Origin of the sequence: Polaribacter sp. Asnod6-C07 (assembly GCF_045063625.1) — a bacterium.
Classification (GTDB): domain Bacteria; phylum Bacteroidota; class Bacteroidia; order Flavobacteriales; family Flavobacteriaceae; genus Polaribacter; species Polaribacter vadi_A.
Genome location: NZ_JBEFOF010000005.1, coordinates 980,415 through 1,211,100 on the forward strand (window position 1 = coordinate 980,415; position 230,686 = coordinate 1,211,100).

A 230,686-nucleotide genomic window follows, 5' to 3' on the forward strand; every position below is an offset into this window, starting at 1 on the left:
AAATTTTTTCTCTATTCTTTGTTACACTTATAAACGAAGGTTGTTCTGCATTAACTATAAAACCTAAGTTTGTTATAGCCCCTGTTTTAGGGTTAAAATCCGCTTGATAAATTCCCTCACTAGTTCCTTTTGTATAAGTTCCTATGGTTAAAGGAATTGTTTTATCATCTATATTGATAAATGTTCCTTGTTTTTCTGTCTTTTTAGAAACAGAACAACTAGTACTTATAATTAATAAGCTAAAAATTATTAATGTGAGAAATTTATTAAACATCACTTTCTATTTTTTATTTTAACAAAGTCTAATCTTTAATAAATTTATACGCAACTTGTTTATCTTCATCAGTAATTACTTGTAAAATATACATGCCTGATGAAAGATTAGAAACATCTATTTTTTTAATTTTATCTGAACCTTTTTTTAGAACACTACCTGTTAAACTGATTATTTTATAATCTTTAATCGTTTTACTTAACATTAATTCGTTTTGAACAGGATTCTTTAAAATTGTTAAATCAATTAACTCTAAATCTGTTGTTGACAAAGCATCTTCAGATACATTAAAAGTAAAAACATTGATACTATTTTCTTTAAGCTCTGCATCAAATGAAGTAGAAGATGTTGGTGTAAAAGTAGCATCAGCTCCTTCTATATTTACAGTTCCTGCTGAAACAGAACCAGAATTCCAATACTTATGTTCAACATTACCATCTATAAAACTATTTAATAAATTAATTTTAAAAGACGGATAATCTACTGTAGCTAAACTTGGAGACGTAAAATTCATCACCCAAAGAATTACCTTATTACCTTTACGAAAAGCCATTTTTGTAACACCTCCATATTGAGTAGCTGAATATTCTCCACCAATTACGTTTTCTGAAGTAGAAGTTATATACTTACTATCTAAAACATTGTTTGTAAAATGTTTTGCAATATAATACCCCATAAGCCTTTGGGCAGTTCCACCCCATTTCCAATAAATAGAACGGATTTCACTATTTGTACCTCTTGACCAAATTTCGAACATTATTTCTCCACTTACACCAGATTGATAAAGTACTGCTCTTTGCGCATATCTAAAAATAGGTGGTTCTTCTCCATCTAAGGTTCCTGCTCCAGTAATGGTTTCATCTTGATATAATTTTTTTCCCATAGCATTGGCTATCGCTACGTTTTGTGGCCATTCTACTTCTGGAGTATCGTTAGAAGCGTATTCATGATTAGAAAAACCTCCATAAAGATCTTTAGTACCTAAATTATTAACACCATTCATAAACCCTCTACCTGCAGCCATACTCCAAGAAGCAGAATCATTAATCAATGGCATTGTAATATTTCTAGCAGCACATTCATCTTTTAATTTAAGAATAATATCTCTAGATTTCTCTGCATTAATATAACCATTCCATTCTTTTACTGTAGAAAGTGTGTGAATAGGTACATTGTTAGCTTCCATATATTCTAAATAATCTGCTAAAAAAACAGCCCATTTATCTGTATCTACTATTGCTTGACTAGGATTACTTGCGTTAAAGTTTTTAACAATCCAATCTGGCATATTACTATTACTTCCATAGCCATCATAATCAGATTTTAAGGTTGCCCAAAACTTAATGTTTGGATTTACCGCTTTTACTTCTTGCATTGTAGCTATTTGCCTGTCATAAAACGCCCAGTTTTTAGTACCCTCTGTAGATTCTTGATTTTTATCGAATTGTACCCTGCAATAATTATATTTTATATCTCCAAACCCCCATTGAATTACATCTTCTTTGTTTTTAACTGTAAATTGTACAACCTTGGAGCTTCGTTCCATATCACCACCAATTATATCAATTGTTTGTTTGTAGTCAGAAGTATTTATTATTATTGATTGAGCATCTGTAGATGTGCAACTAAAACACAAAACAAACAATAAGTAATATATTTTTTTAATACTTATTGATAATTTTGATGATACTGGTTTTTTATTAGAATAAAAGCTAAGCATTATATATAGTTTTAAATTAATTTAATTTTATTGTTATAAATATTTTCTCTATTGAACAATTAATTTAAAAGTTCGATACTCATCTGACACCAAAACCCTTACTAAATAAAGACCTTCTGTTATTAGTGAATTTAATTTTAAATCTATTTTATTGTTATAAATATTTATTTCATCATTAAGAATAGTTTTCCCTATTAAATTTAAAATTTGAATTTTAGCTATTTTTGCTGTGTTATTGCTACCAAAATTTATAGTTACTTGCCCTTCTGTAACAGGGTTAGGATATATATTAACTACCCATTTAATAATAGAATCTCTATTTGTAGCCACATTTTGTAAATTTCCTGCACTTCGTTCCCTATCTGCTCCCATCATAAATATATATTGTCTTGTATCGTTAGCATCTATAGATATAGACTGACTATAGGTAAAATTGACAAACATAACTGTGAGTAAAAAAAGTAATGTAATTTTACTCTTTTTCGAACAACTAAAAACTTCTATTCGAATACTTTTAAACATAATTAAAGTTTTATTGATTATTCAGTTTTTATCTTTATGTTAAACTGACATCAGCCAATTCATTTATTATTTCTTACTATTATTTACAAATCCATATTTTTAATTTCATATCTAAATAAATGTGCTTCTCCTTTACTTTGTCTCATGCAAATTCCCCAACTAGGTACTTCACTTGAAGTATTTCCATTTTCTAAATGTGGTCTGTATAAACCTGGAGCCATTGGAATTTTAGTTAAGTTTTCTGCTAGAGGAGAAAAATCTAAACCATCTTTTGCCCAATGAATTGACTTGCTCAAAGAAGTTAATGAAGCTATCCCTCCATTTTGATTCCAAATCATCACTTCATGCCCATTTTCTACCAATGGATGTGCATATTTTGTAAATGGTCCTATTGGATTTTCTGCCATAGCTACTCCCATTTGAGTACGTTTAGGTCCTTCTTTTCCATGCTCTATACATCTTCCTTTGTAATACAACCATATTTTTCCATCTTTAACCAGCATACTTGCATCATCTACTCTATAACTATCAAAATCAGACGACACCTCACTATGAGCTATTACAATATTATTTTTAGGTCTTTTAAAAGGTCCATCAGGGCTATCAGCAACCGCAATTCCAATAGCTGTATAATCTGTAGTATGGTTACCTTCAAACTTCTTATTAGGGTTTCCTGGAGTAGGTTGTACACCTGTATAATACATATAATATTTTCCTTTATACCCTAATATGTTTGGAGTAAAAACAGAATGACTATCAAAAGTTCCCTCTTCTCCTAAACCAAGTGCCATTCCTTGCTCTTGCCAAGTATGACCTTCGTCTTCGGAAGTAGCATACCAAATGGTTCCCCAATAACCAGATCTTACAGGCTTATCCATACGAGTATACCAGATATAATATTTGTTCCCTACTTTAATAACATCACTGGGGTCTCTTCTATTATATTTTGATGTTTTTCCTATTCCTTCTATTTCTGAATATGAAAAACTTACTTCTTTTGTACTCTGAACTTCTTGATAATCTTCTGTTTTTTTTGATTGGCTGCTTCCACATGCACTTACTAATATGGTAGCTACCATTATTGTTAAATAAGTAAATGCTATTTTTATATGATTTTTCATTATTTTATAGTTTAATTTTAATTGTATTTCCAGAATTTATAGTCTTATTTTTCAGGTTTTTAGTTCCGATTTTGTCTAAAGAAAATTGATTTAAAGTTAAATTCCCTGAAAGTACTGTTAGCTCAGCTTCTTTATCTTTTACCATACAAGTTCCATAACTATAACCATTACTCCAGAAATAAGTTCCGGGTTTAGAGGTAAAACTCATCGATTTCTCTACAGCAGAGTATTGAAATTTAGTCATTGCTAAAATACCTGCCCAAGCCATCATACTACGTGCGTAATGATGTCCTGCTTCTGCTTCATCAAAAGGACTTCTTTTTTTTCCATCATAACGATCTCTAATATTACGTATCGTTTTTAATCCATCTTCTGTTAAACCTTCTTGTAACATTCCAACAGCAGCTGTATATTCAAAACCTGTCATTACTTCTGTATAATATGGAAATGGTTTGTCTGGTCTTCCATTAGGGTAAGCAGCCATTAGCAACGCAGATTCATCACCCAATGCATAAGAACGATGGAAATTAGCATGAGAAGTCATATTCTCTACGTAATTGTATTTCATAACAGATTCCAAAGTTTTTTTGACATTTTCTTCTTTTCCTAAATATCCTAAACCTACCAAATGAGCAAACACTTGTCCCACCAATTGATCTACCAAAACTCCGTTTCCTAATTGAAAATCTGGTGAGGTCAAATCAATTCCTTTGTTAGAAGTAACATGCATTAAAGATTTAGCTACATTATCTTCAGACATTGGTGGCTCTATATGTTGTTCGTAATATTCGCCATTGAATAAATTTTCATCCATCCATTGTGATCCTTTCTTGTATAAATTTTTACAAGTTTTAGCAAATTTCTTTTCTCCTAAATAATTAGCCATTTCTTCTGAAGCTCTCAACGCTCCTAAATACCAAAAACCCATTTGCGGATTAGGACCAAAATATTCTACATCCATGGTATTGTGTTGAGAACCTTCCATTACTCCATCTTTATTAGCATCCCATCCTCCAGGAATCCAACAAAACTCTAAAGTTTTTTTAACCATAGGCCAATGTTTTTCTAAAAAAGCATCATCCCCAGACAACTGCCATTCTCTATAAAACTTCATAATAGCTCCCATTTGTCCATCAGCAGCAGCTTTTCCCCATTTTTGTCCTTGTTCTAAGGGTAAATACACTCTAAAACTCATCATTCCTTCATCATCTGTAGCGTATTGATATTCTACATCACGCATAGTTTTTGCCAATTCACCAAACAAAAATGCGGTCGTTTGTTCGTAATTCCAAACATGTGTACAAGAACCAAAACAAGAACCTCTATCATCAAAAAGTCCTTCCCAACCTAGTAAGTGTCCACTCTTAATTCTAAAAGCCAACTGCGTTCTTAAATGTGCTAAATTGAACAATGAAGATTCTTTTACCTCTTCAGGTAAGTCACTATTAATAAGAGAATTGACAAAGGTTTTGGTGTTATTTTCTAATTCGTTTAAACGAGGAATGGTTTTAGAAATCACATCCCAAGAATCTTTGTATTGTGTTGTATAATAATTTCCAACTGTAGCTTTTATATACTTTTGAAAACCTGGTTTATCCCAAGTTTGTCTGTTAGGAAAATGCCAACTGATTAAAAAACGAAATGTTTTTTCTTCTCCTGGTTTTAAGGTGTTTTTTACAGCCAAAGATCCCATAGGAGCATTTGCTTGGTCATTTACTCTTTTTTCTAATACACCATCTTCGCTGAAATCATCCCAAAAATCTAATCTTTTTTTATCCCATCTACTTGTCTTTTTTTGCCATGCTGTTCTGTATGTTGTTTGTCCTTTGTTTAAAGACACAAAACTCATGGTTCCCCATTGTTCACTTTTAGGATCTACACCATTACTTGTGTAATGGATTCCTTTTACGCCATCTTCTTCTCTAATAGTATTTAGGTTCTTTATGGCTTTTCCTCTGTTCCCGTCAAAACCAATAAAGTTTTGAATGGTTCCTGAAAGTGATACTGTAATATCCTTATTACTAGTATTTTTAACTTTATAGTTCAAAACCGCCATAGGAATACTACTGTCATCTATATTTCCTGGGACTAATGAATTGTATGCTCCTACCACAACATCTACAGGCAACGCATCATCGCTCAAAAAAACTTGACCAAAAGGATAGGCTGTTTTAAAAGATGCATTACTAAAACGTGGCAATCCATGATTGTTAGAGACTGCCCCTAATGCACCTTCGTATGAAGTTTCTGTTTGCATCCCTTCTAACAAACGTGTTTGTTTATTTCCATTTCCATCCTCAATATAAATAGCGAAAAATGGCCCTTTTTTCTTTACAGGCCCCCAATTTTCTAAAGTAGGATTAAAACCTTTAGCTGGACGATTCATAATCTCCCAATCTTCTAAAGAACCTCTACCTGTTAAAGAAATGGTTCCTGTACCTAATCCGCCCACAGGCATTTTTATTTTTTGAATATGCTCTTGATCGTAGGTTTTTAATACAGGCCAATCTTTACTTTCTTGAGCATTTAAAACGCTTACTGTAATTAAACAGATAACTTTGGTAAATAAATTTTTCATGCTATTTATTTTTATGATTTGTATTCCAAATTATTGAGTCTCCTTTTTTTAATGAAAACACTTGACTTAATTTTCCTTGATAATAAACTCTAAACTTCCCAGTTGTTTTGGCATGAATTGTTGCATTAACCAATTCATCATTCTTCCATTCTATATCAACTTCAAAACCTCCACGAGCTCTCAAACCTTTTATATTTCCATTTTTCCATGCCGATGGTAATGCAGGTAATAAGTGTAAAATATATGGTGCATTGGCAATAGTTTCTTTTGGAGTAACAGGAATAAATTGCTTGTTGTTTTCTGATTTTTTTTGATAAGCAACAAAAGCAGCTTCTTCTATATTTTCTGCTTTGTTATTTACACTTCTTAAGTGACTTTGCAACAACATTTCGCATACTCCAGCAGTTCCACCAAAATTTCCATCAATTTGGAAAGGCGGATGAAAATCAAACAAATTAGTATACGTTCTTTTGGCTGTTAAAAATTGATAAAACTGATACGCTTTATCTCCATTTTGTAACCTTGCCCAAAAATTAGTTTTCCATGCAGTACTCCAACCTGTAGAAATATCACCTCGATGTTTCATAGTAACCAAAGCAGCTTCTGATAATTCTGGAGTGGTTAAAGGTGAGAAATCTCTTCCTGGATGTAGAGCTATTAAATGTGAAATATGCCTGTGGTGATCATCTGGTCGATCCCAATCTTCTGGCCATTCTTGTACCTGTCCATATTGCCCTATTTTTTGAGGGCACAGTTTAGGTATTGTTTGTTGCAAATTTTTTCTAAACCTTGCATCTTTATTTAAAACTACAGAAGCTTCTATACAATCTGTAAATAAATTCAATATTAACTGTTGCTCGTAAGAAGCACCGTAAGCTTGTTTATTTAATTTACCGTGTTCTTTTAGCAAATAAGCATTTTCTGGAGACCAAGTTGGATATGCAATCAAAGTACCATCTTTCCATGGATCTAAAAAGGCTAAATAAAACTCAGCCGCTCCTTTTAAAACAGGATAAATTTCTTCTAAATATTTTTTGTCTTGATTAAAAGCATAATGTTCAAATAAATTCTGGCACAACCATGCTCCTGATTGTTGCATACGTCTTCCGTGAACGTTTGGAGCAGCAAATCCAAACACATTACTATTTAAGCCTGTACTCCAACCTTTATCTATACCAAAAGTTTGTTTTGCTACATGTTTTCCAGATTGTGCTAATACTTTTAACCACTCTGCATAAGGTGAAAAAGACTCAGGTAAATTAGCTGTTTCTACCATCCAATAATTCATAGCTACATTAATATCTGTATGATAATCAGCATTCCAAGCTGGTTTTAAATGCCCATTCCACAAACCTTGTAAATTCGATGGCACTGGTGCAGATCTAGAAGAACTTAACTGTAAATATCTTGCATAATTAAAATATAGATTTTCTAATTCAAGGCTAGAACCTTGTGCTATCAATTTATCTGTTGTTAACCCTGCAGATTTATAATCTAAATTAAACTGACAACGATTCATTAATGCTGACACATCTTTTTGATGATTTTTCTTTAATTCATCATATCCTAATTGAGTAGCCTCTTTCATTTTTATTTCAGCATCAGCTATAAAATCTCGACCTTTAAATGATGGATATTTTGGTAAGTAATCTGTATAAGCAGTAATGAAAATCTTAACATCATTTGCGTTTTTTATATGGATAGAACCATCTTTATTTGCTTTTAAAATAGCATCACCTGCATCTATCCAAACTCTTTGCTGAAATTGAATAGGATCTTTTTCCATAGCAGCTTCTGCGTTCAATACAATTTGATTTCCTTCCGCATTTAATCCCGTAATTTTATGCAAGGTATTCGTCTCAACCGTTAAATCTAAATCAGCTTGTTGAGCTGTATAACGAATTACCATTACGTCATTTGGGTAACTGCAAAAAAACTCTCTAGTAAAATGACTTTTTCCAATAGTATAACTAACAGTTCCTACACCAGATTTAATATCTAAAGAACGTTGGTAATTAGTCACATCCTTTTTTTGATGTCCTGTATTGATATATACATCTGTAAAAGGAGCGTAATTTCCTAAAGGTTGATGACTACTTAAATATTTGGTAGACATACCCTCCATACTGTTTTCTGAAGTTCCGTAACGTCCATTTCTATAAGCATCTCTAACTTTCTCAAAATTTTTATAAGCTCCTATTCTAGTTCCAGATTGTGCTACTGAATCTAATCCACGCTTACTATTCATCCACAAAGTAATGTCATTTAGCATGATATGTTCTTCGGCAATTCCTCCAGAAAACATTGCTCCAAGTCTTCCGTTTCCCAAAGGCAAAGCTTCTTGCATATAGCCATTTTTTTTGTAGTCTTTTCTTTGAGTTTCTGTAAATTCACTCGCAGGCTTATCATAACTCAATAAAAATTGGGCATGTGATGGTATACTTGCAAAAATCAACAATAATAAAGTGATGATAGTTTTCATAATTACAATTCTTTTTTATGAATAATATATATGCTATTTTCGGCTTGTTTTATCAAGTTACCTTTCCATAAACCATTTCCTACATCTGTGAATTCAAAATTTTCTGAAACAGGAGTTTTTCCATGAGACCACAACAATAAAGTTCCATCCTCTATCATTCTAATCTTTAAACTTTCTTGACTTATAGCTTCTAACTCATAAGTAGCTGCAGATAAATATTTGTCAGGTCTACCAATTACAGCCCACCCTTCTTTGATAGGATTTAACAAAAGAAGACGTTCCTTTCTTGATGCCAATGTAAATTGATAATCATCTTTTAACACTTGTGCTGTTTCTTTGTAATAATCATACAACAAAATTCCTTCTTTAGGAGTTTCCCATAATCCATTGTATGGTTGTATCATTCCGCCAGCAAAAGCATAATCTTTTAAAGAAATTTTAGCGTTTACATCTTTATCATCTTGACTTAAATTAACAGCCATAATTGCGGCTGTTTTATTTTTTAACGGAGCAATTACGTTGAATGATTTCCCATCAACATAAGGATCTTGCATTAAACTTTCTGGCAAGGGAACTGCAGGAGCTAAAGTTCCTAAAATACGTCCATCAGCATAAGTTAAAGGCTTTAAAACAGTATCTTCAATATTTTCTGGTTCATCAGACAAATAAACAGGACCTCCAGACAAAGCTCTAGCCACTGCCATTAATCTTGCGGTTTCTTTAAAATTGGCAAAAAACATATCCTGATCTAACCAGTGTGTATGTCCTAACCAAAAAGCATTGGCAAAGTTTTGCACCAAGGTAATATCTAAACGATCTTTAGTGGTTTTATAATCTACACTTCCTCTAATTAAAGCACTGTGCTTATGATTAAAGACATTAAAATTTTGTTGTGCAATACAATTTAACAACATTAAATCTTTGTCTACACAATTTTCTTCTAAAGCAATATTGTTATAGTGTACTCCTAAAATAGCATTACTAGCTCCTGTATTGTTTCTAAAATTATCCGATTGAAAATCAACCTTAATGATATCAAAACCACTTTCTTTGGTTGCCTGAGTCATTTCATGATAAAAAGCATTGGCTCCTTCTTCTGAAATTTTAGGCATGTACATTTCTTTTTTGCCTTTAGGATTTCTCTTTACCAAGTGATCTTGTAACTCAGGTATGTTATGGTTTAATGAAAGTCCTCCAAAATAACCATTAAAGTTTCTCCAAATTCCCATCCATTTTATTTTCTCATCTTTTTGAGCAATAATAGGCTCCCAACCATTAGGAAACTTCTTTTTATCAACTCCAAAAGACAGTAATTGTCCTCCTTTATGATCTAAGTACCCATCATCAATCAACATCCATCTAAAAGGAATGGAACTTTTTTTGATGTCTTTGGCTGCATTTAAAATAATTTCTTCGTTAATTTTATGCTTGTAATGTTCCCAAGAACACCATCCTAAATACCTATAGGCTTCTGGATATGTTTTATCAGACCTCCAACTGATATTTTCTTTAACACCATTCATTTCCATAGCTTGTTCCCAAACCTGTCTTGCAGCTTTATACGGGTTTTTAGATTGTGCATAACTCATAAAAGGAACTTGCACGTTTTCTGTATCTGTTCCATAAGTAGCCATGGTGATGTATATATTGTTATCATGTACACTAAACGTATTTCCCATACGATTGGAAACTAATGGTAACAATGCTAAATATTCTCCATCCTCTTTTTGCAACATCATAAATGCTCCCAAATTAACATGGCTATCCATTCTTGGTGCTTGATGTTGATAATTGTTTAAGTCTGAAATATTATCAAACCAAAGCGGTTCTACCCTATTTCCTGCTGCTAATTTTTCTGAAAATGGACGATAGTAAATTCCTTTTTTAAACTGTGGGAGTTCTAGTTTTATTTCTGCTATAATTCCTTTTGAATCAGGCGTAAGTACTTGTTTATTTAACTGCAAAACACCTTTTGTTTTCAACTGATTTATATCTATACTATTTGGAATATTTTTAAACTGAAAACTTTGGTTCTCATTGATGCTTTTAACTGAACATGACATCAAAAAAAACGCACAAAAAATAAAAGAATATATTTTATACATGATAATAATTCATTTTTAATTTTTTACTTAATGATTAAATTCTCTACACTTTTACTATAATTGAATATCTATATTCTGACCAACTAATGTGTTAACATTTATGATTTTACTTTTGTATTTTATATTTGCAACACCACCATTCTTAGAATAAATTTGTGCTTTGGTTAATTTTCCATCTTTCCATTGAAGATCAATTACAAACCCTCCTTTAGCACACAACCCTTTTACTGCTCCATTTTTCCAATCGCTTGGCAAAGCAGGTAGTAATCTAATTTCACCAGTATGACTTTGCAATAACATTTCCGAAATTCCAGCAGTAGCTCCAAAATTGGCATCTATTTGAAAAGGCGGATGCTGACCAAACAAATTGTAGCTAATTCTTTTAGATAAAAGAGTCTTTAAACTGTTCTCTGCATTGTCTCTATCACCCAAACGTGCATACTGATTAATCAACCATGCAGAACTCCAACCTGTTGCACCTCCACCATGCTGAATTCTATAATCTAAAGATTTTTTGGCTGCTGTAGCCCATTCTGGTGTTTCATTAACATCTATTTGGAAACCAGGGTGTAATGCATATAAATGAGAAATATGTCTGTGTCCTTTTTCAATCTCTTCAAACTCTTCATTCCATTCTAATAACCTACCATCGTTTCCAATTTTAGGCCCTTGTAATTGTTGTTGAGCTTGTTTTACATGTTCTAAAAATTCATCTGTTATGTTTAATGTAGTTGCAGCGTCTATATAATTCTGAAATAATTGCCAAATAACTTGTTGATCGTGAGCAGGTGCCATACATATTTTACTAACACTACCATCAGGAGCTCTAAATTTATTTTCTGGAGAAACTGTTGGTCCTGAAATTAACTTACCTGTTTTAGCATCTGGAATTAACCAATCCATATAAAATTCAGTAGCTCCCTTTAAAACCGGAAATTCTTTCTTTAGAAATTCTTTATCTAAAGTAAAATAGTAGTGCTCCATAATATGCGTTGTTAACCATGCTCCTGCTCCTACATGCATTCCCCAATCTGATTTTTCTCCAGGTGATGTAAACCCCCAAACATTGGTTACTGGGTGAACTACCCAACCTTTAGCATTGTAATGCACTTTAGCTGTTTTTGCTCCTGGCTCTTGAAGAGAAGCCATTAAATCGAACAAAGGCAAATGCATTTCTCCTAAATTGGCAACCTCTGCCAACCAATAATTCATTTGTACGTTTACATCTGTGTGATAATCACCATTCCAAGGTGTTTGCAATTGATTTGCCCAAATACCTTGTAAATTTGCAGGCATGGTTCCTGGTCTTGAAGATGAAATCAATAAATATCGACCATATTGATAGAGCAATTCAACCAAATGTAAATCTGATTTTTCTGTTGATTTTTTAAAGTTTTTTAACCTCACATCCGTAGGAATAGTATCTAAACTGGTTGTTAATTGCAAGCTTACTCTGTTAAAGTACTTTTGATAATCTTGAGTATGTTCTTTTAAAACTTCATCGTAAGATTTTTCTTTTCCTTTTTTTAGATTTTCTGTTGTAATGGTTTTATGATCTCTACCTTTATAATTAGGATAATCTAATACATAATTGGTAGATGCTGTTAAATAAAGGATTACCTCATCAGCATTCTTTACTTCTATATAATTATCTTTATAAATTACTGTTCCGTTTTTATTTTTAGCAGACAAACGAGTTATATATTCCAAACCTTTTCCTCCTTTTCCATCAGAAAGAGCTCCTTGCATTACTAGTTGATCTTGTGTTGCCTCTGTTTGATACAATTCAGGTCTAGTTAAAGTACTTTTAAAAGAAATACTTCCTGGTACATCAGCTGTTAGTTTTACCACCATTAATTGATCTGGGTGGCTTACAAAATATTCTCTTTTATAAGTAACTTTATCTTGACTATACTGAACTCTAACCACTGCATCCTCTAAATCTAACTCTCTTTGATAATTTTGATAATCGTTCTCTTTTTCAAAATCTAACCAAAGGTCTCCTAATGTTTGGAAACATCCAAAAGGTACATTCGCTCCTTTACCATGTCCAGTACCTGCACCTATACACACTTGGGTTTGTCTTGTTAGTTCTGTTGCTTCTTTGTATTTTCCTTCAAAAAGTAATTTTCTAATTTCGGCTTGTGCTTCTAATGCTGCTGGATTGTCATTATCATCTACGCTTCCAGACCACATGGTTTCTTCATTTAACTGAATACGTTCTTTGTTTACATCTCCAAAAACCATAGCTCCAAAAGATCCATTACCCAAAGGTAATGCTTTTAACCACTCTGGATCGTCCTTATTTGGCTTTCCTAAAGGTCTTATAGGAGTTGCTTTAGCTGGTTTTTGATACCATAATTTTAAATTTGCTGTATCCTTTTCTATTTTTTTGACACATGAAGCTAATAAAAAAACAATGCTTGCTAGTAAACTTAGGTTTCTTAAAAATGATGTACTTCTTTTTATCATACTATTATGGCTATTGACTTTTTTATTTATGCTTTTTTGATTTTTTTTCTACATCTATAGAATTTTTACCAAACGTAAAAACTCCGTTCTCTAAATTACCTGCACAAGCTTTTAACATTTCTTTTTTAAGTGCCCTTACTTTTTCAGGATATTTTTGAGACAAATCATTCTCCTCTTTATAATCCTCTAGTAAATAGAACAACTCAAAAGCATTTTTAGGTACATGCGTTCTTAGTTTCCATCCATCTTTGGTAATAATGGTTGGCCCAATAAACGAAGCATATACCACAAAATCATGTTCTTTATTATTTCCTTTTCCTATTAATTCTTTATAAAACGATAGCCCATCTGTTTTTACTTTTCCTTTGTACCCTGTAATATCTGCAATGGTGGCTACAAAATCATAATTAGCCACTAACAAATCACTTGTTTTGCCTTTGGCGATTTTTTTAGGCCATCTAGCAATTAATGGTGTTTGAATACCTCCTTGCAAATTGCTTCGTTTTAAACCTGCTCTTCCTCCATTACCATCAAAAACATCACCTCCAAAATTGCTGTAAAATTTGTCTTTTAAATCATCAAAACGCACTCCTGTTTTTACATTTTTATAAGGCTTGTACACACGTCCTTCTTGAGTATAATAAATCTCGTGTCCGTTGTCTGATGTAAAAATCACTAAAGTGTTTTCATCTATCTCTAAATTTTTTAAATGTGCCATTATTTGACCCACATTATCATCTAACATTTTTACCATAGAAGCATACTCCTTTTCTATGGGAGTTAATTGCTTGTTGTTGGCAAAATCTGGATGTACAGCTGGTACTGAAACTGGACCATGTGGTAATTGTGTAGGGAAATACAAAAAGAATGGTTTCTCTTTATTTTTACTAATAAAGTTTAAAACATTATTCATAAACAAGTGTTGAGAATACACGGTTTTACCGTTCATATTCCAACGTTCTTTGTATTTTTCTGGTGTTTCATTTTCTTTGGTCTTACCAGCATCAGCATGTGTATTTCCTTCAATATATTCTACCTCTCCATTTCTGAATAAAAAAGGAGGGTAAAAACCATGTGCTCTTACATGATCTAAATATCCATAATATTCATCCCAACCATGTCTTACCATTTGTTTGTGAGACGTTGCAAAACCCCATTCTAACTTTCCAAACTGACCAGTTATATATCCTTGTTTTTGAGCTACTTCTCCTAAAAAAATGGAGCTATTATCTGGAGGTGTTAGCGTATTATCTATTTTGCTCTGAATTTGTTGATTGGTATATTTACCATTACTAATTTTTTTATAAATACCTGCTTTGGTAATTTCAAAATTATTTGGATCAGAGTCTCTTAGTCCAGAAATTAACGAAGCCCTAGAAGGTGCACATACCATACCTGAATAAGCGTTTTCAAAAGTAACGCCCTCTTTTGCTAACTGATCTATATGTGGTGTACTAATTATTTTTTGCCCATAATGACTTAAGATTCCTTTTCCTAAATCATCTGCATAAATTAAAATAATATTGGGTTGCTTATTCTGTGCATTTGTTGCAAAACAAAACATCAGCAATATTAAAAAAAACATCTTTATTATACTCTTTCTCATCCTTTTAGGCTATCAAATTTTTTTATTTATACAGGTCTAATCCACATACAATGTCCACTACCTGCCACTATATTGGCTTTAATTACATCTCCCTTTTTAACTGTTGCTGTTCTTACTTGGTAAGCTTCTGGGTTTGTTTTACTATTGGTTTCTTTAGTATCTTCGTAATAAGTAACAGTATATGTTTTGTTTTCTTTAAGAAAGTCTAATGAAAAATCTAACGTACCACCTTTACTATGAACTGATCCTATAAACCATTCATCTCCATGTCTTCTTGCTGTAGAAATGTATGCGTCCATTTTAGCATGTAAAATTTTAGTTTCATCCCATTTACCTACAGGCATTTCTTTTATAAATTCAAATAAGTCAAGTTTTTCTGCATAGGCTTCTGGTGCATCTGGTATACAAACCAAACCACTAAAAATAATTAAGGTTCTTGCTGCTTCTGCTACAGATGTAGTTTGTAAAGAATTTCTTTTTTTGGGTCCTTTTTGTCTTTCTCCTGCATTTACACTTGTCACATCAAAAATTCCATTGTTCATATCTAAAGGACCTTGTAACGCATTAATTAATGCCATTCTTATAAAAGTTTTAGGTGTAAAAGCTTTTCTATAGTCTTGTTGTGCATGACAAAATTCTCTTGTAATAGCATTAGGATAGGTTCTAGATACACCTGTAAAAGGAACAGGTCCATCATGAAAATCTATCAATAAATTACTCTCCGCACTCAAGCGTATAGCATCTCTAGTAAAAGGTACTTTTGGCCCCATAAAACCGTACTTAATCCCTTTCATATTTAAAGACTTGTAGTATGGAAACAATTCTTTATCTCCATAATTCCCATGTCTTCTATCATAATAAAGCAACAGTTCTACTTCTTTTTCTTTAGCATACTCAATCACTTTTTCTAAATCTAATTTTTCTGACAAAGTCATTTTACCTGGCTCTACATGTGTATACCAAGCATCATCTATCATAAAATATTCTATGTCGTTTTCTGCAGCAAAATCTATAAATCTGTAATAGCTTTCATTATCAATTCCATAAGTAAATCCATCTTTTGCTGTATATCCATGCACTCTCCAATCCCATAAAGTTTTACCTGGTTTAATCCACGATGGGTCTTTTATTTTATTTTCAGCTGCAACGTTTAACGACACTGTATTAATTAATAAATCACCTATAGTATCTTCTACAAGAATGACTCTCCAAGGCGTTATAATATTGTCTTCTTTAGATGTAAAATCGTTTTTAGAAATTAACTGTTTACTTTGTTTATCAATCTGTAAGCTCATTACATCAAAACCAGAAGCACTTATTAAATCTGACTCTAAAATTGACACATATTTATCTTGAGAAACTTCTGCCACTAATGGTATTTTTAAATGGTGTTTTTTAGTATCTAATTGCGTCAAATTTTCTACAGAAACAGGCTCTAAAAGTTTTCCTGAACCTGCTGGAGAATATAATTGCGATTTATTAGACAATCCATATTCAATAAAAAACGAAGATGTACTGTTTTTTGGCAATTCTGATACTTTAAAACGAAAAGCCAATCCGTTGATATAGGATCTTATAAAAAGAGTTGCAGGAACTCCCTCATAATTTAAAGTAACTTCTAATTCATTATAATGATTGTTAATTTCACTAAACTGCCCCCAAACAGGATTCCAACTTTTATTTACTTGTTTTTGTTTAGTGTTTACGACTTCTACTTTTGAATTTTGTAAAATTGAAATCTTAGAGTTTAGAATAATTTCTGTATCATTTTTGTACAAATTATATGTTAACTTATTTTCTGAATTATCTAACTTTACTGTAAGTTTTCCGTCTGGTGATACTAACTCTAGGTGAGGTTGTTTAGCACAACTATATTGTAACAAGAATAAACTTAGAAAGTAAATTATTTTTTTCATTTTGATAATGTTTTTTTTTATTAAATTTCTCTACACTTTTGTTTTATTGATATTAATTAGTTATCAAAATTTACTTTTTTTCTAAAGTGTATATAATGGGCATAATTGTATTATCTTCTCTAAACGTCATTTTTTCGAAACAAGTAGATCTTTTATGAAACGAACCATTATTAATGTCTCCTCTATGGTAAAAGAAATACCAATTATTCTTAAATTCTATAACAGATGTATGATTTGGTGCATTTGGTGCATCAGGAGCTAATTCTCCCTTTAAAGTTGCATATTGTGGCAATGGAGTATCTGCCATCCAATATTTGGTAACTTTACCTACCCTAGCATGAAAATAATAAATATTGTTTCTTTTAAAAACGTGCACTGCTTCATTAACTTTTTCTTTACTTAACTGAACCCATGGCCCATCTAATTCGATCATATTATCTTTTAACTTTGCACCCATAATATGAGACCCTGGTTCGCCAATATTTACTTTATGGTCATTACCATAAATATAAGCCTGACCATCATCATCTACAAAAACTGTAGGATCGAAAATAGTTGTAATTTTATCTGAAACTGCTTCTTGCCAAGGACCTGTTGGTGTTTTACTTTTTGCGACACCTATATGTGTTTTATCGTAAGGAAAATAAAAATAATACCATCCATTTTTATAGGCTACATCAGGCGCATTCATTTGCCCTTGAGCCCAACTGTACTCTCTTGGTTTAAGCACAACTCCATGGTTTTTCCATTTTTTTAAATCTGTAGACTCTAAAACAGCATAATCTTGCATAGTACTATAACCTACTGCATTTTTTACATCTCTAGAAGTATACACATAAACGGTATCATTAAAAACCTCTGCTGCTGGATCTGCTGCATATATAAATCCGGCATCTGATTTCTTTAAAATTGGATTTTGTGCATTAGAGAAATTACTAACTATTACTATTAAAAAAAATACTAAACTTATTTTTCTCATAACTTATACTTTATTTAAAGACTCTAATGATGTTAAATAATTTGTATTAAAAAACCATTAAAGCACTAAAAAATCTATTTCTATAAAACCTAATTAATTATTGATTCTATTTGTTTCCAACCTTTCATCTCCTCATTCTGTTGAGTAGCTCCTTTTGTACTTCTACCATCTAAAATTATCTTTTTTAGTGCTACTTTTAAGTCCTCTGCTTTTTCAGGGTAACTTGCAATTAAATTCTTAGTCTCTGCTACATCTTCTTTAATATTGAATAATTGCATTTCTGGTAAGTCTAATTTTTGTTTTTTAATTTGACCTGGTTTAGGATAACTCCAACCACCAGAACCTTGTGTAAAACACAATTTCCAATCTCCTTGCTTTATCGCAAAAGCACCTTCTATAGAATGATAAACAATATACTCTCTAACTTCTTTTTTGCTATTACTCGTTAGTAATTGTAACATACTAAAACTATCTTCAGCTTCTGTTTCTTTAATATTATAACCCGTAATTTCTGCACAGGTTGCAAAAAAATCTGTTGTACTAATTGTTTGCTCGATATTTTTGTTTTTTTCTACATTATTTGGCCACTCAACAATAAATGGCACATGATGCCCTCCTTCATAAATATCTGCTTTCATACCTCTAAACACATAACTTGGGTTATGGTTAAATTTTGCTAATTCTTTAAAATTTGCTCTTGGAGATGTACCATTATCACTAGTAAACACCAATAATGTCTTTTCTGAAATACCTAGGTCTTTTAATTTATTTCTAATTTGACCAACAACATCATCTACTTGCATTACAAAATCTCCGTATTCATTTGTATTACTTTTTCCTAAAAACTCTTTTGATGGTAAAATAGGTGTATGTGGAGCTGGTAAAGGAAAATATAAAAAGAAAGGTGCATCTTCTTTTGCTTTTTCATCAATATAACTAATAGCTTTATCTGTTAAATCTTGTAGTAAGGTTTCATGAACAAAATCATTAGAAGTTGGTCCATTTCTCCAATAACCTTTTGCGTCTTTACCTACGGTATTTTTTGTTGGTACTTGTGTAGCGTAATCATTTTCTACAAATACATAAGGAGGCATATCTAAAGACCCAGATAATCCAAAAGAATAATCAAAACCATGAGTTGAAGGTCCGTTTTGAATTGGAGCTTTATAATTTACTTTTTGAATTGTTTTCTTATTTGTTAAGCTTTCTTCTGAAACCTCATTTTCAAATTCCCAATCCCAACCTAAATGCCATTTACCAATAAAACCAGTTGTATAACCTTTCGATTTTAATACATCTGCAACTGTTGTTCTATTAGGTTTAATTAATGATTTTGAATATCCACTTAAAACACCTCTTTTTAACTTCGTACGCCAATTATAACGCCCTGTTAGAATACCATATCTAGTAGGTGTACAAACTGCAGAAGAAGTATGTGCATCTGTAAACATGGCTCCATTAGAAACCATTTTATCTAAATTAGCTGTTGGTATTTTTCCTTCTGAATTAAAGGCTTGTATATCTCCATAACCTAAATCATCTGCTAAAATGTAGATGATATTTGGTTTTTTAATAACACTGTAACCAACCTCATTTTTTACTTTAGAGCTACTACAAGCAGTAAAAATTAATATTGATATTATTAAAAGTTGATATTTTTGAATGATCATTATTTTCTTTAATTATCCTCTTATTTTACAATTTCTTTTATCTGTTTCCAGCCTTCCATTCCTTCATTGGTTTGTATTGCTCCTTCTGTACTTCTACCTTCTAAAATAATTTTCTTAAGCGCTGCTTTTAGCTCTGCTGCTTTTTGAGGCATTTTTGTTATTAGATTTTTAGTTTCTCCAACATCGTTTTTAATATTGAATAATTGCATTGCTGGTAAATCTAATTTTTGTTTTCTAATTTCACTTAATTTTGGATAACTCCAACCTGCGGAACCTTTTGCAACGCACAATTTCCAATCTCCTTGTCTTATTGCAAACGACCCGTCTATAGAATGATGAACTGTATATTCTCTAATTTTTTGATTCTCGTTTTTTAACAATAATGGCAACATGCTAAAACTATCTTCTCCTTCTGTTTCTTTAATTTGATAGTTTGTAATATCTGCACAGGTTGCAAAAAAATCTGTTGTACAAATAGTTTGATTAGAACTTGCTTTTTTTAATGCTTTGTTGGGCCATTCTACAATAAAAGGCACCCTATGTCCTCCTTCATAAATATCAGATTTCATACCTCTAAATACATAACTTGGATCATGATTAAACTTTTCTAACTCTTCAAAATTTGCTCTTGGAGAGCATCCATTATCACTTGTAAAAACTAATAATGTATTTTCTGAAATGCCTAAATCTTTTAATTTTTCTCTAATTTGACCAACAACATCATCTACCTGCATTACAAAATCTCCATACTTATTGGTGTTACTTTTTCCTAAAAATTCTTTTGTAGGTAAAATAGGTGTATGCGGTGCAGGTAATGGAAAATATAAAAAGAAAGGCTTCTCTTCTTTTGCTTTGTCATCTATATAAGTAATTGCTCTATCTGTTAAATCTTGTAAAACGGTTTCATGTACAAAGTCATCAGAAGTTGGTCCATTTCTCCAATGCCCTTTTGCATCTTTATTAACCGTATTTTTTGTTGGCACCATTGTTGGCATGTCATTTTCTACAAAAACATAAGGTGGCATATCTAAAGAACCACAAAAGCCAAATGTATAATCAAATCCGTGGGTAGAAGGCCCATTTTTAATAGGTTCTTTGTAATTTACTTTCTGAATTATATTTAAACTATTAATTTTTTTAACTTCAGATTCGTTTTCAAAACTCCAATCCCAACCCATATGCCATTTACCTATAAAAGCAGTTGAATATCCTTGGTTTTTTAAAATGTCTGCAACTGTTATACGATTTGGTGTAATTAGTGATTTTGAATAACCACCTAACACACTACTTTTTAAGCGACTCCTCCAATTATAACGTCCTGTTAAAATACCATATCTAGTTGGTGTACAAACAGCAGAAGAGGTATGTGCATCTGTAAATTTTATACCATTTTCAGCCATTTTATCTAAATTAACTGTTGGTATTTTACTATTAGGATTAAAAGATGTTACATCTCCATACCCTAAATCATCTGCTAAAATGTAAATGATATTTGGTTTTTTAGCAACTACACTTTTGCCTTCTTTTTTTATTTTAGAAGTACTACATGCTGATAAAATAAGTATCACTATAATTAGTAATTGGAAACGAAATTTTGCCATTGTTTTTTTTTATTTATAAAAAATTGTTTTTTTTTCTAATGCTCTTTTTTCTAAATTCTGTATTTTATCTTCTCAGATTTCTTAAAATTGGAAGCATTTATTTTAGCTTTTTAGGTTGTTATTTTGTTAAATTAATTTGTAATTCTATTTCAGTTGAAAGATTGTATAGTTTTGGTTTATTTTTTTACATGAAATTACACTCATCAAAATAAATAGAAGCAATATTTTTCTCATAAATTGTAATTTCATTTTATAAATTTAGTATATAATTTTCTTCATAAATTATTCTAAAATAACCAACACTAGAAGCAAATTCAAATATAAAAATATCAAATCCTTTTTGGAGAAACTATTGTTGCAGCTATCGACTATAAATGTTGCAGATTTAAAGAATTGCAGCAATAGTAGTGGTTTAGAGAGTACATACATTAGCTATAGAGACAATTTTAAACCTACATCTGATTTATAATTTTTGTTTCTGCTTTTAAAAAACAATTACTTTTAAAAACATTTCTTTTTATTATGTAAAAACGTTTTTAAGATTAAAAGAACATTATTATTGTTTACACTTAAAAACAATTAAGCCAATTACATCTTTAAGTTATAGTCTATTTTATCTTTTCTTGTAAATTAAACTCTACATTAGGGTTTGACTCAAAAAACTAGATAATTAGCTAATCGATTATGTTGTTAGTTTAATATCATACTTATCTAATTAAGATTCTTTAATTGATCTTTTACTCTATAAACATTCTACAAAAAACAGCAGTATCTTACTTAATATTAACTTTTTTGTACTCTTTTGAAACAAAAATAGGTTATTGACTTCTCTATTTTGATCTAATTTGCAGGTAACTATAATTAATAATTTAAAACCTTTATGATGAAAAAATTACATTACATTTTTACTCTAACTTTTTTATGTTTATGTGTTACTTTACATGCTCAAGAATACAATTTTGAAAATGATACTGCTGGTGAAGCTGCTTCAAATATATCTTCGTATGTAGGAGGTGCAACCGTAGTTGCTTATGGTGGTAGTAATACTTTAGAAGTAACAGACTATGTGGACGGAAACATAGGTACCTTTACTTTAGACGAGTTTCCTGATAGTAAAGATTATTCTGTGACTTGGAAACAAACAATGTCTGGAAATGGAAGAAAAACTGGTATTCTATTAAAAGCACATGGTACATCTCAATACCCTGATGTAATAAAACAAGGATATTTATTTATTGTAGCTAACCATATAAGATCTGATTGGCAAAATATAGAAATTAAAAGATATGAACCAAGTGGAACTAGCCCTGCTGCTCCAACATTAAAAAAGGCAAATTTAGCTGCACAAACTTCTGGTGTACCTCGTTGGTATAGAGTTAGTGTTGATGGATCTACTTTAACGGCTGAATACTCAGATGATGGGGATGCAGCAACCCCAACTTGGATAACAGTTGTTACTGCTACAGATGATGTTTATGAAGATATTTCTGGAGGAACATTGTTACATCAAGGTTTTCAAAGCCCAGTTGGCGAATGTTTTTTTGATGATATTACATATACAAATTTAGGTGCAACTGCATCTAATGACAATGTTACTTTTAATGACTATTTATTATATCCTTCATATTCTAAAGATAAAATAAATGTTATATTAAAAACAGCCGTAAATAAAGTTGATATCAGTATTACCTCTATAGTTGGTAAAGTAGTACAACAATACAATAAAATTAACCCTACTGATAAATCAATAGTATTAAATGTTTCAAACTTAAATAGTGGTATCTACATTGTAAAAATAGTAGCAGATGGTAAAATAGCTACTCGAAAAATAGTGAAAGAATAACTATTCTATTAAAAACTATAATTACTAAAAAGGAGTGCTTTTATTTTATTAGCACTCTTTTTTTTATCTTTTTTAAACTAAAAAAAGAAGAGTATTTATTATAACTTTTATCAAAATTAATATTTACTGATTAACTAAGAAAGATAAAAATCACAAAAAACTAGGTTCTTCTATAAAAACTATGTGTCTTTCTACTTCTAGATTAAATGAAAAATAATTGATATAAAACTCTACAGGGTACTAGACCTAAATACCATCTTTATTATATCAAATTTTAACTTTCGATTTGCCTACAGCTGCTTTTTTTGTGATATTAATCATTTTACTATTATGGTAAAACCTGCTTAATAAAAACGTTGTTTAACGCTTCCATAAAGGTTTTTCTTTCAATACTGTCAGAAAAAAAAGAGTCTTTAGTTTCATCTAAACCTTATAAAGACTGATTATTTATTACTAAGTTTAAACTAAATGCATTACTAAAAAATTTTGCATAAAAAACAGCACCTGAATTACCAGATGCTGAATTAATCACAAAAAAATCAACAAATTTATTTTTTTAAAACATAACTTTATTTAACTCAAAATCACTTCTTTTATCACTAGAATAACTATACTTGATTTTACAAAAGGCAACCTTGTTATAATTATTATCAGATAATATTTTTTTGTCCCTCATAATATTTGAGGTCAATAAAAAAAAGTTCTCACAATGAGTATCTATTCTACTCTAAAAATTTCCTTACTTACTTTCTATACAATATTAAATATTCTTATAGAATCTATTTTCTAATATTAGGAGTAAAAATGTTACATATAGCTTTGTTTTAACTATAAATGATGAATAACACAAGTATTATTAGAAAACCATCACTTATTATAACTCTAAATGTAAATTGTTTTTTGAACTACTGAACTAAAACTTTCCCTCTTTTAATAATAGATTGATTCTCTAAATTGTAATACTTAACAACATATACAAAAATACCTCGGCTGTTTTTATTAGGCAACCAACCTTTTTCAATTGAACCTGAACTAAATATTTTTTGGCCTCTGATGTTATATACTTCTATCTGATATTTTTTTATCTGATTAATAGCATTATAAGGTTTTAGAACATCTTTTGAGGAGTTTAAATAACTTGGAAACAATAACTCTAATCTAGATAATAGGTTTTTATCTATAGACAATATATTATCACTTTCATCTCCTACAAAACCCTTTCTAATATCTGTAAAAGTAAACTTAACAGATTCGTTTGTTATATAATTTACAGTCATTGCAGGTTGTTTGTTATTATCAATTTGTAAACGTGGATAAGATGTGTTATCTAAAGCAGTATCTAAATAAAATGTACTATTTGTACTTGGGGTTAATAGCCATTTTGTTTGCCCTCCTGTAGAGCCACTTCCTGTCATTTGTGGTACAGTAGTTCTTTGAGTTCTTATTCTTGGGTTTGCTACACTACCAATACAGTTTATATAGTAATAACCTTCTGATGTGCTTTCTTTAATTGTCCACTCAACTTGAGAACCAGTAGTTGATGTTGAAGTAGTAAAAGCATCTTCTCCATTGGCACCTAATCTAACATTAAAACCAGGAGTATCTATATAATATCTTGCATTAGGGTCTGGAAAAGGTACATTTACACTCTCAACAGTTACATGAAAGGTAACAGACATTCCACATTGACTAGTACCATTAAGAAATGTTGCAGTATATTCCCCTGAATTATCTTCTGTAATATCTCCAAATGTTATTTCCCTTGAGTTTGATACAAAATTATTAGGGCCTGTCCAAGTCCAATTTCCAGAAGTAGGTTGTGGACCTATTTGTAATTTATCTCCTTCATTTAACGTAATGCTACTATTTACTAGCCAAGACACATCGTTTATTCTGTAATATGGTGTAATATTTGCACCATTGTTACAATCTAATCCTATAGTGATTACAATATGATTTACATCTCCTTGTGGGCTGATATACGAAGCAACGTAATCTCCAGCATTTAGATCTGTAATATTTGTTAAATCAATTTCTCTAGTATTTGCCTTAAAATTATTAGGGCCTGTCCAAGACCAAACCCCATCAGCAGGTAATGGAGCTAGTTTTACATTACTACCAGCTGAAGTAATTACAGATGTACCCTCTAATATTTCTCCAGAATCAACTTGATAACTCCCTGTTAAAGTTGGCATATTTTTTAAGTATAACGCCATTTGATTTCTACCACCACCATTAATGGAACCATTACTTTGGTTGATGGTTCTCCAAATATCATACATCACTAAACCATCTACATTAGAAGCAATAGCCGTTTCTAAACGACTACCTGTTTTATTTTTGTCATTGTGAGTAACTTCAGAATCCCAAATTGGTAAATTTTTCAACTTTGCCAAATCAATAAATTCTTTCCAACTTTCGTGATTAAATCCTAAATTATGTGTTGTTGCTACTGTAATGTTATCTGCAATAGTTGTTTGCTTCATTACATTTATACTTGCTGGTATTCCCCACGCACAAGATCCCACTAATTCTGCTCCGTTTAAATTTCCATTTAAACTGCTATAAATAGTACTTATTTGACTAGCACTCCAAGCTCCTCCAGGAGCTCCATCTTCGTTAAAAGGGTTGATCCATGCACATTTATATTCGTAAGAAAATTGAATGATTCTGTCTATCAAAGCGTTTGTTTTACTATCATCATCCTTCACTGTACAGATGTCTGCTATATCTAAAATACCACAAGCAACTCTTTGACCACCTGAATGTTGAGCAGGATTTGCAAAAATAGGATAACCTGCTGCTACTGCTTTGTTATAAAAATAGTCGAACATGGTTTTATTAGGAGTATGCCCTTCTGCAAAAATTGGTATACGAATACCATTTACGCCTAAGTTTTTAAAACCTATAAGTAAATAATCTGCTTGTGCTTCTGTAGTTATTTTATTTTGAATAAAAGCTTGTTTTACGTCACCAATAACATAATCCATGTTGTTGGTGTAAATAGTAGTTTGCGCAATAGCACTTATAAAAGTTAATAATGCGATAAAAGTTAAGTGGATTTTTTTCATTTTCATATTTTTTTTAAAACTATATTCCAAAAAAATAAGGCCAATATAAAATACCAGCCTTATTTACCTAATACAAAACAATAATTTTACATAAAGTCTTATTAATAAGTTTTCTATTACAACTTAATTATATACCTGTTTGATTTACACCGTCTACAACTCTATTTCTAAATGCTAATACATCATTTGCAGTATAATTAACTCCTAGAGATTCAAAAGAATAGTTTAGTGTTATTGTACGAGTGGCAGGGTCATAAAAAGACCCACCATCATCTGTTATTGCTATAGCTCCTGTTACACTTTCTATAGTAATTGTATTATCATCTGCAATTACAAGATTCATTTTATCATTATTTCCTCTTAAATTAGCAATACCATCACATTGAACTGTTGTAGGGTTTATCATAGTTATTGATACACCTTCTAAAACATCACCAGAATATTCAATTGTTTCTTCAGTAGTTCCGTCATTTTTTACATATTGTCCATTCTGAAAATAATTTCCATACAACTGATTTATATAAGAAAAGCTTATTACAGTAGTTTTAAGATTAGCTAAAATAGAATCTGCTTTTACAACATTGTCTAACTGAAATCCTAAAGCATAATTATTACCTAAAGAAGTAGCATCGTTTAGATAGTTTATAGAGTCTGCCTTTACATAAACAAAACCTTGTAATTTACCCGCAGAAATAGTAATTTTATTATCAACAACTGCATTTCCTTCACTATCAACCAATTCATAATAACTATCAGGTAATACTGTATACCCTGCGTCAGTTACTAAGTCATCATTTAAAGAAAAAGTTATTTCTACATTTTCTGTATTTTCCAGTCTTCCTCCTAAAACAGCACCTACACCAATTTTCATGCCTTCATCCATAATAAAAGTTCTGTCTATTTGTTCTTTTGGTAAATAAACTGAAGTAAATTCAAACTCATTCTCTAAAAAATCTTCATAAGCACAAGAACCAAAACTAAATGTTATTAATAATAACAGCGTTAAATATTGAATTATTGTTAATTTATTGTTTTTCATAATCTTTAATCTTTGTTTGTTTACCACCCTGTATTTTGCTCTAAATTAGTATTAATCAATAACTCGTTATAAGGTAATGGTAAATAATAATTTTTTTCTTCATATATTCTTCTTTCTACCTCAATACTTTGATAAGTAAAAGTATCATCTGCATTTTTTACAACTTTTACCCCTTCAATATCTTCTGTATTAACAATATCTTTCCATCTTCTTAAATCATGGAATCTATCACCTGTAAAACATAACTCAATACGTCTTTCATTTTTAACTAAAGCTCTAAAATCAGCTTGTGTGGTTGCAGCTGCATCTAAAAAAGGATCTACAATAATACCCCCTCTTTGTCTTACTCTTGCCAAAACTTCTTTAGCAGAATAGTTTAAACCAGCAGGAATTAAATTTGGATCTCCATAAGCTTCGTTTAATGCTTCTGCATATATTAAATAAATATCTGTTAAACCCAATTGTACATATACTTTAGGTAATGTTGTTGTAGCACTAACTGTTGCAGGATCGAAATCTAAATTGCTTAAAAATTTCTTTAAATAATACCCTGTTCTTGTTCCACCACTTTGGTTAAATCCTCCATAGTAATCTTGTCCTCCTTCATAAATTTCTAAAGGAGAGAACTGACTACACGATTCTGATGTGAAACACTGATCTTGATTATAAAAAACAAATTTATAAAACCTATCGTCTCTTGAAGCATAAGGCGTGCTAGCATCATAAGTACTTGATGTATTATCTATAGGATATCCACTGGCATCAGGAAAAGCATCAATTAAGTTTTGTGATGGATTTACTTGACCACTACCATATAATGATGGCGGATATAATCCTTGTTCTAAACTATTATTATTAAAACCATTACGCATTCTCCATATATGATCTGGATTATCTTGTCTACTAAAATTAAATGCTTGTAAAGATTTTAGACCTCCATTTTGTTCAATTAAATCATGTGCATATTGTGCTGCAGTTTCCCATTTTGTTGCATCATTTGTTGGATTAAATGCTGGACTAGCAGCATACAAAGCTACTTTTGCTTTTAAAGCATAAGCTGCTAAACCACTTGCTCTACCAGTTTGTGTAACATCAAAAGCAGGATTGTTAGCTGCTGTTCCTGTATATACAAGAGGTAAATTTTCTATTGCCACCTCTAAATCTGCTATAATTTGAGCCACACACTCATCATAAGTATTACGAGTTAATTCTGCGTACTCTTCATTTTCTAATGTACTATTTACAATAGGAAAACCTAACATTGTTCCACTACCTGAAGGACCACCAAAAACTTTTAACAACTCCCACTCTGCCCATGCTTTTAAAAAGTGAGCTTCTCCATAATACCTTGCAATTGTTCTTTCATTTAAATCAGCTTGAGCTGGATCTGGGTTAAAAATTTGCCCTTCATTATGCACCAACTCAATATACTGAAATATTTGTCTCATATTATGGTAAGATTGCTGCCACACATATCCATAAGGATTGTCTACTGAATTCCAATTACCTGTTACTAAATTTGTTTGTGAAGAATTTTTTACAGCATTATCTGTTAAATATTCAATAGAAAAATCATTAAAATAATTAAATGAATAATCTGAATAAAGATCATCTATAATTCCTCTAGATTTACCTATAGTTTCTGTAATCATCTCTTCTGTATTGTATTGTATTTGATCTTCTAAAAAATCACTACATCCAAACATACCAAGCGTTAAGGTAAAAACTATTACTATTTTGCTTTTAAATTTCATCTTATTATATTTTTTTACCATTGGTTGATTAAAAATTCATTGTAGCTCCAATTACAAAACTTCTCATCATTGGATACTCAGACAATCCTGCTGCTGGATCTTCTGGATCTAAGTCTTTAAGTTTACTAAATACCGCCAAATTGCTACCTCTTAAAAACAACTTAACATCTTTAATTGGTGTTTTAGACATTACTGATTTAGGTAAAGTATAACCTAACTCTAAATTAGAAATTCTAAAAAAACTTCCATCTACAATCCAATAATCTGAATTTCTGTAATTATTAACACTTTGCAGCGTACTTAATCTTGGATTTTGATTTCCATTAGGTAAATCGCTATTTACACTACCATGATAAGTAGCTAATCCGTAATGTTTATAATATGAATAACTATTTAGGTTAATATCATAATCTGCAACACCCATACCAACTACATCTAAGTTTAAGCCTTTATATTTAAAACCTACATTAATTCCGTAATTGAATCTTGGTGTATTGTTTCCAATAGCTCTTTGATCTCTAGCATCAATTACGTTATCATTATTTTGATCTACATACCTAATATCTCCAACTTGTACTTCTCCAAACTGTGGTAATGCATCTCCAATATTTTCTGCAGTAAATAAACCATCACTTACATATCCCATAATTCTATCTTCTGGCTGCCCTTCTGCTAGCCTATATTGATCTGGATAAGGCACTTCGTCAATTTTTTCACCAATAATTTTATTATATCCTGCATTAAAACCTACACGATATTTAAAAGGTTTTTCTGTTTCGCTAAAAGTTAAGTTTGCATTAAAACCTTTATTTCTTCTTTTTTTAAAGTTTAACATCGGTAAATAAGTATCATTACCTAAAGCATCTGCATATAAGGCACTTGCTTTTGTTAATTGACCATCAATTAAAATATTAAAATAATTAAACGAAATATCTAATTTTTTCAACATTTTTAATTCAATACCAGAATAAAACTGATTATAAACTACCCAATCTATATCTTCATTAGCAACATTTGCTAATCTAAAACCATACTTACCTTGTGGTGTATTACTTGTTCCTAAATAGATAGTTCCATTGTTACTACCACCTCCCCAAGTATCTAAATAATAAAAAGTAGAAGCTGTATATTCTGTTCCTATTTGACCATAAGAAGCTCTCAATTTTACGAAATCGAAAATATCATTATCCTTTAAAAAATTTTCATTAGAGGCAACCCATGCTAAACCAACAGTAGGATAAAAGCTAGTTCTGTTACTATTTATAAACTTAGAACTGCTACTCATATTAGCATTTGCAAACATGATGTATTTGTCTTTTAAAGAATAAGAACCATTTAAGTTAACTGTAATATTTCTATTATCTGGAGCTGAAGCTGTATTATTAGGCTGATAATAAAGTAAATGGCTTAAATTTAAATTTAAAACATCTGTTTCATTAATATTCTTAGCATAACTTAAATTTCCACCATAACTTATAGTAGTTAAAAAATTTGTGTTAGACCTGCTCACACCAATCTGTACACTATTACTTGTATGAGACCTTACTGATAAGGAATCTAACCCTTGTTGATCTTGTAAATACTCTAAAGTATATAACCCTGGAGTATTATTAGAGATTAACGATTGAGCATCGAATGTTCTCATCATTAAATAAGTGCTATATTTTAAACCTGGAACATAGTCTTCTAAGTCAAAATCTAACCCTAAATCAAAAACTAAATTCGCTGTATAATCAGTTCTTATACCTCCTGCTTCTAATTCAGCCAACAAATTGTTGCTATATTGATTATTTACTACATAAGCAGAGTCACCTACTTGTAATGGAAAAGCATTTGCAGGTACGTTTGAAATCCATGAAAAAACTGTGTTAGGGCCTAAAACTGCTCTTTCGTTTTCTGTAAATTTACCATAAACACTTGCGCGAACATTTAGTAAATCGTTTACTTTTGTATTAATTTTAGTTCTAAAGTTAATATCTTTACCTTTAGTGGTTCCAACAGATTCTAACCCTTCATAACCTGTAAACCCTAAAAAAGCACTATAAGAAGTTTTTTCATTTCCTCCATAAATTCCAATAGAACCATATTGAGAAACTGCAAGATCAGATACAAATTCATCTTGATAATCTACGTTAGGGTATTTAATAGGATCGCTTCCATTTTCATAAGCATTAATAGCTTCTTGGCTGTAAACAGTTCCAAAACCATCATTTGTTGATGCTTGATTTATAACTTTAGCATACTCTGCTGCAGAAAGTAAATCTGGCATTTTTGTAGGCATATTAACAGCTCCTTGGTAATTTACCTCAATATTAAACTTGGTAGGTTTACCTCCCTTTGTAATTACATAGATTAGTCCATTATCTCCTAAATTTCCCATCAGAGAATTAAATGTACCATCACTTAACACTAATACTTCTTCTACCTCTCTTAAATCTACTTGCAAACCTCTTGGTTGCCCATCTATTAAAATATAAGGTGTTCCGCCATTTAACACATAAGTATAGGCTTCTGAACCAGAAATACTACTAGATTTTATTATTCTTAAACCAGGTACTCTACCTCTTAAGGCTTCTGATAAATTATCTCCTGCAGTTTGCCTAAGTTCTTCACCAGAAATGCTAAAAACTGCACCTGTGGTTTTACTTAAATTAAAAACACCAAAAGGGGTTTTTAAAATTCTATCGTTTTCTATTTTTAATGAATCCTTTTGAACTAGGCTGCTAGGAGAATTGTTTTGCGCAACTCCTAACTGAATTGTTAGTACATAAAGAAAGCCAAAAATAAAAATTTTTAATTCTGATATGATTCGTTTCATCTATTACATTTGTTTTTTAAGTTCTTCATTAGTTCAGTTTATATTTTCTTAAGAAAAAGATAATTTTACCATCCAGGAGTTTGCCCAAATGATGGTACTGCTTCTAATTCTGAATTTGGTATTGGCCACCAATAATTTTTTTCGTTAAAAGTTTTCTTTAAGTTATCTTGCTCAACATTCTCATAACTAAATCCTGAAGGATAAGTAGCTGATACTCCTTGCCAACGCATTTCTAAATATTCTACTTTTAAGTTTTCTTCTAAATGCGCTACTTTCCATCTTCTTAAATCATCGTATCTATGTCCTTCAAAACAAAGTTCAATTGCGCGCTCATTTCTAATTCTTTCTCTTAGTAATTCTTTAGACCCACTATATCTTGAGTCTATATTTGGCATACCTACTCTATTTCTAATCTTATTTACAGCTTCAAGTGCAGTTAAACTTGCTCCAGGAGCTCTTCCATTTGGTCCATAAGCCTCATTAGCAGCCTCTGCATAATTCAAATAAACTTCTGCCATTCTAAACACAATATTATTAACATAAAAATCTAACGAAGCTGTAGAACGATACCAATAACCATTAGGAACCCATTTTCTAATACGATAACCTGTTAAATTTTTAACTTTCCAAAGAGCAAGAGATGAACTGCTTAAATCTAAACCTCTATTACCTTGTTCGTTTACCACTGCTAAATCAATAATTCCTGTTGCATTAATAGGACCACTTTGTACATGTGTCCATGGAACACCATCAAATAAAATAGCATTGTAAAACCTTGGATCTCTATTGATAAAAGGTTCTTGTGGATTGTAACTAGGATCTTCGTCTATTGGTAATCCATTTTTAGTTTCAAATTTATCTACAAAATTTGCCAAAGCACCAATACCTGCAGGTTGTCCATTTCCTTTTAAAATATCAAAACCAGTTGTTAATGCCAATCTAGGGATAGGAATCGTACGGCTTCCTGTAAGAACCGTATTTAGATTTGCTTCCATATGTATAACTTCACTTGGAATAGCTTTACTAGCTCCTGGACCTACAAACAAACTTCTATAAGGTTGTAGTTTTTCTGGTTCTGAAACAAATAGGTCTGCTCCATCATGATCTACTTCTAAATTAGCAGCTGCACTAGCATCTGCCAAAGTATACAGGCCATTACTATTGGCAAATTCTATTAAATCTGAAGCTGCTATTGCTGCATCGTTCCAAGATTCAGAACTACTACTTGTATTAACTAATGGGCTTGCTGCAAATAAAGTTAATCTAGATTTTAAGGCCATAGCAGTTCCTTTTGTTACTCTACCAAGATTTGCTCCTTCCCATTCTTTTGGTAATAATTCTATTGCAAAATTTAAATCTTCTAACATATCTGCATAATTACTTTCGTAACTTTCTCTTTCTGCTGTAATAGTTTCGTTTACTTCTATAGTGTTTTTTAAATAAAGTAAACCTCCATGTCTCTTTGTTAAAATATGATAGTAAAAAGCTCTTAAAAAATAGGCTTGACCTTTTAAGCCATCAATTTCCTCTTGATTACTATTTTGTATAAAATCTGCATTTTCTAGAAAAGTACTCGTTATTCTTATTCCTCTCCAACTAGTCTTATATCTTCTTGCAAAAACAGGAGTAGCTTGAGCATCTAAGCCTTTATTCATTAAACTTGAATAATCTCCTTGAGCATACAAGCCATAATTTTCTGGATGCTGCTGATTAATTCTTCCTGGATAACCTTCTCCTCCCATAGTCATAGCAGGCAACCTATCTGTAAAATTACCTATTTGATTACTCACTTCTGTAGTTAGGTACCCATAAGCACCATCTAAAAAATTTGTAGCCAAACGTACGTCTGTAAACACAGCTTCTTGGTCTAATCCATCAGCTCCTTCTACTTTATCTAAATAATCCTCACAACTAATAAAAAAAACTGCCGTTAATAGTATTATTATATATTTATTTTTTTTCATGATTATTAATTTTTTTATAAACTCACATTAAGTCCTAGATTAAACCTTGATAAAACTGGGTACGACCCTGGATTATTACCTTCTGGATCACCATAATCTATGTTAGATATCGTGAAAATATTATTACCACTCACATAAACATTTAACTTACTAATATTCTTAACGTTACTTACATCAAAATTATAACCTAATTGTAAACTTCTTAGTTTGATGTAATCTAAATTAACAATACGAGCTGTAGAGTTGGTTAAGTTGTTAGTATTTAGAACATGAACAGCTGGGTAAGCTGCATCTGTATTTGTTGGTGTCCAATAATCTAACTGACTATATCGTCCTGTAGGGTTACCTCCAGGCAATGCATATGCTATATTTGTATTAACTAGTCCTTTATGCCCAGAAATTCCATTTAACAATGCACTTAAATTCCAAGATTTATAATTAAAATTGAAATTTAAACTAAAACTATGTTCAGGAGAAGCTGGTAAATCGTATTTAACAAAATCATCGGTATCACTTGCTACTACACTTCCATCTGCATTATAATCTACATATCTATAGTCTCCTAAACCTGGACCACCTGCAAAATCTGGGTAATTTACTACTTCATCTATGTTTTGAAAATATCCATCATCTTGTAACAAAGCAGTAGTTCCTGCTGGTTTTCCTGATAATTGGCTATATTCTGGAGTTCCAGCTCCATCAGCAACACTTTTTAAGATTCTATTTTCATTAAATCCATAAAAACCTGTAACAGAATATTTAAAATCTCCTTTTATATTCCCTTTATATGTTAAGGCAACTTCATATCCTTGTCTTTTTGAAGCTCCATAGTTTTCAAAAGCTAGGGTTGCTGTAGAACCATAAAACAAAGGAACAATTGCACTACTAGGTACGCCTATTAACCCATCTCTTTTTTCATTAAAGAAGTCTACAGTACCTGATAATTTATTATTAAAGAGTCCAAAATCAACACCTAAATTTTGTTTAGATACTGTTGCCCAAGTTAATTCTGGGTTTCCTATTTGTGTTTCTCCAATAATTGTAAGTAATGGATTTATATCTTCTCCAAAGAAATAACGACTTCTTAATGTTGTACTAGTTATATTTTCATAATAACTTAAATACTCCCATCTACTACCTCCTAAGCCTGCTTTAGAACCAGTTTCTCCATAAGAATATCTGATTTTAAAGTTATTAAGTGCAGGAATATTCTTTTTAACAAAATCTTCTTTCGCTAAGTTAATCCCAGCTTCAATAGATTTAAAAAACTTAAAACGATACCCTTCTGCAAAAGTTTCATCTCCATTGTAAGTTCCACTAACCTGAAAAAAGTATTTTGAGGCATAGTTATAAGTAAACCTACTTACCCAATCTTCGTTATAATAAGGAAATGTAGTATTAATAATTCTTTCGTTTCTACTAAAGAGCCCCATACCTGTTACATTGTGCTTACCAAAAGATCTTTTGTAATTAAGTTGTGCTCTGTAATAGCTTATTTGTTGGCTGTAACTTATTGACTCATTACCTTCTGTATATGTTCTACGTTCATAGTTTCTACCTTCTGTGGAAATCCAAGTACCATCATTATTTAAATAATAACGATCTAATCTTGGCCCATCATATATATATTTTCTTACAGTATTATAATTACTTACATAATTGTATTTTCCTGTAAAAGAGAGTCCTTTAGTAATAAAATCTAAATCTTGTTCTAATTCAAAATCCATAGAAAAAACTGTCTTTGTATTTTGCTGAGAACCAGTATAATTAGCATTTAAATCTGCATACATATTATAATCATCACTACCAGCTCCTGTTCCTAGCCTCCATTCAGATATCCCTGGATACAAAGGGTCTGCAAATAACTCCATTACTTCTGCTGGATAAATAGGTGTAGTTAGTGGAGAAGCACGATATAAGTTTAAGAAACTAATACTACCACTACCTGGTTGATTTGTGTTTTCAAAACGAGTACTAACGCTTGTTTTTAAACGAGTAGTTTTACTTAATGTAAAATCTAAATTTCCTCTAAAAGAATATCTCTTAAAATCAAATGCTGGGTCAAAATTAAAAAGTTTTTCTGTTTTGGTAATATCACCTTCCTGCAAATATCCTACAGAAGCATAGTATTTTACCAAATCTGTTCCTCCTCGCATACTAAGGGTTTGATTTAAACTAGTAGCATAATCTTTAAGCACTACATCTTGCCAATTAGTATCTGGATAAAGATATGGAGAACCTCCATTTTGCCAATTTATCAAATCTTCTGGATCTGTATACCCAGACGTATAAGCTTGGTCATTTAAAACAGCATCATTCAATGCGCTTAATCCTGAATAAGCATTTAACATATTTGGCCTATTATTTAATGTTTTTACAGCAAATTGACTAGAAGAACTAAACTTAGGTGGTCCTATTTTACCACGTTTTGTTGTAAAAATTATAACCCCATTTGCTCCTCTAACTCCATATACCGCAGTTGCTGCCCCATCTTTTAGAACACTTACATTCTCAATATCTCTTGGATCTATATTGGCAATACCACCAACAATTTCAACACCATCAACAAGTATTAACGGATTTGCATTTCCACGAATATATATCTCACCTTCATCAAATCCTGGTTTTCCAGAAGATTGCACTATGTTAAGACCAGGTGTTATACCACTTAAAGAATTTACTACATTAGGAGAACCTGCTTTTACAAGATCTTCTCCTTTTATTTGGCTAATTGCACTTAAAACACTTTCTTTTTTTTGTTTTCCATAACCAACAATCACAATTTCATCAAGATTTTCTGCATCTTCTTCCATTGTAATATTGATACTCGTTTTTCCATTTATTTTTATCTCTTGAGTCTTAAACCCTAAATAAGAAAAAATTAAAGTAGAATTTGGAGCTACTTCTATTTGATAAACACCATCAAAATCTGTAATTGTTCCATTTTTTGTTCCTTTTTCAATAATACTTACACCAAGTAATGGGATTCCTCCAGAATCTTTTACAACACCTTTAATTATTTCTTGAGAAAAAGACCCCCAAGAAATGGATAATAATAGTAATAATAAGTTGAGTTTTTTCATAAATTTAAATTTTCTGAATTAATAGAATCTTGAAATTTTACAGTCATAATAATTAAAAGTTTAAATTAAGTTTTTTGATTAATTATTTCATTAGAAGACTTTTCTTCCTATCTAAATATCTATATTAAATTGATAGATATGTGTGCAATATTAACACTATATTAAGAATGAAATTTCTCAGAATAGGGTTAAAAATGTTGCTTTTAAACAATACACCCCACTATAAATAAGCCTTTTAGACAATACTTCTAATTATTTTATGAGAATATGACTAACTTTATCATATATTTTATATTGAAAGAATTTTAAGAGTTCAAAATACCTTCCCAACCTCTGTTTTTAATTTCTTTACCAACTTCTCTTAAAACTTTTACATCTTCTGGATGCATTTCTCCTGAAGGTAAAGGCCCTGTATTTAATAATAAATTTGCTGGGTAACTTGCTGCTTTTTTTAACATAGTTATTACCTCTTCTTTATTTTTGTGTTTTCCGTCTTGAGTTTTTGTGTATCCCCAACCTTTACGTTGTAAATGGTCACAAATTTCTAAAGGTGTTTCTGTACTACCTTTTTTAAATTTACGTTCTGGTGCTAAAAAATCTTCTGTACCAATCATTCCTTGTTTATAAGAAACCAATGTTTGTGGTTGTTTAGAGTGAATTAAATCGTACAATTCTTGAAGTTTAAATTTATTTCTGTCTCCAGAAGCTGGTGTAGAAAAACCATCTAACCAAATACCTGCTATTTGAGAATAATTAGTTAATAATTCATCTACTTGATTGGTCATAAACTCTAAATACTTTTCTAAATGATGTTCATCACCATACTTATAGAAAGGTTCTTTAGTTTTGTATTTAGGTCTTGCTGCCCCTCCCCATTTATCATTATTTGGGGCATGCGGATGTTGCCAATCTCTACCATGAGAATAATACAAGAAAAAAGCTAATCCTTTTTTATTACACTGCTCAGAAAGTTCGGCTACTAAATCTCTTTTTGCCGGAGAATTTGTGCTTTTAAAATCGCTATATTTTGTATCCCACAAACAAAAACTATCATGATGACGCGTAGTTAAGTTGATGTATTTCATACCTGCTTCTAATGCTAAATCTGTTATAAAATCTGCATCAAACTTTTCTGCAGTAAATTTGTCTTTTAGTTTAGCATATTCTGCTACATGAATTTTTTCGTTATACATTACCCACTCATGTCTTCCTAAAATAGAATACAATCCATAGTGAATAAACATTCCATATTTAGCATCTTTAAACCAATCTATAGATGCTTTACGAGGATCATTTGAAAAAGTACTCTTATAATCATTTAAATAATTAGGCACATTACTGGTACTCATTATGCTTTTGCAATTTGTCATTAAAAGAGCTCCTGCTGTTCCTAGTGCAGAAAGTTGTATAAATTTTCTTCTATCTATCATAAGAAAAGTGATTGTTTTATTAATTAGTTTAGTGTTTCGTTTTTTTTATTTTTGATAAATCTACCCCTTTAAAATATTTATCTAAAGTGTATTTAGGTTGTTTATCATCTGGTCTTTGCTTTAGTTTTTTATAATCGTACTCCATTGGAAGAATCTTTTTTGGAGACATGTTTGCAGTATCATCTGAACTTTGATACCAATTTGCCATTAAATTTGACAATTCTTCTACTTTTGTTTTATTCTCTATATTTTCTGCTAGATTATTTAACTCTAAAGGATCTTTTTCTAAATTAAATAGTTGTTGATAATTTTGATTTGGGTATGTAATTAATTTCCAATCTTCTGTTCTTACGGCTCTTACCGTATTTCTATATGCAGTATATAAAGACTTACGTGTTTCTATATTTTTCCCTTTTAGTAAAGGCTCTAAATTTTCTCCATCAATATTTATTGGTAGTGGTAATTGACATAAATCTGCTAATGTTGGAAAAAGATCGTATAAATAAACCAAAGCGTTCTTTTTTTGATTTTTGTCAATACCTGGACCACTAATTATTAAAGGCACTTTTACACTATGCTCGTATAAATTTTGTTTTCCTAATAGACCATGGCTTCCTATTGCCAAACCATTATCTGAAGCAAAAACAATAATGGTATTATCGTATAAATTTTGAGCTTTTAAAGTTTTAATTATATCTCCAATTCTATCATCCATATGACTAATTAATGCATAATAATCTGCTAAAGATTGACTTATTAGTTTTGGTGTTCTTGGCCAAGGGCCAAGTGTTTCGTCTCTAATATTCATATTATCAAACTTAAAAGGATGCCAACCTTTAAAATTACCTGGAATAGGAATTGCATCTTCTTTATACATGCCTATATAATCTTCTCTTGGCGATCTTGGGTCATGAGGTGCATTAAATGCAACATAACAAAAAAATGGTTTTTCTGTTTTTCCTTTTGCATAATTATTTAAATATTCTAGAGTTGCATCTGCAATTAAATCTGTAGAAAAACCTTTTTTAACTGGTTTTGTTAAGCTACCATCAGAAGTTAAATCTCTAACTGGAGCATTGTAATGATCTGCCATCCCCATTGTCATAATATTTTTGCCCTTATCAAAACTTCTAACAAAGCTAGAAGGTTCGTTATGCCATTTACCTGTACCAAAAGACTCGTAACCAAACTCGCCAAAATACTCTGGCATTGTTTTTACGCCTTTTAATTTATCATACACATGAAAAAGACTTTTTCCACTCATTAACATTGCTCTACTTGCTGCACAAACTGCCCCATGGTTTCCACCCATTACATAAGCGTTTTCAAAACGCGTTCCTCCTTCTCCAAGTTTATCTATATTTGGTGTACTTATATATGGATTTCCACTTGCCCCTAAAGCATCTGCTCTTTGGTCATCAGTAAAAATGAATAAAATATTAGGTTTTTTTTTATCCTCTTTCTTTTTATCTTGATTTGTAGCACAACTACTTAAACTAAGTATACTGATAAGAGTTAACGTTCTAATTATTATGTTTTTCATGTTTTTTTTTGATGATTTAATTTTGAAATGTATCTGTTCTAAAAGGTCTTGCTGGTAAACCTATTTTATTAACCAAGTTAACATCTGGTTTTGCAGAAAATGCATAACGCACATGTAATGGTTTTTCTACACCTTCTCCTTTTATGATTACTTTTTTACCTTTAATAACTGCTGTTGCTTTATGCCATTTTTTATTTTTATCAGAAATCCAAAAGCCTCTAGGAGCTTTTGTATCATTAGTTGTTAAGCCTTTTGCATCAAAAAACTTTATAATAATTTTATTCTTTCTTATTTTATAATTTTTGAAAATAGGTCCATTAAACAAACCATTTTTATTAAAAGTTACTTTTTCTGCTAAAAGAGCAACTCTTTTACCTACAGGCAACTTATCACTTGGATGAATATTAAAAGCTTTCCCTAAATCTATTGTTGTAACTACAGATACATTTTTTATTTTATCTAATTCAAATTGAGATGCTCTCATCCAAGCCCAAGATTTTTCTGTTGGGTTTTCTGCATCAAAACGTGGTTTTTTGTTTGTTTTACCAATATAACCAGGTAATGCTACTACAATAATTTCTAAAGGAGATTGTTGCCATTGATTTCTTAGATAATCTGCCCAAAAAGTAAATGTTTCTTTATATTGAAGCATTGTTTCTTTTGTTTTTGTGTTTGACTCTCCCTGATACCAAACAAGACCTCTAGAGGTGTATGGTATAATAGGGTTCATCATAGCATTGTAAAGAATATTTGGTTGCCTTCTTAAAAAAATATCATCTTCCCTTTTTCTTTTCCCTTTGGTGTTTAATATTGATTTTATTTGTTGATTTTTTTCTTGGTCTGCATCAAAAGTTTCCATTATTTCATTGAAGTGAGGTAATTGTTTTGTTGCCTCTCTTGGCAACCAACCTTCTATAGAAGAACTACCCCAAGCTGTTAGAATAACACCAACAGGAACGCCTATGTTTTTTTGTAAGAAATATGAAAAAGAAAAAGCAACAGCACTAGAAGGATTTTTTAAAGCCCAAACTCCGTTTTGAATATTATTTTGTTTTTGAAATGCTACAGTTTGAGGCATTTCAAAAGTTCTAATATTTTTTGATAGTGCATCTAATTTGTGAATTTCTTTAATTTTTTTATGAGGCCATACCATATTAGATTGCCCAGCGCAAATCCAAACTTCACCAATCATTACATCTTTAAAGATTATAGATTCGTCTTCTGAAGTTACACTAAATTTAAACGGACCTCCTGCTTTAAATTTTGGTAAAATAGCTTTCCAATTTCCTTTAGCATCAGAAACAACTGTAATCATTTTATTATTTAAAGCTACATTTACTTGTTTACTTGGTAAAGATTTACCCCAGATATTAATTGGCATATTCCTTTGCAAAACCATATGCTCTTGAAAAAGAGACCCTAATTTTAAATCATTAGAAAACAATGAAAGTGAAGAAAATAATACCGTAAATAAAAATAATCGATTTGTAAAATCTTTTACAGACTTCTTTTGTAACGTCATTTTTTGTTTGATTGAATGATTAATCTTTTGGTACCCATACAAAAGTATAAATAACAAGGAAATATAGAATCGATACAAATATCAACTATGGGTAACAAATGTTGCAAGCATAAAAAAATCGTCTAATAATAAATGATTTAGACGATTTTTGAAATTATTTTATCTAAAATGAACACATTTTAGACAAAGAAATCTTTTAACTTAATTAACAAGAATTTCATCAATTAAAACTACCCTATCTTCTAAAGATTCTATTTTAATAGTATTAGCTCCACGATCTATCATAATTGGAATTTTTACTTTTTTCCAATTATTTGCTACATTTTTAGTATTTGATAGAAGTTGCTTATTATTAATCACTTTTCCGTTTACTGTTACTTTAACAAAAGCACCAATCTTATTTTTGTTGTTTGTACTATAACGAATAATTAAATCTGCATTTCTTGCACCTCCGTCATTTTCTTGATACCAAGAAATTGACGCTTCTTTTTTATCAAAACGTACAAAACCTTTACCGTTAAAGTTTTTTCCTTTAGATGAAATAGAAGCATTTTTTAGTGTTGCTTCTTCTGCTTGTTCTCCAATATTAGCATTATTTACAATAGTCTCATTCCAAGTAAAGCCTTCATTTTTTCCGAATTTTTCTTCTAAAATTTGAATAGTTTTTCCATCAACAACTATTAAAGCTTTTACTGTAGTTTCTAAATCAACAGTAAAACTTCCTTTATATTTAGTTGATTTTATTGTTGGTATATCACCGTTTGTAGTATAATAAACTTCAATTTTTGGATTGATTATATTTCCTCTTAAATTGATAATCTTAGTATCTATACTAACTTTATTAGATGTGATTAATTTTTTTTCTCCTAAAATAGAACTAGCTAATAAATTAACAGCTCCTTTATTACTTGTTGCTGCAATATAAGCACGTGTTAATCCGTAAAAAGCGATTCTATTATTTGGTCCAACATGTTGTTCTACATCTACTGGACTTCCATTATCTAAAGCTTTTATTTTACCTGCTCCAAAAACATTAAAATAAGTTCTATTTTCTCCATAAGGATAAAATTCACCTTTATCATCTGTAGTGGTTACGCGTACTTGCACTATGTCATCTTCAATATCACCTAAAGCAGCTCCATCAACAGATAATTTAATTTTTGATGGTTGATTAGCTGTTCTTATAATTTCTTCAGAAACTACTTTTCCTTCTTTATAACCTACCGCTTTTAAAGTTCCTGGTTGCCATTTTACCAGCCATTGACATTGCATTTTATCCCATGCTTGCCCTGGTTTTTGCCTACCCAAAGAAACGTTATTAAAAAACAATTCTACCTCATCTGTGTTTGAATAAACCCAAACCGGAATTTCTGTATCTAAAGCCACTTTTGGATGCGTCCAATGTGGTAAAATATGTACCATTGGCTTTTCTGTCCATTGACTTTGATATAAATAAAATAGGTCTTTTTCAAAGTTTGCTAAATCAATTGCACCTCCCATAAATGCTTTAAAAGGCCAACCACCATGAACGTAACCAGCTTCTCCTATATAATCATAACCTGTCCATCTAAAAGAACCTGCATAAGCAGGAATATCTCTTAATTGTGCAATATTTAATCTTGATGAAACTCTTACAGTAGCATTATCGTAACTAGAATTAAAAACTTGTTTTCTATTTGTTTTATTTTCTAAAGCTGTCCAATCATGAGTAAAAACTTCTTTTTCTGTTAAATCTTCAATAGAATAAACATTTTTTTTCAATCCATCTCTATACCAAGTTTTAGTTCTGTAATAACCTCTAACTTGCCAAGTATGTGTGTTTTCTGTACCTATAAAAACCTTTCCTTTTTGGTGTTCTGATAGGTTTTCCATATATCCATTTCTTTCACTACCTCCATTTACTCCCAAAACATTCATATATTCCGAACTTGAGTGACCAGAAGTTACAGGACGTGTAGGATCTAAAAGATTACATGTTGCTACCAAATCTTTTGCAATTGCTCCTTTAGTTTCGTTACCAACACTATAAATTACAATTGATGGATGATTTCTATCTCGTTTAATCCAATCTGTTAAATCTTGTTTCCACCATTTATTAAAATGATGCGCTCCATAATCATTTTTTGCTTTTCTCTTCCAACCATCAAAAATTTCATCCATCACCAACATTCCTAATTCATCACAAATGTCATAAAACTCTGGTGTTTGTGGGTTGTGTGCAGTTCTTATTGCATTTACACCCATATCTTTTAATTGTTGAACTCTAAACTTTAAAATTTTGTACGGAACTGCTGCCCCTAGAGCACCAGCATCTTGATGATTACAAACTCCTTGTAGTTTTACATTTTTACCATTAATCCACATTCCAGATTCTGCAATCCATTCAATATCTCTAACACCAAATTTGGTCTTTACAACATCAACAACTTTACTACCTATAAAAACCTCGGATTTTAAAGTGTATAAATAAGGATTTTCTATAGACCATAATTCTGGGTTTTTAATCTCTAAATCTAAAGTTACTAATCCTTCTTTTTCTAATTTTATTTTGTCCTTATTACAAGCAACTACAACTCCATTTTCATCAATAATAGAAGTAATTAATTTTACTTTTTTACGATTTTCTTCTTTTGTAAACAACTCAGCTTCTACAAAGACTTTATTCCCTTTGGTTTTGATAAAAATTCCATCTCTTTTAACATGTGTATTATTTTTAATATCAATCCAAGTATGAGCATAAATTCCACTACCAGTATACCAACGTGCAGAAGGCTGTTTATCATTATCAACACGAACTGCAAAGGTGATTGTTTTTGATGTTTTAGCAATTTTACTAACATCATAAGCAAAAGAAATCCAACCATAAGGTCTTGTTCCTAATTTTTGCCCATTTGCCCAAACTGTGCTATTCATAAAAACACCATCAAAAGCTATTTCTATGTGTTTTCCTTTCCAGTTTTCTGGTACTGTAATCGTTTTTCTGTACCAACCAAAACCTGCTGGCAAATAACCGGCTCCAGCTCCCATTGGATTCTTTTTATTATACTTACCTTCTATACTCCAATCGTGTGGTAAATTTAAAGTTCTCCAAGAAGTATCATCAAAAAAAACTTTTTCTGCACCAATAATATCTTGTTGAATAAATTTCCAGTTTGCATCAAAACTAATTCGTTTTATATCATTTTTAGGATTTTCATTATTTGAAAAACCCGAAAAGATAATATTAAATACAAAAAGAAGTATTAAGTTTTTAACACGCATATGATTTTAACTTTTAATGTGAATAAGAACAATTCAATAATAAAAAAATAGCGCTTACTTTTAATAAAAATAAACGCTAAATATAAATTACTTTCCGCTATTTAAAGGTTCTATTGTATAACTATAATTTAGTTTTTTCGCTTTAATTTGATATTCTTTATGAGGCATTTTACCCCAACTATTATCTCCACCAACACCCATTTGTCCGTAATCGATATTAATATTTACCAAATCACGTTTTTTAATATCTGTTGTATGACGTTGTTGTTTTTTTGCACCAGCATCAAAATCATCATTATATTGATGATGTGCACTAAAAGAGATTAAATCTGAAGCTGTTATTTTTATTCCGTTTCCTGTATTATTTGTAAATGTTACCCAACGTGTATCTGTTTTATATCCATTTTCTTGCGGACGAATATACTCGAAATACAAATCTTCTACAGGAGCTTTATACAAACCAACTAATGCAGCACTTTTACGATCTTGGTAATTTTCAAAAGGTCCTCTACCAAACCATTCTACATTGTTGTAATCATTTTTAACTACAAAATTATTTCCGAATCTTGGTAAAACAGGTGTTTTATCTTTAATATCAGAAACACTTGTATTTACTAAAATCTTTCCTTTTGCATCAATTGTATAATCAATTACCAAAGTTCCTTCTACACCACTTAAATGATAAATTGTACTAACTAAAGCTGTGTTTGCATCAATATTTTTACTTTCTATTGATTTTAACTCTTGGTTGTTTGTTGCTTTTTTCCAAACATTTAATTTCTTAGACATTTTGTAACCAAAGTCATTATCTGTTGTTGGTCTCCAAAAATTAGCCGTAATTCCGTCTAATAAAATATTTCCATTTCCGTAATCTAACGAAGTTAATTCTCCGTTTTCTTTACTAAAAGATAAATTAAATCCATTTCCTGAAATATCTATAGTTGCATCTGTTACATCTGCTTTTAAAGAACCATCATTTTTAGAAAAAACAGTTTTAGTTTTAGGATTAGAAACTTCAAATTGTTCGTATGCAGCTATATGACCTGCAGCAACTAAATCTGTAGCTGTTTTAGTCTTTGCATACACATTTAAATGATATTCTGCCTTTGCGTCTGTTAATTTAGGCAGCTTAATATTTACTTTTTTAGATGTATAAGGCGCTACATTTAAAACTGGTAAAGTTCCGTTAGCAACTTCTTCTCCATTTTTAAGTAATGTCCAAGAAAAATCTAATGTATTTAAATTGATAAAATCATAAATATTTTTGATATCTATAGTTCCTGATTTAATATTTACTGCTTTAAATTTAACATACTGATATACTTTTTTAACCTCGTATAAAGCAGGATGTGCAGTTCTATCTGGGTTTACAATTCCGTTTAAACAAAAGTTATTATCATTTTGTAAATGACCAGCACCTAAATCTCCTCCATAAGCCCAAAAAGCTTCTCCTTCTTCGTTTTTAGTTAAGATTCCTTGATCTACCCAATCCCAAATAAAACCACCTTGCATGATATCGTACTTTTCGATAACGTCCCAATAATCTTGTAAATTGCCTACACTATTACCCATTGCATGCGCATATTCGCATTGAATTAAAGGACGATTAGGATTATTTTCTGCATATTTTATCATTCTTTCAATTGGCCAATACATTGGCGCTTGAATATCTGTATTTGCATATTGTGTTGCACCTTCATATTGTGTAGGTCTTGTTGCATCTTGCTCTTTTAACCATTTGTAAGTTGCAAAAAAGTTTTCCCCATTTCCTGCTTCATTACCTAAAGACCAAGTTACAATTGATGGATAATTTTTATCACGCTCAAACATTCTAATAGTTCTATCCATGTGCATTTCTTTCCATTGAGGTAAATATGCTGGATGCACTGCTTGGTCTTTTTTATTATTATTTAAACCTTGGTTTGTTGTTCCCATTCCGTGTGTTTCTATATTAACTTCATCAATTACATAAAAACCATATTTGTCTGCCAATCTATAAAAATGTGGATTTTTAGGGTAATGACTACAACGAATGGCATTTAAGTTGTTTTCTTTCATCACCTTTAAATCTAATAACGTTAATTCTTCTGAAATTACATGACCTTCGGTTTCACTATGATCGTGTAAATTTGCTCCTTTAATTAAAACTGGCATTCCATTTACTAAAAACTGATTGTTTTTAATAGCAATGTTTCTAAAACCAACTTTTATAGCAGTAGACTCTCCATTTACACTTAATAAAAGCGTATATAAATTTGGTGTTTCTGCATTCCACGTTTTTACATTATTAATAATCTTATCAAAACTAACTATGTTTCTACCAGCAGATAATTGTACTTTTTTTGAAGTAGCATAAACTTCTTTATCACCATCTAACAATTGTACTTTTACTTCTTTTTCTGTTGCTGTATTAGAATTATTATCAACCTTTACATCAACTTTAAAAACACCATCTTTATAATTGTTTTGTAAGTCTGATGTTACTCTAAAATCTCTTAAAGTTACTTTATCAGTAGCATATACATACACATCTCTCTCTATACCACTCAATCTCCAAAAATCTTGATCTTCCATATAACTAGCATCAGACCAACGTAATACTTGTACAGCTAAATTGTTTTTTCCTTTTTTAACAAAATCTGTTATTTTATATTCTGAAGCAGTTTTACTACCTTCATTATAACCCAACATTTTACCATTTAACCAAACGTACATTGCACCACTTACACCTTCAAAATGCAAATACATATCTTTTCCATCCCAATCTTCAGCAATTTCAAATTCTTTTTTATAACTCCCATTACTATTGATGTTATGAGGAATATAAGGCGGATTTGCAGGAAACATATACGTTCTGTTTGTATAAACAGGAATTCCATGTCCTTTTAATTCCCAATTAGATGGCACTTCTATGTTATCCCATTTAGAAATATCAAAATCTGCTTTATAAAAATCTGTAGGTCTTGCTTGTACACTATCTGCGTAATAAAATTTCCAAGTTCCGTTTAAAGACTGATACAAAGGAGAGTTTTTCCAACTATCATTGGCTAAAGCCGATTTTTCATCAGTATATTTATAAAAAGAAGCTGTTGGTTCTTCTCTATTGATTTGGAATATTTCTGGGTTTTCCCATTCTGGATTTTCCCATTTGTCTGCAACATAAACAGGTTTTATGTCTGCTTTATCACAAGAAGCAAAAGATGCCAATGAGATAATAATGATTAATAAAGCTTTTTTCATTTTAAAAAAATTTGTTGGTTTTATATATTTCTTTTTAATCTACAATTTGATTTACAACTGCGCTCTCTATCTGTCTTTTTCCTTTTAACACAAAGGCTTTTATAGAGTATTTAGACTTTTCTTTTAATTTTGACAAAGGGATTAATACTTTAAACTTTTTAGTTTTTCCGGTAATTTTTTTTCCAAATATTTTAACATGTTCTACATTTAAATAAGATACATTGTTAAGAATTACTCCGTAAGAATTTTTAGGATTTAAAGTGATTTTATGCAAATTCACTTCAACTAAATAACCGTCTTTTTGTTTTCTAACAATCTGAATATTAATTTCTGAGTTGCTTTCTAATGATATTGCAGTAGCTGTATTTGGATAAAAATTACTTTCACCAACTTCTGTTTCTGCTTTAACTGTATAATAATATTGTACTTTATCTTTTATTGAATTGTCAATAAAAAATGTGTCTTTTACCTTACTTGCTATTTTTGTAAACTCATGCAATTTTGTGCCTCTATAAACATTATAACTAGTATTGCTTAACACCATTTTTTGCGGAACCCATTTAACTGCTATGGAAGTCGCAGTTTTTTTAATTGCAGATACATTTCTAGGACTATATGGCACTCTATACGAAACTAAAACTGTTTCTTTTTTTGATGGTTTACTTTTACCCAAACCATTACAAGCTGTTACAGTAAAATTGTACTTTGTATTGTCTTTTAAATTTTCTATTCGATAGCCAAAAACATTATCCGCATCAACTTCAATATCTTTATTGTTTTCGTCTTTGTAGTTAATTATATAATTTTTTACATCTGAAACACTTTGCCAAAAAAGCGTAACTGTATGATCTCTTCTAGATACCTTAAAAATAGTTGGAGTTTCCGGCTTTTTATAAGTTGCAAAAACACTGTTAGATAATGCACTATTTTTATCACTATTTAAAGCTTCTATTTTAAAAAAGTACTTTTTATTTTGACTTAATTCTTTTACTAAAAAACTATTTTGACCAGAAACTTTAATTGTTTTTGATAAGTTTAAAGCATCTGTTCCGTAATAAATCTTATAAGAAGTTGCCTTTTCAATCTCTCCCCAGTTTAATAGAATTCCGTCTTTTTCAACAGAAGCATTATAAATAATTGGTTGCTCTAAAGTATAATTATTTGTTTTCCATTTAATCACTGATAAGCTAAAAGGTTTTACTGAAATCAATCCATTTTTAAACTCCGTTGTTGTAATATCTGGATTTCTAACTGCAATGGAGTTTGCTGAAATATAGGAAGCAAATAAATCACCTTTAAATATTTTATCATCAATTTTTAATTGAATTTCGTTAGACTCTTTACTCCTGTTACTAATCACCAAATAATTAAATCCGTTATTACCTTTATAAGATTGCGCAAACATTCCGTTTACTTTGGTTTTCTTTAAACCATCAACCAAAACCATATTTTCTATATCTGTTTTAAAAACAAATTCAGAATTATTTACAGCTCCGTTATAAATCTTATAAGCTTTACCTTCAATATCCCTTTTAATTCCTGTAGAAATGGTATCTGTATCGATTTCAATACTGTTTTTAAAAGCATCTTCTACTAACTTCCCTTGTCCTTTTGCTGGTAAATATTTATTGCTTACTTCATGTGCACCAACATATTGTGTGTTTTTATGTTCTAATTGACGCATTACATATTCTATATTATAAATACCAGAATAAATTCCGTTTAATGGTCTATTCCAAACACCAAACTCTGTAATTACCATTGGCACATCTTGCCAAGTGTAAGCTTCTATTTGAGTCATAGCTACTCTAGAAGTTGCTTCTAATAATTTAGTATTTGCTCGTTTATAAGCTTGTTCTCTTGTTTCTTTTTTGCCTGTATGTGGTGCGTAAGAATGTTTAGAAAACACATTCCAATAAGCACCTTTTTCTTCTTGATACTTATTAATTTCTTTCATAAAAGTCCAAACTCCATCCCAAGTATAGTTAAGAGTTAATTGTGCATCAGGAAAAATTTGTTGAATTGCTTCTGCATAAGGTTTCATTTTGGTTGCATAATCATAACCATCATTCCACCAATATCTATTTCTGTTTGGTACATAAAAATAAGGTTCATTACAAAATTGCCAAACCTCAACTTTTATATTATTGTTTTTACAAAATCTAGCCAACTCTAAAATCATTTCTGGTGATTCTGCAAAAGCATTTACTGTTACAATTAATTTACCATTTACTTCTCTAAGTAATTTGTATAAATCTATAATTCTGTGTGGTCCTTTTACTTTTAAGTATCTATGTCCTTTTAAAAATGGTTTTGGATGATCGAACTTAGAAATGTAATCTAAATCGTATTGACCAGTAGCACTGCTAAAAGCATCGCCCATTGTTCCTGAAAAATAACGTAACCAACCAGGTTTTAACTCTTTTACAGATTTTATAAAATCTGGATGCGTATAACTCCAAACCTTATCTGCAATACGAACGTTAAACCCACTTGTTCCTTTATTTATTTTATGCCCTTGTTTTGTATTTATATTGATAGTATTTAATTTCTGAGATGAAACCGTATCAATCTGAAGAAGACAGAGCAATAAAATAAAATATGTCTTTTTTAAAAATTTAAACAACATGGATTATTAACTTTTATATTTAAAAAGAATACTTATAATTAGTAAGTTTTAGGTTTCTAATTATAAGCATGCATTTCTATTCTTTTTTATTCTAAAATGATACTTGATTAAATTTAAATACATCAGAAGGTGTCCTTGCTTCATTAAATAATTGTTTCATTTCTTCAACTATTTGTGGATGCTCCTTAGCTATATTATTAGTTTCTCCAATATCTGTAGACAAATCAAATAACTGCATTGGTGCATTAGGCTTCCTTAACACATTATATTTTACAGCTTTCCAATTTCCTTTTCTTATGGCTTGTCTACCACCTCTTTCATGAAACTCCCAATACAAATAATCATGTTGTTTTTGTTCTTCTGGTTTGTCTAATAAAGTTGGTAAAAAAGAGATTCCATCTATATTATCAGGAGTTTCAACTCCTGCAACTTCAGAGAATGTTGGAAAAACATCCCAAAAGGCAGAAACTAAATCCGTTTTTGTGCCTGGTTTAATTTTACCTGGCCATTTTATTGTCATTGGCACCCTAATTCCACCTTCATATAAATCTCTTTTTACACCTCTTAATTTACCATTGCTATTAAAATATTTAGGATCTGCTCCACCTTCTGTATGAGGGCCATTATCAGAAGTAAAAACAATAATTGTATTATCTTCTAAACCAAGCTCTTTAACTTTATTCATAATTTCACCAACTTGATTATCCATCACCTCTATCATAGCAACAAAAGCTGCATGAGGCTCTTTTTGAGACTCATATTTACCTAATCTATATTGAGGCCCATCATCTGTTCCTTTAAATTCTTTTTCTGGCATATATTTACTCCTATACTTATCCATAATAGCTTCAGGAGCCACCAATTCTGCATGTGGAATTATAGTTGGTACATACAAAAAGAAAGTTGTGTCTTTATTTTTCTCTAAAAATTTAATAGCTTCTGACTGAATTAAATTTGGCGCATACTGATTTTTTTGATGATTTTTATTACCATTTAAAACAATAGAATCATTATTAGACCACAAATGGTCTGGGTAATAATTATGACCTAAACGTTGGCAATTGTAACCATAAAAAACATCAAAACCTTGTTTAGTAGGATCTCCTTCTGAACCAGGATAACCTAAACCCCATTTACCAAAAGCACCAGTTACATAACCACCTTTTTTTAATGCTTCTGCCATTGTATATGTATTTGCTGGAATTGGATGCTGACCCTCTGGATGGATTTCTTTATTTCCTCTAATTGGTGTGTGACCAGTATGCATACCTGTTAATAAAGCCGATCTTGAAGGTGCACAAACAGTATTACCTGAATAATGTTGTGTAAACATTAAACCTTGAGAAACTAGTTTATCTATGTTTGGTGTCTTAAAATTTTCTTGACCATAACTACTTAAATCTCCATAGCCAAGATCATCTGCCAAAATATAAATGATGTTTGGTTTCTTATTGGTTACTTGATCTTTTATTTTGTTATTACTACATGAAAATATGACAGAGACTATTATAGCTAAAGTGAAGATTCTAAAATTTCTTTTCATTTACTTACTATTTTTTACATTAATATACTAATTAGCAAAACGCTACAAGCTTGCTAAGCTCAAATGTATTATTAAAAGAAAAAATATAAATATAAAAAACACCCTACTAATGTTGCAGAATTAGCGAATTTGGATAAAAAAACACTCAAATTAACAATAAAACACTATAAAATAAACATAAAGACACCATTATTTAAATCTTAAAAATCAATAAACTTTAAATAACACCCATTTTTTTACAAGGGTAAAAACCAAACTTTTTAACTTTACATAAAACACTTTAAAAAACCATTGCTTTATTTACATTTTTTACATCAAAAAAAAATAATCAGAAACTCTTTGATTATAGAACTCATACCTTTAATTGAAAAAATAACACTTATGCAACATTACTCCCCTCACAACGCAACATAATGATTCCGTTATTATTACATATATTTGAGTTAAAATAGATAACATTATAAGACTTTTTAAATGATCCTTTTATATTTAACCTTATGAACATCGATTTAATAAAAAAAACTTCTTTTTTTCTTTTTAAAGAAATATCTATACTAAAAAAAGTATTTGGTTTATTTATCTTTTTCTATGCAACATTTAGCACTTCTCAAACTAATGAAACTTATTTTAATGATTTAATTATTCAAGGTGCTCCTTTTAATAAAAAAGTAAATGTTTTGTTTGAAGATAGTATTGGGTATTTATGGATTGGAAGTAATAATGGTTTGTATAGATATGATGGTTACAATTTAGTAACGTATCAACAAGATGTTTTTAACCAAAATTCAATACCAAATAATAGTATTAACTCAATTATAGAAGATGACAACCAAGACCTATGGATTGGTAGCGAAAGTTATTTAATCCATTTTAACAGAAAAGAAAATAAATTTAAAGGTTATAATAAAAACATAACAACAGAAATTTTACATAAGGATTCTAAAGGAAATGTTTTTGCTAATTTAAAAGGTATAGATTTAGTAAAAATAGAATCTAATAAAAATTTCAAGAAACTAAATAAACATGTTGGCAAAGCATTAAAACCCCAATACCAAATAAATTCCTTTATAGAAGATGATTTTGGCAGATATTGGATTGGAACATCAAAAGGGCTCTTTGCAATTAATAGTGAAGGTATTTTTGTAAAAACTTCTTTAGAAAAAGAAATAATAGCTATTAAAGATTTTGGTAATAATAGATTTGTTGTGGCTACTACTCATGGCCTCTTTATTTTAAACTATAATAAAACTGATTATAACCTAGAAATATTAGAATCTTATCCAAATATTTCTAACTCTTTAAAAATACAGAATACTCAGTTAACATCTTTAGCAATTAGTCCTAATGATGAAGATTTGTGGATTGGAACCCAAAACGGATTAGTAAAAGCAATTAGACTTAACAATAGCTATAATTTTGTGAAATTTTCTAAAGAATCTGAAAATGGGAACTTAAAAAATAATTTTATTACTTCAATTGTTTTTGATACATATGGCAACCTTTGGATTGGATCTTTAAAAGGAATTAACAAATACCGTGTAAGAACTTCTATTTTTGAATATAATAAAATTGAAACTCCTTCTAAAATTGGCAATGATTTATCTAATAGTATATTATTTTATTCTTCTACTAATATTTTAGTAGGAATGAATAGTGGTATATACAGATATAACCCAAAAACTAAAGAATCGTTTAAATTAAATACACAAATTAAAAATGTTAATCACATATCTAAAAATTATAAAAAAGACAAACTTTTAATAGTTTCTGACAACGAACTGTATCAGTCTGAAACTTATAATCCTAAAAAAACACACCTTCAATTAACAAAAATAAAATCTTTTAAAAATAACATAACTGACATTGCTGTTATCAATAAAAATGAAATCTGGATAGGTCTTTGGAACAATGGTGTAGAGGTAATTAATACAGAAAATGAAATCTCTAAATTTAAAGAAGAAGTTATTGCCAAACTCTCTAAAAACCATACATCTGTATTTCTTTTAACAAAAGATCAAGTTTTATGGATAGGTACTAGAGGAGAAGGACTTTTTAAAGTAGATTTAAATAATGAGACTATTGAAGAATTTATTCCATCTAAAGAAAACGGATTAACATCTAACGCTATTTTAAGTTTACATGAAGATAAAAGCAACAACATTTGGATTGGAACAAGGAGTGGAGGTATTAATCAATATATTAAAGAAACAAATAGTTTTAAAAGCTTTAGTAAATTAAACGGTCTTACATCAAACACTATTTCATCAATAGAAGAAGATCATGAAGGCAATATTTGGCTTAGTACACAAGACGGATTGGTTCGCTTCGATTTAAAAAACGAAAAATTTATACCATTTAAAGTAGAAGATGGTATCAAAGAAAGTCAGTTTCTTTTTAATTCAAGTTCAGCCAACAAACTAAACAATACCTTATACTTTGGCTGTCCAGATGGCTTTTACACTGTACAAGCAAATAAATTTTCTCAAAAAAGCCTGTTACCTGCAACCGTAATTACCAGTTTTACCACTTTGGGTCCTACAAAAAGTAATACTACTAATTTAGATCTAAATACATCAAACCTTACAAATGTTAATTTAGAAAACCCAATTATATTACCTTATGATACAAATAACATTGTTGTAAATTTTTCTTCATTAGACCTTACCACTCCAAATAAAAATGAATTTGCTTACATGTTAGAAGGCCTAAATAATTACTGGGTTTATACTAACGCATCTAACAGAAACGCCAACTACAATGATCTTTCTTATGGCTCTTATACGTTTAAGGTTAAAAGCTCTAATAGTGATGGTGTATGGAACGAAATACCTACAGAATTATCTTTTAAAATAATGCCTCCAATATGGAAATCTACATGGGCTATAATAACCTATATCCTTATTAGTCTTATTCTATTTTTAGTAAGTGTTCTTTTAATTAGAAGGTGGTTTAGATTAAAAAACAACCTTGTTAAAGAAACAATTAGTAGAGAAAAAGATAACGAATTAAATAAAATGAAAATGACGTTTTTCACGGATATTTCTCACGAGCTAAGAACTCCATTATCATTAATCCTAGGAACTATTGAAAAAGTAGTAAAAGAAAAACAATTTACATTAAGTCCACTTACATCCCAACGAATTTATAACAATAGCTTAAGAATGCATAGGCTTATAAACCAAATAATGGATATTAGAAAATTTGATCAGGGTAAATTTAAGCTAAACATCTCTAAAAATGACATTGTAAAAGATATTAGCATTATTAAAAATGCTTTTAATGATTTTGCTAGAATCTACAATATTGAGTACAATCTTACCTCTGAAGAAGAAACTATAAAAGCTTGGTATGATGTAGATATATTAGAAAAAATTTTATTTAACCTATTATCTAATGCTTTTAAATATACCCAAGAAGGAGGGAAAATAAATATTTACACAAAATTAGTAAAAGAAGAAGAACAAGAGCAAGAACAAGAAATTATAAGTTTAAATCTTCCTAAAAGTAATTACATAAAATGTATTGTTAGAGATAATGGTGTTGGTATACCTGCAAAAGATTTAAAACATATTTTTGATAGATATTACCAAGCAACAAAACCTTATAGCAATCAAATTCCTGGTACAGGCATTGGTATGGAATTGGTGCAAAAATTGTTAGAAAGACACCATGGAACTATTATTGCAAAAAGTGAAGAAAATAAATTTACAGAATTTACTTTTTACTTACCTATTAGTAAAAAAAGATACGATAAAAAAGAAGTTTTAAAAACAAGTACTCCATTATTAAAAAACTTTATTAAAAATTCAGAATTTCAAGTAATAGAAGAAGTATCATCAGAATTTGAAGAAAAATTAAACTCTAAAAACAACATAAAACCTAAAGTATTAATTGTTGATGACAATTCTGAATTAAGATTGATGTTAAAAGAAGAATTAGTCGAAGAATTTAACATTTTAGAAGCTTCTGATGGAAAAGAAGGATATGAAAAAATAGTAAATGAAAATCCAAAACTAATAATTAGTGACATTATGATGCCTGTAGAAGATGGAATATCTATGTTAAAAAGGTTAAAAAAGAACCCACAAATTAAAAACATTCCAATTTTTATGCTAACAGCAAAAAATTCTCCAGAAACAAAAATCGAATGCCTATCAATAGGGGCAGATGATTATATAGAAAAACCTTTTAGTATGGAATTTGTTAAATGGAAAGTAAAAAACACTTTAGTTTCTAGGAAACAACTTAAAACGGAATACAGTAAAGTAATTACAGCTGCTCCATCTGAGATTGAAATTGAATCTAATGATGAAAAATTTATAAAAAAACTGGTTAGTATTGTAGAAGAATCTATGGGAGATCATCTATTTAGCGTAGAATATCTTGCCTCTGAAGTGGGTATGAGTAGAGCAAATTTATATAGAAAACTAAAAGTTATTCTAAACGAAACACCTGTTAATTTTATTAAAAAAATAAGGTTAAAAAGAGCAGAACAACTTCTTAAAAAAAATAGCATGTATATTTCTGAAATAGCATATATGACTGGTTTTAATAATCAAAAATATTTTAGCAAATGCTTTAATAAAGAATATGGTATAAGCCCAACAGAATACATAAAACAACACAAAGAAACTATTAAAAATAACAATACAGACTAAAAGAATATAAAAAACACATTTTAAATGTATTTACAACAAGAGTTATATATTTAACTATCAACAAAAGAGAAAGCCTAACAATAAAGACAAAACCGTCTTTTCGAGACATTTTAGCTACTTTTTTGAAACAAAATGTAGCTATCCTTGCTACATTTTTTATATAGGTTTGTAAACAAAATTATCAAAAACAATAATTATGAAAGCAGGATTTGAAATGTGGGACTATTTAGTCTTCATTGCTTATGCCATTTTAATTTTAGGTGTAGGTTTATGGGTTTCTCGTGATAAAAAGGGACACCAAAAAAATGCAGAAGATTACTTTTTAGCAAGTAAATCTTTACCTTGGTGGGCTATTGGTACTTCCTTAATTGCAGCAAATATTTCTGCAGAACAGTTTATAGGGATGTCTGGTTCTGGGTTTGCATTGGGTATTGCAATTGCTTCTTACGAATGGATGGCTGCATTAACATTAATAATAGTAGGTAAATACTTTTTACCCATTTTTATAGAAAAGGGGTTATATACAATTCCTGAATTTGTAGAAAAACGTTTTTCTACTAACCTTAAAACAATTTTAGCCATATTTTGGTTATCACTTTATATTTTTGTAAACCTTACTTCTGTATTGTTTTTAGGTGGATTAGCTATCGAAACCATTATGGGTGTAGATATGGTATATGCAATTGTTGGTCTAGCACTTTTTGCAGCTGCGTACTCATTATATGGAGGTTTATCTGCAGTAGCTTGGACAGATGTTATACAAGTTGTATTCTTAGTATTAGGTGGTTTAATAACTACTTATTTGGCGCTAAATACAGTTTCTGGAGGAGAAGGAATGTTAGCTGGTTTTTCTAAAATTTGGGAAGCTGCACCAGAAAAATTTCATATGATTCTTGAAGAATCTAATGATAACTATATCAATTTACCTGGAATTTGGGTTTTAGTGGGTGGTTTATGGGTTGCAAATTTATATTATTGGGGTTTCAACCAATATATTATTCAAAGAACTTTAGCAGCTAAATCTTTAAAAGAATCTCAAAAAGGTATTTTATTAGCGGCATTTTTAAAATTAATTATTCCACTTATTGTTGTTGTTCCTGGTATTGCTGCTTATGTAATAGTAAATGACCCTTCAATTATGGCAAACTTAGGAGATGTAGGTCTATTAAACATTCCTTCTACAGAGCAAGCTGATAAAGCGTATCCTTGGTTATTACAATTTTTGCCTACTGGTCTAAAAGGTGTAGCTTTTGCTGCTTTAGCAGCTGCAATTGTTTCTTCTTTAGCTTCTATGTTAAATTCTACTTCTACCATTTTTACTATGGATATTTATAAACAATACATCAATAAAAATGCAGATGATAAAACAACTGTAAATATTGGTAGAATTTCTGGAGCTGTTGCTTTATTAATTGCTGTTATTATTGCACCATTATTAAATGGATTAGATCAAGTTTTTCAATACATACAAGAGTTTACAGGTATGTTAAGTCCTGGTATTTTAGCCATCTTTTTATTAGGTTTATTTTGGAAAAAAACAACAAACAACGCTGCTATTTGGGGTGCTATTTTATCTTTCCCAATCGCATTAGCTTTAAAGTTTATACCTATTGCAGGTTTAGAACCTTGGATGCATCAAATGGGAATAACCACTCTTTTAACCATGCTGATTATTATGTCATTAAGCCACATACAAAACAAAGGTAAAGATGACTCTAAAGGAATTGAAATTACTAAGAATTTATTTAAAACAACTCCATTATTCAATATTGGTTCTATAGTAATTTGTATTTTACTTTTAGTTCTTTATTGTTTATTCTGGTAAGAAAAAAAATAAAGAATTAAAACATATTTAAAAGTGAGAGAATTTATTTAAATTTTCTCACTTTTTACATTCTTATCACCTCATTACCAAACTAATAAACATAAAACCCTTATTATAGAAATTATTTTTTTTGGTGAAATGGAAACTTATCTTTATAAAATTGAAAAAAGTTTAGTAACTTCAAATATATCTGCTATTGTTATATTAGGTAACGTAATGAGAGTACCATTGATGGAATTCTTAGATATTAAGAATTGATAAGTTTTAAAAATTATCATTATTATAAGTGATAAAACAAAGTGGAAAGAGATATTGCATGCAACTGAAAGGGGATAAAAAATAAATTCCATCTAACATATTGATAGCTAGATGGAATTATTTTGAGGTGTCTAGCGGATTCGAACCGCTGTACATGGTTTTGCAAACCATTGCCTAGCCACTCGGCCAAGACACCTTTTGTATTTAGGATTGCAAATTTACGCAAAATTACTTTTACTGCAAGTATTTTTTACTTTTTGATTCTCCAAGGTGGATTTATTCTATTTTTCCCACCAAAAAATAGAATTATTTGGTTATTATCTAAATCTTTTAACCTTGCTTCTCTCCAAAACCAAGTTTTATCATTTGGTAGTTCATCAAAATGAATGCCCTTTTTGATGATTTCATTTACTTTATCATCTAAATCTTCGCACTCAAAATAAACATAAACCCCTACTCCTTCTGGGAGTTCATCAACTTGATGAATTGAAAAAGTAGCATTCCCATCAGGACAAACAAATCTTGCATAATTTGGCAATGATTTCACAATCAATTCTAACCCTAATTTTTGATAAAAACCAATGGCTTTATCAACATTTAAAGAAGGAATAGTAACTTGATTCAGATTCATAAAAGCATTATCTTTTTTTAGTTAAAATGATAACAACTTCTTCTACATTACCACCAATTGGCGGATTTATTTTTGCAACAGCTACTTTCGCTTTTTTTATCATTTGTATTTCTCTAAAAAAACGATCTAAAATTCGTTGCGCAACTTGTTCTAACAATTCAGAACGAATTGCCATTTGTTCTTTTACAATATGATTTAAATGCACATAATCTACAGTATCTGCTAAATTATCTGTTCTCGATGATTTTTTTAAATCTGCTTTTACCTCTACATCTACTCTGTACCAAGAACCAATTTTTGCTTCTTCTTCTAAACAACCATGAAAAGCATAGAGTTTTATGTTATTTACTTTTATTATTCCCAATTAATTTATTATTTTAAAATTTTTAAACTCTATTGATAAGATTATAATTCTTCTATCTTTTCCCACATTTTATCTGTATTTAATCTGAAGGATCCTAAATACTCAAAACTACATTGTTCTGGAGCTATGATCGATAAAAATGGTTCGTTGTTTTTGTTATTATATAAGTGATAATTTTCACCAAAAATAGGCTCGAAACTAAATTTTGCGTTATACACCAAATCATTGTATTGAAATTTTCGCATCAACTCTTCATATTGTGCTTTAACTTCATCAAACTTAGATTTGAATTGTTTATTCACTCTTTGAATTCCATCATTTTTCCAGCTTGCTGTATTTAAAGGTTTAATTACAGGCGAGCTAGCAGATGTGCCATAGGGTTTTAAAGCAGCATCATATTGCTGACTTTCTTCATTAAAAACTACTAAATCTGGTTTTTTATCCTTCTTACTCATAATCCGAAATCTATCACTTATTAAACGGCTTCGTTAACTTCAATCCAATATCCATCTGAGTCTTGAAAGTAAAATTGCTGTATACCATCTTTACGAACATAATCTTTATTTGGTGTACCTGTCCAATCAGAATAATCGATATTTAAATCATTTAAGTGATTTACAAACGATTCTATATTTGTTGTAGCCAAAGCAAAATGAACTGCTTTATTGGTTTTAACTTCTAAATTAGGACGTGGAATTAAGTGCAACTGTTTTCCATTATCTAATGCCAACCAACGTGTTTTAGAGTTAGAAGCAGTATTTTCTATTTCTTTAAGGTTAAATACTTTTTGATAAAATGCGATAGACTCATCAACATTTTTTACAGAAAGAGCGATATGATTGAATGTAAAAGTCTGCATATTTCATCCTAGTTTATAGAATAACAAAATTACGATAAAAAAACACAAAACTTAAATGTTCTAACTTGTGAAAAAATCAAAAACGTTGCTAATTGCACTTGTTTTGGTTTTATAAAATTCGGTGTAAGTACATCTTTCGCAAGTTACACTCGTAAATTTCTGATTCTGAATATCAAAAATTTTAGACAAAGTTCCTCCAGTTGCTCGCATTTGTCCTAATTTATAGGTTTTAGAATTGCATTTTGGGCAAGTATAATTTCTTATTTTATCGCTCATAGTGTTTGGTCTTTATTTATTAGTTGTTTAAACTCCATTTTTGTTACAAGATAGTTAATTGCAATACAATATTTTGCTTAATTTTGTTGCTTAATTTATTTAGAAAAATAGATGTCTGAAGAAAATAAATCGCTCAATTTTTTAGAGCATATTATAGAAGAAGATTTGGCTAATGGAATGCCAAAAGAAGATTTACGTTTTCGTTTTCCACCAGAACCTAATGGATATTTACACATTGGGCACACTAAAGCTATAGGAATTAGTTTTGGTTTGGGTGAAAAATACAATGCGCCTGTAAACTTACGTTTTGACGATACAAATCCTGCAAAAGAAGAGCAAGAATATGTAGATGCTATTAAAGAAGATATTTCTTGGTTAGGGTACAATTGGGCAAACGAATGTTATTCTTCAGATTATTTTCAGCAGTTATATGACTGGGCAATTTTGTTGATAAAAGATGGTAAAGCCTATGTAGATTCGCAAACATCAGAAGAAATGCGAATTCAAAAAGGTACACCAACTGAACCAGGAACTAATAGTCCTTATAGAAATAGATCTGTTGAAGAAAACTTGGAATTATTTCAAGGGATGAAAGATGGTAAATTTAAAGAAGGTGAACATACTTTGCGTGCCAAAATTGATATGGCTGATGATAATATGTTGATGCGTGATCCTTTAATGTATAGAATTATGTACAAATCTCATCACAGAACTGGTAACAATTGGTGCATTTATCCAATGTACGATTGGACACATGGTGAGAGTGATTATATTGAACAAATATCACATTCTTTATGTTCTTTAGAGTTTAAACCTCATAGAAAATTATACAATTGGTTCAGAGATAATGTATACGATTTTAGTAAGACTGATTATCCACATCCACCAAAACAACGTGAATTTTCTCGTTTAAACTTAAGTTATACCATAATGAGTAAACGTAAGTTACTTAAACTGGTAGAAGAAGATATTGTTTCTGGTTGGGATGATCCAAGAATGCCAACAATTTCTGGTCTAAGAAGACGTGGTTATACACCTGCTGCTATTAGAAGTTTTGTAGAAACTGTTGGAGTTTCTAAACGTGAAAACGTAATTGATGTGGCTCTTTTAGAATTTAAAATTCGTGAAGATTTAAACAAAACTGCCAAAAGAGTAATGGCTGTTTTAGACCCTGTTAAAGTTGTAATTACCAATTACCCTGAAGGTCAAGAAGAACTTTTAGATGCAAGTTACAATGATTATGAAGAAGGATTTGGAAGTAGAGCTGTACCTTTTTCTAGAGAAATCTATATAGAAAGAGAAGATTTTAGAGAAGAAGCAAACAAGAAATTTTTCCGTTTAAAATTAGGAAAGGAAGTTCGTTTAAAAAACGCTTATTTTATTACTGCAAATAGTTGCACTAAAGATGAAAATGGAAATATAACTGAAATACAATGTACTTATGATCCGTTAACAAAATCTGGTAGTGGCACACCAGAAAGCATGCGTAAAGTAAAAGGTACTTTGCATTGGGTTTCTGTAAAACACGCTGTAAAAGCAGAAGTAAGGGCTTATGACAGATTGTTTTTAGATGAAGCACCAGATGCTCATAAAGACAAAGATTATATGGATTTTATCAACCCTAACTCTTTAGAGATTATTGAAGCTTATTTAGAACCAAGTTTACAAACTGCAGAAATAGGAGAACGTTTTCAATTTCAACGTTTAGGATATTTTAATGTAGATAATGATTCTACCAAAGAAAACTTAATATTTAACAAAACTGTTGGGTTGCGAGATTCTTGGGCAAAAAAATAAAATAGTACATAAATAGTAAACAATAATAGGTCCTCATTTTTTATAATTTTGAGGGCTTTTTAATTTATATAAAATGAAAAAAATAATCGTTTTAAGTTTGTTGATATTCGCTTCTTGTGGAAATAAGAAAGAAATAAAACAGGTAGCCGAAATTTCTTGTGGTCAATGTCAATTTGAATTAGATTCTGAAAGTGGATGTAGTTTAGCTGTAAGGGTTAATGACAAAGCGTATTTTGTAGACGGTTTTGGTATTGATGATTTTGGTGATGCTCACAATATAAATACTGGCTTTTGCAATGTGATACGTACTGGAAAAGTTTCTGGTACAATTGAGGGTGATAGGTTTTTAGCTTCTTCTATAAAATTGGTTGAGTAATTTTTGAATTATTCCCTTAAAAACTTATGTACCAAAATTCCTTTTTCAGAATTGATTTTCATAAAATAAAATCCTGGTTTTAAGTTTTTTAAATTTATAAAATTAGTTTTTTCTTTTTTAGAAATTAGTTTTTTTCCATCAATTGAAAACACTTCAATTTTATGAATATTTAAACTATTCTTTATATCTAAAAATATTTTTTCTTTTACTGGATTTGGATAGATATTGATGTAATTTTTCAACTGAAAATTGTCTGTTGATAGTGACTCTTGACTCACTGTTACTGTTACATTTACTGAAGTTGAATTTCCATTGACATCTTCTACTGTAAAAACAATTGTGTTTTCTCCTAAATTATCTGTAGTAAAATTAGTTTTTGATAAATTGTAAGACTCAATTCCACAATTATCAAAAGAACCATCATCTATATCAGAAACCTTTAAAGTTCCATTTCCTGTAGCATTTAATTTCAACTCAAAATCTTTTGTTTTGACTTCTGGGTTTGTTTCATCTTTTACAAATACGTTTTGATTTGTAGTAAAAATATTTCCATTGCCATCATCAAAACTCCATGTAATGGCATATTCTCCTTGTTCAACAAAAGTTAAAGCATCTTGTGTAGTTCCTAAAACTTCTCCACTTACTGCATCAATTGCTTTTGGGATTGCTATAACTATAACCTCACATTCTCCTGTAGCATCTGAAATTGTATCTATAATTGGTCCTAAATTATCTAAATAAAAAGACTGCGTTTCTTGAAGAAGAATAGTGTTATTTGCATCATCTTTAATATCACTATCAGCTTTAATTTTGAGATAAACACTTCCTAAATCGTCATTTGTTTTTGTGATAGTTAAGCGATATTCTTTATCGTTAATCTTTATCAGTTCTTGTTTTGTATAATTTTTTGATTGTGTTCCTACAAACTCAAAATCTGTCGTATTTACATTTTCTACAGGTTCATTAAATATAATTGTAAAAAATTGTTGATTAAGTTCTTCTTGCAGCTCTAAATCAGTAATTATTGGAGCAGTTTCATCAAAAGAAAATTCTAAAATATTTGATGCTAAATTTTGACTTCTTATTGCATCTTGTACTTGATTTTCTTTCATCATTATTGAGAAAACACCTTCTTCTACAGCAATTAATGTAAGTTTATAATTTTGATCATCTAGTTTAATAAATTCAGAAATTACTGCGTTTGTGAGTTCAAATCCTGCTGTAGAAAAATCTATAATTTCTTTTGAAAAATTTACATCAATTTGAATGCTATTTGTATTTATTTTTTTATCAGCATTTGAAGATAAAATTGTAATAATATTTATTGTATTAGTTTCTTTAGTAACATTTATAATATATTCTTTTGATACTGCTTCATCTTGAGAAACTACTGTATATGTTTTTGAAACTGTATAATCTATAGCTGAATTACCTGAAATTTGTTGTTGTATATCAATAAAGATTTTTGCGCCTTCAGAAACATTAAATACTGGTATTAAATTACTAATATCTGTAGTTTGGGATAAGACAAAATTAATTGTATTGTCAACTGTTGTTTTGGTAATTTCAGTAATATTCTCAAAAGAAAAATCTAACAATTCTGCTTGATTGTTTAACACTGGATTTGCCAAACTATAAGATTGAAAAACACCTCCTAAATTGCCATCAATTACAAAAATTTCTTTTTTATCAACCTCAACTATCGTTTCATTTTGGCTGTCATAAATTTTAAATGAAATTTCCTTGTTATTAGAATTTGAAAAAACCGTTAAAAAAGCAACATATTTGTTTCTACTTTCTATATATGTAACATTAGCTACACCTCTAACCTCTCCTTCAATAAAAGCTGCAACTTTATCGTTCTCAGAAGTTAGTAGATTTCCATTCACGTTTAAAAAGGTTGTAAACGTCATGCTATGCTGAAAATCTATTGGGTTTACAGACCAGTTTGGTTCTTGTGCATGCAAAGTATTAACTACAAAACTTGTCAAAAAAAACAGAGTGACATTCAAGAAATTTCTTTTCATAATCAATAGTTTTTTAAGGATGATATTCGCAAAGAATTTCCTGCAATATCTGTAATTGAATTATTTATATTTAAACTCACTCCAACTTGACCATTAAAATTTTCTATATTAGAAACTGTTACAACATAACTACTGTCTGTTACTTTGTTAATAGTTATTTCTGCATCTGTAACACTAATAAAACTATCATTCAACACATTACTTACTGCTTCACTAAACACCACTTTAAACTCCAAATTATTGGCATTTGTAATAGTTTTTTGTGGTAAATTTCTTTGGATAGTAACTAAAAAAGGATTCTTTGTATCTAATACAAAGTCTAGTTTATTAGATGCTATATTTTCTTTAGCATCACTTTCTAAAAAAGTATTTTCTAAAACTTTTATAGAAAATTCTCCTTGACTTAAAGCTACTAAATTAAGTGAGTAAGTATTTTCATCAACTTTAATAATAGATTGTATTATAGCATTTGTTAACTCAAAATTATTTGAATTTATACTTGCTATACTTTCGCTTATGGTAAGCGTAATTTCTGTTAAATTTTTATTGATTAAAGTACTCGCTGTTGTAGATAAATTTACAATTACATTTGATATTGCATTTTCTAAAACAACATTTATTTGAAATTCTTTTAAAACACTTTCATCTTCAGAAAGTACACTTAAAACAAAAGTATCTGAATAATTTTGAATTGTAACTCCAGGTTCTTGAAGCACTCTATTTGCATATAATTTTGCACCAGTACTTAAGGTAAATTCTGCAATTAAATTGCTACTATCTGTGTTTGCTGGCAAAACAATATCAATCTTATCTTCTGAAATATTTATTGATTTTTCTACAACATCTTTAAAAGAAAAACTGATTATTTCTGCCTCATTATTCAAAGCAGGATTTGCGATAGAAAAAGATTGAAAAATACTTCCTAAATTACCATCAATAGAAAACACAACCTTTTTATCGATATTAATTATTGCTTCATTTTCACTATCATACATTTTAAAACTAATTTCTTTACCACTTAAATTACCAAAAACAGTTAAAAAAGCAACGAATTTATCTCTACTTTCTACATAAATAACATTAGCTACTCCTCTTACTTCACCATCAATAAAAGCAGCAACTTTATCATTTTTAGATGTTAATGTTTTACCATCAACATTTAAAAAATTGGTAAACGTCATAGTGTGTTGATAGTTGTTAGGATTTACACTCCAATTGGGTTCTTGTGCAAAACAACTATCAACAATGAACACTAAAAAAGTAATCAATGCAAAATTTTTCATTTTTTACTTTTTTATAATTTTCTTCATCACAAATTTCCCACTATTATCAGTAATTTTTATGAGATACACTCCAATTGACAAATCAGCTGTATTCACTTCAATCTTCTGATTGTTATTTACATTTTTGTTTAACAATTTAACACCAATAGTATTGTAAATTTCTACTTTAGAAATGGTAATACTTTCGTTAGAAAAATCGATAATTATAGATTTTGTAAACGGATTTGGATATAAAATTGTATTATCAAAAATCAACTCATTTAAAGAAAGTGCTTTTGCAGAAAGCTGAATAGGATTTTTTAAATCTCCTAATACCTCGTTATCAATAAATGTAAATTTTTTGTTGACATCTAACTCTCCTAAATCATTTGCTAATACAAATCTTAAATTTTCTGTTGATGAACTAAAAGCAGTTATAAAGCTTATTTTTTTATCATTTAATGTGATAATTTCAGAACTACCTCTCAATGTATTTTTATCATCATACACCAAAACTTTTGTAAAGTTTTCATCTGCAATTACCTCTGCAATTATACTCATTGTACTACTGTATTTTGTAAACTGACTTACATCAACTTTTGCAGCGTTTTTAGTTATTTTGGTTTGCGTTTTCGATAAAACATCTGCATCTGGGTAATTAAACACTTGAGATTGTGATGATTTTAACATATAACCTCTTCCAGATTGCAGATAATTTAAGGTTCCACTCCAACCTGAAGTTGCATCATAAATAGCAAAAGTAAATTGGTCTTTAATAACATCTCCATCAGTTGGCTCATAAAAAGCAAGTGCTTCTTGTAAACTTATATTTCTATGGATTGGATATGGCAACCAATTCCATTTTGGTGCTGGGTTAATTGAGGTTTCATCAATTCCAAAAATATTGATGTCAAAATTAGTAATATCCAATTCTGAGCCAAAAAGCTCCAAGTTATTCGCATTTTCTAAACGAATTTTATACATTTTTTCGGCAGTTAATTCATTAAAATCTCCAAACCAATCTCCATCTTCGTAAAATGCTTGCTGTCCTATATTTTTTATAATATCCTGATTTTCTAAAATTGAGCCTTCAAAAACATTTTTAAGATTATTAAAATTAGTGTCTTCGACAAAGAAAGAAGCCCAGGTCCAACCTTTATTTAAAGATAAATTTTGCTGAGTAATTACTGTTGATGAAAATATAGTAGGCGAAGATTTTGAGCCAATAATTTTATTCGTTTCAAAAGTTTCACTTTCTTTCCCATCAATAAAAGCATTTATAATTTTACCATTAATGGCATCCCAAATTTTAAAGGTTACTTCATTGTCATTTTGATTTTCATAGACTGTTAAGAATGCAAAATAACTATCGTAAGCAGCATCATAAGTTAAGTACGCTTCTCCTCTTGGTTCATCATTTATAAAAGCACCAACTTTTGTAAATGAATCTCTAGAAAAATTCTGATTGATTTGTATTCTACCAATCGCATTCATACTATTAGCATAATCTACTGGATTTACAGACCAATCTGGAGCTTCTGTTAATACACGTAAATTAAATTGTAAACGATCATTAAAACCAGAAGCTGTTTCTAAAAATAAATCTGCATCATAAGTACCCATTGCCAAATCTGCATCTACAGTAAACGTAATTTCTTTGCTTGAATCTGGATTTATAGAACCAGAAGTAACCTCTGCTTGCATCCAAATTGGTAATCTAGAAATAGTAAAAGGTTGATTGCTACCTCCAATATTTATAACATCCATCGTAAAACTAAAAGTTTCACCTACTGTTTTTTGGGCAACAATTTCTTTGGTTTGATCTTTGGTAAACCATTCCAATTCTTGTCTATTTACAAAAGCAGACCAAGTTACTGGTGATGCTTGTGTATTAAAGTGTATATCAGACAATCTTGCTACTGTAAAATTGATAATTTCACCTTCAAACAAACTCCATTCTTCATCAGTTAAATTTGGGGTAATGATCATCTCATCACCATTAATAACTGTTGAAAAAGGAATGTTTGTAAACTTTAATTGTGGTTTTAATGGAGGTGAATCTTGCGTGTACGATTGTGATGAACCATCACTCAAGACCGCAAAAGTAGTTCCTTTTACTAAATTTGCTGCTAAATGATTGTAAGCAGGACCTGCAGTTGTGTTATTATCATCTTCATTAAAATCTAACTTCAATAATAAGCCTTCTTCGTTATTATCGATTTCAAAATAACGATCTCTATTTATTTGTTCTAAACTTCTAGCTGTATTCCAAAATCGGACTTCATCTAACAAACCTGTAAAATGATTATCTATAGTTTTTTCATTTGAAGCATCTTCAAATAAACGTGCACCAATTAAAATTTTATTTCCTGTAAAACCACCCACTTTAGTTGCTGATATAGAAAGTTGTTCTTCACCATCAATATATGAATTTAAAGAACCACCCACTTTATGAACAAGAGCAATGTGTGTCCAATTGTTTGCAGATAAGCTTTTTGTGGTTAAGCTGTAACTTATATTTTCTGTAACCAACTCTAAATTACCATCAGTTTTTAGATTGATGGCCCATTTGTTTCTAAAACCGTTGGTTAAGAGAGGTTCACTCTCATCTCCTTTTCCATTAGAAAAAATGGTTCCAGCACTTGTTTCGTTTGGTTTTATCCAAAAGGAAATCGTTTTATCTTCAAAGTTAGATGGCTGGATAAATCCAACATTATCTAGGGTTAAATATTCATTGTCTTTAAATTCGTAGCCTGTGCCTTTTGGGAAAATTGCCCAATCTAAATTTACAATAGCATTTTTACGTTTTGCTTTGTCTAAACCAGTTTGTCCAAAACCTTCGTCTAACTTCCAATATCCTAGCAGGTTTACTTCTCTTCCTGTTAGTGTAATATCTTTTGCTAAGGTAGCTTGTGCAGGTGTAAATGGTTTGGACCATAAACGGATATCGTGAATATTTCCCTCTACATTTTCGCCTCCTATAAACATAGAACTACTTGTATTGATATCTAATTCTTGAGTAAGTGTTCGTTCTTCTAAAATTTCACCATTTTCAAATAGTAACAATTGAGGAAATGCTCCATTTTGATATACAAAAGAATAGAAATTATATTGTGAACTGTCTATTGGTTTATTAACATCAACTGTAGAAATCAATTCTCCACCCACACTAAATTCTAAATGATTCCCATCAACTTTAACATTGATTCCATTTTCTTGAGCTACTAAAAGCCCTGAACCTGTTGTTGCATTTTTATACCAAAACTGCAACGTAAATGATTCTTTAGCTAATCTTTGGTTTGGTAATTCTATTTGGTTTGTAGATCCATCTAAAAAAACGGATACATTATGATCTATTTCTTGTTGATTTTGTAAACCTGTAACTGTAATACTTGTGGTTGTTCTCTCAAAAATAGCTTCATTAAAGCGTAAAGAAACATCTTCACCAACATCTAAAATACCATCAGTAGGTTGTGGTGTACCAAATACTACAGGTGCATTTAAATTAATAGTTCCTGTAATTATTTCTGATAAGTTCGTAATATCATCAGCACAAAATGAAACTGCTCTTATTTCATATTCTCCATCTGCAATATTATTACCTACAATATCCCAATTATAAGTAAAATCGCTATCAGAAGTATTGATAACTATTCCTTCAGCATCTCCTGCTTCATTTTTTAAGGCTTCAGAACCATAGTAGCTTGCTAGTTTATTCCAATTTGATGAACTTGTACTTCTGTATTGCAATTCTATTTTTTCAAAACCGTTAAAATCTAGATTAAAATCAGTAAAAATTACGGGTAATGTATTTGATGTTGTATTACCATCAATATCTACTGAAAAGGCTTCATTAGTATTAAAAATCCAATTTTCTTCAGGAGAAGAAAGATTTACATTAGAACACGATTTTTTAAATTCTACTGAAACATCAATAAAGTTTTCCTTTTGCTCTGCAGATGTTGCACATGGGCTGTATAAATAAATTCTAATATTTTCATATTCATAATCACTAGAACCTGATATTTTTTTTAGTTCTAGAGGAAATTCTATTGTTTCGTTAAATGGTAAAAATATATTTTGACCATTAGCAGCGATATTGGTTGATAATCCATTTAAAGAGGTATTATCTACTTCAATAATAAATTGTAAATCAGATTGGGTTTGACTGTTGTTATTTAATAGCAATTTAAAAATAGCACTTTCATCTTCTGGAACATTTGAAATTAATTTATTTTCTACACTTATTTCAGAATCATAAACATTATTTGTACCATCAGAAAGTGGTAAACCTCCATTTCCAAGAGTAAAACCATCGCTCCCAAAAATATTTAAATTGTAAAAGTTAGAAATTTCAGCATCTTCGTGAGGACAGGATGTGGAACCTCCTCTTGTAATAAATACTGGTCCATTACCATCAAATAGATTTACAACATCTACACTTAATTCATTATCACTATCATTATCTTTTAAGGTGTAAGAAATTGTTGTTGTTGTTTCTCTAACATCTGTATCTGTATCGTCTGTTATATCATTAAATGTATTTGTCATATTTAATGATGCTCCTTGGTCATTTAAAAAGAAACCTGCTGCTGTTTGAAATTCGTCTTCTAAATCGATAACAGTTTGGTAATTATGTGTTACAATTGAAACAGAACTAACAGAATTGGTAAACTCTCCTAAACCTGCATCAAAAGAACGATTAGCATAGAACTCTTTGTCTAATAAATCATTTAGAGTTTCGGTATTGTTTTCGTCTCTAAATCTATCTGTAATTACTTTTAAAATACCTTCTTTTACTGTTTCTCTATTTACTCTTGCATCATACTTTGCTTTTTCATTTGTTTGTATAATGTGTTTCCAAGAATTTGCTTGTGCAGTATAAAATTCAGGACTTCTTCTCTCATCTGGGTCTGCTAAATTTGGATTATTAGCTAAACCATTTAAACGAGGTATAAGGGTTTCTAAAATAAATTTTTGGGAATATGTAAAAAATGTATTTGTTGGTTGTTCTGCAATTAAATAGTTTTTATAAGAAGACACGTATAAATTATGTTCATTATCTTCTAAATCTAATACAGTGATTACTATATTTGGAATTTCTGCACCATTTTTTCCTCTTGGTATATTTTCTGTAATATACATATCATCAAAAAGACCATAAAAAATATTTTTAGAATTCCCTACATATAAATCTCCTTCAGAACCCACAAATTCTGGACTATCGCTTGTTGAAAAAGTTTGGTTAAAAGTGTAGGTATTTCTTGTAACGCCTTCATCTAATTCCTCTACAGTTTTAGAAAAAGTGCCTGAAGTTTCTGCTACAACTTCTAATGTATTTGAAAAAATTCCAGCATCAAAACTAACATCTGGTCCAACAGAAATAAAATAACCTCCCCCAATTCCTTCAATATCACTATTTATTCTGCTTTCTTCATAACTTATAGTAGTACCTCTTTCTATTGACGCAAAACTATTTGAACCTGGTGGATCTCTTAAAATAAAATCTGGTGTTTCTGGTGCAGAAGTTACAAATGTTTTACCATCTGAAGACTTACCTCCTTTTATTATTCCTTGAGACTTAAAGTTTTCTATATTTTCAATAGTTACTGGATTATTACCCTCTATAATATATTGGATATTGATAGATTTTTGAAATCCGTCTGTTTTTGAAATATTAGGTATACCTGCTGCAAACGTGTAAATGTATTTACTATCTACATACCTAATATTTTCTGCATCTGATCTTGGAGCTGCAAGGTTATTTGTGATATTAAAAGCACCTTCTGTAAAATTTTCTTTTGTTTCAATTGGATTATTGACATCATCTAAATTGATATATTTTTGAATGACCTCAAAAACAATTTCATAGTTAAATTTTTGTTTATAAAAAGGTATGGCAAGATTACTAAAATTGTAAGTAGTGCCACCAATATTAAATTCGGTTTCATATTCTTGACTTACCAATAGTAAGGAAACATCAGAATTGTAGCGAAAACTTTTTTCGAAATGATATGGTTCTGATGTAAATACTCTATTATCTTCTGATGTAAACTCGGAAGTTTTTTGAATAGTAGACTCTCTTAAATCAATAGTTTCTGTACTGTTCAAGATATTTAAAGAAGGATTACTTGATATACTTATTCCATTTTGTACTATATGATATTGAAAAGGGATAAGCTCTACTTTATACTCACCTGTTTCCGCATTTGTAGCAATAATTTTATCTAAAGCATTAGAGTTTATATCTCCTTTAAACGTAATATTTGCTGTACCTATATTATTTTTTGATGATAGAATTTCAATACTTTCGTTAGTCTCTCCCTCATTATTTATTACCTCGAATAAACCATCTGTACCAAAACCAATAGGCTTTTCAAATTCATTTTTACCTCCTACTACTCTACCAACTAAAGTTACCCTTGTATCATCTATAAAGTATTGCGTTTCTACTTGATCTTCAAAGAAAGAAAACGTTTCTGTTTCAGGAAAACGACCATTTAATTCAAACGTATGGCCATCTTTTTGCACCTCTACTTTATGATTTCCAATAGGCACACTAATTGTAAAATTACCATCATCATCAGATAAAACAGGTTGATTGTCTGCATCAAAAACAGGGTTTCCATCAATAAAAACAGCAGCTCCTTCTAATGGAATTATTGGATATTGTTGTAAAACACCACCTTCGTAAAAACCAGATTGGTTGTTAACACTTCCTCCAACATAATAATATTCGCCTTTATTGATAACTACGTCTCCTAATAAGTATTTATTATAGCCAAAATCTCTAAGATTTGTTGGAGTTGTAGTTGCAATTGGATTAAAAACATCTTGTACATTGTATACTGCCCTTCCTCTAAACACAAATGAAGAAACATCTTTAAAATTTAGCTGATTTACTACAGATTCTTCTGTACCTAAAAATAAAGTTTGACTAGCAGGTTCAAATTTATGCACACCTAATGATGGCGTAATTACAAAAGATTCTCCTGTACCTTTATAACCAATTCCAGAAATAATATAACTTCCATTTCTATCTGTAACTCCAAAAACACCTAATTGACTTTGACTGGGTCTTAAGCTAGAAAACTCAAAATCTCCAACAATGATAGCATCGTTTTTATTTTGTGTAAACCCTACTTTAGATAAATCGTATAAAAACTCTCCAAGAGCCTCGTCCATTCTTAAATAAATAGCCAAACCATTCTCACCACCAGCTAAATAGCGTCTGTAATCTCTTCGTATCTCATCATTACTTAAAACTCGGTTCCAGGCTCTAAATTCATCAATTTTAAAATTATTTCCTATAAATTTTAGATTGGTAATCGCTTCGTTATTCTCAGATTGAAAAACATAACCATTTTGAGGAAAAACACCTAGAAATCCGTTTTTAAGTTCTGGCGCAAGAGATTGCATATAAGTTATATACGCTGCATTTATTTCTCTTCCGTTGATAAAAAACCTAACTTCTTTATTATTTTCTAAAATTACAGAAACATGAACAAAATTATTTTCAGGTAAATCACTAACTTTTAACAAAATATCATCTCCTTCTGCATTTAACTCTCCAGAAGGAATAGAAGGTAAGGTTAAAAGTGAACCAGGAATACCATCTTTTAAAAAATTAATATTAAAAGTAACGTTAGCTATTACTGATGCTTCTATGGAATAATTGGTATTTGTAAGGTCCTCTGTAGTTGAAGTAAATTTTAAAACAGAAGATTCTAAACTAAAAAAATCGGTATTTTTATTTACCCAAAACTGCAGTGTTGTTTTAACTGAATCTATATTGCTAATGTTTTCAATTTCTGCAATAGTTTCTTGATTTTTAAAGCTTAAACTTGTTGCACTACTATTTTCTGCACCTATTGTTTCTGCAAAAACAGTTACGTCTTTAACTGGGCTACCACCTTCAAATGTTACGCCACCAGAAACTGTAGCAGTTGGGTTACGAAAACCAATACCTTGCACATAATTTGTATATAACTCACCTATACCTCCATTTGTAGCTACTCCATTTGCTCTTATTTGATAATCAAACAAAACACCACCTTCTACTTGAGTATCGTTAAACTCAAAAGTATTGCTTCCTAAAACCGCAATAAGTTCGTAATCAGTTGCACTACCCAACACCCTTCTATAAACATCAAAACTTTTTATAGCATCTTGATTGTTGCCTACTTGCCATGTAATATTTACTTGATTTGTGTAGTATCCTTTAGAAACCTCAAATTTATCTTTAATAAAAGTTGGTGCTATAAATAAGACTCCATATGGAAAACCAAATGAAGCACTACCAATAACATCATTATTATTGGTTTGTATTGTTTTGTGAAGCATTGCTCCACCAATTTGCATTTGTATATTTATATTTTCTTCTGGTGAAGCACTAGTTGGCGCCTTATAATCTACAGCACTTGTACCTGTAAATAGTTTATGTTCACTTTCTTGTACTTGGGCTTTTGCATAATTAAAACACAACAGAAACCCTACTAAAATTAGTAGTCTTTTTTTCATAATAAATAATTCAATTAGACTATAATTTTATAATGTAGTTTACAGAGAAGTTGTTGGGCATTGTCTCTTCAGTACTAACATTGATAGTTGTACCTTGAGGCGTATCTCCTGTTCTTCCTGAAATTGCATGTGTGTGATTACCATTGCTAGAAGTATTTGAATAATAACTTGGGGAAGCATTATTAGGCTCTCTATTTAAACCAACTACATCTCTTTCTCCACCTCCACTATTATATTTCCAAACCCCTGCAGAATGAGTATGGTTACCATCTGTACTATTAGCTAAAGTTCCTTTATCATGATAATGTTTTTCGATAGCTTGACTTTGGTATTCTCCTATAGTAGTTTCATCAAAATTAAAACGGTCTAAAGCATTTTCTCTAGAGTTGTAGCCAGCACCTTTTAAAAATCGACCTTGCAAATTTGGTGTTTTTGTATCATCTAAAAGTGTCTTTAGAGCTTCAAATTCAGAACCAGTTGGTATATTATTTCCATCACAAAGCAACCAACCTTCTGGAGCTTCTTCCCCCATAAAAGGCATAATACTTCCTGTGGGCACTCCATTTTCGGCTTCAGTTGCTTTTTTTGCATAATGGGCGTAAGGTGTATATAAAAACCCTTCATTATATACAATAATAAGGTTACCATTAAAGTTAATAGAGACCTTAATTTTAAGGTTTGGTAGACTAAAATCTACATTTTGTAATCTATTACCTGGTCCTAAAATATGAGAGAATACTCCAAAACTATCGGTTTGAATATTTTCTGTTTCTGAGTAAATTGATAAATCTTCTTCATCTATAATTTCGAAAGTAAAATTTAATGTTTGATTTACAATAGCACCTTTGGCGTTATCTCTTGCAACACCTTGCACAGCTATTCCTTGTGCGAAGATAGTTGCTGAAAAAAGCAATGCCACTACTAGTATAGAAATCTGTTTCATAATTTAGTTTTTATAGAAAATTTGGTTAATTATTTTTTTACGTAAGCTCTTGCTAATCCATTTGATAACAAAGGATTATTATCATTTTTATACTCTTTAATACTTTGTCCTAAAAACTTTTTAAAGTCTTTCTCAAAATGAGATTGATCAAAGTAATTGTATTGTTCTATGAGTTCTAGTAAAGAATAGTGTTTGTTTGTTTTTAACTCTCTAATGGTATAATTAAAACGTACTAAACAAATAAATCGATAAGGTGTTGCACCTACTTCTTTATGAAACATTCTTTCTAAAGTTCTTGCTGAATATGGAAAAACTTCTGTTAACTCTTTTACTGGGAGCATTCCTTTTTTATTTAAAATGTATTGCACTATTTCTACAGAAGGTAATAATACACTCCAATCTCTATAATAATTTCTTAAATGCTGGTCTGCAATTGCTGTTATTTCTTTTATAGAATGAATTTCACGCAATGCATAGTAGAGACTCTCTATAATATCGTCTTCTACATAAAAAGATAAGTCAATAAACGTGTTTCTATTTTTTGTAGAATGAATTTTGGTAACATTATGCAGAATATGATTAGGCAATTCAAAAGACAGCCAAGAACTATCTTTAAAAGCTTCTACTTTAAAAAAATTTCCTGTACCTTTAATAAATACCTTAGGTATGTTTACCTCTTCATTTTTACAATTAGATGCTTTAATTTTTCCATATCTAATCATAATATAAGTATAGCCATAATCACTAATTAATTGAGGTTTTGCATCCTCTTCATAATTAATTCGAGTAACATCTTTGTAGAAAGAATGTCGAAATTTAGGATTATTTATAAATTGCATTTTGAAAGTTAAGTCTGTAAATATAATTCGAGTTTGTTAATTTATTTATGTAAAAAACCGACATTGTTAAGTATATCTGTTTTATTCCAAAAATAGTAAGAAAAAAATTATTTTAATTATATTGGCAAAATCAGACTAAAAATGCAATTTTATAAAGTAAAAAACATCAACTTAATGTATTTAAATTGGCAAAAACTTACATAAAAATTTATCAGCAAAAATTAAGTGTTTTTGAGATTCCATATAAAGAAAAAATTATTGAAACTTCTTTTGGAAAAACAAATGTTATAATTACAAATGGCATTAAAAAACCTCCTTTAGTTGTTTTACACGGATTAAATTCTGCTGCTCCATTTGTTTTGGATACAACTTTATTTTTATCAGAAAAGTATCAAATTTTCGCTATTGATATTATAGGACAACCTAACAAAAGTGATTTTGTAAGATTGAATAAAAAAAATGATTCTTATGGAAAATGGCTACTAGAAATTATTGATGATTTACAAATTGAAAATATTACTTTTTGTGGAATTTCTTTTGGAGCATTCCCAGTTTTAAAATCACTTATAATAGATGATAAAAAGATAAAAGAAGTTTTTTTAATTTCTCCAGCAGCAATTATTCATGGAAATCTATGGCAAACTGTATTCAAATTTTTAATTCCATTAAAAAAGTTTCAAAAAACACAAAATGATCTTTATTTAAAGAATTGTTTGTCTTCTATTTATGATGAATTAGATAAATTGACTTTAGATTATCAAAAAGAAGTTTTTACGAATTTTAAAATGGACTTTTCATTGACACCAAACTTTAAAAAATCAGCATTAAAAAAAATAAAAACTCCTGTTAACATTATTGCTTCTAAAAATGATTTTTTTGTTCCTGCTAAAAAGCTAAAAAACAAGTGTGGTAATTTATTGAATTTGAAAAAATTCATCTCTTTAGAAGATTCAAAACACATTGCATCAAAGACTGTTTTAAAGGATGTTTTTATAAAACTTATTTCATAAAACGATAGGTATAAACCATACTAAAAATATATCATTTACTAACGCATTAAAAACTTGTTTTGAAACAGCTTCTAGGAAATCTTCAGAAATTACAGCACTAGACACAGAAACTAAAACAATTCTTACCTTGGAATATACTCCCACCTTAACATTAAATTGGTCTGTAACTGAACATAATAAAATTTAGGGTATTCAAAAGATTAACCTCGACAATTCTTCTTGAAAATTCAACATCATTGATGTTCAAACTCTGGTCAAGCCTAGATTATACTTACAATTTACACAACCTTTTTGAGTAAAATCCGAAGACCATTCTACAATATTCAAAACATCATCATAAACTTAACCTTTTATTACTGTCACTTTTTTTAAAAGGTTTGGTAGTATAAATTCTTTTAGGAATTTTATTCGCAGAAGTTTCTTTTGAAACTACTTTTATGGGTAAAACAAAAAAAGCATACAAATATATTTAGATTTTTTTGCATTTAGCTGATTGGTCTATATAATCATCCATAAAAATGGAGATTAATTTAACAGCAAAAGTAACCTGCTGTTTATTTTAAATATCTCTTAATAATTTAGTTAGGTAATTATGAATTTTGAAAAAAACTTAAAACATAAATATCAATTATATTCTCTTATACATTTATCCATACAGAATGGATTAAAACACTTATTATTTAGTAATAAATTAAAGATTTTTCTAGAATATTCTTAATTTACCACAAAGCAACCAAATTATTCTAACTCACTATTTGTCAAACCAATAAAAAGAAGTACATTTGCACTCCTTTTTTAAGGAAAAAATTAAATTATTAATAAACAAAGACTAAAAGTGTAATTATGAACACATTAAGTTACAAAACAGTATCAGCAAACGCAGCTACCGTAAACAAGGAGTGGGTTTTAGTTGATGCAGACGGGCAAACGTTGGGTCGTCTAGCTTCTAAAATAGCAAAGCTAATTAGAGGTAAGTACAAACCAAATTATACTCCTCACGTAGATTGTGGAGATAACGTGGTTATTATCAACGCAGAAAAAATCAATTTAACTGGAAACAAGTGGAGAGACAAATCTTACATTCGTCACACAGGTTACCCAGGAGGACAAAGATCGTTAACTGCAACAGAAATGTTTGAGAAAGATCCTACAAGATTAATTGAAAAAGCAGTAAAAGGTATGTTACCTAAAAATACTTTAGGTAGCGCTTTATACAGAAACTTGTATGTATATGCAGGTGGTGAGCACAAACATGCAGGTCAAGAACCTAAAGCTATTAACCTTAACGATTACAAATAATGGATATAGTACACAAAATCGGTAGAAGAAAAACAGCTGTTGCTCGTATTTATCTTTCAGAAGGTAAAGGTAACATTACTGTAAACAAAAAAGATTACAAGAGTTACTTTACAACTGGTACTTTACAATATAAAGTACAACAACCTTTAATGTTAACAGAAAACTTAGAGTCTTACGACATTAAAGTTAATGTTTATGGTGGTGGAGTTACAGGACAAGCAGAAGCAATTCGTTTGGCAATTACTAGAGCTTTAGTTTCTATTAACGAAGAGCACAAAGCTGTCTTAAAACCAGAAGGTTTATTAACAAGAGATCCAAGAATGGTTGAACGTAAGAAATTCGGTCAGAAAAAAGCACGTAAAAAATTCCAATTCTCGAAACGTTAATATTTTTGCAGAATTTATTCTGCAATATATTTTCTCAGAGAACTGTTATTATTACTAAAATTTAATATTAAACAGTTTAGTATCTAAATAATTAAGACTCGAAAGACTACTTAATTATTGATTTAAGAAACAGAAAGTAAACACATTTTAAAAATGGCAAACGTAAACATTCAAGAATTATTAGAAAGTGGAGTACACTTTGGTCACTTAACAAGAAAGTGGAATCCAAACATGGCTCCTTATATTTATACAGAAAGAAATGGTGTTCACATCATTGATTTGTATAAAACTGCAGCTAAAATAGAAGAAACTTCAGAAGCTTTAAAAAAGATTGCAAACTCTGGACGTAAAATTTTATTTGTAGCTACAAAAAAACAAGCAAAAGATATCGTTGCTGAAAAAGCAAAAGCTGTAAATATGCCTTACATCACAGAAAGATGGCCAGGTGGTATGTTAACTAACTTTGTTACTATTAGAAAAGCTGTTAAGAAAATGGCTCAGATTGATAGAATGAAGACTGATGGTTCTTTTGATGCATTATCTAAGAGAGAAAAATTACAAATTAATCGTCAAAGAGAAAAATTAGAAAAGAATTTAGGTTCTATTTCTGATATGACTCGTTTACCAGGTGCATTATTTGTAATCGACATTAAAAAAGAGCACATTGCTGTTGCAGAAGCTCAAAAATTAAACATTCCTATTTTTGCAATGGTAGATACAAATTCTGACCCAAGAGAGGTAGATTTTGTTATACCAGCAAATGATGATGCTTCTAAATCTATAGATAAAGTTTTATCTTTTGTAACTGATGCAGTTGCTGAAGGTTTATCTGATAGAAAAGCAGATAAAGAAAAAGTAAAAGAAGCTAAAGCTGCACCTGTAAAAGAAGAAGCTAAAGCAGAAGTTGCTGAAACAAGTACAGAAGAAACAAAATAATTCTAACTTTAAAAATAAAAATAACATGGAAACAGTAAAAGTAAGTGCTGCTGATGTTAAAAAATTAAGAGAAGCTACTGGGGCTGGAATGATGGACTGTAAAAAGGCATTAGTTGAAGCTGGTGGTGATTTTGATAAAGCAATTGATGTTTTACGTAAAAAAGGTCAGAAAATTGCTGCAAAAAGAGCTGATAGAGAATCTACAGAAGGTGTTGCAGTAACAAGAATTAACGAAGCAAAAACTGAAGGTGTTGCTATTGTTTTAGCTTGTGAAACTGACTTTGTTGGTAAAAACGAAAAGTTTGTTGCCTTAGGTGGTCAATTTGCTGATATCGCTTTAAATTATGATAGCAAAGAAGATTTCTTAGCTGCAGATTTTGGTGGTATGACAGTTGCTGATAAATTAGTTGAACAAACTGGTGTAATTGGTGAAAAGTTAGACATTACTGCTTTTGAAAAAGTAGAAGCTGCTTATGTTGGGGCTTACACTCACATTGGTAAAATTGCTGCTTTAGTTGGTTTATCTGCTGTTGTAGATAATGCTGATGTTTTAGCAAAAGATGTTGCTATGCAAGTTGCTTCTATGGGAGCTACAACTTTATCTTACAAAGATTTTGATCCTGCTTATGTAGCTGCTGAAACTGAAGCTAGAATTGCAGTTATTGAAAAAGACAATATTGAATTAGGTAGATTAGGTAAAACATTAAAAAATGTACCTCAATTTATTTCTATGTCTCAATTATCTGAAGAGGTTTTAGCACAAGCTGAAGCTGATGCAAAAGCGCAATTAGCTGCTGAAGGTAAACCAGAAAAAATCTGGGATAGAATTTTACCAGGAAAAATGGAAAGATTCGTTGCAGATAACACTACTTTAGATATGGAACAATGTCTTTTAGATCAATCTTTTATTAAAGATGAAAAGAAAAATGTTGCTCAATACGTTGCTACTTATGGTAATGTTGAGGTATCTACTTTTAAAAGAGTTACTTTAGGATAATTACTTATTCTTCTTATAATTTTAAAAAGCCATCTATATTATATAGATGGCTTTTAATTTTATTAAAACTCATTTTTACCTATTTTTGTAAGGAACCCTAAATTTCATTTTAATGAAAAAGCCAGAATTATATGTTGTTGCTATTGGTGCATCTGCAGGAGGATTAGACGCAATTCAACAAGTTTTTGATAATATACCTGAAGACACAGGAATGGCTTTTGTTGTTATTCAACATCTATCACCAGATTTTATAAGTTTAATGCCAGAATTGTTGGCAAAGCATACAAAAATGAAAATTTTTACTGCTGAAGATAAATTAACCATACAACCTAACTGCATATACCTAAATCAACGAAATAAAAATTTACATATTAAAGGGAGAGAGTTATACTTGTTAGACAAAGGTCCTAAACATAATTTAAATTTGCCAATAGATATTTTTTTCCACACTTTAGGAGAAGAATATCATGAAAAATCTATAGGTGTTATTCTATCTGGAACAGGCTCTGATGGTTCAAGAGGTATAAAAACTATTAAAGAAAATGGTGGTGTTATTTTTGTACAAGACCCTATAACTGCTCAGTTTGATGGTATGCCAAATTCTTCTATTGCAACAGATTTGGTAGATTTTATTTTGAATCCAAAAGATATTGCTAAAAGATTCAATAGCCTATTAAACCCACCTTTAATTATAGATTCAGAGTTTCCAATACAAGAATCTAATGAGGTTTTAATTAATAAGATACTACAAGAAGTTCATAAATATTCTGATATTGATTTTAGAGAATATAAAAAAAATACACTTTTAAGAAGATTAGAAAAACGTATGAACATCAATAACATTGATGAATTATACAACTACCTTACATTTTTAAAGAATAATGAAAAAGAAAAAGAGTCTTTAAAACAAGATTTTTTAATTGGTGTAACGCGTTTTTTTAGAGATACAGAAGCCTTTCAAACTCTACAAGAAGAGGTTATTCCTTCAATTTGTGCTGGCAAAAAAAATTCTGAAACTATACGTGTTTGGGTGCCAGGTTGTTCTTCTGGAGAAGAAGTATATTCTATTGCAATGCTTCTAGATAGCCATATACGGTCTTATAAATTAAATATCAATTTTAAGATATTTGCATCAGATATAGACCCAAGAGCAATTACAGCTGCAAGTGCTGGTACATTTCATGTAAATGTAATAAACGAGTTAGATACTATTTACTTAGACAAGTATTTTACTAAGATTGGAGATAAATTACAAATTATAAAAAGAATAAGAGAAAAAATTGTTTTTTCTAGTCATAACTTAATAAAATCGCCGCCATTTATTAGAATGGATTTAATATCTTGTAGAAATCTACTTATTTATTTAGACAACAAAGTGCAGAGGAAAGTAATGTATAACTTTCAATTTGCATTAAATAAATTTGGCTATTTATTTTTAGGAAATAGTGAATCTTTGGGTGAAGTTTCTAAGTTTTTTAAAACAATAGATACAAAATGGAAAATTTATCAAAACATATCAGATACCAAACATATTCCTATACAAAATAGCCCATCAGGTAGGGTTCCTTCAATCTTATACAATAATCCGCCTCAACAAGCATCAAATCCACTTGTATATAGATTTAAGGAAAATCCAGAAAATGTTTTTCATAAATATTTGAGTAAAAAATACAGTCCTTCATCTATCTTTTTTGATAAAGATTACAATATTATTTACATTAAGGGAGATGCTGGAATAAGGTTAAATCACACAGAAGGTTTATTTGAAAACAACCTTTTAAAAGTAGTCGATGATGACCTATCAACAATCATTAGAAGTGCTGTAAATAGACTAGCAGAAGAAAAAAAAGACGTTATTGTTAAAGACGTTTTAAGTAAAACGAAAAACGGAAACTTCTCTTTTGATTTATACCTACACAAACCTACTGAAGATGACTTGAATGATATTTATCTTTTACAATTTGGAGAAGATAAAGAAACAGATGACCAAGTTATCATAGAAAACATACCTATTGATAAAATATCTAAGCAGCGAATTGACGAAATAGAAGACGAATTAAAATCTACCAAAACAGAACTACAAAATGTTGTTGAAGAATTAGAGACTAGTAACGAAGAGTTACAATCTTCTAATGAAGAATTAATGGCTTCTAACGAAGAACTACAAAGTACAAATGAAGAGTTACAGTCTGTTAACGAAGAATTATATACTGTTAATGCAGAGTTACAAGAAAAAAACAAACAGTTAACTAATTTAAATAACGATGTTACCAATCTTCTAGACAATACAGATATAGGAACTCTTTTCTTAGACAGAGAGCTATATATTAGAAAATATACACCAGCAATTCAAAAACACTTTAACTTAAAGGAAACAGATATTGGTAGGTTAATTAGTAGTTTTGCATCAAATTTTAATGAAAAAATTAGACTATCTATTTTAAACAATTCTAAAAAAGTTTTAGAAAAATTAACACCTATTGAAAAAGAAATTGTAGATAAAGATGGTAATTTTTATTTATCAAGAATTAGCCCCTTTATTACTATTGATAAAAAAATTGATGGTATAATTATTACGTTTGTAGAAATTACAAAACTAAAAGAAACAGAAATAGAACTTGCAAACACTGAGTTAAGATATCAAAATTTATTTCAAAACTTAAATGAAGGTTTTTCGCACGCAAAAATTATTACAGATAGAAATGATAAACCTATAGATTGGGAATATATTTCTATTAACACATCTTTTGAAAAACAAATTAATTTATCTGAAAAAGAAATAATTGGAGAACCTTTTAGCAAAATTAACCCCGATATTAAAAATGACTCTATAAATTGGTTAGAAGTCTATGGTTATACTGCACAAACAGGTATTGAGCAAAAATTAGAAAGCTACTCAACTAAACTAGATAAATATTATATTGTAAGAGTTTTTTCTCCTAAAAAGGGCGAATTTGCTGCAACTTTTGCAGATGTAACAGATCTAAAGAAAAAAGAAGAACAATTATCTAGCAACGAAAAAGAACTTAAAAGAATACAAAACTTAACACATGTTGGTAGTTGGTACCTAAACTTAAAAACTGGCAAAGTAACATGGACAGAAGAATTGTATAAGACATTTAGATTAAACCCTAATTTACCACCACCAAGTTTTTCTGAACAAGAACGTTTATTTAGTAAAAAAAGTTGGGTAGAATTAAACTTTGCTCTAAATGAAACACAAAAAACAGGCATTCCCTATGAAATAATATTAGAAGTAATACATGAAAACAAAATAAAAGGTTGGCTTTGGGCAAGAGGTGAAACAGTAAAAGATGCACATGGAGAAACTATTGGTCTTAGAGGTGCATCACAAGATATTACTGAGTATAAATCTATAGAAAAACAACTTTTAATAGCTAGGCAAAAAGCAGAATTTGCTAACATTCATAAAAACTATTTCTTAGCAAACATGAGCCATGAAATTAGAACGCCAATAAGTGGTGTTATTGGTTTTTCTGAATTATTGAGAGATGAAAATATTTCAGCTCAAGAAAAGATGCAATATTTAGATATTATAGACGGAAACTCTAAACAACTTTTAAGCTTAATTGATGATATTATTGATATAGCTAAAATAGAAGCTAATGAATTAAAAATTTCTCCAAAAAACTGTAATATAACTGAATTGGTTAAAAATATAGAAATTAACTTTAATCAAATAAAAACAGCAAAGAAAAAAACTCACATTACTACAAAATCTTATATACCAAAAGAAGCTAAAAACTTAATTGTTTTAACAGACCCTTTAAGACTAACACAAGTAATTACAAATCTTTTAAACAATTCTTTAAAGTTTTCTGAAAAAGGAGAAATATCATTTGGATTTGAAATTAAAAATGAAGTGTTAGAGTTTTTTGTAAAAGACGAAGGTATTGGAATACCAAAAGATAAGTTAGATGAAATTTTTGATCGTTTTAAACAAATAAATTATAGTGATAATGCAAAATATGGTGGTACTGGTCTTGGTTTATCTATTTGCAAGGGTATTATTAGTAATCTAGGAGGTAAAATTACTGTAGCTTCTACTTTAAATAAAGGCGCAACTTTTAAATTTACTATACCTATAAAAATTATAGAAAAAGACAGTCTACCTAAGCGTAAAGAAAACAAAATTCTTACTGAAGACAACTACTCTTTTTTAAAGGATAAAACTATTTTAGTTGCAGAAGATGATGTAATTGTAAAACTAATGTATACCAAGTTTTTAAAAGGGACTAAAGCTAAAACTATATTTGCACCTAATGGAAAATTGGCTGTTGAACAATATATAAAAAATAAAAATATAGATATTGTTTTAATGGATATTAGAATGCCAGAAATGAACGGTTTTGAAGCCACAAAAAAAATTCTAGAACTAAACCCAAATGCAATAGTAATAATGCAAAGTGCTTATGCTATGCACGATGAAAAAGAAAAATGTTTTGAAATTGGTTGTAAAGATTATCTTACAAAACCAGTAATAAAAAAAGAATTATTTAGAGTGCTACATAAATGGATAGATTAATAATATAAAAACAATAGATAGTTTATTCGGTATTTTTAATCTAAATGAACGAGAAACCAACACCAAAGGATAAACTATCTATTCTATTGTTTTTAAAACCAAATATTCCTTTTCTATGAAAATCTAATTTTAAAATTAGATTCCATCTATTTTCTCCAGAAAACTGAGAACCTATACCAAAGCCATAATAGTTGCCATCTGGATATCTGTTAGATGGTCTCCACATTTTACCATAACTCATTTCTACAAAAAAAGCATCATCTTCTCTTTCTGTAATATTGTATTTTAAACTACCATAAGTTGGTATTGCACTCACTGAATATCTACTATGATAATCGTAACCCGCATTTATACTCACAGCAAACTTTCTTTGAAATTCGTAACCAAAGCCAGTTCTAAAATAAAAACCAGTAAAATCTATTAAGTACTCATCATCATCAGGTTCAAATAAAACATAATTTTCATTTAAACCCAATGAAAAATTTAATGAGCCAGTAAAAAAAGGCCTGTTTAAACTATCTTGCGCAAAAGATTGTGCTACATATAAAAGTGCAATGAATAGTATTTTTTTAGTCATAAAGTTAGTTTCGATTTCAAGTTTTGAAACAAAAACTATTCCACTTTAATTATTTAGGCTCTAATAATAATACTATTTTATTAAAATCTGCAGCAGAATTTATTACAGTTCTGTATTCTTCATATAAAGCTACTTTTATGATGTTTTCTCTATAATGTTCATCTGCAGTAATTTTTAAAACATCACCATTTAATTCATAAAAAGATTTAAAAGAAAATAACACTTTACCATCTTCTGAATATGAATTATCAATATTAATATCCTCTAAATTAGTAATTTTATATCCTTCAGGAATTTTAATGTTTATCGTTCTATAATAGCTTCTATGAAACTCTTGCTCTAAAGGCAATACTCGCTCTTTCTCTTGATACATTTGCATTTGTGGGCCAATTATATCACCCAACTTAAATAAGTACTTTCTACCCGCTTTTTCTACAAATGCTTCTGATGTAAAATCAACAATAAATTGCAAAGGCTTAACACCAAATAATTCTGATTCTCCGTTTACAATTTCTCGTTTTTCTATCGTTAATTCTGATGTAATACTTTCTATAATATTATCTACCAATTCATCTCTATCATCACCAATAATAAAATGCATAAAAGGTTGAATATTACCTGCATAATAACCTCCTAAAGATCTATCAAAATGAATGATATTTTCTGTTAAATCATCTGGATTAAAAGCAATATCTACAATCATTGTATCTTCTGTATCACTTGCTTTTACGGGTTCTATATACTTTATTTTACCAACTGCAGATTTATAATCACCAATTTTAACTTCTTTAATAAACAAACCATAATTATCCATTAAAAATGGAGTTGGAAAACCGTATCTTTTTTCTTGTGCTGATGGTTCTAAATATTTCTTATATTTAGGAAAATAGATTAAAAAATCAGTTAAAAAATTATTGGCTTCAAAAGTTTTATCAAACTTAATTTGATCTCTGCTACTTGTTAAAACTAATTCGTGCTTAATATTAAAAGTTCTTAATAACGAAATGTATAATTTTAAGGTACCTGCTTCGTTAGCCACTTTTTTGGTTAAAACCATATCTAAATCTTGCAATTCTTCACTATAAGCTTCAGAAGAATATACGTTGCTTTTTATATAAGATTCTAATCTTCTAATAATAGTTTCTTCATCAGCATTTTCTGGTATTTCTAATTCTTTGATAAATTTACTGATTAAACCCGTTGTTTTATTCTCATATTCTGGATAATAAAATGAGTATAAATTCTGTGAAACTTTACTGTATGAAACAATATCTGAAGTGTTATTCGCAATATTTTTATCAATCTTATAAACGATATAACCTTTGGCTGCATTGTAGGCAGAAAGGTATTCGTTATCTAATTTTTTAAGATCTTTTAGGTATAATTTATAGTGAAATCTATCTTTTGTTAAAGTGTCTTGTTTTACTTCTGGTAAACCATTAAAACTCTTAAAAGCAAATGTTAAATTAGAGGGAGAAAGTAAATCGAACTCAATTTTATTTTTAGCATAATCGTCTTGAATATTTAGCTTTTTACCCATATAAGCTGGGTCTTTTTTAACTACATATAAATACTCTATAAAACTACCTTTTGTAATCCCCTCAAAAGCAAAATACTTGTATTGTCTGCCTGTTTCTTCATCTTGTGCAGTTAGTATTTTAGATTCATCTAAATTGATGATTTTACCTTCTGTATCTATAACTCTGGCTTTGTTTATTTGCAATTCTGAATCCGAAGAAAAAGGTAAATAGATTTTATTAAATTCCTCAATTGCATCATCAGAATTTAACCATAAAATTTTATGTTCTAAGAAATATTCTACCAAAGCTTGCTCTTCAAAATGAAACTCTGTTACAATTTTTTCTTTAAGTGCAATTAAATTCTCATTACTAGTTTTATCTACATTATGTGCCGGATTTTCTTCCCAATCATAACTTTTATAAAAAGGAATGGTTTGCGCAAAATTAACTAAGGTTGTAACGAATAAAATTAGGCTAAATATGTGTTTTTTCATAGTACTTTATTGTTTCTTTAAAACTATAATTTCTTTGTATTGTTTTTCTATTTTTTTAATCAATTTATTTAATTCTGTTTGTTGTTCTTTGGTTAAAACTAAAAAATTTAATTCGATATCTTGTTTGTAAAAAACCACACTTTCTTTTAACTCATAAGAAATTGTACAGGTAATTAAATCATCAGAAAAACTTACATTTTCTGGCATATAATCTACTTTATAACCTTCTGGAATATTGAATTTGGTAACATAACTTTGGTACCTTTTAAAATCATATTCTATGGCATATTCTCTTTTTTTATCGGCTTTTAAAGCAGAAATATCTTTGTTTAAATTTAGGTTGATGTAAATTTCGTCTCCTAATTTTTTAAAGTAATTTTTAATCTCAAAATCGTAATTGATGATAAAATCCTCATCATAATCATACTTATTAATTTCTTCTAATTTATTGATTAAAAACTTGTTATTTCCCTTGATAAATCTGGCATTATAAAAACCTTTTAATTTAGATTCTGAGTTAATATTCTCTAAAGAATTAAAATAATTTATTTTAGGATAACCAGTAATATGCGTAATTGAATTACCAACTAAAACATCTTCTTTTATATTGATAGTTGTGCTGTCTATAATTGCATTTTCTTTAGCATCAACCACAGGCACTGTTTTAACTTTAAACTCGTTACCAAATGAAACCAAAGCTTCTTTACCTTGTATAAATGATGATGGTAAACCAAATTTTATATACCTACCTGTAGCATCTAAATAATACGTTTTTCCATTTTCTTCGTAAGATAAAATCATATGATTATCTACAACAGGAGTTGGCACTTCTTGGTAAGTGTATGGTATACTTCTTGTACCAATCCAAGTTAAATTTCCTTTTACACCTGCAATTTCTAACATTTTAAAAAGGATGCTAGAATTGTCTTTACAATCGCCATATTTTTTTCTAAAAACCTCATTAGATTCTCTTGGAATAAAGCCTCCTAAAGCATACTCAAAAGCAATGTATTTTATGTTTTTTTGCGCCCAATAATAAATGGCTTTTACTTTTTCTAAGTCCGTATTTTTATCCTTAGTTATTGTATTTACAATATTTACTAAAGCAGGATCTGGGGCTTCTTTATTTACATTTTCTACCAAAGAATAATACCAATTGTATAAATCAGAAACTTCGCCCAATAATTTTTTAGTTTCTTTTTTTACTTTATAAGAATTAATTATGGGCACTATATGTGGTAAAATAGTAGTGTAACTTGGTGTACCAGATTCGTACTCAAATTCATTTTGATTTTCTAAAACCCAAGTATAAATAGTTTTCTTACGTTTTTCTTCTTTAGTGAATTTAATGTTTGCGTTTGTAGTATTAAACTCCTTAAAACTTAATTCAATGCCTTTATCTGCAATAATGGTTACTTTATTATTTATGATCGGAAAATAATCACCAAAGAAAAAAGGACTTAAAAAACGCGGATTTTTAATATTTTGAGAATATTCTAAAACTGATTTTGATCCTTTTTTTAACTTCGGATATATAAAACTTAAAGTCTTAGAATCGTCGTAAAAAGAATCATTCAATTCATCTTTTTCTGTGAATTTTTCTACTTTAGACTCTACATATTTTCCGTTTTCGAAAGTATAAGAGGATGCATTAATTTCGTTAAGTTCAAAAAAGAAAGATGAACTTACACTGCTTTTAGAATTGTAAGTTGCAGATTCATTTAAGTATAAATCTTCTTCTTTATTTTGTTCAAGAATTATTAATTTATCATCTTCTTGAGTTATTTTAATTACGGTTTCTTGTAACAACCTTACTCTAGAATTTTCTGGATATAATTTACTATATGTATTAAATTCTTCTGAAAATTGAGCAGAAATTGTACTTACAGTAAATAAGAAAAAAATGAATTGTAACTTATAAATTTTCGACATTTTGTACTGTACCATTAACGTATTTCTTTTTCATTATTAATTTCCCTGACTCATTATAATACAAACTAGTACCATGTAGAATGTTATTAACGTAACTGCTTTCTTCTTTTTTTGATCCATTTTTGTAATAAAGTGTGTATTTACCATTTCTCTCTCCATTTTTATAAACAATGGTTTCTTTTAACTTACCATTCATAAAATATTCTTTTCTGATGCCTTCCATATCATCATATTTATAGGTAAGTTCATCTTCAATTTTACCATTAAAAAAGTAAGATTTATAGCTATTTGTTAAATCTCCATTTTTATATTCCATTATTTTTGAAGGCTTACCATTGCTATAAAATGCACTGATTTTACCAGTTTCATTTTTTAATGGAATCATTGGTAATTCTGCACCAGTTTTATCTTTGTAACTGTATCCAATTAATGTGCCATAATTATAAAACCTAATTAATTGTAATTTACCTGTAGGATCGTAAAATTCTTTTCTACCATTTAATTCATTCAACTCATATTCTGTTGAAGTTTCTATAACACCATCTTCGTAATAATGAATTATTGTGCCTACTTGATTTCCGTTTTCGTAAGTATAATCAGATTCTAACTGACCATTTTTGTAGAAATTTTGAGATTTTCCGTTTATTTTTCCATTTAAATAAGTGGTTTTACTTTCTACTTCTCCAGTTTCGTAAAACCAGGTCCAAAGTCCATTTTGCTCTCCATTTACATAATTACCAGTTGTTTTTACCTTTCCGTTAAAATAATAACCTGCATAAATTCCGTGTTTTACCTCATTTACATAAGTAATGGTAGTTTGTGGTTTACCATTTGCATAGAAATTAGTTAAAACATTTTCTTTGTTTTCTGATGCAAATATTATTTTTTGGGTTGCTTTACCTTCTTCATCAAAATACTGTTCCTCTATTAATTTACCATATTCGTAATATAATATACTATTCAGTTTCCCTTTAGGATCATAGTATTTTTGCTGCCCATGTAATTGAGATCTGTTATAAAAATTTATAGACTGAGCTGTACCATCTTTGTAATAATATCTCCACTCACCATGTTGATTTCCTTTCTTATACCAACCTTGTACATTTAACTGTTTGTTTTTATAATATGCAGCATAATAACCATTTACAACATCGTAATTATAAGGCGTAATACTTTCTAAATTTCCGTTTTTGTAATACGTAAAATAATCGCCAACAGTTACGTCTTCATCATAAGTACCTTTAGCATTTAAAACGCCATTATTCGAATAAAATTTCCATTCGCCAAGCTTTCCTCCTTCAATATCATATAAACCTCTAGAAACTACATTACCAGTTGGTGAATAGCCTACAAAATTAAATTGATCATCTTTTTTAATTCCTTTACTTAAAACTGAACCGTCTTTTTTGTAATATGTATATGCAATAATCTCTCCTCTATTGTATAAATAGTCGTAGAATAATTTGCCATCAGTATCATAAAAAACATATACATTATTTAGTTTACCTTTTTTATAATCGAACTCACTTTGTAAAGTTCCATTTGCGTAATATGTTCTCCATGTTCCAGAATACGCCCCTTTTTCTCCTTGCCCATCTTCAAAAATTTGTCCATTAGAATGATAGGTTTTATAACTACCATTTAAAGCACCATTTACATAATCTGCCTCAGAAGAAACTTTTTGATTGTAATGATAAACTGTTCTTTTACCACTTAAAACACCATTAATATAATCTGATTTGGCATATAAAGTACCATCTGCATAATACTCTAAAGCTTCGCCTTCTATTAAGTCTTTTTCATAAGGTATTTTAAATTCTAATAAATCTTGACCAACGTTAAAATAAGATTGATAAATACCATCTAACAAACCTTCTTTAAAATATTTTTTCTGTGTTAAAGCACCTCTGCTATTGTAAAACTCATATTTATCAGTTAAATCATTATTTTTAAAAGAAGCATCTATTTGTACTTTTCCATTATCATAATACATTGTGTTTTGGCCTTCTAAAACTCCGTTTTTGTAGGTAGCTGTTTCTTTTAATTCCCCTGAACTATTATACCACAGCCATTTACTTGTTTTATTACCTTTGTTATCATAAAAACCAGTGGTAGATAATTGTCCATAACCATCATAAAACGTCCACTCTCCAACAGGTTTATTGTTGAGTCTTTTACCCAAAGCATTTACCTCTCCATCTCCATATTCGTAAAAAACCTCTTGTTTTTCGCCATTTATAGTTAGGGTATTTTTAGCTATAATTTCTATCCATTTATTTTTGAAAAGTTTAAAAAAGTCGATGATGTCTTGAGATTTTTTGTCAACAATTTCTTTAAATTCTTCATTTTCTATTGAAAAAGAAATTGTGTAAGTAAAATCGTTAAAATGATTATCATTTAAAATCCAATTATAAAATGGCACATATTTTTTCTCCCAAAAACCTCCATTACCTTCAAAATCTTTTAATTGTTGAATCATTGCATGATTCTGTTTTGTTAACGCAATGTTTATCGGGTTACCTGTTTCATAATCAGCATTAATAGCTACTTTACTATTTAAGATTAAATCTATATCTTCAAAAGCATCATCTGCATCTGTAAGTTGTAAATCTTCATTTTTTACATTTGCATTTTTTGCAACAACAGTATTGTTTAAATTTTGTAAAATAGAAAAATTGCCTTCTGCATCTGGTTCTAAAAGAATATAAAGGTTAAATGCCATTAAAGCTTGTGTTAACCTATTTTGCTTGTAAAAAATATTACCAATTTGTAAATGTGGTTTCTTAAATAATGGGTTTAAGATTATAGTTTCTTTATAAGCTTCTAAAGCTTCGTTAATTTTACCTTGAGTTTCTAAAACAACCCCTTTATTAAACCATAATAAATAGTTTTTAGGGTAAATTTTAATACCTTTATTATAGGTTTCTAAAGCTTCATCATACTTTTTTAAATTGGTAAGTGCCACACCTTTATTGGTGTAAAAAAACAGTTTAGAAGTTTTATGGTCTGCTTTTATTCCTTGATCTGCAACTTTAATTACTTCATCAAACTTATTTAGTTGTAATAAATAATAAGATTTAGAGGTTAAAAGTGGATAATAAACAGAGTCGTTCTTATTAATTTTGTTAATAAGGTCAATAGTTTTTTGATGATTGTTTTCTTTATTACTTTCTTCTATTTCAAGTCTAATTTCATCGTAATCTATAAATGGTATTTTTTCTTGGGCGTTTACAAAACTTACAATAAAAAGGGCTACTAATACTATTTTTTTCATAAAACTAAATTAATAAAAAAAGAGGATAAAAACTTTTGTTTATAACGTTTTTACCCTCTTTTTTATTTTTGATTTTTTCTAAGAATCTATTCTACCTACTGCACAACTTACATAAGATTTGGCTTTGTGTAAAACTGTATTTTTATCACCAACTTCTGGATAACCTAGTTTAGATAATTTTAATTTTATTTCTTCTAAGTTTTCTTTTTCTGATGTTACTAAAACAAGTGATTTTTCTACATCAATATTTATTTCATTTACACCTGTTATACTTAAAATTCCTTTTTTAATAGTTGCTGCACAACCACCACATTTTAAGTTTTCTATTTTAATTTCTGCTTTCATAATTTCTAATTTTCTTTTTTCCATTGATTATATCCGCCTAAAACATTGTAAACTTCATAACCTTTTTCTTGTAAAATTTTTGCTGACTTTCCACTTCTGTTTCCAGATCTGCAATACAAATAAACTGGTTGGGTTTTATCTAATTGTTTTGTTGCTATTTCATAAAAATTGTCATCAAAATAATTGGAAAATTTTGCAGTTTGTATAAAACCTTCTTTAATTTCTTTCGGACTTCTAACATCCATTAATTGGATGTTGTCTTGCTCTAATAAAGTTTTTAATTCTTTAGTAGTTATTGTTTTTATTACTACTTGTGCATTACAATTTACAAAAAACAGACTTACTATTATTAAACAAAAAATAGGCCTCATTTTATTATTTTAAAGTTGTTGGGCAAACAGCTTTATCTGTTCTTTTAATATTTGTATTTCTAATTGCTGCATAACCACCTGTAACATCAATTACATTATGAAAACCACGTGCTTTTAATATGGATGCTGCAATTACTGAACGATAACCACCTGCACAATGCACATAGAAATCTCCTTTTTTTGGAAACTCGGTTATATGATTATTTAAAAAATCTAATGGTGTACTTGGTACATTTTCTATATGCTCACTGTCATATTCACCTGGTTTTCTAACATCAAAAACAGTGGCATTATTATTTATTTTATCTTCTAAAACATCCGCAGAAACAGATGATAAAGTATCGATTTCATTAGCAGCATCTTGCCAAGAAGTAAAACTACCTTCTAAATACCCTAAAACATTATCAAACCCAACTCTAGACAAACGAGTTATTACTTCTTCTTCTCTACCTTGTGGAGATACTAATAAAATTGGTTGATTAATATCTTTTATTAATGCACCAACCCAAGGTGCAAAACCACCATCTACACCAATAAAAATAGATTGAGGAATAAATCCTTTTATAAATTCTGATTGATGGCGTACATCTAAAATAATAGCATCTGTTGTATTAGCTACTAATTCAAAATCTTTTACTGATAAAGGTTTTGCTGATGTTTTTATAACATCTTCTATATCTTTATAACCTTCTTTATTCAATTTTACATTTAAAGGAAAATAAGCTGGTGGAGGCAATAAACCATCTGTAACTTCTTTTATAAATTCCTCTTTGGTCATGTTTGCTCTTAATGCATAATTGGTTTCTTTTTGATTGCCAATTGTACCTACAGTTTCTTTACTTAAGTTTTTACCACAAGCAGAACCAGCTCCATGTGCTGGATAAACAATAACATCATCAGCTAACGTCATTACTTTAGTTCTTAGACTATCGTATAAAAAACCTGCTAAGTCCTTTTCTGTAATATCTCCTTTTTGTGCTAAATCTGGTCTACCAACATCACCTAAAAACAAAGTATCACCACTAAAAAGTGCATAATCTTTTCCATTTTTATCTTTTAGTAAATAGCAGGTACTTTCCATTGTATGCCCAGGAGTATGCAAAACTGTAATTGTAATATCACCTAATTTAAATACTTGATTATCTTCTGCTATTAAAGCATCGAAACTTGTTTTAGCAGTTGGGCCATAAACAATTTTAGCTCCTGTTTTTTCTGCTAGAGTTACATGACCACTCACAAAATCTGCATGGAAATGTGTTTCAAAAATATATTTAATTTTTGCGTTATTATTATCTGCTCTTTTAATATAACTTTGGACTTCTCTTAAAGGGTCTATTATAGCAACTTCTCCATTACTTTCTACATAATAAGCGCCTTGTGCTAAACAACCTGTATAAATTTGTTCTATTATCATAATCTTAAATTCAACTTTCATTAATCCTCAAAATTACTTTTGAGTTTCTATTTTTTAAATGATATTTATCAGTTACTTATATGCTTGATGAATATATTTTGCATATTTTTCTTGATGTTTCCTATCTCCAGTTTTATAAAATTTTACAGCTTGGTTAGACCTCATAAAAAAATGATTGATATCTATAATTTGTAAAATTCCGCTTCTAAATAAATCGTCTCTAACAGGACCTTTTACACCTGCAAAATAAAATTTAACTCCTTTTTTCTGATAAAATTTAATGCGTTCTTTTAGCATTTCTACTCCAGTACTATCTACTCTATTAATGCTTTCTGCATCTAGTACAATCAATTTTAATGCATCTCCTTTTTTAGCAGCTCTTATGTCTAAATTATCTCTAAAGTAACTTGAATTTGCATAAAATATTTGTGCATCAAATCTAAAAACTAAAATATCATCTTCTATAATTACTTCTTCAAAACGGTTTTTATTTCGATAAAAGTTTGAGTCAGGTACTTTGCCTAACTCTGTAGTATAAGGTCTAGATGTTCTATATATTAATACGATTAAAGACAAACCTACACCTACCATAATTCCGAATTCTATGCCCAGTAAAAGTGTTGCTAAAAAAGTAGAAATCATTAACCAGAAATCTAAATTATTTGCTCTCCATAAAAATGTAGCTTCTTTAAAATTTATCAAATTAAATACGGCAACTATAATAATTGCTGCTAATACAGTTTTTGGTAAATGATAAAATAATGGAGTTAAAAACAATAAAGTTAATATTACCATAAGTACAGAAATTAATGCTGCCATTCCTGTTTTTGCGCCACTTTCTTGGTTTATAGCAGAACGTGAAAAACTAGATGTTGTAGGGTAAGCTTTAAATAAAGAACCTACCATATTTGCTAAACCTAATGCAATTAATTCTTGGTTGGGTCTTATTCTATATTCATCTTGTTTGGCTTCTAAAGATTTACCAATTGAAATGGTTTCTAAATAACCTACCATTACCAAAGTTAAAGCTATTGGTAATAATTCTTTAATTTGATCTAAATCGTATTCTGGAAAACCAAAAACAGGCAAACCTGATGGAATGTCTTTTACAATAGATACATCATTAAAAGACTTACCAAAATATTTCATAATTAAAATTCCGATGATAACTACAATCAATGCATTTGGAATTTTTTTATTGATTTTTCTGAAGGTTATTATTACAATAACAGAAATTAATCCTATGATTGTTGTATGATAATTAAAATCAGAAATTTGCAACCAAATATCTTCTAAAACATACTGAATTTGGTCACTCTGTAAAAAATCTACACCTAATAAATTTCTAAATTGATTTAACCCAATTATTAAAGCTACTGCAGATGTAAACCCAGTTATTACTGGTTTTGATAAGAAGTTTACTATAAAACCTAAACTAAAAATTCCTAATATTAATTGTATGGCACCAACCATTAAAGCCAATAATATTGCTATGGCAATATAACTTTCTGAACCTGCTAATGCTAATGTAGAAACACCTGTTGCTACTATTAAAGAATCCATAGCTACAGGACCAATTGCTACTTGTCTAGAAGAGCCAAAAATAGCATACATAACTTGTGGCACTAAAGCACAGTATAAACCATAAATTGGTGGCAAACCTGCAATTAAAGCATATGCAATACCCTGTGGAATTAAAATAATACCCACAGTTATACCCGCTAATAAATCACCTTTAAAATGAGAAGCATTATAATTAGGTAACCATTCTAAAATAGGTATTACTTTTTTTATATTCATGTTTAACAATAACCTTCTATAGATGAATAAGCTATCTTTTTTCTAAAATCTAGAATAGTTCACCTTGATTTCTACCCTTTGTCCTTCCTAAATGTTTATAAGCTAATTCTGTTACTTCTCTTCCTCTAGGTGTGCGCATTATAAAACCTTGCTGAATTAAAAAAGGCTCGTAAACTTCTTCTATAGTTTCTGTATTTTCTGATACTGCTGTTGCAATTGTACTAATTCCTACAGGCCCTCCTTTAAATTTATCAATTATGGTTTCTAGAATTTTGTTATCCATTTCATCTAAACCATGAGCATCTACGTTTAATGCTTTTAAAGCATATTTTGCAATCTGTATGGTTATTGTACCATCACCTTTTATTTGTGCAAAATCTCGAACTCTTCTTAATAAAGCATTTGCAATTCTAGGTGTTCCTCTACTTCTACCAGCAATTTCTATTGCTGCTTCCATAGAAATGGGTACTCCTAAAATATGAGAACTTCTTTGTATAATAGTAGTTAATAGTTCTGTTGAATAATAATGTAAGCGACTACTAATTCCAAAACGTGCTCTCATTGGTGCTGTCAACAATCCTGAACGAGTTGTTGCACCAATTAAAGTAAAAGGTTCTAAATTGATTTGAACTGTTCTAGCATTTGGGCCAGATTCAATCATAATATCAATTTTGTAATCTTCCATAGCAGAATATAAATACTCTTCTACAATAGGACTTAATCTATGAATTTCATCAATAAATAAAACATCTCTTTCATCAAGATTAGTGAGTAAACCTGCTAAATCTCCTGGTTTGTCTAAAACTGGACCAGAAGTAACTTTAATACCTACTTGTAATTCATTTGCCAAAATATGAGCCAAGGTTGTTTTACCTAAACCTGGAGGTCCATGAAACAAAGTATGGTCTAAAGCTTCATCTCTTTGATTAGCAGCTTCTACAAATATTTTTAAATTTTCTAATGCTTGATCTTGTCCTGTAAAATCATCAAAAGTAAGTGGACGTAATTTTTTTTCTACATCTAGATCCTCATTTGATAAATTTGTGTTTTCAGGATTTAAGTTTTCATTCATATATACAAATATAAGAGAATTTGAATCAGATTAAATGTAGCTTTTGTTACAAAACAAAAAACCTTTCCAAAATTTGGAAAGGTTTTAATATATTATAATTATTTATTTTAAGAAGGCTCTTCACCATCTAATAAAGGCGTTGTTTGTAATACAAAGTCTTGTCCATGTAAATAATCACTATCATCATCATTAGGGTCTACTCTTTTACTATAATCGTAAGCCCATCTGTGTACCTCAGGAATTTTACCTGGCCAGTTTCCATGAACATGTTCAACAGGAGTTGTCCATTCTATAGTGTTAGAATTCCAAGGGTTTTGTGTTGCTTTTTTACCTCTGTATATAGAGATAAAGAAATTTGCTAAAAATATTAATTGTCCTGCTCCTCCAATTAAAGCAAAGATTGTAATTACAACATTTACATCTGCTAAATCATCAAACATTGGAAAAGCTGTATTAGAATAATACCTTCTTGGTAAACCTGCTAAACCTATAAAATGCATTGGCCAAAATACACCATAAGCACATATTATAGAAATCCAGAAGTGCCAATAACCCATTGTTTTATTCATCATTCTACCATACATTTTAGGGAACCAATGATAAATACCAGCATACATACCAAATATTGCAGATACACCCATTACTAAGTGAAAGTGAGCAACTACAAAATAAGTATCATGAATAGCAATATCTAAAGCAGAATCTCCTAAAACTAACCCTGTTAAACCACCTGTTACAAAAGTTGATACTAAACCAATAGAAAATAGCATTGCTGGGTTTAACTGCAAATTACCTTTCCATAATGTGGTTATATAGTTAAATGCCTTTACAGCAGAAGGAATTGCAATTAATAAGGTTGTAAATGTAAATACAGACCCTAAGAAAGGATTCATACCAGAAATAAACATGTGGTGCCCCCAAACAATTGTAGATAAAAATGCAATTGCCATAATTGACATTATCATTGCTCTATATCCAAAAATTGGTTTTCTAGAGTGTGTAGAAATAATTTCTGATGTAATACCTAATGCAGGTAATAATACAATATATACCTCTGGGTGACCTAAGAACCAAAATAAGTGTTCAAATAACACTGGTGAACCTCCTTGATAATGTAAAACTTCTCCTGATATAAAAATATCTGATAAGTAGAAAGATGTACCAAAGCTTCTATCAAAAATTAATAATAATGCTGCTGATAATAATACAGGGAAAGAAACAACACCAATAATTGCTGTAATAAAGAAAGCCCACATTGTTAAAGGCAATCTAGTCATTTTCATTCCTTTTGTTCTTAAATTGAATATTGTTACAATATAGTTTAATGAACCTATTAAAGAAGATGCAATAAATATTGCCATTGCAACTAACCATAATGTCATACCTGCACCAGAACCTGGAATTGCTTGTGGCAATGCACTTAAAGGTGGATAAATTGTCCATCCTGCAGATGCTGGACCAGCTTCAACAAATAAAGAAATTACCATAATTACACTTGAAATAAAGAATAACCAGTAAGATACCATGTTTAAGAAACCAGATGCCATATCTCTAGCACCAATTTGCAATGGGATTAATAAGTTAGAAAAAGTACCACTTAAACCAGCAGTTAGTACAAAGAATACCATAATTGTACCATGTATTGTAACTAATGCTAAATACATATCTGGGTTCATTACTCCATCTGTTTGATGAGGCCCTAAAAAGGCTTCAATCAATGAAAACGATTCTTCTGGCCATGCAATTTGCATACGGAATAACATAGACATAAATACACCAATAATTCCCATAAACATACCAGTTACTAAGAACTGTTTAGAAATCATTTTATGATCTTGACTAAAAATATATTTTGTTACAAATGTTTCTTTATGATGATGTTCTGACATAATCTATTTATTTGTAGTGTCTTAATTTTTTATTTATTTAATAACTGAAGCTAATGTAGGTTGTTCTGCAATCCATTTATCATATTCTTCTTGCTCAACAACTGTAATTTTCATTTGCATACTATAATGAGATGCACCACAAATTTTATTACATAATAATAAGTAATCAAATTCATATGGATCTTCTCCTTTAGCATTTCTAATTTTATTAATACCTTTTGTTTTAGCAATAACTTCTGATTGCTGTCTCATTTCTTCAGTAGTGTATTTTGGTGTAAAACCAAACTCTGTAACCATACCTGGAACACAGTTCATTTGTGCTCTAAAGTGAGGCATATAAGCTGAATGTAATACGTCTTGAGATCTAAATTGGAAATGAATTTTCTTTCCTTTAGGTAAGTATAATTCTGTTACTTGCTTATCATCAAGAGCATTTTTATCATTCATATCAACACCCATTGTGTTAATACCTTTAATGTAATTTACGTTTCCTCTTCCTAAAGCATTGTCTTCTCCTGCATAACGTGCATCCCATCTAAATTGCTGAGAGTATACTTCAATAACAATAGCATCATCATCAGATAAATCCATAACATTATTCCATTGCCAAAGACCATAACCTATTAAACCAACTAAAACAATTGCAGGAGTAACTGTCCAGATTAACTCTAGTTTATGACTATCAGCATAAAATTTTGCTTTGTTGTTTTTATTTCCTCTATACTTAAAAGTAAAAAAGAAAATTAAAAATTGCATAATAAACTGAACAATACCAATTAACCAAAAAGTAATATTGAATAATCTATCATCATGTTCTCCTTCAATTGAAGCAGATTCAGGTAACATTAATACATTTAAAGCAATTAAACAGTAAATCATTATGGCATATAAAAAAACCATAAAATAAATTGCATTTTTACCTTGTTTCGCATTGTCTTCATCGTTAGCAATAACACCTCTAAAATTTAAAATTCTAGTAATTTGCCAAACACTTACACCTATTGCAACACCTATAAAAATATAAAATAGAGCTAGCATATATATCTTTTCTTATTTGTTTAAATCTTATTATTAATGATGATCTGATCCTTCTCCTCTATGTTCAATATTGTAATAGTGGAAATGTGTACTTTCTTCTAAATACGGATTACCTTTTGGTAAAGGGTTAGCTTTTGCAAAAGCACTAAACACTGTATATATAAAGATTCCTAAGAAGAAAAGTAAAGCACTAAATTCAGGTATACCAAAAGACCATTGAGCACCAACTGTTGCTGGCATAACCATTACAAAAATATCTACATAATGACCTGCTAAGATTACAACACCCCCTATTAAAACAAACCAAGGCATGCTCTTAAAGTCACTATTTAATAATAATAAAATTGGGAATACAAAGTTCATTACAACCATTGCTAAAAATGGTAATTTGTACTCATTAAATCTTGCTACGAAATATGTTGTTTCTTCTGGAATATCAGCATACCATATTAACATAAACTGAGCAAACCATAAATACGTCCAAAATACTGAGAAACCGAACATGAATTTAGCTAAATCATGAATATGACTATCATTAACAGCTGGTAAAGCACCTTTTGAACGTAAATAAATTGTTACAAAGGCAATAACTGTTAATGCACTTACTAATAAACTTGCTAATACATACCAACCAAATAACGTTGAAAACCAATGAGGATCTAACCCCATAATCCAGTCCCATGACATCATAGATTCTGTTAACATAAATAGGAAAATAAATCCTACAGATACATTATAATTTAACTTAAATGTTTTATTGTTATCATTTGCTGTATCTTCCTTAATTGAGTTTTTACGTATAAACCATCTGTAAGCATTCCATATAGCTAAATAAACAATACTTCTAATTGTCCAACCTGGTAAATTAATCCACCAAGACTTACCATCTACAATTGGATCATAGTTTTCATGTCCAACAGTAAAAACACCTTCAGCCATCCAAGGGAACATATGGTTCATGTGCATAGCAGCAGCTATAACTACAATTAACATAACAATAGAAGTTGGCACTAAATTAGCCGTTATTGCTTCCATCACTCTGAATAAAACAATAGACCAACCAGACTGTGCTACTCTTTGTGCTGCATAAAATGCTAAAACTAATAATGAAATTCCTAAAAAGAAAAACAAAGAAACATATAAAGCAGACCAAGGTTTATTTTGTAATTGATGTAAAACGTGTTCTGCATGAGCATCATCATGATGTTCACCATGAGCAGTTTCTACATGGTGTTCTTTTTTTACTTCAGAATGATGAGCATCTTCCTGAGAATGATGAGCATCAGTGCTTTGATGAGTTTCTTTTACATCTTCATGAGTATTAGCATGATCATCTCCATGAGAAGATTGATGTGCAATAATTTCCTTAGCCTCATCTATTGTAGATGGAGCAGAAGCAAAACTTATTACAATTCCTATTAAACCTAATGCTATTAGGGCTAATGAAAATGTTTTTAATTTACCTGAGAATTGATACATATCTTTAGTATTCTATCTTTTTGTAATTATATTATAATTCAGCTCGTAAATTTTCTACGTAATGAATTATCTGCCAACGTTCGTTATAAGTTAATTGAGATGAATGAGAACCCATTAAGTTTTTACCATGCATAATAACATGATAAATACTACCTGCATTTATGTCTCTATCTTTATAACTTGGTATTCCTTCAAATTTTTCAGCTTGTGATAAATATCCATTTCCATCACCTTTTTTACCATGACAAGAAATACAATATATTTCATAAAGCGCTTTTCCTTTTTCTAAATTCTCTTCAGAAGCTTCTAAAGGATTTTTTAATTCAGCCTTTGCTTTATCATAACCTTCTGCAGTATCAGGAATATCATAAGCAGGATGTCCTCCTCTAGGTATAGTACCTGCAACAGGTTTGCTATTGACTGGCTTATTGTTTATTCCTTCAGCACCATTAGCATCATAAGCAACAGATTCATACATATCTGGCATATATTCTAATTGCGGTTTTCTTTTGTTATTACAAGAAATAATACTTGCAAAAACTATTAAAGCGATAAATAATTTAAAATTCTTCATTATCTATTTATTAGTGCTTATCTACTAAATTAATTTCTACTGCTCCTGTCTTTTCTAATAAAGATGTTAATTCATCTACATTATTATGTACAGGTATTTCCATTAAAAAATGATCATCAGTAGTTCTCGGATCTGGATTTTCTGCTTTTTTAAATGGCCATATTTTACTTCTCATATAAAAAGTAATCACCATTAAGTGTGCAGCAAAAAACACAGTTAATTCAAACATAATTGGCACAAAAGCAGGCATATTTTCTGCCCAAGAAAAACTTGGTTTACCTCCAATATCTTGTGGCCAATCTTGAATCATCATGTAATTTGTCATCCATATAGCAACAGACAAACCTGTAATTCCATAAAAGAAAGCAGTAATAGCTAATTTAGTTGGAGCTAAACCCATTGCTTTATCTAATCCATGAACTGGAAAAGGACAAAATACTTCTTCTATGTGATGACCATCTGCCTTAACAGCCTTAACTGCATCTAATACAATTTCGTCATCATTATAAAACGCGTGAATAACTTTTGATGATTCCATAATTATTCTTTAGTTGATTTATCTGATGTACCTTCTGATTCAACTACATTAATAGCTGGTTTAGTTGGTAAACCTTGTTCTCTCATTTTTTTATAAGACTCTCCAGAAGACTTTAATATTGTCTTCATTTCTGCAATCGGAATTACTGGGAATGTTCTTGCATATAATAAGAATAATACAAAGAAAAAACCTATAGTTCCTATAAAGATACCAACATCTACAAAAGTTGGCTCAAAACGCCACCAAGTTGATGGTAAATGACCTTTACTTAATACGATTGCAATAATATCAAAACGTTCAAACCACATACCAATATTAATAACTATTGATATAATAAAAGACCATATAAAACTTCTTCTAATTTTCTTAAACCATAATAATTGTGGTGTAAAAATATTACATATTAATAATGACCAAAATGCCCAACCATAAGGGCCTGTTTCAGCACCAATAGATAAGTATGTATAATATTCATAAGGTGAACCAGTATACCAAGCTATAAAAAACTCGGTTGCGTATGCAACTGCTACAATACCACCTGTTAAAATAATCACGATATTCATGTACTCTACGTGCATACGTGTAATATAAGATTCCATATTAGTAACCTTACGCATAATACCTAATAAGGTTTGTACCATTGCGAATCCTGAGAAAATTGCTCCTGCTACAAAATAAGGTGGAAAAATAGTTGAGTGCCAACCTGGATTAATTGATGTAGCAAAATCCATAGATACAATTGTATGTACTGAAAGTACTAACGGAGTTGCTAAACCTGCAAGCACTAAAGAAACTTCTTCAAAACGTTGCCAATCTTTAGCTCTACCAGACCAACCAAAACTCAATAATGAATATATTTTCTTTTGAAAAGGTTTAACTGCTCTATCTCTTATTGTTGCAAAATCAGGTAATAAACCAGTCCACCAAAAAACTAATGATACAGATAAATATGTAGAAATTGCAAATACATCCCATAATAATGGTGAGTTAAAATTAACCCATAGTGATCCAAATTGATTTGGAATTGGCAATACCCAATACCCATTCCATGGTCTACCCATGTGAATAATTGGGAACAAACCTGCTTGAAAAACGGCAAAGATTGTCATAGCTTCTGCAGAACGGTTTATGGCCATTCTCCATTTTTGACGGAATAATAAAAGTACCGCAGAAATTAATGTTCCTGCATGACCAATACCTACCCACCATACAAAGTTTGTGATATCCCAAGCCCAACCAATGTTCTTGCTTAATCCCCAAACTCCAATACCTGTTCCAACTGTATAAAAGATACATCCAAACCCCCAAAGCATTGCTGCTAAAGAAATATAAAATGCGATATACCAATTCTTATTTGCTTTACCTTCTATTGGTTTAGCAATGTCTTCGGTAATATCATGGTAACTTTTATCACCTAATACTAAAGGTTCCCTTATGGGTGCTTCGTAATGAGACATATTTTTATATCTTAATTTTTAATTACGCTTCGTTTGTATTCTTTATTTTCACTTGATAGATTACATTAGGTTTTGTCTGTAAGTAATCTAACACATTGTAAGCTCTTTTGTCTTCTGCTAAAGCAGCTACCTGATCTTCTTTGTTATTAACATCTCCAAAAACCATAGCCCCAGTTGTACATGCTGATGAACAAGCTGTTTCAAACTCATCTGTATTTACTGGCCTTCCTTCTTTTTTAGCTTTTAAAATAGTTGCTTGCGTCATTTGTATACACATTGAACATTTTTCCATAACTCCTCTAGAACGAACTACAACATCTGGGTTTAAAACCATTTTACCATACTCATTGTTCATATTAAAATCGAACTCGCTATTATTTGCATAATTAAACCAGTTAAATCTTCTAACTCTATACGGACAGTTGTTAGCACAATATCTTGTACCTACACACCTGTTATAAGCCATTTGATTCTGTCCTTGACGACCATGTGAAGTTGCTGCTACTGGACAAACAGTCTCACAAGGAGCATGATTACAGTGCTGACACATCATTGGTTGAAAAGTAACCTCTGGGTTTTCAGCTTCAGTTTCTAATGCTTCATACATTTCACCTCTTCCTAAACCTAACTCTTTAGCCTCTTCTCTTGTTTCTACTTTAGAAGAGTAATATCTATCAATACGCAACCAGTGCATATCTCTACCAACTCTAACTTCATTTTTACCAACTACTGGCACATTGTTTTCTGCATGACATGCAACAACACAAGCACCACAACCTGTACATGATGTTAAATCTATTGATAAATTAAAGTGATGACCAATTTCTCTGTTATGTTCATCCCATAAATCAATAGTATTAGCTTCTACTTCTTGATGATCGTAAGAAACCATTGAAGGTTTATTCCATCCATGATGATGATCTTTAGGAGCAACAGTATTGTACTCTTTTAAAGATGCCACTTTTAAAATATCATGACGACCTGCAATTGTTTTTTGTACCTGAGTACAAGCAAATTTATGATTACCTGATACTTTTTCAACTTTAACATTATATTGAATGTTATTACCTCCATTATATAATGGATAAGCATTAACACCTACTTGCATTTCTTCTTTTAAACCAAAAGTTTTACCATAACCTAATGCTAAACCTACAGAACCTTTTGCCTGACCAGGTTGAATCATTACTGGAACAGTAACTTCTACACCATTTACAGTTACTTTAGCAAAATCTCCATCTATAGCACCATTATCTTTAACAGGATTTTCGAAACCTAATTCTTTTGCGTCAGCAATAGAAACAGTTAAATAGTTATCCCAAGAAGCTCTGGTGATTGGATCAGGAAATTCTTGTAACCAAGGATTGTTTGCTTGTTTACCATCTCCTAAACCAGTTTTAGTATATAAGTTTAATTCAAAACCTGTTGCTTTTTTTGCTGAGCTTGCTAATTGATTAGCTGCATCTGAAACTGAAACCGTGCTTTCAAAAGTAGCTGCATCTGAAACTAACTCAGCTGTAAAGAAACCATTATGTAAAGCTGTGTTCCAAGAAGAACCTCCTAAAACATTTTCAGCAGCGTAAGTTTTTAAATAATCGTAATATTTTACAGAACTACCAGACCATTTTAATAAAGTGTCTTGAAATTGACGTGTATTAAATAAAGGCTGAATAGTTGGCTGCATTAAACCATAAGTAACAGAATCAAACTGCGTATCTCCCCAAGACTCTAAGAAATGTGGAGCTGGCAATGCAAAATTAGAAGCATCTACTGTAGCATTCTTTTCTGTTGACAACGCAACAGATAATTCTAATTTCTTTAATCCTTCAGAAAATTCTGATGAATTTGACAAAGTATAAACTGGATCTACATTATAAGAAACTAATCCTGCAACCTTACCAGATTTTATATCTGAAACTAATTTTACTACTTCTGCATCATTTCCTTGACGAACATTTAAAGAATTAGTAGTATCAAAAATTTCACTGTTTAATGCTTCATTAATTGCAAAAGCAACTAATTGTGCATTTTTATCATTTAACCCTGTTAAAACAACAGATTTAGAACCTGATTTCTTTAACTCTGTAGCCATGCTTTTAACTTCAGCATCTACAGGAGTTGATTTAGAAGCAACAGCATTACCAGTAATTGCATTATATAAATTTAACAAAGCAAATACTTGATCAGAAGGCTTTAAAACCACTCTTTTATCAGAATTTGCACCAGTTAAAGACATATTACTTTCAAACTGCACATGGTAAGACATGTGACCGGTTTTTGGATCTCTACCTGCAATAAATTGCTTTTCAAACCCTCCATGAAAATCTCCTAAGAAATCCGCACCAAAAGAAACAATTGTTTTTGCCTTATCTAAATGATAGTTTGGCAAAGCACGTTTTCCATACATTGCTAACATAGCATCTGCAGCACCAGATTCTGAAACTGCATCATATACAACATGTTTTGCATTTGGATTTGCAGTAATAAATTCTGAAATAATTTTATCTGTAGAAGGACTAGCCATTGTTCCTGTTAATAAAACAACAGATTTACCACTTTCTTTTAAGTTATTTAATTTTTGAGCAATTTCTTTATCTGCATCTAACCAAGAAATAGATTCACCAGCTTTGGTTGGCTCTTTTAATCTAAGTTTCTCATCATACAAAGATAAAACAGAAGCTTGTACTCTTGCACTAGTAGTTCCATTTGCATCTTTATTAGGCATTATTTGAATTGGACGACCTTCTCTAGTTTTTACTAAAACATTTGCAAAATCGTAACCATCAGCAATAGAAGTAGCATACCAATCTGCAACTCCTGCAATAATATCATTTGGCCTTACAACGTAAGGTATAGACTTTCTAACAGGACCCTCACAAGCTGCTAAAGAAGCTGCTGCAGTAGTAAAACCAACATATTTTAAGAAATCTCTACGTGAAGTAGAAGTTTTCTCTAATGTTTCTTTATCACCTAAAAACTGATCCGTAGGAATTTCTTCTACAAATTCATTTTTACTCAGCGTTTCAACAATAGAACTATCTTTTAGTTCCTCAACACTTTTCCAGTATTTTTTGTTTGAAGCCATTCTTTATTTATTATTTAACGATTAAAAAATTTAAAAACAATTTTTGAATCTTTTAATATTTGAATCTTTTAATTAATAGTGACATTTACCACATTCCTTACCCCCTAATTGAGCAATAGTAACCTGATCTACATTGTATTTTTTCGCTAACTCATCGTGAATTTTAGCATAATATTCATTACCCTTTAAATCCACTTTAGTTTCTTTATGACAATCTATACACCAACCCATAGTTAAAGGCGAGAATTGACGCATCTCATCATATTCTTCTACAGGACCATGACATTTCTGACATTCTAAACCTGCAACAGTTACGTGCTGAGAATGATTATAATAAACAAAGTCAGGTAAATTATGAATCCTAACCCATTTCACAGGCTTAGTTTCTCCTGTATACTCTAAGGCATCAGCATCCCAACCTGCAGCATCATACACTTTTGCAATTTCTTTATCTAACTCAGCCTTTCCATAAGTCATTCCATCCCACTCAACCTGAGTTCCTTCTGCTACTTCAGAAATATTTTTATGACAATTCATACAAACATTTACAGATGGTATTCCAGAGTGTCTACTGTGTTTTGCTGAAGTATGACAATACTGACATTCAATCTTATTATCTCCTGCGTGAATTTTATGAGAAAAAGCAATAGGCTGTAGAGGCATATACCCCTCATTAACACCAACTTTAAACAAAGTTCCAAAAAGGAAATAAGCCCCCATCAACAAGACAAATATCGTAGACAGAACCTGTAAAAAAGTATTTCTTTTTAAGCCAGCCCAAAGTTCATGCAAATCTCTTTTAAGATTTGATGTTGATTCTGGAGATGTATTACCTTTTAATTCATTTACCTGCTTTAGTAAACTAGCAATCATTAAAAAAGCAACTACTATAGCCCCTGCTAAAAAGTATATAATCCATTTTGGAGCACTACCTTGATTAGAACCACCATTTGAAACAGCAGCATCACCAACAACTTTTTTAACTGGATCACCAACAGTAGTATAATATATGATATCGTCTATTTGCTTATCAGTCAACTGAGGAAAAGCAGACATTACAGATCCATTGTATTCTTCAAAAATAGCAATAGCATCTCTATCCCCAGAAGCTCTAAACTCTGCATTATTCTTAATCCAACTTTTTAACCAATCATGTTCTCTACGCAATTCAACCCCACCTAAAGCAGGACCAATTAATTTCTTATCTAATTTATGACAAGAAGCACATAAAGATTTAAAAATTTTTCTACCTTCTTTTTGGCGCGCTTCATCTATATCTTGTGAAAAAGAAGACAAGCTAAATGCAAAAAACAGAATAATTGTAAAACTCTTAAGAAGAACCTTGGTTAGATTACTGTGTAACGCTACACTTTTCATATTTACAAACTATTTTTAGTATCGTGTATAAAATAGCTCAAAAAACGCTTTTTGAACAGTTGGACAAAAGTAGTACATATTGCTAAAAATTAAAATAGGAAAGCCGCGTTAAATATTAATTTATAACAATTCTAAATAACAGTAGTTGTCAATATATTCTATTTGTAGTCGTTATTTTTGTAGAAATTATTTTATATGAAAAACAATGCTTTTTTGGGGTTTATCTTTTTATTATTCATATTCTGTTCTCAAGGAATTACAGCTCAAAATATTACAAATAGTAGTCCAGAAATTAAGCGTTTAATAACTAAAAAAAGATCTTTTAACAAAACTTATGGTTATGGGTATATTATTCAAATATATTATGGTAACGAAACCAAAGCCAGAAGTTTAAGAAGTAAATTTAGGTTAGAATTTCCTGGAGTTTATACTGAATTAGACTACAACAAACCAGATTGGAAAGTTTTAGTTGGAAGATATAAAACAAAACTTGAGGCAGATAAAGCAATTATCAATTTTTCAGAAAAATTTTCTGGCCTTATTGTTATCCCTTTAGGAAAATAAGATTCATGTTTTTACTTTAAATCTTTCAAAATCAATTGAATGGATTTATAACCATTCCATTCATTTTCATCTAAAGTATAAACGATATCAAAATCATCTTGTACAAATTCCATTTTATCACCTAAATTAAAACCAATAGCATTCATTGTTTTTTTGTTATCACCTTGAAAAACACCCAGTTTTAAATGGGTTTGGTCTGCACCTACTTTTTTACCATAACCATTATCCCTTACACAATTCGATCTAAAAACGGGTTTCATATTTTGAGGTCCAAAAGGTGCCATTTGCTGTATAATTCTAAAAAATTTTGGTGTTATTTCTGATAATTCTATTTCAGAATCAATTACAATTTCTGGAGTTAATAAGGATTTATCGATAGTTTTTGATACAACTTCTTCAAATTTATTCTTAAAATTGATATAATTTTCGGGCAATAAAGTTAAACCAGCAGCATATTTATGACCACCAAATTGTTCTATAAACTCATCGCATTTATGTAAAGCTTCATAGACATCAAAACCTTTTACTGATCTTGCTGATGCCGCTAATTTATCACCACTTTTTGTAAAAACTAAAGTTGGTCTGTTGTATTTTTCTATTAATCTAGAAGCTACAATACCAATTACACCTTTATGCCAATCATCTTGAAAAACAACAGAAGAGAACTTATTTTCTTCTTCATTATCAATAATTTGAATTAAAGCTTCATTAGTAATTTTCTTATCTAAATCTTTTCTATCAGCATTAAAAATTTCAATTTCTGCAGCAAAATCTACTGCTGTATCAAAATCCATTTCAGTTAATAATTCAACAGCATAATTGCCATGTTTCATTCTACCAGCTGCATTAATTCTTGGTGCAATAACAAAAACAACATCAGTAATAGTAAGTTCTTTCTTTTTAATTTGATGAATTATTGCTTTGATTCCATTTCTAGGATTTTGATTGATAACTTGTAAGCCATGAAAAGCTAAGACCCGATTTTCGCCATTCATAGGTACAATATCTGCAGCAATTGCAGTAGCCACCAAATCTAAATAAGGTAAAAAATCTTGAATTGTTTTATTTCTTTTTGAACCTAAAGCTTGTATTAACTTAAACCCTACTCCACAGCCACACAACTCATCAAAAGGATAATTACAATCTTCTCTTTTTGCGTTTAAAACTGCAATTGCTTCTGGAATTTTATCACCTGGTTTATGATGATCGCAAATAATAAAATCGATATTTTTCTCTTTAGCATAAGCAACTTTTTCAATTGCTTTTATACCACAATCTAAGGCTATGATTAGAGAAAAATCATTGTCTTCTGCAAAATCGATTCCTAAATAAGACACTCCATAACCCTCTGCATATCTATCTGGAATGTAAGTTGCAATATTGTTGTGAATCGTTTTTAAATAAGATGAAACTAAAGAAACTGCAGTTGTTCCATCTACATCATAGTCACCATAAATTAAGATGTTTTCATTTTCTGAAATGGCTTTTTCAATTCTTTGAACTGCCAAATCCATATCTTTCATTAAAAAAGGATCATGAATATCATCTAAACTTGGTCTAAAATACTTTTTTGCTTCTTCGAAAGTTTCAATATTTCTCTGACAAAGAATTGTTGCAATGCTTTTATCAACACCCAAAGCATTTGCTAGATTATCTACTTTTTCTTTTTCTGGTTTAGATTTTAAGGTCCATCTCATAGCAATTTAATGTTGATTTTACTTAAACAAATTCTTAGTTATTCTCTAAATTATGTAAGTGAATTTCTATTTCTACTTCTGCAAATTGACGAAACATCTCCATAACTCCACAGTATTTTGTTACAGATAAGTTTACTGCTTTCTGTATTTTTTTAGGCTGTAACTCTGCGTCTGTAAAATGATAATCTACTTTTACTTTATTGTAAAATTTAGGATGTTCATCTGTTAATTCTGCTGTTACTTCAATTTTAAAATCAGCAACTTCTGCATGCATTTTTTTTAATAAAGAAACCACATCTAAACCAGAACAACCTGCTAAAGAAGACAACATAAGCGCTTTAGGCCTAAAACCTTCGCCTTTACCACCACTTTCTTCACCTGCGTCCATAAATAAATTATGTCCACTTGGGTTATCAGATTCAAACTGCATATTTTCTTTCCAAACTGTAGTTACTACATTTTTAGCCATATTTTATATTTTTATTAATTTTGAAGTCTTAAATTGTGCTATTCAACAAAAATAAGAAAACACAAATTAGATATTCGTAAAAATGCACAAATCTGTAGAAATTAAACAAAATTTAATCACTTTTCTTTTTTTGATGATTACCTCATTTTCGTATTCTCAAGCAGATTTAGCACCTTCTATAACAGCATCTGGCAGACAACGTTTTTGCCCTGGTAACTCCATTAAAATTGTTACTGATTTTACAATTTCTGATCCAGATGATACTACTATAGCAAGTTTTTTTATTCAAATATCTACAGGATATCAATTAGGTTTTGATATTTTAGAGTTGATGGGCAACCATCCAAACATAACAACTTCATGGAATTCTAATGAAGGAAAACTAACTTTAACTTCCGCTAATTTTGGAACAGAAATATTATTAACAGAATTAGAAAATGCTGTAAAAGATGTAGTTTTTAATACAAACTCTAATAGTATTACACCAGAAAAATTCTTTTCTTTAAGTATTGGTGATGCTAATTACCTACCTTCTACAGATCATTTTTATGAATTCATTTCTAAAACAGGAATCACTTGGAAAGATGCTAAAACTGCTGCAGAAAACAGATCTTATTATGGAAGACAAGGTTATTTAGCAACTTTAACAAGCCAAATTGAAGCGGATTTTGCAGGTGAACAAGCATCTGGAGCTGGTTGGATTGGTGGTTCTGACGAAGAAACTGAAGGGATTTGGAAATGGGTTACAGGACCAGAAGCTGGTACAATTTTTTGGAATGGACAAGGAAATGGAAATTCGCCAACTGGCGAATTTGCCAATTGGCATACTGCTGGTGATGAACCTAACGATTTTGGTGGCAATGAAGATTATGCACATATTACACACCCAAATCTTGGTGTTCCTGGTAAATGGAATGATTTACCAAATATTAGTGGTGTGCTACCTGATAATGATTATTATCCACAAGGTTATATTGTAGAATATGGTATCCCTTCAGATCCTACTCTAAATATTGTTGCTTCTACTAGTATTTATATTCCTCAAATTACATCTACCACAAATGCTTCAATTTGTGAAATTGGAAACGCTACCATTAGTGCAATAGCAAGTGAAGGAGAAATCGTTTGGTATGAAAATTCGAGTATCAACTCAACATCAGAATTAGCAAGAGGCACTAATTTTACGGTAAATAATATTTCTACTACAACAACATTTTACGCTTCTGTAAGTGTAAATGGCTGTACAACTTCGCCAAGAACAGCGGTTACAATTACTGTTCTCGAAAAACCCACAATTACAAATACAACTAACGATTTAATTTGTTCAGGAACTGCAACATTAAATGCATCTGCTTCTGATGGTGATGTACATTGGTTTGAATCTACAACAAGTACAATTCCAATTTTTATTGGTGATAATTTTACAACTCCTAATTTAAATGCAACTACAAGTTATTATGTAGAAGCTAATAATTTTGGTTGTATTTCTTCTGCAAGAACTGAAATTACTGCTGTTGTAGATAATACAATTCCAGAATTTGATGTATTGCAAACCACCTATGTTTTATGTGCAGATATAGGATCTATTGATTTAGAAACTACAAATCCACTTGGAAATTATAGCTATGTTTGGAAAAAAGACGGTGAACATTTATCTGGAAATTTATCAACTATAAATATTAATAGTTCTGGAATTTATACAGTAAGCGCAATTTCTGATGCTGGCTGTGAATCTTTAGAACAAACTATTTTTGTAAAAGATTCAGAAAAAGCAACAATTACTATAGATGATGTACTAATTTCTGATGATTCTAATAACAATTCTATTCAAATAATTAATTTAGATTTAGGTAGTGGAGAATATGAATTTGCTATTGATGATGAATTTGGAAATTATAAGAGTGATGGTTTTTTCGATAATTTATCCACAGGAAATCATACCTTATATATAAATGATATTAGTGGCTGTGGAACTGAAAGCTTTGTGTTTTCTGTTTTGGCTTATCCAAAATTTTTTACGCCTAATGAAGATGGTATTAATGATTTTTGGAAAATAACAGGTTATGACACCACTTTCTATACTTCATCCGAAGTTTTAATTTATAACAGATATGGAAACCTCATTTATCAATTTAATGAAAATAGTCAAGGTTGGGATGGCAATTATCAAGGAAAAAAATTACCATCTAATAGTTATTGGTTTAAAGTAAGACTAACAGATGTAAATGGTTTATTTATAGAAAAAATAGGAAATTTTAGTTTAATAAGAAAATAATAAAATGGCATTAGTAACACCTTTATCAGCAGAACACGATTTAGAAACAAAAAAATTAGCAGAATTCTTTAATGAAACATTAGGTTTTTGTCCAAATTCAGTTTTAACAATGCAAAGAAGACCTGCAATTTCTAAAGCATTTATCAACTTAAATATGGCTGTTATGGCTAATGAAGGACGTGTAACTTCTGCTTTAAAAAGAATGATTGCTTGGGTTTCTAGCAATGCAACTGGTTGTAGATATTGCCAAGCACATGCAATTAGAGCTGCAGAACGATATGGAGCTGAACAAGAACAATTAGATAATATTTGGGAATATAAAACTCACCCAGCATTTTCGGATGCAGAAAGAGCTGCTTTAGATTTTTCTTTAGCTGCTTCCATGGTACCAAATGCTGTAAATGCTGAAATAAAAACTGAACTTTACAAGTATTGGGATGAAGGAGAAATTGTAGAAATGTTAGGTGTAATTTCTTTATTCGGATATTTAAATAGATGGAATGATTCTATGGGAACAACTATGGAAGAAGGAGCCATTGATAGTGGTAATCAATATTTAGGAAAACACGGTTTTGAAGTTGGCAAACACGATGGTTCTAAGTATTAGTATCTAAAAATAATTAACAAAACCCCAAACAAAAGCTTGGGGTTTTGTTAATTATTTTAGCTCTCTTGTAAGAAAATTACTGATTTCTATTATCATAAATATCATCAATAATAGTTTCAAAAACTTTATTTTCTAAAGGTGAAGGTGCATTATTTAAAATGATTGTATTTTGCTGATCAAAAATAATATACCTAGGAATTTGATTAATTTTAAAATACTTAGAAAGTGAAGATGAACGCCCTTTTATCAGAAAAAATGAATTATAAAAATTTAAAGTGTGCTTGTATTTTTCATTTGCTTTTAACCACTTTTCATAATTTTTTTCAGGTGAAATATAAATCCACTCTACATTATTTTCAACCACTAAACGATCTTTAAAAGCTTTCCCCTCATTAATTTGCTTTACACAAGGAGGGCACCAACTTGCCCAAAAATCTACTACTTTAATTCTTTTTTTTGAACGATTAAATACTTCTTTTAAGCTTAAAGTATCACCATTAATATTTATAAACTTACTCTTTAGTGCATACTCGCTTAAGTCGAATTTATAATTATTTAAATCTTCTTTAACCTTTTCAATAAGCTCAATATAAGAAGGCTTAGTAAATTCTTTTTCATAATCATTTATAACATTTCTTAGCAAAGAAATAGTAAGTTTACTTTTTCCAAATCCTTTTGCATGAAACTCTCGAATCAATTCTTTAATAGCAAAAATCTTTATATCACCTTCAAAATTTGTTTCTATAAATTCTTTTTCGGCGATAAACTTTTCTTTTGAAAAAGGAATTAAGTTAGGTTTCAAGAAATAGTCTCTAATATATCCATTGATATTCATTCTAAAAAACATAGAATTATCAAAAGCTGCTTGATTTTTAAACTCATTAAGTGAAATAGATTCAAAATAATTATTTAAATCTATAATGGTTTCAGGGTTTTTATCTTGTTCTTTATACATTAACGAATACAACACATCTGATTCATTAAAATAACAACCTTCTAAAAACTGAGCTTTTACATTTGCTGGACTCATTAGATTATGCAAGTATCTATGCCTTAAATTTATTGTAATTGTATTTATAAAATATTCTGATTCAATTTTATGCTTTTCTATAAATTTATGAAAGTAAGCTGTTCTTTGATTATAAATTGACTTCGCCTTCTTTTTATAGTCCATTAAGCTACCATTATATGGATTTCTGTTATATTGAGGTGTGTTTTTATCTAATTCACCATAAAAATTATTGTAAATCGCATTTCTTCCTTTAAATTTCATTTTCCCTTTTTTGATACTCATTTTTACAGTATCTCCTGGAATTATAAACACCCAACCACGATAAAAATTTTTATTTTTTCCACTTGCAGAAACTTCTGCAAATAGTGGTTTATCGATTGAACTTAAAACTAAATGTAAAGAATCTCCAATTATTTCTTTTTTAAAATCATTAGGTTTATAATATTCAATATTATTTTCAGTACTAATATTTAAATATTGAAAACCTATAATATCATCTGTAGTTCCTGTAATTACAACTTTATCTGAAGATGGATTGTATTTTTCTAATAGTTTATCCTTTTTCTTAACGTCATCTTTAGCTTGTGAGTTATTTGTAGGTTTACTACAAGAGAGAATCAACAGTAAAACTATTAGGGCAATTTTTTTCATATAATTTTAATTTTTCGAATAAAAATATAACTTTATAGAATACCTAACTTTATAAAACGAAAAAATCCCAAGCAAAAGCTCAGGATTTTAATATTTATCTAACAATAATACTGCTTACATTTCTAATGCTCTTGCAGGATTACCATCCATTAACAATTCAATTGGGTTTTCTAAAGCTTCTTTTACAGCTACTAAGAAACCAACAGATTCTCTACCATCTACAATTCTATGATCGTAAGATAATGCCACATACATAATTGGCTGAATAACAATTCCGCCATTTACAGCCATTGGTCTGTTTACAATGTTGTGCATTCCTAAAATTCCACTTTGTGGTGGGTTGATAATTGGTGTAGATAACATAGAACCAAATACACCACCATTTGTGATTGTAAATGTACCTCCTGTCATTTCATCAATAGTAATTTGCCCATCTCTAGCTCTTAAAGCTAAACGTTTTACTTCACTTTCTACACCTCTAAAAGATAAGTTTTCTGCATTTCTAATTACAGGTACCATTAATCCTTTAGGACCAGAAACTGCTATAGAAATATCTTGAAAATCGTGTTTTATTTGGAAATCTCCATCAATCATAGAATTAACATCTGGAAATAATTTTAATGCTCTAACTACTGCTAAAGTAAAGAAAGACATAAAGCCTAAACCAACTCCGTGTTTTTCTTTAAAAGCTACTTTAAACTCATTACGTAAATCGAAAATTGGTTGCATATTAACCTCGTTAAACGTAGTTAACATTGCAGTTTCGCTTTTTACAGCTACTAAACGTTGCGCAACTTTTCTACGTAACATAGACATTTTCTTACGCTCTGTACCTCTAGAACCATTTGCTGGCTGAGTACCCATAGAAGGTACTGCTTTTACAGCATCTTCTTTAGTAATTCTGCCATCTTTACCTGTACCTTTTACTGCAGATGAAGCAATTCCTTTTTCTGCTAATACTTTTTTAGCTGCAGGAGAAGCTGTACCAGTAGCATAAGTTGCTGCTTTTGGAGCTGCTACTTCTGGTTTTTTCTCTTCTTTTGGAGCTTCTTCTTTTGGTGCAGATGCCTCACTACCTTCTGGTTTTGCAGCAGATGTATCAATTAAACAAACCACTGCACCAACAGCAACAGCATCACCTTCTTCTGCTTGTAAAGTGATAATACCACTTTCTTCTGCAGGCAATTCTAAAGTTGCTTTGTCAGAATCTACTTCTGCAATTGGTTGATCTTTTTCTACGTAGTCTCCATCTTCAACTAACCAAGTTGCAATTTCTACTTCTGTAATCGATTCTCCTGGAGAAGGAACTTTCATTTCTAAGACACTCATCAGTTCTGGTTTTACTTTATGCCGAATTTAATCAGCTATTTTAATTTAATTTTTCGTTTTATTATTTGGGCGTTTTAACAGGCTTTACACTATATCTTTTTTACTTTGTTCTCGATACAAAATTTCTCAAAAAGAAATTTTACTCGAACTGAAAGTAAAAAAGGATGTCGTTTCTATCCTTAACGCATTTATTCATTACTAAAAACACTATCTATTACTGCTCTATGACGCTTTTTAAAACGTGTACTAGAACCTGCAGCTGGTACTGCATAATATTTACGAGAGCGAACACTTAAATTCTTTAACTCAAAACGTTGTAACATATAACTCCAAGCACCCATATTTCTAGGCTCTTCTTGTGCCCAAATATATTCTGTAACATTTGGATATCTGTCTATAATTTTCTGAATTTTCTCTTCGTGTAAAGGGAATAATTGCTCTATTCTAATTAAAGCAACATCATCTCTTTGTAACTCTTCCCTTTCTGCTAATAAATCGTAATAGAATTTACCCATACAGAACACCATTTTTTTAACTCCATCAGTATTTAAAGTATCATCTATAACCTCTTGGAATTCGCCATTTGCTAATTCTTGTATTGTATTTACAGCTTTTGGATGACGTAATAAACTTTTTGGTGTAAATACAATTAAAGGTTTTCTATAATTACGTTTCATTTGACGACGTAATAAATGATAGAAATTTGCAGGTGTTGTACAGTTTGCAACTGTCATGTTATCTTCTGCACATAATTGTAAATAACGCTCTATTCTTGCAGACGAGTGCTCAGAACCTTGCCCTTCATAACCATGAGGTAATAAAACAACAATTCCGTTTTGAGCTTTCCATTTATCTTCTGCAGCAGAAATATATTGATCGAACATTATCTGTGCTCCATTAGAAAAATCTCCAAACTGAGCTTCCCAAATTGTTAATGTATTAGGGTTACCCATTGCATAACCATAATCGAAACCTAAAACCCCATATTCAGATAATAACGAGTTGTAAATCGTCATTTTACCTTTACTATTAGGGTTAATATTTAGTAGGTTTATTCTTTCTTCAGAAACTTCATCTCTTAAAATAGCATGTCTGTGAGAAAAAGTACCTCTTTCTACATCTTGCCCAGAAATACGAATATTAAAACCTTCTTCCATTAAAGAACCGTAAGCCAAGTTTTCTGCCATTCCCCAATCTAATTCATTGGTTTCGAATGCCATTTTTGCTCTACCTTGTAAGATTCTTTCTGCTTTTCTAACAAAATTAGCTCCTTCTGGCACAGTAGAAACTATTTTTGCAATATTATTTAAGTTTTCTTCTGAATAAGAGGTATCTAAAGTAGTAAGCATAGCACCTTTTTCTTGACGCTCAAAACCTTTCCAAGTAGATTCCATAAATTCTTTAACCTTAGAAGTTGTATCTTCTTTAGATTTATCGAACTCAGTATTCAGCATTTCTTTAAACTCATTAGTAATAGAAGTTAAATAACTTTTATCTATACTACCTTCTTCAATTAATTGCGAAGCATAAATATCTTTCGGATTTTTATGCTTTGAAATTGCTTTGTATAATTTTGGTTGTGTAAAACGAGGTTCATCACCTTCATTATGCCCATATTTACGATATCCTAATAAATCTATAAAAACATCGGCTTCAAATCGCATTCTAAATTCTAAAGCCATTTCCATTGCATGACAAACAGCTTCAGTATCATCTGCATTTACGTGTAAAACTGGCGATAAAGTTACTTTACCAACATCTGTACAATATGTACTTGAACGCGCATCTAAATAATTGGTTGTAAAACCTATTTGGTTATTTACAACAATATGTACAGTTCCTCCTGTTTTATAACCATTTAATTTTGCCATTTGAACCACTTCATAAGCAATTCCTTGACCAGCAATTGCAGCATCTCCATGTATTATGATTGGTAATATCTTACTTGAATCACCATCATATTTTCTATCGATTTTAGCTCTTGTAATTCCTTCTGCTACAGCTGCAACAGTTTCTAAGTGCGATGGATTTGGCACTAAATTCATTTTAATCTCATTACCATCTCTATAAGTTTTACTTAAAGTTAAACCTAAATGATATTTTACATCTCCATCTATATCTTCATCTTCAAAATCTTTACCTTCAAATTCGCTAAAAAGTTCTCTTACTGGTTTTTTAAAGATATTTACTAATGTGTTTAAACGCCCTCTATGAGCCATACCTAATACACATTCTTTTACACCAAATTTTTCTGCTGCATCTCTTAACATTACAGCAATACCTGGTATTAAAGTTTCTCCACCTTCTAAAGAAAAACGTTTTTGCCCTACATACTTTGTTTGCAAAAAGCTTTCAAAAGTTACTGCTTGATTTAATTTACCTAAAATGTATTTTTTAGCTTCTGTGCTATAATCTGGATGGTTATCATTTTTATTTAAACGATCATTCCACCATTTTAATTTTTCTGGATTACGCATGTAAGTGTATTCTACACCAATAGAATCACAATAAATACTTTTTAAATTATCTATAATATTAGATAGCGATGTTTTACCCAAACCAAGAATATCTCCTGCAGAAAACTCAATCTCTAAATCGTTTTCGGACAAACCAAAATTTTCGATATCTAAAGTAGGTTGATATTGTCTTCTATCTCTAACAGGATTAGTTTTTGTAAATAAATGGCCTCTAGTTCTATACCCATTAATTAAATCAACAACTAAAAATTCTTTACGAACTTCTTGAGGTATTTCTACAGTCTCTTCTTCATCAGTTAATGAGTAATTTTCATTTGCTAAATCATATCCTTGAAAAAAACTTCTCCAACTTGGTTCAACTGAATCTGGATTGATTAAATATTTGTCATATAAATCAGCTATAAAGCCTGTATGTACTGCGTTTAAAAACGAAAATTTATCCATATTATAGTTTATGCTTTTTTAATAAGCTATCATGACTCACAAAAATACAATAAATGTTAAAAACTATGTTTTTTTCTGCAATAAAAAAATTAAATGTTTTTTTTTATTTTTTTTACAAAAGTATTTGGCAATATTAGAAAAAGATATATATTTGCACTCGCTAATCACAAAATAAGTGAAGCAAACTCCTCCTTAGCTCAGTTGGTTAGAGCATCTGACTGTTAATCAGAGGGTCCTTGGTTCGAGCCCAAGAGGGGGAGCTTAAAAAAAGCCTTATCATTTTTTGATAAGGCTTTTTTGTTTTTAGTAATTGTATCTATTTCTAGATTTTCAATTTATTTAATATCAAAAAAAACATATCAATCTTTTTTTCAAGTATTTAAACTGTTTTTTTTATCAAAAAGACAACTAATTAACTTTAATAAATAGGCGTTTATTTATTCATTTAAATGCTTTTAACCTCATGTTATTAAATACGATTAAGTAAGTAAACGAGTTATTATATATACTTGTATAAATTCTATTTTTAGTAAATAAGGGCTTAAGAAAAGTATATCCAAATTTAGTTTTAATATCCTTTTTAAATTCTTTGCACTTAAAAAATATTTACTATGAAGTAGGAATTAGGTTTAACAATCAAGTTTTATCATAAAAAATAATGGTATTATTTTACCTTTTTTTTAAAAAAAAGAAAGAAATTGGTTTTTCAATACCTGCAGATGATACTTTTGCTGGGTTTTCAAAACCTAGAATAGAAAAAATTATTTTTACCAATATCTTCTGTAAAACAACTAACCTATGATATTAGACAATCTAGAACAAAACTACAACTAGATCAAATAGAAAATAAGGCTTTTACATACCACAAACCTTTATTTTAAATAGACTGCTTAACATCAGAGAATCATTTATCAACTTAAAAAAGTTTAATATTTCTTTATTCTACTTCAATATTCCTTTTTTTTGACTTATACTTAAACCATTTGTAATAAAAACTTTTGTTAAAAAAGGGAGCTATGGATTAAAGATTAGACACATAAAAAAATAAAACTCATTTCAAATCATGACATTTTAGATGTTTCGCATATCACCTCATCTAATCCTTCAGTACTTAAAAAGTAGCCTTACACCAAAAATTATCCCCAAAATAAAGCTTCTCCTTTTAAGTAAAGTAATTACTGGAAACGTTTATCCTGATGTAAGTAGCACTAAGCCAATGGTAAACGTTTGTAATCGAGTAAGTTTATTGTACATTTACAATTATGGAAAATAAACTGTGTTTAGAATGCCAAACGCCTGTAAAAGGAAGAATAGACAAAAAATTTTGTTCTGATTATTGCAGAAACTCTTACAATAATAAAGTAAATAAAGACAGTAAAAATCTTATTAGAAATATTAATAATAGACTTAGAAAAAATCACAAAATCTTATCAGAATTAAACGTTTCTGGTAAAACCAAAGTAACCAGAACAAAACTTTACAATAATGGTTTCGATTTTAATTTCTTTACATCGATCTATAAAACAAAAACAGGTAACACCTATTTTTACATTTATGATCAAGGTTATTTAACACTAGAAAACGAACTGTTTTTGTTAATTAAAAAAGAATCTTAACACTACTTCCAAGTATTACCTTTTACAATAATAGCTGCTTTTAAAACATCTTTTTGACTTAATTGACCAATTAATTTACCATTATCTATAACAGGAAATCTTCTTCTGTGAGAAGATATAAATTTAAAAGCCGCATCAAAAATATTCATGTCTTTGTCTATAGTATCTACATCTGTAACCATATATTTACCTACAGTATTATTAGTATCAGAAGGCATGTTGTAATATTTACTCTCAGAAATATGTTTAATACAATCTGTTTCAGAAATAATACCAATTAACTCATTTTTATCATTTACAACTGGCCCTCCAGAAATTTTATATTTAATTAATTGACTTATTACTACATCTAAAGAATCTTCTGCTTTAAAAGTTACTAGTTTTTTTGTCATATAATCAGAAACTAAAATTTGAGACTCTTCATTTCCTTGACTTGTATCTCTTTTTCCTTGAAAGCTTTTAATACCCATAATAAGTTAGTTTTAAGTTGTTTTTAAATTTACAGAAATTTCTGTTCTATTTTAACATTTGTACAAAGTTTTTTTTATTTAGTACTTTTATAAAAATTGAACAACCAAATGAAAAGATTATCGTCTGTCTTATCTGTACTTATACTTTTAGCTGTTATTTATTGGAGTTTTTATGATTTAAAACCATCTTTAGATAAAGAAAAAATAAGTTTAGTAACTAAATTTTCTAAAAATAATGCGTTACATCATCTAAAAAACATTAGTCAGAACGCACATTTTGTAGGCACAACAGAACATAAAAATGTTCAGAATTACATTGTAAGCGTATTGCAAAAAATGGGTTTAGAAACCGAAATACAAACCCAAACCACCATTAATAAAAAATGGATGGCAGCTACAACAACAGAAAACATTTTAGCAAGAATAAAAGGTACCGAAAACGGAAAAGCATTAATGCTTTTAACGCATTACGATTCTAGTCCACATTCTTCTAAAGGTGCAAGCGATGCTGGTTCTGGAGTTGTAACTATTATAGAAGGTGTAAGGGCTTTTTTAGCAAATAATAAATCGCACAAAAACGATATAATTATTCTAATTTCTGATTCTGAAGAACTGGGTTTATTAGGCGCTCAAGCTTTTATTGATAATCATAAATGGGCAAAAGATGTTGGCTTGGTTTTAAACTTTGAAGCAAGAGGAAGTGGAGGCCCTAGTTATATGTTAATGGAAACAAATGGAAAAAACAGTAAATTATTAACTGAATTTTTAGCTGCCAAACCTAATTTTCCTGTAGCAAATTCTTTAATGTATAGTATTTATAAAAAATTACCTAACGATACAGATTTAACCGTTTTTAGAGAAGAAGCCAATATTAATGGTTTTAATTTCGCTTTTATAGATGATCATTTCGATTATCATACAGCACAAGACACTTATGAAAGGTTAGACAGAGAAACCCTCTTACACCAAGCAGATTACTTAATGCAATCGCTTAATTACTTTTCCAATTCTGATTTAGAAAACCTAAATTCTGATGAAGATTTAGTTTATGTTAATTTTCCTTTTATAAAAATGTTAACCTATCCTTTTGCATGGGTTACACCAATGTTAATAATTGCAGTTGTTATTTTTATTCTACTTTTAATCTACGGATTTTCATCAAAAAAAATAACAATAAAAGGTAGTTTAATGGGCTTTATTCCTTTTTTAATTTCTATTGTTATATGTGGTGTAATTTCATTTTATGGCTGGCAACTTATAGAGACTATTCACCCTCATTATAAAGACATTTTACATGGTTTTACTTACAATGGCTACACTTATATTTTTGCTTTTGTATTTTTAAACCTAACCATCTTACTCATCGTTTACAAATTCTTTAAAAAACAGAAAAAAACGAGAGATTTACTCATTGCTCCAATATTTATATGGCTAATTCTCAACCTTTTTATTAGTATTTATTTAAAAGGTGCTGGTTTTTTTATAATTCCTGTATTTATAGCTTTATTCATTTTAGCTATTTCTCTTTTTATGTATTTTGATGATCGCTCAAATCGTATATTATTTACAATTTTATCTATACCCACTATTTACATTTTTTCGCCTATGATACAGATGTTTCCTGTTGGTTTAGGTTTAAAAAATCTTTTTATAAGTGGCATTTTAATCGCCTTAATTTTTGGGTTAATGTCACTAGTTTTTTACAATAAAAAAGCTAAATGGATGTTGAGATTTAGTATAATTCTTACTTTTATTTTCTTCGGATTAGCGTCTTATAATAGTAATTTTTCTGTTGATAATAAAAAACCAAACAGCATTGTTTACATTCAAAATTCTGATGATAAAACTGCATATTTTGGCACTTACAACAATACGTTAGACAACTTTACAAAACAAATTTTTGATAAAACTGCCACAAAAGGAAGTATTAAAAATGCCGAAACTAAAAGTAAATACAACACACGTTTTAAGTATCATAAAAAAACAGATTATAGAAATATTTTATCTTCGGATATTAGCGTAGATATAGATACAATAATTGGTAATAATCGTTTTTTAGAGCTAGCTATATCACCTAAAAGAAAAGTGAATAAATTAGAATTTATCACCAAAAATAAAATCACTTTAAAACAATTTAAAGTTAATGATGCTTTGGTTCTAAAAGGGAAAAACTACACTAAAAAAAGCGGAACATTTTTAATTTATCATTTTGCAAATTCTGATGAAGATTTAACAATATCATTTACTGTTGATATAAACCAAGAAATAGATGTTGTTTTAAATGAGATTTCTTATGATTTGTTAACCAATCCTAATTTTAGCATTGATCCAAGATCCGAAGAAATGATGCCTATGCCTTTTGTTACTAATGACGCTATTATCATCAGTAAAAAATTAAAGTTATAGCCAAACTCTAAAAGCATAAAAAAAGCGTTTTGAAAAATTCAAAACGCTTTTTTTATGCTTTTAATTATCAGAAATTAATTACTCAATTTCAGAAACTCTTAAAGTATTTACCATACCTCTAGCTTCTGCTGGCATAGATGCTAAGTTTATAATTAAATCACCAGATTTTACATAACCTTTTTCTTTAGCTATTCTATTTATGTCTTCTACAGTATCATCTGTAGTTAAGTTTTTATCGTAATAATACGCTTTAACTCCCCAAAGTAAATTTAATTTACCTAATATTCTTCTTTCTGTAGAAAAAGCTAAAACGTGTGTTCTTGGTCTCCATGAAGAAATTTGAAATGCTGTATAACCACTATTTGTTAAAGTAGAAATTGCTGCTGCATCTGTATCATTAGCCATCATTGCTGCATGATGACAAATAGATTTTGTTATAAATCTATTGGTTCTAATATGTGGTGCTTCTTGTGGCACTTTTATCATTCTAGAGTTTTCTGTTGCTCTAATAATTTCAGACATTTTTTGAATAACTCTTAATGGATGTTTCCCCACAGATGTTTCTCCAGAAAGCATTACAGCATCTGCACCATCCATAATAGAATTGGCAACATCATTTACCTCTGCTCTAGTTGGCACAGAATTATCGATCATTGTTTCCATCATCTGAGTAGCAATAATTACAGGTATTCTTGCTCTTTTTGCTCTTCTAACTAATTTCTTTTGAATTAATGGGACGTCTTGCATTGGTATTTCTACACCTAAATCTCCACGAGCAACCATTAAACCATCACAATAAGGTATTAATGCGTCTAAGTTTTTAACAGCTTCTGGCTTTTCTATTTTTGCAATAACAGGAATTCTATATTCTGAATGTTGTGATATTAAATCGCGTAACATTCTTAAATCTTCTGGATTTCTTACAAAAGATAAAGCAATCCAATCTACTTCTAACCCTATTGCAAAAACAGCATCTTCCATATCTTTTTCTGTTAAAGCAGGTAAAGAAATATCTGTGTTTGGTAAGTTTACACCTTTTTTAGACTTTAAAGGCCCACCAACTAACACTTTAACAACCACTTCATTTTCTTTGTTGGTAGATATTACTTCGAAAAGTAATTTACCATCATCTACTAAAATTTGTTCTCCTGCTTTTACATCTTTAGGAAAACGTTGGTAAGTCATAAAAGCTTTTTCTTTGGTACCAATACATTCATCTGTTGTAAAAGTAAAAGTGTCTCCATCTTTTAATTCTACATCATCTTCCATAACACCAACTCTTAATTTTGGTCCTTGTAAATCTCCTAGAATGGCAATGTTAAATCCGTTTTCTTCATTTATTTCTCTAATTCTATTTACATTTTGTTCTACAATGTCATAGTTTGCATGAGAAAAATTAATTCGAAAAACATTTACACCAGCTATGGCTAGTTCTTTCATTTTCTCTTTAGTATCTATTGCAGGTCCTAAAGTTGCAACTATTTTTGTTTTATTACTGTGTGCCATAATTTCTAAAATATTAAAAAGTCTTTTGATTTTAATTTGTTCTTATCTATTATATAAGAAGTAATTACTTGATCTATTGTTTTGATTTTGTTTATAATTTCTTCAACAAAATTATACTGTAAACTACCAGAAATTTTAATAAAAAAATCTACTTTTTTCTTTTCTGGTATTAAATATGTTTTTGTTTCTGATGTTAATAAAAGTTCGTTAGATTCTTTTTGATTTTCTCTTTTAGAGCTATTAGCTATTAAAAACCACTCGAAATCATATTTGTTATTTGAATAATTAAATATTGAAAAAGAAGTTTCATTTTGTTTTTCTTCAAAATTTAAATCTTCTTTAGCTTTATAAAAACTGGTTCCTAACTTTTTATTCAATAGATAGGCTAACTTGAAGTCTTCTAATGCTGTATGAATTCCAATTAATGAATATTCTTCTTCGCATATATCTAAACCTAATGAATGAATTTGCATGAATAGAAACTGGCGTTTTTATGTTTTTACAACGCTAATTTACTAATAGTTTATGAGTTTCAATGTTATTTTAACGAAAACGTTATCGTATTTAGCCCTCTGAAATTTGGCTTTGGAAAGCGTAATAAACTCTTTTTGAGGCTTGTTCTTCTGCCTTTTTTTTAGATGTAGCTCTACCTTTTGCAATTTGTTCTCCATCTATACTAACTCGAACACTAAAGTGTTTTACAGGGTCATTACCTGTATCTTCATAAGTGTCAAACTTATACTTTTTCTTTTGTTTTTGGCACCATTCTATAATTAGCCCTTTGTAGCTTGTAATTTTACCTTCTAACCTTTCTATATCAACATAAGGTAATATTACGTTTTCAAAAATAAATTTTTGCGAAAAATTATAGCCTTTATCTAAATAAATTGCACCAACTAAAGCTTCAAAAATATTTCCATGAATGTTTTCGCCAACATTGGCTTCATCTACATTACTATTAATGAAACGAATTAAGTCTAAATCTTTACCCAGTTCATTTAAATGTTCTCTACTTACTATTTTAGAGCGCATTTGTGTTAGATAACCCTCTGAACCTGTTGGCACTTTTTTATAAAGATATGCAGCAATTACAGAGCCTAAAATAGAATCTCCTAAAAACTCTAAACGTTCGTAGTTTATAGGATTTCCTTTTTCGTCTGATAACTGTACAGATCTATGTGTAAAAGCTTTTTTGTATTTACTTAAACTTCTTGGTGTAAAATTTAGTAATTCTTTTAATTCGTAGTACAAAGCCCTATCTTCTTTAGCTTTAGGAGGTCTTCTAACTATTTTACGAATTAAATTAATTTTCATTTTTATTCCACCAACTTCTTAAAGGCTACACAAGCATTATGCCCACCAAAACCAAATGTATTACTCATTGCTACCTTAATATCTCTTTTTTGAGCCTTATTAAGCGTAAGATTTAATTCAGGATTAATATTTTCATCAATAGTTGCATGGTTAATAGTAGGAGGAATAATACCATTTTCCATAGCTAAAATAGAAGCTATAGATTCTATTGCACCTGCAGCACCTAATAAATGCCCAGTCATAGATTTGGTAGAATTTATATTGATGTTCTTAGCATGATCTCCAAAAACCTCAGAAATTGCTTTTAATTCAGCAACATCTCCTAAAGGAGTAGAAGTACCATGTGTATTAATATGATCTACATCTTCTGGATTTATTCCAGAATTTTCTAAACAGTTTTTCATTACTGCAATTACACCAATTCCTTCTGGATGTGGAGCTGTCATATGATAAGCATCAGAAGACATACCACCACCTATTACTTCTGCATAAATTTTGGCACCTCTTGCTTTTGCGTGTTCATATTCTTCTAAAATAATGGCACCTGCACCTTCACCTAAAACAAAACCATCTCGTTCTGCATCAAAAGGTCTAGAAGCAGTTTTATAATCATCATTTCTTTCAGATAATGCTTTCATGGCATTAAAACCACCAACACCAGCCTGAGTAACAGCAGCTTCTGAACCACCTGTTACAATAACATCACAATGTCCTAATCTAATGTAATTTAAAGCATCAATCATTGCGTTTGCAGAAGATGCACATGCAGAAACTGTAGTATAATTTGGCCCCATAAATCCATTTTTAATAGAAATGTGTCCTGGAGCAATATCTGCAATCATTTTTGGGATAAAGAAAGGATTAAATCTTGGTGTGCCATCTCCAGCTCCAAAATTCATGGCTTCGTTTTGAAAAGTTTCTAAGCCTCCTATACCTGCTCCCCAAATTACGCCAACACGTAATTTGTTAATCTCGTCTAAATTTAATTTAGCATCTTGAATGGCTTCATCAGCAGCTACAACAGCATACTGTGTAAATTTATCCATTCTTCGAGCTTCTTTTCTATCAATAAAATCATTGACTTTGAAACCCTTTAACTCACATGCAAAACGAGTCTTGAACTTGGCAGCATCAAAGTGTGTGATAGGTGCTGCTCCACTAACTCCGTTAATTAAAGCGTTCCAATATTCTTCAATATTATTACCAATTGGCGTTAATGCGCCAAGTCCAGTTACTACAACTCGTTTTAATTGCATATAAATATTACTTTTTTGCTTCTTCTATATAGCTAACTGCTTGACCTACAGTTCCGATGTTTTCTGCTTGGTCATCTGGAATTTGAATATCGAATTCTTTTTCGAATTCCATAATTAACTCAACAGTATCTAAAGAATCTGCTCCTAAATCATTTGTGAAGCTAGCTTCTGTTGTTACTTCGTTATCGTCTACTCCTAATTTGTCTACGATAATAGCTTTTACTCTTGATGCAATGTCTGACATAATTTTTTTGTTTTTTAAAATTTAAATCGGCGCAAAAATACAAATCTTTATATTTATAACTAATATTTGCCCGAAAAATGATTACTAAATGTAAAGAAAAAAAATTAATCTCCCTTAAAAATAATCAATTTGTTAATATTTATTCTTTTTTTTGTAGCTTAGAAATGTAGTTATGAAGCGTATTGTTGTTTTTGCTTCTGGTTCTGGAACGAACGCAGAAAACATTATAAAGTTTTTTAATCATACTAAAACCGCTAAGGTTACTAAATTGTTATGTAACAATGAGCGTGCCAAGGTTTTTGATAGGTGTAAAAGATTAAACACTAATTCTTTACACTTTAAAAAAGAAGAGTTTTTTTCTTCGGATTTTATACTTAATATTTTAAAAGAAGAAGCAGATTTTATTGTTTTGGCTGGTTTTTTATGGAAAATTCCTGAAAAAATAATTGATGCTTTTCCTAATAAAATTATAAATATTCATCCTGCTTTATTGCCAAATTATGGTGGAAAAGGAATGTATGGGATGAACGTTCATAGAGCTGTAAAAGAAAATAACGAACCAGAAACTGGTATTACAATTCACTATGTAAATGCAAATTATGATGAAGGTGCTATCATTTTTCAAGCAAAAACAGCGTTAAATGATACAGATACTCCAGAAAAAATTGCAGAAAAGATTCATCTTTTAGAACAACAGTATTTTCCAAAAGTTATAGAAGAAGTAATTTTATCTACAAATGGCTAAAAAAAAGTTTTATGTAGTTTGGAAAGGGAGAAAAACAGGAGTTTTTACTTCTTGGAAAGTTTGTAAAGCTCAAATTGATGGTTTTGATGGTGCTCAATACAAATCTTTTGCTGATTTAGGTGAAGCCGAAAAAGCATCCGAAGGAAAATATGAAGATTATAAAGGTAAAAACACTAAAAAACCCACATTATCTTCTTCTGAAAAAGCCAAGTATGGTTCGCCAATTTTAGAGAGTATTTCTGTTGATGCTGCTTGTGCTGGAAATCCAGGTAAAATGGAATATAGAGGTGTTTTTACACACAGTAAAAAAGAAATTTTTAGAAAAGGACCTTACCAAAAAGGGACAAATAATATTGGTGAATTTTTAGCATTAGTGCATGGAATTGCGTTATTAAAGAGTAAAAACAAAGAAAACATTCCTATTTATTCTGATTCTAGAATCGCTATGAGTTGGATTCGTCAAAAAAAATGCAAAACCAACCTTCATTTTGATACTGCTAACAAAGACTTATTAGACTTGATTAAAAGAGCCGAAAATTGGCTTAAAAACAACTCTTTTAAAAACCCAATTTTAAAATGGGAAACCAAAGCTTGGGGAGAAATTCCTGCAGATTTTGGGAGGAAGTAAAAAAGCACGCAATTAGCAGTAGCAGTTCACTGTTAGCTACAAAACTTTAACTGGAGACTGAAACCTACAAATTATACCCTATAGAAAAGAGCAAAATTCTTGGCAAAATAAAAGTTTTGGAATCAGAAATTAAAAAATCTGAAAAACTATTACTTTGTTTAAATTGTGCATTCAACAGATTTTGTGCTGTTATTTTGTAACTCCAAGCAGAATTTTCCTTTTTGTAAGATAAGGTTACATTGGCAATTTCGTAGGTGTTTTTCTGATTCAACGTTTTATTTTGATAATTGCTTTTGGTATAATCGAAATTAAAAATAAAGTTTTCCAGAAAATTATAATCAATATTTATAAAAGGCGCTGTAGTTACAAACTTTGTGGTAGTTGCACTCGATGTAAAATTGCCAATGTCTTGTTTAAAACCAATTTCTATAGTTGGGAATTTATCAAACAACGTTTCAATTGCTATTTCATAATCGTAATTTTTGTTGGTATTGGTTTGTAGGGTATTGTTTAGTTCTTGTACGTATTGTGAGTTGCTAAAACCAACATCAAATTTATACTTTAGGTTTTTTATGGTTTTTTCTAAGTGAATATTTCCTCGCCAATCTTCTGATGGATTGTCAAACATTTTTACTGTTAAAAATTGATTGATGTCATTAAAATCAACCGTGTTTCTTACTCCACGTATTTGTTTGTTGTAATTTACACTTGCAAACAACATTAAACCTCTGTACAAACTAAATCTGCTATAATAAATTCTTGCACTATGGAATAAGTTGTTTTGTAGATTTTCATTTCCTTTAAAAACGGAATTGTACGATTGCAAATAAAAACGATTGGCGAATTTACTGGCATCAGAAAAAGAAGTTTTTAAGTTGTAATTTATGGTGATTTTTTTTGATTTATTAAACTCAATTTTGGCTAAAAAATCAGGTAAAACCTCCCATTTTCCAACATCCGTAGTTATATTTTGATTAATATTCCAATCGTATTTATGGGCAAATATTCCTTGTTTTAGGGTAAAAATCCCTGCTCTGAATTTGTAATGTATTCCTACAAAAAAATCGTTCAAGCTAAAATTTACATCGTTTCCAAATCCGCCATTGGCGAAATTATTTACAGTATTATTATCTAAAACTTGAACGTCTTCTGTAAAAAAATCTTCTTGCAAAAATTTGTTTCCTAAAGTTGTATAAATGTGATTGCTGTTGTTAATTTCCCAAAAGTGTTTAAAAACGCCATCAAAATTATGTTCTTGGGTGTTTTTTAATTGATTAATTCGTAATAGTGCTTGGTTATTATCAGCAGGAATTAATCCTTGTAAAATAGGATCTTGGGTTTCCCAAAAAGCGGTTTTATTACTTTTATCAAACGTATAATTGATGACTGACGAAAACGTGTGCTTGTCATTTTTCCTTTTGTGCCATTCTATATTTTGGTTGATGTAAGTAGCTGTTAAATCTCTGTCTGTTACAATGGTATTTGTATTTGCGCTTATACTACTTGTTAAATTTTGATTATTGGTATTATTGGTTCTTTTTACTTGCGTTCTTGCATAGAATTTCGATTTGGAATTGGGTGTGTATTCTAAATTTAAATTCCCAATTCCTAATAAATTATGGAAATTTGTTTTTCGAGTTCTATCTTCTGCAAAACTGGTATACTCATTTAGGTTTTCTACTAAACTCGATGTTTCTGAATTCGAAAAAATAGCATACCCAGAAACATCCAATTTTTGAGTTGCTGTTTTTGAAATATTTAACGCTCCAAATTTTTGTTGACTTTTTAGCACATCATTACTCTGCATAAATTGAGAAAAATCGCCACCTTTCCAACTAAAATTACCGCTAAAAATGGCATTTACTCCTCCTGAAAAACTCATATAATCTCTGAACGTAAATGTTTTTTCGCCTATATTATTGATGTTTCCTATAAAGTTAACATTGGTTTTGGGTGAATAATAAAACAAATTGGCACTTGTTTTATAAAACTCTTTATTGCCTTTACCAGCTTCTACATCACCAAAAACAAAACGTTTTTTATCTTCTTTTAGGTTGATGTTCATTGCCATTTCATCAGAATCTGATAAACCTTTTAGAAAAGAAACTTCGTTGTAATTGTCTATAACCTCTACATTACCTACAGCATCTGCAGGGATATTTTCTACTGCCAATTTAGAATTACCACCAAAAAACTTTTTACCATCTACCAGCATTTTGGTTACTTTTTTTCCTTGTACTGTAACTCCGCCATTTTTATCTACCTCAACTCCAGGTAGTTTTTTTAATACATTTTTAAGCTTACGCTCTGAACCGTCTATAAATTTATTGGTTTTATAGGTTGTAGTATCTCCTCTAACAGTTACAGGCATTTCAATTATTACCTCATCTAATTGTTCTGAAGATTGTTGTAAAACAAAGTCTTTTTTGCTGTCTTTTAACGCGATAAATTGATAATCTAAAGGTTTATAACCCAAGTAAGAAATACTAATAGTAATCGTATCTCCTTTTTGTAAAATTAACTTGTAATAACCCTCATTATCGGTAATAGCAAATTGCAAATTTTTAGACACATCTTTGGGTTTTGCTATTACATTTGTGTATGGTAAAGGATTTTGTAAACTGTCTTTTACAAAACCTGTTAACGTAACTTTTTGGGAATAACTAAAACTTGAAATTGTAAAGACTAAAATGATTAGGAGTTTCTTTTTCATAAAAACAGTTTATTGCTTTTCAATAGTTTTCCAAAACGCTTCTCCTCTTTTTCTAGCTTCTTCTGCTGTCATTTTTTTACCTTTTGTAGGTTTTTTAATTACAATTTCTTTTTTAGGGTTTATAATTATTTCTGATGCACTAATAGTTCTTCTATGCATTTCTACTAAAAGCACCAAACCAGGTAAGCCATTATATTTTAAAGGTCCAAAACTAACAGGTATTTCTGGAGTAAACCAAACTACAGGTTTAATCTTTTTATTGGTTGACTCAATATCAATTGCTTTAAAACATAGATATCTACCAATTTTTTTAGACTCTTGTGTTATTTTCCATTTTTTTGGATTAATTTCTATTAAGAATAATTCTCCAAAAGTGTTACTTTCATTAAAATACTCATTCGTTTTTGTGTTTTTGTAATATCTACGATCTCCACCAGCAAAAGTTCTATTTACATTAAAAATGGGTTTTCCATCATTTTGCATTTTATCCTCTACGTAATATAAAGACTCATCATTAGAAAACTCTAAATAGGCATTTACATTGGGTGTGTTTTCAAAAACATCACGCATCCATTTGTCCATTTTTACTTTTTTTGTCTTGAGTTTTTTAGATATGGAATCTATTTTTTCTTTTGAATATGATTCCATAGAAACTATATAAGTTACTTTGCCAGTTAATTGTTGTGAAAAAATGGTTGTTGAAAAAAATAAATAAATTAGCAATAGATTAAATTTCATAGCTTTACCTTATAATTGACGTACTACTTTTAAGAACGAAAAGAATTTATTAAGGTTTCAAATAAGTTATTTTTATCTATTTTTTATTCCGAACTTCTTTGTAAAACCTGTTTTGAGAATATCATTATATTCTTTTTTAGTAACATATTTTCCTTTGTATGGTTTTGATAAATTTAGGTTTTCTATTAAGTTTAACTCAATTTTTACACATTCATAATAAACATCTCCTTCATCTAGAGATATTATTATTCCTGGAAGCCCATGATAATCTTTTATCCCAATATTAATTGGAATATCTGGGTTATACCAAGCCACAATTTGTTTAGTTTTTGTTTCTCCTATTCTATTAATATATTTTTGGGTTGTTGTTGCTTTAAAACAGATATAATCACCTATTTTCTTTTTTTCTTGAGAAAGATTCCAAATATATTTTACTTCATTTTCTATTATAAAATCTTCTCCTAAAGTGTTTTTTTGATTTAAAGTTATATTTGTTTCTGCATTATGATAATAGACTCCATTACCAATAAAAGCCGAGACTAAATCGAGTTTACTTTTTACATCAATATTCATTTTTTTATCTGTATAAAAAATAGAATGCTCATTATTAATATCTAAGATGTAAGTTTTGTTTGGTAAATCCTTCATAAAATCATTATAACTTTTTTTCTCTTTAGTTAATGACTCTCCAGATTTATATAATTTTAAACCAACCTCATAAGTTATTCTAATATTCGAGTTCTTTTGACTAAATAATGCTACTGTTATAAACAGGAGTGCTATGTTAATATTAATTGTATGCATTAGTTATGTCTACTATTTATTTACAAGGTTTTATATTTCTTATTTCCGCAAGCGAAGGTTTTTAATTTCTTTTAAAACGACTGTTATACATTTCTTTTACAATTGCATTATATTCTTTTAACGTTACTTTTTCACCTTGGCTTGGCTTTTTAATCAGCTTTTTCTTTTTTGGGTTTAATGATATTTTAGTAGCTTTTATCAGCAAAATATCTTCTTGTAGTTCCAAAATTAAACCAGGTAAACCATTGTAATCTTTTGGTCCAAAATTAAAAGGTACTTCATTGGTGTACCAAGCAACTACTTTTCTTTCCATTTTTCCATTTCTCCCCTCAACAAATTTGCTAGTAGTTGCTTTATAACAGGTATAATTACCTATCTGTTTCTTTTCTTGAGTTAATTTCCATTCATAAGGAGTTATGGATATCAAAAATTCTTGACCAACATATTCTTTTTGATGTAAGGTTCGATTTTGAAATTTATTGGTGTAAAAGACACCTTTACCCATTTTTGATACTGTTAAATTAAATCCTCTTCTTTCTATTTCCATTGGTTTTTGTTTTTCAAAAAAAGATTCATTTTTATTAAAAACTAATTGATACAACACAGCTAGCTGTTTCTTTAAAACATTTCTTAAATAAGTCTTTTGTGTTTCAGGAATAGTATCATTATTTAGTTTTTTTTTGTAATCTATAGGCATTATTTCTGCTGAGTAAATTATTTCTCCACTTTGAGAAAAACAGTTAATACTTAAAAAAAAATAGATGTAAAATTTTAAACTCTTCATTTTTAATTGATTTTAAAACACATTATTTAGCTTTTTTTTTACAAAACGAATCTCAATTTTCAAAAATTGAGAAAATTACTTTCTTTATAATTCTATTACACAAATAACCTCCTGTATGTTTTGTCTCTTGCGTCATTTTCCATTCTAATTTTGGCTGAACTTTCAAAAAACATTTTTCAACTATTTTACATTATTAAATTATGATTATTTATTCTTGAATAACTCTTTTGGAAAAGATTTTTTTGCAAGTTTTAAAAATTCTTCTCTTGTTATACTTATACCATTTCCTTTTTCTTCAATTAGAATTTTTTTCTTATTATTTAATTTAATTTTTTTAGCTTTATAACTTAGAGTTCCATCATCTAATTCCAGAATTAAACCTGGTAGTCCAGAGTAAAACATTGGTCCAAAAGTAGTTGGGATATCATTAGTATACCAAGCTAAAATAGTTTTTTTATTTTCCCCAATTGTTTCAGATTTAGCCAAATAACACTTGTAACCATTTATTATTCTGAAATTCTGGGTCAGTTCCCATTTTTGAAAATCATAACTTATCAAAAAACTTTCACCTAATGTACGGCTGTCTAGAACTATTGTTTCTTTTTTTAGAATATCAACAAAATAAATATTTCTACCTCCAGCGAAAATATCTAATGTCGTTAAACTTATTTTTCCTTCATTTTTTAATTTTTTCTTTATTTGATATGACGATTTTAATCCATTAAACTTCAAGACTCCTTCTGTATAGTTAGATTCTTGATAAAAATCATCCCAGTACTTAATTGCAAACTTATTTTTGAATTTTATTCTTCTTTTCTCATTATACTCCTTAATATTTTCTTTAGATACACTAATTTTGTATATTATTTCTCCATTTTTTATGGATTGACCACAAACTCTAGATAAAGATGAAACGAGCAAAATAAATAGTATTTTCTTCATATTCTTTTATAGATTATAAAAAGTTGCACTAAAAATTTAATGCAACTTCACTTTTTTTTTAACATTAAAATTTAAAGCATTTTTCATATTGCATTAAATAAAGTGCCATAACTGTTTCTTGTTGGGGAAGGTCAACAGTTGAATCTTCAAAAAGATCTAATGTCCTATCAACACAATCTCTTGCACAACCAAAATCTTCAACAACATCAATAACTTCATTTGTTATGGGTAAAAATTCATCATTCGATGAATTTGCATTTATAAAACTAACACCTATTGCTAATACAAACACTAAACTTAAAATTACTTTTTTTATTTTTTCTAATTTTTAAAATGATTATTAAAATATATTTTGGTGTATTTAGCTGATTCAACAAGTTTAAATAACACCTAAAAACTTGTGGAAAAAATGGTGCTTTTATTTGCAAGATTTTTATATTTCTTAACTGTTAATGAAACAAGTTCATCCATAATAACAATTTATTAAGAAGTTTTCTTTTTCATAGCAACTTCTTTTGTTCAAATTTGAGAAAGATTTATCAGAAATAAAAATAATTCTATGGCTGTTTTGGCATCCCCATTTATGGGGAGTTGACTTTCTCCCCATAAATGGGGATGCCAAAATGGAAAGTAAAAAAGTGATTTTTTTAGCTTATTTTTATCCTTTAAAAATTGAAATGAAAGAAAAAGAAAAAGAAAAAGAGAGGTTAGTAAAGAAGTCTAAAGCTATTTTAAGGCGAATTGTTAAAAGACGTAAAGAACTTGGTTTAACGCAATGGGATTTAGGAGCGCTTTTAAATTTAACCTCTAGTGGTTTTTACAAAATAGAAACTGGCAAAACAAAATTAGATACTATTCGATTGTTAGAAATTTTAGAAAAATTAGAAATTTCTCCTGAAGAATTTTTTAAAGGTTTTAAATAAAACTATTCATCGTTCTCAAGAAAAAACCCAAAACTAAATTTTAGTTTTGGGTTTTATTATTATAATTTTCATGAAATTTCTCGATACAATTTTCTCTTAAAAAGAGAAAAGTATTAGAAATGAAAACAGTTATTATATATTAGCTTTCATCAACTCTCTGTTCATTCTTGCAATGTTGTCTAAAGAAATTCCTTTTGGGCATTCTACTTCACAAGCACCTGTGTTTGTACAGTTTCCAAAACCTTCTAAATCCATTTGAGCTACCATATTTTGCACTCTGTCTGCAGCCTCAACTTGTCCTTGAGGTAATAATGCATATTGAGATACTTTAGCACCTACAAATAACATTGCAGAACTGTTTTTACAAGTAGCTACACAAGCACCACAACCAATACAAGTTGCTGCATCCATTGCTTCGTCTGCTGCATGTTTAGAAATTGGTAAAGAGTTTGCATCTTGTGTATTACCAGAAGTATTTACAGAAATATAACCACCTGCTTGTTGTATTCTTTCGAAAGAGTTTCTATCTACAATTAAATCTTTAATTACAGGAAAAGCAGCAGCTCTAAATGGTTCTATTGTAATAGTGTCTCCATCTTTAAACATACGCATATGTAACTGGCAAGTTGTAACGCCTCTATCAGGTCCATGAGCTTCTCCATTAATATACATAGAGCACATACCACAAATACCTTCTCTACAATCATGATCAAAAGCAACAGGTTCTTCACCAGAGTTTACTAATTGCTCGTTCAAAACATCCATCATTTCTAAAAAAGACATATGCTCTGAAATTTCAGTCACTTTATAGTCTACCATTTGACCCTTTGCGTTCGAGTCTTTTTGTCTCCAAATTTTAAGTGTTAAATTCATTCTGTCTTTTATTTGTATGAACGTTGTTTCAATTCAATGTCGTTAAACTCTAATTCTTCTTTATGTAAAACTGCATCAGCAGGTTCTCCTTTATACTCCCAAGCAGCAGCAAATGCAAAGTTTACATCATCACGTTTTGCTTCACCTTTTTGTGGTCCAGATTCTTCTGCAGATTCTTCTCTAAAATGTCCTCCACAAGATTCTTCTCTCATTAAAGCATCTTTTGCAAATAATTCTCCTAACTCTAAGAAATCTGCAACTCTACCTGCTTTTTCTAATTCTGGATTTAATTCGTCAGAGCCTCCAGGTACAGAAACTTCTTTCCAAAATTCTTCACGAATTGCTTTAATTTCTGCCATTGCTTCTTTTAAACCAGCTTCGTTTCTAGACATACCTGCTTTATCCCACATAACTTTACCAAGTTTTTTATGGAAATAATCTACAGATTTTGTTCCTTTATTATTTACAAAGAAATCTATTCTGTCTTTTACTTCTTTTTCTGCTGCTTCAAATTCTGGAGTTTCTGTTGATATTTTTCCTGTTCTAATATCATCAGCTAAATAATCTCCAATAGTATATGGTAATACAAAATAACCATCTGCTAAACCTTGCATTAATGCAGAGGCTCCTAATCTGTTTGCACCATGATCAGAGAAGTTTGCTTCTCCAATACAATAACATCCAGGAATGGTTGTCATTAAGTTATAATCTACCCAAACACCACCCATTGTATAGTGTACTGCAGGATAAATCATCATTGGAGTTTCGTATGGATTTTGATCTACGATTTTTTCGTACATCTGAAATAAGTTACCATATTTAGCTTCAACTATTTTTTGACCTAATTCGTATATTTTTGCATCAGAAGGATTGTTAATATTATGAATTTTTGCTTGTTCAGTTCCATATCTAGTAATTGCAGAAGCAAAATCTAAATACACAGCTTCACCAGTTGCATTAACTCCATAACCAGCATCACAACGTTCTTTTGCTGCTCTAGATGCTACATCTCTTGGTACTAAATTACCAAAAGCTGGGTAACGTCTTTCTAAATAATAATCTCTTTCTGCTTCAGATAAATCTGTAGGTTTTTTCTTACCTTCTCTAATTGCTAAAACATCCTCCATGTTTTTTGGCACCCAAATTCTACCATCATTTCTTAATGATTCAGACATCAATGTTAATTTAGATTGATAATCTCCTGAACGTGGAATACATGTTGGGTGTATTTGTGTATAACATGGATTTGCAAAATAAGCTCCTTTTTTGTGGATTTTCCATCCTGCAGTAACATTAGAACCCATTGCATTGGTTGATAAGAAATATACGTTTCCATAACCACCAGAAGCAACAACAACAGCATGTGCTGAGTGTCTTTCTATTTCTCCTGTAATTAAATTACGTGCTATAATTCCTCTTGCTTTACCATCAACAATAACAACGTCTAACATTTCGTGTCTGTTAAACATTTCTATTTTACCACGAGCAATTTGTCTATTCATTGCAGAATAAGCTCCTAATAATAATTGCTGACCTGTTTGCCCTTTTGCATAAAAAGTTCTAGAAACTAAAACCCCACCAAAAGAACGATTGTCTAACAAACCACCATAATCACGTGCAAAAGGTACTCCTTGTGCCACACATTGATCTATAATATTTGCAGAAACCTCAGCAAGCCTATATACGTTTGCTTCTCTAGATCTATAATCTCCTCCTTTTACAGTATCGTAAAATAATCTGTAAGTAGAATCGCCATCTCCTTGGTAATTTTTTGCTGCATTAATACCTCCTTGAGCTGCAATAGAATGCGCTCTTCTTGGAGAATCTTGATATGCAAATGCTTTAACATTGTAGCCTAATTCTGCTAATGTTGCAGAAGCAGAACCACCTGCTAAACCTGTACCTACAACTATAACATCTATATGACGTTTGTTTGCAGGGTTTACTAAATTAATTTTATTTTTATAATCTGTCCATTTATCTTTAATTGGACCTTTTGGTACTTTTGAATCTAAAGCCATGCTAATATTAAGATTAATGGTTATTAAATAAATGATGATACAATGCAATAATTATAAACCCTAAAGGAATAATAATTGAATATGCTTTACCAAAGTTTTGTAATGCTTTTTTACGACCTGCTGTAGAACCCATAGATTGAAAAGCAGAAGTAAAACCATGTGCTAAGTGCAAACCTAAAAACACAAATGCAATTACGTAAGCACCAACTCTTAATGGGCTATGAAATTTTTCTACTAATTCATGAAAGTATCTCATTTCTCCATTGTGCATTCCAGACATATCTCCAACAACATATTTTGTGTTTAATTCTGGAATCCAAAAATCGATAAAGTGTAAAATGATAAAAGCAAGAATTGCAATTCCGCTATAAATCATATTTCTACTCATCCATGTAGAATTAGCTGCTCCATTGTTTTTAGCATAAGCAACTCCTTGTGCTTTTTTGTTTTTTAATTCTAAAATAAAACCCATTACAAAATGAAAAACAACTCCAATTATTAAAACTGGCTGTAATGCAAATTGGACTAAAGGATTTGTTCCCATAAAATGAGAAGCTGTGTTAAATGCATCTTCACTAAAAAGTGACAGTAAATTAACTGATAAATGCATTATTAAAAAAAACATGAGGAAGAAAGCAGAAAGCGCCATTGCTACTTTCCTTCCAATTGAAGATTTGAAAAATCCGCTCATTGTGTAGTTAAGTTAAAATTGTGTTTACAAAAATACACCTTAAACAAATGGATAGCAAAGAAATTAGAACGTTTTCAATGGTATTTAGAACTATTTTAAATAAATTGGTTAAACGTTTAACAAAAAGCTTAAAAAATGTTATTTTTAAACGTTTTTAAGTAATTATAACTTAAAAAGTTATAAACTTTCTTTTTTAGCAAAAAAGACATTGCAAAAAAAGTTCTAAAAACTTAGCTTATTTTATAATTGAGTTAAAAAAGCTTCATCCTTTCTTTTATAAAGTACAAATTCTGTTAAACTATTTGCTCTTTTTTTAGGGTAAAAAAACTTTAGTTGAATATTCTCTTGATTATAATGCCTAAACCTTTTTTCTATTATATAATCTTTTAAAATTTTTGCTGTACTAACACTATCAATTAAAAAAGACAACACAAATTCTGATTCTAATTTTTCGTCTTTTGGTAAAACTCTAAACTTGGTTACTGAAGAATTAGCGTAAAAATCGAATACATTAGGTATTTTACCAATAGTTACTACTGATTTAGCTGCATAATTATCATTTAAGTACTCTGCTGCATATATACCTGCTCTATAATTGCTAACCTTAGCGTAAACATTTACACTTGCATATAAATTTAACACAATAGATATACAACCAGAAAACACTACATATTTAATTGTTCTAGTTAACTTAATGTTGTTTAATTTTATAATAACAGCAACCAATAATAAAATACATATTGATGTAAAATAGATGTTTGACTTAGAAATTATCGTTAAAAAAAACAATAGAAACACACCTAAAACTATAAATAATAATTGTGTTATGTTTATGATTTTTTTCTCTTTTTTTGAAAAAGAATTATTTAAAGTATTTGCCACCAAAACTGCATAAAAAGGAAAAACAATCGAAATATAATGTGGTAATTGAAATTTAGATATCGAAAATAGCATCAACATAAATAGACCACCAAAAAAAGTATAATTTTCTGCTATTTTATCTTTCTTAAATAATTGTTTTCCTCTTTTAAAAAAAGCTATATATAACAAAATACACCAAGGAAAAAAAGCCCAAACTAAGGTGTGTAAAAAGAAAGAAACATCTCCTTTAGATCTTGTAATTGGTCCAGAATTTATTAATCTACTAAATTGACTATCCCAAAGAAACCACCTGATTCCAGAAACTCCTTTTTTACCAAAAACCTCTTTACCTAATTGACTATCAAACTGAACATATAGTGCATAAATTTCTGGTAAAATGAAAATAAAAATCAACAGAAAAATAAAAACCCATCTCCAGGAAATTAGTTCTTTTAGGCTTATTTTATTGTAAAATAGATGTCCAAAAATTCCGCCAAAAATAGGCACAATTATAAAGATACCTTTGGTCATAATTGCAATAGCAACAAATACAGAAACCAAAGTTAAATGGCCTAATTTCTTTTGATAAAAACCTGCATCAAAATGATAAATACTAGCAATAATTGCCAACATTAAATAAGGTTCTATTCTACCTTCTGTACTTGCCATAAAAGTATATTGTGCAGTTGCCAAAACAAAAACACTTAACCAAGCAGTAGTTTTGTGATAATATTTATTAGCAAATTTAAAAGTGTAAATAAACGAACCAAAAATAGAAAGTGTAATTGGTAAAAAATATGAAAACGGACTTACACCAAAACATTTAAAGAACAAAGCAGCAACCCAAAAAGGAAAGTGTGGTTTATCTAACCAATCTTTATGATTGTGAATTAGTGATAGAAAATCGCCAGTTTCTATCATGTGCTTACTTAAAGTTCCATACAAGGCTGCATCATCTATATAAAAATCTAAAAATAAATTATAGATATAAATACCTAAACAAGCTGTAAGTATTGTAAATAAATAAGGAATTATTGTTCTATAAACCATTATACTTCTATTAAGAAATTATGATTTATAAAAGTAATAACAGCCTTGTTATGTAATAATTAAGTTAAGTTTAAACTGATTTTAATTTTGAGAGTTAGATGTTACCAAACATTTATTATTCTTCCATTTTCCTTTTAAATCTTCTGTAAGAATAACATCACCTTTACAATTTAAAAAATTACCTTTTTTATCTTTTTTGATAATTTTCATTTTACCTGCTAAAATTGCGTTAATAACTCTAAATATTAATCCGTTTTTAGAGGTTTCACTTCCTTTTACTATTAGCTTTAAACCTTGTTCATTATTCCATAAATCCATATCTGAAGATATTTTATCTGGCAAAAAACCATCTTCTAACTTATTCTTTTTAAAAGTTAGGTAATTTTCTTTTTCATGCGCTTTTCCTAAAGTTTTAGCTGCAGATTTACCAATTTCTTGATGCAATCTTGCCATCCAAAAGGCGTGTCTAAAAGCATCTACTTGTCCACCAGAAACATCACCATCTAATAAATCTGTTTTAGCAATAGAATCTGATATTCTTATGGTTTCTTCAGAAATCAATAAAGCTTTTTTTGCTTTAAAAGGGTGCAAGGCCACCCAACTCTTTAAAGGTTTAGATAGCTTTAAAAACTTATTAAAATTAGATTGTGCATTTATAGTAATAGCTAAAAACAAGCAAAAACAAATTACTGAAGTCTTCATAATTCAAATATATAAAACCTCACAAATATTAAAATCTGTGAGGTTTGTAAAATAGCTATTTTAAAAAAATTACTTAATTTGGAAATCACTTTTAGCATCACCAATTTTTACTACATATTTACCTTTTGGCAAATAGTAAACATCATTTTGAGCGGCTTTTACTTTAGCTTTTTCATTGGCTTTTTTATACGCTTTAAGACCATTTTTAGAGAAAGTTACATCAAAAGAAAATGCATTAAACCCTTTATCTGCATCTACAGAAATTGAGTTTACTTTTACATCATCTTTATAAATATTTACAACCGTTTTTGTTTTAGTTTTAGAGTAAAAAGGAATACTCAATTCTGGCTCGTTTGCAGCTCTCCACTGACTCCTAGAACGCCCCCAATTTCTGCTTTGTCTAATATCTGAAATAGTAAAAATATGGGTAGATTTTGATAAAACTTCTTTGGTCATTTTTTGAATAGGTGCAATATCTGCCTTATATAAACTACGACCATGTGTACCAACTATTAAATGTTTTGCTGTTGGCTGAACTACCAAATCGTGTACTGCAACATTTGGCAAGTTTTTACTAAAAACACTCCAAGAAGTTCCTTTATCAAAAGAAACATATAAACCATTGTCTGTACCTAAATACAAAACATTTTCATTTGCTGGGTCTTCTTTAATTACGTTTACAGCAGCTGTAGGAATTGATTCCCCAATATTTTTCCAGGTTTGCCCATAATCATCAGACATATACACATAAGGTGTAAAATCATCAGATCTATAACCATTTAAAGTTGCATAAACTCTTTCTTTTTTGTGAGCTGAAGCAATTACTCTTGTAACCCATAAATCTTGTGGTAAATTGTTAGAAACTCTAGACCAAGAACCTCCACCATTTTTTGTTAGGTTGATGTAACCATCATCAGAACCTACGTAAATCAATCCAAATTGAAAAGAGCTTTCTGAAATTGTAGTTAATGTTCCGTAAGCAACATTTCCTTTTTTACCTCCAGTTGTTAAATCGTCAGAAATGGTTTCCCAATCATCACCTTGATTTAAAGATCTGTGTAATTTATTACCACCTAAATATAAAATATCTTGATTGTGTTTTGACAATAAAATAGGAGTTTGCCAATTGAAACGATAAGGAGTTTCGCCTAAAGTATGTTTTGGCTGAATGTAAGTATTTCTTCCTTCTCTATCAATTCTAAAGTAGTTTCCAAATTGATAACCTGTGTACACAATATTCGGATTTCTATCATCTACCTGAACTTGCATACCATCTCCACCCATAATAGATTCGTAAGGGTTTTGACCTGATTGTTGCCAACGCTTATCAATTCTTGCATTGTTTGCGCCAACCCAAACTCCATTATCTTGCAAACCACCATACACTTTATAGTTTTTTTGATTGTCTGCATACACAGCATAAAATTGACCAACTGCAGGATCGTTTAATTTAGTCCAGTTTTCTCCATCATCATAAGAAAGGTTTAAACCACCATCATTACCATTTAAAATATGACCCGATTTTTTAGGATTTACCCACAAAGCTTGGTGATCTGAATGCACGTTTTCTCTACTGATAGATGTAAACGTTTTTCCACCATCTTTAGATTTTATGATAGGTACACCTAAAACGTAAATTCCGTTTTCGTCTTGTAAATCTACTCTAATTTCTCCAAAATAATAACCATAAGAACTGTACACACCATTTAAAAAATCGGTGTGAGTTTTTTTCCAAGATTTACCACCATTTGTAGTTTTAAAAACCTCTGCTCCAATAACTGGAGTATCGAATAACATAGAATTGGCATCTTCTAAATAACTTGCTAAATCTACAGGTTTTACAGAACCTACTCTAACCATTTGCTTTACATTTTGAGCTCTGTATTTTTCTTGAAATCCATTGTTTTTTAAATAGGTATTTAATTTTTTATCCTCTAATTTTAATAAATCGTCTTTAGACATGGTTTTAAAATCGTCTTTAGACAATTCATAAGAAGTTTTTTTATCTGCATCTTTTGGTCTTCTAAATTGACTATCATGCAAAGCATACACTGTATTTGCGTTAAAAACAGCCAAACCAATTCTACCTACTCCATCACCTACAGGAAAACCACTTTTATCGCTAATTTTTGTCCACGTACTTCCTGCATCTGTACTTTTATAAATTGCAGAATTTTTTCCATCACCATCAAAATTCCAAGCTTTACGTTCTCTTTCCCAAGAAGCAGCATACATAATATTAAAGTTTTCTGGCGCAAAAGCAACGTCTATAACCCCTGTATCATTATTAATAAATAAAGGGTTTGTCCAAGTTTTACCACCATCAACAGTTTTAAAGATTCCTCTTTCTTTGTTTGATGAATATAAATGACCAATAACACCAACTACAACTTCATCAGTATTATTTGGGTTGATGACAATTCTACTAATATGATGAGAATCTAACAATCCAACATTTACCCAAGTTTTACCTTTATCCGTAGATTTTAGCATACCTATACCTGCGTAACTAGATCTTGATGAATTTTTTTCTCCTGTACCTACCCAAATTGTTCCTGAGTTCCAGTCTACAGCAATATCACCAATATTTTGTGTTGGAGAATTGTCTAAAAGAGGTGTAAAAGTGGTTCCATTATTATTTGTATACCATAAACCACCTGAAGCATAACCAACATAAAATTCTGTTGTATTATTAGGGTTTACAGCAACATCTACAACTCTACCACTCATAACAGTTGGTCCAATATTTGTAAAATTGATGTTTTTAACCAAAGAAGAAGTCATCATTTTAGATTTCTTGGTTAAAGATTGATTTACGTCTGATGCGCTTGTGGTTTTTTGTTGACCAAAAACAATTGTTGAAAATAAAACGAAACTTAAGAGTAATGCTTTTTTCATAAAAAAAGGAAGTATTAGTTATTGATTGGTTATAATTTACCTGTATAAGGCTATTTTTTTGACTAAAATATTAGTTTTTAAGGACTTCTTTTAGAATTTACTGTTAATTTTTATTAATTTGCGATTAATTAATCAATTAAATTTTTTAAAAATGGGATTATTGTACACGATAATTATTGGTGCTATTTGTGGTTATATAGCAGATGTATTAATGAGAGATAATGGTTTTGGACTATTAGTAAATATTATTATTGGTATTGCTGGTAGTTTTGTTGGTGATTGGCTTTATGGACAATTAGGCATAAAAATTAACGTAAACCCATACTGGTTAGAAGATATTATAGTTGGTGCTACTGGTGCCATTGTAATTTTATTTTTAGTTGGTATTTTACGAGGAAGTCGTGCCAAAAGAAGATAAATATTAAAATAGTACAGATAAAAAAAAGGTGCTTAAATGCATCTTTTTTTATTTACAGTAAATAACAATACATAAGCAAAAGAATCAACCTACATTTGCATTCTATTAGAAATGATGAAAAAATTGTTTCTTAAATACCATTTATGACATTTAAATCTTTAGGCTTATCTGATGCCTTTATAAAAGCAGTAGAAGAAAAAGGATACACAACTCCATCTCCTATTCAGCAAAAAGCAATACCACATATTTTACAAGGAAAAGACGTTTTGGCATCTGCACAAACAGGTACAGGAAAAACAGCAGGTTTTACCTTACCAGTTTTACAATATTTAACAGAAACAAAACACCCAAAATATAGACCTTTACGTGCTTTAGTTTTAACACCAACAAGAGAATTAGCTGCACAAGTTTACGATAATGTAAGAGAATACAGTAAATACGTAAACATAAAATCTGCAGTTGTTTTTGGTGGGGTTAAACCAGCATCGCAAATTGCTACACTAAAAAGAGGTGTAGATATTTTAGTAGCAACACCTGGTAGATTACTCGATTTGCACGATCAAAAAGCGGTGTCTTTTAAAAGAATCGATGTTTTAATTTTAGATGAAGCTGATAGAATGCTAGATATGGGTTTTGTTAGAGACATTAACAAGATTATTAGTTTTATGCCAGAAAAACGTCAGAACTTAATGTTTTCTGCTACTTTTTCTAAGGATATAAAAAAGCTTGCTAATGGTATTTTAAAAAATCCTGTAGAGGTAGAAACTGCTCCACAAAATTCTACTGCAAAAAAAGTAACACACAGTGTTTTTAAAGTTGATAAAAAAAGAAAAACAGAGTTTACTGTTAAATTGATAAAAGAAAATAATTGGAACCAAGTTTTAATTTTTACCAGAACAAAACACGGTGCCAATAGATTAACTCAAAATTTAATAAAATCCAAAATTTCTGCAGCTGCCATTCATGGAAATAAAAGTCAAGGAGCAAGAACAAAAGCATTAAGAGATTTTAAAGATAATTCCATTAGAATATTAGTAGCAACTGATATTGCTGCACGTGGTTTAGATATTCCATTATTACCACACGTAATCAATTACGAATTACCAAATGTACCTGAAGATTATGTACACAGAATTGGTAGAACAGGTAGAGCAGGTGCAAAAGGAGAAGCCATTTCTTTGGTTTGTAGCGAAGAAACTGAATATCAAAAAGAAATAGAAAAACTACTCAAAGAAAAATTAAATTCTACTATTGTAGAGGGTTTTGAGCCAACAGATACTACTGCACCAAAAAGAGCTGCTACACAAAGTAAAGGTTCTTTTGGTAAGAAAAAAAGTGCAAACTCTCAAGGAAGTAAACCTAAAAGAAAACCTCATTTTAAAGGAAATAAACCAGCTGGCTCCTCTTCTGGAAGAGGAAGAACAGGAGCTCCTAAAAAGAAACGTTTTTAGCTTGATTTTTTTCTGATGATATTATCATTACATTTGTATAGTAAATTCAATTTCATATGAAATATCATCCTATAAACTCAGCCTTATTTATCAAAAATCGTCAAAATTTTGCTTCACAAATGAAGTCAAAAAGTATTGCTGTTTTTAACTCTAATGACATTTATCCTATTAGTGCAGATAGCACAATGCCTTTTGAGCAACATAGAGATATTTTTTATTTAAGTGGTGTAGACCAAGAAGAAAGCATCTTGCTACTTTTTCCTGATTGCCCAAATGAAAGTTTAAGAGAAGTGCTTTTTGTTAGAGAAACTAATGAACATATAGCAGTTTGGGAAGGTGAAAAACTTACCAAAGAAGCTGCATTTATTACTTCTGGTATTAAAACTGTGTATTGGTTACAAGATTTAGAAAAAGTACTTTTCGAAATGAGTGCCTATGCAGATCGTTTTTATATTAATACCAATGAACATTACAGAGCTGCTGTAGAAACAGAAACTCGTGAAGATAGATTTACAAAATGGTTATTAGCAAAATATCCTGCACATTCTGTAGCAAAAAGCAATCCTATTTTGCAACGTTTACGTTCTGTAAAAGATCAAATAGAATTAGATTTAATGCAACATGCTTGCAACATTACTGAAAAAGGATTCAGAAGAATTTTAAACTTTGTAAAACCAGATGTTTGGGAATATGAAATTGAAGCAGAATTATTACATGAATTTGTAAAAAACAGATCTAAAGGATTTGCTTATACACCAATTATAGCATCAGGAAATAATGCCAATGTTTTGCATTATATAGAAAACAATCAACAATGTAAAAGTGGCGATTTAATTTTGTTTGATATTGCTGCAGAATACGCAAATTATAAAAGTGATTTATCTAGAACAATACCTGTATCTGGTCGTTTTACTGAAAGACAAAAGGCGGTTTACAATGCTGTTAATCATGTGAAAAAAGAAGCTACTAAAATGCTAAATCCTGGTGTTTTATGGAAAGAGTATCATGTAGAAGTTGGTAAAGTAATGACATCAGAATTGTTAAAATTAAATTTATTAGACAAAGCTGATGTACAAAATGAAGACCCTAATTGGCCAGCTTATAAAAAATACTTTATGCATGGCACAAGTCATAACATTGGTTTAGACACCCATGATTATGGTTTACTATACGAACCAATGCAAGCAAATATGGTTTTTACAGTAGAACCAGGTATTTATATACCAGATGAAGGTTTTGGTATTCGTTTAGAAGATGATGTTGTAATTCAAGAAAATAGATCTCCATTTAATTTGATGCAAAACATACCCATAGAAGCAGATGAAATTGAGGATTTAATGAATCCTTCTTAAAAAAAGATATAAAAAAAGGCAAGAAGATTAACTTTCTTGCCTTTTTTTATATTGTATCTTAAACCTATCGTTTTAAACGACCAGTTGTATTTCCTTCTAAAATATTAATTACATCTCTTTCTGTGGCGTAATTTACATCCCCCATATACGTATGTTTTATTGCACAAGCTGCGCTACCAAATTCCATAGCTTTATAATCGTCAAATTTTTGTAAACCATGAATTATCCCAGCTGCATAAGCATCACCTGTACCAATTCTATCTATAATATGTGTAATATCTAAATCTTCAGTTTCTTTAAACTCTTTACCATTCCACATTCTGGCTCTAATTTTATGCCAAGAAGAATTAATTGAAGTTCTAATTTTATCAAAAACTTTTTCTATAGATGGAAATTTCTCTATTAGTTCTTTACTAGCTTTAATAAAATCTTCATTAGAAAAAGAATAATCTGTACCTAAAAGTTCATTTATTTCATTTACACCACCTATAAATATGGTAGAATAACTTACTAACTCTGTTAAAACCTCTTTAGGGTCTTCTCCATATTTCCACAGTCCACTTCTGTAAGTTGGGTCTGCAGAAATTTGCATTCCTTTTTCTTTAGCCAACTTTAAACCTGCTAATAAAGTATCTCTACTTCCTTTGTTTAAAGCAGGTGTAATCCCTGTCCAATGAAACCATTTTCCTTTTTTTAATGCATTTTCCCAATCTACCATTTCTGGTTGAATTTCAGAAAAAGAAGAGTGAGATCTGTTGTAAGAAATAGAACTAGGTCTCATAACTGCACCTACTTCTAAGAAGTATACACCTAAAGGTCTTCTAGAACGTACAATTGCAGAAGTGCTTACATCAAATTTTCTTAAATAAGAAATAGCTGTATCACCTATAAAATCATCAGAAATACAAGAAATATGTTTTACGTTACCACCAAAATTGGCAATAGAAATACTTACGTTTACTTCTGTACCTCCAAAATAAAACTCAACATTATTAGATTGAATAAACTTTTTATTTCCACGTGGAGAAATTCGCATTAATACCTCTCCAAATGTAATTATCTGATTCATATTAAAATCTTTTATACAGCAAAGATACTTCATAAAAACCTATAAAAAGATTATTTTATTTGTAATTATTTAGCAAAAAACATATAGATAAAACATCTCGAAAACCCTACCAATAAAGGGTTTTATAGAATTATAATTTTATCAGAAGAAAAAAATAAATGAGAAAAAATAGACAAAAAGTTAAAAATTAAGGAAATTGGTTAACCAATTTTACAAGTAATTTAACTATCCTTTTAAAGAAGTAATAAAACGAATTGTTTGGCTATTAAACGCATCTGGTTGCTCTACATTAACCACGTGTCCACAATTTTCAATTACAAAAAGTGATGCTTTTTTATGCAGCTTTACAATATTTTCTATGGATGGTAAAAACAGATGATCTTCTGCACCCATAATATAAAATGTAGGTATATTAATATCTTTAGTTCTAAAAAAACGCAATAAAGGATTAATTTCTGATGTTAATTTAAACCAACGTAAAAATTCTTTTTGATATAATTTTTTAGCCTCATTTACAAAGAGTGATCTTGATTTTTTATGATTTTTCTTTGGCATAATTATAAAAGCAAACAGCTTGTACAATAACATATAAGGCACTACAGATTTAAAAATATTACCTACTTTCATTAATACTTGCGAGCGAAAATTCATTTTAATAATAGCACCACCCATTATCATGCTTTGTACTAATGTTGGCTTTTTTTCAGCTAAATTTCTTATTAAAATTGTACCCAAAGAAATACCTACAAAATGAGATTTTTCAATTTTTAAATGGTCTATTACCTCAACAATATCTGCAGTTATAGAATCGAAAGTATATTTAGGATTAAATGTATCCTTTAGCTTTGGCTTGCTATTTCCATGACCTCTTAAATCTAAAATCAACACATTAAAGTGCTTCTTAAAATCGCGAACTTGCTTGTACCAAATAGAACTACTACCTCCTGCACCATGTACAAAAGTTACCCATTCTTTAGCGGTTTTATGAGGATATGAATAGTAATTTAACAAGTGCGTTTATTAAAATTATAAAATTACAAACGCAAAAATAGGCTTTTTAATTTTATTGTAATTAAAACCTAAATTTTAACTTACATAAGTAAACTAAACTCCTAAGTAAATTTTATATTTGCAAAAATTTTTTTTCTGAAAAAAACGATCTGCATAATAGTATTTATAGCTTTTGCTTTTAGACCCATATATCACTTGGCATATATTGGCTATTATCAATTAAATATAGATTACATTATAGAAACTTATTGTGTAAATAAAAATAAACCAGAGTTACAATGTAATGGTAAATGTCATTTAGCAAAACAAATTTCTAATGATATAGATACTTCTGATGATGATGTAAAAGGTATAAACATTATTACTGATGCTTTTTTTCCTGTTTTTCTTCAAAAAAACGACGAATACCTTGCAAAACATTTCACGTTTTATCAGAAAAAAACAATCAGAAACAAGAACTCTTTACACTCTTATTCTTTTCTAAATAAATTAGAACAACCACCAGATTTTCTTTCTTAAATAGTTATTACACTAAAACCTTTTTAGTACACTTTTTATAGATTTTTTTCTATAAAAACCTGTTGTGCTACAACAAATTAAAATCTATTTACTAAGAACTAAAATACGATTAAAAAAACACGTATTTAAAAAAGAAAATCATGAAAATCACAAAATACTTAATTGCATCATTTATTGCATTATCAATTACAGCTTGTTCATCAGAAGACGAAGAAATAATTACAGGAGAAGGTAAAGTTACCTTAGAATTCGATAATTCTTATTTAACATCAGATTTATTATTAAGCACTGCTTCTTATTCTGCTAATGAATCTGAAGAAATTAAAATTTCTGATGTAAAGTACATTGTAAGTAACATCCGTTTAGAAAACGAGGAAGGAGAGGTTTTTACCTATCCAAAAGAAGATTCTTACTTTATTGTAAGCGAAACAGATACAGATTCTCAATTTATAAGCCTTTCTAATATACCTGCAGCAGATTACACAAAAATTACTTTTGGTATTGGTGTAGATCAAGAAAAATATTTAGAAGGCGCAACTGGTCAAGGAGACTTTTTAACCTTGGCACAAGATGCAGGTATGATGTGGTCTTGGCAAGCTGGTTATAAGTTTTTTGTTTTTGAAGGGCTTTACACATCAGACGTAACCACTACAGAAACTGCTTTTGCATTTCATATGGGTAGTCATGGTTCTTCTGTAGACAATTACAAAGAAGTTACTTTAAGTTTAACAAACTCTGCAAGAGTAAGAACAAACTCAACTCCAGAAATTCATGTAGTTGCAGATCTTGCTAATATTTTATCTGGTACAACAACCTTTTTGTTAGACGATGCTGCTCAAATTCATGTAGATGCAGTAAAATCACCACAAATTGCAACCAATGTTAATGGTATGTTTGTAGTAGATCACGTACATAATTAATCTTTTTTTAGATAACGCAACCAGAATTTATCTGGTTGCGTATTAATTATAAATATGAAAAAAATAATTCTATTTTTTTTAGCAATCAGCTCGTTTATTTCTTGTGATAAAGAGGAAGTTTATACTGCTGTACCCAATTATATAGACTTGCAAGTACCTAGTAATTTCCCGGATTTGGAATATGATTTATCTAAAAACCCTTTAACTGATGAAGGTGTTGCTTTAGGTAAAAAATTATTTTACGAAGGCAGATTGGCTTCAGATAATATTATTGCCTGCGGATTTTGTCATGAACAGGCATCTGCATTTACACATCATGGACACACTGTTAGTCATGGAGTTGATGGTGCAACAGGATTTAGAAACACACAACCTATACAAAATTTAGCATTTTTTACTGAATTTACTTGGGATGGAGCAGCAATTCATTTAGATCTACAACCTATAATACCTATTACAAGTGAAGTAGAAATGAATGAAACCATACCTTCTGTTTTGGCAAAATTGAGTTCTTATACTGAATATGAACAATTATTTACCAATGCTTTTGGTGATGCAGAAGTTACATCAGAAAGAATGTTAAAAGCACTTTCTCAGTTTATGGTAACTATGATTTCTGGCAATTCTAAATACGATAAAGTTGTTAGAAACGAAGAAAATGCAACTTTTACAACAGCAGAAAGTGAAGGTTTAGAAATTTTTAATAATAAATGTGCCACTTGTCATTCTGGTGCTTTATTTACTGATAAAACTTACAGAAATAACGGAGTTCCTTACAATACAAAATTCCCAGAAGAAGAAGGTAGAAAACGCGTTTCTGGTTACGAATCTGATTTTTACAAATTTAGAGTACCAAGTTTACGAAACGTAGCTTTATCTTTTCCTTATATGCACGATGGAAGATTTGGAACCTTAGAAGACGTTCTTAATTTTTATACAGGTGGAATGACCGAAAATGGAGGAATTGTAGATCCTTTATTAGTAAAAAACAATGGCAGTTTAGGTATCGATTTAACTTCGGATGAAAAAACTGCTTTAATTGCTTTTTTAAATACATTAACAGATAATACATTTTTAAATGATGAACGTTTTGCAGAATATTAAAATAAAAAAATCAATAGTCTTTTTAGGATTTGTATTGCTTAGTTATCAAAGTTTTGCAAATCATAATTATAAAAATTGTTCTAATCACGAGCCAGATTCTTTTGAGTTTTTCTTTTGCGATTTATGCGGATGCTCAACAAGCAGTGGTTCTTTTGGTTTAGGAACTTTAAACAACGCTAGCTTTGTTGGTGTGCGATATATTTATCAAACATTTGAATCTAAAGATGGTATTTTTACAAACTCGCCAACAAGCGAAGAAAATTTTCATACCTATCAACTTTGGGGAAGATTGCCTATTAATGAAAAATTATATGTGAGTGCCATTTTACCATATCAAGATTTAAAAAGAACTTATACAGACAGAGAAGAAAATATTAATGGTTTTGGAGACGCAACAATAATGAGTTGGTACAAATTTAAGTTTTACAAAAAAGTAGATGAAGAAAAGGCTAAATTGTATACAAACGTACAAAAAGAACCTTCAGGACATTCTTTAGAAATTGGTTTGGGAGCAAAATTACCAACAGGTAAATTCGAACAAATTTTAACAGACAGAGTAAACCCTGGTTTTCAGTTAGGAACTGGTAGTTTAGACGGTATTTTGGGACTTGCACATAGTTATGGAGCAGATAAATTTGGTGTAAATACTAGTTTAACTTACTATTTTAAAAATGAAAATAAGAATGAATATAAGTTTGGGAATCAGTTTAGTTATGCTTCTAATTTCTTTTATGCAATTTCTAAAGAAAAATACATGCTTTTGCCATTTATAGGGCTTTCTGGTAATATTTATGATAAAATTGAACAATATCAAGAAGAAATTCCGAAAACAGATGGTAACGTTTTTAACGGAACTTTTGGTGCAGAAATAACCACCAAAAATTTTATTATTGGTGCAAATTACACCTTACCAATTTCTCATAATTTATTTGGTGGTAATGTTACTCCAAAACAATCTTTATCTATTTATTTAAACTTTAATTTAAATAATTAAAACAAAAAATGATGTAAAAAAAAGACGAACAGAAATATTCGTCTTTTTTTTATTTTGTCTCTAACTTATAACCAACTCCATGTACATTTGTTAGCTTAATATTTTTATCTTCTTGTAGTTTTTTTCTTAATTTAGAAATGTAAGTATCTAAACTTCTACCCACAATTACTCCATTATCTTCCCATACTTTTTTGGTAAGCTCTTCTCTTTTTATAACCTGATTTACGTTTAAAACAAAAATCTTTAACAACTCACATTCTTTTTTAGACAATGCTATTTCTTTGGCTTTTTGTACCAACTTATTTTGCTCTGGATAAAAAATAAAACTCCCTAAAAAAAGAGGTTTATTATTGTTGTTTTCTTGTTCATTTTTCTGTTTTTTACTCCTAAAAAACATTCTATATAAAATTCCAATAATTAAAGGAATAAAAAAATAAAAAAGTAAATTATAATTAAAAATTGATTCTTTTTTTTCTAGAAATTGTACATCAATAATGTAGCATTTTATAGGTAAAACTCTTCCTGCACAAGGAATAATTGTTTTTTCTTTTTTTGAGTTTATCTCATAACTATATGCTACTTCATTATTTAAACATTCAACAACCTCTACTCTATAATTTTTATGAATTGATGTTTTTTCTAAATTGTTTTTAATACTTTTTACAAGTATACTTGGTTCAAAAAAAAGTTCTTTTTCAAAAGAAATACTAAATTTTAAATCATCAATCTCTTTTATTGGTAAAACTAATGATGTAGAATCTTTATTGGTAAGTAATAATTGATTTCCTACTTGCCTTAAAGCAATTTTTACTTTTTTAGAAAAGTCTATATTTTCTTTTTTCTGAGGATAAAAGCTCCAAATAAAAAATGGTAAAAGCAGAAATAAAAAAAGTGAAAAAAGTTTCTTTTGAATCATATTGATACAAATAACCTACAATTTTATTAAATTTTACAACTGTTGACACTTCTTTTACATTTTTTTGACACTTTTTTTCGGATACTGAAATAGTTTTACATCAAACTTAAAAAATACTATTATGATAAAAAAAATAGCTGGACTAATTATTATTTCTTGTTTTACTTTACAAATAACAGGACAAGTAAAAATAAATTTAAATACTCAAAAAAGTTCTATTATTTGGGAGGGAACTAAGTTATTTAATTTTGGAACTCATGATGGAACTGTAAATTTTAAAGAAGGAGAAATTGTTGTAAAAGACAGCAAAATTATAAGTGGTCGTTTTATTATTGATATGAATTCAATAAAATCTAACGAAAAAGAAAATTGGGTATTTGACCTTGTTGAGCATTTAAAACACAAAGATTTTTTTGATGTAAAAAACAATCCAACATCAAAAATTGTATTTACTAACATAAAATATATTGATGATGGTTTTGTGCAAATTACAGCAGATCTAACCATTAATAAAATCACAAAATCGGTCTTTTTTGTAGCAAACCAAAATGATGAAAAAAAACAGTTAGAAACCCGTTTAAAAATAGACAGAACAGATTTTAACATTACATATAAATCTCAAGGAAATACAAGTGTAAAAGATCATATTATTTCTGATGCAATTTCTTTTAAAGTACTTTTAAATTTTTTAAAATGAAAAAATTACTAATCGTTATTTTACTTCTTTGTACAGTTTTTACTTTCGGACAAAAAAATGAATTCAATTTAATAAAATTAGATTCTACTTGGGGACAAGAAGTATTGCGTTTTCCAGCAAGAAATATGGATTATATTGGAGTTGGAGATATTCGTTTTCCGCCAAAAGGTTGGATAAATCCAGAACACACTTTTTTTTGGTCTTATACCTATGCTTGGAGCATTAATGTAAACAGAAAAATTCCTGAAAGTGAATTAGAAATAGATTTGGTAAAATATTTTAACAGTTTAAATAAAGTTGATGTAACTGATAAAACAAATTCACGAAAAGCTTCAGCAACTATAACAAAAGTAAAAAAGAAAAAATCGACTTCTTTCTATGAAGGAAAAGTATATACTTATGATCGTTTTGCAACCAACAAAAGGTTTACTTTAAACGTTAAAATTAAAAGTCGTTTTTGTAAAAAGACACAAAAAACGGTGTTGTTATTTACTTTTTCTCCAAAAGAATTTACGCATAAAGTTTGGCAAACTTTAAATAAAATTGAGTTAGAGAAAGGAGTTTGTAAAAACTAAAAAAGGCGAGCATTTCTGCTCGCCAATCATCATTTGAATTAAGAACAATTATTCTACTATCAAAGTATATTGTGGTGTTGGATTTAAAGGACAGAAATAAACATACTCTCCTTTTTTAAGCGTAACTTCTTTAGAAGTTTCTTTAGTGTTATTTTTTACTTGTGCAGTAACATAAGCATTTTTAATGTGTGCTTTTACATCCGCTTTTGGCGCTAAAACAAAACCTACATTATGACCAACATTTGTGTTTGCAATTTCAAAAATATAAGTTCCTTCTGATAAGGTAATTTGTTTTTGAGTAAACTCACCTTTTGTTTGTTCTAAAGAAACCGTTTTTACTGCTTCTTTCATCATTTTGTCTTGTGCATTTGTGTTAAATGCAAAACCTAATACTAATACTATTACTGCTACTAATTTTCTCATAATTTCTACTATTTAATTTATTATTTGTTATTTATATTGATAAAGATTCTAATGGTTCTGCAACAGGAAAATCTACAGGAACTTCTGTTGTTTTATGAAAGTAATTGGTAATGGTAATTTCGCCAATTAATAAAATTGCATCTGCTAAATTTCCTTTTGTATAACCTGCTTCGTAAAAGTTTTCTATAGCTTCTTGTGTTGCTGCTCCTCTGTTTAGTGCTACAGATTTTGCAAATTTTGATAAAGCATCTAATTTCGAATCAAAAGAAGCATTACCAGTTCTTAATTCTATAATTTGTGCATCTGTAAAACCATTCATTTTACCAATTGCAGTGTGTGCAGACAAACAATAAACACATTCGTTTACTTGACTTACAGCTAAATTTATTACTTCTTTTTCTTTCGCAGAAAAGCTTGTTTTTCCTTGCCCGAAAGCTAAAAAGTTACCTAATGCTGTTTCACTGTGTGCAAAAGATGCGTATAAATTTGGTACAAAACCCAATCCTTTTTCTAATTGATTAAATATTGCTTGGTTGTTTTCTGATACTTCGTTTTTTGTTGGTACATTAAATGTGCTCATAATTTCTATTTTTTATGCTGATATTTTTCAGCGATTGTTTTAACTATTTATTGTTTTTAATTTTATATTGTTAGCTTTTACACTCACAAAGTTGTTGCTCTGGACTTTGCTCATCGTAAGTTTGATATCCCCAACAATTAGGACATTGTGTACTTTCTATTGTTTTCATAATTTTTATTTTTTTAGTTGTTACTGATTGATACTGCAAAGATGCAACCAACATTAACCTTTAAAAATGGACAAAAGTTCCTTTGGTTTGGACAGTAAATTTTTTTTACTTTAATCTGTCTATTTTGCTTCTTAAATTTCTTTCTGTAATTAAACCTGTATGTTTATCTACTGCTTTACCTTCTTTAAAGAAAACCAAAGTTGGTATGTTTCTAATTCCGAATTTTGCTGCTAATTCTTGGTTGTTATCTACGTTTACTTTTTTAATTGTAACATCGTCTTTTAACTCGTCTGCTAATTTGTGAATTGTAGGTAATAATGTTTGGCAAGGGCCACACCAATCTGCATAAAAATCTAATAAAACAGTTGGGTTGTTTTTTATAATATCGTTTGCTTGAGTTTGTTCTAATTGTATTTCCATTTTTGTATTTGTTTTAGATTCCTGTTAACACAGGAAAGATGTTTTTAGAAATTATCTTAAAATGATTTGTTTCATTTACACTGCAAAGATGCAACCAAGACAAAGGTTTAAAAATGGACAAAAGTTCCTACTGTTTGGACAAGGAAATAAAGTTGGCAAAAATGCACGCGTGAAGGATTGAACAATTTGTTTGAGCTCTTTTAAAGTTTGATAAAACTTTAAAAAGCGAGTTGAGAAAGCCTGACTTTGTACTGATGATAATCAATACAAAGACACGCACAAATTAGTATTAAAATGATACAAGAAATAGGTTTAGTATTCCTTTTTAAATTGAAGTGGAGATTTTGAAATTGCCTTTGTAAAAAAGCGTGTAAAGTAAGCAGGATCGTTAAAACCGAGCTCAAAAGCAATTTCTTTAACGGTTTTGTCTGTGTAAATTAACAAACGCTTTGCTTCTAATAAAATGCGGTTTTTAATAAATTCTGATGGTGTTTTTGCACCCAATTTCTGAAAGTGTTTGGTAATCGATTTTGGCGAAAGTCCTAATCTATTTGCGTAATCTGTTACTGTGTGCATTGTTTTAAAATTATGCTCTACCAACAAACTAAAATCCTTAAATAAACGTGTTTCTGTGTCTTCTTTTATTACGTGATTTTCTTTTTTAATACGCACAGAATTTATAATGAATTGCTTTAAATAGGCTTGCAACATATCATATTGTGCAGTTTCGTTTTGCTGAAATTCTTCTATCAGATTTTCTAAAATATAGTTGAGTTTTTTGGTGTCTTTTTCGCAAGGTTTTACAAAAGGGGTTTCGTAAATATTGTTGAATAAAATTCCGTTACAAGCTACTTCTGCATCGTGTGTCTGTATGCAGTAAAAATCTCTTTTAAAAGTTAATTTATAAGCCGTTTTTATTTGTTCTGAATCTACAGTAAAAACTTGGCCTGGTGATAAGAAAAATAATACATTATCTGTAAAAGTGTATTGTTCAAAATCGATATTATAGATTCCACTTCCTTCTTGAATCCAATAAATGGAGTAGTTATTTTGTTGAATTGAATGATCTATTGTACAGGCTTTTTCAAATGCTACTGTGCTTACCGAAAAAATATCTTTAAAAGAATGTTTTGTGATGTCTTGAACTGCCAAATTTAAGTTTGTTTTGTTTGTTGGTCGTAAAAATTGATGGAAACTTAAACTCTATTTCGTTAACACTTTCTTCTTCAAATTCAACAATCCAAAAACCAAAATTGCTGGTAAAACCCAACCCAAACTATGTTTGGCTAAAGGAATTACATTTACAATTCCTGTTAAATTTTCTCTTGGGATGATAAACCCTAAAAAATCTGGAATACTAAAAATAAAGGTTACTAAAATTACACCTCTAAACACCAATTTAGAAGCGTATTTGTCTGGTACAATATTTAAAATAATCAGCATAATAGTTATTGGGTATAAAAACATTAATGCTGGCACTGCTATTGTAATAATAAAATCTACTTGATAACTACCCACAAAAACCCCAATAATTGAAGCAATAGCTGCTGTAAGTATGTAAGCTTTTTTAGAATCATTGCAAATTCCTTTTATATAATCTGCTGTACCTGTTACAATACCAACTGCTGTTGTAAAACAAGCCAAAGCCACTAAAACACTTAAAAAAGTAGCGCCTAAAGTTCCTAAAGTTTGTGTACTTAAACTGGTTAAAATTTCAGTTCTAGAAGCGTTTTCTACAAAGGTTGATGATAACAACGAACCACTTAAAATTAAACCTCCATAAATTAATAATAAACCTGTACCTGCTATAAAACCTGCTTGTCTAATTAATTTTCTTTTGGCATCAAAAGTGGTGTGTGAACTATAGTTTAATGAGATAATAATTACGGCTCCTACAACTACACCAGCAATGGCATCAAAAGTTTGGTAACCTTCTAAAATACCATCTACAAAAGGTTTTTTTAAAGTGGATGGATTTACTGTTCCTTGAGCTGTAAAAGTTACAATTGCAATAATTAGCAATAAAATAATTACAATAATTGGGGTTAAAAACTTACCAATTAAACTAATGATTTTGGAACGATTTACCGCAAAAATAAAAACCAATAAAAAGTAAATAATGCTGGTTAAAATTGGTGAGGAATCAAAAAATGGCTGAATTGCAATTTCGTGTGTAACTGCTGCAGTTCTTGGAGATGGAATTGCAACTGCTATAATGTAGATTAAAAAGCAAAAAATGGTGCTAAAAACCGGAGAAACTTTTTTTCCAAAATCATATAAAGTTCCTTGTAATTTAGCGTGTGCAAAAATTGCTAAAATAGGTATAGTAACTCCTGTAAGTACAAAACCTAAAACAACAATCCACCAATCTAAACCTGATTTTGCTCCCAAACTTGGAGGTAATATTAAATTTCCTGCTCCAAAAAAGAGTGAAAAAAGCGCAAAACCTGCAATCCAAATTTCTTTTGTTTTGTTCATAAATTAATCTATTTTTTGAAGATTTAAATCGTGAAAATCAAAACTAAAATCTGTAATTGGTGCAATATATTTCATAGTTGCACTTTTTGCATTTCCATTTTCATCAAACGTAAAGTTTACAAAAACATCTGCATCAAAACTTCTGTTGTTCCATTTTGCAACGTAAGTTGTTTGGTTAAATGGCAATAATTCACCTGTAATATCTGTAGATCTTTTACTTTTTATAGTGTACTTATTGTCATCAAATGAAATAATAACATCACCAAACCAATTGTCTGAATATGTACCTACAATTTGTGATGGTTTTGGTAAGCTTTTATTACTTTTTGCCACCTCAACTTTTTTATAAATACTTGCTTTTATACTATCATTATATTGCAAATAGTTGGCATTTTTATCTCCATAGGTTTTTATCCAATTTCTATTGTCATAACCTAAATAACTATCTTTTATAGTATTTGTAATGGTGTTAAAAGCATTTCCATTCATTTGATTTGTTAGTACAATAATACCCAAATCTAAATCTGGAATCATAGTAAACTGAGTTACTGTACCCAATAAACCTCCTGTATGATACACTTGTTTATAACCACCTTTTACATCTGTTAAAAACCAACCCAAACCATAACCTCTAAAATTGGAATTGTACAAATCTCCTTTTCTAACTTTTAAAGGTGTTTGCAGTTGCCATAATTCGTGAAATTGGTTTGTGCTTAATAATCTTTTACCTGATGTAGTTACAGCATCATTCATTAAAAAATTTGCCCAAGTTAACATGTCTTTTACGTTGCTTACAATACCACCAGCAGCATTTGCAGTTTCGCTCCAATCATGAGGAATTTGTATTACTTCACCTTCTGTTCTTGTATGTGCATCAATAATATTAGACCTGTCTGTAACTCTATTGTAAGATGCTTTACTGTTTGTCATTCCAACAGGTTTCATAATTTTTGTTTCAATAAACTCTTCCCAAGTAAGGCCACTTACACGTTTTAAAACTTCGCCAGCAATAATAAACATATTGTTGTTGTACGCAAACGTGCTTCTAAATGAAGTTTCTGGTTTTAAATATTTTACATTATTGATAACGTCTTTTACTTTAAAATCATTTCCTTCAGGAAAAAACATTAAATCGCCTGCGCCTAAACCCATTCCACTTCTGTGTGTAACCAAATCTCTAACTGTAAAATTCTCTGTTACCCAAGCATCATACAATTTAAATTCAGGAATGTGTTTTCTTACTTTATCGTCCCAATTTAGTTTGCCAGCATCTACCATCATTGCTAATGAAAAACAGGTAAAACCCTTACTGTTAGATGCTACACCTACTAAAGTACTTTCGTTCATTTCTTTTTTATTTGTTAGAGAACGAACACCAAAACCTTTTGAATATACCATTTTTCCATCCTTTAAAATACCAACAGAAATTCCTGGAACATCAAAAGTGATTAAGGTTTTTTGTATAAGTTCATCTAAAGTATTTTCTTTGATTTGAGCATCAATTTGAATAGAAAAAAACGTTAATAAGAGTAATAAAAATGTGTGTTTGAATTTGAACATAGAATGTTTATTTTAATACTTGAAATATACATATTTTTGTGTGATGCAGAAATCAATCACATTCAAAAACGCAAACATTTCTTTTTCTGATGTAGGAAAAGGAACCCCAATTGTTCTAATTCACGGATTTTTAGAGAATTCCACAATGTGGGATAAAATTACACCTCAACTTTCTAAAAACAATAGAATAATTACAGTTGATTTATTAGGTCATGGAAACTCAGAATCTATTGGTTACATCCATTCTATGGAATTATTTGCAGAAAGTATTGAAGCTGTTTTACATCATCTAAAAATTAATGACTATTTTTTAATTGGGCATTCTTTAGGTGGTTATGTTGCTTTGGCTTTGGCCGATAAAAATCCGAAGAAAATAAAAGGTTTATGTTTAATGAATTCTACTTCTAACGAAGATTCTGAAGAACGAAAAAACCTAAGAACTAGAGCAAACAAAATGGTTCAGAATAGCTTTGAATCTTTGGTGAAAATGTCGGTTGCTAATTTGTTTCATCCAGAGAATTTATCGAAATATAAAAACGAAATTGAAGACGTTAAAGTACAAGCCTTAAAAACTTCTGTACAAGGTTATATGGCTGCAAATGAAGGAATGAAAAACAGAAAAAATAGAAACCACATTTTAAATGAAAACACATTTAAAAAGCTAATTATTATTGGCAAAAAAGATCCTGTTTTAGATTTTGAAGCTTCTATTAATGAAGCTAAAAAAACCAATACAGATTATGTTATTTTTCCTGATGGACATATGAGTCATATTGAAAACACAGCAATTTTGATTGATACAATAACAAATTTTATATAATTATGCTCTTCTAAATAATAAGTATATTTGAAATTATGAATTATGATTCCATAATTAGTTTTTTAGCTGTTCTTATTGTAATCCTATTTTTGTTGTTTTCTGTTTTTTTACTTTCTGTAAAAGCAGAAAAAAAACTAAGCAATCAGCTTTTAGCAGCTTTTTTAATAATTACTGCAATAGATATTAGTGCTTTTTTTTATTATCAAATTATAGAATTACCTCTTGATCTAGAAATGCTAAGAAATAAAATTTCTTTGTTTAAAAATCCGCTTTTATTTTTATATATTTTATCAGTAATTTATTCAAATTTTAAGTTAAAATGGAAACATTTAATTCATTTATTACCTTGGTTAATTACTATTTTAGTACTACTACCTAATTTCTTTTTAGCAGATGAAGCTGCTAAAATTGCCTTTTTCAGCAACTATGATAATAATAGTGAAGTACAATTTTTAAGCTATTTTGGTGATGTTTTATCCTTTGCATATTTATGTGCAGAAATCTATTATATTTTAAGATATAGAAAATTATTACTGGAAAATTACACAGATAAAAATGCTTTTAAAAACTATAATTGGTTAAAACAATTATCTATTTTGCTCTTTATTGGGCAAGTAATAACACTTATAAAAGGTTATATTCGAGTAAATTATAATGGAAATGCAATAGATATTATTAGAACTGTAACTTTACTTTTTGGTGTCTTTTTTATCTGTTGGTTATTTTTAAAGGCTGTAAATTCTCCTAAATTATTTAAAGGTGTAGATGTAGATTTAAAAACATCAAAAGAAATTAAAAACACAGAAATAAAAAAAGAGATAAACCCAAAAATCTCACTCTTAAAAGATTTTATGGTTGATAAAAAACCATACTTAAATCCGTCTTTAACTATTAGAGATTTAGCTTCAGCATTAAAAATGAATTCCAGAGATTTATCTGTTTTAATCAATCAAAATTTAAATCAGCATTTTTTCGATTTTGTAAATGAATATAGAATCGAAGATGCTAAAAATATACTTAAAAATCCGTCTAAAAAAGACTTTACAGTCTTAGAAATTTTATACAAAGTTGGTTTTAATTCTAAATCATCCTTTAATACTGCTTTTAAAAAGTATACAGGAAAAACGCCAACTCAGTTTAGAAAAACTACTTAAAATCAATTATTTAACGTAAAGTCGAACGTTTACAAAACAAAGTCGAACTGATTTCTTTTACAGAAAATAGTTCGACTTTACGTTTTCGGTCGCACAAAATTAATTTGAATTGCACATTTGTATCATCAAAAACAAAAACGATGAAAACAAATATTAAAAACACATTAATTGTACTTGCTTTATTATGCTCAGGAATTTTATCAGCACAAATTATTACAGGAAAAGTAACTGATAATTTAGATGTTATTCCGTTTGCAAATGTAATTTTAAAAGACAAAACCAATAAAATAGTTACAGGAATTACTACAGATGAAAATGGTGCTTTTGAGCTAAAAACTACAAGTGGAAATTATTCCTTAGAAATTATTTTCTTAGGATATAAAACTTGGAAAAAAACTATTAAAATTGATAAAAACCTACATCTAGGAACTATTATTTTAGAGGAAAACACACAAGCTTTAAACGAAATTATTGTAAAAACAGAAAAAAGAATTTTAGAAAGAAAAATTGATAGAATGATTTTTAATGTTGCAAAAAGTATTTCTGCAACTGGTGGAAATGGAATTGATGTTTTAAGCATAACTCCTGGAGTTCAAGTTATAAATGGAGCACTTGCTATTTTAGGAAAAGGGGCAACTCAAGTAATGATTAATGGTAGGATTTCTCCTTTACAAGGCGATGATTTAATAAGTTTTTTAAGCGGATTTTCTGCAAGCGATATTCTTAAAATAGAAGTAATTACAAATCCGCCAGCAAAATATGATGCTGCAGGAAATGGAGGTCTAATAAATATAATTTTAAAGAAAGGATTGTTAGATTCTTGGAGAAATGCAACTACAGTTTCTTACAATCAAAACAAGTATAATTTTACCACGCTTGCTAATAATTTCTTTTACAATAAAAATAAACTTTCTTTATCAGCAAGTATAAATGCAACCAAAGGAAACTTTGAAGGTTTAGAAGGAATATTAATTAATTATCCTAACAATTTTTGGGATATTGACATTAAAGGAAAGAATAAAAAAGATCAATTTTCTGGACGCTTTTTGGTTGATTATACACTTTCTGATAAAACTACTTTTGGAATACAATATTTAGGAAACACAAAACAACCAGATATAGTAGGCACAACAACATCAACAATTTTTGACAATCAAAAAAACTTGCAAAGTAGTTTGATAAATACTGGAAACAGAGAGGTTAAGAATAAGAATCATTCTATAAATTTTCATTTAAATTCTGATCTAGATTCGTTAGGAAAAAGTATTTCTTTAGATGTAGATTATTTTACGTACAACTCAAAAATTAGTCAAGATTTTAGAACAGAAAGTTTTGATGCCAATTACAATTCTCAAGGTATAAATGCAGCAGCATTAAATTTAGCAAATCAAGAAATAGAAAATTTTAATACTCAAATTGATCTTACTTTTCCTCTAAAAAAAGTAAAGCTATCTTATGGAGTTAAAGCGAGTTTTACAAATACAAAAAGCAATGTATTCTATTACAATACGCTTTCTAATAATAAAATTTTAGACCCAAACAGATCTAATGCTTTTGAATATGAAGAAAATGTATTAGCTGCTTATTTTTCTGGAAACACAGATTTATCTGATAAATTAACATTACAATTTGGCTTACGTTTTGAAGACACAAAAGCCACAGGAATTAACGCAGCAATACAACAAGAAAACCAAAATAACTATAGCAAATTTTTTCCTACTTTATATCTTTCTTATAACAAGAACGAACTTCATAATTTTGGTTTTGCATATGGTAAAAGAATAAGCAGACCTAATTTTAGAAACTTAAATCCGTTTAGAGTTTATATTAATGACAATAGTTACAGTGTTGGGAATCCGTTTTTACAACCATCTTTTTCAGATAATTTCGAGGTTTATCACCTTTATAAAAACAACTTAAATACTAGTTTTTCTTTAAACATTACTAATGATGGTTTTGGAGCAGTTTTTAACACAGATGCTCAAAATCAAGATCAAATAATTACAAGAGAAAACTATTTTAAAACCTCTACATATATGTTTTCAGAAGGTTTTTCTTACAATAAAATTTCTTGGTGGAAATCTCAGAACAACCTAAGTCTTATGGCATTTGTTACTAAATTTACAAAAGATATTGGCACTAATCCGAAAAACGGAACGCAATTATCTATTAGTTCTAACAATACTTTTTCTTTATCTAACAACACAAAATTACAAGTAAATTCTTGGTTTGGATCTAAACACAGTAGAGGTTTATATAGTGTTGGTAATTTATATAATTTATCTTTTGGCTTGCAACATCAATTTAAAAATAATGTAAAATTCTCTATATTTTGCAACGATGTTTTTAACACAGCAAGTTTAAGAAATTATGTTTCTAATGTAAATGACATTCAACAAAATTACAGATCTAATGAAAGCTCTAGAAATATTAGAATTTCACTTTCTTACGATTTTGGAAACAAAAAAGTAAATGTAAAAAACAGAGCTTTTAGCAATAATGATGAGCAAAGAAGAAGTAATTAACAGGATAATTTATGGCTTCTTTTTTAATACGAACAAAGTTAAAAAAGAGGCAATTATCATCAATATTCCTAAAAAAATATAACTTGTAACTAAGTTACTCCAATTAGAAATTGCACCAAGAATAACTGGGCCAACTAAAAAACCAACAAAGCCAATTCCTGATACTATAGATATTGCAAAAGAGGTTTCCAATTCTTTGGTTTTACCTGCAACTCTATAAATTTCTGGTATTATTACTGATAAACCTAATCCTAAAAAACCAAAGCCGATAACTGTTACATATAATTGTGAAACTATAATGAGTAAATAAGCAAAAAAGGCTAGTAAAGTTCCTAAAAGTATGGTTTTTAAAGAGCCTAATTTAGTACTAAAACCATCACCTAAAAATCGCCCAATAGTCATCATTAAAGAAAAAACAATAAAACCTAAACCTGCTTTACTTTCAGAGACCTGTATTACATCAAACAAAAATAAATTACTCCAATGTTCTACTGCACCTTCATTAAATAATACAATAAATGCAATAATAGATAGTATAATAAGTGGTTTAATATTTTTATAAAAAGATTGTTTTTGAGGCTGAGTTTTTATTACATCAACTTGAACATTTTTATAGCTTTTAGATAAATACAAATTAGATACAATTACAAGTACAGAAATGCTAAGCATATGCAAATGCGGGTTAGAAAACTGACTTATATACAAGCTACCTACAGAAGCACCAATAAAACCACCCAAACTAAAAAAACCGTGTGCAGCTGACATAAAATTTTCGTTTTCTCTTTTTTCTATGGTTGCTGTTAAGGCATTTAAAGAAACATCTGTAAATGCAGAACACAAACCAACAGTTAATAGTGAGGTACAAAGTAGTATATAATTAGATGCTAATAATGGCAAATTAAAAACAAGTGCTAATAATATAATTCCTGTTTTTGTCGATTTTCCTAAACCTACTTTTCTATTAATTTTCGGAATAAAAGGAATAGCAATTAACAAGCCTAAAGCTGTAAAAAAAAGTGCAAAACCAATCTCAGCATCATTTAATTGGAATTTAGTTTTTATAAAAGGTATATATAAAATCCAGGTTCCTATTAAAATGTTAATGGAAGAGAAAACCCAAGAAGGTGCTAAAAAAATAAGGTTAGATAGTATTAATCGTAAAGATTTCATTAAAAAATTAGCCTTCTTTTAAACCATTCCAACCTTGCGCTTTCAACTCAATTTCTTGATTTGCTCTCGTAATTAATTGTAAACCTTGGTTTTCTGCAATTACGTGACCAATAATAGAAAAATTAGGATTTGCTTTTACTTTATCAAAATCAGCAATTGGCACTGTAAATAAAAGTTCGTAATCTTCACCTCCACTTAAAGCAACCATTGTAGAATCTAACTCAAATTCTTCGCAAGTAGAAATAACTTGCGGATCTAAAGGCAATTTATCTTCATAAATTTTACAACCTACTTTACTTTGTGTACAAATATGAAAAAGTTCTGAAGAAAGTCCATCAGAAATATCAATCATAGCAGTTGGTTTTACCTCCAATTCTTTTAACAAACCAGCAATATCTTTACGAGCTTCTGGCTTTAATTGACGCTCGATTAAATAAGTATAGTTATCTAAATCTGGCTGATTATTTGGATCTACTTTAAAAACTTGTTTTTCTCTTTCTAAAACTTGTAATCCTAAATAAGCAGCACCTAAATCTCCAGAAACCACAATTAAATCGGTTTCTTTTGCACCACTTCTATAAACAATATCTTCTTTTTCTGCTTTACCAATAGCTGTTACAGAAATTAAAATTCCTTTGGTAGATGATGTTGTATCTCCACCAATTAAATCAACTTTATACGTATCACAAGCCAACTGAATACCAGCATACAATTCTTCTATAGCTTCTAAAGGAAAACGATTAGAAACAGCAATAGAAACTGTAATTTGCTCTGCAGATCCGTTCATTGCATACACATCAGATAAATTAACCATTACAGCTTTATAACCTAAATGCTTTAAAGGCATATAACTTAAATCGAAATGTACACCTTCAATTAATAAATCTGTGGTTACTAAAGTTTGCTTTTCTGAAGCATCTAAAACTGCTGCATCATCTCCAATTGCTTTTAAGGTTGATGCATTTTCAACTTTAAAATATTTTGTAATATGATTAATTAAGCCAAACTCACCAAGTTCAGCTAAAGATGTTTTTTGTTGATTTTTGTCTTCTAACATATTGCAAAGATAGGTACATTCTAAAAATTGAGAGAATTAGTTTAACAGAGAAAATGAATAATATTTCAATTTATAATGTATTTTTGATATAAATCTCTTTTGGCAATGAAAAAAACTACATTTATCCTCCTTTTTTTATCTCAAATTGCATTTTCTCAAATACCTTGTACAAACGGATTTTCAGGTAATTATCCTTGTAATGATTACGATTTACTTTCTCATTTTTCTATAACTGAAGTTGCAGGTTCTGGAGCAGAAGGCAATGACAGTTGGGGATGGACAGACCCAGATACACAAAGCGAATATGCTTTAATGGGCACAACCAAAGGTGTCACTTTTATAGATATTACAGATCCATTATCGCCAATAATTTTAGGAACTTTAGCAACAAGCACTGTAAATAGTTCTTGGAGAGATGTAAAAGTATACAACAATCACGCTTTTATTGTGAGCGAAGCCAGTAATCATGGTATGCAAGTTTTCGATTTAACAAGACTTAGAAATGTAACAAATCCGCCTGAAGTATTTTTGGCTGATACTCATTTTACAGAATTTGGTACAGCTCATAATATAGTAATTAACGAAGAAAGTGGTTATGCTTATATCGTAGGCGCAAGTAGAAGCTCTACTTACAAAGGTGGTCCTATTTTCATCAATATTCAAAATCCAACCAACCCAATTTTAGAAGGTGGTTTTGGAGAAGGAGGTTATGCACATGATGCACAAGTTATTACCTATAATGGTCCTGATTTAGATTATACAGGCAAAGAAATTTTAATTGGTAGTAACGAAAATGAAGTAGTAATTGCAGATGTTACAGACAAAACAGCACCTACAATTATTTCTACAATTACTTATACAGATGTAAGATATGCACACCAAGGTTGGTTTACAGAAGATTTAAAATATTTTATTTTAGGTGATGAACTTGATGAAATTCGAGTTGGAAACAACACCAAAACTGTAATTTTCGATTTTACAGATTTAGACAATCCTTTACATCATTTCGATTATTATAGTGATGCTGCTGCAATAGACCATAATGGATATGTAAAAAACAACATTTATTATCAAGCAAGTTATACTGCAGGAGTTAGAATGTTAGATATTTCTGATATCGAAAACAAAACAATTACAGAAGTTGGATATTTTGATACGTATCCAGATAATGACAACACAGCTTTTAATGGGGCTTGGAATGTTTATCCTTATTTTCCGAGCGGAAATATTATTGTGAGTGATATTGACAATGGCTTTTTTGTAATCAGAAAAAGTGGAACTTTAAGCTTAGAAAATCAGAATTTAGAATTGGGTTTTTCTATGTTTCCAAATCCAACATCAAACAAAACAACTATTAAATCTTTAAATAGTGAATCTATTAAAAACATTAAAGTTTACTCTTTAATTGGGCAAAAAATAGCGGAAGAAAATAACATAAATAGCACTCAATACGAACTAAATATTGGTAATATTAATAAAGGAATTTACTTTGTTAAAATTAATGATGATTACACCACAAAATTGGTAGTTAATTAAAAAACTACTCTCAAAATTAAAAACATCAACCAAGAAATGAAAAAAATTTGTTTTACTGCAATACTGCTACTATTTGTTTGCTGTACTAAAAAACAAATTGAAAATTTACCAACTTTATATGAAGGTATCCCAAACTTTGTAAAAACTTTTGGCGGTACTAAAAACGATGTTTTTAATTCTGTTGTAGCTACTTCAGATGGTGGTTATGCAATTTTAGGTTATACACAAAGCAACGATTTAGATATTGAAACAAAAACTGACGAGAGTTTCGATTTTTGGGTAATGAAATTTTCTTCGGATGATAATTTGCTTTGGCAAAAAACCTTTGGAGGTTCTGATGATGATAGAGGTGCAGATCTAATTGCTACAAACGATGGTGGTTTTGCGCTTTTTGGTTACAGCAAAAGTGCCGATTTTGATGTTGCAAATAATGCAGGTGCACAAGATTTTTGGCTCTTAAAAATTTCTACTGATGGCAACATTACTTGGGAAAAAAGCTTTGGTTTTATTGGTGCTGATACTGGTACAACTTTACTACAAACTTCAGATGATGGCTTTTTAATAACAGGCGTTTTAGATGTTACAGCATCTAATGGAGAAGGCAATGCCAAAACCGCTCAAAAACATGCAGGTGGTGATGTTTGGGCTATAAAAACAGACAATTCTGGTAATTTAGAATGGAGTAAATATTTTGGTGGGTCTTTTACAGATACACCTTTTGGAGTTGTAGAAACTACAGATAATAGCTATATAATTGCAGCTTCTTCAGACAGTGACGATTTTAATATTTCTAACAATTTAGGCACTTACGATTTTTGGATTTTAAAAATTTCTGCTGATGGAACTCTAATTTGGGAGAAAAATTTTGGAGGTTCAGAAATTGAAGAACCAAGAGGGATAACAGCCACAAACGATGGTAATTTTATAATTGTTGGTGATACCAGAAGCTCAGACAATAATGTAAGTTTTAACAATGGTGCAGCAGATTTGTGGATGCTTAAAATTTCTACGGATGGAACTCTAATTTGGGAGAAAACTTTTGGAGGAACTAGTTTTGATGTTGCTCGTTCAATATCTAAAACACAAGATGATGACTTTTTAATTGCTGGTTATTCTAGAAGCTCAGACAACGATTTTTCAAATTTTGGGCAAAGTGATGCTTGGCTTTTAAAGGTTGATAATTCTGGTAATTTAATCTGGCAAAAGTTTTTTGGTGGTACAGAAAATGATTTCCTTTTTGATGCTATTGAATTAAATAATCAATCTATAATTGCAGTTGGGGAGAGTTCTAGTTCTGACCAAGATATTTCTGAAAATAAAGGTTTCTCTGATGCATTAATTATAAAAACAGAAAAATGAAAAAATATATAAGCTTAGTTTTTTTAACAATATTTTTATTTACTTCTTGTAAAAACGAAATAGATTGTTGTGTTTTTCCAGAGAGCACAAATGTTACTTTAAAATTCACTCATAATTGGGCAGGTACAGCTCTTACATCCGAAGATTTTAATGAATTTAAATTTACTACTGAAAATGGAGAATCTATCAGTATAGAAAGGTTAAGATATTTAGTTTCTAACATCACTTTAGATGATAATACTAAAGACTATCAACTTATAAATATTGGTGAAGATTCTGGTTTTGAAATCGAATTTAATGAAATTACACCAGGTACAAAATCACTAAAATTTACTTTTGGTTTTGCAGATGAAGATAATATAGATGGTGTTTATCAAGATTTAAATTCTGTTACTTTTAATGTACCAGGAATGATGGGTGGTGGTTATCATTTTATGCAATTTGATGGTAAATACAAAGACACAAATAATACTGATGCAAATTTTAATTACCATACAATTAGAGCTGTAGACATGTCTGACTCTGATAATTTAGTATTAGAAGACACTTCTTTTGAAGTTGATTTAGGCAACATAGAAATAACAAATAGTGCTACCATAGAAATTAAAATGGATATTTCTGAATGGTTTAAAAACCCTAATACTTGGAATTTAAACGAACTAAATACAGTTCTAATGCCCAATTTTGATGCTCAGAAATTAATGAACGCTAATGGAAAAACAGTTTTTTCTTTGGGTAGTGTAATTCAGTAATTAAAAACGAAACTTTTGTAAATAAACAGAGGGCTGATAAAATCAACCCTCTTTCTAAATAACACAGGCAAAAAAATGTCCCCTAAGTCTGCACTGGTTATTAATTATATTTTATTTTTTGCCAATTGGCATCTGCTTTCTTCTTTAAATCGTCAGCTCCTTCGTCTTTCCATAAGTCTAACGTATTTGTTCCCCAAGAATTGTAGAACAAGTACAATTTTTTATCTCTTATTTCAAAAGTTTCAGGATCTACACTTACCTTACTAGACTTAACCCCCACAGCATAAGCACAATAACCCCCATAAGCAGGAACATATTTTTTTGGATTTTTTTTAAAAATTTCTAAATTTTCTTTAGATGAAAACTTAAATTTTACGTCATCAAACTCAGTTGTAAACTTTTTATCGCCTTCTACAGCTTTATTACTAAAGTAAGCAACCACATCATAACCTTCTGCAACATATCCTTTTTTAAGATTATATTCTTGGCTAAAAATTGAAATTGAAATCGTTAAAAATAAAATAGTAATTATAGGTTTCATCGAGTTTTGTTTTCTTTTTGGTCGATAAAAATTACAATAATTACAAAAAAAATTATTTATCTAAAAGCCTCATTAAAAAGGCATTCTGTTTTTCTAAAAGTTCATTGGTCTTATTCATTAACTCAATATTTTTTGGGGTAGCCACTGTTTTATTTTTTGGGTCGTCTGCTTTTTGTTTCATACTATTCATAACTTTTACCACTAAAAAAACAGTAATTGCAATTACTAAAAAATCTACGCCAGCTTCTATTAATTTACCATAACCAATAGCTATTTCTTCAATTTTAGATTTGCCATCAGCTACAATAGCTTCTCTTAAAATAATCTTTTTATTCTCCCAATTTGCGCCATCTGTCATTAATGTTAATGGTGGCATTAAAACCTCTTTTACTAAAACATTTACAACTTTATTAAATGCAGTACCAATTATAACACCAATAGCAATATCTATCATATTACCTTTTACAGCAAAATCTTTAAACTCTTGTAATAACTTAAACTTCATAATTAAATTTTTTATTTTTTTACTTTACAAAACCATCAAATTACAACCTCTAATATCAGAATTATCAAAGCGTCCAATAATTTCGAACGTATCGTTTTCATAGACTTTTCCTAAATCTTGAGTAGCAATAAATGAACAAGAATTGTAGTTTGCTAAATCAATTACATTAATCCCACCAGTTTTTCCTTGCTCTTGAATAGTTAAAGCATCTTCAGTATCTCTGGTTAAAATTTTCATCCAATTGGGTGTTTCAAAAACTCCATTTCCTTTAGAATACCCTTGACTTAGTAATTCTGTCATTCCATATTCAGAATGAATTTCATTAACTCCAAAACCATCAGAAAGTATTTGATGCAACTCATTTCTAATCAATTCTTTTCTTCTGCCTTTCATACCACCTGTTTCCATTATTGTGGTATTTTTTAACTTAAATTGATGTTTCTCAATCAAATCTAATAAAGCAAAAGAGACACCTATAAGTAAAACTTTTTGGCCTTTTCTATCTAAATTGATGAGTTTATTGGCTAATTCATCTAAATTATTTAGATAAAATCCGCTTTCTATATTATTGGTTTTTCGAATTAAATCATCAACCATAAAAACCAAAGAAGACCCTTTTCTCTCTAAATAATTTGGCAATAAAGCCAAAACTACGTATTCTTCTATATTGCCGTAAAAATGTGCAAATCCTTTTAAATAACTTTCTTTATAAAGGTTAATATCGGTTACAAAATGCTTGCTTGTAATACTGCCTGTTGTTCCAGAACTTGTAAAAATCTCTTCAATTTTTTCTTTGGATGAAAGTATTTCTCTTGATTTAAAAAACTGAATTGGCAAAAAAGGAATTTCTTCTATTTTAGTAACATCAGAAGGATGTTTGTTTATTAAATCACAAAAAGAACGATACACTTTATTGTTCTTAAACTGATGTTTAAAAACTGCCATGGTTGTTTTTGTAAAATCTTGTTCGTTATTTATATTAAAAATGCTTTCTTTCATAAACTTTATAAAATTACCACAACACTTTTACTGTTTGGTTTTCTTTGTTTTTTTCATCCTTTAAAAAAGGAAAATTGAAAAAGAATTAATCAACAAAAATTATTTTTTACAAAAATACTATTATTCAACGCAACCTTTTTGCTCTTTTTGTATCTTATAAAAAAGAACTTAAAATGTATAAAATTGGTATATTAATTACAATGATTTTTTTATTGATTTCTTGTAACGAAAATATTGATATAATTACTGATCATGAATCAGTTATCATAAACAACTCACTATATAATAAAACAACAACTAGCAATTATACTATTACAGAAGCAATTTTAAACGAAAATCTTTTAACCCTAAAAATTAGCAGTAGTGGTTGTGATGGCAATTCTTGGAAAGCTGTTTTAATAGATGCTAATATAGTTTTAGAATCTTACCCAGTGCAAAGAAACATTAAACTTTCTTTAGAAAACAACGAAGCTTGTTTGGCTTTTTTTGAGCAAGAATACACTTTTGATATTTCTAATTTAAAAGAAGGTTATTCTGATATTATTTTAAATTTAGAAGGTTGGAATACACAAATAAATTAATATGAAAAGAGTAATATACCTAATATGTTTTAGTATTTGCTTATTGTCTTGTGAAGACAATAACTTAATAACACCAGAAAAAACACTAATTGTAGCATCTATAAAAGCAGATTGTGTGGGTGTAGATTATCAAAAATGTTTATTAGTTAAAGAAAATGAAACAGAAAATTGGCAATATTTTTATAGCTCAATTGTTGGTTTTAACTACGAAGAAGGCTTTGAATATGTAATTAAAGTATCAGAAAGAAAAATAGAAAATCCGCCACAAGATGCTTCTTCTATAGAAACTACACTAATTAAGGTTGTTTCTAAAACAGAAAAAACATCAGAAAATTTACCCATTTAAAACTTATAATTATGCATTTAAAAAACATTGTAATTTTAGTATTTGCTGCATTCTTTTTCTCTTGCGAAAACAATATGAATGATGAAGAAATAGCAATAGATCCAGACAATTTATTAATTGGTAATTGGGTAGAACCTTTTTACGAAAACGAAACCACAACATTTAAAAGAAGTAGTATTTTACCAGATGAAGGTTATGGAATTGCATTTAAAAAAACTGGAGATTTTATAGAAAGAACTTCTGGTTGGTGTGGCACACCTCCACTTACCTATTTTAATGTTGATGGTACTTTTACAATAGCAAACGATTTAATAAGTATTTCTACAGCAAGTTATCCTTCTTTTTTTGGGTGGAAAATTATAGAAATAACAGAAACAAATTTAGTGGTTAAAAGAGAATTAACAGAACAAGAAATAGAACACAGAACGTTAATGGATTTGTTTAATGAAATCTCAAATATTGCTTATGGCGAAACTTGTTCTAACTCAAATAACTGGGCATTTACTGCTTTTGGTTCTAAAGCTTGTGGTGGACCACAAGGTTATTTACCTTATTCTAAAAACATTGATGTAGCTTCTTTTTTACAAAAAGTAGAAACATATACTGAAGCTGAAAAAGCATTTAATATTAAATGGGGTATCGTTTCTGATTGTTCTATTATTAGCCCTCCCAAGCAAGTAGAATGCAGAAATGGATACCCAATATTAATTTACTAAACATAAAAATTATGAAAAAATTTATTTTACTTTTTACCGCTATTTTACTCTTTAATTCTTGTTTAAATGATGAGAATAACGACTATGTAAATTATGGTTTTGAACTTTTACCTATTGATGAATATATAGTGCCAAGTTCTTTTACTTTTGGTGAAAAAGATACTATAAAAGTAAAATATACTTTTAAAAATGATTGCTATAGTTTTGACCATGTATATTACGAATACCAAGACACTACAAGAATTGTTGCAATACAATCTTTAGTAGATTTAGATAAAACTTGTACAGAACAAACTACTCAATACGAGTTTGATATGGTAATTACTGTTATACAAGAAGAGGATTATATTTTTAAATTTTGGAAAGGTGAAGATAATAATGGCGAAAACATTTTTGAAGAAGTCGTAGTTCCTGTAAATTAGAAACATCAAACTCGAAGAATTAATACAGAAATGTTGTGAGCAAGATTTGGATGCTCAATCTAAAGTTTATCACTTATTTGCTGATAAACTTTTTGCTGTTTGTTTAAAATATTCTAGAAACTATCAAGATGCAGAAGACAACCTACAAGATAGTTTTTTAACCATTTTCGAAAAAATAAAACAGTACAAATACAAAGGTTCTTTTGAGGGATGGTTAAAGAAAATAACCATTCATACAGTTTTACAAAAATATAGACAAAAAGCACCTTTAGAAATTGTAACAGAAGTTATAGATGATGTTGAAAACGAAGAATTAGAAATAGAAAATTCTGTTTATAATGTTGATGTTTTATTAGAATGTATTCAGCAATTAACAGACAGATATCGTTTAGTTTTTAACTTATATGTTTTAGATAATTATTCTCATAAAGAAATTGCTGAGTTACTAAAAATTTCTGAAGGCACTTCTAAATCTAACTTATCTAGAGCTAGAAAAATTTTGAAAGAAAAATTAGAAATCCATCAAAAAAAGTTGAATTAATGGATAACAAAAACATAGATAAACTGTTTCAAGAACAGCTTAAAGATTTGGAAATATCGCCAAACAAAAGCGCTTGGATCAATATTGAACGCAAACTAAAAAAGAAGAAACGTAAGGTTTTTCCTTTTTGGTGGTTTTCTGGTGCTGTAGCTTCAATATTAATTTTGGGCTTAATTTTTAACCCTTTTTCTAAGGATGAAAATCAAAATATTAATAACACTTTAGATGAAGTAATTACAACTATTCACAAAGAAAATTCAACAATTTTAAAAGAAAAGGATACACTTATTTTAAATAAAAACTTAAAAAATGATGTGCTTATTTCTATAGCTAATGAAACAATTCATATAAACAAAAACACTCAAAACTTAGCTGAAACAAGACAAGGTAAAAGTGTAATAAATAATAGAAAACCTGTAAAACCTTTACAGTTTTCTTTTAGTTCTTTTGATTATAATTTTAATATATCACAAAAAAATAGTGAGTTATCTATATCAACAATAAATACTAAAAAGAAGAATTTTAAAAAGTTAAACATTCAAGAATTATTTAAAGAAAAAGAAGATTTAATTACAGATAAACAAATAAACAAAAATTGGTCTGTTGCTCCTGTTTTTGCAGTTTTACAATCAAATTCTTTTACAAATACATCTCCTATTAATGAAAATTTAGCAAACTCTACTAAAGGCGAAAATACTTATTCTTATGGTGTACAAATTGCTTATAAAATCAATAAAAAATGGACAATTCAATCTGGTATTCATTTACAAGAAATGAGTTATGCCAATAACCAAGTAAGCATTTCACTATCAGAGCAAAGTAATACAGAAACAACAGAATTTACAAATGGCGAAACTTTTTCTTTTGATAGTAATAATAATTTTAATGCATTATTAAGTAGCGATTTTACTACTACTTCAAATACCACTTTTGGTAATCTAACTCAAAACTATGGTTATTTAGAAATCCCTATAGAAGTGAAATACAATTTTTCTACAAACAACAAATTCGAAACGCAAATAGTAACTGGTTTTAGTTCGCTTTTTCTTAATAAAAATACTGTAAACTTAAACACAGAAACACTATCAAAAACATTAGAAGCAAACAATTTGAACAACATTAATTTTAGTGGAAATTTAGGCTTTGACTTTAATTACCTATTTGATGAAAATTGGTCTTTAAACCTAAACCCGATGTTAAAAATGCAACTAAACACTTTTAATAAAAATTCTAATGGTTTTGCACCCTTTAATTTAGGCTTTTATACAGGTCTTAAATACAACTTCTAAAACCATACTAACAAAAATAACGTATATAAATTACTGATTATCTATTACATTATACATTTTAACGAAATGTTTTAATAAAAATGCAAAAAAACAGCTAATTTTGTATGCTTTTTGAATTTGCGTTTACAGTTTCTTAAAAATGATTGCTAGAAAATTTTATTAACTAAAAAGATGATGAAATGAAGCTTATTGAAATAACGTACAGAACTTTAAGTGGTACAAAAAAAGTTTTAAAAATACCTAAAAGAAAATCCTCTCAATGGATTATATACCAAGATAATAAACCTAAATATTATGTAGATTTATATGATTTATCTAATGAATCTAATTCAATGATGAACAGTTTGGTTTTATGTGCCAAAAGGTCTATGAACGAGGTTTTAAAAATGATAAATAAGAAACATAATATTAATTTATCAACTAAAAATTTTTCAAGTTTGGCTTTTGCTAAGAAAAAAGAATCTAAAGTTATAAATATCAATTTAGAACTTTTACCTGAAGAGTGGCTAGATTATTCTTTGTAAATTTTTACAACTAATTGGCCTTTATCGTTCATTGATGCTCTGTACATACCAGCAGTATTAAACTCAAAAGACATATTTCCGTTTTTATCAAGAGCTACAACACCACCTGTTCCTCCTAATTTGGTTAACTTATTATGAATAACATCTGTTGTAGCTTCTTTTAAAGTCTTTTGTTGATATTCCATTTGTGCAGAAATATCATAAGCAACTTGGCTTCTTATAAAATATTCACCCCAACCTGTAGAAGACACTCCACAAGTTAAATTATTAGCATAAGTTCCTGAGCCAATAATTGGTGCGTCACCAATTCTTCCCCAACGTTTGTTAGTCATTCCTCCTGTAGATGTACCAGCAGCAATATTTCCATTTTTGTCTAAAGCAACACATCCTACAGTTCCAAACTTGCTGTTTTTAATATCTGAATCGTAAAAAGCAGCAGTTTTATCATCATGATCTAATTCAGTTTTTTCTTTTTCTATTATTCTTTGTAAAGATTTAAAACGTCTTTCTGTATAAAAATAACTTGGGTCTACAATTTCTAATCCTTTTTCTTTAGCAAAAATACTTGCTCCATCTCCAGAAAGCATTACATGATCAGAATCTGTCATTACTTTTACAGCTAATTCAATAGGACTTTTTACATCTTTTACACCAGCAACTGCACCAGCATTTAATGTATTTCCGTCCATAAAAGAAGCATCTAATTCGTTGGTACCAGAATTGGTAAAAACAGCTCCTTTACCAGCATTAAATAATGGAGATTTTTCCATTACTTGTATGGTTTTTACAACTGCTTCTTGACTTGTACCTCCATTTTTTAAAATAGTATGGCCAACTTTTATAGCTTCTGCTAATTTGGCTTTGTAAGCTGCTTCTTTTTCGTCAGACATATTTTTCTTTAAAATAGTACCTGCTCCACCATGAATAATAATAGCAAATTCATTTTGTTTTACATCAGTATTTTTCTCTTTAGATGATGAGTTTGACTCATTTTTACATCCTAAAAAAGTCATTAAAAAAAATAATAGAAAGATTTGTGTTTTCATAGAAATTTGTTAAAATTTAAACAATAAATATTGTTTTTGTTAAAATCATATATATGTGATTTTATTCGTAATTTCGGACTTCTAAAATAAAGATTTTTTAATCAATTAACTTAAACAAAGCTGCAAAATGACAGATTTTGGTATACAAGAAGCATTATTAACTTTAGGCTTACAAAATATAAACGAAGGTACTTCTACTGGAAACACAAACTTTTCTAGTGGAGAAATTATAACAAGTTACTCACCTGTTGATGGTAAAATTATCGGAAAAGTAAAAACTACAACAAAAGAAGATTATGCTAAAGTGATGGAAGCAGCTACAGAAGCTTTTAAAACTTGGAGAACAAAACCTGCACCATTAAGAGGAGAAATTGTACGTCAGTTTGGCCAAAAATTACGCGAAAAGAAAGAAGCTTTGGGTAAATTAGTTTCTTATGAAATGGGTAAAAGTTATCAAGAAGGTTTAGGAGAAGTGCAAGAAATGATTGACATCTGCGATTTTGCTGTGGGTTTATCTCGCCAATTACATGGTTTAACTATGCACTCAGAAAGACCTGGTCATAGAATGTATGAACAATATCATCCTTTAGGGATTGTAGGTATTATTTCTGCCTTTAATTTCCCTGTTGCAGTTTGGGCTTGGAACACAGCATTAGCTTGGATTTGTGGTGATGTTTGTGTCTGGAAACCATCAGAAAAAACACCTTTGTGTGGGGTAGCTTGCCAAAATATAATTGCAGAAGTTTTAGCCGAAAATAATTTACCCGAAGGTATTTCTGGTTTAATTAATGGCGATTATAAAGTTGGAGAATTCATGACAAAAGATAACAGAATTCCACTTGTTTCTGCAACTGGTTCTACAAGAATGGGTAAAATTGTGGCAAAAGAAGTAGCTGGTAGATTAGGAAAATCTTTATTAGAATTAGGTGGAAATAACGCAATAATTGTAACTCCAGATGCAGATATAAAAATGACCGTAATTGGTGCTGTTTTTGGTGCTGTTGGTACTGCAGGCCAAAGATGTACATCTACAAGAAGATTAATAATACATGAATCTATTTATGATACTGTAAAAGATGCTGTTGTAAAAGCTTATAAACAATTACGTATAGGAAACCCATTAGATGAAAATAATCATGTAGGTCCTTTAATTGATGTAGATGCTGTTAAAATGTATGAAAATGCATTAACAAAAGTAGTTGAAGAAGGTGGAAATATTGTAGTTGAAGGTAAAGTTTTAGATGGAAATGGTTACGAGTCTGGTTGTTATGTAAAACCAGCAATTGCAGAGGCTAAAAACGAATTTAAAATTGTACAACATGAAACTTTTGCACCTGTTTTATATCTTTTAAAATATTCTGGTGATGTTACAAATGCACTTGAAATGCAAAATGGAGTAGCACAAGGTTTATCATCTGCAATTATGACAAATAATTTACGAGAAGCTGAAGCTTTTTTATCTGTTGCTGGTTCAGATTGTGGAATTGCCAATGTAAATATTGGTACTTCTGGCGCAGAAATTGGTGGTGCTTTTGGTGGCGAAAAAGAAACTGGAGGTGGACGTGAATCTGGTTCTGATGCTTGGAAAGTATATATGAGAAGACAAACCAACACCATAAATTACACAACAGACTTACCTTTAGCACAAGGTATTAAGTTCGATTTTTAAGATATTTTAAACAGTAAAAACCCAACTTTTAGTTGGGTTTTTCTTTACTTTATATTTATAATTCCATTTTTTAATAATACTTCTATATTTCCTAAAAACGGACTATTTTCTTTTTTCTTTTTTTGAAGAATTTTAGTAAGTTCTTTTTCTTTTGATGCTCCAAAAGAAGTTTTTGTGCCATTCATATTTAGAGCTGTATTGTAGCCAGAAATATCCATAGAAAAATTAGTGTCTTTTACATTGTATAAATTTATCTCTGAGTAATCTCCTGTAAGATTAAATTTTGTGAAGTTTTTACCAAAATTATAGAGGTTGAGTTTGCTGTTAGAATCATTAATTGAAACATTTTTTCCTATTTCTCCTATTTTAGTTTTTGTTTTTTCTAACTTTAATTTTGAATTAGAAATAGAACCAATATTTACTTTATACATATCTCTCAATTGAATTCTAGAATTTTTTATTCCATATGTTTCTAAAATTCCATTAGAAGAAGTTATTTGGTTATTTTTCCCATCAATTCTTTTAAATTTAAAAATACCTTTAAAACTATCCATTTTAAATTCTGTTGAAATGTCATAATCACATTTAATATCAGACTCTAAAGCTTTTATTTTTAATTGAACATATTTAGGAACTTCAATAATAAAATTCTTCTCTATTTTTTTATCAGTTTTTAAAGGCTTTTTAAGAGGAAAATTATCAATTTCTTTTTTAATATAATTGTCCATATCTCTTCCAATACTAAAATTAATCTCTTCTATTAAAGAATCTTTTGTTTTGTATAAATTTTCGCTTTTTCTATATGTTTTATAATATTTTTTTAAATATTCTTTATAAACATCATTAATAGGATTATTGAAGTTTTTATAATCAAAATTAGGTTTATATTTTATATCTATACCTAGATATAGAGAATTCTTGACTTTTAAAAAAATTTGGTTTTGATTTTTAGATGTATTTATTGAAGTATCATCTAGAAGATCATTTATTTTTCTTCTAGAATAATTATAAAAAATAATTTGATAATCAAAATGAATTTTATCGTCTTTAGATTCAATGATATGAACATTTGCATTGTCTAAATCTAAATTTAGAATAGTGTTTTCATCTACCTTAAAACTTTTTTTTAGAAGTACTTCTTTAGTTTGTGCAACAGAAATACTTGTTATTAAAAGAAATAAAATACTAAATATATATGGTTTCATTACTTGTGTTTTTTGGGTTCAATTCTTTAATATGCTCATTAATTTCTTTAATTAATTGCAAACGTCTTTGCAGATTGGTAATTAAAGATTCTAATAAATTTATGTCGTTAGGAAACTCTTTTAATTGGTTGGTTATCTTTTTATAATCATCATTAAAATTGTTCAATTTCTCCTCGTATTTTCTAATTAATAAAGTATCTGTTGTTATTTTTTTAAACTGTTTCCATTCTTTATCGATGTTTTTTAAATAGTCCTTTTCAATCTTAGAAAACTGATTTTCAAAAGAATTTGTGTTGTCAATATCATCCGTTTTAATACTAAAAAAATACATCAAACTTAAAATTAGAGCTACAGATGCTGCAATTTTATACGTAGTTCCAAATTTCCATTTGGGCTTTGGGGTATTATTTTTATTGAGTTTTTTTATAAAATCTTCTCTGTGAGATTTTGGTAAATCCTTTTTAAAATCATCATTTTCTTGAAATAAATCTCTTATATCATGTTCCATATTTCTCGTCTTTTAAAAGGTCTCTTAATGCTAATTTTGCTCTTCTTAAATGTGTTCTAGATGTTTTAACTGGTATCTGTAATATTTCTGATATTTCTTGATGATCATAACCCTCTATCAAGTATAATTTTATTACCAACTGATATTTCAATTGTAAAGTTTCTATGGCATTTAAAATTGCTTCTTTTGTTATTCTTATATCAAATTTCCAGTTTTCATCATTTGTAATTTCTAAAGGATAATTTTCAATAGAAATAGTTTCTAATTTTTTCTTCTTTAATTGATCTATACAACTATTAATTACAATTGTTTTTAACCAAGCACTAAAATTGGTGCCATCTTTATAGTTGGCTAAATTCAAAAATGCTTTTATAAAGCCATCTTGCATAGCGTCTTTAGCTTCTTCATCATTTTTTATATACCTACAAGAAATTATAAACATTGCCTTACAGTGCAAATCATAAAGCTTTATTTGTGCTTTCTGATTGCCTTTTTTGCTTTGTAAAACTAAAAGATGAATCTTTTTAGACATTGTAGTTGGTTGGTTCTATTTTAAAAACGATACGAATTTTTAAAGGTTTCAAAAAAGAAAACATTTTTTAATTAAAGGGTAAAAAACCTTAATTATATTTTACTTTTCGAATTACTCTCATTGCCTCTTTGTATTTTACATAGGTAGTTTTATCCTCTAAATTTTTAATGTAGTTTTTGGCTTTTCTAAGTAAATCTGGTGCGTCTAAAAATCCGTTTAAATAGCAGAGTAAATAATTATGTGGCAACCTAAAAACATCTTCGTGTTCTAAAACTGAAAGCTTTGTTTTAGCTGTTATTTTATGAATGATGTTATTGCAGTTATTATAAATGTGATTTACAATTATAGGATCGTATTTAGGAGGGGCAAACAAAAATTCTCTAACAATTGCGTGTTTGCCATTATATTTAAAATTGATGATGGTTTTTTCTAAAGGATAATGTGTTTCATTAGCTTCTAAACCCAACAAAATGTATTCTGTAATAATAAATGATTTTTGATTATAAGAAATTTGAACATCATCTAAAGAAGAAAAAAACAAACGAACTTGTTCGTTAATTAATTCAATATCTACTCTTGAGTAATATATATTTTTGTTGATAATTTTCTTCTCTCCTGCCCAACACAACACAAATTGTTCATTAAAAACTTTGTATTGTGGTTTGTATTCTTTTTTGTGCTTGTTTATAAAATCGAAAACACCATTTAAAGTGAGTTCAATATTATTTCTAGCATTTTTTTCTATTGCAGCAACAATATTTTTATTGGTATTTCTAAGCTCAAAAGTTGTGCCTAAAAAAGGCATAGAATTGCTACCTCTTCTGTAAAAAATAGTATCGCGATTATATTTCCAAGCGTTTTTTAATAAAGATGTAATTAAGTTATTTGGATGAATAGTTACCAAACCAATTACTTTATAGCGTGGTAAACTCGGAAAAGGAACATTTAAATATTCTATTCTTGGAGGATTATTTAAATACGCGTTTACCAAATTTTGGATTTTGCTATCGTCAAAAAAATCGACACCAATTATTTTATTTTCTTCATCTTCTACACCAATAACAATGTAAGAATTGTTCTCTGGGTTTGAGTTAGACAAAGCACAAATGTGTTTTAAAAACTTGGCCTTGCCTTCTTTTGAGCCTAATGATAGTTTTTGCTTTTTATCATAAAAACTATTCTCATCATTATGAGAAAGTAAGTTTTTGATAAGTAAGCGTTTGTTTATCATTTTAAGCTTAGTAATTTTATTTCTCTTGCTAAATTTTGTCTTGCTTTTACTTCTAATAAATCTTGATATTTATCTGTAAAATAAAGTTGTTTTCTATTTAAAAAATGCTGTAATACTTTCTTTCTTGCAGGGTTATAAACAAAATCTGGATAAATTTTATATTCCTTTCTTATATTCTTAATATAAGACTCATAAACATTCCAATTAGAACCAAGAATAGATAAATCAAAATCTAACAAAAAGGCATTGTCATTATCTTCATCTAATATAATTTGATGCTTCTTTGTTGAAATTATTAAATCGTAAATCTTGTTAATATTTAATTCTTTTTTAAAATTTTCTTTTAAAATTGATTTTGCTAAATCTGCACTTTTTTCTTCGTTTTTTTTTGATGAGGGATTGTAAACAATATCATGAAACCAAATTGCAAATAGAACTTCATCTTTATCTTTTAATTCATCTCCATTTTCTTCTGCCATTTCTAACAATGTATGTATATGAATAAAGTTATGATAATACCTTTTCTTTGAAGAATAATTCTTCTTCATGTTATTCCAAACAGAAATAATGAAAGCAGTACTATCAAAATAATTTTTAGCTAAAGTTAACCAATCTTTATGTAAGTTATCTATGTTCAAAATTAATCTACTTCTTTTCCATTACTTGCTTCTAATAATAAAAACCAATCTTGTAATTCTAAATCAATTTTTAGGGCTTTATTTGCATTTAAAATTCGTTGTTTATTTGTGGTGCCAATAACAGTAGAAACTTTTGCAGGATGTTTAAAAAGCCAAGCCAATAACAAAGCATCTTCTGTGCTATTGTATTTTTCTGAAAGCGTTTTTAAAACTTCCTTTATTTTTTTAGTTTGATTTGTTTCTGCTCTAAAAACACTACCTAAAGGACTCCAACTCATAGGCTGAATTTCATTTTGCAACATTTGGTCTAAAGAACCATTTGTCATTGCTGAGTTTTGCGTTAAAGAAAATTCAATTTGATTTACGGATACTGGAATTTTATCAGCAATTAAATCCACCTGAAAAGGTGTAAAATTAGAAACCCCAAAATTGATGATTTTACCAGATTCTTGTAGTTCTAAAACTGCTTCTGCAATATCATCAGGAATCATTAAAGGGCTAGGTCTGTGTAATAAAAAAGTATCTAAATAATCTGTTTTTAAATTTTTTAGAGATTGCTCTGCACTCCAAATAATATATTCTTTAGAATAATTATAATGTTTAACTTTATTGTTTCTTGTTTCTCCAGGATTCTGGATTCCGCATTTAGAAATAAATTCTACTAAATCTCTTTCTATTTTACTTTCTTTAAATGCTTTACCAAATTCAGCTTCTGTTGTGTAATCTCCATACAAATCTGCGTGATCAAATGTAGTGTTTCCATTTTCTACGCAAAACTGAATCATATCTGTAGCTTCTTGGGTAGAAAATTGTTTACCCCATTTACCCCAAGACATACAACCAATTATTATTTTTGATGTTGGTTTCATATCAATTTTTATTGAGCATTGTTGCGCTTGCTTGTGCTGTTGGATACACTACCAAATCTTCGATATTTACGTGGTAAGGTCTTGTAACCACAAAGTGAATAATGTCTGCAATATCTTCTGCTTGCAAAGCTTTAAAACCTTGATAAACTGTTTTTGCTCTTTCTGTATCACCTTTAAAGCGAACATCAGAAAATTCGGTTTCTACTAAACCAGGATGAATTGCAGAAACTCTAATGTTATGTTCGTTTAAATCTAGCCTCATAGACTTATTTAAAGCGTTTACAGCAAACTTTGATGCACAATATACATTTCCGTTCTTATAAACTTCTTTACCTGCTATAGAGCCAATATTTACAATAAATCCATTGTTATTTGCTATCATTTTAGGAATTATTGTTTTTGATACGTATAACAACCCTTTTACGTTAATGTCTAACATTGCATCCCAATCATCTATATCTCCATCCTGAATTGTTGATAACCCATGAGCATTACCTGCGTTATTGATTAGAATATCTATTTCTTGAAAATTTTCTGGTAAAGATTTTATTGCTGTTTGTACTTCATCTCTTTTAGAAACATCGAATTGTAAAGTGGTAACTTGGGTTAATTTAGAGAGTTCTTCTGCTAATTCTTGCAAACGTTCTTTTCTTCTACCACAAAGAATTAATCTAATGTTGTTTACTGCAAACAGCTCTGCTGTTGCTTTTCCTATTCCAGAAGTTGCTCCTGTAATAAATGCTGTTTTCATTCTTTTTTTATTTATCATTAAAAATATAAAAACTAGCCTTTAGCAGAATTGAATACGCTGTAAAATTTTCATCAATTATTAACAACGAAAAAGTCACCCTCCTCAGGGTGACTTCTCTTTCAATTGGTTATTGAGAAATAACCAATTAAAAATCAACTAACCAAACTTTATTTTTAATTTCTTCTATTCTTTGTCTTTCTTTCTATTTTAGTACGTTTTCTATCGTTATTCCTTACAACATCTTTTGCTGATTTAACAGATTTTTCACTTTTTAAATACTGTACAAATCCACGACCTGCAAACTCATAAGTGGTTTCTGAATTGTAATGAAACAGACTTATTCTATCATCATCTAAAACGCTTAATTCAAATTCTTCAATATCTCCATTGTCATAATTCAATGTTAAAATCTTAAGTGCTTCAAAACCATTAACGTCATACACCTCATATCCACCAACGTAATCCCAATTTATATTTGCAACTTGTGTGCCAAACTCATCTTGAGAACTATAAAATGTTGTTACATTATCTGGTGTAAATGCAAGGAAATTTTCATCATCAAAAGCATTTGGTGTACCACCTACTGCATCAATTTTTGCCCAAGCTTCATATTCTTGTAATAGGTATTCTATGTTTTCATAGAACAATTTATCATAATCGAAATTGTTCGTATTGTAACCTACTAAATAATAACTTACATTTTCTCTGTAGTTGTAAATTCTAATTTCGTTAGTAGATAAAATAGTTACATTAAAATCATTAATACCATCTATATCGTGGTTGGTTTCTAACACACCATTAAAAGAGTTATAAGTACCAACATCAATCCCTAAACCATTACCTGTTCTACCAATATCTGCAATATTGTTATTTGCATATAAAATTCCGTTAATAAAAGAAAGTGTAAAAGCTCTAGATACATAAGGTACATCTCCAGAACCTGAAGTTTTATGATAATCTACATACCATAAATCGTAACCAGAAACTACCTCTTCTAAAGTAGGTGCATAGTCATCATAATCATCGTAATAAACTGTTGAACAAGAACTCAATAATGTTCCTGCAATAATAATCGTGAAAAGTAGTTTTAGCGTCTTCATAAGCTTTCTGTTTTGTGGTTATGCTTATGAATATTCAAATTGTATGCCAAAAAATAAACTAACCTAAAAAAAAACATTTTAACTGTTTTATTTTAAGCTATTTAAACTCAATTAAAAATTTGTAGATTTCACCTTTTTGAGTCCATTAATTTTAAGATATTTTATTTTATCTTTAATTTTATAGCTGATAACTACCTCATTTTCTTCTAAATCAAAAGGAAATTTTTTAATTTTTGGAACAGAATTTTTTAATTCTTTAATTGGGTTTGCATCTAAAATAAAATCTCTTTTAATTGATGATGTGTTGAAATAACCAATTAATAAATTATCATTTGAATTCTTGGTTTGTAATTTGGCAACTTTATTATCAAAATAAATACTATCAAATTGAATCCTTTTTGTTGATGTAAATTGGACTTTTACATTTGTACCTCTAACACCTGGCTGACCACCAACCCAATTTGTATAAGTAGCTGCTATAATTTTAAATGGTGGGTTTTTATCAAACTGTAAAGAGCCACATTGAGAAAACCCAAATAAAATAATTAAAATTGATAAAATTTGGATAGTTTTCATAGATCTCATATTGCAAATACAATTCAATAGTTATACCAAAATATCATAAAAAAAGAGCTTATCAAAATTGATAAGCTCTTTTTTATAAATTGTTTATATTGTCTTCTTAGAAACTACGTTTAATTATTCAATGCCTCAGCACCACCAACAATTTCTAAAATTTCGTTTGTAATTGCTGCTTGACGTGCTTTGTTATAAGTTAATAATAAACCGTCTCTTAAATCTGTTGCATTATCTGTTGCTTTGTGCATAGCTGTCATACGTGCTCCATGCTCTGATGCAAAACTATCTCTTATACCTTTGTATAATTGTGTTTTTAAAGACTTAGGTATTAAAGCTTCTACAATCTCTTCTTTTGATGGTTCAAAAATATAATCTGAATTAGAAATATCTTTTCCTCCTTCAATAGGTTTAATTGGTAAAAACTGCTCTACTTGCGGTATTTGTGTGGCTGCATTTTTAAATTGATTGTATACCAATTCAATTTTATCATAACTACCATCAACAAATAATTCCATTAACTTTTCTGCTACTAATGCAACATTATCAAAAGTTAAATCATCATAAATATCATTTCTTGTAGCTACAACATTGTTTTCTTTTGATAAAGTATCTGCACCTTTTTTACCAATAGAAAAAATATCTACTTGTTTATCAGCATACTTTTCAGCAATAGTTCTAACAGCAGTTTTTGTAATTGATGAGTTAAAGCCACCACACAAACCTCTATTTGATGTTACAACTACTAATAATACTTTAGAAACTTCTCTTTCTGTAGAATATACTCCACCTGTATCACCATCTAAAGTTGCACTTAAATTTTGCAACAATTCTGTTAATTTAGATGAATAAGGGCGCATTGCTGTAATAGCATCTTGAGCCTTTTTCAATTTTGCAGCAGAAACCATTTTCATTGCAGATGTAATCTGCATTGTAGATTTAATAGAGGTTATTCTGTTACGTATTTCTTTTAAGTTTGCCATTCTATAGTTATTAATTATTAGTCTTTAGTTTTTTAGTTTTGATAACTAAAAACTAGAGACTTACGTCTATTTATGCAAAGTGCTTTGATATTTCTGCTGCTGCTTCCTCTAAAGTAGCAGTAACTTCTGGAGTTAATTTACCAGATTTTAAAACATCTAATGCATCTCTATGTTTTGCATTTAAATAATCGATATAATCTTTCTCGAACTTTTTAACTTGATTAACAGGTACGTCTTTTAACAAGTTTTTAGAACCAGCATAAATAATTGCTACTTGATCTTCTACTGTAAAAGGATCGTTCTGAGCTTGTTTTAAGATTTCAACATTACGTTGTCCTTTAGAAATTACATTCATTGTAGCTGCATCTAAATCCGATCCAAACTTTGCAAATGCTTCTAATTCTCTAAACTGAGCTTGATCTAATTTTAAAGTACCAGATACTTTTTTCATAGATTTTATTTGTGCATTACCTCCAACACGAGATACAGAAATACCTACGTTAATTGCTGGTCTTACACCTGAGTTAAATAAATCTCCATCTAAGAAAATCTGTCCATCTGTAATCGAAATTACGTTTGTTGGAATATATGCTGATACATCACCTGCTTGTGTTTCAATAATTGGTAGTGCAGTTAAAGAACCACCACCTTTTACAATTCCTTTTAAAGAATCTGGTAAATCATTCATTTCACTTGCAATTTTATCATCATTGATAACTTTTGCAGCTCTCTCTAATAATCTTGAGTGTAAGTAAAATACATCTCCTGGATACGCCTCACGTCCTGGAGGTCTTCTTAATAATAAAGAAATTTCACGGTATGCAACTGCTTGTTTTGATAAATCATCAAAAACAATTAAAGCTGGTCTACCAGAATCTCTAAAATACTCTCCAATTGCAGCTCCTGCAAATGGTGCATAAACTTGCATTGCTGCAGGGTCTGATGCATTTGCTGCTACTATTGTTGTATATGCTAATGCTCCTCTTTCTTCTAACATATTTGCAATTGCTGCAACTGTAGAAGCTTTCTGACCAATAGCTACATATATACAGTATACTGGGTTACCAGCATCGTAAAATTCTTTTTGATTTAAGATGGTATCTAAAGCAACTGTAGATTTACCTGTTTGTCTATCTCCAATAATCAACTCACGCTGACCTCTACCAACAGGAATCATAGCATCAATAGATTTAATACCAGTTTGTAATGGCTCAGTAACAGGTTCTCTATAGATAACTCCTGGTGCTCTTCTTTCTAAAGGCATCTCATAAGTAGTACCAGTAATTGGTCCTTTACCATCTATAGGGCTTCCTAAAGTATCTACAACTCTACCTACAATTCCTTCACCTGCTCTTAAAGATGCAATTCTTTCAGTTCTTTTAACTGTAGAACCTTCTCTTACAGAAGTTGAAGCTCCTAATAATACAACACCTGCATTATCTTCTTCTAAGTTTAAAACAATACCTTCTAATCCGTTATCGAATTCTACTAACTCACCATATTGTACGTTAGACAATCCGTAAACACGAGCAATACCATCACCTACTTGTAATACTGTACCTACTTCGCTTAATGAAGCTTGAGCTTCAAAATTAGTTAATTGTTCTTTTAAAATTGCTGATACTTCAGCTGGTTTAATACTTGCCATCTGTTCTAATTTGATGTATTATTAAATTTTTGGGATATAATGACTGTTGTCAAATTCCTTCTTTAACTCTCCTAAATAATTTGAGATACTTGCATCATATTGCACATCTCCTACTCGTAAAATAAACCCTCCTAAAATATCTGGATTTACTACATTTTCTAGATCAGCTTTTTCTCCTGTTAAAGACTCTATCTTAGCTAAAACTTGTTTTTCAATTGCTGAAGTAATTGGCACAGCAGTAATTACTTTTGCTATCTGTATGTGATGATAATAATCGTAAATTATAGTGTATTGCTGTGCAATAGAATGTAATATTGATATTCTTTTGTTCTCTTCTAATAAATTAAAAAGACCTAAAGTAATATTGTTTATTTGTTTTGAGAAAGTAGCTTTTAAAACGTTTATTTTATCAGCAGACTTTATTACAGGGCTTTTTAAAACAACACCTAATTCAGGGTTTTCTGAAATTGTTGAAGCTATTAATTGCATATCTTTATTTACTGCAGAATCTTCTTTAGAATCTTTTGCAAGATTTAAGATTGCTTTTGCGTAACGTAATGCTGCTCTTGCGTCTTTCATAAAATTAGTTTAACTCAACTTCTTTTAAAATTCCTTCTACCAATGCTAATTGATCTTCTTTAGAAGATAATTCTTTTTTAATTACAGATTCTGCAATACCTATTGATAATTCTGCTACATTCTTTTTCAACTCTGCTAAAGCTGCTTGCTTTTCTTGTTGAATTGAAGCTTGTGCATTTTCAATTAATTTAGTGGTAACCTCTTTAGCATCTTCTTTTGCTTCTGATATCATTTTATCTCTAATATCTCTAGCATCTTTCATCATTGCATCTCTTTCTGCTCTTGCTTCTTTTGCTAATCTTTCATTATCAGCAGTTAAGTTTTGCATTTCTTTACGAGCGTTTTCTGCTGCTTCTAATGCTTCTTCTATACCAGTTTCTCTCTCTTCTAAAGAGTTTAAAATTGGTTTCCAAGCAAACTTTTTCATTAAAAATAATAAAATAAGTAAGATTACTATTTGCATTGCAAACAATCCTGGCGAAAAATCGTTTAATAAAGTTTCCATTCTATTAACTTTTGTTTTGTTTTTGTTTAATTTAAAAACACTTTCTGTAACCAACCGTTACAGAAATGTGTTTTTGTTTTTTTTAGGAAATTATGCTTTCCCTAAGATTAATGCACCAAATGCTAAACCTTCTAATAAGGCACCAATGATGATCATTGCAGTTTGAATTTTACCAGCTGCTTCAGGTTGACGAGCAATACCTTCCATTGCTTTTCCACCTATTTGACCTAATCCAATTCCTCCTCCGATTACGATTAATCCTGCTCCAATTAAATTGTACATACTAATTGATTTTAAATATATTAATTAAACAAATTCTAATTCTCTTTTTGTACTTGATTTAAAAATCAAGATTTTTAGTGATGCTCATGTTCTTCAACAGCCATCCCAATAAATAACGATGATAACATCGTAAAAATAAATGCTTGTAAAAAGGCTACTAAAATTTCAATAACCATTATAAATAAAGCTAAAGCTAGAGACATTCCTGTAGATGCTACAGGTCCAAAAGCTTCTTTCATTGTTACCATTAATGCAATTAAACTCATTACAACAAAGTGACCTGCTGTAATATTTGCAAATAAACGTACTAATAATGAAAACGGTTTAATTAAAATAAAACCTGCTAATTCTATTATTGCTAGAATTGGTCTTAAGATTACAGGTACACCTGGCATCCATAATGTGTGTGCCCAAAAATCTTTACTACCACTAAAAAGATAAATAACCATTGTAAACATTGCTAATGCAACTGTTACTGCTATTTGACCTGTTACGTTAAAACCTAATGGAGTTAAACCTAATAAGTTTAATATCCAAATAAAGAAAAACACCGTTAATAAAAAGCCCATAAACTTTTTATACTTTTTCTCTCCAATATTTGGCCTTGCTATTTCATCTCTTACGTAAATTACTAATGGCTCTAAAACACGACCAAAGCCTTTAGGTACTTTTCTTGTTTTATACTGTTTTGCTAATTTAGAAAACCACAATAACATTAAAAAAGCCGCAAATAAAATACCTACTACCGATTTTGTTATTGAAAAATCTAATGTTTTGTGTGCGTTTGTTGCATGGTGAGTTTCATCAAAAGAAACAGTTGCTGCTCCATTATCTAACTCATAAATCTTACTATGAATCTTTGCGAATTTTAACCCATTCTTTTCAACAATAACATGCCCATCATCATTATGATGAAATTCTGAAGACATAAAAGTTACTAAACCTTCACTTGACCATAAAATTACTGGTAAAGAAAATCCAAAATGTTTTCTTTCTCCTTCACTTGAAGTGTATGAGAAAAAAGTAAAATCATGAGAATCTTTAAGGTGATGTTGAATGTAAGCAGTTACCTCTTCTTGGGTATTTACCTCTCCACCATCTTTATGATTGTCCTGTTTTTTGTCTAAATCAGAAGCAAAAATTGTAGCTGAGAAAAGGGCTACTAATGCTATTGTAAGAAATTTGATTGATTTTTTTGCAATCTTCATAGTAAAAATACGCTTTGTAAATTCCGCGCAAAGATATAGAATAATTCAAAAACACAAATGATTTTTGACGCTAATTTTTAGAATCTTTTTTTTTCAAAATTTTAGACACAAAAATAAGCTCTGTTAATAAAAAAAGAATGGTTGGTATAAATAATGATAATCTTGAATAAATTGTTAAATTTTCTTCTGAAAATATTGGTTTATAGAAAGTAATGGAAAAAAGTATAAATTTTAAAAGCATAGTAGCCAGATATATAAAACCTAATTGATCTAAATACTTATTAACAGTTGCAAGTAGTAAAAAATTGATACAAATTAATGCTGAATAACCAGCATGAAATAGGTAAACTTTATCAATAGAAAAAGGTAAAGATATTTCTTGTTTTAAAAGAATGAAATCGTGGATATTATATCCTAAAACATAAAGAATAAGAAATACAGTATTGTAAATAATTAATTTCTTAATCATTAATTTTATTGGCTTGTTTAATTAAAGAATACATAGCTAAAAAAACGGCTAGTAAGGTAATTGCTTCTTTTAAAAAGGCAGTTTCAAAAGTTTTATCTAACCATTTGCCCAATAAAAAACCTAAATAAATGGTTAAACCCATTTGTAAACCTGCTCCCGAAAGTTGTATGGCTTTATTTAATGGCTTTTTGCTCTTGTTGTTGTTCTGGTTTTTTTCCATTCTCAATTTTTAAAACTTTAGAAGGTACTTTCATAGCACAAGAAGCATTAAATGTTGCTCCTGGCTCTACAGATAGCTTACCAACAACAACGTTACCAGAAATATCTGCTATAGATTTTACTGTTAAAGTTTTATCTACATTTAATTCGCCAGAAATCTTACCTTCTATATCTGCGTTTATAGCATTTACTTTACCTTTTACAAAACCTCCAGAACCAACAATTACTCTACCTTTTGTAGTTAAACTTCCTTCTAAAACCCCATCAATTCTAAAGTCTCCATCAGAAATTATTTCACCATTGATAGTTGTGTTTTTTGCAATAACATTTCTTTCCATTTTCTTCGGGTTGTTTATGAGAAGCACCACTCTTAAACTAAAATTCTACTTCTCTAATTGTGCTACAATTGCTTTTGCTCTTTTGCCTTCTTCTGTATTTCCATAGCTAACTGCTACAAATTCTAAGGCTGTTTTATAAGCCTCTTTGTCTTGGTATTTACCTATAGCAAAAGCTTTTAAGAGTTCAAATTTAGGAATTAATTCTGAATTAGTAATAGTAGGTAAAAATTCATCGACCTTAGTAACAACTTCTTCAAACTTATCTTCTTTGTACAAATAATACATTTTTTTATATGTATTTTCTATTTCATTTACTGCAACTTCTTCTTCGAATTTTGTATTTGGGTTCTGAATGACTTGCGCAAACTTGGTATTTGGATACTGATTTAGAATTACATTTTTATATTTTTCAGCACTTGAAACATCACCTAAATTTATATAAATTTGATATAAATGCCAGTTTATTGGTAAAATTAATTCTTTAGCTGGCTGCAAAGAAGCAACTCTTTCTAAGCGTTTTTTTGCTAATTTCTGATTTTTAAACTGCTCTTTATAAATTAAACCTAATTCGTATAAAGCTTGATTTCTATCGATTTTTAAACTGTCTATTTCTGTTTTTTCTGTAGGAATTGTAGCTAAATAGGTTTCTAAATCATATTTTAGATTTACTTTTTGAACTTGAGCAGAATCTTTAGTTTCACTACCAATAGTCGTTTTTTCTAACCACCTCCAATTATCTTCTAATTTTCTGGTTCCCCAAATTTTTTGGAATTCAGATTTACCAAAACTTAAAGATTGATTGTTATAAAAATACCAATTTCCTTTATTCGCAGATTGTAAGCCTCCATCAGTATTACCAAAAGCCAATTGATTTAATCTTATTTGTGCTGCTTCTTCATCAGCAATTTTTAGTTTTTCTATATAATTTTCGAAAAACTGTTTTTGTTCGTCTTCAGATAAAGATGCAATTCTTACAATACTATCATTTTTAGCAACAACATTTTCGAACTTAATTAAGGATGCTAAGTTTTTATGTTTTCTTTTTATTCGTCTAATTCTTAAATTCAAAGTGTCTTTAGAAACTTGCAAAACACTATCATAATAAGCACTTGCTAATTGATAAGCATCTTCTTTAAAAGAAATGTTTCCTAATTTTTCGTAAGTAAATGTTTTCTGTTTATCACTACCATTTTTGGCTCTTAAAGATTTATTATAAAAATCTAAAGCCAATTGAATGCTATCGTTATTTTGATGTAAAACTCCTGTTTGATAATACAATTCATCTAAATAAGGTCTATTGTCCCTGTTTTTTATCAGCTTTTGTAACTTTTCTAAAACCACATTTGCAGTAGAATCATTAGGCGAATTTTTAGCCAATTCTATATTTGCATGAATTTTATATTTATAAGGTGCTTTTTTAAAGTCGATTAACTTTTGGTACACTAAACTTGCAGAATCCTTTTTGTTTTCTTGGCTATACATTTGCCCTAAAACAAATAAATTTCTTGCTGCTTGAGCTCTATTATTTAAAGTTCTTGTTGCTAATTGTAAATGTTGTTTTGCTTTTTGCAAACTATCGCTTCTTACATAAGCCATTGCTAAAGCTGTGTGACCCTGTTCTTTAATTTCGTCTGGTAAATTGGCTTCTAATGTATCTCTAACCACCAACAACAGCTTCATAGTTTCTATGGCTGTTTCTTCATTATCCATTCTAATGTTAGTTTTTGCGCGCCAAATTTTAGTTTCTGCAATTAGATTTGCTTGCGGATAATTTGCAATTACGTAATTAAAAGCTTCTACAGCAGGCACAAAACGTTGTTGATAATAACGAGATTTACCCAACAACAAATAAGCATCATCTATTTGCCTGTTACGTTCATAACCATCAATATTCATTCCATGTCTTTGAATGGCTTTTATGGCTTTTTCTTCTGCTTTTTCGAAAGTTGTAAGTTCTTTTTGTACTTCTGCTTTTTGTTTAGAATTACCAAAGCCAGCACCTGGACCATTGTTAAATTTAGGAATCACGAATTTATCTTCATCAAAAACAATAGGTTCTATTGGTAATTGCTGAAACCAATCGTCTTTATACTCTTCATTAATAGCATCTACACCTTCTTGAAGGTATTGTTTACCATTAAAAAGAACATTGTATTTTGTAGTAAGTGCTTGGTAATTTCTACTTATAAATGTGTCTTTTTTTGTACCACAAGCATATATGGTTGCAAAAATGATAACTACAATAAGTGTTTTCTGCGTGTTTTTCACACTTGTAAATCTAAATGAATTATTTTTTTATAAGAGCCAAAAGTTCTTATTTACAACTGATTTATGACAAAAATAGTATAAATACAGTCTATAAAAATAATAATAAATAAAGAATTCTATATTTATTCAGCAAAATAGCTCTCTAATTCTTTTAAAGTTTCTGTTGATGTAACTATGTCTTTTACCACAGATCCTTTTTCTAAAACCACAATTCTTTCGCAAACTTCTGTTACGTGGGTTAAATCGTGACTAGAAACTAATACTGTAACTTCTTTATTCTCTGTTAATTCTTTAATAATTTTCTTTAATCGAATCTGTGTTGTAGGATCTAAATTAGCAAAAGGTTCGTCTAAAATTACTACTTGTGGGTTACCCATCATTGCAGCAACAATTCCTGCTTTTTTCTGGTTTCCTTTACTTAAATCTCTTAAATATTTTTTCTTTCCAATAATTTCATCATTAAAAAACTCATCGAACTTTGCTATAAACGTTTTAACATCAGCTTTATTCATCCCTCTTAAATCACCAATAAAATCGAAATATTCTTCTGGTGTTAAATAGCCTATTAAAAAAGATTCATCAATAAAAGAACCTGTAAAGTTTTTCCAATCTTCGCTTTTGTTTACAACAATATCATTATTAATAATTGCACCAGTTGTTGGCCTAATTAAATCTAACAAAATATTAAACAACGTTGTTTTCCCTGCTCCATTATTACCTACCAAACCAAAACTTTGGCCTGTAGGTATTTCTATTGATGCAACATTTAAAACTTCTGCTTTTCCGTATTTTTTTGAAACTGTATCTATTGTAATCATTGTTGTCTTAAATTAAATTTTGGTTATTCTGATTGTTTAAATCCGTGAAGTGTACTGTATTTTTTTTGTTGATATTTTTTTTCAATAAAATTCATAATAGAATTTCTTAATAAAATTGAAATTATACCAACTGCAGCTATTGCAATGATTGCAGCATTAAAACCAACAAAATAATTAACTATTGCATAAATTATTATTGGAAATACTAAAACTGGTAGCATTACAATAAATTGAGCTGCACTTGTACCTTGTGTATTGCCAAAACCACTTGCACCTAAATCTATTCTTTTTTTATTAAAAGCACCCATATATAACATTACTAAAGGTGTAAAACCAATATTAAAGAAAAAACCTGCAACTATTAATAAGTACTTATCTAGGCCAAAATAGATATATGGTGTAGACAAAATAAAAAGTACAACAGTCATTACTACCATTAAAAACCATTTAGATTCTAAAAACTTACGATAAGAAAAATTTTGTGTCATTAACATTCTATAATGCTCACTATCCCAAGCAGGTACAAATTGCCCATAATTCATTGCGAAACCACCTGTTAAAAAGATACAACCATATAACTGCCATATTTCTGAATCTCTATATGTTTTTACAGTAAAAAACACTAAGCCAAATAATAAGAAGAAAAAAGACATAAAAAAGACCATTTTGGTTCTTTTATTTCGCCAGATTAAACGAATGTCATTTTTTATAAAAGGAGCTACATCACCAAATTTATCTATAAATGATAAATCTGCAGAATTAACTTCTTCTTCTTTTAACTTAATTGCACCATCTAAATACAAAGCATTAGATAATTGTTTAAAATTTAAATAATAAAATATTGTTACTGATAACAAAGCAATAATTGAAAGTATTGGATAATTATAAACAGCGTAAAAGGCTTTACCAAAGTACACTGTAATATCTAAAAATTGATATTGATAAGACAACCAAACTACAGCCAAAAACACAACTAAAACACCAAGTGCAATGTTATTTTTATTTATTAAAAAGTTAATAAAATTGATACATAAGGTTAGCATTAGCATAAAAAACAACCAACCTAAAACACCAACTAAATTATATCCTTTAGAAATTAATACAATAGAAAAAGGGATGTATAGAATAAGTGCACCAAAATTAAAAAAAGAAAAAATGGACTTCGTTAATATATAATTCACCAATTTTTTCTTTTTAATAGAAAGTATCAGCATTGGTTTTATATCCATTACTGGGATTTTCTGTAAAATATATCGCATTATTAAATCTGAGATCAATAAAAAGATTAGAAAATTATTGACAACAATAAAAGGGTCTTTGTCTGGAAATTCTTCTTTAAGAATAAAATAACCTCCAACACTAATAGACAAAAAGCCTAAAAGCATCCAAAGCGCAAAAAAGCCCATTACTATTTTTAAAGCAACACTTTTTCCGAAAGAAGCAGAACGAAAAAACTGTTTCCACTCTAGTTTTAAAAAATGTGAAATCATAAAGTTTGGTTAAGTAGTTACTATATAAGTAGTGCTTGCAATGTTTTTGTTACAAATTTTTAACCAATTTATATTCTGGATACGTTTCTTGCAGTAATTCTTCTGCTTTTTTTGGAATAACTATTAAAGCTATATAAGAGTATAAAATGGCAAAAGTTATTAAACTGCAAACAAACATTTTTACATAAAATGATTCGCTATGTTTTAAAAAAGAGGATAAATGAAAGATATTTGAAAACACCAAAATACTACTAAAAGCACTTACTCTATAAATCATATCTTCTAGCAAATACTTTTTGCCATTTTCTTTAAAACTGCTCTTTGCTTTATTATTTAACTTTTGGGCTAAATAAACATCGATAAAAGCTAAAATCAACATTAATATAGATAAATAAGTGTTATTGATATTTAATGTCATTAGAAGGTAAAATGACATAAATATTGATGCTGTAATAATTATTTTAGGAATAGAAAACCATTCTTTCATTATTGTGAAAAGAACTTTATAATATTTTTTACTCAGTTGTTTTTGTTTGGCATCTACAACATCCATAAAACCAAAAATTCCGAATTTTTTAAAGGATTTATCACGAGCATTTTCAAAAGTTAATTTTGGGTTTTCTTCTAAAATTTGCTCAATATCATTGGCTAAATGATCTACCAATTCTGTTTGTACATCATAATGTTCTACATAATGTTTTCTGGTAAATTTGTATAGGTTTTCTATTTGGAGATTTGTTAGTTTCATAGTTTATACAATTACATTTGGATATTGTTCTTTTATCATTTTTTTATTCTGATGAAAAACATATTCTCCAGACCAATAAAACAACAATAGCAAGACAAAAACACCTAATTGAATAATGTTTTGAGTTTGATTTAAAAAACTTTCTTCACTTCTAAAATTTGTAATTGAATTAAATAATATTGATGTAAGGTTTACTATTTGTAAAAAGCTATTAGTCTTATTTAAAACCAAAAAAGTTTCTCTTTTTTCTTTATTAATTTTCCAATTCTGATAAAAGATTAAAACAGCAACAAATAGCAAAGATGGATAAGCCAAAAAGAAAAAATCTTTTTTATCCTCAAACAAATTCATCAACAAAAACAAAGTATAAAATAAACCTGCAGAAATTAAAATTCTAGGAAGTTTAAAAAACGTAATTAAATGTTTAAAAGACTGTTTGTAAAACTTTTTGTGAACAGATTTTGTTTTCTCTTTTAAAAGTTTGCTAAAACCTCTATCAGAAAAGTTTCTGTGGATGTTTCTAATTTCTTTTTTAAAATCTAAATCTGGATTTTTAGCTAACCTTTCTTCTAAAATATTTGCAAAATGATCTACAATTTCTGTTCTCACATCATAATATTTTATGCCGCAAGAAAAAATGAAGTTGTCTATTTGTAAAAGTTGTTCTTTTGATAATTCCATAGCTACGAAATTTATAGTTACAAGGCTTTTTTCATTTCTTGAACTCTATTCATTGCATTTTTATACACTTTGTATCCAGAAAAAGTAAAAATATAGTGTATAGGAAGTACTATAAATAATATGATTTTATGATACTCAATAGGAAAACCGTCCTCAATTCTTACAAATATTACTATAGCATTTAACGTCAAAAAAGAGAACATAAAGTAATTTAAAGCATAATCTCTATGAATAGATTTACCTAACTTTTTTCTAAATGTTTTAAATGCAAAAAAGAAATAAACAAATAATGGCGCAGCAAAAATTGCAAAACTTGTTTTCAAAAATACTTTATGAGATATATGTTCTGAAAGAAAGTAATAAGCAATTAAAATTACTATTAATAGCAAAACATAAAATGGCTTTTTAAAAAAATCTAGAAAACCTTGAAAATATTTCTTTCTATAGATTCTATTCACATTTTGCCAGCCTTTTCTGTTTAGGTTAGACAAATCTCCCAACCATTTTGTTTTTAATAAAGATTTGTAAAGCTCTGCTTTAAAATCATCTGAAGTAGCATTTTTTTCAATATCAGAAACAATATGGTCTATCATTTCTACTCTTAAATCCCAGTATTTAATACCATTATTTTTAAAATGATTGTCTATAATTTGTATTTGTTCTTTTGATAATTCCATAGCTACGAAATTTTATACTTTTTGATGGCTTCTTCGTGCTTTTTGTAGAAATAATGACAGATATAAGTAACTGCAAAACCTGCACTTTGAAAACTGATTAAAAAGGGAATAAAACTTTTATCATCGTTAAAATGATTGCCCATAAATAAAGGAAGTACTAAAAAGATGATTCCTAAATACTGTGTTCTTAAAATAAAACTGTAAGTTGTTTTTACTTTAGATTTATACACTTTTGTAATTAAAAAGATCAAGTAAAGCAAAAAACCGATGTTTAATCCGTTTAAAAATCCATTCGTAAAATCTGAGAAACCCTCTGAAAAAACAATATAAAAATTTGTGAAAATTAGCATAGGTAAAAAATAACAAGCCAGATACAAAAAGTAAAAAGGCTTAAAAATTTTTACCGCATTTTTAACCACAATTTTAGACTCATGATATTGAAAACCAAAAAAGAAACTAGAAGATTCTCTAAAATGTTTATCCCATTTTAAAACGGTTATTTTAAAAGCGTTTTCAAAAGAATAATTTTTATTCAAAAAGCTCTCTAAATCAGAGATCATATGATCTAAAACTTCTACTCTTAAATCAATAAAATTGAATCTTTTTTTATCTAAATATTCTTCTACTTTTTGTATTTGTTCTGTTGTTAATTCCATAGCTAATAATTTTTACTCCAAACTAAATTTAGGATTCACCAAATGCTGCATCGTTTTTAAAAACTCTTGCATTTCTTCTAACTTATTCGCAGTTTCTTTGGTACCACTTTCTGTTAATTTGTAATATTTTCTAAGTCTGTTACCAACTTTTGCAACCTCAACATCTAATAAACCATCAGCTTCTAATTTGTGCAATGCAGGGTACAAAGCACCTTCTGTAATTTTTAGTTCGCCTTTGGTGAGTTCTTTTACTTTCTGCGTAATTTCATACCCATACATTTTATCATTAGTTTCTAATAATTTTAAAATGATGGTTTGTAAAGAACCTTTGTATAATTTCTGATTTCCCATGTTGTAAATATATACATAAATTTCTTATGTATAATATTCTTAGGTATAGTAATTTTAGAAAAAATAGATTTTAATTACTTTAGTAACTCAAAAGACAAACTATCTATGCATTTTTATAACTGCAAAAAACTACTGAGTTTTATTACAATCTTTACTTTATTCTTTTTTAATGAAGGTTTTTCACAAATTAAATTAACTGCAAATGGAGAAGGAGATACTTATGAGTTGATAAACAAAGTACTTATTTCAGAAAATAGAACTGCTGTAGAAGTGCCAGATTGTAATCATAAAGATTTTGGCAGACATATCTCTGAAGTGTTTGATTCTACTTTAAATAAATATGTTTTTGAATTTATCATACATATTAAAAATGATAAGGATAGATGTAAACGATTTGATAGACAGCGCAATGAAATTAAAGCACACAAAAGATCTAATCCTATTATTTTAGCCACAGAAGGAGAAAAACTGAATTATAAGTGGAAATTTAAATTACAAAAAGGATTTAAAGCATCTTCTAGACATACAAATTTGCATCAAATAACATATAGATTAACAGAAACAAACGAACCTTTATTTGCTTTTATGGCTAGAGATAAAAAAGGGAAGAGAAGTTTTGATATTGTTTATATTGATGAAGATGTGCAGCAGGTTTTAAGTTCTGTAAAATTATCTAAAATTACTGGTAAATGGATTGTTGCAGACGAAACAATAACCTTTGGTAAAAACGGAAGTTATGCTGTTACTTTAAAAACATTAAGTGGTAAAACAATTCTTAAAGTTGATAAAAAAAACATACAAACTTGGTATGAAACAATGGAGTATGCAAGACCAAAATGGGGAATTTATAGAAGTTTAAAACATGCCAATAAACTAAGAGATGAAAAAGTATATTTTGCAGATTTTGAAATAAATGATATTAAAACTGACAAATAAAAAAAGAGCAACTATCTCAATAGTTACTCTTTATAATTATTAGGTATTATATTACTTATTTACCTTTAAAACATCAGCAATAACACGTTCTAAATCAGCTTTTGGTAAAGCTCCATTTGCCATTTGTGGTTCTCCTTCTACAGGACAAAATAACATTGATGGAATACTTCTTATACCAAAGGCAGCAGATAATTCTTGCTCTGCTTCAGTATCAATTTTATAGATATCTATTTTACCTTTATATTCTTCTGATAATTCTTCTAAAATTGGAGCAATCATTTTACAAGGGCCACACCAATCTGCATAAAAATCGATTAAAGCTGGTTTGTCTCCTTCAAATTTCCATGCTGCGTTTTCTTCAAAATTAAACACCTTTTCTAAAAAAGTTGCTTTTGTTAAATTCTCTGTCATAATTAAAAAATTGCTAGAATTAGGCTAGCAGTCACAAAAGTAGTCGTTTTTTTAGGTTGATGATTACAAATCCTGATCTTGTAAATAATCAAAATGTTAAAAAAGACTAAACAACTGATAATATGCAAATAACTTATCTTTTTTAAATAAAAAAAATGAAAATCAGATTTATTCCACACATTATTTTAGCAAGTATTACTTTAGCTTCTTATACCAAATAAATAAAGAAGTGAATTATCCTAAAACAGCAAAAAAACCAGTTGTAGATACCTTATTTGGCACAGCTGTAACTGACAATTATAGATGGTTAGAAGATGATAAAAGTGAACAAACTAAAGCGTGGGTAAAAGCACAAAACGCTGTTACTTTCAATTATTTAAGCAAAATACCTTACAGAACGCAATTAAAATCTCGTTTATCAGAATTGTTAAACTACGAAAGAATTGGAACCCCTTATACAGAGGGTGATTACACCTATTTTTCTAAAAATAATGGTTTGCAAAATCAGTCTGTTATTTATAGAAAAAAAGGCAATTCTGAACCAGAAATTTTCTTAGATCCGAATACTTTTTCTGAGGATGCTACAACTTCTTTAGGCACATTAAGTTTTTCTGAAAATGGAAAAATTGCTGCATACTCAATCTCTGAAGCTGGTTCTGATTGGAGAAAAATTATAGTTTTAGATGTAGAATCTAAAACCATAAAAGAAGATACTTTGATTGATGTAAAATTCTCCGGAATTTCTTGGTATAAAAATGAAGGTTTTTATTACTCAAGTTACGATAAACCTAAAGGAAGTGAATTGTCTGCTAAAACAGATCAACATAAACTGTATTATCACAAATTAGGAACATCACAAAAAACAGATACCATAATTTTTGGAGCAACTCCCAAAGAAAAACACAGATATGTTTTTAGTGAGTTAACCAAAGACTACAAATATTTGGTGATTTATGCATCTGTTTCAACCTCTGGAAACAAGTTATATATAAAAGATTTATCAAAACCAAATAGTAAATTAATCACTGTTTTACATCATACAAAAAGTGATACATATCTTATTGATAATAGAGATAATAAATTATATTTGGTTACCAATTTAAACGCAGCAAATAAAAAAGTGGTTACTGTTGATGCTGCTAACCCAACTTCAGAAAACTGGGAAGATTTTATTCCTGAATCAGAAAACGTATTGTCTCCTTCTACAGGTGCTGGATATTTTTTTGCAAGTTATATGGTAGATGCTGTATCAAAAGTATTGCAATATGATTTTGATGGAAACTTAATTCGTGAAGTAAAACTACCGGGTTTAGGAACTGCTTATGGGTTTAAAGGAAAAACCAAAGACAAAAAATTGTATTTTACTTTTACCAATTATAAAACGCCTAGTTCTTCGTTTAAATTAAATCCTGAAAATGGAACGTATACAACGTACTGGAAACCTGCTCTTGATTTTAAGACTGATGATTACGTAAGCAAACAGGTTTTTTATACTTCTAAAGACGGTACAAAAGTACCTATGATTATCACACATAAAAAAGGATTGGAATTAAATGGAAAAAATCCAACGATTTTATATGGTTATGGAGGATTTGATGTAAGCCTTACACCAAGTTTTAGAACTACAATGGCTGTTTGGATGGAACAAGGGGGGATTTATGCAGTACCCAATTTACGTGGTGGAGGAGAATATGGGAAAAAATGGCATATTGCTGGTACTAAAATGCAAAAGCAAAATGTTTTTGATGATTTTATTGCTGCTGCAGAATATTTGATTGAAAACAAATACACTTCTTCAGACTTTTTAGCCATTAGTGGAGGCTCAAATGGAGGTTTATTAGTAGGTGCAACAATGACACAAAGACCAAATTTAATGAAAGTGGCTTTGCCAGCAGTTGGTGTTTTAGACATGTTGCGTTATCACACCTTTACTGCTGGTGCTGGTTGGGCTTACGATTATGGAACTGCTAACGATAGCAAAGAAATGTTTGATTACTTAAAAGGATATTCTCCTGTACATAATGTAAAAGAAGGTGTTCAATACCCAGCAACTATGGTTACCACAAGCGATCATGATGATAGAGTTGTACCTGCACATAGCTTTAAATTTGCATCAGAATTGCAAGAAAAACAAACAGGGAATAACCCAACTTTAATACGAATAGAAGTAAATGCTGGTCATGGAGCAGGAAAACCAATTGCTAAAATTATTGAAGAAACTGCAGATATTTTTGGTTTCACGTTGTTTAATATGGGGTTTGATCAATTGCCAAATCCACCAAAATCGAAACTAAAGATTTAATTTTTTAATAATTATTATATGCTAAACCTCAAGCAAAATTTGAGGTTTTTTATCGCTTTAGAATTAGTTTTTACTTCTAAAATTCCTGTTTGATGAGAGTTGAAAATGCTATAAAATTTGTACTGAATTCAATAAAAAAAGCACTTACAATTATGTAAGTGCTTTAAAATTATGAGTGGTCCCACATGGACTCGAACCATGGACCACCTGATTATGAGTCAGGTGCTCTAACCAACTGAGCTATAGGACCTATAATTTTGGTTTGCAAATGTACTATTTATTTTAAATTATTTGCAATAAAAAATCAAATAATTACACAGTTCTATTCATTAACCACAAACCAAAATCTTTTAAGTTTTGTTTATTGTCTCTAGAAATATCCATTTTAGATAAAGTATCAAAGGCTTTTTCTGTATAATTTGCTATCTGTTCTTTTATTAAATGTGGTATATCATTCAACTCAAAAATTCTAGTAACTTCAGTTATCTTTATTGAATTTTCTTCTAATTTCTGTTTGTAAAAAAATTGAAGCTTTTGTTGATCTTCTTTGTTAGCAATTTCTAAAGCTTTTAAATAAAGAAAAGTTTTTTTATTTTCAATAATATCTCCACCAATTTGTTTTCCAAATGTTTCTGGATTACCAAAAGTATCTAAATAATCGTCTTGTAACTGAAAAGCCAAACCTAAATTTAAACCAAAATCATAAATTAAATCTGCATTTTTATCTTCAGTTTCTGCTACAATTGCGCCCATTTTTAAAGCTGCAGCTACTAAAACTGATGTTTTTAAACGAATCATATTAATATATTCATCAATAGTAACATCACTTCTGGTTTCAAAATCTACATCTAATTGCTGGCCATCACAAACTTCTAATGCTGTTTTACTAAATAATTTTGCTAATTTTTGAAAAACAATCGGTTCGTAATTTTCAAAATACTGGTAAGCTAAAATCAACATGGCATCACCAGAAAGAATACCTGTATTAATATCCCATTTTTCATGCACAGTGGCTTTACCTCTTCGTAAAGGTGCATCATCCATAATATCATCATGTACCAAAGTAAAATTATGGAAAACCTCTATAGACAATGCTGCTGCTAATGCTTTTTTATAGTCTGATGAAAAAATATCAGCAGCCATAAGCGTTAAAACTGGTCGAATTCTTTTACCTCCTAATTGTAGAATATAATCTACAGGTTCATAAAGGTTTTTAGGTTCTTGAATCCAATTTTTTGATTTTAAATATTCTAAAAATTCTTGTTGATAATGTAAAATGTTCAAATCTGTATTTTTTTGTAAAAATAATGTAAAGAAATTTCACTTTTTAATTCGAATGTTAAAAAATCATTAAAACTTTGGAAACTTTTTTTGTTTCTAAAGTTTCCAGGTGTATATTTGCACGCGAATTATGAAAGAAAAAATAATAGAAAAATCTAACGAACTCTTTTTAAACTTTGGTTTTAAGAGTGTAACTATGGATGAAATAGCCAGTGCTCTTGGTGTATCTAAAAAGACTATTTATAAGTATTTTAATAATAAAACAGCACTTGTAACTTCTGTAACTGAACATATTTTTAACAACATAAGTTCTGGCATTAACCAGATTTGCAGTTTAAAAAAGAATCCAATAGAAGAATTATTTGATATAAAGCGATTTGTTATGTCTAATTTAAAAGACGAAAAATCATCTCCACAATATCAATTACAAAAATATTACCCAAAGATTTTTGTATCCATCAGAAAAAAACAATTCGAAATTATGCAGGTTTGTGTAATTAAAAATTTAAATGAAGGCATAAAACAAGGGTTATACAGAAAAGAGTTAGACGTAGAATTTATCTCTAGAATTTATTTTACTGGAATGGTAACCATTAAAGACAAAGAACTTTTTCCTTTAGACAACTATTCTATGAACACGCTAATGAACTATTATTTAGAGTATCATTTAAGGGGTATTTGTACAGAAAAAGGATTAGAACAATTAGAAAATCAACTAAAACAGAAATAGAACAAATGAAAAAAACAATTCTGGTATTTTTAAGTACTTGTTTTTTCTTGATTACAAATGCGCAAGAAAAAACAATGAATCTATCTCTTAAAGAAGCAATCAATTTTGCTATTGAGAATAGTTACAACACAAAAGCAGCTGAAAATGATATTAAAGTTGCAAAAGAAACTGTTTGGGAAACCACCACAATTGGATTGCCTCAAATTAACGGTGCTGTAGATTATCAAAAATATTTAAAGTTGCCTGTTACTTTATTAGATTTTGATAATGATGGTGTAAATGAAGAGTTTGTTTTTGTACAAAAACAAAATATAAATGCCTCAGTAACTTTAAGTCAACTACTCTTTGACGGCTCTTATTTAGTGGGTTTACAAGCTTCTAAAACTTATTTAAAAATTTCTAAACAAGCCAAAGAAAAAACGGAATTAGTAACTAGAGAAGCTATAATTAATGCTTATGGTAATGTTCTTGTTGCAGAAAAAAGCATCGAAATTTTAAAAAGAAACAATGTTGTAAACGACAGGATTTTAAGAGAAGCAAAAGCAGGTTATGAAAACGGATTAGCTGAGCAAGAAGATGTAGAGCAATTCGAAATTATTAAAGGTAACATAGAAAATAACATTAGAGCCACAGAAAGGTTAAGAGACATAGCATACAAACTTTTAAACATTTCGTTAGGTAACCCTATTGAAACTAATTTGGTTTTAACTGATAGTTTAGAGTCTTTAGTGCTTGCAAACACTAATTTAAATTTATTAGTAGAAGAGTTTAAACTAAACAATCACATAGATTTTAAAATTGCAGAAAATGATAGAGAAACGAAACGTTTAACTATGCAATTAGAAAAAAGTAAAAATTTACCAAGCTTAAGTGCTTATATAAATTATGGTACTCAAGCTTTTTCTGAAGAGTTTTCTTTCTTTAAAGGCGAACAAAGATGGTTTCAATCATCATTATTAGGTGTTAGTTTAAACGTACCAATTTTTAGTAGTTTTGGTAGAAAAGCAAAAATAGCACAAACCAAAATTAACCTAGAAACTGCAGACATTCGTTTAGAAGAAACAAAACAAAGATTAAGTTTGGCAGCGCAAAGTGCAAAAAGTGATTATCAATTAAGTATCGATAATTATGAAACTGCAAAGAAAAACTTAAACCTTGCAGAAAGAATTGAAAAGAAACAACAAATTAAGTTTGATGAAGGAATTACTACTAGTTTTGATCTACTTCAGGCTCAAAATCAATTATACACTCAACAAAACAACTATGTACAAGCAATGTTAAATATCATTGCTACAAAAGCAACCTTAGAAAACGCATTAAACTTACCAATCAAATAATCACAACACAATGAGAAAAATATATTCATTATTAGCAATCACTATTATTTTAATTTCTTGTGGAGAAAAGAAAACAACCTCTGTAGCAGATTTAGTTTCTACAGGAACTTTACAAGAATTAACAGCTAAAAAGAAAGAAATATCAGCAAATTTAGAAGCTATTAACCAAGATTTAGAAGCTATTAACAATGCTATTTCAGAAAAAGATACTGTTAAAAAACTTCCGTTAATAACAACTTTAACAGCTAAATCTGAAGTTTTTACGCATTACTTAGAAATTCAAGGAAACGTAAAAACTAAACAAAACATTTTGGTTTACCCAGAAATGCCTGGTATTTTAAAAACCATTTTAGTTAAAGAAGGCCAAAGAGTTGCTAAAGGACAATTATTAGCTACTATAGACGATGGTGGAATGAGCAGCCAAGTTGCACAATTAGAAGCAACAACAGCATTAGCAAAGACTACTTTTGAGCGTCAAAAACGTTTATGGGATCAAGAAATTGGTTCAGAAATTCAGTTTTTACAAGCAAAAACAAATTACAAAGCGCAAGAGAATACATTAAAACAACTTAAAAGTCAATTGTCTAAAGCTTCTGTAAGAGCTCCTTTTTCTGGTGTTATTGATGATGTAGTAAAAGAACCTGGTACAGTATTAGTTGGTGGCCAAGGTTCAGAAATTTTTAGAATTGTGAATCTAAACAACATGTATGTAGAAGCAGAAGTGCCAGAAAGATACATTACTAGTATAACTAAAAATAAAGAAGTAAAAGTTTCTTTTCCTGTTTTAGGAGAAACTTTAGAAAGTTCTGTAAAACAAGTGGGTAGTTTTATCAATCCTAATAACAGATCTTTTAAAATAGAAGTGCCTGTAACCAATAAAAGTGGTAATATAAAACCAAATTTAACAGCCAAACTTCAAATAAATGATTATTCGCAAAACGAAGCCATTTTAATTCCACAAAGTATCATATCAGAAAATGCAAATGGAGAGCAATTTGTTTATGCTATTAAAGGTAAAAATGCAGATAACGAAGCTGTTGCAGAACGATTAATTATTAGAACTGGTAAAACACAAGGTAATTATATAGAAGTTTTAGAAAACCTTTCTGTAGGCACAGAAATTATTGATGAAGGTGCACGTAGTGTAAATAATGGACAAACTGTAAAAGTTATCAATATAAAATAATTAATGATGACAGAACAAAAAAAACAAGTAGATAAAGAGTTTAAATTATCAACTTGGGCAATTCAAAATAAAACAACCATTTATGTAATAATGGCTGTATTATTCTTCTATGGTATTTCTGCGTATTTAACCATGGCAAGAGAAAATTTTCCAGAGGTAAAAGAAACTAAAATATACATTAGCACTGCTTATCCTGGTAATACAGCAGAAGATATAGAAAAACTGATTACAGATCCTATAGAAGATCAAGTAAAAACAGTTAGTAATGTTGTAGAAGTTACCTCAACATCGCAAGAAGATTACTCTATTGTTATTGTTGAGTTTGATGAAAACATTTCAGTTGAACTTGCAAAACAAAAAGTTAAAGACGAAATCTCTACAGAAACTTCTAGTGAAGATTGGCCAACGTTTAATGGCGCAAAAATAGAACCTAATGTGTTCGATTTAAGTATGTCTGAAGAAATGCCTATTTCTAACATTAATATTTCTGGTGATTATCCTATTTATAAATTAAAAGAATTTGCAGAATATTTACAAGATGAAATAGAAGATTTATCAGAAATTAAACAAGCAGACATTCGTGGAGCACAAGAAAAAGAAGTAGAAGTTGCTGTAGATATTTATAAAATGATGGCTGCAAAAGTTAGTTTTAACGACATTACTTCTGCCATTAGCAATGGAAATGTAACCATGTCTGCAGGTAATTTTATTACAAGCGGACAAAGAAGAACTGTTAGAATTATAGGTGAAATTGATGAGCCAGATGCGCTAGAAAATTTTGTAATAAAATCAGAATTTAATAACCCTATTTATTTAAAAGATGTTGCAACTGTATCTTTTAAAGACAAAGACAGAACAACCTTTGCAAGAGAAAGAGGAGAACCTGTTGTAATGTTAGATGTTAAAAAACGTGCAGGAGAAAACATGGTTGCTGCTTCAGAACAAATTAAAGAAATTGTAAACGAAGCCAAAGAAAACTATTTTCCTAAAGATTTAAAAGTTACCATTACTAATGATCAATCAGACAAAACAATTGGTCAAGTAGACGATTTAGTAAACAACATTATTTTTGGTGTTGTTTTAGTAGTAACTGTTTTAATGTTTTTCTTAGGATTTAAAAATGCAGTATTTGTAGGTTTTGCAATACCAATGTCTATGTTTATGTCTTTAATGATATTAAACATGCTAGGTTATACTATGAACACAATGATTCTTTTCGGATTAATCATGGGGCTAGGAATGCTGGTAGATAATGGAATTGTAGTTGTAGAAAACGTATATCGTTTAATGGACGAAGAAGGCATGAATAGAGTTGAAGCTGCCAAAAAAGGAATTAGCGAAATTGCTTTTCCTATTATCATTTCTACTGCAACAACAGTTGCCGCTTTTATTCCATTAGGTCTTTGGCCAGGAATTATGGGAGATTTTATGGTATTATTACCAATAACATTATCTACAGTATTAGGATCATCTTTATTAGTCGCAATTTTCTTTAACTCTGTTTTGGTTTCTCAATTTATGAGTGTAGAAGATGTAGATATGCCAATGCAAAAAATTGCCATTTTAACTGGTGTAATGACCATTTTTGGAATTATCACATTATTAACAGGTGGAGCATATAGTGCTCTTGGAGCATTAATGATTTTTACAGCAATTATGCTTTGGATTTATAGATTGTTTTTAAGAGGATGGTCTAACAGTTTTCAAAATAAAATATTACCAATTTTAGAAGGTTGGTACGAAAAAAGATTAAGAAACTCATTATCTGGTAAAAAACCATACTTCTTAGTAGCCTTAACCTTTATTTTACTAATTGCTTCTTTTATGGCTTTTGGTTGGTCTTTAAAAACACAAAGAACAAAAGTTGAATTTTTTCCTGATAACAAACCCAACCAAATTATTGTTTATATCGAATATCCAGAAGGTACAGATATCAAAAAAACTAATGAAATCACTAAACTTATAGAAAAGAAAGTTGAAGACGTTTTATATAGTGATGAATATATGGATGGTGACCATAACTTTATGGTAGAAAGTTTAGTTTCTCAAGTTGGTGAAGGTGCAGGAAATCCACAAACTGATGGTGGTTCTGCTGCAGAAATGCCTCATAAAGGTAAAATTACAGCTTCTATGAGAGAGTATAAATATAGAAGAGGTTTAGACAGTGAGTTAATGCGTCAAAAGGTGCAAAAAGGCTTGGTTGGTATTTATCCAGGAGTATTAATTTCTGTTGAAAAAGATTTAAACGGACCTCCTGTTGGATCTCCAATTAACATAGAAATTGAAGGTGATGATTATGCTGAGTTAATTCTTACTGCTCAAAGAATGAGAGATTTTATCAACACAAAAAGCATTGTTGGTATAGACGAATTAAAGATTGATGTTAACAAAGACAAACCTGGTATGGAGGTTTTAGTTGATCGTAAAAAAGCAGGTGAATTAGGTGTTTCTTCAGGGCAAGTTGGGCAACAATTAAGATCATCTATTTTTGGTAGCAAAGCTGGTGTTTATAAAGAAAAAGGAGAAGATTACGATATTTATGTTCGTTTTAATAAAGAAAACAGATATAATACGAGTGCACTTTTTAATCAGAATATTATTTTTAGAGATATGGCTTCTGGACAAATAAAAGAAATTCCGGTTTCTACTGTTGCCACACAAAGCAATAACTCTAGTTTTAGTGCTATTAAACACAAAGACATTAAAAGAGTAGTTACTGTATATTCTGCTTTAGCTCCAGGGGAAACAGATGCAGCTGCAGTTGTTGGTAAAATTCAGGCAGAAATGAAGAATTTTAAGAATTTACCAAAAGGTGTAAAAATAGATTATACTGGTCAAATTGAAGAACAAAACAAACAGATGGCATTTTTAGTAGGTGCATTCTTTACAGGTTTGGCATTAATTTTCTTCATATTAATTTTCCAATTTAACTCGGTTTCTAAACCAACAATTATTATGATTGCTATTTTCTTAAGTTTTATTGGAGTCTTTGGAGGAATCGTTATTTCTGGTAGTTCTTTTGTTATTATGATGACAATGATGGGTATTATATCTCTTGCTGGTATTGTTGTAAATAACGGAGTTGTATTATTAGATTATGCACAATTATTGATTGATAGAAAGAAGCATGAATTAGGTTTAGGCGAAAATGAATATTTAGAAAAAACTGATTTATTCGAATCTATAGTTAGAGCTGGTAGAGCACGTTTAAGACCAGTTTTATTAACTGCAATTACTACAATTTTAGGTTTAATACCGTTAGCAATTGGTTTAAATATTAACTTTTTTACTTTATTTACAGAATACAATCCTCATATTTATTTTGGAGGTGATAACGTTGTTTTCTGGGGGCCTTTAGCTTGGACAGTAATTTATGGTTTGTTGATTGCTACATTTTTAACTTTAATTGTAGTTCCAATTTTATTCTTCTTAGTTACACAATTTAAAATTTGGTTAAAAAGAAAAACAGCACCTAAAGCAATAGCTTCTTAAAAAAGAAGAAAAAATATTTTTTAGTTAGTAGTTAGTTAAAAGGGTTAAAATTATAATGATTTTGGCCCTTTTTTTTAAGTCTTATCACCTTTTTAAATACAATTTTGTCTTTTCTTCTAAAATCTGCGCTTCATATTCAAAATCAGAAGTCCAATTAAATTCGAAAACATCAAAACCACCAAAACATTCTGTTGGTTGTAAATCAAAAGCTTTTAAAGTCATTAAAAAACGATCTATACCACCAAAAGGATAATTTCCGGTCGAAAATTTTACGATTCCTTTGTTGTTTTCTGTTTTTTCTAAACTATCTAAATTAACCTCAAAACCATCTTCTAAATAATTAAGTAAAGAAAGGTTGTATTCATTAATTAATTGGCTTTTAGCATTTTCTAAAGAAAAATAGCGTTCTAAAAATTGCTTAGCATACTCAGGAAAAAGAGTATCAAACAATTTCCTTTTTGGCCTGTCTTCATCGAAATACGCATCAATTTCTTCTTCTGTTGCAGTTTCCCAATCTATTTCTAGTTTTTCCTCTTCATATTCACCAATTCTAAAAGCATCCATATGATTGTAAACTACTTTAAAATCTTTAAATTTTTCTAATTCTGTTATTGTAAACTTAATATAGAGCATCTATTTTAAATTAAATTGATAGTTCGTTTTTATGCATTTTAAGATGAATTTTATTTTGTTCTTTATCTATAAACGTATAAACTGTAAAACACATTTCATTTTTATCTTCATGTAAAACATTCATAGAACTAAAACCTAATTCTAATTTTGGATTTTTATATTTTTTAGACAAATGTGCTAACAAAACTTTAAAAATTGCTTCATAATTTTCTTCAAAATAATGGATTGCATTTATTTGAATATCACTCATACTATGCAAATAACTCAAACTAATATTGTCTGCATATAAATTGCAATACCCATCAGTTTTCTGATTTTCATCAATTTTACTACCAGAATCATCTACTTTTCTAAAACCCTCTGTAGATGAAATATATACATAATCATCATAATCTCTAGTTTGCATATTTCTAATTTTAGTAAAAGTATAAAATAAATTAACTTCTATTATTTCTTAATAAAAACCTCTAACTCTCAAATTTACTGAATAATAAGTTGTTTATTTTAAACAAATAAATTTTCATTAAATTTAACATCAGAAAAAACAATCTATGAAAAAAATCTTTTTTTTAATTTTCTTGATGTTTGTTTTACCTTTTTTTGCGCAAGAAAACGGATCTAGAGGAACACTTACAACAAGTAATAAAAAAGATACAATTAAGGGAGTTAAAAGAGCTTTAGTAATCGGAATTTCTGATTACAGTTCATCTAATTTAACTCTTAAATATGCAGATGATGATGCTGAACTTTTTAAAAGCTATTTAACTAAAATTGAAAAGGTTAATGAAGAAAACATTACTCTACTTACTAATGAAAACGCCAATTCTTTTAATATTTTAACAGGTCTTAAAAACTTAAAAAATAGTGCCAAAAAAAATGATATTATCTATTTGTTTTTTGCTGGCCATGGAGATGTTGTAGATAAAGATAATGTACAAGAACAATTGGGTTTTTTATTGGCTTATGACGTAAATCAGAATAGAGAATTTTATGGCACTCAAGGTGTAATTCCTTTTAATAACATTAGTAATACTGTTAACGAAATTGCGAGTAAAGAAGCTAAAATAACCTTAATTTTAGATGCTTGTAGGTCTGGTTATTTATCTGCAGATGGTACACAAAACAATCTAAAAACATTTAATAAATATCTACAAAATTCCACAAAATTACTTAGCTGTAACCCTAATGAATTGTCTTACGAAGGCGATAATTTAAAAATAAGCGAAGGCAAAATTGGTCATGGTTATTTTACTTATTATTTAGTTTTGGGTTTAATGGGTGCTGCAGACAATTTGGTACAAGATAACAAACTACAATCTTTTGAGTTGCAAATGTTTTTAAATACAACTGTAAATTCTGCAACCAATAACAAACAAACACCTATTGTAAAATCTAAATCTTCTGCAGATATTTTTAAAGAAGTACTTTCTTTAGATAAAAAAGAGGCTTTAGAGCAGGTTCAAAATCCGTCAGGAATAAAAAATATTTTGGCCTCTAGAAGCAATGCTAACACCAACGAAAAAGGTTTAGATTTAAACTCTAAATTGATACAACAATTTAATAATGCTTTAGCTAATAAAAATTATTATGGTAAAACTTCTAGTGCTTACGAAACCATAAAAGAAGCCATAAAAGAAGAAAAAATTGCTGATGGTGTTATTCAATTAATGAAAAATAAGTTGGTTGTGGCTCTCTCTATAAAACCTCAACTTTTAATTAATGATTATATAGGTAATGTAGAAAACTTACCAAATGGAAACGTATTTACAAAGAATGCTAAACACCTTGAAATTTGTTTAGATTTATTAGACAAAGACAATTATAGTTACAACCGAATTTTAACTAGTAAGCTTTTTTTAGAAGCTTATGCTATCATAAAAAATAAACAGTTTAACAAATACCCTGTTGCAAAAAGAAAACTGAATGAAGCCCTGCAAAAAGAAAAAAAAGCGGCTTATATTTATAATGCTTTAGGTATCGTTTTAAATTATGAAGAAGATTATAAAGAATCAGAAAAAAATTATAAAAAAGCTAATCAATTAATACCTACTTGGTATTTTCCTATTAATAATCTTGGTGTAAATTATTATGAACAAACAGATTATACTTTAGCAAATAAATATTTTAATAAGGTTTTATCTAAAGATCTTAAAAATAAAAATACTAACCATAATTTAGGCGCAGTTGCAGAAAATTTAGGTAGGTACCAAGAAGCCGAATATTACTATCATCAAGTAAAAAAACAAAGTGGAGAATATTTATCAATATCCCTCAGAAATTTAGGGAAACTTTATAAAAGAAAAGGGAATATAAAACAAGCTGAGACGTATTTTTTAAAAGCTCTAGAAAAAGACCCTAAAGATGTAAACGCATTATTTGATTATGCTAATCTTTTAATTGATGAAAGTATAAATCCACAAAAAGCAGTAAAGTTATTAAAGAAAGCAATAGAATTAGAACCTTATTTATCTAAAGGATATGCAGAGTATGCTGGTTTTTTAAGACGTTTTCCCAAAAACGATAATGATTTAATTAAGGCAGATAGCCTCTTTAATATTGCTATAAAAAACAATCCTTTTTATACTTGGTCTTATGCAAGTAGAGGTTGGTTATTTTACAAACAAAAAGAAAATGAAAAAGCCTTGACTTCTTTTAATGATGGTATAAAAAACAATCCTAAAAAAGCAAGTTCATATTACTATTTAGCTAGTTTTTACAATACTGGTTTAAACAAAAAATCTCTTGCAAAACAATATTTCGAAAAATCTTTACAAATAGATTCCTTTTATATGCCTGCTTATAAAGGTTTAATTGAATTGTTAAACTCAGAAAACAAATTTGATGTTTCTGTAGATATGCTAAATAAAGTTATTAAAAGAAATAGCAAAGCACCAGATTTATACAATCTTTTAGGGAATACTTATTATGCCCAGAAAGAGTATTTAGAAGCTATAAAATATTATCAAAAAACAATAAGTGTAGATAGCACTTATGCTAATGGTTATTTAAATTTAGCCTACAGTAAACTTGTTACCAAAGATTATAAAAATGCCTCTAAGTACTTTAAATTATCTGCCAAATACAATCCATATAAAAATAAAACAGTTAATTTTTCTAAATTATTTTTACTGCAAGCCAGAAAAGCAAAAAGAAAAAATGATGTAAAGGAAACCAAAAACATATTAGAACAGGCCTATAATTTAGACAGTAATATAGAAACCGTTTTTATGCAATTAGAATTGGCTTATCTTACAAATGAATTGAAAAATTCATCCAATTTAATTACTGAATTAAACAGCTTTTCTGCATCTAAAAGTTGGCAAATAAAAAAATACGAGTTGTTTGTAAAAGCTTATTTAGATCTTAAAAATTTAGAGAAAGCAAAATTTTACTTCGCAGAATATAAGAAAACAAACCCAATACCAAATGCAATGTTGCAGGTACTCTTGTTATCCTTAGAAAATAAAAATAAAGAAGCAAAAGAACTACTAAATACTATAAACCCTCTACTATTAAGAGATACTTATTTAAAGAGAAAATACAGCAACTCAGCAATTAATATCATTAAAAAATTACAAGAATGAAAAATAAAACAATAATTAATTTACTAATTATAGCACTTATAAGTTTTAGTTTAAATGCTGGGGTTAATCTTAAAAATGGTAATTTCTATATTTCTTATACAGATGTTTTATTAAAAAATTATAACTCTGCTTTTAAAAAAATTACAAGAACTTACAATTCTAAATCTACAGAAATAGGTTTGTTTGGTTTTGGTTGGGGTACAAAATTTGAAACCTCAATTACGGTTTATCCTGATGGAACTTTAAGGGTAAAAGAATATGGTGCAGGAGGAAAAACTGTTTATTCTTCTAATTTTATTTCTGATGATTTAACGCAATTAATGATAGATGATTTAATAGAAATAATGCAAGAAGAAGGTGATTTAGAAATGAACCCGACTGCGATTACAAACCAAATAAATACCTTAAAAAACGACATAAATACGCGTTTAGAAAAATGGGATAAATATGTTAAAAAAGGCTTATTAGAATATCCAACAGATTTTCCTATTGGGTCTGAATGGGAAAGTTTTACAAGGGGTAATCAAAAAATTACGCTAACTAAAGAAGGTTTTGTTAGAAATCAAAAAAACAAAAACGAAAGAGAAGTTTTTAATACTAATGGCAAATTAATTAAATACGATTTAGGTGATGGTAATTTTACAATTTTAGAATACACCAACAATACTATTTCTAAAATGATAACTGGTGATGGAACTGAATTAATTTTTGAAACTAATAAAGATGGCTTTGTAACCAAAATTTACTTTAAAAACATAGATTCTGAAAAAAGTTCTAGTTATAAATATGATGATAATACCTTAATTTATAATAAAGACATTGCATACAATCATTATGGCTATACTTATGATGAAAATAAAAATCTAACAAAAATTCTCTATAATCCTGTAAGATTTAAATCAGAAAAAGAAGATGTACAGCTAATGTCTTATCATCCAAAAACATCTTATATAAAAAGTATAACAGACAGAAAAGGAGATACTATTTCTTACGAATACCCTATATTTTATAAAGAAGATGGTACAAAAGACGACAATCATTATGCAACCAAGGTTACCAAAAAAGGATACAATGAAAAACTAATAACCAACATTTATGAATACTTTATAGGGGCTAAAGGAAATGGAGAAACCTATTCAAAAAAAATTATTACCACCATAAATGGGATAAAAACAGCAACAGAATATGATGAAATTTGCAGCAAACCTATAGAAATTTCTAGAGGTAAACACACCACCAATTTTAAATATAATAACAGGTGTTTATTAATAGAAAAACATTCTACAAAAGGAGATTCTATTGCTATGAAATACCACCCAACATCAGAAAAATTAACCTATGTAAAAAATGATTCTGGTATTTTTGAGTTTACGTATGATGAAAATTTGAACTTAACAGACGTGCAAAAAAATAAAAATCAGTGGGTTAAATTAGTTTACGATGGTAATAATAAAATTACAACAATGACTGATGGTAATAAAACAACAGGCAAAACTAGAACTCTAACTTTTTTATACAATAAAATAGGAAAGCCTATTAAAATAGAAATGAAAGATGTTGGCGCCATAAATGTTACTTATGATAAATATGGTGAAATAGAACGTGTAGCCAGCGAAGATGGTCATAAAATGGCTTTACAAGTTACGCAAGCTTTCCAGAGCTTATTGCAATTGGTAAAACCATCTGGAGTTAATTTAAATATGTAAAAGAACACTAGTTTACCAAGCTTTTAGAATAACATTTTTATTAATTTCTCTAATATCTGGTATTTGTTTGCCTTTTGTTAACTCAATAACCTCTTTTAAAACTTCTGCTATAAAATCTTCAGTTAATGGTATGGTTTTCTTTATACCTTCTTCAGTAACGCTATAAGAGCCCATTTTACTTTTTAAAATTTTTAAATAAGCAGAGGTAAAAGCACCATTACTTAATTCTTTATTCTCGAAAGCAACATCTGCACCAGAAGAAGCTGATAAAATAGTTACACCAGATTTAGATAAAAAATCATCGAATAAAGTAGATACAATATCAGACATTTTAAACTTAGGTGCTTTTTTGTTGGTTTGTGTTACAGTTCCTCTTTTTCCTTGCTCACTAACAGCTGTTTTGTTATTATTAGAATCAACAATATCTAAAGTATTACCTGCATGACAAGTATCCATCAACAATAATTTATTTATGGCTTTGGTGCTAGATAAACTATTAATAAGCGTTTTAAATGCAACACCATTTTTAGTAACATCATTAAAATCCATATTATGAGGTGCATAGTAATAATTGTTCTTTTTATCTAAAACTCCATGACCTGCAATAAAAATAATTACCTGATCTTCTTGTTTTGTATTCTTTAAAAAGTCAATTATTTCTGATTCAATATTTTCTTTAGTAGCCTCTTTATTTGTTATTTTTTTAACAAAGGTTTTATTAAAAGAGAAAGGGGTTGATTCTGATAAAATTTTGTTTGAACTAAAACCTCCATAGTTAAAATCACTCACTAAAGAAGGTGAAGATTTTATAAATTTTGGAATAGAATTAACGATAGACATTCCTTTAATATTATATTCCTCATCAATAAATGTCTTGGTTTTTAAAATTGTACCTTCTAAATTATAAGTAGTTATTTTAAATCTAAATTCATTTAATTTACTACTTAAAACTGTAATTTTCTTACCATCATCAGAAATAGAAACTTTATCACTGTATGTTATTTTTACAGGAATTTTTGTTGGAATTTCATCTTTAGATAATTTTTGTAGATATAAAAAATCATCATATCCAGAAAACAATAAATAATTCCCATTATTTGATAATGATTTAAAATTTGCACCTAAAGTATCCCAACTTTCCATTGAAATTACTTCATCAGAAAAAATATACTTATCTGTTTTATAAGTTACTGTGTCTTTTTTATTCGTTTTATCGTTTGCAATAATTGTTTGGAATTCGTTTCTATTAGTAAGTTTTGTAAAATAAAACCAATTACCATTTTTTAAAGGTTGTATTTTACTGAAGTCAACTTCATCTTTTTTAAATGGTAAAAGAACTTCTTCTGGTTTTTTTGAATTAAAATTATATGAATAAATTTTATTATTAGAAGATCTAACATAAAATTCATTTTTATTGGGAGCTATAAAAATTTGTTGATTTGAATAAAGATCTATTTTAAAATCTTTTGGCAGGTTTATTTCTCTAACCTTTTGAGTTTTAAAATTCCAAATAAAACTTTTTTCATTTTTAATTTCTAACCAAATTTCACCTTCTAAATCTATAGAGTACAAATTGCCAAGAGAAGTATATTCACCCAAATATCTATTGATGCTAGATAAATTATTGTTTTCTAGATTTTGTAATGTGTATTTATCACCCAAAAAATCATCATTAAAATTTTTGATAGTAACAGAGTCTAACTTGCCATATAAATTGGCAATATCAAAAGCATCTTTATCTGCAAAAGTTAAGTTGTAAGCTTCTTGTTTGTATTTAGAAACACCAATACTTAAAACGTATAAATCTCCTTTTTTATTCGTATTTTTTAATTGATTATTTGGTTTTACTTCAACAAAAGTATTGTTGTTTGTTCTTAGTGAAGTTGCCTTTTTTAGCAATGTTAAATATTCTTGATTTGGCTTACCAAAAACATTTAATACTTCTGCTGGCTTATAAAGATTTTGATCTGCATTTTTAAGTGATATTTTTTTATCATCTTTAGTAACAAACAAAAAATCATTAGCATTTGTGTTACTAAAATAATGATTATTAGCATCGTAAAAAATATGCTCTTTTTCTGATGGATGAAACATACCACCAATTTCTTTTAATGTTTCTGTATCTACTACACTAATTTTACCATTAGCATAACTAATCATTAATTTACTAGCATCTTTGTTAAAGGAAACAGATTTAATAGGTTCTAAATAATCTTTTTCAATTCTTTTTTCACCTACAATAACACCAACATTTTCAATTACCAATGCTATTTTGTTATTCTTGTAATCTAACTCATTAACATAAATAAATGGTTTTTTTTCTGATTTAAAAGTATCATCATCATTAGGTACAAAAAATATACTTTCATTTTCGAACACATATTTTTCTTGTGAAAAATATTTATAACTCACAACAAAACCATTTTCTGCTTTATGTAGAAGAAAGTGTGTGTTTTTAAGTTTTTCTTCTAAAATAACCGTCTTTATATCTACTCTTACCTGAGCCAGGTTTTCATCATTTATGGTTAAAATATGTTTTGCTCCTTCAGAAAATTTTGCGAATTTATACAGCCCAGTAAACTCTTTCACTACATTATTTTCTACTAGAGCCAAAGGTTGAGGCTTTGTATGACCTGTATTAAAGTATTTTTTTGGGCTTAAAAGTAATTTGTTAGAAGCTGCATCAAAATCTATAATACTAAAATATTTATCTTTTATTTTATAGAGTTTGGTTACTTTATCATCTATAAAACTATACTTAAAAATATAACTTTGGTTTGTACTTAAATCAGAACCTCTAAATAGTACTAAACCTGTTTTTTTATCAAAAAAAGGATTGTCTGTATAAAATGAAACTTTATGATTTAACTCTAAATAATCTTTAAAACTTAGTGTATTAAAACGATTATTAAATGTGCCAGAAGTAAAATATTTTACCTGTAACTCATAATTACTTAAAAAATTTGATTTTTTTAATACAGAGCCTTGTACTAAAAAACTATCATCAGGTAAAAAAATAGCTTCATAAAATTTTTGAGGAAAATTTGGGTAAGAATTTACTGTTTTTCTGTTTTTAATAGTAGAAATTGTAAAATTAGCAATTGAATTATAAGTATTAAAAACATTAGAAGTTACCAATTTATTATTGCTAATAAAATCTCCTGAATACGCACCTTCTTTAATATTTATATTACTTAAAGTAAGCTTGTTGTTTTCTAAACTTAAAACAATTGGATTTTTAGGAAAATTACTTTTTTCTGTTATAATTATTTTCTTTTTATCTAAAAAATCATCAACAATTGAGGTTGAAAAAATGGTAGAAAACCAAGGAATTGTTACCTCTGGTTTTGCTTCTCTTTTGCCATTTGTATAGCTAAAAACAGATAAAATATTCTCTTTATTGTTTATTGTTATCGTATATAATTTGTTGATTTTTTCATTAAAAAAGGGATATAAAACTTCGTTTGTATCTTCTACTTTACTTTGCCAAAGTATTTGGTTGTTTTGTAAATCTCTATAAACTAAATTTTGGCTTTTAAGATTAGTTTGTTCTAAATAAGCAATATGTGTACTATCTTTATTAATGGTTGCAACGTTTACATTTGTATTTGGTTTAAAAGATTTAAATAGTTGAAATTTATCATTTAAAACGCTAACCAAAAAAGACGTTGCTGTTGTGTTACTTTCAGAAATAATTGTAAAAGGGCTTTTTTTATTACTGATAACATTGCCTTTAAATACGTTTTTTACTAAAACCTTACCTTTTGAATCTAGAATCCAGAGTGAGTCTTTACTTTTAAAAAACAAACCTTTTCCATCAAAAATTAAACGTGGACTTTCAATTAAACAATTGTTTCTTTTTTTTAAGGTACTATGATAGGTAAAATTGTCTGTATTGTATTTTAATATTTTTCCAGATTTATCAATTGTTATTATTCTTTCGCCACCTTTTGTTACGAGAATATCTGTAATTTGATCTGAATGATGATCTTTTAAATGAAGCTTATATGTGTCTTGAGAATAACTTTTATTTATTAAGCCTAAAAGGATAAATACATAAAAAAATAATGCTCTTTTGTTATTTTTCATAGCTTTTCATTTTTAGTTTTTTAATAGTAAATCCACCTGTTTTTTAGATTTGTAAAGTGTATCTTTTTCTCTTTTATTAAATTCTTTTTCAGAAACTATTTCAAAAACATTAAAGACTTTGTTACTATCTAAAGAGTCTTCTGTGGTAACTGTCCATTTATAAACACCTTTTTTAAATGGTAGTAAAACACCTAAACTATTGGCATAATCTAATCTGTATTTACCTGCAATATTGTTGGTTTCTGCGTTTATAATCCAGAGGTAAAATTCTTTTTCTCCAGTTGAATTCCAATTAAAATTTACAAAAGAATTAGAAGTAAAATAAGCATAGTTTTCTGGTGAATTTAAGAATTCGTTTCCTCTAAAAACAGCTCCATAAATACTCTTTTTTTCTTCTATTTTTAAAAACTTTTTATAGACATAACTCAAATATCTTTTACTAACGGATTTTGAAGTATTTGCTATTTTTTTTTGTTTAATTTGATGAAACGAATATGTGCCTTTGTCTAATATTTGATACATATTCGAAGCATTATCTAATAAAATTACATTTCCGTTTGCAATAGTTAAAGATGATTTTACATCAACTAAAAAACCCACAAATACTTTCTTTTTAGTCTCTTTTAAAGTAACATTACCTTTTACTTGATAAACTACTAATTGCGATTGTGCAAAAGTGTTAATTGCACAAAATATTAAACAAAAAATGATTATTTTTTTTTGAATGAAAGCCATTTTTTTATGGGTAAATTATTAAAAAAATCAGAATAAGGCATCATTTCTATAGCCAAAACAGGACACAAAATTATGAGTGCTACAGAAAATTTTATCCCTTTTGTAAAAAACAAAAGTGATATCCAAATCATTAAAATAGAATAGGTTAATTGAAATATTTTTTCTATTAATGTTTCGTGTGTAAAACCTTTACTGTAAATTATTACAAACAACCAAGAGGTTAAAAAAGTAACAATAAGGTTAATTATTATTAAAATAAAAGTTGGTGTTTCTTTAATAAAATCTTCCTTAATTAAAGAGTTTATAATATTTGCATGCACTGTAACACCATACATATCTGGTATTGTTTTACCTGTAAAATTTGTATTTATAGGTGTAAATTTCTTGTCTAAAATATCATTTACGTTTCCTAAAGGCAATCCTAAATAACCTAAAATAACTACTTTGTTTTTTAAATATGGTATGGTTTCTTGTAACATAACATCATTAAAACTCATGTGCAAAAACTGCTGATAATTACCATAATATTTAATAGGCCTAACACCAGAATTCATTGCGATTTCTTTTTTAGAGGCTTTAGAAGCTATTTGATACGAAAATGAAGAAAGACTATCCTTTTGGGTTACAAAATCTCTAATTACATTGTTTTTATCTGCTACCGGATTAAAATTAACAAACCCTTGATTAGAAAAAGCAAACATTTTGTGATTCTGAATATTTGGATACACATAAGAACCCACCAATAAATCTTGATGTTCTTTTATGGTTAATGCCAAAATTGAATCTTTAAACTGATCTTTTTGTTCTCTAAAAACAGCATCTACTCCAATAACTTTTGGAGATTGATTTGCCAAATGATCTATTAAAAAAGCTAATTCTTCTCTATCTCTGTTTTCTATATTTACAAGAATAATATCAGAATTTACTTTATCATATTTAAATATGTTTTTAGATTGTACTAAATCTAAGTAACTAAAATCATCGAAAGCATCTTCTATAAAGTCAAAAACAGAAATATTAAAAAATATAAAAGACAACAAACCTAGTGCTATGTATGTAAATATGGTATGCTTAAATGCTGATTTCATTACCCTTAAAGTTGCTTTTAGGCTAAAATAATCAATAATTTATTAATTTATTGACTTGTTGTATTTTATAAGAAACTTTCTTTATTTTTACAAAAATGATAACTATGTCTTTTAGAAAAAATACACTTAAAATTATTACAAGTTTCTTTATTTTAACCTTATTATTTTCTTCTTGTGCAAGTCATCAAAGATCTAACATACCTTCTAATGAAAATTTTGTTGTTGAGTTAACAAAGCCAAAATCTAGAGGTAGTTTAGTAGATACAGCCATAGAAGGTCTTTTTATGGGGGCTAAATATTTGGTTGATAATTCTACTAAAAAACTAATAAACACCTACACCAACTCAATTTCTATTAACGATTATTACAATAATTTTAGTGGCGAAATTGCAAAAACTTATACAGGTATTCAATTAAAAAAATATGCAAATCCAATTGAAGCTGAGCAAAAAGCGGAGATGAAGTCAATAATGACTAGAGAAATAAAACCTGAACAAAAATCTAGAGGAATTGCAAAATCTTCTTTAATTATGGAAGATATTTTTCCAAAAGAAAATGAAGATTTATTAAACTTTCATGCAGTTATTAATTTTGAAAGTGATAAAGATAACCCTGGTGTAACTCGTTTAAGTTTTAATGAATTAAGAGTGTTTTTCTCTAAAACAAAAGTTTTTAAGGATGAAAACTTAAATGCACGTGTTTTAATTTCTATAGAAGGCCAATGGAGAAGTACTGATGGCTCACCACAAACAGCAACTTTAATTGAGCAAGAATACGATTTTAAAAATATTAAATATGGTTATGAAAACCAGATTGATGAACCTATTTTAACTAAATGGTATTATGACATTCCTATTTTTTCTGAATTGGAAGAAAACGCTACTTATGGTGTTGTAAAAGTAAATGTGCAACTAGAAGAATATGAAGGCAACAAGAGTAAATATTTAAACAAATTACCTTCTATTTTAAGTGATAATAAAAGTGCTATTATTAAAAATGGGTCTTCAACTATTAATAAAATTGTAGAGTAAATTACTCCTTTACAATTTCATAAATTATTTCGGTTGTATAGCCATCTACTTCTGAATTATTTATAACATGACTTTTACTTTTGTATATTAAGTCAATAGGAACTTCAGTTCCAAATCCTTTAATTGTATATTTTTCATATGGAGAGCTAAAAATCAGTGAACAATCTTTAAATATTACAGTCTCTCCTGGTTTAATCAAAGTTTCAAGATTATTACATTGGTCATTTGGCAAAAGTGGATAACTTTCTCCTTCTGAATTAATTTCGATACTTTTAAAAAATATTGATTTTTTTCCAGTATTTGTAACTTCAACAATTGCTAAAGTATTCTCTTTAATTAAAAGGGTGCCCAATCTATTATCATAATTAGGCTTTAAAATTTCGAATTCACCAGTGGTGTCTTTTTGTTTTACAGGAACTAACTTAAACGTAAATTTGTAATCAGGATTATTTAAATTTAGTTTTTTAGTTTGATTTTCTAAATTGACTTCGAATAAATAATTTAATTCAGAATTTGTATTGCTATAACTTCCAATATCTGGGTTAGGCACTCCAAACATTGAAAAAGAAGCCCAATGCATTGGATTATTACTAACTTCTTTTCTAAATCTATTAATCGCTATTTTAAGAGAATTGTGTGGTTCTAAATTAGAATTATTACTTTTTGTTAATTCACTAAAAAAAATAGTCATGAATTTTGCTGTTTCATAATCACTAACAGACCATAAACTCATTAAAACATGATTAAAACCTGCTATCTGAAAAGCTCTAGCCAAACCAATTGTGCCTCCAGAATGTGATTTTCCAAGACCTGTATTACATGCGCTTAAAACAGCCATTTTTTTATCTTGTATCGAATTGTGTGTTTTAAAAAAACTAGATTGGATTTCTCTAGCTGTCAAAAAATCATCGTAATTATTTTCATCAGATAAAACTAAAAAACTTTTGTCTAAAGGATTTTTATTGTCAGAACTACCATGTGTTGCAAAATATATTAAATCGATATCACTTGCATCTCTTTTAATATTTTTTTTTTGTGGCATTTTCATCACTAATAATTCTTGAAT

Annotated in this window: 177 protein-coding genes and 3 tRNA genes (2 of these 180 only partly in view); 52 read left to right on the forward strand and 128 right to left on the reverse strand. The window is 29.2% G+C overall.

The window, feature by feature from the left end; genetic code table 11:
* From ACJJVK_RS04040 to ACJJVK_RS04100, 13 genes are all read right to left on the reverse strand, one after another.
* On the reverse strand, positions 1-274 hold the 5' portion of the coding sequence (locus ACJJVK_RS04040) for a lactonase family protein (RefSeq protein ID WP_405563450.1). The gene continues 866 nt to the left of window position 1, outside the view; 274 of the gene's 1,140 nt are visible here — the first part of the coding sequence; the start codon lies at positions 272-274; its stop codon lies beyond the left edge, outside the window.
* A gap of 28 nt (positions 275-302) precedes the next feature.
* On the reverse strand, positions 303-1,994 hold the full coding sequence (locus ACJJVK_RS04045) for a T9SS type A sorting domain-containing protein (RefSeq protein WP_405563453.1): 1,692 nt from the start codon (positions 1,992-1,994) through the stop codon (positions 303-305).
* 48 nt (positions 1,995-2,042) lie between these two features.
* Positions 2,043-2,438: a T9SS type A sorting domain-containing protein gene (locus tag ACJJVK_RS04050; RefSeq protein WP_405563456.1), complete on the reverse strand. Its 396-nt coding sequence runs from the start codon at positions 2,436-2,438 to the stop codon at positions 2,043-2,045.
* 161 nt (positions 2,439-2,599) lie between these two features.
* A complete protein-coding gene (locus tag ACJJVK_RS04055; RefSeq protein ID WP_405563459.1) occupies positions 2,600-3,637 on the reverse strand; it encodes a family 43 glycosylhydrolase in 1,038 nt (345 codons plus the stop codon).
* A 4-nt stretch (positions 3,638-3,641) separates the two neighbouring features.
* A complete protein-coding gene (locus ACJJVK_RS04060) occupies positions 3,642-6,215 on the reverse strand; it encodes a GH116 family glycosyl-hydrolase (protein ID WP_405563462.1) in 2,574 nt (857 codons plus the stop codon).
* 1 nt (position 6,216) lies between these two features.
* Positions 6,217-8,697: a glycosyl hydrolase family 95 catalytic domain-containing protein gene (locus ACJJVK_RS04065; protein ID WP_405563465.1), complete on the reverse strand. Its 2,481-nt coding sequence runs from the start codon at positions 8,695-8,697 to the stop codon at positions 6,217-6,219.
* Between the two features lie 2 nt (positions 8,698-8,699).
* Complete coding sequence (locus ACJJVK_RS04070; protein WP_405563468.1) at positions 8,700-10,661, reverse strand: Sip1-related alpha-galactosidase; 1,962 nt, start codon at positions 10,659-10,661, stop codon at positions 8,700-8,702.
* 195 nt (positions 10,662-10,856) lie between these two features.
* Positions 10,857-13,274, reverse strand: a complete 2,418-nt coding sequence (locus ACJJVK_RS04075; RefSeq protein ID WP_405563471.1) for a glycosyl hydrolase family 95 catalytic domain-containing protein — start codon at positions 13,272-13,274, stop codon at positions 10,857-10,859.
* Between the two features lie 22 nt (positions 13,275-13,296).
* Entirely contained in the window at positions 13,297-14,838 is a 1,542-nt protein-coding gene (locus ACJJVK_RS04080; protein ID WP_405563474.1) for a sulfatase-like hydrolase/transferase, read from the reverse strand.
* Between the two features lie 68 nt (positions 14,839-14,906).
* Positions 14,907-16,796, reverse strand: coding sequence for a glycoside hydrolase family 97 catalytic domain-containing protein (locus ACJJVK_RS04085; protein WP_405563477.1), 1,890 nt, complete (start codon positions 16,794-16,796; stop codon positions 14,907-14,909).
* Between the two features lie 70 nt (positions 16,797-16,866).
* Complete coding sequence (locus tag ACJJVK_RS04090; RefSeq protein ID WP_405563479.1) at positions 16,867-17,775, reverse strand: family 43 glycosylhydrolase; 909 nt, start codon at positions 17,773-17,775, stop codon at positions 16,867-16,869.
* 89 nt (positions 17,776-17,864) lie between these two features.
* Positions 17,865-19,445, reverse strand: coding sequence for an arylsulfatase (locus ACJJVK_RS04095; RefSeq protein ID WP_405563481.1), 1,581 nt, complete (start codon positions 19,443-19,445; stop codon positions 17,865-17,867).
* A gap of 20 nt (positions 19,446-19,465) precedes the next feature.
* Positions 19,466-21,046, reverse strand: coding sequence for an arylsulfatase (locus tag ACJJVK_RS04100; RefSeq protein WP_405563483.1), 1,581 nt, complete (start codon positions 21,044-21,046; stop codon positions 19,466-19,468).
* Positions 21,047-21,929: 883 nt separating this feature from the next.
* Between ACJJVK_RS04100 and ACJJVK_RS04105 the strand changes: the two genes are divergently transcribed.
* On the forward strand, positions 21,930-22,889 hold the full coding sequence (locus ACJJVK_RS04105) for a T9SS type A sorting domain-containing protein (RefSeq protein ID WP_405563485.1): 960 nt from the start codon (positions 21,930-21,932) through the stop codon (positions 22,887-22,889).
* Positions 22,890-23,794: 905 nt separating this feature from the next.
* Here the strand turns inward: ACJJVK_RS04105 and ACJJVK_RS04110 are convergent.
* The 13 genes from ACJJVK_RS04110 to ACJJVK_RS04170 all read right to left on the reverse strand — a co-directional run bounded on the left by ACJJVK_RS04110 (position 23,795) and on the right by ACJJVK_RS04170 (position 51,786).
* Positions 23,795-25,960 (reverse strand): immunoglobulin domain-containing protein, encoded by a 2,166-nt coding sequence (locus tag ACJJVK_RS04110; protein ID WP_405563487.1) that lies wholly within the window; start codon positions 25,958-25,960, stop codon positions 23,795-23,797.
* A 127-nt stretch (positions 25,961-26,087) separates the two neighbouring features.
* Positions 26,088-26,999: a DUF1735 domain-containing protein gene (locus ACJJVK_RS04115; RefSeq protein WP_405563488.1), complete on the reverse strand. Its 912-nt coding sequence runs from the start codon at positions 26,997-26,999 to the stop codon at positions 26,088-26,090.
* Between the two features lie 20 nt (positions 27,000-27,019).
* The gene (locus ACJJVK_RS04120) at positions 27,020-28,753 is read right to left on the reverse strand and encodes a RagB/SusD family nutrient uptake outer membrane protein (RefSeq protein WP_405563490.1); all 1,734 of its coding nucleotides are present in this window, start codon (positions 28,751-28,753) and stop codon (positions 27,020-27,022) included.
* Between the two features lie 28 nt (positions 28,754-28,781).
* Positions 28,782-31,571, reverse strand: coding sequence for a SusC/RagA family TonB-linked outer membrane protein (locus ACJJVK_RS04125; protein ID WP_405563491.1), 2,790 nt, complete (start codon positions 31,569-31,571; stop codon positions 28,782-28,784).
* 65 nt (positions 31,572-31,636) lie between these two features.
* Positions 31,637-33,535: a RagB/SusD family nutrient uptake outer membrane protein gene (locus tag ACJJVK_RS04130; protein WP_405563493.1), complete on the reverse strand. Its 1,899-nt coding sequence runs from the start codon at positions 33,533-33,535 to the stop codon at positions 31,637-31,639.
* A 14-nt stretch (positions 33,536-33,549) separates the two neighbouring features.
* A complete protein-coding gene (locus tag ACJJVK_RS04135; RefSeq protein WP_405563496.1) occupies positions 33,550-36,618 on the reverse strand; it encodes a SusC/RagA family TonB-linked outer membrane protein in 3,069 nt (1,022 codons plus the stop codon).
* Positions 36,619-36,923: 305 nt separating this feature from the next.
* On the reverse strand, positions 36,924-38,048 hold the full coding sequence (locus tag ACJJVK_RS04140; RefSeq protein WP_405563498.1) for an alpha-L-fucosidase: 1,125 nt from the start codon (positions 38,046-38,048) through the stop codon (positions 36,924-36,926).
* Positions 38,049-38,076: 28 nt separating this feature from the next.
* On the reverse strand, positions 38,077-39,591 hold the full coding sequence (locus tag ACJJVK_RS04145; protein ID WP_405563500.1) for a sulfatase-like hydrolase/transferase: 1,515 nt from the start codon (positions 39,589-39,591) through the stop codon (positions 38,077-38,079).
* Positions 39,592-39,607: 16 nt separating this feature from the next.
* Positions 39,608-41,113 (reverse strand): sialate O-acetylesterase, encoded by a 1,506-nt coding sequence (locus tag ACJJVK_RS04150; protein ID WP_405563502.1) that lies wholly within the window; start codon positions 41,111-41,113, stop codon positions 39,608-39,610.
* Positions 41,114-41,314: 201 nt separating this feature from the next.
* Complete coding sequence (locus ACJJVK_RS04155) at positions 41,315-44,374, reverse strand: glycoside hydrolase family 2 TIM barrel-domain containing protein (RefSeq protein WP_405563505.1); 3,060 nt, start codon at positions 44,372-44,374, stop codon at positions 41,315-41,317.
* 87 nt (positions 44,375-44,461) lie between these two features.
* Positions 44,462-47,614, reverse strand: a complete 3,153-nt coding sequence (locus tag ACJJVK_RS04160) for a glycoside hydrolase family 2 TIM barrel-domain containing protein (RefSeq protein ID WP_405563506.1) — start codon at positions 47,612-47,614, stop codon at positions 44,462-44,464.
* Positions 47,615-47,648: 34 nt separating this feature from the next.
* A complete protein-coding gene (locus tag ACJJVK_RS04165) occupies positions 47,649-50,204 on the reverse strand; it encodes a fibronectin type III domain-containing protein (protein WP_405563508.1) in 2,556 nt (851 codons plus the stop codon).
* Positions 50,205-50,334: 130 nt separating this feature from the next.
* Positions 50,335-51,786, reverse strand: a complete 1,452-nt coding sequence (locus ACJJVK_RS04170) for an arylsulfatase (protein ID WP_405563511.1) — start codon at positions 51,784-51,786, stop codon at positions 50,335-50,337.
* 497 nt (positions 51,787-52,283) lie between these two features.
* On the opposite strand from ACJJVK_RS04170, the gene ACJJVK_RS04175 reads away from it, so the two are divergent.
* Both ACJJVK_RS04175 and ACJJVK_RS04180 read left to right on the forward strand, forming a co-directional pair.
* Positions 52,284-56,444 (forward strand): two-component regulator propeller domain-containing protein, encoded by a 4,161-nt coding sequence (locus tag ACJJVK_RS04175; protein ID WP_405563513.1) that lies wholly within the window; start codon positions 52,284-52,286, stop codon positions 56,442-56,444.
* Between the two features lie 196 nt (positions 56,445-56,640).
* Positions 56,641-58,269, forward strand: a complete 1,629-nt coding sequence (locus ACJJVK_RS04180; RefSeq protein WP_405563515.1) for a sodium/sugar symporter — start codon at positions 56,641-56,643, stop codon at positions 58,267-58,269.
* A 383-nt stretch (positions 58,270-58,652) separates the two neighbouring features.
* Here the strand turns inward: ACJJVK_RS04180 and ACJJVK_RS04185 are convergent.
* The 6 genes from ACJJVK_RS04185 to ACJJVK_RS04210 form a co-directional block, all read right to left on the reverse strand.
* A tRNA-Cys gene (locus ACJJVK_RS04185) sits at positions 58,653-58,723 on the reverse strand.
* Between the two features lie 54 nt (positions 58,724-58,777).
* Positions 58,778-59,158: a VOC family protein gene (locus tag ACJJVK_RS04190; RefSeq protein ID WP_405563516.1), complete on the reverse strand. Its 381-nt coding sequence runs from the start codon at positions 59,156-59,158 to the stop codon at positions 58,778-58,780.
* A gap of 7 nt (positions 59,159-59,165) precedes the next feature.
* Positions 59,166-59,522: a dihydroneopterin aldolase gene (gene folB / locus ACJJVK_RS04195; RefSeq protein ID WP_405563518.1), complete on the reverse strand. Its 357-nt coding sequence runs from the start codon at positions 59,520-59,522 to the stop codon at positions 59,166-59,168.
* A 41-nt stretch (positions 59,523-59,563) separates the two neighbouring features.
* The gene (locus ACJJVK_RS04200) at positions 59,564-59,977 is read right to left on the reverse strand and encodes a DUF2452 domain-containing protein (RefSeq protein ID WP_405563520.1); all 414 of its coding nucleotides are present in this window, start codon (positions 59,975-59,977) and stop codon (positions 59,564-59,566) included.
* 20 nt (positions 59,978-59,997) lie between these two features.
* Complete coding sequence (locus tag ACJJVK_RS04205; RefSeq protein WP_405563522.1) at positions 59,998-60,381, reverse strand: VOC family protein; 384 nt, start codon at positions 60,379-60,381, stop codon at positions 59,998-60,000.
* Positions 60,382-60,441: 60 nt separating this feature from the next.
* A complete protein-coding gene (locus tag ACJJVK_RS04210; protein WP_068362205.1) occupies positions 60,442-60,657 on the reverse strand; it encodes a zinc ribbon domain-containing protein in 216 nt (71 codons plus the stop codon).
* Between the two features lie 111 nt (positions 60,658-60,768).
* Here ACJJVK_RS04210 and ACJJVK_RS04215 point away from each other — a divergent pair, with 111 nt between their 5' ends.
* Together ACJJVK_RS04215 and ACJJVK_RS04220 are read left to right on the forward strand one after the other, a co-directional pair.
* Positions 60,769-62,454: a glutamine--tRNA ligase/YqeY domain fusion protein gene (locus tag ACJJVK_RS04215; RefSeq protein ID WP_405563524.1), complete on the forward strand. Its 1,686-nt coding sequence runs from the start codon at positions 60,769-60,771 to the stop codon at positions 62,452-62,454.
* Between the two features lie 73 nt (positions 62,455-62,527).
* Positions 62,528-62,830 (forward strand): DUF6370 family protein, encoded by a 303-nt coding sequence (locus ACJJVK_RS04220; protein ID WP_405563526.1) that lies wholly within the window; start codon positions 62,528-62,530, stop codon positions 62,828-62,830.
* An 8-nt stretch (positions 62,831-62,838) separates the two neighbouring features.
* On the opposite strand, the gene ACJJVK_RS04225 is transcribed toward ACJJVK_RS04220, so the two are convergent.
* Genes ACJJVK_RS04225 through ACJJVK_RS04245 form a run of 5 tightly spaced genes read right to left on the reverse strand, consistent with a single transcriptional unit; the run spans position 62,839 to position 76,421 of the window.
* Positions 62,839-64,857 (reverse strand): T9SS type A sorting domain-containing protein, encoded by a 2,019-nt coding sequence (locus tag ACJJVK_RS04225; RefSeq protein WP_405563527.1) that lies wholly within the window; start codon positions 64,855-64,857, stop codon positions 62,839-62,841.
* A 2-nt stretch (positions 64,858-64,859) separates the two neighbouring features.
* A complete protein-coding gene (locus tag ACJJVK_RS04230) occupies positions 64,860-66,140 on the reverse strand; it encodes a hypothetical protein (RefSeq protein ID WP_405563529.1) in 1,281 nt (426 codons plus the stop codon).
* A 3-nt stretch (positions 66,141-66,143) separates the two neighbouring features.
* Positions 66,144-74,639: a LamG-like jellyroll fold domain-containing protein gene (locus ACJJVK_RS04235; RefSeq protein ID WP_405563531.1), complete on the reverse strand. Its 8,496-nt coding sequence runs from the start codon at positions 74,637-74,639 to the stop codon at positions 66,144-66,146.
* Positions 74,640-74,658: 19 nt separating this feature from the next.
* Complete coding sequence (locus tag ACJJVK_RS04240) at positions 74,659-75,582, reverse strand: phage tail protein (RefSeq protein ID WP_405563534.1); 924 nt, start codon at positions 75,580-75,582, stop codon at positions 74,659-74,661.
* Between the two features lie 29 nt (positions 75,583-75,611).
* Positions 75,612-76,421: a helix-turn-helix domain-containing protein gene (locus ACJJVK_RS04245; RefSeq protein WP_215994299.1), complete on the reverse strand. Its 810-nt coding sequence runs from the start codon at positions 76,419-76,421 to the stop codon at positions 75,612-75,614.
* 185 nt (positions 76,422-76,606) lie between these two features.
* On the opposite strand from ACJJVK_RS04245, the gene ACJJVK_RS04250 reads away from it, so the two are divergent.
* The 6 genes from ACJJVK_RS04250 to ACJJVK_RS04275 all read left to right on the forward strand — a co-directional run bounded on the left by ACJJVK_RS04250 (position 76,607) and on the right by ACJJVK_RS04275 (position 85,595).
* The gene (locus ACJJVK_RS04250) at positions 76,607-77,431 is read left to right on the forward strand and encodes an alpha/beta hydrolase (RefSeq protein ID WP_405563536.1); all 825 of its coding nucleotides are present in this window, start codon (positions 76,607-76,609) and stop codon (positions 77,429-77,431) included.
* An 843-nt stretch (positions 77,432-78,274) separates the two neighbouring features.
* Positions 78,275-78,730 carry a 50S ribosomal protein L13 gene (gene rplM / locus ACJJVK_RS04255; protein WP_215994297.1) on the forward strand — a complete coding sequence of 152 codons (456 nt, stop codon included), beginning with the start codon at positions 78,275-78,277 and terminating at the stop codon, positions 78,728-78,730.
* Positions 78,730-79,116 (forward strand): 30S ribosomal protein S9, encoded by a 387-nt coding sequence (gene rpsI, locus ACJJVK_RS04260; protein WP_215994296.1) that lies wholly within the window; start codon positions 78,730-78,732, stop codon positions 79,114-79,116. The genes rplM and rpsI overlap by 1 nt, the downstream gene beginning before the upstream one ends.
* Positions 79,117-79,269: 153 nt before the next feature.
* Positions 79,270-80,052 (forward strand): 30S ribosomal protein S2, encoded by a 783-nt coding sequence (gene rpsB, locus ACJJVK_RS04265; protein ID WP_068362191.1) that lies wholly within the window; start codon positions 79,270-79,272, stop codon positions 80,050-80,052.
* 25 nt (positions 80,053-80,077) lie between these two features.
* Positions 80,078-81,049 carry a translation elongation factor Ts gene (gene tsf / locus ACJJVK_RS04270; RefSeq protein WP_215994295.1) on the forward strand — a complete coding sequence of 324 codons (972 nt, stop codon included), beginning with the start codon at positions 80,078-80,080 and terminating at the stop codon, positions 81,047-81,049.
* 112 nt (positions 81,050-81,161) lie between these two features.
* Positions 81,162-85,595 (forward strand): chemotaxis protein CheB, encoded by a 4,434-nt coding sequence (locus tag ACJJVK_RS04275; protein WP_405563541.1) that lies wholly within the window; start codon positions 81,162-81,164, stop codon positions 85,593-85,595.
* A gap of 40 nt (positions 85,596-85,635) precedes the next feature.
* Here the strand turns inward: ACJJVK_RS04275 and ACJJVK_RS04280 are convergent, their stop codons facing one another.
* The 17 genes from ACJJVK_RS04280 to ACJJVK_RS04360 all read right to left on the reverse strand — a co-directional run bounded on the left by ACJJVK_RS04280 (position 85,636) and on the right by ACJJVK_RS04360 (position 109,831).
* Positions 85,636-86,172 (reverse strand): hypothetical protein, encoded by a 537-nt coding sequence (locus tag ACJJVK_RS04280; protein ID WP_405563544.1) that lies wholly within the window; start codon positions 86,170-86,172, stop codon positions 85,636-85,638.
* A gap of 49 nt (positions 86,173-86,221) precedes the next feature.
* Entirely contained in the window at positions 86,222-88,186 is a 1,965-nt protein-coding gene (locus tag ACJJVK_RS04285) for a DUF3857 domain-containing protein (protein ID WP_405563547.1), read from the reverse strand.
* 6 nt (positions 88,187-88,192) lie between these two features.
* On the reverse strand, positions 88,193-90,118 hold the full coding sequence (locus ACJJVK_RS04290; RefSeq protein ID WP_405563549.1) for a DUF3857 domain-containing protein: 1,926 nt from the start codon (positions 90,116-90,118) through the stop codon (positions 88,193-88,195).
* Positions 90,102-93,392 (reverse strand): tetratricopeptide repeat protein, encoded by a 3,291-nt coding sequence (locus ACJJVK_RS04295; RefSeq protein WP_405563551.1) that lies wholly within the window; start codon positions 93,390-93,392, stop codon positions 90,102-90,104. Before ACJJVK_RS04295 ends, ACJJVK_RS04290 begins: the two co-directional genes overlap by 17 nt.
* 78 nt (positions 93,393-93,470) lie before the next feature.
* Positions 93,471-93,761, reverse strand: coding sequence for a heavy-metal-associated domain-containing protein (locus tag ACJJVK_RS04300; RefSeq protein ID WP_405563554.1), 291 nt, complete (start codon positions 93,759-93,761; stop codon positions 93,471-93,473).
* The gene (locus tag ACJJVK_RS04305) at positions 93,743-94,108 is read right to left on the reverse strand and encodes a rhodanese-like domain-containing protein (RefSeq protein WP_405563556.1); all 366 of its coding nucleotides are present in this window, start codon (positions 94,106-94,108) and stop codon (positions 93,743-93,745) included. The genes ACJJVK_RS04300 and ACJJVK_RS04305 overlap by 19 nt, the downstream gene beginning before the upstream one ends.
* A gap of 4 nt (positions 94,109-94,112) precedes the next feature.
* Positions 94,113-95,522 carry a rhodanese-like domain-containing protein gene (locus ACJJVK_RS04310; protein WP_405563558.1) on the reverse strand — a complete coding sequence of 470 codons (1,410 nt, stop codon included), beginning with the start codon at positions 95,520-95,522 and terminating at the stop codon, positions 94,113-94,115.
* Positions 95,523-95,594: 72 nt separating this feature from the next.
* Positions 95,595-97,322, reverse strand: a complete 1,728-nt coding sequence (locus ACJJVK_RS04315) for a SulP family inorganic anion transporter (RefSeq protein ID WP_405563560.1) — start codon at positions 97,320-97,322, stop codon at positions 95,595-95,597.
* 49 nt (positions 97,323-97,371) lie between these two features.
* Positions 97,372-98,394 carry a Holliday junction branch migration DNA helicase RuvB gene (gene ruvB / locus ACJJVK_RS04320; RefSeq protein WP_405563563.1) on the reverse strand — a complete coding sequence of 341 codons (1,023 nt, stop codon included), beginning with the start codon at positions 98,392-98,394 and terminating at the stop codon, positions 97,372-97,374.
* A gap of 107 nt (positions 98,395-98,501) precedes the next feature.
* Entirely contained in the window at positions 98,502-100,283 is a 1,782-nt protein-coding gene (locus tag ACJJVK_RS04325) for a cbb3-type cytochrome c oxidase subunit I (protein WP_215994285.1), read from the reverse strand.
* 33 nt (positions 100,284-100,316) lie between these two features.
* Positions 100,317-101,321 (reverse strand): cytochrome c oxidase subunit II, encoded by a 1,005-nt coding sequence (locus ACJJVK_RS04330; protein ID WP_405563566.1) that lies wholly within the window; start codon positions 101,319-101,321, stop codon positions 100,317-100,319.
* Between the two features lie 33 nt (positions 101,322-101,354).
* On the reverse strand, positions 101,355-102,800 hold the full coding sequence (locus ACJJVK_RS04335) for a quinol:cytochrome C oxidoreductase (protein ID WP_405563568.1): 1,446 nt from the start codon (positions 102,798-102,800) through the stop codon (positions 101,355-101,357).
* Positions 102,801-102,831: 31 nt separating this feature from the next.
* Positions 102,832-103,374, reverse strand: coding sequence for a c-type cytochrome (locus tag ACJJVK_RS04340; protein ID WP_405563571.1), 543 nt, complete (start codon positions 103,372-103,374; stop codon positions 102,832-102,834).
* A gap of 10 nt (positions 103,375-103,384) precedes the next feature.
* Positions 103,385-103,912 (reverse strand): DUF3341 domain-containing protein, encoded by a 528-nt coding sequence (locus ACJJVK_RS04345; protein WP_215994281.1) that lies wholly within the window; start codon positions 103,910-103,912, stop codon positions 103,385-103,387.
* A gap of 2 nt (positions 103,913-103,914) precedes the next feature.
* Positions 103,915-105,369, reverse strand: a complete 1,455-nt coding sequence (gene nrfD, locus ACJJVK_RS04350; protein ID WP_405563574.1) for an NrfD/PsrC family molybdoenzyme membrane anchor subunit — start codon at positions 105,367-105,369, stop codon at positions 103,915-103,917.
* Positions 105,370-105,391: 22 nt separating this feature from the next.
* Positions 105,392-108,454, reverse strand: coding sequence for a TAT-variant-translocated molybdopterin oxidoreductase (locus tag ACJJVK_RS04355; protein WP_405563575.1), 3,063 nt, complete (start codon positions 108,452-108,454; stop codon positions 105,392-105,394).
* A gap of 72 nt (positions 108,455-108,526) precedes the next feature.
* Positions 108,527-109,831 carry a cytochrome c3 family protein gene (locus ACJJVK_RS04360; RefSeq protein WP_405563578.1) on the reverse strand — a complete coding sequence of 435 codons (1,305 nt, stop codon included), beginning with the start codon at positions 109,829-109,831 and terminating at the stop codon, positions 108,527-108,529.
* Positions 109,832-110,026: 195 nt separating this feature from the next.
* On the opposite strand from ACJJVK_RS04360, the gene ACJJVK_RS04365 reads away from it, so the two are divergent.
* Positions 110,027-110,395, forward strand: coding sequence for an SPOR domain-containing protein (locus ACJJVK_RS04365; RefSeq protein WP_215994277.1), 369 nt, complete (start codon positions 110,027-110,029; stop codon positions 110,393-110,395).
* An 11-nt stretch (positions 110,396-110,406) separates the two neighbouring features.
* On the opposite strand, the gene recJ is transcribed toward ACJJVK_RS04365, so the two are convergent.
* Together recJ and ACJJVK_RS04375 are read right to left on the reverse strand one after the other, a co-directional pair.
* Entirely contained in the window at positions 110,407-112,092 is a 1,686-nt protein-coding gene (recJ, locus tag ACJJVK_RS04370; protein ID WP_405563580.1) for a single-stranded-DNA-specific exonuclease RecJ, read from the reverse strand.
* Between the two features lie 34 nt (positions 112,093-112,126).
* Entirely contained in the window at positions 112,127-112,561 is a 435-nt protein-coding gene (locus ACJJVK_RS04375) for an OsmC family protein (RefSeq protein WP_405563583.1), read from the reverse strand.
* An 82-nt stretch (positions 112,562-112,643) separates the two neighbouring features.
* Between ACJJVK_RS04375 and ACJJVK_RS04380 the strand changes: the two genes are divergently transcribed.
* Positions 112,644-114,836: a T9SS type B sorting domain-containing protein gene (locus ACJJVK_RS04380; protein WP_405563586.1), complete on the forward strand. Its 2,193-nt coding sequence runs from the start codon at positions 112,644-112,646 to the stop codon at positions 114,834-114,836.
* Positions 114,837-114,840: 4 nt separating this feature from the next.
* Complete coding sequence (locus tag ACJJVK_RS04385) at positions 114,841-115,443, forward strand: carboxymuconolactone decarboxylase family protein (RefSeq protein WP_215994273.1); 603 nt, start codon at positions 114,841-114,843, stop codon at positions 115,441-115,443.
* 76 nt (positions 115,444-115,519) lie between these two features.
* On the opposite strand, the gene ACJJVK_RS04390 is transcribed toward ACJJVK_RS04385, so the two are convergent.
* The 3 genes from ACJJVK_RS04390 to ACJJVK_RS04400 all read right to left on the reverse strand — a co-directional run bounded on the left by ACJJVK_RS04390 (position 115,520) and on the right by ACJJVK_RS04400 (position 121,356).
* Positions 115,520-117,106 carry a TlpA family protein disulfide reductase gene (locus tag ACJJVK_RS04390; RefSeq protein ID WP_405563590.1) on the reverse strand — a complete coding sequence of 529 codons (1,587 nt, stop codon included), beginning with the start codon at positions 117,104-117,106 and terminating at the stop codon, positions 115,520-115,522.
* A 114-nt stretch (positions 117,107-117,220) separates the two neighbouring features.
* Positions 117,221-118,435: a 2-oxoglutarate dehydrogenase complex dihydrolipoyllysine-residue succinyltransferase gene (gene odhB / locus ACJJVK_RS04395; RefSeq protein ID WP_405563592.1), complete on the reverse strand. Its 1,215-nt coding sequence runs from the start codon at positions 118,433-118,435 to the stop codon at positions 117,221-117,223.
* A 188-nt stretch (positions 118,436-118,623) separates the two neighbouring features.
* Complete coding sequence (locus ACJJVK_RS04400) at positions 118,624-121,356, reverse strand: 2-oxoglutarate dehydrogenase E1 component (protein ID WP_405563595.1); 2,733 nt, start codon at positions 121,354-121,356, stop codon at positions 118,624-118,626.
* 186 nt (positions 121,357-121,542) lie between these two features.
* Here ACJJVK_RS04400 and ACJJVK_RS04405 point away from each other — a divergent pair.
* Positions 121,543-121,616, forward strand: a tRNA-Asn gene (locus ACJJVK_RS04405).
* Positions 121,617-122,618: 1,002 nt separating this feature from the next.
* Complete coding sequence (locus ACJJVK_RS04410; protein ID WP_405563597.1) at positions 122,619-122,972, forward strand: hypothetical protein; 354 nt, start codon at positions 122,619-122,621, stop codon at positions 122,970-122,972.
* A gap of 2 nt (positions 122,973-122,974) precedes the next feature.
* On the opposite strand, the gene ACJJVK_RS04415 is transcribed toward ACJJVK_RS04410, so the two are convergent.
* Positions 122,975-123,442, reverse strand: a complete 468-nt coding sequence (locus ACJJVK_RS04415) for a CBS domain-containing protein (protein ID WP_215994268.1) — start codon at positions 123,440-123,442, stop codon at positions 122,975-122,977.
* 108 nt (positions 123,443-123,550) lie between these two features.
* Between ACJJVK_RS04415 and ACJJVK_RS04420 the strand changes: the two genes are divergently transcribed.
* Positions 123,551-125,848, forward strand: coding sequence for a M28 family peptidase (locus tag ACJJVK_RS04420; protein ID WP_405563599.1), 2,298 nt, complete (start codon positions 123,551-123,553; stop codon positions 125,846-125,848).
* Between the two features lie 78 nt (positions 125,849-125,926).
* Here ACJJVK_RS04420 and pyk read toward each other — a convergent pair whose 3' ends face one another.
* From pyk to ACJJVK_RS04445, 5 genes are all read right to left on the reverse strand, one after another.
* Positions 125,927-127,354 carry a pyruvate kinase gene (pyk, locus tag ACJJVK_RS04425; RefSeq protein ID WP_215994266.1) on the reverse strand — a complete coding sequence of 476 codons (1,428 nt, stop codon included), beginning with the start codon at positions 127,352-127,354 and terminating at the stop codon, positions 125,927-125,929.
* 5 nt (positions 127,355-127,359) lie between these two features.
* Positions 127,360-127,827 (reverse strand): IPExxxVDY family protein, encoded by a 468-nt coding sequence (locus tag ACJJVK_RS04430; RefSeq protein ID WP_215994265.1) that lies wholly within the window; start codon positions 127,825-127,827, stop codon positions 127,360-127,362.
* A 91-nt stretch (positions 127,828-127,918) separates the two neighbouring features.
* Positions 127,919-128,662, reverse strand: coding sequence for a ribonuclease III (rnc, locus tag ACJJVK_RS04435; protein ID WP_215994419.1), 744 nt, complete (start codon positions 128,660-128,662; stop codon positions 127,919-127,921).
* An 8-nt stretch (positions 128,663-128,670) separates the two neighbouring features.
* On the reverse strand, positions 128,671-129,924 hold the full coding sequence (gene fabF / locus ACJJVK_RS04440) for a beta-ketoacyl-ACP synthase II (RefSeq protein WP_215994264.1): 1,254 nt from the start codon (positions 129,922-129,924) through the stop codon (positions 128,671-128,673).
* A 7-nt stretch (positions 129,925-129,931) separates the two neighbouring features.
* On the reverse strand, positions 129,932-130,168 hold the full coding sequence (locus ACJJVK_RS04445; protein WP_004569249.1) for an acyl carrier protein: 237 nt from the start codon (positions 130,166-130,168) through the stop codon (positions 129,932-129,934).
* A gap of 172 nt (positions 130,169-130,340) precedes the next feature.
* Between ACJJVK_RS04445 and ACJJVK_RS04450 the strand changes: the two genes are divergently transcribed.
* Both ACJJVK_RS04450 and ACJJVK_RS04455 read left to right on the forward strand, forming a co-directional pair.
* Positions 130,341-130,913: a phosphoribosylglycinamide formyltransferase gene (locus tag ACJJVK_RS04450; protein ID WP_405563604.1), complete on the forward strand. Its 573-nt coding sequence runs from the start codon at positions 130,341-130,343 to the stop codon at positions 130,911-130,913.
* The gene (locus ACJJVK_RS04455) at positions 130,906-131,541 is read left to right on the forward strand and encodes a viroplasmin family protein (RefSeq protein WP_405563605.1); all 636 of its coding nucleotides are present in this window, start codon (positions 130,906-130,908) and stop codon (positions 131,539-131,541) included. Before ACJJVK_RS04450 ends, ACJJVK_RS04455 begins: the two co-directional genes overlap by 8 nt.
* A gap of 64 nt (positions 131,542-131,605) precedes the next feature.
* On the opposite strand, the gene ACJJVK_RS04460 is transcribed toward ACJJVK_RS04455, so the two are convergent.
* From ACJJVK_RS04460 to ACJJVK_RS04485, 6 genes are all read right to left on the reverse strand, one after another.
* Positions 131,606-134,254, reverse strand: a complete 2,649-nt coding sequence (locus ACJJVK_RS04460) for a carboxypeptidase-like regulatory domain-containing protein (RefSeq protein ID WP_405563608.1) — start codon at positions 134,252-134,254, stop codon at positions 131,606-131,608.
* A 9-nt stretch (positions 134,255-134,263) separates the two neighbouring features.
* Positions 134,264-134,992 (reverse strand): GLPGLI family protein, encoded by a 729-nt coding sequence (locus ACJJVK_RS04465; protein WP_405563610.1) that lies wholly within the window; start codon positions 134,990-134,992, stop codon positions 134,264-134,266.
* 72 nt (positions 134,993-135,064) lie between these two features.
* Positions 135,065-135,796, reverse strand: coding sequence for a GLPGLI family protein (locus ACJJVK_RS04470; protein ID WP_405563612.1), 732 nt, complete (start codon positions 135,794-135,796; stop codon positions 135,065-135,067).
* A 61-nt stretch (positions 135,797-135,857) separates the two neighbouring features.
* Entirely contained in the window at positions 135,858-136,580 is a 723-nt protein-coding gene (locus tag ACJJVK_RS04475; RefSeq protein ID WP_405563614.1) for a GLPGLI family protein, read from the reverse strand.
* A 204-nt stretch (positions 136,581-136,784) separates the two neighbouring features.
* A complete protein-coding gene (locus ACJJVK_RS04480; RefSeq protein ID WP_405563615.1) occupies positions 136,785-137,522 on the reverse strand; it encodes a GLPGLI family protein in 738 nt (245 codons plus the stop codon).
* A 64-nt stretch (positions 137,523-137,586) separates the two neighbouring features.
* Positions 137,587-137,814, reverse strand: coding sequence for a hypothetical protein (locus ACJJVK_RS04485; RefSeq protein WP_405563617.1), 228 nt, complete (start codon positions 137,812-137,814; stop codon positions 137,587-137,589).
* A gap of 331 nt (positions 137,815-138,145) precedes the next feature.
* On the opposite strand from ACJJVK_RS04485, the gene ACJJVK_RS04490 reads away from it, so the two are divergent.
* Positions 138,146-138,445, forward strand: coding sequence for a helix-turn-helix domain-containing protein (locus ACJJVK_RS04490; RefSeq protein WP_405563619.1), 300 nt, complete (start codon positions 138,146-138,148; stop codon positions 138,443-138,445).
* A 132-nt stretch (positions 138,446-138,577) separates the two neighbouring features.
* On the opposite strand, the gene ACJJVK_RS04495 is transcribed toward ACJJVK_RS04490, so the two are convergent.
* The 6 genes from ACJJVK_RS04495 to ACJJVK_RS04520 all read right to left on the reverse strand — a co-directional run bounded on the left by ACJJVK_RS04495 (position 138,578) and on the right by ACJJVK_RS04520 (position 147,541).
* Positions 138,578-139,318, reverse strand: coding sequence for a succinate dehydrogenase/fumarate reductase iron-sulfur subunit (locus tag ACJJVK_RS04495; protein WP_405563621.1), 741 nt, complete (start codon positions 139,316-139,318; stop codon positions 138,578-138,580).
* Between the two features lie 8 nt (positions 139,319-139,326).
* The gene (locus tag ACJJVK_RS04500) at positions 139,327-141,339 is read right to left on the reverse strand and encodes a fumarate reductase/succinate dehydrogenase flavoprotein subunit (protein WP_405563623.1); all 2,013 of its coding nucleotides are present in this window, start codon (positions 141,337-141,339) and stop codon (positions 139,327-139,329) included.
* Between the two features lie 13 nt (positions 141,340-141,352).
* Positions 141,353-142,030 carry a succinate dehydrogenase cytochrome b subunit gene (locus ACJJVK_RS04505; RefSeq protein ID WP_405563625.1) on the reverse strand — a complete coding sequence of 226 codons (678 nt, stop codon included), beginning with the start codon at positions 142,028-142,030 and terminating at the stop codon, positions 141,353-141,355.
* A gap of 240 nt (positions 142,031-142,270) precedes the next feature.
* Entirely contained in the window at positions 142,271-143,941 is a 1,671-nt protein-coding gene (locus ACJJVK_RS04510) for an ArnT family glycosyltransferase (RefSeq protein ID WP_405563627.1), read from the reverse strand.
* Between the two features lie 81 nt (positions 143,942-144,022).
* Positions 144,023-144,643 carry a DUF6973 domain-containing protein gene (locus ACJJVK_RS04515; protein ID WP_405563630.1) on the reverse strand — a complete coding sequence of 207 codons (621 nt, stop codon included), beginning with the start codon at positions 144,641-144,643 and terminating at the stop codon, positions 144,023-144,025.
* A 69-nt stretch (positions 144,644-144,712) separates the two neighbouring features.
* Positions 144,713-147,541 (reverse strand): glycosyl hydrolase, encoded by a 2,829-nt coding sequence (locus ACJJVK_RS04520; RefSeq protein WP_405563632.1) that lies wholly within the window; start codon positions 147,539-147,541, stop codon positions 144,713-144,715.
* A gap of 151 nt (positions 147,542-147,692) precedes the next feature.
* On the opposite strand from ACJJVK_RS04520, the gene ACJJVK_RS04525 reads away from it, so the two are divergent.
* The 3 genes from ACJJVK_RS04525 to ACJJVK_RS04535 all read left to right on the forward strand — a co-directional run bounded on the left by ACJJVK_RS04525 (position 147,693) and on the right by ACJJVK_RS04535 (position 150,762).
* Positions 147,693-147,959 (forward strand): GlsB/YeaQ/YmgE family stress response membrane protein, encoded by a 267-nt coding sequence (locus tag ACJJVK_RS04525; RefSeq protein WP_215994250.1) that lies wholly within the window; start codon positions 147,693-147,695, stop codon positions 147,957-147,959.
* Positions 147,960-148,102: 143 nt separating this feature from the next.
* The gene (locus ACJJVK_RS04530) at positions 148,103-149,410 is read left to right on the forward strand and encodes a DEAD/DEAH box helicase (RefSeq protein WP_215994249.1); all 1,308 of its coding nucleotides are present in this window, start codon (positions 148,103-148,105) and stop codon (positions 149,408-149,410) included.
* A gap of 56 nt (positions 149,411-149,466) precedes the next feature.
* A complete protein-coding gene (locus ACJJVK_RS04535; protein ID WP_405563635.1) occupies positions 149,467-150,762 on the forward strand; it encodes an aminopeptidase P family protein in 1,296 nt (431 codons plus the stop codon).
* Positions 150,763-150,826: 64 nt separating this feature from the next.
* On the opposite strand, the gene ACJJVK_RS04540 is transcribed toward ACJJVK_RS04535, so the two are convergent.
* Both ACJJVK_RS04540 and ACJJVK_RS04545 read right to left on the reverse strand, forming a co-directional pair.
* A complete protein-coding gene (locus ACJJVK_RS04540; RefSeq protein WP_215994247.1) occupies positions 150,827-151,831 on the reverse strand; it encodes a sugar kinase in 1,005 nt (334 codons plus the stop codon).
* Positions 151,832-152,056: 225 nt separating this feature from the next.
* Positions 152,057-152,842 (reverse strand): alpha/beta fold hydrolase, encoded by a 786-nt coding sequence (locus ACJJVK_RS04545; protein ID WP_405563638.1) that lies wholly within the window; start codon positions 152,840-152,842, stop codon positions 152,057-152,059.
* A 195-nt stretch (positions 152,843-153,037) separates the two neighbouring features.
* Here ACJJVK_RS04545 and ACJJVK_RS04550 point away from each other — a divergent pair, with 195 nt between their 5' ends.
* The 4 genes from ACJJVK_RS04550 (at position 153,038) to ACJJVK_RS04565 (ending at position 156,379) form a co-directional block, all read left to right on the forward strand.
* Positions 153,038-153,361, forward strand: coding sequence for a hypothetical protein (locus ACJJVK_RS04550; RefSeq protein ID WP_405563641.1), 324 nt, complete (start codon positions 153,038-153,040; stop codon positions 153,359-153,361).
* 140 nt (positions 153,362-153,501) lie between these two features.
* Complete coding sequence (locus ACJJVK_RS04555; RefSeq protein ID WP_405563644.1) at positions 153,502-154,281, forward strand: MbnP family protein; 780 nt, start codon at positions 153,502-153,504, stop codon at positions 154,279-154,281.
* Between the two features lie 54 nt (positions 154,282-154,335).
* The gene (locus ACJJVK_RS04560) at positions 154,336-155,385 is read left to right on the forward strand and encodes a cytochrome-c peroxidase (RefSeq protein WP_405563646.1); all 1,050 of its coding nucleotides are present in this window, start codon (positions 154,336-154,338) and stop codon (positions 155,383-155,385) included.
* Positions 155,360-156,379 carry a hypothetical protein gene (locus ACJJVK_RS04565; protein WP_405563648.1) on the forward strand — a complete coding sequence of 340 codons (1,020 nt, stop codon included), beginning with the start codon at positions 155,360-155,362 and terminating at the stop codon, positions 156,377-156,379. Before ACJJVK_RS04560 ends, ACJJVK_RS04565 begins: the two co-directional genes overlap by 26 nt.
* 49 nt (positions 156,380-156,428) lie before the next feature.
* On the opposite strand, the gene ACJJVK_RS04570 is transcribed toward ACJJVK_RS04565, so the two are convergent.
* The gene (locus ACJJVK_RS04570) at positions 156,429-157,295 is read right to left on the reverse strand and encodes a winged helix-turn-helix domain-containing protein (protein WP_405563649.1); all 867 of its coding nucleotides are present in this window, start codon (positions 157,293-157,295) and stop codon (positions 156,429-156,431) included.
* A 121-nt stretch (positions 157,296-157,416) separates the two neighbouring features.
* Here ACJJVK_RS04570 and ACJJVK_RS04575 point away from each other — a divergent pair, with 121 nt between their 5' ends.
* Together ACJJVK_RS04575 and ACJJVK_RS04580 are read left to right on the forward strand one after the other, a co-directional pair.
* Positions 157,417-157,992, forward strand: coding sequence for a YceI family protein (locus ACJJVK_RS04575; protein WP_405563652.1), 576 nt, complete (start codon positions 157,417-157,419; stop codon positions 157,990-157,992).
* Positions 157,989-158,567, forward strand: a complete 579-nt coding sequence (locus ACJJVK_RS04580) for a hypothetical protein (protein ID WP_405563654.1) — start codon at positions 157,989-157,991, stop codon at positions 158,565-158,567. Before ACJJVK_RS04575 ends, ACJJVK_RS04580 begins: the two co-directional genes overlap by 4 nt.
* Before the next feature lie 48 nt (positions 158,568-158,615).
* Here ACJJVK_RS04580 and ACJJVK_RS04585 read toward each other — a convergent pair whose 3' ends face one another.
* The 6 genes from ACJJVK_RS04585 to ACJJVK_RS04610 form a co-directional block, all read right to left on the reverse strand.
* Positions 158,616-158,990 carry a plastocyanin/azurin family copper-binding protein gene (locus ACJJVK_RS04585; protein ID WP_405563657.1) on the reverse strand — a complete coding sequence of 125 codons (375 nt, stop codon included), beginning with the start codon at positions 158,988-158,990 and terminating at the stop codon, positions 158,616-158,618.
* 31 nt (positions 158,991-159,021) lie between these two features.
* Positions 159,022-159,570 carry a carboxymuconolactone decarboxylase family protein gene (locus ACJJVK_RS04590; RefSeq protein WP_405563659.1) on the reverse strand — a complete coding sequence of 183 codons (549 nt, stop codon included), beginning with the start codon at positions 159,568-159,570 and terminating at the stop codon, positions 159,022-159,024.
* Between the two features lie 274 nt (positions 159,571-159,844).
* A complete protein-coding gene (gene trxA / locus ACJJVK_RS04595) occupies positions 159,845-160,159 on the reverse strand; it encodes a thioredoxin (protein ID WP_405563662.1) in 315 nt (104 codons plus the stop codon).
* Between the two features lie 312 nt (positions 160,160-160,471).
* Positions 160,472-161,311 (reverse strand): helix-turn-helix domain-containing protein, encoded by an 840-nt coding sequence (locus ACJJVK_RS04600; RefSeq protein WP_405563665.1) that lies wholly within the window; start codon positions 161,309-161,311, stop codon positions 160,472-160,474.
* A 51-nt stretch (positions 161,312-161,362) separates the two neighbouring features.
* Positions 161,363-162,637: a branched-chain amino acid transport system II carrier protein gene (gene brnQ / locus ACJJVK_RS04605; RefSeq protein ID WP_405563668.1), complete on the reverse strand. Its 1,275-nt coding sequence runs from the start codon at positions 162,635-162,637 to the stop codon at positions 161,363-161,365.
* A gap of 3 nt (positions 162,638-162,640) precedes the next feature.
* Positions 162,641-164,197, reverse strand: a complete 1,557-nt coding sequence (locus ACJJVK_RS04610) for a serine hydrolase (protein ID WP_405563671.1) — start codon at positions 164,195-164,197, stop codon at positions 162,641-162,643.
* Between the two features lie 43 nt (positions 164,198-164,240).
* On the opposite strand from ACJJVK_RS04610, the gene ACJJVK_RS04615 reads away from it, so the two are divergent.
* From ACJJVK_RS04615 to ACJJVK_RS04625, 3 genes are all read left to right on the forward strand, one after another.
* Complete coding sequence (locus ACJJVK_RS04615) at positions 164,241-165,017, forward strand: alpha/beta fold hydrolase (RefSeq protein WP_405563674.1); 777 nt, start codon at positions 164,241-164,243, stop codon at positions 165,015-165,017.
* A gap of 35 nt (positions 165,018-165,052) precedes the next feature.
* The gene (locus ACJJVK_RS04620) at positions 165,053-166,171 is read left to right on the forward strand and encodes a helix-turn-helix domain-containing protein (protein ID WP_405563677.1); all 1,119 of its coding nucleotides are present in this window, start codon (positions 165,053-165,055) and stop codon (positions 166,169-166,171) included.
* 140 nt (positions 166,172-166,311) lie between these two features.
* The gene (locus ACJJVK_RS04625; protein ID WP_405563680.1) at positions 166,312-168,696 is read left to right on the forward strand and encodes a TonB-dependent receptor domain-containing protein; all 2,385 of its coding nucleotides are present in this window, start codon (positions 166,312-166,314) and stop codon (positions 168,694-168,696) included.
* Positions 168,697-168,705: 9 nt separating this feature from the next.
* On the opposite strand, the gene ACJJVK_RS04630 is transcribed toward ACJJVK_RS04625, so the two are convergent.
* Both ACJJVK_RS04630 and thiL read right to left on the reverse strand, forming a co-directional pair.
* Positions 168,706-169,866, reverse strand: a complete 1,161-nt coding sequence (locus tag ACJJVK_RS04630) for an MFS transporter (protein WP_405563683.1) — start codon at positions 169,864-169,866, stop codon at positions 168,706-168,708.
* A 7-nt stretch (positions 169,867-169,873) separates the two neighbouring features.
* Positions 169,874-170,923: a thiamine-phosphate kinase gene (thiL, locus tag ACJJVK_RS04635; protein WP_405563686.1), complete on the reverse strand. Its 1,050-nt coding sequence runs from the start codon at positions 170,921-170,923 to the stop codon at positions 169,874-169,876.
* Between the two features lie 105 nt (positions 170,924-171,028).
* On the opposite strand from thiL, the gene ACJJVK_RS04640 reads away from it, so the two are divergent.
* The 3 genes from ACJJVK_RS04640 to ACJJVK_RS04650 are packed head-to-tail and all read left to right on the forward strand — an operon-like array spanning position 171,029 to position 174,570.
* Positions 171,029-172,459 carry a choice-of-anchor B family protein gene (locus ACJJVK_RS04640; protein ID WP_405563689.1) on the forward strand — a complete coding sequence of 477 codons (1,431 nt, stop codon included), beginning with the start codon at positions 171,029-171,031 and terminating at the stop codon, positions 172,457-172,459.
* A gap of 36 nt (positions 172,460-172,495) precedes the next feature.
* Complete coding sequence (locus tag ACJJVK_RS04645; RefSeq protein WP_405563692.1) at positions 172,496-173,818, forward strand: hypothetical protein; 1,323 nt, start codon at positions 172,496-172,498, stop codon at positions 173,816-173,818.
* Positions 173,815-174,570 carry an MbnP family protein gene (locus ACJJVK_RS04650; RefSeq protein ID WP_405563693.1) on the forward strand — a complete coding sequence of 252 codons (756 nt, stop codon included), beginning with the start codon at positions 173,815-173,817 and terminating at the stop codon, positions 174,568-174,570. The genes ACJJVK_RS04645 and ACJJVK_RS04650 overlap by 4 nt, the downstream gene beginning before the upstream one ends.
* Before the next feature lie 100 nt (positions 174,571-174,670).
* On the opposite strand, the gene ACJJVK_RS04655 is transcribed toward ACJJVK_RS04650, so the two are convergent.
* The 3 genes from ACJJVK_RS04655 to ACJJVK_RS04665 are packed head-to-tail and all read right to left on the reverse strand — an operon-like array spanning position 174,671 to position 176,615.
* A complete protein-coding gene (locus ACJJVK_RS04655) occupies positions 174,671-175,111 on the reverse strand; it encodes a YHS domain-containing (seleno)protein (RefSeq protein ID WP_405563695.1) in 441 nt (146 codons plus the stop codon).
* A gap of 52 nt (positions 175,112-175,163) precedes the next feature.
* Positions 175,164-175,616 (reverse strand): large conductance mechanosensitive channel protein MscL, encoded by a 453-nt coding sequence (gene mscL / locus ACJJVK_RS04660; protein ID WP_405563697.1) that lies wholly within the window; start codon positions 175,614-175,616, stop codon positions 175,164-175,166.
* A 24-nt stretch (positions 175,617-175,640) separates the two neighbouring features.
* Entirely contained in the window at positions 175,641-176,615 is a 975-nt protein-coding gene (locus ACJJVK_RS04665; protein WP_405563700.1) for an acyl transferase, read from the reverse strand.
* Positions 176,616-176,788: 173 nt separating this feature from the next.
* Here ACJJVK_RS04665 and ACJJVK_RS04670 point away from each other — a divergent pair, with 173 nt between their 5' ends.
* From ACJJVK_RS04670 to ACJJVK_RS04700, 7 genes are all read left to right on the forward strand, one after another.
* Positions 176,789-177,196, forward strand: a complete 408-nt coding sequence (locus tag ACJJVK_RS04670; protein WP_405563703.1) for a hypothetical protein — start codon at positions 176,789-176,791, stop codon at positions 177,194-177,196.
* A 1-nt stretch (position 177,197) separates the two neighbouring features.
* Complete coding sequence (locus tag ACJJVK_RS04675; protein WP_405563704.1) at positions 177,198-177,542, forward strand: DUF4377 domain-containing protein; 345 nt, start codon at positions 177,198-177,200, stop codon at positions 177,540-177,542.
* Between the two features lie 11 nt (positions 177,543-177,553).
* Positions 177,554-178,258 carry a hypothetical protein gene (locus ACJJVK_RS04680; RefSeq protein WP_405563707.1) on the forward strand — a complete coding sequence of 235 codons (705 nt, stop codon included), beginning with the start codon at positions 177,554-177,556 and terminating at the stop codon, positions 178,256-178,258.
* An 11-nt stretch (positions 178,259-178,269) separates the two neighbouring features.
* The gene (locus ACJJVK_RS04685) at positions 178,270-178,680 is read left to right on the forward strand and encodes a hypothetical protein (RefSeq protein WP_405563710.1); all 411 of its coding nucleotides are present in this window, start codon (positions 178,270-178,272) and stop codon (positions 178,678-178,680) included.
* A 4-nt stretch (positions 178,681-178,684) separates the two neighbouring features.
* A complete protein-coding gene (locus ACJJVK_RS04690) occupies positions 178,685-179,221 on the forward strand; it encodes an RNA polymerase sigma factor (RefSeq protein WP_405568304.1) in 537 nt (178 codons plus the stop codon).
* Positions 179,221-180,510 carry a hypothetical protein gene (locus tag ACJJVK_RS04695; protein WP_405563712.1) on the forward strand — a complete coding sequence of 430 codons (1,290 nt, stop codon included), beginning with the start codon at positions 179,221-179,223 and terminating at the stop codon, positions 180,508-180,510. Before ACJJVK_RS04690 ends, ACJJVK_RS04695 begins: the two co-directional genes overlap by 1 nt.
* Positions 180,511-180,689: 179 nt before the next feature.
* Positions 180,690-181,034, forward strand: coding sequence for a hypothetical protein (locus ACJJVK_RS04700; protein ID WP_215994220.1), 345 nt, complete (start codon positions 180,690-180,692; stop codon positions 181,032-181,034).
* Here the strand turns inward: ACJJVK_RS04700 and ACJJVK_RS04705 are convergent.
* Complete coding sequence (locus ACJJVK_RS04705) at positions 181,022-182,080, reverse strand: isoaspartyl peptidase/L-asparaginase family protein (RefSeq protein WP_405563715.1); 1,059 nt, start codon at positions 182,078-182,080, stop codon at positions 181,022-181,024. The two genes, ACJJVK_RS04700 and ACJJVK_RS04705, sit on opposite strands and share 13 nt — an antisense overlap.
* Before the next feature lie 127 nt (positions 182,081-182,207).
* Between ACJJVK_RS04705 and ACJJVK_RS04710 the strand changes: the two genes are divergently transcribed.
* Positions 182,208-183,749, forward strand: a complete 1,542-nt coding sequence (locus tag ACJJVK_RS04710) for an aldehyde dehydrogenase family protein (RefSeq protein WP_405563716.1) — start codon at positions 182,208-182,210, stop codon at positions 183,747-183,749.
* A gap of 44 nt (positions 183,750-183,793) precedes the next feature.
* Here the strand turns inward: ACJJVK_RS04710 and ACJJVK_RS04715 are convergent, their stop codons facing one another.
* The 26 genes from ACJJVK_RS04715 to ACJJVK_RS04840 form a co-directional block, all read right to left on the reverse strand.
* Positions 183,794-184,954 (reverse strand): hypothetical protein, encoded by a 1,161-nt coding sequence (locus ACJJVK_RS04715; RefSeq protein ID WP_405563719.1) that lies wholly within the window; start codon positions 184,952-184,954, stop codon positions 183,794-183,796.
* Positions 184,935-185,462 (reverse strand): hypothetical protein, encoded by a 528-nt coding sequence (locus ACJJVK_RS04720; protein ID WP_405563721.1) that lies wholly within the window; start codon positions 185,460-185,462, stop codon positions 184,935-184,937. Before ACJJVK_RS04720 ends, ACJJVK_RS04715 begins: the two co-directional genes overlap by 20 nt.
* On the reverse strand, positions 185,452-185,994 hold the full coding sequence (locus ACJJVK_RS04725) for an RNA polymerase sigma factor (RefSeq protein WP_405563723.1): 543 nt from the start codon (positions 185,992-185,994) through the stop codon (positions 185,452-185,454). The genes ACJJVK_RS04720 and ACJJVK_RS04725 overlap by 11 nt, the downstream gene beginning before the upstream one ends.
* Positions 185,995-186,082: 88 nt before the next feature.
* Positions 186,083-187,225 carry an ATP-binding protein gene (locus ACJJVK_RS04730; RefSeq protein WP_405563725.1) on the reverse strand — a complete coding sequence of 381 codons (1,143 nt, stop codon included), beginning with the start codon at positions 187,223-187,225 and terminating at the stop codon, positions 186,083-186,085.
* Positions 187,222-187,863 carry a hypothetical protein gene (locus tag ACJJVK_RS04735; RefSeq protein WP_405563728.1) on the reverse strand — a complete coding sequence of 214 codons (642 nt, stop codon included), beginning with the start codon at positions 187,861-187,863 and terminating at the stop codon, positions 187,222-187,224. The genes ACJJVK_RS04730 and ACJJVK_RS04735 overlap by 4 nt, the downstream gene beginning before the upstream one ends.
* Positions 187,864-187,865: 2 nt before the next feature.
* The gene (locus tag ACJJVK_RS04740; RefSeq protein WP_405563729.1) at positions 187,866-188,732 is read right to left on the reverse strand and encodes an aldo/keto reductase family oxidoreductase; all 867 of its coding nucleotides are present in this window, start codon (positions 188,730-188,732) and stop codon (positions 187,866-187,868) included.
* Between the two features lies 1 nt (position 188,733).
* Positions 188,734-189,483 carry an SDR family NAD(P)-dependent oxidoreductase gene (locus ACJJVK_RS04745; protein WP_405563732.1) on the reverse strand — a complete coding sequence of 250 codons (750 nt, stop codon included), beginning with the start codon at positions 189,481-189,483 and terminating at the stop codon, positions 188,734-188,736.
* Positions 189,484-189,656: 173 nt separating this feature from the next.
* Positions 189,657-190,583 carry a hypothetical protein gene (locus ACJJVK_RS04750; protein WP_405563734.1) on the reverse strand — a complete coding sequence of 309 codons (927 nt, stop codon included), beginning with the start codon at positions 190,581-190,583 and terminating at the stop codon, positions 189,657-189,659.
* A 111-nt stretch (positions 190,584-190,694) separates the two neighbouring features.
* Positions 190,695-191,159, reverse strand: coding sequence for a hypothetical protein (locus ACJJVK_RS04755; RefSeq protein WP_405563736.1), 465 nt, complete (start codon positions 191,157-191,159; stop codon positions 190,695-190,697).
* Between the two features lie 119 nt (positions 191,160-191,278).
* Positions 191,279-192,142, reverse strand: a complete 864-nt coding sequence (gene atpG, locus ACJJVK_RS04760; RefSeq protein WP_215994209.1) for an ATP synthase F1 subunit gamma — start codon at positions 192,140-192,142, stop codon at positions 191,279-191,281.
* A gap of 70 nt (positions 192,143-192,212) precedes the next feature.
* The gene (gene atpA, locus ACJJVK_RS04765; protein WP_405563739.1) at positions 192,213-193,790 is read right to left on the reverse strand and encodes a F0F1 ATP synthase subunit alpha; all 1,578 of its coding nucleotides are present in this window, start codon (positions 193,788-193,790) and stop codon (positions 192,213-192,215) included.
* A gap of 21 nt (positions 193,791-193,811) precedes the next feature.
* The gene (gene atpH, locus ACJJVK_RS04770) at positions 193,812-194,369 is read right to left on the reverse strand and encodes an ATP synthase F1 subunit delta (RefSeq protein ID WP_215994207.1); all 558 of its coding nucleotides are present in this window, start codon (positions 194,367-194,369) and stop codon (positions 193,812-193,814) included.
* Between the two features lie 4 nt (positions 194,370-194,373).
* The gene (locus ACJJVK_RS04775) at positions 194,374-194,874 is read right to left on the reverse strand and encodes a F0F1 ATP synthase subunit B (protein WP_215994206.1); all 501 of its coding nucleotides are present in this window, start codon (positions 194,872-194,874) and stop codon (positions 194,374-194,376) included.
* A gap of 90 nt (positions 194,875-194,964) precedes the next feature.
* The gene (gene atpE, locus ACJJVK_RS04780) at positions 194,965-195,156 is read right to left on the reverse strand and encodes an ATP synthase F0 subunit C (protein ID WP_013620961.1); all 192 of its coding nucleotides are present in this window, start codon (positions 195,154-195,156) and stop codon (positions 194,965-194,967) included.
* Positions 195,157-195,230: 74 nt separating this feature from the next.
* On the reverse strand, positions 195,231-196,364 hold the full coding sequence (atpB, locus tag ACJJVK_RS04785; RefSeq protein WP_215994205.1) for a F0F1 ATP synthase subunit A: 1,134 nt from the start codon (positions 196,362-196,364) through the stop codon (positions 195,231-195,233).
* Positions 196,365-196,434: 70 nt separating this feature from the next.
* On the reverse strand, positions 196,435-196,833 hold the full coding sequence (locus ACJJVK_RS04790; protein WP_405563743.1) for a DUF6168 family protein: 399 nt from the start codon (positions 196,831-196,833) through the stop codon (positions 196,435-196,437).
* A complete protein-coding gene (locus tag ACJJVK_RS04795; RefSeq protein ID WP_215994203.1) occupies positions 196,826-197,053 on the reverse strand; it encodes an AtpZ/AtpI family protein in 228 nt (75 codons plus the stop codon). The genes ACJJVK_RS04790 and ACJJVK_RS04795 overlap by 8 nt, the downstream gene beginning before the upstream one ends.
* Positions 197,007-197,390: a polymer-forming cytoskeletal protein gene (locus ACJJVK_RS04800; RefSeq protein ID WP_215994202.1), complete on the reverse strand. Its 384-nt coding sequence runs from the start codon at positions 197,388-197,390 to the stop codon at positions 197,007-197,009. Before ACJJVK_RS04800 ends, ACJJVK_RS04795 begins: the two co-directional genes overlap by 47 nt.
* A 45-nt stretch (positions 197,391-197,435) precedes the next feature.
* The gene (locus ACJJVK_RS04805) at positions 197,436-199,658 is read right to left on the reverse strand and encodes a tetratricopeptide repeat protein (protein WP_405563746.1); all 2,223 of its coding nucleotides are present in this window, start codon (positions 199,656-199,658) and stop codon (positions 197,436-197,438) included.
* A 122-nt stretch (positions 199,659-199,780) separates the two neighbouring features.
* Entirely contained in the window at positions 199,781-200,476 is a 696-nt protein-coding gene (locus ACJJVK_RS04810; RefSeq protein ID WP_405563748.1) for an ABC transporter ATP-binding protein, read from the reverse strand.
* A 23-nt stretch (positions 200,477-200,499) separates the two neighbouring features.
* Positions 200,500-201,966, reverse strand: a complete 1,467-nt coding sequence (locus ACJJVK_RS04815) for a DUF5687 family protein (protein ID WP_405563750.1) — start codon at positions 201,964-201,966, stop codon at positions 200,500-200,502.
* Positions 201,967-202,015: 49 nt separating this feature from the next.
* The gene (locus tag ACJJVK_RS04820; protein WP_405563753.1) at positions 202,016-202,714 is read right to left on the reverse strand and encodes a hypothetical protein; all 699 of its coding nucleotides are present in this window, start codon (positions 202,712-202,714) and stop codon (positions 202,016-202,018) included.
* A 3-nt stretch (positions 202,715-202,717) separates the two neighbouring features.
* Positions 202,718-203,395 carry a hypothetical protein gene (locus ACJJVK_RS04825; RefSeq protein ID WP_405563756.1) on the reverse strand — a complete coding sequence of 226 codons (678 nt, stop codon included), beginning with the start codon at positions 203,393-203,395 and terminating at the stop codon, positions 202,718-202,720.
* A gap of 17 nt (positions 203,396-203,412) precedes the next feature.
* Positions 203,413-204,072, reverse strand: a complete 660-nt coding sequence (locus ACJJVK_RS04830) for a hypothetical protein (RefSeq protein WP_405563759.1) — start codon at positions 204,070-204,072, stop codon at positions 203,413-203,415.
* Positions 204,073-204,074: 2 nt separating this feature from the next.
* A complete protein-coding gene (locus tag ACJJVK_RS04835; RefSeq protein WP_405563762.1) occupies positions 204,075-204,728 on the reverse strand; it encodes a hypothetical protein in 654 nt (217 codons plus the stop codon).
* A gap of 12 nt (positions 204,729-204,740) precedes the next feature.
* A complete protein-coding gene (locus ACJJVK_RS04840) occupies positions 204,741-205,079 on the reverse strand; it encodes a PadR family transcriptional regulator (protein WP_215994193.1) in 339 nt (112 codons plus the stop codon).
* Positions 205,080-205,184: 105 nt separating this feature from the next.
* Here ACJJVK_RS04840 and ACJJVK_RS04845 point away from each other — a divergent pair, with 105 nt between their 5' ends.
* Positions 205,185-206,015, forward strand: coding sequence for a fibronectin type III (locus tag ACJJVK_RS04845; protein ID WP_405563765.1), 831 nt, complete (start codon positions 205,185-205,187; stop codon positions 206,013-206,015).
* 51 nt (positions 206,016-206,066) lie between these two features.
* Here the strand turns inward: ACJJVK_RS04845 and trxA (ACJJVK_RS04850) are convergent, their stop codons facing one another.
* Positions 206,067-206,426, reverse strand: a complete 360-nt coding sequence (trxA, locus tag ACJJVK_RS04850) for a thioredoxin (protein ID WP_215994191.1) — start codon at positions 206,424-206,426, stop codon at positions 206,067-206,069.
* Between the two features lie 217 nt (positions 206,427-206,643).
* On the opposite strand from trxA (ACJJVK_RS04850), the gene ACJJVK_RS04855 reads away from it, so the two are divergent.
* On the forward strand, positions 206,644-208,728 hold the full coding sequence (locus ACJJVK_RS04855; RefSeq protein ID WP_405568307.1) for a prolyl oligopeptidase family protein: 2,085 nt from the start codon (positions 206,644-206,646) through the stop codon (positions 208,726-208,728).
* A gap of 176 nt (positions 208,729-208,904) precedes the next feature.
* Here ACJJVK_RS04855 and ACJJVK_RS04860 read toward each other — a convergent pair.
* Together ACJJVK_RS04860 and ACJJVK_RS04865 are read right to left on the reverse strand one after the other, a co-directional pair.
* Positions 208,905-208,978, reverse strand: a tRNA-Ile gene (locus ACJJVK_RS04860).
* Between the two features lie 62 nt (positions 208,979-209,040).
* Positions 209,041-210,012: a polyprenyl synthetase family protein gene (locus ACJJVK_RS04865; protein ID WP_405563768.1), complete on the reverse strand. Its 972-nt coding sequence runs from the start codon at positions 210,010-210,012 to the stop codon at positions 209,041-209,043.
* 127 nt (positions 210,013-210,139) lie between these two features.
* Here ACJJVK_RS04865 and ACJJVK_RS04870 point away from each other — a divergent pair, with 127 nt between their 5' ends.
* The 4 genes from ACJJVK_RS04870 to ACJJVK_RS04885 are packed head-to-tail and all read left to right on the forward strand — an operon-like array spanning position 210,140 to position 216,754.
* Positions 210,140-210,739, forward strand: a complete 600-nt coding sequence (locus ACJJVK_RS04870; protein WP_215994428.1) for a TetR/AcrR family transcriptional regulator — start codon at positions 210,140-210,142, stop codon at positions 210,737-210,739.
* A gap of 5 nt (positions 210,740-210,744) precedes the next feature.
* Positions 210,745-212,076, forward strand: coding sequence for a TolC family protein (locus ACJJVK_RS04875; RefSeq protein WP_215994429.1), 1,332 nt, complete (start codon positions 210,745-210,747; stop codon positions 212,074-212,076).
* Positions 212,077-212,086: 10 nt separating this feature from the next.
* On the forward strand, positions 212,087-213,262 hold the full coding sequence (locus ACJJVK_RS04880; protein WP_215994430.1) for an efflux RND transporter periplasmic adaptor subunit: 1,176 nt from the start codon (positions 212,087-212,089) through the stop codon (positions 213,260-213,262).
* Positions 213,263-213,268: 6 nt separating this feature from the next.
* Positions 213,269-216,754, forward strand: a complete 3,486-nt coding sequence (locus ACJJVK_RS04885) for an efflux RND transporter permease subunit (RefSeq protein ID WP_405568309.1) — start codon at positions 213,269-213,271, stop codon at positions 216,752-216,754.
* Between the two features lie 84 nt (positions 216,755-216,838).
* Here ACJJVK_RS04885 and ACJJVK_RS04890 read toward each other — a convergent pair whose 3' ends face one another.
* Positions 216,839-217,387 carry a hypothetical protein gene (locus ACJJVK_RS04890; RefSeq protein WP_405563773.1) on the reverse strand — a complete coding sequence of 183 codons (549 nt, stop codon included), beginning with the start codon at positions 217,385-217,387 and terminating at the stop codon, positions 216,839-216,841.
* A 10-nt stretch (positions 217,388-217,397) separates the two neighbouring features.
* On the reverse strand, positions 217,398-217,793 hold the full coding sequence (locus ACJJVK_RS04895) for a hypothetical protein (RefSeq protein ID WP_215994432.1): 396 nt from the start codon (positions 217,791-217,793) through the stop codon (positions 217,398-217,400).
* A 145-nt stretch (positions 217,794-217,938) separates the two neighbouring features.
* On the opposite strand from ACJJVK_RS04895, the gene ACJJVK_RS04900 reads away from it, so the two are divergent.
* Together ACJJVK_RS04900 and ACJJVK_RS04905 are read left to right on the forward strand one after the other, a co-directional pair.
* Entirely contained in the window at positions 217,939-220,971 is a 3,033-nt protein-coding gene (locus tag ACJJVK_RS04900; protein WP_405563776.1) for a tetratricopeptide repeat protein, read from the forward strand.
* On the forward strand, positions 220,968-222,677 hold the full coding sequence (locus tag ACJJVK_RS04905; RefSeq protein WP_405563779.1) for a DUF6531 domain-containing protein: 1,710 nt from the start codon (positions 220,968-220,970) through the stop codon (positions 222,675-222,677). Before ACJJVK_RS04900 ends, ACJJVK_RS04905 begins: the two co-directional genes overlap by 4 nt.
* A gap of 12 nt (positions 222,678-222,689) precedes the next feature.
* Here the strand turns inward: ACJJVK_RS04905 and ACJJVK_RS04910 are convergent, their stop codons facing one another.
* The 3 genes from ACJJVK_RS04910 to ACJJVK_RS04920 are packed head-to-tail and all read right to left on the reverse strand — an operon-like array spanning position 222,690 to position 228,589.
* Positions 222,690-226,766 carry a caspase domain-containing protein gene (locus tag ACJJVK_RS04910; RefSeq protein WP_405563782.1) on the reverse strand — a complete coding sequence of 1,359 codons (4,077 nt, stop codon included), beginning with the start codon at positions 226,764-226,766 and terminating at the stop codon, positions 222,690-222,692.
* 12 nt (positions 226,767-226,778) lie between these two features.
* Positions 226,779-227,501, reverse strand: coding sequence for a hypothetical protein (locus ACJJVK_RS04915; protein WP_405563785.1), 723 nt, complete (start codon positions 227,499-227,501; stop codon positions 226,779-226,781).
* A complete protein-coding gene (locus tag ACJJVK_RS04920) occupies positions 227,477-228,589 on the reverse strand; it encodes a CHASE2 domain-containing protein (protein WP_405563787.1) in 1,113 nt (370 codons plus the stop codon). Before ACJJVK_RS04920 ends, ACJJVK_RS04915 begins: the two co-directional genes overlap by 25 nt.
* Positions 228,590-228,693: 104 nt before the next feature.
* Here ACJJVK_RS04920 and ACJJVK_RS04925 point away from each other — a divergent pair, with 104 nt between their 5' ends.
* Positions 228,694-229,620 carry a hypothetical protein gene (locus ACJJVK_RS04925; RefSeq protein ID WP_405563790.1) on the forward strand — a complete coding sequence of 309 codons (927 nt, stop codon included), beginning with the start codon at positions 228,694-228,696 and terminating at the stop codon, positions 229,618-229,620.
* Between the two features lies 1 nt (position 229,621).
* On the opposite strand, the gene ACJJVK_RS04930 is transcribed toward ACJJVK_RS04925, so the two are convergent.
* Positions 229,622-230,662, reverse strand: a complete 1,041-nt coding sequence (locus tag ACJJVK_RS04930) for a CHAT domain-containing protein (RefSeq protein ID WP_405563793.1) — start codon at positions 230,660-230,662, stop codon at positions 229,622-229,624.
* On the reverse strand, positions 230,640-230,686 hold the 3' portion of the coding sequence (locus ACJJVK_RS04935; protein WP_405563795.1) for a CHAT domain-containing protein. The gene runs 769 nt beyond the window's last position; the window shows 47 of its 816 coding nt (coding positions 770-816); its start codon lies off the right edge, out of view — the gene reads right to left on this strand; the stop codon is at positions 230,640-230,642. Before ACJJVK_RS04935 ends, ACJJVK_RS04930 begins: the two co-directional genes overlap by 23 nt.

Bases quoted from the DNA above. Each gene is read 5' to 3' on its own strand.
- ACJJVK_RS04045 (WP_405563453.1), bottom strand. From the start codon at position 1,994: ATGCTTAGCTTTTATTCTAATAAAAAACCAGTATCATCAAAATTATCA.
- ACJJVK_RS04050 (WP_405563456.1), bottom strand. From the start codon at position 2,438: ATGTTTGTCAATTTTACCTATAGTCAGTCTATATCTATAGATGCTAAC.
- ACJJVK_RS04055 (WP_405563459.1), bottom strand. From the start codon at position 3,637: ATGAAAAATCATATAAAAATAGCATTTACTTATTTAACAATAATGGTA.
- ACJJVK_RS04060 (WP_405563462.1), bottom strand. From the start codon at position 6,215: ATGAAAAATTTATTTACCAAAGTTATCTGTTTAATTACAGTAAGCGTT.
- ACJJVK_RS04065 (WP_405563465.1), bottom strand. From the start codon at position 8,697: ATGAAAACTATCATCACTTTATTATTGTTGATTTTTGCAAGTATACCA.
- ACJJVK_RS04075 (WP_405563471.1), bottom strand. From the start codon at position 13,274: ATGATAAAAAGAAGTACATCATTTTTAAGAAACCTAAGTTTACTAGCA.
- ACJJVK_RS04080 (WP_405563474.1), bottom strand. From the start codon at position 14,838: ATGTTTTGTTTTGCAACAAATGCACAGAATAAGCAACCCAATATTATT.
- ACJJVK_RS04085 (WP_405563477.1), bottom strand. From the start codon at position 16,796: ATGAAAAAAATAATTTACTTTCTAAGTTTATTCTTGTTACAATATAGT.
- ACJJVK_RS04090 (WP_405563479.1), bottom strand. From the start codon at position 17,775: ATGAGAAAAATAAGTTTAGTATTTTTTTTAATAGTAATAGTTAGTAAT.
- ACJJVK_RS04095 (WP_405563481.1), bottom strand. From the start codon at position 19,445: ATGATCATTCAAAAATATCAACTTTTAATAATATCAATATTAATTTTT.
- ACJJVK_RS04100 (WP_405563483.1), bottom strand. From the start codon at position 21,046: ATGGCAAAATTTCGTTTCCAATTACTAATTATAGTGATACTTATTTTA.
- ACJJVK_RS04105 (WP_405563485.1), top strand. From the start codon at position 21,930: ATGAAAAAATTACATTACATTTTTACTCTAACTTTTTTATGTTTATGT.
- ACJJVK_RS04110 (WP_405563487.1), bottom strand. From the start codon at position 25,960: ATGAAAAAAATCCACTTAACTTTTATCGCATTATTAACTTTTATAAGT.
- ACJJVK_RS04115 (WP_405563488.1), bottom strand. From the start codon at position 26,999: ATGAAAAACAATAAATTAACAATAATTCAATATTTAACGCTGTTATTA.
- ACJJVK_RS04120 (WP_405563490.1), bottom strand. From the start codon at position 28,753: ATGAAATTTAAAAGCAAAATAGTAATAGTTTTTACCTTAACGCTTGGT.
- ACJJVK_RS04125 (WP_405563491.1), bottom strand. From the start codon at position 31,571: ATGAAACGAATCATATCAGAATTAAAAATTTTTATTTTTGGCTTTCTT.
- ACJJVK_RS04130 (WP_405563493.1), bottom strand. From the start codon at position 33,535: ATGAAAAAAAATAAATATATAATAATACTATTAACGGCAGTTTTTTTT.
- ACJJVK_RS04135 (WP_405563496.1), bottom strand. From the start codon at position 36,618: ATGAAAAAACTCAACTTATTATTACTATTATTATCCATTTCTTGGGGG.
- ACJJVK_RS04140 (WP_405563498.1), bottom strand. From the start codon at position 38,048: ATGATAGATAGAAGAAAATTTATACAACTTTCTGCACTAGGAACAGCA.
- ACJJVK_RS04145 (WP_405563500.1), bottom strand. From the start codon at position 39,591: ATGAAAAACATAATAATTAGAACGTTAACTCTTATCAGTATACTTAGT.
- ACJJVK_RS04150 (WP_405563502.1), bottom strand. From the start codon at position 41,113: ATGACGTTACAAAAGAAGTCTGTAAAAGATTTTACAAATCGATTATTT.
- ACJJVK_RS04155 (WP_405563505.1), bottom strand. From the start codon at position 44,374: ATGCGTGTTAAAAACTTAATACTTCTTTTTGTATTTAATATTATCTTT.
- ACJJVK_RS04160 (WP_405563506.1), bottom strand. From the start codon at position 47,614: ATGAAAAAAGCTTTATTAATCATTATTATCTCATTGGCATCTTTTGCT.
- ACJJVK_RS04170 (WP_405563511.1), bottom strand. From the start codon at position 51,786: ATGAAAAGAAATTTTAGAATCTTCACTTTAGCTATAATAGTCTCTGTC.
- ACJJVK_RS04175 (WP_405563513.1), top strand. From the start codon at position 52,284: ATGAACATCGATTTAATAAAAAAAACTTCTTTTTTTCTTTTTAAAGAA.
- ACJJVK_RS04180 (WP_405563515.1), top strand. From the start codon at position 56,641: ATGAAAGCAGGATTTGAAATGTGGGACTATTTAGTCTTCATTGCTTAT.
- ACJJVK_RS04190 (WP_405563516.1), bottom strand. From the start codon at position 59,158: ATGAATCTGAATCAAGTTACTATTCCTTCTTTAAATGTTGATAAAGCC.
- ACJJVK_RS04200 (WP_405563520.1), bottom strand. From the start codon at position 59,977: ATGAGTAAGAAGGATAAAAAACCAGATTTAGTAGTTTTTAATGAAGAA.
- ACJJVK_RS04205 (WP_405563522.1), bottom strand. From the start codon at position 60,381: ATGCAGACTTTTACATTCAATCATATCGCTCTTTCTGTAAAAAATGTT.
- ACJJVK_RS04210 (WP_068362205.1), bottom strand. From the start codon at position 60,657: ATGAGCGATAAAATAAGAAATTATACTTGCCCAAAATGCAATTCTAAA.
- ACJJVK_RS04215 (WP_405563524.1), top strand. From the start codon at position 60,769: ATGTCTGAAGAAAATAAATCGCTCAATTTTTTAGAGCATATTATAGAA.
- ACJJVK_RS04220 (WP_405563526.1), top strand. From the start codon at position 62,528: ATGAAAAAAATAATCGTTTTAAGTTTGTTGATATTCGCTTCTTGTGGA.
- ACJJVK_RS04225 (WP_405563527.1), bottom strand. From the start codon at position 64,857: ATGAAAAGAAATTTCTTGAATGTCACTCTGTTTTTTTTGACAAGTTTT.
- ACJJVK_RS04230 (WP_405563529.1), bottom strand. From the start codon at position 66,140: ATGAAAAATTTTGCATTGATTACTTTTTTAGTGTTCATTGTTGATAGT.
- ACJJVK_RS04235 (WP_405563531.1), bottom strand. From the start codon at position 74,639: ATGAAAAAAAGACTACTAATTTTAGTAGGGTTTCTGTTGTGTTTTAAT.
- ACJJVK_RS04240 (WP_405563534.1), bottom strand. From the start codon at position 75,582: ATGAAACAGATTTCTATACTAGTAGTGGCATTGCTTTTTTCAGCAACT.
- ACJJVK_RS04245 (WP_215994299.1), bottom strand. From the start codon at position 76,421: ATGCAATTTATAAATAATCCTAAATTTCGACATTCTTTCTACAAAGAT.
- rplM (WP_215994297.1), top strand. From the start codon at position 78,275: ATGAACACATTAAGTTACAAAACAGTATCAGCAAACGCAGCTACCGTA.
- rpsI (WP_215994296.1), top strand. From the start codon at position 78,730: ATGGATATAGTACACAAAATCGGTAGAAGAAAAACAGCTGTTGCTCGT.
- rpsB (WP_068362191.1), top strand. From the start codon at position 79,270: ATGGCAAACGTAAACATTCAAGAATTATTAGAAAGTGGAGTACACTTT.
- tsf (WP_215994295.1), top strand. From the start codon at position 80,078: ATGGAAACAGTAAAAGTAAGTGCTGCTGATGTTAAAAAATTAAGAGAA.
- ACJJVK_RS04275 (WP_405563541.1), top strand. From the start codon at position 81,162: ATGAAAAAGCCAGAATTATATGTTGTTGCTATTGGTGCATCTGCAGGA.
- ACJJVK_RS04280 (WP_405563544.1), bottom strand. From the start codon at position 86,172: ATGACTAAAAAAATACTATTCATTGCACTTTTATATGTAGCACAATCT.
- ACJJVK_RS04285 (WP_405563547.1), bottom strand. From the start codon at position 88,186: ATGAAAAAACACATATTTAGCCTAATTTTATTCGTTACAACCTTAGTT.
- ACJJVK_RS04290 (WP_405563549.1), bottom strand. From the start codon at position 90,118: ATGTCGAAAATTTATAAGTTACAATTCATTTTTTTCTTATTTACTGTA.
- ACJJVK_RS04295 (WP_405563551.1), bottom strand. From the start codon at position 93,392: ATGAAAAAAATAGTATTAGTAGCCCTTTTTATTGTAAGTTTTGTAAAC.
- ACJJVK_RS04300 (WP_405563554.1), bottom strand. From the start codon at position 93,761: ATGGAAAAAAGAAAATTAGAAATTATGAAAGCAGAAATTAAAATAGAA.
- ACJJVK_RS04305 (WP_405563556.1), bottom strand. From the start codon at position 94,108: ATGAGGCCTATTTTTTGTTTAATAATAGTAAGTCTGTTTTTTGTAAAT.
- ACJJVK_RS04310 (WP_405563558.1), bottom strand. From the start codon at position 95,522: ATGATAATAGAACAAATTTATACAGGTTGTTTAGCACAAGGCGCTTAT.
- ACJJVK_RS04315 (WP_405563560.1), bottom strand. From the start codon at position 97,322: ATGAATATAAAAAAAGTAATACCTATTTTAGAATGGTTACCTAATTAT.
- ruvB (WP_405563563.1), bottom strand. From the start codon at position 98,394: ATGAATGAAAACTTAAATCCTGAAAACACAAATTTATCAAATGAGGAT.
- ACJJVK_RS04325 (WP_215994285.1), bottom strand. From the start codon at position 100,283: ATGTCAGAACATCATCATAAAGAAACATTTGTAACAAAATATATTTTT.
- ACJJVK_RS04330 (WP_405563566.1), bottom strand. From the start codon at position 101,321: ATGCTAGCTCTATTTTATATTTTTATAGGTGTTGCAATAGGTGTAAGT.
- ACJJVK_RS04335 (WP_405563568.1), bottom strand. From the start codon at position 102,800: ATGTATCAATTCTCAGGTAAATTAAAAACATTTTCATTAGCCCTAATA.
- ACJJVK_RS04340 (WP_405563571.1), bottom strand. From the start codon at position 103,374: ATGAAGAATTTTAAATTATTTATCGCTTTAATAGTTTTTGCAAGTATT.
- ACJJVK_RS04345 (WP_215994281.1), bottom strand. From the start codon at position 103,912: ATGGAATCATCAAAAGTTATTCACGCGTTTTATAATGATGACGAAATT.
- nrfD (WP_405563574.1), bottom strand. From the start codon at position 105,369: ATGTCTCATTACGAAGCACCCATAAGGGAACCTTTAGTATTAGGTGAT.
- ACJJVK_RS04355 (WP_405563575.1), bottom strand. From the start codon at position 108,454: ATGGCTTCAAACAAAAAATACTGGAAAAGTGTTGAGGAACTAAAAGAT.
- ACJJVK_RS04360 (WP_405563578.1), bottom strand. From the start codon at position 109,831: ATGAAAAGTGTAGCGTTACACAGTAATCTAACCAAGGTTCTTCTTAAG.
- ACJJVK_RS04365 (WP_215994277.1), top strand. From the start codon at position 110,027: ATGAAAAACAATGCTTTTTTGGGGTTTATCTTTTTATTATTCATATTC.
- recJ (WP_405563580.1), bottom strand. From the start codon at position 112,092: ATGAGATGGACCTTAAAATCTAAACCAGAAAAAGAAAAAGTAGATAAT.
- ACJJVK_RS04375 (WP_405563583.1), bottom strand. From the start codon at position 112,561: ATGGCTAAAAATGTAGTAACTACAGTTTGGAAAGAAAATATGCAGTTT.
- ACJJVK_RS04380 (WP_405563586.1), top strand. From the start codon at position 112,644: ATGCACAAATCTGTAGAAATTAAACAAAATTTAATCACTTTTCTTTTT.
- ACJJVK_RS04385 (WP_215994273.1), top strand. From the start codon at position 114,841: ATGGCATTAGTAACACCTTTATCAGCAGAACACGATTTAGAAACAAAA.
- ACJJVK_RS04390 (WP_405563590.1), bottom strand. From the start codon at position 117,106: ATGAAAAAAATTGCCCTAATAGTTTTACTGTTGATTCTCTCTTGTAGT.
- odhB (WP_405563592.1), bottom strand. From the start codon at position 118,435: ATGAGTGTCTTAGAAATGAAAGTTCCTTCTCCAGGAGAATCGATTACA.
- ACJJVK_RS04400 (WP_405563595.1), bottom strand. From the start codon at position 121,356: ATGGATAAATTTTCGTTTTTAAACGCAGTACATACAGGCTTTATAGCT.
- ACJJVK_RS04410 (WP_405563597.1), top strand. From the start codon at position 122,619: ATGGAAAATAAACTGTGTTTAGAATGCCAAACGCCTGTAAAAGGAAGA.
- ACJJVK_RS04415 (WP_215994268.1), bottom strand. From the start codon at position 123,442: ATGGGTATTAAAAGCTTTCAAGGAAAAAGAGATACAAGTCAAGGAAAT.
- ACJJVK_RS04420 (WP_405563599.1), top strand. From the start codon at position 123,551: ATGAAAAGATTATCGTCTGTCTTATCTGTACTTATACTTTTAGCTGTT.
- pyk (WP_215994266.1), bottom strand. From the start codon at position 127,354: ATGGCACACAGTAATAAAACAAAAATAGTTGCAACTTTAGGACCTGCA.
- ACJJVK_RS04430 (WP_215994265.1), bottom strand. From the start codon at position 127,827: ATGCAAATTCATTCATTAGGTTTAGATATATGCGAAGAAGAATATTCA.
- fabF (WP_215994264.1), bottom strand. From the start codon at position 129,924: ATGCAATTAAAACGAGTTGTAGTAACTGGACTTGGCGCATTAACGCCA.
- ACJJVK_RS04445 (WP_004569249.1), bottom strand. From the start codon at position 130,168: ATGTCAGACATTGCATCAAGAGTAAAAGCTATTATCGTAGACAAATTA.
- ACJJVK_RS04450 (WP_405563604.1), top strand. From the start codon at position 130,341: ATGAAGCGTATTGTTGTTTTTGCTTCTGGTTCTGGAACGAACGCAGAA.
- ACJJVK_RS04455 (WP_405563605.1), top strand. From the start codon at position 130,906: ATGGCTAAAAAAAAGTTTTATGTAGTTTGGAAAGGGAGAAAAACAGGA.
- ACJJVK_RS04460 (WP_405563608.1), bottom strand. From the start codon at position 134,254: ATGAAAAAGAAACTCCTAATCATTTTAGTCTTTACAATTTCAAGTTTT.
- ACJJVK_RS04465 (WP_405563610.1), bottom strand. From the start codon at position 134,992: ATGAAATTTAATCTATTGCTAATTTATTTATTTTTTTCAACAACCATT.
- ACJJVK_RS04470 (WP_405563612.1), bottom strand. From the start codon at position 135,796: ATGCATACAATTAATATTAACATAGCACTCCTGTTTATAACAGTAGCA.
- ACJJVK_RS04475 (WP_405563614.1), bottom strand. From the start codon at position 136,580: ATGAAGAGTTTAAAATTTTACATCTATTTTTTTTTAAGTATTAACTGT.
- ACJJVK_RS04480 (WP_405563615.1), bottom strand. From the start codon at position 137,522: ATGAAGAAAATACTATTTATTTTGCTCGTTTCATCTTTATCTAGAGTT.
- ACJJVK_RS04490 (WP_405563619.1), top strand. From the start codon at position 138,146: ATGGAAAGTAAAAAAGTGATTTTTTTAGCTTATTTTTATCCTTTAAAA.
- ACJJVK_RS04495 (WP_405563621.1), bottom strand. From the start codon at position 139,318: ATGAATTTAACACTTAAAATTTGGAGACAAAAAGACTCGAACGCAAAG.
- ACJJVK_RS04500 (WP_405563623.1), bottom strand. From the start codon at position 141,339: ATGGCTTTAGATTCAAAAGTACCAAAAGGTCCAATTAAAGATAAATGG.
- ACJJVK_RS04505 (WP_405563625.1), bottom strand. From the start codon at position 142,030: ATGAGCGGATTTTTCAAATCTTCAATTGGAAGGAAAGTAGCAATGGCG.
- ACJJVK_RS04510 (WP_405563627.1), bottom strand. From the start codon at position 143,941: ATGGTTTATAGAACAATAATTCCTTATTTATTTACAATACTTACAGCT.
- ACJJVK_RS04515 (WP_405563630.1), bottom strand. From the start codon at position 144,643: ATGAAGACTTCAGTAATTTGTTTTTGCTTGTTTTTAGCTATTACTATA.
- ACJJVK_RS04520 (WP_405563632.1), bottom strand. From the start codon at position 147,541: ATGAAAAAAGCATTACTCTTAAGTTTCGTTTTATTTTCAACAATTGTT.
- ACJJVK_RS04525 (WP_215994250.1), top strand. From the start codon at position 147,693: ATGGGATTATTGTACACGATAATTATTGGTGCTATTTGTGGTTATATA.
- ACJJVK_RS04530 (WP_215994249.1), top strand. From the start codon at position 148,103: ATGACATTTAAATCTTTAGGCTTATCTGATGCCTTTATAAAAGCAGTA.
- ACJJVK_RS04535 (WP_405563635.1), top strand. From the start codon at position 149,467: ATGAAATATCATCCTATAAACTCAGCCTTATTTATCAAAAATCGTCAA.
- ACJJVK_RS04540 (WP_215994247.1), bottom strand. From the start codon at position 151,831: ATGAATCAGATAATTACATTTGGAGAGGTATTAATGCGAATTTCTCCA.
- ACJJVK_RS04555 (WP_405563644.1), top strand. From the start codon at position 153,502: ATGAAAATCACAAAATACTTAATTGCATCATTTATTGCATTATCAATT.
- ACJJVK_RS04560 (WP_405563646.1), top strand. From the start codon at position 154,336: ATGAAAAAAATAATTCTATTTTTTTTAGCAATCAGCTCGTTTATTTCT.
- ACJJVK_RS04565 (WP_405563648.1), top strand. From the start codon at position 155,360: ATGATGAACGTTTTGCAGAATATTAAAATAAAAAAATCAATAGTCTTT.
- ACJJVK_RS04570 (WP_405563649.1), bottom strand. From the start codon at position 157,295: ATGATTCAAAAGAAACTTTTTTCACTTTTTTTATTTCTGCTTTTACCA.
- ACJJVK_RS04575 (WP_405563652.1), top strand. From the start codon at position 157,417: ATGATAAAAAAAATAGCTGGACTAATTATTATTTCTTGTTTTACTTTA.
- ACJJVK_RS04580 (WP_405563654.1), top strand. From the start codon at position 157,989: ATGAAAAAATTACTAATCGTTATTTTACTTCTTTGTACAGTTTTTACT.
- ACJJVK_RS04585 (WP_405563657.1), bottom strand. From the start codon at position 158,990: ATGAGAAAATTAGTAGCAGTAATAGTATTAGTATTAGGTTTTGCATTT.
- ACJJVK_RS04590 (WP_405563659.1), bottom strand. From the start codon at position 159,570: ATGAGCACATTTAATGTACCAACAAAAAACGAAGTATCAGAAAACAAC.
- trxA (WP_405563662.1), bottom strand. From the start codon at position 160,159: ATGGAAATACAATTAGAACAAACTCAAGCAAACGATATTATAAAAAAC.
- brnQ (WP_405563668.1), bottom strand. From the start codon at position 162,637: ATGAACAAAACAAAAGAAATTTGGATTGCAGGTTTTGCGCTTTTTTCA.
- ACJJVK_RS04610 (WP_405563671.1), bottom strand. From the start codon at position 164,197: ATGTTCAAATTCAAACACACATTTTTATTACTCTTATTAACGTTTTTT.
- ACJJVK_RS04615 (WP_405563674.1), top strand. From the start codon at position 164,241: ATGCAGAAATCAATCACATTCAAAAACGCAAACATTTCTTTTTCTGAT.
- ACJJVK_RS04620 (WP_405563677.1), top strand. From the start codon at position 165,053: ATGAATTATGATTCCATAATTAGTTTTTTAGCTGTTCTTATTGTAATC.
- ACJJVK_RS04625 (WP_405563680.1), top strand. From the start codon at position 166,312: ATGAAAACAAATATTAAAAACACATTAATTGTACTTGCTTTATTATGC.
- ACJJVK_RS04630 (WP_405563683.1), bottom strand. From the start codon at position 169,866: ATGAAATCTTTACGATTAATACTATCTAACCTTATTTTTTTAGCACCT.
- thiL (WP_405563686.1), bottom strand. From the start codon at position 170,923: ATGTTAGAAGACAAAAATCAACAAAAAACATCTTTAGCTGAACTTGGT.
- ACJJVK_RS04640 (WP_405563689.1), top strand. From the start codon at position 171,029: ATGAAAAAAACTACATTTATCCTCCTTTTTTTATCTCAAATTGCATTT.
- ACJJVK_RS04645 (WP_405563692.1), top strand. From the start codon at position 172,496: ATGAAAAAAATTTGTTTTACTGCAATACTGCTACTATTTGTTTGCTGT.
- ACJJVK_RS04650 (WP_405563693.1), top strand. From the start codon at position 173,815: ATGAAAAAATATATAAGCTTAGTTTTTTTAACAATATTTTTATTTACT.
- ACJJVK_RS04655 (WP_405563695.1), bottom strand. From the start codon at position 175,111: ATGAAACCTATAATTACTATTTTATTTTTAACGATTTCAATTTCAATT.
- mscL (WP_405563697.1), bottom strand. From the start codon at position 175,616: ATGAAGTTTAAGTTATTACAAGAGTTTAAAGATTTTGCTGTAAAAGGT.
- ACJJVK_RS04665 (WP_405563700.1), bottom strand. From the start codon at position 176,615: ATGAAAGAAAGCATTTTTAATATAAATAACGAACAAGATTTTACAAAA.
- ACJJVK_RS04670 (WP_405563703.1), top strand. From the start codon at position 176,789: ATGTATAAAATTGGTATATTAATTACAATGATTTTTTTATTGATTTCT.
- ACJJVK_RS04675 (WP_405563704.1), top strand. From the start codon at position 177,198: ATGAAAAGAGTAATATACCTAATATGTTTTAGTATTTGCTTATTGTCT.
- ACJJVK_RS04680 (WP_405563707.1), top strand. From the start codon at position 177,554: ATGCATTTAAAAAACATTGTAATTTTAGTATTTGCTGCATTCTTTTTC.
- ACJJVK_RS04685 (WP_405563710.1), top strand. From the start codon at position 178,270: ATGAAAAAATTTATTTTACTTTTTACCGCTATTTTACTCTTTAATTCT.
- ACJJVK_RS04695 (WP_405563712.1), top strand. From the start codon at position 179,221: ATGGATAACAAAAACATAGATAAACTGTTTCAAGAACAGCTTAAAGAT.
- ACJJVK_RS04700 (WP_215994220.1), top strand. From the start codon at position 180,690: ATGAAGCTTATTGAAATAACGTACAGAACTTTAAGTGGTACAAAAAAA.
- ACJJVK_RS04705 (WP_405563715.1), bottom strand. From the start codon at position 182,080: ATGAAAACACAAATCTTTCTATTATTTTTTTTAATGACTTTTTTAGGA.
- ACJJVK_RS04710 (WP_405563716.1), top strand. From the start codon at position 182,208: ATGACAGATTTTGGTATACAAGAAGCATTATTAACTTTAGGCTTACAA.
- ACJJVK_RS04715 (WP_405563719.1), bottom strand. From the start codon at position 184,954: ATGAAACCATATATATTTAGTATTTTATTTCTTTTAATAACAAGTATT.
- ACJJVK_RS04720 (WP_405563721.1), bottom strand. From the start codon at position 185,462: ATGGAACATGATATAAGAGATTTATTTCAAGAAAATGATGATTTTAAA.
- ACJJVK_RS04725 (WP_405563723.1), bottom strand. From the start codon at position 185,994: ATGTCTAAAAAGATTCATCTTTTAGTTTTACAAAGCAAAAAAGGCAAT.
- ACJJVK_RS04730 (WP_405563725.1), bottom strand. From the start codon at position 187,225: ATGATAAACAAACGCTTACTTATCAAAAACTTACTTTCTCATAATGAT.
- ACJJVK_RS04740 (WP_405563729.1), bottom strand. From the start codon at position 188,732: ATGAAACCAACATCAAAAATAATAATTGGTTGTATGTCTTGGGGTAAA.
- ACJJVK_RS04745 (WP_405563732.1), bottom strand. From the start codon at position 189,483: ATGAAAACAGCATTTATTACAGGAGCAACTTCTGGAATAGGAAAAGCA.
- ACJJVK_RS04750 (WP_405563734.1), bottom strand. From the start codon at position 190,583: ATGAAGACGCTAAAACTACTTTTCACGATTATTATTGCAGGAACATTA.
- ACJJVK_RS04755 (WP_405563736.1), bottom strand. From the start codon at position 191,159: ATGAAAACTATCCAAATTTTATCAATTTTAATTATTTTATTTGGGTTT.
- atpG (WP_215994209.1), bottom strand. From the start codon at position 192,142: ATGGCAAACTTAAAAGAAATACGTAACAGAATAACCTCTATTAAATCT.
- atpA (WP_405563739.1), bottom strand. From the start codon at position 193,790: ATGGCAAGTATTAAACCAGCTGAAGTATCAGCAATTTTAAAAGAACAA.
- atpH (WP_215994207.1), bottom strand. From the start codon at position 194,369: ATGAAAGACGCAAGAGCAGCATTACGTTACGCAAAAGCAATCTTAAAT.
- ACJJVK_RS04775 (WP_215994206.1), bottom strand. From the start codon at position 194,874: ATGGAAACTTTATTAAACGATTTTTCGCCAGGATTGTTTGCAATGCAA.
- atpE (WP_013620961.1), bottom strand. From the start codon at position 195,156: ATGTACAATTTAATTGGAGCAGGATTAATCGTAATCGGAGGAGGAATT.
- atpB (WP_215994205.1), bottom strand. From the start codon at position 196,364: ATGAAGATTGCAAAAAAATCAATCAAATTTCTTACAATAGCATTAGTA.
- ACJJVK_RS04790 (WP_405563743.1), bottom strand. From the start codon at position 196,833: ATGATTAAGAAATTAATTATTTACAATACTGTATTTCTTATTCTTTAT.
- ACJJVK_RS04795 (WP_215994203.1), bottom strand. From the start codon at position 197,053: ATGGAAAAAAACCAGAACAACAACAAGAGCAAAAAGCCATTAAATAAA.
- ACJJVK_RS04800 (WP_215994202.1), bottom strand. From the start codon at position 197,390: ATGGAAAGAAATGTTATTGCAAAAAACACAACTATCAATGGTGAAATA.
- ACJJVK_RS04810 (WP_405563748.1), bottom strand. From the start codon at position 200,476: ATGATTACAATAGATACAGTTTCAAAAAAATACGGAAAAGCAGAAGTT.
- ACJJVK_RS04815 (WP_405563750.1), bottom strand. From the start codon at position 201,966: ATGATTTCACATTTTTTAAAACTAGAGTGGAAACAGTTTTTTCGTTCT.
- ACJJVK_RS04820 (WP_405563753.1), bottom strand. From the start codon at position 202,714: ATGAAACTAACAAATCTCCAAATAGAAAACCTATACAAATTTACCAGA.
- ACJJVK_RS04825 (WP_405563756.1), bottom strand. From the start codon at position 203,395: ATGGAATTATCAAAAGAACAACTTTTACAAATAGACAACTTCATTTTT.
- ACJJVK_RS04830 (WP_405563759.1), bottom strand. From the start codon at position 204,072: ATGGAATTATCAAAAGAACAAATACAAATTATAGACAATCATTTTAAA.
- ACJJVK_RS04835 (WP_405563762.1), bottom strand. From the start codon at position 204,728: ATGGAATTAACAACAGAACAAATACAAAAAGTAGAAGAATATTTAGAT.
- ACJJVK_RS04840 (WP_215994193.1), bottom strand. From the start codon at position 205,079: ATGGGAAATCAGAAATTATACAAAGGTTCTTTACAAACCATCATTTTA.
- ACJJVK_RS04845 (WP_405563765.1), top strand. From the start codon at position 205,185: ATGCATTTTTATAACTGCAAAAAACTACTGAGTTTTATTACAATCTTT.
- trxA (WP_215994191.1), bottom strand. From the start codon at position 206,426: ATGACAGAGAATTTAACAAAAGCAACTTTTTTAGAAAAGGTGTTTAAT.
- ACJJVK_RS04870 (WP_215994428.1), top strand. From the start codon at position 210,140: ATGAAAGAAAAAATAATAGAAAAATCTAACGAACTCTTTTTAAACTTT.
- ACJJVK_RS04875 (WP_215994429.1), top strand. From the start codon at position 210,745: ATGAAAAAAACAATTCTGGTATTTTTAAGTACTTGTTTTTTCTTGATT.
- ACJJVK_RS04880 (WP_215994430.1), top strand. From the start codon at position 212,087: ATGAGAAAAATATATTCATTATTAGCAATCACTATTATTTTAATTTCT.
- ACJJVK_RS04885 (WP_405568309.1), top strand. From the start codon at position 213,269: ATGACAGAACAAAAAAAACAAGTAGATAAAGAGTTTAAATTATCAACT.
- ACJJVK_RS04890 (WP_405563773.1), bottom strand. From the start codon at position 217,387: ATGCTCTATATTAAGTTTACAATAACAGAATTAGAAAAATTTAAAGAT.
- ACJJVK_RS04895 (WP_215994432.1), bottom strand. From the start codon at position 217,793: ATGCAAACTAGAGATTATGATGATTATGTATATATTTCATCTACAGAG.
- ACJJVK_RS04900 (WP_405563776.1), top strand. From the start codon at position 217,939: ATGAAAAAAATCTTTTTTTTAATTTTCTTGATGTTTGTTTTACCTTTT.
- ACJJVK_RS04905 (WP_405563779.1), top strand. From the start codon at position 220,968: ATGAAAAATAAAACAATAATTAATTTACTAATTATAGCACTTATAAGT.
- ACJJVK_RS04910 (WP_405563782.1), bottom strand. From the start codon at position 226,766: ATGAAAAATAACAAAAGAGCATTATTTTTTTATGTATTTATCCTTTTA.
- ACJJVK_RS04915 (WP_405563785.1), bottom strand. From the start codon at position 227,501: ATGGCTTTCATTCAAAAAAAAATAATCATTTTTTGTTTAATATTTTGT.
- ACJJVK_RS04920 (WP_405563787.1), bottom strand. From the start codon at position 228,589: ATGAAATCAGCATTTAAGCATACCATATTTACATACATAGCACTAGGT.
- ACJJVK_RS04925 (WP_405563790.1), top strand. From the start codon at position 228,694: ATGTCTTTTAGAAAAAATACACTTAAAATTATTACAAGTTTCTTTATT.
- ACJJVK_RS04930 (WP_405563793.1), bottom strand. From the start codon at position 230,662: ATGCCACAAAAAAAAAATATTAAAAGAGATGCAAGTGATATCGATTTA.